The sequence below is a fragment of the Pseudomonas solani genome, assembly GCF_026072635.1.
GTDB classification, from domain to species: Bacteria; Pseudomonadota; Gammaproteobacteria; order Pseudomonadales; family Pseudomonadaceae; genus Metapseudomonas; species Metapseudomonas solani.
Genome location: NZ_AP023081.1, coordinates 1,375,717 through 1,602,433, shown reverse-complemented (window position 1 = coordinate 1,602,433; position 226,717 = coordinate 1,375,717). Strand labels below are relative to the sequence as shown.

Below are 226,717 nucleotides of genomic sequence, written 5' to 3'. Positions count from 1 at the left end.
CTGGCCGTTGGCGATGATCTGCTCCGCTTCCTGGGGCTGGTTGATGCGCCCGGTGACGAACAGGGGGATATGCAGTCGTGCCTTGAACCCGGCCGCGGTCGGCGCGAGGTAGGCCGCCGCGATGGCCATGGGCGGCGCGATGTGCACGGCGCCGCCGAGGGAGGCGGAGGTGCCGGCTACCAGGTGCACGTAGTCCAGTTCGCTTTCCAGGGCGAGCACGGCCTGCAGCGATTCATCCTCGCTGAGCCCCTGCGGATCGCGCTCGTCGGCGGAGATGCGCAGGCCGACGATGAAGTCCTCGCCGCCGGCCTGGCGAACCGCCGACAGCACCTCGCGGAGAAAGCGCAGGCGCGCGTCCAGATCGCCGTTGTAGCCGTCCTCGCGGTGGTTGACCCGGGGGTTGAGGAACTGGGCGGGCAGGTAGCCGTGGCTGGCCACCACTTCCACGCCATCGAGGCCGGCCTGGCGCAGACGGCGGGTGGCGGCGCCGTAGCCGGCGACTATCTCGTCGATCATCCGCTGGTCGAGCGCCCGGGGCATTACCCGGAAGCGCTCGTTGGGGCTGACCGAGGGCGCATAGGCCACCGCCAGCAGGCCACTGGCGGTCTCCATGATTTCCCGCCCGGGGTGGAACAGTTGCGACAGCACCAGGGTGCCGTGGGCCTGGCAGGCCTCGGCCAGTTCGCGGTAGCCCTCGATACAGGTGTCGTCGGTGGCCATAAGCACGTGCGAGGTGTAGCGGGCGCTGTCGTGCACACCGGCCACCTGCAGCACGATCAGCCCGACGCCGCCTTCGGCGCGGGTGCGCTGGTAGGCGATCAGCGCGTCGTTGACCCGGTTGTCGGTGGGCAGGCTGGTGTCGTGGCCGCTGGACATGATGCGGTTCTTCAGGCGCTTGCCACGGATGTGCAGGGGTTCGAACAGGTGCGGGAAGGCGTGCATGGCAATCCTCGTCGGGGCTGCTGGAATTCTTATTAATCCATTACTGATTTACCCATGGTAAAAAATCAACTTGTTTTTTAACTGAGTGACAACTAGCGTGATGCGTGCCCCCTGACGGGCCATCCCTGCACAACAAGAACAATGGGAGAACCTCATGCGACACGACTCTTCGCGCCCTTCGCGCGGCTTCTCGAACCTGCCTCTCATCACTCTGCTGGCCGCGCTGATGCCCGCCGTGGCGGCCCAGGGCGCACCCGACATGGTGGTGGTCGGCTACGGCGGTGACGGCCAGAAGGCCCAGGACGAGGCCTTCTTCAAACCCTTTGTGGCCGAGGACGGCAAGCCGCTGATCCAGAGCGAATACAACGGCGAAATGGCGCGCATCCGGGTGATGGCCGATACCGGCCACGTCGATTGGGACCTGGTGCAGATCGAAGGGCCGGACCTGGTTCGGGGCTGTGAAAGCGGGATGTTCGAGCGGCTGGACTGGCAACGCATGGGCGGCAGTGAGCGGCTGATCGAGGATGCCGCCCAGGAGTGCGGCTCGGCCGCGCTGGTGTGGGGTGTTGCGCTCGCCTATGACGCCGACCGGCTGAAGGCAGCGCCCACGTCCTGGGCCGATTTCTGGGACTTGGAGAAATTCCCCGGCAAGCGCGGGTTGCGCAAGCGTGCGGTGTACAACCTCGAGTTCGCCCTGCTGGCCGATGGCGTGCCGGTGACCGACGTGTACAAGGTGCTCGCCAGCCCGGGCGGCGTGGACCGCGCTTTCGCCAAGCTCGACCAGATCAAGCCGCAGATCCAGTGGTGGGAGGCGGGCGCCCAGCCGACCCAGTGGCTCGCCGCCGGTGACGTGGTGATGACCTCGTCCTATACCGGGCGCGTGGCGGCGGCGCACCAGGCCGGACGCAACCTCGACCTGGTGCTGCCGGGCAGCCTATACGGCATGGATTACTGGGCGATCATCAAGGGCTCCCGGCATGCGCAGCAGGCCGAGCGACTGATCGCCTTCGCCAACCGCAAGGCGCCGCAGCTGGAGTACATCCGCCGTATCCCCTACGGGCCGACCAACCGCGATGCTGCCGCCGCGCTGGACGCTGAACAGGCCCGCTGGATCCCGGTGACGCCCGATGCGCTGGCGGCGAGCCTGCCGATGGATGTGGAGTTCTGGGTCGATCATGGCGAGGAGTTGGAGGAGTGCTTCAACGCCTGGGCGGTACGCTGATAGGGTGCCCCTTGCCCGGCCCACCTCGGCGGTGGGCCGCTTCCTTTTCGATCGACCCTGGAGCCTTCCATGACGCCGCTGCACGCCCCGCTGCCCCCATCGTCCTGCTCCCCCGAGGAGCGCGCCCTGCGCCAGCAACTGGCCGCCTGCTACCGGCTGATCGCCCACTTCCGCATGACCGACCTGATCTTCACCCACATCTCGGTGCGGGTACCCGGGCCGGAGCATCACTTCCTGATCAACCCCTACGGGCTGATGTTCGATGAGATCCGCGCCAGCGACCTGGTGAAGATCGACCTGCAGGGCAAGGCGGTGGAGCCCACCCGCTACAAGGTCAATCCGGCGGGCTTCGTCATCCACAGCGCCATCCATGCCGCCCGCGAAGATGCCCAATGCGTGTTGCACACCCACACCCGCGCGGGCTGTGCCGTGGCCGCGCAGCCGGCGGGGCTGTTGCCGGTGAACCAGATTTCCATGGAGTTCTACGGCCGCGTCGCCTACCACGACTACGAAGGCGTGGCGCTCAACCTCGATGAGCAGAAGCGCCTGGTGGCGGACCTGGGCGACAAGCCGGTGATGATCCTGCGCAACCACGGCCTGCTCACCGTTGGCGAGACGCCCGCACAGGCCTTCCTGCGCATGTACTACCTGGAGAAGGCCTGTGACATCCAGGTGGCGGCCCAGGCCGGCGGCGAATTGCTGCTGCCGCCCCATGAAGTCTGCGAGCACACCCAGCGCCAGTTCAACGAGCCCGCGCAACCGGCCGGGGAGGGCGAGCTGACCGACCCGGATGCGATGGACCTGGCCTGGCAGGCGCTGTTGAGGCTGCTGGAGCGGATGGCGCCGGATTATCGGGACTGAGGGTGCATGCTACGGGCTAAGCCGTAGGTCGGGTGCAACCCGACTTGCCCCTGTGCATGGTCATCGGCGGATTTCACCCGCCCTACATGTGTCTGGAAAGGCACCCATGAAAAAGCCCGGCATGTGCCGGGCTTTTTCATGGGGCGGTGACGACTCAGTAGTCGGCCTTGTTCTTCAGGCTGGCTTCTGCGGCCTTGGCCAGGTCCGGGGGCAGGAAGTCCTTGTCCGGGTCGTAGTCGGATTTGAGGAAGCTGGCGAGGGCTTCCAGGTCTGAGGGGGCCAGGGTGCCGGCGGCCTGCTTCAGGCGCAGGTTGTCGAGGATGTAGTCGTAGCGCGCGTTGTTGTAGTCGCGCACCGAGCCGTACAGCTGGCGCTGGGCATCGAGCACGTCGACGATGTTGCGGGTACCGACCTGGTAGCCGATCTCGGTGGCTTCCAGGGCGCTTTGGTTGGAGATGATCGACTGCTTACGGGCCTTGACCTGCTCAACGTCGGTGTTCACCGCGCGGTGGTAGTTGCGGGTGTTCTGCACCACCTGGCGACGCAGGCTTTCGCGCTGCTGCTCGGTCTGGCTCAGGCGCTGGTAGGACTCACGCACCTGGGAGCTGGTCAGGCCGCCGCTGTAGATCGGGATGTTCAGCTGCAGGCCGATGGTGCGCTGCTCGACGTCGCTGCCGTAGCGCACCGGGCTGGAACCGGTGTTGCTGAAGCCGAGGCTGTCGTTGTCGCCTTTCTGGTACTGGGCGACGGCATCCAGGGTCGGTGCGTGGCCGGCCTTGCGCTGGCGCAGGGTTTCTTCGGCGGCGTCGACGGCGTAGTTGCTGGCCTGCAGATTGAGGTTCTGCTGGGCGGCGGTGTCGACCCAGGCCTTGGCATCGTTCGGCGCGGGCACCACCACCGGCAGGGTGTGCTGGATGCCTTCGATGGAGGCGTATTCGCGGTTGGTCAGGGTGACCAGGGCCTGGAAGGCGTCATCCACGTTGCGCTCGGCGATGATGCGGTTGGCACGGGCGGTGTCGAAGCCGGCCTGGGCTTCCAGCACGTCGGTCTTGTCGGAGAGGCCGACATCGAAGCGCTCGTTGGCCTGGTCGAGCTGGCGCTTGAACGCCGCTTCCTCAGCCTTGGTGGACGCCAGGTTGTCCTGGGCGCGGAGCACGGCGAAGTAGCCTTCGGCGGTCTGCAGGATCAGGTTCTGCTGGGTCGCGGAGAATTCCAGGGAGGCCTGCTCGGTGCTGGCCTCGGCGGCCTGCAGCTGGAACCAGCGGTCGGCGCGGAAGATCGGCTGGCTCAGGCTGGCCTGGTAGGCGATGCCGCTGCGCGAGCTGGTGGCCGACGGCTCATCGAGCTTGGTGCGGGTGTCGTTGGCGGTGGCGCCACCATTGATCTGCGGCAGCAGGCCGGAACGGGCCTGGGGCACGGCTTCGCGCACGGCTTCGAAGTTGGCGCGCGCGGCGGCGAGATCGGCGTTGTTGTCTACGGCGTCCTTGTAGACGGTCACGAGGTCCGTCTTGGCTGACAGCGGGGCCTCTGCTGCCCAGGCGCTACCCGCGAAAGCGGAGGCCACGGCAACAGCCAGTGAGAGTCTGCGCAGCATGATCAATCCTAGATTCAGTGAAGTCGGGCAAGGCTACGGCTGCCATGGTACGCGGTCAAGACGACTCCATGGCGGGGTCAGTGTAGTTTGCAACACGTTATGTTGCTTGCCGGGAACAATGAATGCGCGGCGCGGTCCGGGGCGTCGGTTTCGGACGGGCTGGTCATTTATTTCTGACCTTGGGGTTGGTTTTGTTCGGGGGGCTTGTTTAGACTGGTCGCGTTCTTGTCGGGGTGCCTCGAATCGGAGGCTGAGATCGGAAAGTTCCGGATCCCGTTGAACCTGATCAGGTTAAGGCCTGCGTAGGGAACAAGATGCGCCTCCCCCGCCTTGCAGCATTCTTGGGAGGTTCCTCTCGGCACCGGTCCCGGTGCACTCTGCCTTTCAGGTTCGCTCCGACATCACCCAGGAGCTAGCCGATGACTGCAAAACAACAAGCGAACCTGAGCGAGAGCGCCCAGGTCGACCAGCAATCCATCCAGCCTTTCCCCCGTTCCCAGAAGATCTACGTGCAGGGTTCGCGCCCGGACATCCGCGTGCCGATGCGCGAGATCAGCCTGGACGTGACCCCCACCGCCTTCGGCGGCGAGATCAACGCCCCGGTGATGGTCTACGACACCTCCGGCCCCTACACCGACCCGAGCGTGACCATCGACGTGCGCAAGGGCCTGGCCGACGTCCGCTCGAAATGGATCGACGACCGTGGCGACACCGAGCTGCTCGCCGGCCTGTCCTCCAGCTTCGGCCAGGAGCGCCTGGCCAGCGCCGAGCTGACCGCCATGCGCTTCGCCCACGTGCGCAACCCGCGCCGGGCCAAGGCCGGGTGCAACGTCAGCCAGATGCACTATGCCCGCCAGGGGATCATCACCCCGGAGATGGAGTTCGTCGCCATCCGCGAGAACATGAAGCTGGCCGAGGCGCGCGCCGCCGGCCTGCTCAAGGAGCAGCACGCCGGGCACAGCTTCGGCGCCAGCATCCCTGCGGTGATCACCCCCGAGTTCGTGCGTGAGGAGATCGCCCGCGGCCGCGCCATCATTCCCGCCAATATCAACCACACCGAGCTGGAGCCGATGATCATCGGCCGCAACTTCCTGGTGAAGATCAACGGCAACATCGGCAACTCGGCCCTGGGCTCCTCCATCGAGGAAGAAGTGGCCAAGCTGACCTGGGGCATCCGCTGGGGCTCGGACACGGTGATGGACCTGTCCACCGGCAAACACATCCACGAAACCCGCGAGTGGATCATCCGCAACTCGCCGGTGCCCATCGGCACCGTGCCGATCTACCAGGCGCTGGAGAAGGTCGGCGGCATCGCCGAGAACCTGACCTGGGAGCTGTTCCGCGACACGCTGATCGAGCAGGCCGAGCAGGGCGTCGACTACTTCACCATCCATGCCGGCGTGCTGCTGCGCTACGTGCCGCTGACCGCCAAGCGCGTCACCGGCATCGTGTCCCGTGGCGGCTCGATCATGGCCAAGTGGTGCCTGGCTCATCACCAGGAGAACTTCCTCTATACCCACTTCGAGGAAATCTGCGAAATCATGAAGGCCTACGACGTCAGCTTCTCGCTGGGCGACGGCCTGCGTCCGGGCTCCATCGCCGACGCCAACGACGCCGCGCAGTTCGGTGAGCTGGAGACCCTCGGCGAGCTGACCAAGATCGCCTGGAAGCACGACGTGCAGTGCATGATCGAAGGCCCCGGCCACGTGCCCATGCAACTGATCAAGGAGAACATGGACAAGCAGCTGGAGTGCTGCGACGAGGCGCCGTTCTATACCCTCGGCCCGCTGACCACCGACATTGCCCCCGGCTACGACCACATCACCAGCGGCATCGGTGCTGCCATGATCGGTTGGTTCGGTTGCGCCATGCTCTGCTACGTCACGCCCAAGGAGCACCTGGGCCTGCCGAACAAGGATGACGTGAAGACCGGGATCATCACCTACAAGATCGCCGCCCACGCCGCCGACCTCGCCAAAGGCCACCCGGGCGCGCAGATCCGCGACAACGCCCTGAGCAAGGCGCGCTTCGAGTTCCGCTGGGAAGACCAGTTCAACCTCGGCCTCGACCCGGACACCGCGCGCGCCTTCCACGACGAAACCCTGCCGAAGGACTCGGCCAAGGTGGCGCACTTCTGCTCCATGTGCGGGCCGAAGTTCTGCTCCATGAAGATCACCCAGGAGGTGCGCGACTACGCCAAGGAGAATGGCCTCTCCGAGGAAAGCCGCGCCATCGAGGCGGGCTTCCAGGAGCAGGCGGCACGCTTCAAGGACGAAGGCTCGGTGATCTACAAGCAGGTCTGACCGACCTCGCGGCTACAGCCAACGGGCCCGGCGCAGTGCGCCGGGCCTTCTGCGTTCAACCTTCAGGGCCTTCGTCATCGTGACCACTCCCAGCTACTCGCCGACCCTGCCGGTTCCCGCCGGCCAGCGCGTCTTCGGCGCGCGCGACCTGTTCTCCCTCTGGTTCTCCCTCGGCGTCGGCCTGATGGTGCTGCAACTCGGCGCGCTGCTGGCGCCGGGGCTCGGCCTGGCCGGTTCACTGGCGGCCATCGCCTGCGGCACCGCTGTCGGCGTGTTGCTGCTGGGCGCTGCGGCGGTGATCGGCAGCGACACCGGCCTCTCCGCCATGGGCACCCTCGGCCTTGCCCTGGGCAAACGCGGCGCGGTGCTGCCGGCGCTGCTCAACCTCCTGCAACTGGTGGGTTGGGGCGCATTCGAGATCATCGTCATGCGCGATGCCGCCAGCCTGCTGGCCACCCGTGCCTGGGGCGAGGGCAGCGCCTTGGCCTCGCCGGCGCTCTGGACCCTGTTCTTCGGGGCGTTGGCGACGTTGCTGGCGGTGACCGGCCCGCTCACCTTCGTGCGCCGCGTGCTGCGCAAGTGGGGCATCTGGCTGCTGCTGGGCGCCTGCATCTGGCTGACCTGGAACCTGTTCGACAAGGCCGACCTGGGCGCCATCTGGGCGCGTGGCGGCGACGGCTCGCTGCCCTTCGCACTGGGCTTCGACATCGCCATCGCCATGCCGCTGTCCTGGCTGCCGCTGATCGCCGACTACTCGCGCTTCGGCAAGCGCGCACGCAATGTGTTCGGCGGTACTGCCCTGGGCTTCTTCCTCGGCAACTTCTGGCTGATGAGCCTGGGCGTCGCCTACACCCTGGCCTTCGCCCCGAGCGGCGAGGTCAACGCACTGTTGCTGGCACTGGCCGGTGCCGGCCTGGGCATCCCGCTGCTGCTGATCCTGCTGGACGAGTCGGAGAACGCCTTCGCCGACATCCATTCGGCGGCGGTTTCCAGCGGCATCCTGGTGCCGGTGAAGGTGGAGCACCTGGCCCTGGCCATCGGCGCGCTGTGCACCTTGATCGCCTGGTTCGCGCCGCTGGCCGAGTACCAGAACTTCCTGCTGCTGATCGGCTCGGTGTTCGCGCCGCTGTTTGGCGTGGTGCTGGTGGATCACTTCGTGCTGCGCCGCCGTCGCGAGGAGCTGGCACCGCGCCGGGCCCTGCGTTGGGACACGCTGACCGCCTGGGCCTGCGGGGTGACCGTCTACCACCTGCTGGCGAACTTCATGCCCGAGGTGGGCGCCACCCTGCCGGCCTTGCTGCTGGCCGGCGGGCTGCAGTTGGTGCTGGGCTCCCTCAGCCGCGGCCGGGGAAGTATTGCGGCTTCAATATCCCGTTGAGTTGCGGGTAGGGGATGGTCAGCTCCGGGTGCCCGCCCGCATAGGGCGCGATGCTGTAGACGTCGTACTTGAGCAGCAGCGCGCCACGGCCGAGGGCGATGTGCTCGGTGCGCTGGAAGGGCCAGGTGCTCGCGTATTCCGGGTCCTGGTCCAGCTTGTTGGCGACCAGCCAGCGCTGGTGGGCCTGCTCGGCGAGCTTCCAGAACTCGGCTTCCTGGCCGGGGACGAGCATGTCGCGCAGGGTCAGCACCTTGTCCAGCGTGCGGTCGTAGTTGATCAGGCCGCGCCCGGGCATGCCGTGGGCACCGCCGGTGGCCAGGTAGCTGGACAGTTCGATGATGGTCAATTGGTCACGTTGTTCACGCACCTTGGCTTGCAGGTAGCTGGCCCAGCCCGGCTCGGCGCGCTGCAGGAAGTCCTTCTCGTAGGACTGCAGGGAGGCCGGCAGCGGTGCATCCGGTGCGTCGGCCGTCATGCGCAGCAGGCGCTGGGTCACCCGTTCGCTGAGCTGCGGGTGATCGGGAAAGCTGATGACGTCGATGTTCACCAGTGGGCAGCTGTCGCCCTGGCAACCGGGCTTGAGGTGCTCCCAGGCATCGCGCTTGACGGCCAGGCCGCCGTCGCCGGGCGTCAGGGCCTGGCAGGCGCCGAGGAGGAGGGCGAAGCCGAGAAGGAGCAGTTTCTTGTGCATCGGGATTGAATTCGTCATCGGGTGAGGAGTCGTTATGGATTGCGAGCTTCGACTGCCTGGGGCGGTTCGAGTTCGCTCGCGGGGAGCCATGATCCCAGCCGCGAATCCATCTGCAAAGAGGCTGCGCAAGGCGAGTCGCCAGAGTAGGATGCGCGAAAAGCGGGACCATCAGATCGAGTGAGACGCAGATGATAGATACCTTCAAACCCGGACCGGACGCGGTCGAGATCATCAAGCGCGAAGAATGCTTCCGTGGCTTCTATCGCCTGGATCGCCTGCACCTGCGTCATCGCCAGTTCTCCGGGGAGATGGGGCCGACCCTCAGCCGCGAGCTCTTCGTGCGCCACGATGCCGTGTGCGTGCTGCCCTACGACCCGCAGCGCGACCAGGTGGTGCTGATCGAGCAGTTCCGCGTCGGCGCCATGCAGAAGAGCGCCAACCCCTGGATGCTGGAGCTGGTGGCCGGGCTGATCGACAAGGACGAGGAACCGGACGAGGTGGCCCGCCGTGAGGCCGTCGAGGAAGCCGACCTGACGCTGACGTCGTTGTGGCCGATCACCGCCTATTATCCTTCTCCAGGGGGATCGGACGAATTCGTGCATCTCTACGTCGGGCGCTGCGACAGCGGCGCTGCCGGTGGCGTGCACGGTCTGGCGGAAGAGGGCGAGGACATCCGCGTCCACGTGCTGTCCTTCGCCGATGCCCTGGCCGCGCTGCGCGACGGCCGGATCATCAACGCCGCCGCCATCATCGCCCTGCAATGGCTGGCACTGAACCGGGATGAAGTTCGGGGGATGTGGATGTGAATCTGCTGCGCGATCGCTACCGGGTGGACCTCGTCGGGCTGCAAGCGGCCTGCGAGGCGAACTATGCCCGGCTGATGCGATTGCTGCCGCACATGCGCGAAGCCCAGTCTTCGCGCCGCGTGGCCCTCAGCCAGGGCGAACGCCTGGTGGGGGTGCTGGCGCTGGATGTGGTCGAAGCCTGCCCCTACACCACCACGCTCAAGGTGCGCCAGGAGCTCAGCCTGCCCTGGTTGCCCTCTCCGCAGTTGGAGGTGCGCGTCTACCACGATGCGCGCATGGCCGAGGTGGTCAGCGCCGAGAATGCCCGGCGCCTGCGCAGCTTCTACCCCTACCCGAACGCCGATATGCACCAGCCCGACGAGAAGAGCCAGCTCAACCTCTTCCTCGGCGAATGGCTCAGCCATTGCCTGGCCTGTGGCCACGAACTGGAACCCGTGCTTTAGAAAATCCGCCCCCTGCCGATTTCCTGGCGCTCGCTAATGTGATCCAGTCCCGGTTCTCGGGTTTACCGTTTCACGCCTGAACCACCATAATTCACATGATTTCGCCCAAGGAGACCGCCTTGTCGAGCGCGTCCACTCTCGCCATTGATTCATCGGTGCTGCTGGTGCAGCTTTCCGATAGTCATCTATTTGCCGAAGAGGACGGACGACTCCTGGGCATGAATACCTCCGACAGCCTGCAGCGGGTGATCGAGCGGGTACTGGAAGAACAGCCACGCATCGACCTGGTGCTGGCCACCGGCGACCTGTCCCAGGACGGCAGCATCGAGTCCTACGAGCGTTTCCGCGACCTGTGCTCGGTGATCCCCGCCAACAGCCGCTGGTTCCCCGGCAACCATGATGAAGTGCAGGTGATGGAACAGGTCTGTGCCGGCACCGACCTGCTCGAGCCGATCATCGACTTCCCCGCGTGGCGCGTGGTGCTGCTGGATTCCACCATCAGCGGCGCGGTTCCCGGGCACATGCCGCCGGAACAGCTGGAGCTGCTGGAGCGCGCCGTGAGCGAGGCGCCGGACAAGCACGTGCTGATCAGCTTCCACCATCACCCGGTGCCCATCGGCTGCCGCTGGATGGATCCGATCGGCGTGCGCAACCCGGATGCGCTGTTCACCGTGCTGGACCGCTTCCCCCAGGTACGCGCCGTGCTCTGGGGCCATGTGCACCAGGAGTTCGACCAGATGCGCAATGGCGTGCGCCTGCTGGCGTCGCCCTCCACCTGCGTGCAGTTCGCGCCGGGCAGCGAGGAGTTCCAGGTCGACACCGAGGCGCCGGGCTATCGCTGGCTGCGCCTGCGGGACGACGGCGTGCTGGAAACCGGCGTATCACGGGTAACCGGTATCGACTTCGAAGTGGATTACAGCGTCAAAGGTTATTGACCTTAGCGCTGCGGCACGGCAAGAAGTACAGCTTGCCCGCCAGACTTGCCAGGATGCCGCGTGTCGACCGAACAGCCCTCCCTTCTCTATATCCACGGCTTCAACAGCTCGCCCGAGTCGCAGAAGGCGCGCCAGCTCAGCGCGCTCATGCAGCGCCTGGGCCTGGCTGAGCGGCTGCGTGTACCGACCCTGCACCACCAGCCACGCGAGGCCATCGCGCAGCTCGAGGAGGCCTTGGCTGCGCTGGGTCGGCCGACGCTGGTAGGCAGCTCCCTGGGCGGCTACTATGCGACCCACCTGGCCGAGCGGCACGGGCTCAGGGCCGTCCTGATCAACCCGGCGGTGGCCCCGCACCGGTTGTTCGATGGCCAGCTGGGACCGCAGAAGAACTATTACAGCGGCGAGACCTGGGAGCTGACGCAGGCGCATGTGGATGCCCTGGCCGAGCTCGAGGTACCGCCCCCGCAGGACCCGGCCCGCTACCAGGTGTGGTTGCAGACGGCCGACGAAACCCTGGATTACCGCCATGCCGAGCGCTACTACCGCGCCTGCGCCCTGCGCATCGAGGCCGGTGGCGACCATGGTTTCCAGCAATTCCCTGCCCACCTGCCGGCCTTGCTGGCGTACGCCGGTTTTCCCGCCCAGTTATGGCGTGATATCGACTTTTCCACCCTTTGACGAAGAGACCCCATGGCCCAGCAGAACGCTTACAACGCAGACGCCATCGAAGTCCTTTCCGGCCTCGACCCGGTGCGCAAGCGCCCGGGCATGTACACCGACACCAGCCGGCCCAACCACCTGGCCCAGGAAGTCATCGACAACAGCGTCGACGAAGCGCTGGCCGGGCACGCCAAGAGCGTGCAGGTGATCCTCCATGAGGACAACTCGCTGGAAGTGATCGACGATGGCCGTGGCATGCCGGTGGACATCCACCCCGAAGAAGGCGTGCCCGGTGTCGAGCTGATCCTCACCAAGCTCCACGCGGGCGGCAAGTTCTCCAACAAGAACTACCAGTTCTCCGGCGGCCTGCACGGCGTGGGCATCTCGGTGGTGAACGCCTTGTCGACCCTGGTCGAGGTGCGGGTCAAGCGCGATGGCAGCGAATACCGCATGACCTTCGCCGATGGCTTCAAGTCCAGCGACCTGGAAGTGATCGGCAGCGTCGGCAAGCGCAACACCGGCACCAGCGTGCACTTCTGGCCCGACGCCAAGTACTTCGACTCGCACAAGTTCTCCGTCAGCCGCCTCAAGCACGTGCTCAAGGCCAAGGCCGTGCTCTGCCCGGGCCTGCTGGTGAGCTTCGAGGACAAGGCCAGCGGCGAACGCATCGAGTGGCACTACGAAGACGGCCTGCGCTCCTACCTGGTGGATGCCGTCAGCGAGTTCGAACGCCTGCCGGCCGAGCCGTTCTGCGGCAGCTTGGCGGGTAACAAGGAGGCGGTGGACTGGGCCCTGCTGTGGCTGCCCGAAGGCGGCGACAGCGTCCAGGAAAGCTACGTCAACCTGATTCCCACGGCCCAGGGCGGCACCCACGTCAACGGCTTGCGCCAGGGCCTGCTGGATGCCATGCGCGAGTTCTGCGAGTTCCGCAACCTGCTGCCCCGTGGCCTGAAACTGGCCCCGGAAGACGTCTGGGAGCGCATTGCCTTCGTCCTCTCGATGAAGATGCAGGACGCCCAGTTCTCCGGCCAGACCAAGGAGCGCCTGTCCTCCCGCGAGGCTGCGGCCTTCGTCGGTGGCGTGGTCAAGGATGCCTTCAGCCTGTGGCTCAACGCCCACCCGGAGCTGGGGCTGCAGCTGGCCGAGCTGGCCATCAGCAACGCCGGTCGCCGCCTCAAGGCGGGCAAGAAGGTCGAGCGCAAGAAGATCACCCAGGGCCCCGCATTGCCGGGCAAGCTGGCCGATTGTGCCGGCCAGGACCCGATGCGCTCGGAGCTGTTCCTGGTGGAGGGTGACTCCGCCGGCGGCTCGGCCAAGCAGGCGCGGGACAAGGAATTCCAGGCGATCCTGCCGTTGCGCGGCAAGATCCTCAACACCTGGGAAGTGGACGGCAGCGAAGTCCTGGCCAGCCAGGAAGTGCACAACATCGCCGTGGCCATCGGGGTCGACCCGGGTGCCGAGGACATGAGCCAGCTGCGCTACGGCAAGATCTGCATCCTCGCCGACGCCGACTCCGACGGCCTGCACATCGCCACCTTGCTCTGTGCCCTGTTCGTCCAGCACTTCCGCCCGCTGGTGGATGCCGGCCACGTCTACGTCGCCATGCCGCCGCTGTACCGCATCGACCTGGGCAAGGAGATCTACTACGCCCTGGACGAAGCCGAGCGCGACGGCATTCTCGACCGCCTGGTGGCGGAGAAGAAACGCGGCAAGCCGCAGGTCACCCGATTCAAGGGGCTGGGTGAAATGAACCCGCCGCAACTGCGCGAGACCACCATGGACCCGAACACCCGGCGTCTGGTGCAGTTGACCCTGGAAGACGTCGAGGCCACCGCGGAAATCATGGACATGCTGCTGGCGAAGAAACGCGCCGGTGACCGCAAGTCCTGGCTGGAATCCAAGGGCAACCTGGCCGAGGTCCTGGCGTGAAGGCGAGTTTCCTTCTCGCCCTGCTGCTGGTCGTCTCGCCCCTCTGGGCCGCAGCGCCGATCGAGGAGCTCAAGCTCAGTGCCGAGTACCCGGTGGAGGGTGTCGCCGAAGGCAACCTCTCCGGCATCGCGCTCTGCGGCAAGGAGCTGCTGGTGGTGTCGGACCGGCTCGACGATCGCCTGTTCCACCTGACGGCGGTCGACGGCGTGATGCATGCCGAGGCCGAGCTTTTCGCCGCGCCGCCGCCGCCCGAAAGCGGTTTGCCCTGGGGCGTGCGTGCACGCACCTGGGCGATGAGCATGATGCGCGGCAACGAACTGGATTTCGAAGGCATCACCTGCGATGCCGCCGGCAATCGCTACCTGGTCAGCGAGGCCCACGCCGCCGTGCTGCAGGTGAATGCCATGGGCAGCGCCGAGTGGCTGCGCATTTCCGCAAGCCTGGTACGCCAGGCGCGCGCCAGCGGCATGTTGCTGCACTTCAACGCGCTGCTGGAAGGCATCGCCATCGACCCTGCCGGCGAGCGCCTGTGGCTGGCGGCCGAGCGTGAGCGCCGCGGCCTGATGGTGCTGCACAAGAAACCGTCCACCTGGGCATGCGCGGGCGGTTGCGTGCTGTTCAGCGAGGCCGGCGAAGACATCCCGCCGCCCGACCTGGGTCGCGCCGTGCCCATGCCCAAGGACTTCTCCGACCTGGCCGTGCACAAGGGCAAGCTGTTCACCCTGGAGCGCCATGCCCACCGTATCTGCCGCCGCGACCCGGCCAAGGGCAGTGTCGAGCGCTGCTGGTCCTTCGCTGCCGAGGCGCTCACACCGCCCCGTCGCTACGAGGCCGACTGGGGCCTGGCGGAAGGGCTGTGGGTGGACGCCGACGGCGCCTGGATCGTTCTCGACAACGGCGGCATGACCCGCGCCGATGGCGAGCAGCGGCCCATCGTCTGGCGCTTCGCCAAGCCTGCTGGAGGCTGGGACGCGCCATGAGCGAACAAGCGCCGGGCAAGCGCGCGGGGAGGGTCATGCTGATCCTCGCCTGGGGCATCGCCATGCTCCTGGCCACGCACTTCTTCGGCCGCTGGGAAGATGGTCAGCGCAACCCCAATCAGGTGCCCGAGTCGGTACGCGGCGACGGCTTCGTGGAAGTGCGTCTGGCCAGCAGCCGCCAGGGGCACTACCTGATGAACGGGCGCATCGACGGCCAGCAGGTGACCTTCCTGCTGGATACCGGCGCCACCGCCGTGGCGGTGCCCGAAGTTCTGGCCGGCGAACTGGGCCTGGAGCCCGGCGAACCCATCACCCTGAGTACCGCGAATGGCCGCAGCAGCGGTCATCGCACCCGGCTGCGCGAGCTGCAGCTGGGGGAGATCGTCCTCGCCGATGTGCCCGCGATCATCGCCCCGGGCATGGACGGCGACGAGGTGCTGCTCGGCATGAGCGCCCTCAAACAACTCGAATTCACCCAGCGCGACGGCACCCTGGTGCTGCGCCAACACCTGTCACCGTGAGGCACGCATGAGCGAACCCCTCGATCTGAGCCTGGATGGCGTGGAGCGTCGCTCCCTCGCCGAATTCACCGAACAGGCTTATCTCAACTATTCCATGTACGTGATCATGGACCGCGCCCTGCCGCACATCGGCGACGGCCTCAAGCCCGTGCAGCGGCGCATCGTCTATGCCATGAGCGAACTGGGCCTGGATGCCGACTCCAAGCACAAGAAGTCGGCGCGTACCGTCGGCGACGTGCTCGGCAAGTTCCACCCCCATGGCGACTCCGCCTGCTACGAAGCCATGGTGCTGATGGCCCAGCCCTTTAGCTATCGCTACACGCTGGTGGATGGCCAGGGCAACTGGGGTGCGCCGGACGACCCCAAATCCTTCGCCGCCATGCGTTACACCGAGGCGCGGCTGTCGCGCTATTCCGAAGTACTGCTCAGCGAACTGGGCCAGGGCACCGTGGATTGGGGCCCGAACTTCGACGGCACCCTGAACGAGCCGCTGGTGCTGCCGGCGCGTCTGCCGAACATCCTGCTCAACGGCACCACCGGCATCGCTGTGGGCATGGCCACCGACGTGCCGCCGCACAACCTGCGCGAGGTCGCTGCCGCCTGCGTGCAGCTGCTGGATGAGCCCAAGGCCACCATCGAGCAGCTGTGCGAGCACATTGCCGGGCCGGACTACCCGACCGAGGCGGAGATCATCACGCCGCGCGCCGACCTGCTGAAAATCTACGAGACCGGCCGTGGCTCGGTGCGCATGCGTGCCGTGTACCAGATCGAGGATGGCGACATCGTCGTCACCGCGCTGCCGCACCAGGTCTCCGGCGCCAAGGTGCTGGAGCAGATCGCCGCGATGATGCAGGCCAAGCCTTCCAAGGCGCCGCAGATCGCCGACCTGCGTGACGAGTCCGATCACGAGAACCCCTGCCGCATCGTGATCATCCCCACCAGCAGCCGTGTCGATCACGAAGCGCTGATGCAGCACCTGTTCGCCAGCACCGACCTTGAGTCCACCTACCGGGTGAACATCAACATCATCGGCCTGGACGGCAGGCCCCAGGTCAAGGACCTGCGCACCCTGCTCACCGAGTGGCTGACCTTCCGCGTCGGCACCGTGCGCCGGCGCTTGCAGTTCCGCCTGGACAAGGTTGAGCATCGCCTGCATTTGCTGGAAGGCCGCCTGATCGCCTTCCTCAACCTCGACGAAGTCATCCGCATCATCCGCACCGAGGACCAGCCCAAGCCGGTGCTGATGGAGCGCTTCGGCCTCACCGAGATCCAGGCCGAATACATACTCGAGACCCGCTTGCGCCAACTGGCCCGCCTGGAAGAGATGCAGATCCGTGGCGAGCAGGAAGAGCTGGCCAAGGAACGTGACAAGCTCCTGGCCCTGCTGGGCAGCGAAGCCAAGCTGAAGAAGCTGGTGCGCAAGGAAATCCTCGAGGACGCCGAGAAGTACGGCGACGACCGCCGCTCGCCCATCGTCGCCCGTGCAGAAGCCAAGGCGCTGACCGAGCACGACCTGCTGCCGAACGAGAAGGTCACCGTAGTGCTGTCGGAGAAGGGCTGGGTCCGCTCCGCCAAGGGCCACGAGATCGACGCCACCAGCCTGTCCTATAAGGCCGGTGATGGCTTCAAGGTTGCCGCGCCGGGGCGCTCCAACCAGTACGCCGTGTTCATCGACTCCACCGGCCGCAGCTACTCGCTGGCGGCCCATACCCTGCCGTCTGCCCGTGGCCAGGGCGAGCCGCTCACCGGCCGCCTGACGCCGCCGCCGGGGGCGACCTTCGAATGCGTGCTGCTGCCCGAGGACGATGCGCTCTACGTGATCGCCTCGGACGCCGGCTACGGCTTCGTGGTCAAGGGCGAGGACCTGCAGGCCAAGAACAAGGCCGGCAAGGCCCTGGTCAGCCTGCCCGCCGGTGCTCGAGTGGTCGCGCCGCGCCCGCTCACCAGCCTCGAGGAAGACTGGCTGGCAGTGGTGACCACCGAAGGCCGCCTGCTGCTGTTCAAGGTCGCCGACCTGCCGCAGCTGGCCAAGGGCAAGGGCAACAAGATCATCGGCATTCCCGGTGATCGCGTGGCCAGCCGCGAGGAATACCTGACCGACCTGGCAGTTTTGCCGGCCGGCGCTACGCTGGTGCTCCAGGCCGGCAAGCGCACCCTTTCGCTCAAGGCCGACGACCTGGAGCACTACAAGGGTGAGCGTGGCCGGCGTGGCAACAAGCTGCCACGCGGCTTCCAGCGAGTCGATGCGCTGCTGGTCGAGGTGCCGGCCTAAGCCTGCACCTGCCGCTCGTCGGCTGCCATTCGACGCACGAGGCTGGAGTCATCCGTCACATTGGCGGATGATATGTCCCCTCGGGCCGAACGCGGTTGTGGCGGGCGCCCCGAACATCAATGAATCCGACTGCGGGTCGCCGTGCGGCGGCCCTGGGTGAGAAAGATGAAGCGTCTTCCCTTGTTAGCGCTGCTGACCGGCCTTCTGGGCCTGGGCGGTTGCGTTCACAACGCGCCGGTACCCATGTACCAGCTCGACAGCGGCACCGCCGAACTGCCGGACCAGTCCGCCGGCATGGCCGTGCTGCTCGGGCCGGTTTCGGTTGCCGATTACCTGCAGCGCGAAACCCTCCTGCAACGCCAGCCCGATGGCAGCCTGACCGCCTCCACCGATGGCCGCTGGGCCGGTAGCCTGGCCGGTGACATCGACCAATTGCTGCTGCGCCAGCTGTCGTGGCGCCTGGACAGCCAGCGTCTGGTCCTGGCCCCCGCCAACCCCGGCTTCACGCCCGAGATCCAGGTGCTGCTGAGCATCAGCCGTCTCGATTCGGGCCCTCAGCGCCCTGCGGTGCTGGAAGCCCAATGGCGCGTGCTGGACAAGGCCGGTCAGCTGCGTGACAGCCGCCTGGTGCGCCTGGAGCAGCCCCACAGCGGCACCGCCGCTGATCAGGTGCGGGCCCAGAGCCAGCTGCTGCAACAACTGGCCGAGCAACTGGCCGGTGCGGTCAAACCCCTCTCTGGCCAACCTGCCGCTGCCGCCGAGGAGCCGCGCAAGGCCACTGCCGCCCCGGCGCGTGCCCGTGAGCCCGTACCGCCGAAGATTCCCATGGCCGCCCCGGTGCGCACCGATGTGGAAGTGTTCCGCTTCTGATCGCCGCAGATGCACGGAAAAGCCCGCATGATGCGGGCTTTTTCATGGGCTGCGAATTGTGCTGATCGACCGGGCGTTCACTCGGCGCGGCGCTTGCCGAACAGGCGTCGCAGGCCGAAGCCGCCGAGGGCCAGGACCAGGCAGGGCAGGCCCACCCAGCGCGCTTCGGAGAGCAGCACATCCAGGCCGCGTTGGGTGAAGAAGCCACCGATGAAAGGCGACACCTCGATGGGACGCCAGGGCAGGAAGTGGCGCTGCAGGTCCCAGGGCCAGAACCAGGCGACGCCCAGCCCGCCGTCGGTCAGGGCGTCCAGCAGGCTGTGGCTGAGGGTCGAGAGCCCGACGAACAGGCCGGCTTTCAGCGGGCCGCAGCGTAGCAGCGGAGCGATCAGGGCGCCGAACAGGGCGCAGCAGCCGGCGAATAGCAGTGAATGGCTGAAGCCCCGGTGGCCGAAGGCGTCGGCGTAGGCGATGCCCAGCTTGAAGGCAGCAACGTCGGCGTCCGGCAGGCAGGCGAAGAACAGCCCGGCCAGGAGCAGGCGCGGCGGGATCACGCGGCTGCCGAGGGCGATGCCCACCGCGAGGACGGGCAGGGGATGGGTGATCAGGGTGGTCATGGCGCCTTCCTTGGCGCCGGGGCTCAGCGGCGCCCGGCGTCGTGCATGCGGGCCAGCTGGCGTTCCAGCAGCGAGGGGTAGGGGTCCAGCAGGCGTTCGACGCAGCAGGCGCCTTCCGGGCTGGCGATGGGGCGTACGCGGGCACGCTGGCGCACCAGGCCGTCGTCGGCGATGGCGCGTTCCACCAGCAGCAGGTTGCGGCTGTGCTGGCTCAGCGCCAGGGCGTTCTGGGTGGTGTCATCCAGCAGCAGGTCGCCCTGGCCGAGGCCGGCGAGGCTGTCGCCGAGGGTTAGGCCGAGCTGCAACTGCAGGGTGATGCCGCTGTCGGCCACTTCGATCTGCAGGGCGTGGCCGAGGGCACGCAGCAGCTCGCCGCAGCAGAGCGCGTGGGTCAGGTGGTCCTCACCGCTGTCGGCGCTGTGGAACAGCATCAGGCTGCTGCCATCGTTGAGGGTGTGCAATTCGCTCTGATAGAGCTGGGCGGCCTGGTCGAGGCAGTCGCGGTAGCGTTGCAGCAGGTCCAGCAGGCGGGTGCGGGGCAGTCGGCGCAGCTGGTCCTGGGCGCCCAACTGGACGGCCAGCACGGCACTGCGGTGCAGCTCGTCGCGCGCTTCGGGCTCGGCTTCCGGCTCTGGAGCCACCACGGCGGGTGGCGCTTCCTCGCGCGGACGCAGGTCGGCGAAGGGATCATCCTCGTCCGGGGTGAACAGGCGGCTGGGGCGCTCTTCCTCGACGGCGTCGCTGTCGTAGCTGTCATCGCGCAGGTCGCGGATCTCGAAGGCCGGCTCGTCGTCGTCCTGCTCTTCGGAGAAGTCTTCTTCCTCGTCCAGGTACTGCTCTTCGATCTCGGGTTCCGGCTCGGGCTCGGGCTTTTCCGGCACCAGGCGTGCCTGCAACTGGCGGGCGAGGTCGCCGATTTCGTCCTGGCGGCCGGCGCCGGGTGCGGGGTCGTCCGGGTCACGCAGCCACACCCGCAGTTGCAGCAGCGGCGTGGAGATATGCCGGCCGAGGCGCAGGCTGAGGGACAGCGCCAGGGCCAGGAGGATGAGGCTGAGCAGGCCCATGCTCTGCAGGCTGATGGTCATGGGCTGCTGGAACTGCTGCATGTCCAGGCTCAGGCGCAGGTGCCCGGCTATCACTTCCTGGAAGGTGATGGGCGTGGAATACAGCCCTTCGACCTCACCCAGCAGGCCCTGCTTCGGGCGCGAGCCGGCTTCGGCGAGGATGCGGTTGTCCACGCTGTAGATGGCCGCGTGGGCCACCAGGGGGTTCTTCACCAGGTTGTTGAGCAGCACGTTGAGGCTGAGGATGTCGTTGGACACCAGCAGCTCGGTGGCGGAAGCGGCGGTCTGCGCGGTCAGGCTCTGGCCCAGGGCGTCGGCCTGCTGCTGCATCGCCTGCTTGAACTGCATGCCCATCACCCAGGCGTAGATCACCAGGGCCAGGGCTACCAGCAGGAGGCTGTGGCTGGCGATGCGCAAGGCGATCGGCACACGGCGCTGGCGCAGGGCGTGGAAGATCAGCAGGAAGAAGTTGTCGGGTTTGACGGGCGTAGGCCGGTTCACAGAGCTCGGCTCTTCTCGGACGGAATTGTGGCGCAGTATAACGGCGCCCCCTAGCAGGGCAAAGCGCCCGGCATGCTCGTCAGACCGTGAAAGTGGGTAGAATGTGCGCCTTTTCCACTGCGGGAGGTGCGCCTTGCGCGAAATAGTCCTGATCAACATCACCGGGGAAGACCGTCCCGGCCTCACCGCCGCGATTACCGGTGTACTCGCACAGGGCGGGGTGAACATCCTCGACATCGGCCAGGCGGTCATCCACGACACGCTGTCGTTCGGCATCCTGGTGGAGATCCCCGATACCGAGCAGGCTTCCTCCGTGCTCAAGGACGTGCTTTTCACGGCCTACAAGCTGGACCAGCAGGTGCGTTTCACCCCGGTTTCCGAGGAGGATTACCAGGTGTGGGTCGGTGGCCAGGGCAAGCCCCGGCACATGGTGACCCTGCTGACCCGCAAGGTCACTGCCGAGCAACTGCAGCGCGTCAGTGCCATCACCGCCAAGTACGGCCTGAACATCGACCATATCGATCGCCTGTCCGGGCGCATGCCGCTGGACATGCCGGCGAGCCAGGGCAAGGGCTGCATCGAGTTTTCCGTGCGCGGCGAGCCGGCCGACCCGGTGGCGCTGCGCGCCGAATTCCTCAGCGTGGCCCAGGAGCTGAACGTCGACATCGCCTTCCAGCGCGACTCGGTGTTCCGCCGCAACCGCCGCCTGGCAGTGTTCGACATGGATTCCACGCTGATCGAAGCCGAAGTGATCGACGAACTGGCCAAGGCCGCCGGGGTCGGTGAGCAGGTGGCCGAGATCACCGAACGCGCCATGCGTGGCGAACTGGATTTCCGCGCCAGCTTCAAGGAGCGCCTGGCGCTGCTCAAGGGCCTCTCCGAGGACGTGCTGGAAGAGATCGGTGCCTCGCTGCGCCTGACCGAAGGCGCCGAGACCCTGTTCGCCGAGCTCAAGCGCCTCGGCTACAAGACCGCGATTCTCTCCGGTGGCTTCAGCTACTTCGCCAAGCAGTTGCAGGCCAAGCTGGGTATCGACTACGTATTCGCCAACGAGCTGCAGATCGAGGACGGCAAGCTCACCGGCGTGGCCGTCGAGCCGATCGTCGACGCCCAGCGCAAGGCTGACCTGCTGCGCGAGCTGGCGGAGAAGGAAGGGCTGCGCCTGGAGCAGACCATCGCCGTGGGCGATGGCGCCAACGACCTGCCGATGCTGGCGCTGGCCGGCCTGGGCGTGGCCTTCCGCGCCAAGCCGCTGGTCAAGCAGTCGGCCAAGCAGGCCATCTCCACCCTGGGGCTGGACGGCATTCTCTACCTGCTGGGCTTCCGCGACCGCGACGGCCTGGAGTGAGTGCCGCTTAAATGAGAAAGCCGCCCGAGGGCGGCTTTTCTTTGGGCGGTTGGAAAGGCGGCTTATTCGTCGCCGGACGAGAAGTCGTAGTCCATCGACTGGCTCGGGCCCTGCAGGTAGTAGCCCTGGATGTAGTTGACCCCGGCCTGCCAAAGGGTGGCCAGGACACTGGCGCTCTCGACATAGGGCACGATGGTCAGCTTGGCCTGGGAGTGCAGGCTGGCAAGCAGAGTCTTCAGCGCTTCCTGGCTTTCCGCCTTGCTCAGGTCCTGGGTGAAGGAGCCATCGACCTTCACGAAGTCGATGTTCAGGTGCTTGAGCGTGTTGAACGGGTTGAGCGCGCAGCCGAACTGGCTCAGGGCGACCTGGCAGTGCAGCTCGGCGAGGCCCTGGGTCAGGGCCTTGGCCTGCTTCAGGTAGGCGATGGCGTCCGGCTCGCTGAACTGGAAGATCAGCGCATCGGACGGCAGGCGTGCGGCCTTGAGGGCGACGCTGAGCCACGGCAGCAGGGTCTGGTCCTGCAGGCTGACGCCGGACAGGTGCACGAACAGGCGTGTGCTGTGGCCCTTGGAGCGGTGCTCGGACAGCAGCTTGATGGAGTTGAGGATCACCCAGCGGTCGATCTTCTCGGCCAGCCCGGCTTCCCGTGCCGCGCCGAGGAAGTCGGCTGGCGGTACTTCGTCGCCCTGGGGGCTGAGCAGACGCAGGAGGACTTCGTAGTGTTCGAAGTTGTCGCCGCGCAGGCTGATGATCGGCTGGAACAGCAGGCGGAAGCTGTTGTTCTCCAGGGCCTGCTGGACCATGGCCACCAGGCTGCCGCGATTGGCGGCGGCGGCCAGTTCGCTGGCCGGGTTGTACAGGCGCACTTCGTTGCCGTCGGTGATCTCGTCCGCGCAGCGATGGGCGCGATCGATCACTTCCTGGGCCTTGGGCGTGGTCTCGTTGAGGCCGGCGACACCGATGGACAGGCTGAACTGCACGGTGCGGCCGCTGACGTCGAACAGGTGGCCCTCGACCTTCTTCAGCAGCGTACCCAGGCCTTCGCGGGCCTGCTCCGGGGTGATGCCCGGTTGCAGCACGCTGAACACGTCGTCACCGAAGCGCGCCAGTTGCGCGTCGGCCGGGAAGTGGGCGCGCAGTAGGTTGGCCAGGTCGGTGAGCAGCAGATCGCTGCCGGCGATGCCGACGTCCGCCTGCAGGCCGGAGTAGCGGTCGACGCGGATGTAGGCGAGGGAGGCGGGCTGGCCGGCATTCACTGCGCGGTCGGCGGCGGCGTCCATCAGCTCGCTGAAGTGGTTGCGGTTGTACAGGCCGGTGACCAGGTCCTGGCTGCTGATCTCGCGCAGTTTCTCTTCCAGCTCGGCGCTGGCCGTTTCCGCGCGGATCACCACCTGGATGCACGGCTCGCCGTCATAGGTGGCGGGGGAGAAACTCATGCGCGCCTGGAAGCTCTGGCCGTCGACCTTGGCACCCGAGCAGGTCAACTCGGCGCTGCCGTCGCCACTGCGGTAGTTCTTGAGGAAGTCCTTGAACACCACCTGGTCGCAATTGGCGATCAGGTCGATCATCGGCATGCCTTCCAGCTCTTCCGCATCCTCGTAGCCGAACATCTCGACATAGGCGCGGTTGGCGTAGATGTGCATGCCGTCGTGGACGTAGGTGATGGCGTCGACCGAGCTGTCCAGCAGCAGCTGGCAGCGTTTCTCCGCTTCACGCAGGCTCACTTCGGCTGCGCGGCGGGAGCGGCGTTCTTCGAGGTTGGCCAGTTCGCGGTTGGCGACCAGCACCAGGCGCTCGTCCTCGCCCTGGGGCAGGGCATCCTGGGCGCCAAGGGCCAGGGCCTCGGTGATCAGGTCCGAGTCGTTCTCCGTCACCAACTGGATGAAGGGAATGTCCTTGGCCTGACGGCGGATGGCGTTGAGGGCTTCGCCAGGGGAGAGGTTGTCACTCTCGGGGGCGGCGATGAGCAGGTCCCAGCTCTGCTGGAGGACCTCGGCGAGGTCATCGCTGGAGACCAGGCGATGCACCCGGGTCGCGCGACCCGAGTTGCGAAACAGGCTGACCAGGCGCTCGGCTTCGTTCTGCGAGTCTTCCAGGATCAGCAGACGGATGGTTTTCTTTTCGATTGCCATGGCGTGTGCTTAGACCGCGCCGAACGGGCGCTAATAGGCGACAAATGGTGATGGCACGGGAATCTACAGCGACTTCCAGAGGGAGTCAAAATCTTCCTCCCCCGCAGCGCTTTGCTCGCTGGAAGCTGTGACGGGCTTCCCGGGATTCTCGCTTTCCTGCTCGAAGGCGCGGTATTCGAACTGGTTGAAACTGCCGGTGGTGGTCTGACGGCTGGTGAGTACCGCGCGACGCTCCTTGCCCTGAATGTTGATCTGTACCTTGTTGCCCTCCTGGAAGGGCAGGCGCGGGGTGATCAGGGTGGCCGGGCGCGAGATGGCGCTGATTTCCGGCAGCAGCAGGGCGCGCAGGTAATGGCTGTGCTGGTCGGCCTTGCGCAACAGCTGCAGGCCGCAGGCCTGGGCGTGGGGGGCGATCAGTTCGATACCCATCTGCGTGCCGCCACCGCGGACCTGGCGGATCCAGCGCACCACGGCAACGCTCCAGCCCTGGCCGGGGGCGTCCTGCACACCCAGGAGCTCGCCGGCCTGCAGCTGGCTGGGGACTTCCTTGGGCCAGCTCAGGCAGTAACCGCCCGGGCTGTGGTTGACGATGGTCAGGGCGAAGGTCGGGTAGCTCTCTGCGCTGGGGGCTGCGGCGGCGTGTTGCGGCGAGGTGTCGCCGCTGACCACGGGCTTGCTGTACTGGATCTCTTCGTAGGGCAGGCCGGCTTCCCAGTTCTGGTTGGGTTGGGCGTCGAAGGCGTTGCCCCAGATATCGCCCTCGTCCTTGTTGATCGGCTTGAACACGGCCTGGCCGACTTCGACCGGGAGCTTGAGGATTTCGCTGAACGGCTTGCTGCCGGAGATGAAGAAGTGCAGGGCGCTCATGCCGATGCACAGGGTCAGGGTGCCGCGGCCCGGGTTGCGCTGGAAGGTGCGCTCGGAAATGTCGCCCCAGGCGGAGCTGAGGTGCTGCAGCAGGTCCAGGGTGATGCCTTCGGGAACCTGCAGGCGGGCCTTGTCACGGCTTTCGTTGGGCAGCAGCAGGTATTCCTTGATCGCGTCCACCAGGGGCAGCGGATCGATGCCCAGCAGATTGGGCAGTTCGCTGTCCTGGAACAGCGACTTGTAGCGCGGCGGGCCGTCCACCTGGGTGGCGATGGCGAACAGCGTGGTCGGTTCGTTGCCGCGCTGAAGCCTTACCAGGCCACTCCAGGGCTCCAGTACTTCGGCAAGACGGGCGATGTTGTTCTGGCGCATCTGGTTGCAGCGCGAGCAGCCCAGCAGCAGGGCCACGAGGTAGGTCTGCTCGACGCTCAGGCCTTCGGTGTGACGGGCCAGGTTGTCGCGGATGATGGCGCGCTGGACTTGGCGGGAGACGGCAATCTGGTAGAGCTGATGCAGCTCCAGCCACAGGCCTTCGGGCACGGGGCAGTAGAGCTGGCTGGCGCGGATCAGTGCACCGTTGAGGCTGTGCATGGCCCGCTGCAGGGCGATGGTCAGCAGTTGCGCGCCTTCCTTGGACTGGCGCGACGATTCCTGGGCAACGATCTGCTTGTAGCCGATGGCCAGGTGGTTCTGCAGGGCCTGGCAGAGGTTGGCGACCTTGCGCGGGCGCTCGTCGAGGACTATGGCCTGGTTGAGGAAGTGACGCTCCAGGTGCTGGCAGACGTAGTAGACCTCGGGGCGCAGCAGTTCGAGCAACTGCAGGCGGTTTTCACTGGCGGTGACGAGCTGGTTGAGCTCCACGAGGGCCTGGTAGAGCTGGCGCGCGGTCTCGCCGAGGTTGGCCTTGGGCAGTCCGGAAATCCAGCGTTTCAGATCACGCGGGGAGGCATCGCAGAAGGACAGGCTCTGCTTGTTCGGAGTAGGAACACGCAATAACAGGTGGGGACTCTGTTTGTCCATGTAGCTCGAATACTCCAACTGCAGCGGGCAAGACGTGCGGAAATTTCACTCGCACTCTAGCAGCATCCCTTGCGGCCCGCAGCCCATCGCGGGGTTGGTATGGCAAAGTGCTGCTACGGAATGGACGGCGAGCCGGGCGGCTGCACTGCAAGGTTGGACATTCGGTCGCAGCCTTGCGTTCAACCCGGCCCGCCCGGTTTATCAGGCCTGCGCGGGCTGTGCCAGCAGTTCGCCCATGCTCACCGCGCTGCCGGCGGCGAGGCCTTCGGCCCAGCGGATCTGCTGCGGGCCGAAGAGCACGATGGCGGTGGAGCCCAGCTTGAAGCGGCCCAGCTCGGCGCCCTTCTCCAGGCTGATCGGCGCACGTGCGGCTTCGTCGTAGCGGAAGGTCTTCAGCTCGCGCTTGGGGGGCGTTACCAGGCCAGCCCAGACGGTCTCGATGGAGGCGACGATCATCGCACCCACCAGCACCACGGCCATTGGGCCACGCTCGGTGTCGAACAGGCAGACCACGCGTTCGTTGCGGGCGAAGAGTTCGGGCACGTTCTCGGCGGTGCTCTGGTTCACCGAGAACAGGCGGCCGGGCACGTAGACCATTTCACGCAGGGTGCCGCCCAGGGGGGCGTGCACACGGTGGTAGTCGCGAGGCGACAGGTAGATGGTGGCGAAGTCACCGCCCATGAAGGGCGCGGCGCGCTCGGCGTCACCGCCCAACAACTCCAGCACGCTGAAGCTGTGGCCCTTGGCCTGGAAGATACGGCCGTGCTCGATGGGGCCGAGCTGGCTGACCGCACCGTCGGCCGGGCAGAGGATGGCGCCGGGCGTCGGGTCGAGCGGGCGCGCGCCCTCTTTCAGGGCGCGGGTGAAGAAAGCGTTGAAGTGTTCGTAGGCGGTGAGGTCTTCGACCAGGGCTTCACTCATGTTCACCTGGTAGCGGCGGGCGAACCAGGCGGTGAAGGCGTTCTTGAACCAGCGCACGCGGCACTCTGCCACGCAGCCGGCCAGGCGCGAGAGCAGGTGATGGGGCAGCAGGTATTGGCTGATGATGAACAGGCGTTCTTTCATGGGTGTTCCTTGTTTACCGGAGGCTCAGGCCTCGACAGGGGTATCCGGGTGGTTGCCCCACTCCGACCAGGAGCCGGCGTAGCCCTTAACGCGGGGGTAGCCCAGCGCCTTGGCCACCAGGTAGGTGAAGCCGGAGCGGTGGTGGGTCTGGCAGTGGGTGACGATTTCCTTGTCCGGGGTGATACCGAGCGATTGCAGGATCTCGGCGATGTCTTCACGGATGCGCAATGCGCGCTGAGGGTCCATGCCGGCGGTCCATTCGAAGTTCACCGCGCCGGGGATGTGTCCACCCTTGGCCGCCAGCACCTTGGTGCCGGCGTATTCGCCGGGGCCGCGTGCGTCCCAGATGGCCAGGTCGGCGGCACCGAGGCGACTCTGCAGGTACTCGCGGGTGGCTGTGGGCTCGTCGTGGATCACCAGCGGCAGCGGGCCGCCGGCCGGGGCCGGAGTTTCGGTCGAGGTGGCGCGGCCATCGGCCAGCCAGGCGTGCAGGCCGCCGTTCAGGTAGTGGTAGCGGCCGTGGCCGATCACATCCAGCAGCCAGATGAAGCGCCCGGCCCAGCCACCGCCCTCGTCGTCATAGACCACATAGGTGGCGTCGCTGCGCTGGCCCAGTTCGCCGAACAGGGTTTCGAGGTCCGCCTTGGCGGGCAGCAGGCCGGGGGCCGGGGCCTGGCCGAGCTGGGTGCGCTTGGGGTCGACGAAGCGGGCGCCGGGAATGTGGCCTTCGGCGTAGCGCGCGGCGCTGGTCAGGTCCACCAGGATCAGGTCGGGCGCATCGAGTCGAGCTGCCAGGTCGGCCGGTTCGATCACCAGTGGCAGGCCGGAAAAGGCGGACATTGAACACTCCGGAAGAGAATGAAAGAGGCGGATTGTAGCGGAAAGGTCAGCGCCCGCGCGTAGCAAAGCTGGCCAGGGCGCGCTCGATGCATTGCACGGTCTTTCCGAAGGCCTGGAGGCTGACGTCGGCGAAGGGCTGGCCGCCCTGGTCGGCGATCAGCAGCAGGGCGACGCGACCGTTGGCAGGGATGGAGCGCAGCAGCACGTGGTCGGCCGGGAACAGTGCCTTGAGGTTGCCGGGGATCAGCGCGGAGTACTGTGCGGCGTTCTCCGGCGTTAGACGCAGCTGGCCGGGTTGCGCGAGCAGACGGCGCAGCACCTGGCTCTGGGTCGGGTCCAGTTGCAGGCCGGCGGCTTCCCTGGGCAGCCCGGCGCTTTGCTGCACCGCCAGCCGGCTCTGGGTGCGATCGGTGAGCAGGATCAGGCAGCGGCGCATGCCGCAGGCCGTGAGGGCGTCGCGGGCACAGCCGGTGAGCTGGACGATGTTGGCGAAGGGGCTAGGCTCCTTCAGCAACTGACCACAATGCTGGCGCCATTCGCTGAGTGCGGCGGCGGGGGCGGGGTCGGCTTCACTTCCTCGGTCGGCCAGCGGCTGCAATCCCAGGGCCAGATCAACGCCTGGGCCGGATGCCAGAGGTCACTGCGCGCGTGCTTGCGGGCGCTGTCGGCAGCGTGCTGGTGGATGAGTTGCTGCAGCTCGGTCAGCGGCAGTTGCATGTAGAGGCCGGTGAGGCGCTGCCAGCGCAGGCTGTGGTCGCAGGCCCAGGAGTCGTGGGCGGACACCGCCAATCCGTTGGCCAGCAATACCGTGTTGCCCGGCTGGGTGAGCCAGCGGCGCAGGGCCGGGTCGGCATCGAGCATCTGTTGCTGGTGCAGGGGGTGCTCGTTGTCACGGGCGATGTGCAGGGCCTTCACCAGCATGCGCCGGTCGGCGTTGAGCAGGCGGTAGCCGTAGGTGATCCAGTCCGGCAGCTTCCAGTGCTCGGCCAGGGCCTGGCACAGGCGCAGCAGTGGCACGCCGAGCAGTTCGAGTTCCACCTTGCGCGCCGGCTCGCCACGGACGATGACGCGGGTTTCCCAGGCGGCGAAGAGCTGCGGGTGCAGGGCCAGCAACGGCCAGAGCGGGGACAGGAACAGCAGGCTGTTCCAGTGGATTTCCTGCCACAGGCGCGCCAGGCGGGCGGCGAACAGGCCGCTGGCCTGTTGCGAGGCGTGCTGGCTGATCAGTTGCAGTTGGCGCAGTGCCAGGGGGATATCGGTTTCGTTGACGGCTGGCAGGCGGTTGAGCAGCTCTTCTGATCGCTTCAGACCGAGGCGCGTGAGGGCCACTTCCAGGCTTTCCGCCGGGCTGTCGAGGGAGGAACCGGCGCGGTTGGCCTCACGCATGATGCTCAGTGCCAGGCCGGGACTATCCTGAATCAGGTCAGCGATCTCGCGCATCGAACGGCGGCTGTCGCCCAGGGCGCGGCGCACCCGTTCATGGCTTTCCGCCGGAATCGGGAGGCGGACGCCGTCGAGTTGTTTGATCCAGGCGTCGAGGCTGCTGGGTGGGGGCATCTGCGTCTTCATGAGGTTTGAGCCAAACTGGCTTTTCGCCTTAACTGGCTATAGTCTGGCGCATAAGTTCCGATAATTAGAAGGGTTGTTTTCATAACCCTATTACTGACCCTTCAAGTCTCACTTTATGGCAAAAATAATCGGCATCATCGTCGTATTCGCCACCGTTCTCGGCGGATATGTCCTTTCCCACGGTAAGATCGGTGCCCTGATACAGCCTTTCGAGGTGTTGATCATCGGTGGCGCGGCGCTCGGGGCCTTCCTCCAGGCCAACCCGGGCAGCACCTTCATGCATGTGCTGAAAAAGTCGCTGAAGATGTTCGGCTCGCGCTTCACCCATGCCTTCTATCTGGAAGTGCTGCGCCTGCTCTACGAGATTCTCAACAAGAGCCGCCGCGAAGGGATGATGGCCATCGAGGCCGATATCGAAGACCCGGCCGCAAGCCCGATCTTCAGTAAGTACCCGGGCATCCTCAAGGATGCCGGGATGGTCGCGTACATCAGCGACTATTTGCGCATCATGTCTTCCGGCAACATGGCGCCCCACGAACTCGAAGGCTTGTTCGACATGGAACTGAACAGCCTGAAGGAAGACCTCGAACACCCCTCCCACGCCGTTACCCGCATCGCCGATGGCCTGCCGGGCTTCGGTATCGTTGCGGCGGTACTGGGTATCGTGGTGACCATGGCGCTGCTCGGCCAGGTCGAGCAGTCTGCGCTGGGCCAGCACGTGGGTGCTGCCCTGGTGGGTACCTTCCTCGGTATTCTCGCGGCCTACGGTTTCTTCGGCCCCTTGGCCGTCTGCCTGGAGCACGACGCGAAGGAAGAGCTCAACGTCTACGAGGCCATCAAGGCTTGCCTGGTTGCCTCGGCGTCCGGGATGCCTCCGTCGCTGGCGGTGGAGTTCGGGCGCAAGGTTCTATACCCCGCACATCGCCCGAGCTTCAGCGAGCTCGAGCAGGCCGTTCGCGGTAGCTGACCGGGGCTGAACCATGGATAACAACCAGCCGATCATCGTCAAGCGGGTCAAGAAGATCGCCGCTGGGCACCATGGCGGTGCCTGGAAGATCGCCTTCGCCGACTTCGCCACCGCGATGATGGCGTTCTTTTTGGTGCTCTGGCTGATGTCCTCGGCCACGCCCGAGCAGAAGAAGGCGATTTCTGGCTACTTCCAGGACCCCATCGGTTTCACCGAAAGCGCCAGCCCTTATGTGATCGACCTCGGCGGTACGCCGACGCCGGCGCCGGACCGTACGCTCAACCCCGAGCTGAAGGACGCCCCTGACGCCCAGGAGGCGGCGATCGACTCGACCAACAAGCAGGTGGACGCCAAGCAGGTGGAAACCCTGGCCGACCAGATCGAGAAGGAACGCCTCGAGATGCTGCTGCAGGAGCTGCAGAACAAGGTCGACGAGAACCCCGAGCTACGCAAATTCAAGGACCAGATCCTGTTCGAGATCACCCAGGATGGCTTGCGCATCCAAATCATGGACGCCGCCAACAGGCCCATGTTCGACCTCGGCAGCGCGCGCCTGCAGCCCTATTTCGAAGACATCCTGCTGATCATGGCCGAGACCATCAAGGCCGTGCCGAACAAGATCAGCATCAGCGGCCACACTGATGCCAAGCCCTTTGCCGGGGCTGGTGAGTTCGGCAACTGGGAGCTTTCCGCCGGCCGCGCCAACGCCGCGCGTCGGACCCTGGTGGCGGGCGGCTACCCCGATGATCAGGTCGCGCGGGTGGTGGGCTATGCCTCCTCGGCGTTGTTTGATCGCGAGGACCCCTTCAACCCGGTCAACCGGCGCATCGATATCATCGTGCTGACCAAGAAGGCCCAGCGCGACATCGAGGGTTCCCATGGCGACCAGAACGCCCCGGCCGAAGGCGGTACCCCGCCGTCGACGCCCGCCAGCGGCACGCCGCCTTCGGTCCCCGGCGCGGCTTCCGGCACCCAGGTCACACCACCCGGTGGCGCCGCGCCGCTGCAACCCCAGGAGTTGCAGCAGAAGCTGAACATCTTCGAGGATGGCGTGCTGAAGATGGACGAGAACAAACAGCCCTGACGGCAGCCCGACCCGAATGAAAAAGGCCACGCGATTGCGTGGCCTTTTCGTTTGCGGCGCCTGTCAGTATTCGGGTTCCGGCAGGCTTTCGAGGATGTGCCGGTAGCTCGACATGCGCTGGGGCTGCACGCGGCCGTCCTCCAGCGCCTTGAGCAGGGCGCAGCCGGGCTCGCGGTCGTGCTTGCAGTCGCGGAAGCGGCAGGTGCCGAGCAGGTCGCGGAACTCGATGAAGCCGGCTTCCACATCGTGGCGGCTGACGTGGCCTAGGCCGAATTCGCGGATGCCGGGGGAGTCGATCAGCTCGCCGCCACCGGGGAAATGGAACAGTCGCGCGGTGGTGGTGGTGTGGGTGCCCTTGCCGGTCAGCTCCGAGAGCGGACCGACGCGGGTGTCGACACCGGGCAACAGGCTGTTGACCAGCGAGGATTTACCGACGCCGGACTGGCCGACGAACACGCTGACGTGGCCGTCGAGGCGTATCTGTAGATCTTCCATGCCACCGCCGCCGTGTGCCGAGACTTCCAGCAGCGGATAGTCGAGCTGCCGATAGACGCCCAGCAGAGAGTCGAGCATCGCGCTGTTGTCATCGTCCACCAGGTCGGCCTTGTTCAGCAGCAGCAGCGGCTGGATGCCGGCATGCTCGGCGGCCACCAGGTAGCGGTCGATGAGGTTGGCGTGCGGGTGGGGCAGGGGAGCGAAGACGATGACGATCAGGTCGACGTTGGCCGCCACCGGCTTGAGCAGGCCGCGCATGTCCGGCCGGCACAGCTCGCTGGTGCGCGGCAGTTGCGCGACGATCACGCCGCTGCCCTGGTTGCCCGAGCGCCAGACCACACGATCGCCGGTGACCAGCGCCGGCAGGTTGGCGCGCAGGTGACAGCGGAATACCTGGCCGGCGATCTCGCCTTCCAGCGCCTCGACCTCGACCTGCACGCCGAAGTGGGCGATTACCAGGCCGGTCTGTTCGGGGCCGAGATCGCCGCCTTCCAGCTCGTCGAGCGCGCGTGATTCGCGCTTGGCCGCACGGGCGGCGCGCTCTTCCTGGATCTTCTCGATGCGCCAGCTTTGCCGGCGGCTGAGGTGGCGTTTGGCCATGGAACTTCCACTGATTGAAAACGGCGGCGAGTTTAGCACGGGCAGCCCGGCGCACCGGGCTCTAAGCTAGAATGCGCGCCTTGCCTTGGAGAGCGAACATGCAGAACGCACAGAACCTGATCTGGATCGACCTGGAAATGACCGGCCTCGATCCCGATAACGACGTCATCATCGAAATGGCCACCATCGTCACCGACAGTGATCTCAACGTGCTCGCCGAAGGCCCGACCATCGCCGTGCACCAGAGCGACGAGATTCTTGCCGGCATGGACGAGTGGAACACCCGCCAGCATGGCCAGAGCGGCCTGACCCAGCGCGTGCGCGAGAGCCGCATCAGCGCCGCCGAGGCCGAGGCGCAGACCCTGGCCTTTCTGGAGCAGTGGGTGCCCAAGGGCAAGTCGCCGATCTGCGGCAACAGCATCTGCCAGGACCGCCGCTTCCTCTATCGCCATATGCCCAAGCTGGAAGGCTACTTCCACTACCGCAACCTGGACGTCTCCACCCTCAAGGAGTTGGCCGCGCGCTGGGCGCCCCATGTGCGTGACGGCTTCAAGAAAAGCAGCACCCACCTGGCCCTGGACGACATCCGCGACTCCATCGCCGAGCTGCGCCACTACCGCGAGCACTTCATCAAGGTCTGAGCCGTTTCAGGCTGCCTGGTGTCGGGCGAGGGCCCACTCCACGTGTTCGCGAACCAGTTCCGAGGGGTGCTCGCGCCGGGCACGCAGGGCCTCCAGCACCGGGATGGTCGAGGGGGCGTTGCCCAGGCCGACCGCCAGGTTGCGCAGCCAGCGTTCGTAGCCGGCGCGGCGTAGCGGCGAGCCTTCGGTGCGGGTGAGGAACTCCTCCTCGTTCCAGGTGAACAGCTCCGCCAGGGCCGCATTGTCCAGGCCGTGGCGGGGCTGGAAGTCGCCCTGGTCGGTGGGGCGGGCGAAGCGGTTCCAGGGGCAAACCATCTGGCAATCGTCGCAGCCGAATACGCGATTACCGATCAGCGGGCGCAGCTCTTCCGGGATCGAGCCCTTGAGCTCGATGGTCAGGTAGGAGATGCAGCGCCGCGCGTCCAGTTGATAGGGCGCGACGAAGGCGGCGGTGGGGCAGATGTCCATGCACGCCGAGCAGCGGCCGCAATGTTCGCTGCCGTGGGGTGCATCCACCGGCAGCGGCATGTCGACGAACAGTTCGCCAAGAAAGAAGTAGCTGCCGGCCTTGCGGTTGAGCACCAGGGTGTTCTTGCCGATCCAGCCGAGGCCTGCCTGTTCGGCGATGGCCTTCTCCAGTACCGGCGCGCTGTCGACGAAGGCGCGATAGCCGAAGGGGCCGATGGCCTGCTGGACCCGCTCGGCCAGTTGCTGCAGGCGCTTGCGGATCAGCTTGTGGTAGTCGCGGCCCAGTGCGTAGCGCGAGACGTAGGCCTTCTCCGGCTGCCCCAGTACCTGCGCCATGCGCGTGTCGCCGGGCAAATAGTCCATGCGCAGAGAGACCACCCGCAGTGTGCCGGGGACCAGCTCGTCCGGGTGGGAGCGCTTGCTGCCGTGGGCGGCCATGTAATCCATCTCGCCCTGGTAGCCCGCGTCCAGCCAGCGCTGCAGGTGCGCCTCGTGCTCGCCCAGCTCCACCCCGGTGATGCCCACTTGCTGGAAGCCGAGCTCGCGTCCCCAGTCCTTGATGGACTGCGCGAGGTCGGCGAGTTGTTCGGGAGATAGGGACATGCTGGAGGGAAACCGCAATCGAGGTGCGTATAATTCTGCCAGACCTAGCCCTGAACGCCGAATCGCATGCCCGACCCAATCGATGACCTGCCGCTCGTCCTCTATTCATCTGCCCAAGTACGCGAGCTGGATGCACGCCTGATCGCCGCCGGTACGCCGGGGTTCGAGTTGATGCAGCGTGCCGCCCACGCCACCTGGCGCGCCCTGCGTCGTCGCTGGCCGAACGTGGCTGAGCTGACGGTTCTGGCTGGCCGTGGCAACAACGCCGGGGATGGCTACCTGATCGCTGCGCTGGCCCTGCGCGCGGGGTGGCGCGCCCAGGTGCTGGCCGTGGGTGATGCCACTGCCCTCGAAGGCGACGCCGCGCTGGCGCGGGATGAGGCGCTGAGCGCCGGTGTGCCCATCCTGTCGTGGAACGAGACGGCAGACCTGCAGGGCGTCGTGGTCGATGCGTTGCTGGGAACCGGACTCGTCGGTGAGGTTCGCGAGCCTTATGCCGAGGCCATCCATTGCATCAATGCCAGCCACCTGCCGGTGCTCGCGGTGGATGTCCCTTCCGGCCTCTGCGCCGATACCGGCCGCGTGCTTGGCGTTGCGGTGCGCGCCGACCTCACCGTGACCTTCATTGGCCTCAAGCTGGGCCTGTTTACCGGCGCTGCACCCGATCGGGTCGGCGAACTGGTTTTCGACGGCCTGCAGGCGGACGAAGCGATCGTCGCCAGCCAGCTGTTCGTCGCCCGGCGCCTGGCCGTCGATGGGCTCGACCTCCTGGCCTCGCGCCCGGCGACTGCTCATAAGGGGCGCTACGGCCGCCTGCTGGTGGTGGGCGGTGACCTGGGCACCGGTGGTGCGGCCTTGCTCAGCGCCGAAAGCGCGCTGCGCAGCGGGGCCGGCATGGTGTCGCTGGCCACCCGGGGCGAGCACGTTGGCGCGGCACTGTCGCGCATGCCCGAGGTGATGAGCGTGGGGGTTGCGTCCGCCAACCAACTGCGTGGCCTGGCGGCTGCGTCCAGCGTGTTGGTGGTTGGCCCCGGGCTCGGCCAGGGCGCCTGGGGGCGCAGCCTGCTGAGCGCCGTGACCGCACAGGAGGTACCCCAGGTCTGGGATGCCGATGCCCTCAATCTGCTGGCCGCGGGTGGGGTCGGTTTGCCCGAGGGTTGCGTGATCACGCCGCACCCGGGGGAGGCCGCGCGGCTGCTGGGTACCAGCATCGCCGACGTCCAGAAGGATCGTCCCGCCGCCGCCCTCGCGCTTGCCCGTCGCTATCGCACCACCGTTGTGTTGAAGGGCGCGGGTAGCCTGATCGCGGGTGCCGATGGCCGCCTGGCGCTCTGTGATCGCGGCCATCCCGCCATGGCCGGCGCCGGGCTGGGAGATGTGCTCGCGGGTGTCATCGGCGCCCTGCTGGCCCAGGGCATGGCGCCGTTCGAGGCTGCCTGTCTGGGCGTCTGGCTGCATGCCGGCGCTGGCCAACTGCTGGGTGCCCAGGGGCGCGGGCTGGCAGCCAGTGACCTGATTCCTACCATTCGTCAGCTGCTCGAGGAGTGCTCGCCGTGCCTGAGTTGAATCTTTTTGCCGACGGCGAAGACGCCATGCTGGCGCTGGGCGCGCGCCTGGCGCAGGCGACCGGAGGTCGCGGCATCATCTACCTGCACGGTGACCTTGGGGCCGGCAAGACCACGCTGTCGCGCGGCATCCTGCGTGGCCTGGGCCATGGCGGTTCGGTGAAGAGCCCCACCTTCACCCTGGTGGAGCCCTACGAGATCGGCGAGTTGCGCGCGTTCCACTTCGACCTGTATCGCCTGGCCGACCCGGAAGAGCTTGAATTCCTGGGTATCCGCGACTATTTCGAGGGCGATGCGCTGTGCCTGATCGAGTGGCCCCGGAGGGGCACCGGCATTTTGCCAAAGGCCGACATGGACATTACCATTAGCCCCCATGCAGGCGGCCGTACGCTGCATCTGTCGCCGCATACTGAGCGCGGCGAGTCCTGGTGCGCCGCCTTGGCCACGGGAGTATGAACAAGAGAATGGGGTGGGGTATGCGCTCGCGCGCGCTGTTTGCCGGGATTGGGGTTCTGCTTGCGGTGTTTGCCGCTGATGTCCTGGCCGCTGCGGAGGTTCGTGGCGTTAGGCTTTGGCGCGCCCCCGACAATACCCGGCTGGTGTTCGACCTGTCTGGCCCCGTGCAGCACAGCGTGTTCACGCTGGCGGCCCCCAATCGCATCGTCATCGATATCAGCGGCGCCCAGTTGGCCACCAAGCTGGAGCAACTGTCGCTGAGCAATACGCCCATCACCAGTGTGCGCTCCGCCCAGCGCAGCCCCACCGAGCTGCGTGTGGTGATAGACGTTTCCGCTGCCGTCGTACCCAAGAGCTTCTCCCTGGCGCCGAACCAGCAGTACGGCAACCGCCTGGTAGTGGACCTGTTCGACCAGGAAGCCGCTGCCAATGAAGCGTCCACACCCCAGGTCGCCGTGGCGCCAAGTACGCCGCAGCCGCCGGTGTCGCCGACCCAGCCCGCCACCAACAAGCTGCCGCCGGTACCCGGTGGCAACCGCGACATCATCATCGCCATCGACGCCGGCCACGGCGGCGAGGACCCGGGTGCCCTCGGGCCCAAGGGGCAGCATGAGAAGGACGTGACCCTGGCCATCGCCAAGGAGTTGCAGCGCCAGATCAACCAGGAGAAGGGCTTCCGGGCCGAGCTGGTGCGGACCGGCGACTACTTCATCCCGCTGCGCAAGCGCACCGAGATCGCCCGCAAGAAGGGCGCGGACCTGTTCGTTTCCATTCATGCCGACGCCGCCCCCAGCCGCAGCGCCTTCGGTGCCTCGGTGTTCGCCCTGTCGGACCGTGGCGCCACTTCGGAGACCGCCCGCTGGCTGGCCGACAACGAAAACCGTTCCGACCTGATCGGCGGCGTCGGCAGCGTCAGCCTGGACGACAAGGACCGCATGCTCGCAGGGGTGCTGCTGGACCTGTCGATGACCGCGTCGCTGTCCTCCAGCCTCAACGTCGGGCAGAAGGTGCTGACCAACATCAGCCGCGTCACGCCGCTGCACAAGCGCCGCGTCGAACAGGCCGGCTTCATGGTGCTGAAGTCCCCGGACATCCCGTCGATCCTGGTGGAAACCGGCTTCATCTCCAACCACAACGAATCGCAGAAGCTGGCCAGTGCCGGTCACCAGCAGGCCCTGGCGCGCTCCATCCAGGGCGGGATCAAGCAGTTCTTCCAGCAGAACCCGCCGCCTGGCACCTACATCGCCTCTCAGCGTGACCAGGGCAAGATCGCCGCCGGCCCGCGTGAGCATCTGGTCACCTCCGGCGAAAGCCTGGCGCTGATCGCGCAGCGTTATCAGGTCAGCCTTGCCGCTTTGCGCAGTGCCAATGGCCTGAAGAACGACAACATCAAGGTCGGCCAGACCCTCGATATCCCGGCTACCGCCCTGGCAGCCCAGCCATGACCGAGTTGCGTCGCATCCAGCTGCTCAGCCCCCGGCTGGCGAACCAGATCGCCGCTGGCGAGGTGGTCGAACGCCCCGCGTCGGTGATCAAGGAACTGCTGGAGAACAGTCTCGACGCGGGCGCCCGGCGCATCGACGTCGAGGTCGAGCAGGGCGGCATCAAGCTGCTGCGGGTGCGCGACGACGGCGGCGGCATTCCGGCCGATGATCTGCCGCTGGCCCTGGCACGCCACGCCACTAGCAAGATCCGCGACCTCGAAGACCTCGAGCGGGTGATGAGCTTGGGCTTCCGTGGTGAAGCGCTGGCGTCCATCAGCTCCGTGGCGCGGTTGACCATGACCTCGCGCACCGCCGATGCCGAACAGGCCTGGCAGGTGGAGACCGAAGGGCGTGACATGGAGGCCCGTGTGCAGCCTGCGGCGCACCCGGTGGGCACCTCGGTGGAAGTGCGCGACCTGTTCTTCAATACCCCGGCGCGACGCAAGTTCCTGCGTGCCGAGAAGACCGAGTTCGACCATCTGCAGGAAGTGATCCGGCGGCTGGCTCTGGCTCGCTTCGATGTCGCCTTCCACCTGCGGCACAACAACAAGACGGTCTTCGCCCTGCACGAAGCGAAGGACGAGATCACCCGCGCGCGGCGCGTGGCCAGCGTATGCGGCCCGGCCTTCCTCGAACAGGCGTTGCCGATCGAGGTGGAGCGCAATGGTTTGCACCTGTGGGGTTGGGTCGGCCTGCCGACCTTCTCCCGCAGCCAGGCGGACCTGCAGTACTTCTACGTGAATGGCCGCATGGTGCGCGACAAGCTGGTGGTGCACGCGGTGCGCCAGGCCTACCGCGATGTGCTCTACAACGGCCGGCACCCCACCTTCGTGCTGTTCCTGGAGGTGGACCCGGCCGTGGTGGACGTCAACGTGCACCCGACCAAGCACGAAGTGCGCTTCCGTGAAAGCCGCATGGTCCATGACTTCCTCTACGGCACGTTGCACCGTGCGCTGGGCGAGGTACGGCCTGAAGATCACCTGGCTGCCCCCGCGGCCGTGGGTGGGATGGTCCGGGCCACCGGGGCCGAGGCGGGTGAATTTGGCCCTCAAGGTGAAATGAGCCTGGCCGCGACCGTTCTGGAACAGCCGGTCAGCCAGCCTGCCTGGACGCCATCGTTCGGTGGCGCAGGGGCCGGCTACCAGGCACCACGACCCTCACCGGTGCTGGGCACCGCCGAGGCGCAGGGCGCCTACCGTGAATATTTCGCGCCCATGACGGGCCAGCCCGCTGCCGCATTGCCGGACAGCCAGGGCGATATCCCGCCGCTGGGCTATGCCCTGGCGCAGCTCAAGGGCATCTACATCCTCGCCGAGAACGCCCAGGGGCTGGTGCTGGTGGACATGCACGCGGCCCATGAGCGCATCACCTACGAGCGCCTGAAGGTCGCCATGGCCAGTGAAGGGCTCAAGGGGCAACCGTTGCTGGTGCCCGAGTCGCTGGCCGTGAGCCAGCGTGAAGCCGACTGTGCCGAGGAACACGGCAACTGGTTCCAGCGCCTGGGCTTCGAGCTGCAGCGTCTTGGGCCCGAAACCCTGGCTATCCGCCAGACCCCTGCGTTGCTCAAGCAGGCCGAGGCGACCCAACTGGTGCGCGACGTGCTCTCCGATCTGCTCGAGTACGGCACCAGCGACCGTATCCAGGCCCACCTGAACGAGCTGTTGGGCACCATGGCCTGCCATGGCGCCGTACGTGCCAACCGCCGCCTTACCCAGCCCGAAATGAATGGCCTGTTGCGCGACATGGAACACACCGAGCGCAGCGGCCAGTGCAACCACGGCCGCCCCACCTGGACGCAGCTGGGTATGGATGACCTGGACAAGCTCTTCCTGCGTGGCCGCTGAGATGGGGCAGCCCCTGCCACCGGCCATCTTCCTGATGGGTCCCACTGCCGCCGGCAAGACCGACCTTGCCCTGGACCTGGCGCGCCACCTGCCTTGCGAGCTCATCAGCGTCGACTCGGCGCTGGTCTATCGCGGCATGGACATCGGTACGGCCAAGCCCGAGAAGGCCATTCTTGAGGCATTTCCCCATCGTTTGATCGACATCCGCGACCCGGCGCAGAGCTACTCTGCCGCCGAGTTCCGCAGCGATGCGCTGGCCGCCATGGCCGAGATCACCGCGAAGGGGCGTATCCCCCTGCTGGTCGGCGGCACCATGCTCTATTACAAGGCGCTGCTGGAAGGCCTGGCGGACATGCCCAGTGCCGACCCGGCCGTGCGTGCGGGGCTGGAGGCGCGCGCCGAGCGTGAGGGTTGGGAAGCGTTGCATCGCGAGTTGGCGGAGGTGGACCCGGAGTCCGCCGCGCGCATCCACCCGAACGACCCCCAGCGGCTTACCCGCGCCCTGGAGGTGTACCAGGTGAGTGGGATGACGATGACCGCACATCGTCAGCGACAGGCGTTGCAAAATCCCGACTCGGGCCCCTCTGGCCGGGGGCAATTGCCTTATACTGTGGCCCACTTGGCGATCGCTCCGACGCAGCGCCAGGTGTTGCACGCGCGAATCGCGCAACGATTTCGTCTGATGCTGGAACAGGGCTTTGTCGAAGAGGTCGAAGCTCTGCGCGAAAGACGTGACTTGCACGCCGGACTGCCGTCTATAAGAGCTGTCGGTTATCGCCAGGTATGGGAATACCTGGACGGCGACCTGACCCGGGCCGAAATGGAAGAGCGAGGCATCATTGCAACGCGCCAATTGGCCAAGCGGCAGTTCACCTGGTTACGTAGTTGGGCTGATATACATTGGCTGGACAGCCTGGCTTGCGACAATCTGCCGCGCACCTTGAAATACCTGGCGTCGGTCTCCATATTGGGCTGAGACCTCACCAGTTACCGTCTATCCTTGGGGGTAGGGCGGCCTAACTTTCTCGTCATTTGACAACTAAATCGATTTATATCCCTACAGGAGTGCGGCATATGTCAAAAGGGCATTCGCTACAAGACCCTTACCTGAATACCTTGCGTAAGGAACGCGTACCGGTTTCCATCTATCTGGTTAACGGCATCAAGCTGCAAGGCCAGATCGAATCCTTCGACCAGTTCGTGATTTTGCTGAAGAACACTGTCAGCCAGATGGTCTACAAGCACGCAATCTCCACCGTGGTACCGAGCCGCCCCGTGCGTCTGCCGAGTGCCACCGAGCAAGAAAACCCCGAGCCTGGTAACGCCTGATAGGAGTCTGCATTGTTTTTCGAACGCCCTGGTGGTGGTGAACGGGCCATCCTGGTTCATCTGGACGGCCAAAATCCCGAGGCGCGAGAAGACCCGCAGGAATTCCAGGAGCTGGCTCGGTCGGCTGGCGCCGACACGGCAGCATTCATTTCCGTGTCGCGCCACCAGCCGACGGCAAAGTATCTGATCGGCACTGGCAAGGTCGAAGAGCTGCATGACCTGGTCAAGGCCGAGCAGGTCGAACTGGTCATCTTCAACCACACCCTTTCGCCCAGTCAGGAACGCAACCTCGAGCGAGCGCTCGAATGCCGCGTTCTCGATCGCACCGGCCTGATCCTCGATATCTTCGCCCAGCGCGCCCGCACCCATGAAGGCAAGCTGCAGGTGGAGCTCGCCCAGCTCGAACACATGAGCACGCGGCTGATCCGTGGCTGGACCCACCTCGAGCGGCAGAAAGGTGGTATCGGCCTGCGTGGGCCGGGTGAAACCCAGCTCGAAACCGACCGCCGTCTGCTGCGTGTGCGCATACGCCAGATCAAGCAGCGCCTCGACAAGGTGCGCAGCCAGCGCGAACAGGCTCGCCGCGGGCGCAAGCGTGCCGATATCCCTTCCGTTTCCCTGGTTGGCTACACCAACGCCGGCAAGTCCACGCTGTTCAATGCCGTGACCTCGTCCGAGGTCTATGCTGCGGACCAGTTGTTCGCCACGCTCGACCCGACGTTGCGTCGCCTGGAGCTGAACGATTTCGGGCCCATCGTGCTGGCCGATACCGTGGGCTTCATCCGTCACCTGCCGCACAAGCTAGTCGAGGCCTTCCGGGCTACCCTTGAGGAGTCCAGCAACTCCGACCTGCTGCTGCACGTGATCGACGCCCATGAGCCTGAGCGCATGGCGCAGATCGAGCAGGTCATGGCGGTGCTGCATGAAATCGGTGCCGATGGCTTGCCGATGCTCGAGGTGTACAACAAGATCGACCTGCTCGATGGCATGGAGCCGCAGATCCAGCGAGACGCAGATGGCAAGCCTGAACGGGTCTGGCTGTCGGCGCGTGAGGGTCTCGGGCTCGATCTGCTCAAGCAGGCGATTGCCGAGTTGCTGGGGATGATCTGTTCGTAGGTACCCTGAGGCTGCCGCAGAAGCTGGGCAGGCTCAGGGCTCAGTTCTTTTCCCTTGGCGCGGTGCAGAGCGAGCAGCACGATGAGGCGGGCGACTTCCTCCTGGCGCTGCGTGTGCCGCGTGTGGAGCTCAATCGTCTGGTCAGCCGTGAAGGCTGGAAGCCGCAGGAGTTCCTGGAGCAACACACTTTGCAATAAAGCCCGCGGGTGCGCTTTTTGCCGCGGGTGGCGGGCTTTCGGTAGCATTGGCGGGCGTGCCGTGGGTGCGTCTTTGCTTTATCAGTATGGAGAGCGCTATGGCTTGGAATGAGCCGGGTGGCAACTCGAACAATCAGGATCCCTGGGGTGGACGCCGTGGTGGCGATCGCAAGGGGCCGCCGGATCTGGACGAAGCCTTCCGCAAACTGCAGGACAGTCTCAATGGGCTGTTCGGCGGCAAGAAACGTGGTGGTGGCGAAAGCGGTGGCAAGGGCGGCGGCTTCGGCCTGGTCGGCATTGCCCTGTTCCTTCTCGCCATGGTCTGGCTCTACAGCGCCGTCTACGTGGTCGATGAGCAGGAGCAGGCCGTGGTGCTGCGCTTCGGCAAGTACTACGACACCGTCGGCCCGGGCCTGAACATCTATTTCCCGCCCATCGATCGCAAGTACCAGGAAAACGTCACCCGCGAGCGTGCCTATAGCAAGCAGGGTCAGATGCTCACCGAAGACGAAAACATCGTCGAGGTGCCGCTCACCGTCCAGTACAAGATCACTGACCTGCAGAAGTTCGTACTGAACGTCGACCAGCCTGAAGTCAGCCTGCAGCACGCCACCGAAAGCGCGCTGCGCCACGTGGTCGGCTCCACCGAGATGGACCAGGTCCTGACCGAGGGGCGCGAGCTGATGGCCAGCGAGATCAAGGAGCGCCTGCAGCGGTTCCTCGACACTTACGGCACCGGCATCACCGTCACCCAGGTGAACGTGCAGAGCGCAGCCGCCCCGCGTGAGGTGCAGGAAGCGTTCGACGATGTGATCCGCGCCCGTGAAGACGAGCAGCGTGCCAAGAACCAGGCCGAAGCCTACGCCAACGGCGTGATCCCCGAGGCCCGTGGCCAGGCGCAGCGCATCATCGAGGACGCCAACGGCTACCGCGATGAAGTCATCTCCCGTGCCAAGGGTGAGGCGGATCGCTTCACCAAGCTGGTGGCCGAGTACCGCAAGGCGCCGGAGGTCACGCGTCAGCGTCTGTACCTCGACACCATGCAGGAAGTCTTCAGCAACACCAGCAAGGTGCTGCTGACCGGCGACAAGGGGCAGAACAACCTGCTCTATTTGCCGCTGGACAAGATGATCGACAACCGCGGTGGCAGCGGCAGTACCGTTCCCGGCGCAGCTGCCAGTGGCGCCGCCGATCTCGGTGCGCGCGTCACCACCGATCTGCAGCAGCGCGATCTGCGTTCTAGGGAGAGTCGCTGATGGGTAACAAATCGCTGATCGCCCTGATCGGAGCCGTTGTCCTCGCCCTGGTGGCCTGGAGCAGCTTCTACATAGTGGCGCAGACCGAGCGTGCGGTACTCCTGCAGTTCGGTCGTATCGTCGAAGCCGACGTCAAGCCGGGTCTCCACGTGAAGATTCCGTACGTCAACCAGGTGCGCAAGTTCGACGCTCGCCTGCTGACTCTGGATTCCCCGACCCAGCGTTTCCTGACCCAGGAAAAGAAAGCGGTCATGGTGGATGCCTACGCCAAATGGCGCGTGGCGGATGCCGAGCGTTTCTACACCGCGACTTCCGGCCTCAAGCTGATCGCCGACGAACGTCTGTCGCGCCGCCTGGAAGCAGGCCTGCGTGACCAGTTCGGCAAGCGCACCCTGCACGAAGTGGTTTCCGGTGAGCGTGACGGCCTGATGGCTGATATCACCCGCTCGCTGAACACCATGGCCAGCAAGGAGCTGGGCATCGAGGTGGTGGACGTTCGCGTCAAGGCCATCGACCTGCCCAAGGAAGTGAACCGCAGCGTGTTCGAGCGCATGAGCACCGAGCGTGAGCGTGAAGCCCGTGAGCACCGAGCCAAGGGCAGCGAGCTGGCCGAGGGTATCCGCGCGGATGCCGATCGTCAGCGCCGCGTGCTGCTGGCCGAGGCTTATCGCGAATCGGAAGAGGCTCGTGGTGATGGTGACGCCCAGGCGGCTGCCATCTACTCCAAGGCGTACAGCCAGGACCAGGAGTTCTACAGCTTCTATCGCAGCCTCAAGGCCTACCGCGAGAGCTTCTCGAGCAAGGGCGACGTGATGGTTCTGGATCCGAACAGCGAGTTCTTCCAGTTCCTCAACAAGGCCAAGTGATGGTCTTCCCCGGCGGACGGTCCTGTCCGCCGGGGTGACCCGCCGGGAAAACGTGGTATCATGCGTCAGCCGGGAAATCCCGGCTTTTTTGCGTCCGCGAGAATCATGTGGCAGGAAATCGGCATAGCGTTTTGTTTCGTGCTGGTGCTGGAAGGCATCCTGCCCTTCCTCTATCCGCGCCGTTGGCGCGCCGCGGTGCACGGGTTGGCAGGGTTGAAAGACCGCCAGCTCCGCCTCATGGGCCTCGTCAGCATGTTGCTGGGGACCGGCCTCCTGTATCTGCTTCACTGAAGGCTTGCCGCCCGGCTGAGAGGGGAATGGCGTAATGGCAACGGTAGATCGCTGGCTGCTGCCAGATGGAATCGAAGAAGTACTGCCGCCCGAAGCGGCGCGCATCGAAGCAGCCCGCCGCCAGGTACTGGACCTGTTCCAGCGCTGGGGCTACGACTTCGTGGTCACCCCGCACATCGAATATCTCGAGTCACTGTTGACCGGTGCCGGCCAGGATTTGGACCTGCGCACCTTCAAGGTGACCGACCCGCAATCCGGTCGCCTCATGGGCTTCCGCGCCGACATCACCCCGCAGGTGGCGCGTATCGACGCCCACACCCTGCGCCGTGAAGGCCCCAATCGCCTGTGCTATGCCGGCAGCGTGCTGCACGCCAAGCCGCGTGCACTTTCCACTTCCCGCAGCCCCATCCAGTTGGGTGCCGAGCTCTATGGCGACGCCAGCCCGGCCAGTGACGTCGAGGTCATCAGCCTGATGCTGGAGATGCTCGAGCTGGCGGCCGTGCCGGATGTGCACATGGACCTCGGTCATGTCGGTATCTACCGCGGCCTGGCCCGTGCCGCCGAGCTGTCGGGCGAGGTGGAGCAGCAACTGTTCGACGCCCTGCAGCGCAAGGCCGTTGACGAAGTGGCTGATCTGACCGCAGATCTGCCCAGTGAACTGGCTTCCATGCTTCGCGCACTCGCCGAGCTGTGTGGCGACCGCCAGGTGCTGGAGCTGGCTCAGGGCGTGCTGATGGATGCGCCGGACGAGGTGCATGTCGCCCTCGACGAGCTGATCGCCATCGCCGACGAGCTGGAACTCCGCTATCCCGAACTGCCTCTGTATTTCGACCTGGGCGAGTTGCGCGGCTACCACTACCACACGGGTGTGGTGTTCGCTGCCTTCGTGCCGGGCGAGGGGCAGTCCATCGCTCAGGGCGGTCGCTATGACGATATCGGCGCCGACTTCGGTCGTGCCCGTCCGGCTACCGGCTTCTCCACCGACCTGAAGACCCTGGTCACCCTGGGGCGGATGGATCTTGACGAAATCCCGACTGGTATCTGGGCGCCCGACGTCCATGACGTCTACCTTTGGCAGGCTGTGAAACGGCTGCGCAGCGAAGGTCAGCGCGTGGTCCAGGCGTTGCCGGGGCAGGATGTAGATAGCGCGCAGGAGGTCGGCTGCGATCGCCAGCTGTCCCTGCGTGACGGGCGCTGGCAGGTTGCGCCCCTGGTTTCCTAAGGTTTTCCCGCCGGCCGTTGCCGGCATCGAGCTTCCGAAGAGGACAAGTGTTATGGGTAAGAATGTCGTGGTCCTGGGCACCCAGTGGGGTGATGAGGGCAAAGGCAAGATCGTCGACCTGTTGACCGACCAGGCAGCCGCTGTCGTGCGCTACCAGGGCGGCCACAATGCCGGTCACACGCTGGTGATCGACGGCGAGAAGACCGTGCTCCACCTGATCCCGTCCGGCATCCTGCGCGAGAACGTGCAGTGCATGATCGGCAACGGCGTGGTTGTCGCGCCGGACGCGCTGATGCGCGAGATCACCAAGCTGGAAGAGAAGGGCGTGCCGGTTCGCGAGCGCCTGCTCATCAGCCCTTCCTGCACCCTGATCCTGCCGTACCACGTCGCCCTCGACCAGGCGCGTGAGAAGGCCCGTGGCGATGCCAAGATCGGCACCACCGGCCGTGGTATCGGCCCGGCCTATGAAGACAAGGTCGCCCGTCGTGGCCTGCGCATCGGTGACCTGTTCCACCGCGAGCGCTTCGCCGCCAAGCTCGGCGAGCTGCTGGACTACCACAACTTCGTCCTGCAGAACTATTACAAAGAGCCGGCCGTCGACTTCCAGAAGACCCTCGACGAAGCGCTGGGCTACGCCGAAGTGCTGGAGCCGATGATCACCGACGTCGCCGCCCGCCTGCACGAACTGCGCAAGCAGGGTGCCTACATCATGTTCGAAGGCGCGCAAGGCTCGCTGCTGGACATCGACCACGGCACCTACCCCTTCGTCACCAGCTCCAACACCACCGCTGGCGGCACCGCCACCGGTTCCGGTTTCGGCCCGCTGTACCTGGACTACATCCTCGGTATCACCAAGGCCTACACCACCCGTGTGGGTTCGGGCCCGTTCCCCACCGAGCTGTTCGATGAGACCGGCGCCTTCCTGGCCAAGCGTGGCCATGAGTTCGGCTCCACCACCGGTCGCGCCCGTCGTTGCGGCTGGTTCGATGCCGTCATCCTGCGTCGCGCCATCGAGATCAACAGCATCTCCGGCCTGTGCCTGACCAAGCTGGACGTACTGGACGGTCTTGAAACCATCCGTATCTGCGTCGGCTACAAGGACCAGAACGGCGACGTGCTGGTCGATGCGCCGACCGACGCCGACAGCTACATCGGCCTGCAGCCGGTTTACGAAGACATGCCGGGCTGGAGCGAATCCACCGTTGGCGTGAAGTCGCTCGATGAGCTGCCGGCCACTGCCCGTGCCTACATCAAGCGCATCGAGGAGCTGGTCGGTGCGCCCATCGACATCATCTCCACCGGCCCGGATCGCAACGAAACCATCGTCCTGCGCCACCCGTACGCCTGAGTCGACCGACTCGAAAAAGGGCCGCCTCGTGCGGCCCTTTTTCATGGGCGAAAGAAAATATTGCGGCACGGCCCTTGCTGGCGCTCTATAAATCCCTGAAGTCGCCGTTAAAGAAGAACGGTCGTAGAGGAGCATCGTCGTGTCCGCCATCCTTTCCCTGCTCAGAAGCCGCTTGCTGCGGCCTGTTTTCATCGCTCTCGGCGTCTCCCTGCTGGTGCAGGTGGTGGTGGCCGTTGCCCTGACTCGGGGCACGGTCGACTCGTTGGTCGAGGATCTCGGTCAGCGCCTGGGTGACGACACCCGCCGCCTGTCGGGCGAACTGGAGCAGGCTGGTCAGGAGGTTTCCGGCAGCCTTTCCAGTCTTTCCAGCAAGACCCGTGAGCGCCTCAGTGCCTCCCTGTCCGAGCGCCTCAAGGCGGAGCAGGGGCAATTGCGTTCCACGCTGGAAGAGAACCTCAAGGCGTCCGCCACTGATCTCGCCCAGTTGCTCGCCGCGGTCGCGCCACGCGCCATGTGGGACAACGATATACCCACGCTCTCCGAGTTCGCCCGCCGCGCCCAGCGCAATCCCAACGTACTCTTCGTGGTGTATGACGATGCCCAGGGCCAGCACCTGACGCGTTACCTCAATCGCGAGAACGCCGCGATCAAGGCCCTGCTGGCCAAGGGGCAGGGCGAGCGTGCGCTGGATAAGGTGCTCAACGCCGCCGCCAGCGACCCGTCCGTCTACATGGTCGAAGCCTCCATCAGCCCCAATGGCGTGGAGATCGGCAAGGTGCGCCTAGGGGTCTCCACGGCCACCATCGAAGACCAGTTGAAGGCGCTGGACTCACGCTTCAGTGCGCTGATCGCCAGCGGTGGTGAGCTGGTGGGGCAGAGTCTTTCCGGTGCGGCAACCGACAGCACGGCGGTGCTGACGGCGCGGCTCAAGTCCGCCCAGGAGGCGGCCAATGGCATGAGTACCGGCACCCAGAAGACGGTGGAAGGTGCCGCCAATGAGTTGCGCTGGCGCATCGGCTTGGCCCTGGTACTGGTGGGGCTCGGTGTATTGCTGGTGCTGGCGGTGGTGCTCGGCCATCGTGTGGTCAATCGCCTGCGTCTGCTGATCGCTGCACTGAACGACCTGGCCGCTGGTGAGGGTGATCTGACTCGTCGTGTGCGTCTGGACAGCAGTGATGAGCTGGGCGAGATGGCTACGGCGGTGAACCGCTTCATCGACAAGCTGCAGCCCATCGTCCGCGAGGCCGGGGATGTGGCGGTGCGCACGGGCAGTGAAATCCGCTCCCTGTCCGAGCGCAGCCTGGCGGCCGCGGCGGCTGCCGAGCGCCAGCGCAATGAAGTCGCCGGCAGTCTCGATGCGCTGGCGCAGATGACGGCGGAGGCCCAGGGCGAAAGCCAGGCCATGCAAACGGCCTTGCAGCAGGTTGGTGAGATTCGCCAGGCGACCCAGGACAATGCCGCCATCGCCCGCAAGGTGGGTGGCCTGATCGAGACCCTGGAAGAGCGTGTGCAAAACGGCGCTGAGGTGATCGAGCGCCTGGCGCGGCAAAGCGAGCAGATCGAAGTGGTGCTCTCGGTCATCCACGGCATCGCCGAACAGACCAACCTCCTGGCGTTGAACGCGGCGATCGAAGCAGCGCGGGCGGGGGAGAGTGGTCGCGGCTTCGCGGTGGTGGCCGACGAGGTGCGTGCGCTGGCCAGCAAGACCCAGCAATCCACCGGTGATATCCAGGCGCATATCGGTGCATTGCAGAAGGGCGCCAAGGAGGCGGTCGCGGCCATTGCCCAGGCACGCGCTCGTGCGACCGAGGGTATCGATGCGCTACGGGACAGCGAGCGCCTGCAGCAGAGCGTGCAGCAGGCGGTGGAGGAAGTGCACGAGGCGGTGAGGGCGGCGGCGCGAGCGGCCGAGCACCAGGCCGAAGGGGCGCATGCCGTGCGGGGTCGGGTCGACGTCATCCATTCCGAGGCGCGCCTGGCGGCGGACGCCGTGGCGGCAACCGTCAGCAGCGGTCGTGTACTCGACGGGCTGGCGGCGCAACTGAAATCCAGCCTCGGCCAGTTCAAGGCCTGATGGCTGGATGCCAGAAAGCACAAAGCCGAGCAGAGCTTGGCTTTGTGTTGAAGAGTGGTGCCCAGGAGAAGACTCGAACTTCCACGGTGTTGCCACCGCTAGGACCTGAACCTAGTGCGTCTACCAATTCCGCCACCTGGGCACATTGCGATGATCGCTCATCGACTTTTTTGCTGCACTTGATCGACCAGGTCGACAGGGTGTGCTGCTACCCTTTGTACTGCAAACCAAGCCAAAGGCTCAGTCGCTTGAATAATGGTGCCCAGGAGAAGACTCGAACTTCCACGGTGTTGCCACCGCTAGGACCTGAACCTAGTGCGTCTACCAATTCCGCCACCTGGGCACTCACAGCGTCTCAGCAACGCTGTGGGCGCGAACTATACGGTTCGACTTTTTGCTTGTAAACCCCTGACGGCAAAAAAATTATTCTTGGATGAAAGCTGACCGCTGAACGGATTTCGCGCTTCAATAGACAGATGGCAAACATAACTATGAATGAAAAGGTGAATCCCCTCTGATGGCCGATTGGCAAAACCTCGATCCCGAGGCCGCCCGCGAGGCGGAAAAGTATGAAAACCCCATCCCCAGCCGCGAGCTCATCCTGCAGCGTCTCGATGAGCGTGGCGCCCCGGCCAACCGCGAGCAGTTGGTCGAAGAGTTCGGTCTGACCACCGAAGACCAGCTGGAGGCCCTGCGTCGGCGCTTGCGCGCCATGGAGCGGGACGGCCAGCTTATCTATACGCGCCGTGGCACCTATGCACCGGTCGACAAGCTCGACCTGATCTGCGGCCGCATCAGCGGCCACCGCGACGGTTTCGGCTTCCTTATTCCCGATGACGGCAGTGACGACCTCTTCCTCAGCCCCGCGCAGATGCGCCTGGTGTTCGACGGCGACCGCGCCCTGGCGCGCGTATCCGGCCTCGACCGCCGTGGCCGCCGCGAAGGCGCGCTGGTGGAAGTGATCGAGCGCGCCCATGAAACCCTGGTCGGCCGCTTCTTCGAAGAAAGCGGCATCGCCCGCGTGGTGGCCGACAACCCGAAGATCCAGCAGGAAGTGCTGGTGCCCCAGGGCAAGCAGGGCAGCGCCAAGCACGGCCAGTTCGTGCAGGTGAAGATCGAGCAGTGGCCGAGCAACTTCCGCGTCGCCCAGGGCGAAGTGGTCGAGGTGCTGGGTGACTACATGGCGCCGGGCATGGAGATCGAAGTCGCCCTGCGCAGCTACGACATCCCCCACGAATGGCCCGAGGCCGTGGTCAAGGAAGCCGCCAAGCTGAAACCGGAAGTGGCCGAGAAGGACAAGGAAAAGCGCATCGACCTGCGCGGCCTGCCTTTGGTGACCATCGATGGCGAAGACGCCCGTGACTTCGACGACGCCGTCTATGCCGAAGCCCGCAAGGGTGGCGGCTGGCGCCTGTTCGTGGCCATCGCCGACGTTTCCCACTATGTAAAGGTGGGCTCGGCGCTGGACGAAGAGGCCGCCAAGCGCGGCAACTCCGTGTACTTCCCCGAGAAGGTCATCCCGATGCTGCCGGAGGCGCTGTCCAACGGCCTCTGCTCGCTGAACCCGCTGGTCGATCGCCTGGCCATGGTCTGCGAGATGACCCTGTCCCGCGCGGGCAAGATGACCGGCTACGAATTCTACGAAGCGGTGATCCACTCCCACGCGCGCCTGACCTACAACAAGGTCAGCCAACTGCTGGAAACCCCGGACTCCATCGAAGGCAAGCAGCTTGCCGAGCAGATGCCCCAGGTCGTTCCGCACCTGCAGCAGCTCTACAAGCTCTACAAGGTGCTACTGGCAGCGCGCCAGGTGCGCGGCGCCATCGATTTCGAAACCCAGGAGACGCGCATCGTCTTCGGCGCCGATCGCAAGATCGCCGAGATCCGCCCGACCCAGCGCAACGACGCCCACAAGCTGATCGAGGAATGCATGCTCTGCGCGAACGTGGCCACCGCCCGTTTCATGCAGGACCACGACATCCCCTCCCTCTACCGTGTGCACGACGGCCCGCCGGCCGAGCGCCTGGACAAGCTGCGCCTGTTCCTTGGTGAGCTGGGCCTGACCCTCAATCGCGGCAAGGGCGAACCGACCCCGAGTGATTACCAGGCCCTGCTGGAAACTATTCGCGGACGCCCGGACTACCACCTGATCCAGACCGTGATGCTGCGCTCCCTGAGCCAGGCGGTGTACAGCGCCGACAACCAGGGCCACTTCGGCCTCAACTACGACGCCTACACCCACTTCACCTCGCCGATCCGCCGTTATCCGGACCTGCTGGTGCACCGTGCCATCCGTAGCGTGGTCCGCTCCAAGCGCGAGACTGTGCACGTCAAGCGTGCCGGCGCCACGGCCATGGTCAAGGCGCGTATCTACCCGTACGACGAGGCCGCCCTGGAGAAGCTCGGCGAGCAGTGCTCGATGACCGAGCGCCGCGCCGACGAAGCCACCCGTGACGTCACCAACTGGCTGAAGTGCGAGTACATGCGCGAGCGCGTGGGCGAGACCTTCCCCGGGGTGATCTCGGCGGTGACCGGCTTCGGCCTGTTCGTCGAACTGACCGACATCTATGTAGAAGGCCTGGTGCACGTCACCGCATTGCCGGGTGACTATTACCACTTCGACCCGATCCACCACCGCCTGGCGGGTGAGCGCAGCGGTCGCAGCTTCCGCCTGGGCGACACGATCGAAGTACTGATCGCGCGCGTCGACCTGGACGAGCGCAAGATCGACTTCGAGCTGGCCGAGAATCCTCTTAATGCACCGGGCGGCCGCAAGAAGCGCGGTGCCGAGAAGTCCGCGCCCGCACCCGAGGTCAAGCCGGCCAAAGGTTCCAAGACCCGGAGCCGCGGCAGCAAGCCTGCGGCCCTGGCGAAGAAGGCCGCCGCACGCGACCCGCAGCCCGAGCAACTGGCCCCAGGCGTTGCCGTGGCGCCGCGCCGCAGCAAAGCGGGCAAGGTCCAGGCACTGCCGGCCGTATCGCCGGAAATCCTCGCCCAGGCCGACGAAATGCTTGGCAACACCGACGTCAACCGCAGCCGCGCGTTGAAACAGGCGTTGCTCAGCGAGGCGCGTCATGGGGGTGAAAAGCCCCGTGGTGGCAAGCCTCAAGGCGGCAAGGCCCAGTCCCGTCCCGCCAAGGGGGCGCCTTTCGGTGCCGGTGGCCAGGATCCGGCCGCCAAGGATCGCGACGCCAAGCCGGGCAACAAGCCAGGCAGCAAACCAAGCGGCGGCAAGCCGAAGAAGGCCAAGCCGGCGAGCAAGCCCGGCAAGCCGACCAAGCACCGCAAAGGACCGCCCAAGACGAAAGCCGCTGGCGGCAGTGACAAGGTCAAACCATGAGTGATTTGGAAAAGGTCTACGGCGTGCATGCCGTGGAAGCGCTGTTGCGTCACCACCCCAAGCGGGTCAAGCAGCTGTGGCTGGCGGAAAGCCGGCATGATCCACGCGTCCAGGCGCTGGTCGAGCTTGCTGGTCAATTCCGTGTGCCCGTTGGGCAGAAGGATCGGCGCGAGCTGGATGAATGGGCCGAAGGCGTCCACCAGGGCGTGGTCGCCGAGGTCAGCCCCAGCCAGGTCTGGGGCGAGAACATGCTCGACGAGCTGCTGGAGGGGGCTGAAGGCCCGCCCCTGCTGCTGGTGCTCGACGGCGTGACCGACCCGCACAACCTCGGCGCCTGCCTGCGCACCGCCGATGCCGCCGGTGCGCTGGCGGTGATCGTGCCCAAGGACAAGTCCGCCACCCTCAACGCCACCGTGCGCAAGGTGGCCTGCGGTGCCGCCGAAGTGATCCCCCTGGTCGCCGTGACCAACCTCGCGCGCACCCTGGAGAAGCTGCAGAAGAAAGGCCTGTGGACCGTCGGCACCGCCGGCGAAGCCGAACAGGAGCTTTACCAGCAGGACCTGACCGGCCCGACCGTGCTCATCATGGGCGCGGAAGGCAAAGGCATGCGCCGCCTCACCCGCGAGCACTGCGACTACCTGGTGAAGCTGCCGATGTCCGGCAGCGTCAGCAGCCTCAACGTTTCGGTCGCCACTGGCGTCTGTCTGTTCGAGGCGGTGCGCCAGAGGGGCAGCGCCAAGCGCCAAGCCGCAAGCGACAAGTAAGAGCGGTGTTGAGCGGGGAGGCGCCGCCGTCCCTGCTTGCAGCTTGTCGTACGTAGGGTGGGTAGAGCGCAGCGAAACCCACGCGGAGCGGTGCTCGGCATGACTCCGAAATGGTGGACCGGTGAAGCGTGGTCCACCCTACGCCCAGGCCGCGAAAATAAATAAGTCCGGTAGTTGACCGCTTCCGTCGATCCCCCAGGCGCTTGCAGCTTGCAGCGCCCTCCGGCGCTGTTCAAATATTCACCAGTTTTTCTTGCGCGCCCCCGGGCGCTTCTCTAGAATGGCGCCCCTTGCCGCACCGGCGGGCGTTTGCGCGCCTTCCTCGCCGGCAAGCCAAAACGAAACATTCACTCCTTGCCTGACCACATAGTTGGCAGGCTACAACCCGTAAGGAGCATTTATGCGTCATTACGAAATCATCTTCCTGGTTCACCCGGACCAGAGCGAGCAGGTTGGCGGCATGGTCGAGCGCTATACCAAGCTGATCGAAGAAGACGGTGGCAAGATTCATCGCCTGGAAGATTGGGGCCGTCGTCAACTGGCCTATGCAATCAACAACGTTCACAAGGCTCACTACGTGATGCTGAACGTCGAGTGCAGCGGCAAGGCCCTGGCCGAGCTGGAAGACAACTTCCGCTACAACGATGCCGTCCTGCGTAACCTGGTCATCCGTCGCGACGAAGCCGTTACCGGTCAGTCCGAGATGCTCAAGGCCGAGGAAAACCGCAACGAGCGCCGCGAGCGCCGTGAGCGCGTTGAAACTGACTCCGCCACCGATGGCGATGACAGCGACAACGACAGCGACAACGCTGACGAGTAATCCACGGATCTATTGAGGAGCCAAGTTCATGGCACGTTTCTTCCGTCGTCGTAAGTTCTGCCGTTTCACCGCTGAAGGCGTGAAAGAGATCGACTTCAAGGATCTCAACACCCTGAAGGCGTACATCTCCGAAACCGGCAAGATCGTTCCTAGCCGTATCACCGGTACCAAAGCCAAGTATCAGCGTCAGCTGGCTACCGCTATCAAGCGCGCCCGCTACCTGGCCCTGCTGCCCTACACCGACAGCCACGGCCGTTGAGACCGGGTAGTCGACGCTTCAAAGGATAGATCGCATGCGCGCACTGGCTGAATTCACCATGCGAGGCCGTATGCAGGCAACGCTGGCCGTGGCTGGTGCTGCACTGGTTCCGTTGTTGTTCTGGCTGAGTGCCTCCGCAGGTAGCCTGGTGCTGCTGCGGCGGGGCTTCAGTGATGCCTTCGGCATCCTGGCCTGGGCGGTACTGCCGGCTGCGTGCTGGTGGTACCTGGGTGATCCGAGCATCCTTCTGGCCCTGCTCGGGACCCTGACGCTGGCGCAGATTCTGCGTGTCAGCGAGTCCTGGAGCCATGTGCTGATTGGCAGCGTGGCATTGGGCCTGGTGTTCGCACTGGTGCTCGGCAACGCCTACTCCGAGATGATCGGGGTGCTGGCGACCGAGGTCACCAAGGTGCTGGCCCAGGTCCGCGGCGATGCCCAGCTGTCGGGTGAGGAACTCGACAGGTTGCAGGCCGCGATGGTGCCGACCCTTACCGGGGTCATGGCGTCTTCGCTGCAGGCCACCTGCCTCCTTTGCCTGGTGCTGGCGCGCTATTGGCAAGCGGCGTTGTACAACCCGGGCGGCTTCGGTCGCGAATTCCGGAGTCTGCGCCTGAGGCCCGCGGTTGCCGTGGCCCTGCTGCTGGGATGCATTCTGATCCCGGCGCTGGATGGACGAGCCGCGTTGCTTGGGCCGCTGTGCAGCGTGCCGCTGTTGTTCGCAGGTGCTGCCCTCGGGCACGGGCTCATCGCCCTGAAGCGCCTGTCGGGTGGCTGGCTGATAGTGCTGTACCTGGCCGTGCTGCTGATCGGGAACTTGATCTGTCTTTTGGCTGTGATCGACAGCCTGTTTGATTTTCGCGGACGCCTGGCACGTAAGAACGGCGCCGGTCCCGCGAACGGTGAAGGTTAATAGTTAAGAGGATTCCCAAATGGAAATCATTCTGCTCGAAAAAATCGCCAACCTGGGCAACCTGGGCGACAAGGTGAACGTCAAGGCTGGTTACGGTCGTAACTACCTGCTGCCGCAAGGCAAGGCCACCCGCGCTACCGCCGAGAACGTTGCTGCGTTCGAAGCTCGCCGCGCTGAGCTGGAAAAACTGGCTGCCGAGAAGAAAGCTTCGGCTGAAACTCGCGCTGCCCAACTGGCTGAGCTGGAAGTGACCATCACTGCCACCGCCGGTGACGAAGGCAAGCTGTTCGGTTCCATCGGTACCCACGACATCGCTGACGCCCTGACCGCCTCCGGCGTTGAGGTTGCCAAAGCCGAAGTTCGTCTGCCGAACGGCACCATCCGTCAGGTTGGCGAGTACGACGTAGCTGTGCACCTGCACACCGACGTTGAAGCGACCGTCAAGCTGATCGTCATCGCTGCCTAAGTCAGCGCGCCTGGTCGGCGTTCGCGCCGTCCAGGCGGAGCGTGCTTGCACTCAGGTGCGAGCGCGCTAACAATCGGGCACGTCATTGCGAGAGCGGTGACGTGCCCGTTGTCTTTCTACCGCATGCATTCCCGAGCCCATGAACGAAATCAGCCTTCCCGAACAGTTCGACCTGGAAACCTCCGCCCTCAAGGTGCCGCCGCACTCCATCGAGGCCGAGCAGGCAGTGCTGGGGGGCCTGATGCTCGACAACAACGCATGGGAGCGGGTACTCGACCAGGTCTCCGATAGCGACTTCTATCGCCATGACCACCGCCTGATCTTCCGCGCCATCTTCAAGCTCGCCGAGCGCAACGCGCCCTTCGACGTGGTGACCCTGTCCGAGCAGTTGGACAAGGAAGGGCAGCTGCCCCAGGTCGGTGGCCTCGCCTACCTGGGCGAACTGGCGAAGAACACCCCCTCGGTGGCCAACATCAAGGCCTATGCGCAGATCATTCGCGAGCGCGCCACCCTGCGCCAGCTGATCGGCATCAGCACCGAGATCGCCGACAGCGCCTACGCACCGCAGGGGCGCACGGGCGAAGAGATTCTCGACGAAGCCGAGCGGCTGATCTTCCAGATCGCCGAGGCGCGCCCTAAGACCGGCGGCCCGGTGGGCATCAACGACATCCTGGTCAAGGCCATCGACCGCATCGACGAGCTGTTCAACAACGGCGATGCCATCACCGGCCTGTCCACCGGCTTCGACGAACTGGACAGCCTCACCAGCGGCCTGCAGCCGGCCGACATGATCATCGTCGCCGGCCGTCCCTCCATGGGTAAGACCACCTTCGCCATGAACCTGGTGGAGAACGCGCTGATGCGCAGCGACAAGTCGATCCTCGTCTACTCGCTGGAAATGCCCTCCGAATCCATCGTCATCCGTATGCTCGCGTCCCTCGGGCGCATCGACCAGACCAAGGTCCGCGCCGGCCGCCTGGACGACGACGACTGGCCGCGCCTCACCTCCGCGGTCAACCTGCTCAACGACCGCAAGCTGTTCATCGACGACACCGCCGGCATCTCGCCGTCGGAGATGCGCGCGCGCACCCGCCGCCTGGCCCGCGAACACGGCGAGATCGGCCTGATCATGGTCGACTACCTGCAGCTGATGCAGATCCCCGGCTCCAGCGGCGACAGCCGGGTGAACGAGATCTCCGAGATCTCCCGCTCGCTCAAGGGCCTGGCCAAGGAATTCAACTGCCCGGTCATCGCCCTGTCCCAGCTCAACCGGGGCCTGGAACAGCGCCCGAACAAACGCCCGATCAACTCCGACCTTCGCGAATCCGGGGCCATCGAGCAGGACGCCGACATCATCCTCTTCGTCTACCGCGACGAGGTCTACCACCCCGAGACCGAGTACAAGGGCGTGGCCGAGATCATCATCGGCAAGCAGCGTAACGGCCCCCTCGGCACCGCGCGCCTGGCCTTCCTCGGCAAGTACTCGCGCTTCGAAAACCTCGCGCCGGGCAGCTACAACTTCGAAGATGAGTAAGGCTTGAGCCTGAAGCCTGAAGCCTGAAGCCTGAAGCTGGATGTGCGCGCGTAGGGTGGGCTTCAGCCCACCGGTTACATCGTGGTCAGGCTTAACTTACTTGTTCACCAAGCTTTGATGCGGCGCTGTCCCGGGCTGAAGCCCGGGCTACGTGCGGGGTGCGGAAATAAATAAGCCCAGGCGTTGACTGTATCCGCCGATCCCCCAGGCTCTTCCAGCTTCCAGCTTCCAGCTTCCAGCTTCCAGCTTCCAGCTTCCAGCTTCCAGCTTCCAGCTTCCAGCTTCCAGCTTCCAGCTCCAATCCCGCCATGGATCAATGAAGATAGGCGCCGTGCAGTTATCATGGACACCCGTTTTCGTTCCTGAGCCATGCCCATGCGCCCGCTGATCGCCGCTGTCGACCTTTCCGCCATCCGCCACAACCATGCCGTCGCCAAGCGCTGTGCGCCGGAGCGCCAGGTGTTTGCGGTGGTCAAGGCCAATGCCTATGGGCATGGCGTGCGTGAGGTGGTCAGCGTGCTGCACGACGTCGCCGATGGCTACGCAGTGGCCTGCCTGGAAGAGGCGGCGGAAGTCCGCGCCATGGATGACCGCGCGCGCATCCTGCTGCTGGAAGGCTGCTTCGAGCCCCGCGAGTACCTGATCGCCGCCCAGCTGGGACTGGATGTGGTGGTGCAGGGCGAACGCCAGGCCGAGGCCCTGCTGGCTGCCGAGACCAGCCGCCCGCTGAATGTCTGGCTGAAGCTGGATTCCGGCATGCACCGCCTCGGTTTCGATGCCGAGGCCCTGCGCGAGTGGCACGGGCTCCTGCATGGCGCCAGCAAGGTCGCCGAACTCAACCTGATCAGCCACTTCGCCTGCGCCGACGAGCGCGGCCACGCACTCACCGAGCAGCAGGTGGAGTGCTTCCTCGGCCTGCTGGACCTGGATTTCGACCAACGCAGCCTGGCCAACTCTGCCGCCATCCTCACCATTCCCGCCGCGCACATGGACTGGGTGCGCCCCGGCATCATGCTCTACGGCGCCACGCCGTTCGCCGACCTCACCGCGCGCGAGCTGGGGCTCAAGCCGGCCATGAGCCTGACCGCCGAGCTGATCGCCGTGCGTGATGTCGCGGTGGGGATAGTGTCGGCTATGGCGCCACCTGGGTCGCCGAGCGTCCTTCGCGCATCGGCATCGTCAGCTGCGGTTATGCCGACGGCTACCCGCGCAATGCACCCAGCGGCACGCCGGTGGTGATTCGCGGGCAGCGCGTGCCCCTGGCGGGGAGGGTGTCGATGGACATGCTCACGGTGGACCTCAGCGACCTGCCGGAAGCCGCCGAAGGCGATGCCGTGGAGCTGTGGGGCAAGCAGTTGCCGGTGGACGAGCTGGCGGCAGCCTGCGGCACCATCGGCTACGAGCTGCTCACGAAGGTCACCGCGCGGGTGCCGCGGCGCTACCTCAGCTAAGGCTCAGACCAGCCCGCTCGGCACCTTGAGCACGTCCAGCTCCAGGCGTGCCTCGCTGGACAGCTCGCCATCGGCGCCGAAGATCGCGAAGCCCGAGCGGCCCTTCTCCTTGACCTTGTACATCGCCTGGTCGGCGGTCTTGTAGAGGCCGGCGAACTGCCGCGCATGTTGCGGGTAGAGCGCCACGCCTATGCTGATGGTCACCGTCAGGCGCTGGGTGCCGTAGAGCACTGGCTCCGCCAGTTCAGCCAGCAGCCGCTCGGCGATCTCCCGGGCATGGGGCTCGGAATCCGGCCCGCAGATCAGTACCGCGAATTCGTCGCCGCCCAGGCGCGCCACGCTGTCGCCGCCGCGTACATGCTCGCGCAGGCGCTGGCCGATGGTACGCAGCATCGCGTCGCCGGCGTCGTGCCCGTACTTGTCGTTGATCGGCTTGAAGTGGTCCAGGTCGATCAGCATCAGCGCCACCGTCTCGCCACGACGGCCGGCGTTGGCCAGGGCGGTCTCGGCGCGTTCGATCAGGTAGCGGCGGTTGGGCAGGTCGGTCAGGGCGTCATGGAAGGCCGCGTGCTCCAGCTCCTGCTCGCGCTCGCAGAGGCGCAGGTTGGCGGCCGCCAGCTCGGCGGTGCGGTTGGCCACGGCGGCCTGCAGCTCGTCGGCGCTGGCCTGCATCTGCGCCAGGCGCGCGGTCTTCTCGCGGTCCACCTGTTCCAGCGCGGCGGCCTTCTCCTGCTTGAGCATCTGGATGCGGTAGGCGAGGGCGAAGGAGAACAGGATCGACTCCGCCGCCACGGCGATGGGGAACATGTAGGCGGTGAAGTTGGTGGGCTGGATGATCCCCGCCGCGCGCATCACCAGCACCGCCGTGCTGACCAGCACGGTGCCGTAGCCGACCAGGTAGAAGCGCGCCGGAATGAAGCCCTGATACCAGCGCACACCGGCGCTCACCAGCGCGGTGGGCACGGTGACGATGGGCGTGATGGCGATCAACAGGGCGCCCTCGGCGCGGTAGCCGAAGGCGTTGATGAGGATGGCGATGGCGTAGAGCACGCAGCTGACGTTGAAGGCGCGGTCGGCCCAGACCAGTCCACGCCGCGTGTACAGCAGCTCCTGGGTGAAGCGCATGACGAAGATGCCCCAGAGCGAGGGCAAGCTGATGCGGTCGAGCCAGAAGGGCACCGGCGATCCGCCCCAGAAATACTGGAAGCCATGGCCGGTCATGCTGAGGATGAACACCAGGGCGCAGCCGGTGGCCAGCACGTACCAGAGGTAGGCCTTGTCGCGCAGGGCTACGAGGATGAACAGGTTGTAGAGGAACAGCGCCAGGATCACCCCGTAGATCAGGCCGAAGCCCATGTCTTCGGTGGCGCGCAGGTCCTGCAGGTCATTCAGCTGCCAGGCCTTGAGCGGAAAGGAGTTGCCGGCCGGGTCGTAGCTGCGGAAGTAGAAGGTCAGGGGTTCCGCGCCGAGGTCCGGCAGGCGGAACACCATGCGCCGGTAGTCGAAATCACGGCCCTCGGCGAAGGGCACGCTCTCGCTGGTCTCGCGCTCGGTCCAGCCGCCCTGGCCGTCGGGCAGGTACAGGCGCACACGGAACACGGTGATGCCGGAGTTCTCCAGCCACCATTGGGCGGGCGCATCGGCGGCGCGGGCCAGTTGCACCTTCACCCACCAGGCGCTGCGGCTCTGCCCCACGGAGGCGCGGCCGTCTGCGGGAACGAAGCGCGACTGCACCGCCGGATCGGCCATGTCGGCGATGCCGAGGCTGCCGCTGGGGTCTTCCAGCAGCTCTATATGGGTATTCAGGGGCGTGCCGCTGCTATCGGCCTGCAACAGGAAAGGGGCCGCACTGGTCTGGCCGCAGAGGCCGAATATGCCCAGCAGAAACACTGAGAGATGGATTAAGCGAAGCACCGCACGCTCCTTGTGCCCGTAACCTCTGGAGGGGCGGGCGGTATTGTTATCGGCAGGAGTATAGCCATTAGGTATCAGCCTGATGACAGCTATATGTCGCCTGGCGCAAAGGGTTGTGTAAAACCCAGTGGGGAAGTCGGACTTGTTCATTTTTTGTGCTATATTTCGCGCCCGCTTTTTCACCTGAGATCCGACGGTCCCTGCCATGCAAGCCGCCAAGCCGCTGTTCGACTATCAGAAGTACTGGGCCGAATGTTTCGGTCCTGCACCTTTCCTGCCAATGAGCCGGGCGGAGATGGACCAACTTGGCTGGGATTCCTGCGACATCATCATCGTCACCGGTGATGCCTACGTCGATCATCCTTCGTTCGGCATGGCGATCATCGGCCGCCTGCTGGAGGCCCAGGGCTTCCGCGTCGGCATCATCGCCCAGCCCGACTGGCGCTCGAAAGACGACTTCATGAAGCTCGGCGAGCCCAACCTGTTCTTCGGCGTCGCCGCCGGCAACATGGACTCGATGATCAACCGCTACACCGCCGACAAGAAGATCCGCTCCGACGACGCCTACACCCCCGGCGGCCTGGCGGGCAAGCGCCCGGACCGCGCCAGCCTGGTGTACAGCCAGCGCTGCAAGGAGGCCTACACCCACGTACCCATCGTGCTCGGTGGCATCGAGGCCTCGCTGCGCCGCATCGCGCACTACGACTACTGGCAGGACAAGGTCCGCCACTCGATCCTGATCGACGCCTGCGCCGACATCCTGCTCTACGGCAACGCCGAGCGCGCCGTGGTGGAGATCGCCCAGCGCATGGCCTACGGCGAGAAGATCGACTCAATCACCGACATCCGCGGCACCGCGTTCATCCGCCGCGATACGCCCGAGGGCTGGTACGAGGTCGACTCCACGCGCATCGATCGCCCGGGCAAGGTCGACAAGATCATCAACCCCTACGTCAACACCCAGGACACCGAAGCCTGCGCCATCGAGCAGGAAAAGGCCCCGGTCGAAGACCCGAACGAACCCAAGGTCGTGCAACTGCTGGCCAGCCCGCGCATGACCCGCGAAAAGACCGTGATCCGCCTGCCGTCCTTCGAGAAGGTGCGCAACGACCCGGTGCTCTACGCCCACGCCAACCGCGTGCTGCACCTGGAAACCAACCCGGGCAACGCCCGCGCGCTGGTGCAGCGTCATGGCGAGACGGACGTGTGGTTCAACCCGCCGCCCATCCCCATGACCACCGAGGAAATGGACTACGTGTTCGGCATGCCCTATGCGCGGGTGCCGCACCCGGCCTATGGCAAGGAAAAGATCCCCGCCTACGAGATGATCCGTTTCTCGGTGAACATCATGCGTGGCTGCTTCGGCGGCTGCACCTTCTGCTCCATCACCGAGCACGAAGGCCGCATCATCCAGAACCGCTCGGAAGAGTCGATCATCCGCGAGATCGAAGAGATCCGTGACAAGGTGCCCGGCTTCACCGGCGTCATTTCCGACCTCGGCGGCCCCACCGCCAACATGTACCGCATCGCCTGCAAGAGCCCGGAAATCGAATCCGCGTGCCGCAAGCCGTCCTGCGTGTTCCCGGGCATCTGCCCGAACCTGAACACCGATCACTCCTCCCTGATCCAGCTGTACCGCAGCGCCCGTGCGCTGCCGGGGGTGAAGAAGATCCTCATCGCCTCGGGCCTGCGCTACGACCTCGCCGTCGAGTCGCCGGAATACGTCAAGGAGCTGGTCACCCACCACGTCGGTGGCTACCTGAAGATCGCCCCGGAACACACCGAGGAAGGCCCGCTCAACCAGATGATGAAACCGGGCATCGGCAGCTACGACCGCTTCAAGCGCATGTTCGAGAAGTACTCCAAGGAGGCCGGGAAAGAGCAGTACCTGATCCCCTATTTCATCGCCGCGCACCCGGGCACCACCGACGAAGACATGATGAACCTCGCCTTGTGGCTCAAGGGCAATGGCTTCCGCGCCGACCAGGTGCAGGCCTTCTACCCCTCGCCCATGGCCAGCGCCACCGCCATGTACCACTCGGGCAAGAACCCCCTGCGCAAGGTCACCTACAAGAGCGACGGCGTGACCATCGTCAAGAGCGAGGAGCAGCGCCGCCTGCACAAGGCCTTCCTGCGCTACCACGATCCCAAGGGCTGGCCGATGCTGCGTGCCGCGCTGGAGCGCATGGGCCGCGCCGACCTGATCGGCAACGGCAAGCACCAGCTGATCCCGTCCTACCAGCCGGAAACCGACAGCTACCAGAGCGCCCGCCGCAAGAACTCCACCCCGGCCGGCAGCAAGAAGGTCGGCAAGGCCATGCTCACCCAGCACACCGGCCTGCCGCCCCGCGCCAGCGACGGCAGCAAGCCCTGGGACAAGCGCGAGGAAGCCAAGGCCGCGGCCCAGGCCCGTCGCCAGGCGGAGAAGGGTGGCGCCGGCAAGGGCGGCAAGAAGCCCGGCAAGCGCCCCGCCGTACCGCGCTGATCGACCTGCCCCGCGAAAACGCCAGCCCCGAGCTGGCGTTTTCATTTCCGGCCACTGTCCAAGGCCTGTGGGAACGACTTCAGCCGCCCGCTGTTCTATGCGAAATAGGCTTCGCTGAAGGGACTAGTTACAAAATGTTTTTGGCACTATAGTTCCAATCTCATAAAAACAACGACGGAGCCCGCCATGCGTATCGCCTCCCTTTCCCTTCTCGCGCTCTCGGTGCTGCTGGCCGGCTGCGGCGAGCAGGACAAGACGCCCACCACCCACGTGGATTTCCAGAAAGAACTGCAGGCCAAGCTGATCAAGGCCAAGCCGGGCACCGTCATCGAAATACCCGCCGGCACCTACCAGCTCGACCGCAGCCTCAGCCTCAAGGCCAGCGGCGTCACCATCAAGGGCGCGGGGATGGACAAGACCATCCTCAACTTCAAGGGCCAGAAGGCCGGTGCCGAAGGGCTGCTGGTGGACGCCTCCGACTTCACCATCGAAGACCTCGCCCTGGAAGACACCAAGGGCGACGCGCTCAAGGTGGTGGGCGGCAAGAACATCGTCATCCGCAACGTGCGCACCGAATGGACCAACGGCCCGGCCACCGAGAACGGCGCCTACGGCATCTACCCGGTGCAGACCGAAAACACCCTGATCGAAGGCGCCGTGGCCATCGGCGCCTCCGATGCCGGCATCTACGTCGGCCAGTCGCGCAACGTCGTGGTGCGCAACAGCCGCGCCGAGCGCAACGTCGCCGGCATCGAGATCGAAAACACCATCGGCGCCGATGTTTACGACAACCTCGCCACCGGCAACACCGGCGGCATCCTCGTGTTCAACATGCCCAACCTGCAGCAACCGGGGCACGGCACCCGCGTCTACCGCAACCAGGTCAAGGACAACGGCCACGACAACTTCGGCCACAAGGGCACCCCGGTGGCCAGCGTGCCGGCCGGCTCCGGCGTGGTGATCAACTCCAACGACGATGTGGAAATCTTCGACAACGATATCAGCGGCCACCGCACCGCCAACATCATCGTCAGCAGCTACTTCAGCACCGGCTACACCAACCTCTCCACCTCGGAGAACTTCGACCCCTATCCCGAGCGCATCGCCATCCACGGCAACCGCTTCGGGCCCGGTGGCGACAGCCCGGACAACCTTGAGCTCAAGGCCCTCAAGGTGGCCAAGTTCGGCCTCAGCGGGCGCCTGCCCGACATCCTCTGGGACGGCTACGTCAACCCGGCCAAGCTGGTGGACGGCAAGCTCCCGGCGGACCAGGGCATCTGCGTCGACAACGGCGAAGCCACGCTGATCAACGTCGACGGCCCCAACGGCTACAAGAACATCACCACCGACATGACCGACCACCGCTGCAAGCTGCCGGCGTTGCCGGAAATCGTCCTCGGCTCGGCCAAGGAGGCGCCCGGCGCATGAAGCGAGGCTTGCTGTTGATCGCCCTCCTGCTGCTGGCCGCCTGCGGCCGGCAGCCGGAGCCGCGGTTCATGCCCGAAGGTGACGCCTACCCCGAGAAGCTCAGCGAATGGGGCATGCTGCGCCTGGCCGACGGCCACCTGCAGCCGGTAGCCGCCGTGCTGCCCTATGACCTCAACACCCCGCTGTTCACCGACTACGCGCACAAGATGCGCACCCTGTGGATGCCCGAAGGGCAAGCTGCGCAATACGGCGAAGACCACTTCGACTACCCCGTCGGCACCGTGCTGACCAAGACCTTCTACTACCCCCGCGACGAACAGGGCCGCCTGCTGAAGAACGGCCAGGACGACCGCGACCCCCGTGAAGGCCTGGCCCTGGCCCGCGTGCGCCTGGTGGAAACGCGCATCCTGCTGAGGCAGAAGGAGGGCTGGATGGCGCTGCCCTATGTCTGGGACGAGGCGCAGAAGGAAGCCACCCTGGAATGGGCCGGTGCCAGCTTCGACCTGGAACTGCTGGACGAGAAGGGCCAGCGCCTCGCCGTCGACTACCAGGTGCCCGACGCCAACCAGTGCGCCGGCTGCCATGAAGAGCGCCATGGCGAAGGCGTGCGTCCCCTCGGCCCCAAGGCGCGGCACCTGAACAAGGACCTGGCCTACGCCGATGGCCTCGACAACCAGCTCGCCCATTGGCAGAAGCGCGGCTTCCTCATGGGCCTGCCCGAGGCGGCCGGCATCCCGCGCAACGCCCTGTTCGGCCAGCCCCGTGACGGCGAAAGCCTGGAGCTGCAGGCGCGCAGCTACCTCGACGCCAACTGCGGCCACTGCCACAACCCCAAGGGCCCGGCACGCACCTCCGGCCTGTTCCTCGACGCCGCCGCGCAGATGGGCATCAACTACGGCCTGTGCAAGCAGCCCGTGGCCGCCGGCAAGGGTTCCGGCGACCGCCTGGTGGACATCCACCCGGGCAAGCCTGAGGAGTCGGTCCTCACCTACCGCGTCGAAAGCACCGACCCCAGCGTGATGATGCCCGAGCTCGGCCGCTCCGCCGTCCACCGCGAAGGCCTCGACCTGCTGGAGCGCTGGATCGCCGGCCTGCCCGGTGCCTGCCGCAGCTAGCGGCAGGCACCGGGGCCTCTGTGGGAGCGGTTTCAACCGCGATGGGCGTGCACGGCGCTGATCGCGAATGAATTCGCTCCCACAGGGCACCATCCCCGTCATCTTCCCTGTCTATGCTCACCCGCACTTCATGGTCGTCGGCACGCGACACGAACCATTTTCGTGCACGCCGTTCGAACCAATGCGGCCCGAGCCCCGTTCCAGTGCCGGCTCGGGGCGCGCCATCGACAAAACAGCACCTTGCGCGCTGGCATGAGACTTGCGCAGCAAGGCCATCGCTCAGGCTCGCAGGAGGCACGCCGTGTCGATCCACGTCGCACTGCACCACGTCACTCACTATCGCTACGACCGCGAGGTCGCCCTCGGCCCGCAGATCGTCCGCCTGCGCCCGGCGCCCCACAGCCGCACGCGCGTCCTCGGCTACTCGCTGAAGGTCGAACCGGGCAAGCACTTCATCAACTGGCAGCAGGACCCGCAAGGCAACTACCTGGCGCGCCTGGTGTTCCCCGAAAAGACCCGCGAACTCAAGGTCGAGGTGGACCTGGTGGTCGAGATGGCGGTGTTCAACCCCTTCGACTTCTTCCTCGAGCCCTATGCCGAGCAGGCGCCCTTCGCCTACACCGCCGACGAGCAACGCGAGCTGGCGCCCTACCTCAGCCGCCAGCCGGCCACGCCGCTGTTCGCCAGGTACCTCGCCGCCATCGACCTCACCCCGCGCGCCAGCGTCGACTTCCTGGTGGAACTCAACCAGCGCGTCTCCCGCGACATCCGCTACCTCATCCGCATGGAGCCTGGCGTGCAGACGCCCGAGCAGAGCCTGGAGCTGGGCTCCGGCTCCTGCCGCGACTCCGCCTGGCTGCTGGTGCAGCTGCTGCGCCATATCGGCCTGGCGGCGCGCTTCGTCTCCGGCTACCTGATCCAGCTCACCGCCGACCAGAAGGCCCTCGACGGCCCCAGCGGCACCGAGGTGGACTTCACCGACCTGCATGCCTGGTGCGAGGTGTACCTGCCCGGCGCCGGCTGGATCGGCCTCGATCCCACCTCCGGCCTGTTCGCCGGCGAAGGTCACGTACCGCTCGCCTGCAGCCCCGAGCCGTCGTCGGCAGCGCCCATCAGTGGCGCGGTGGACGAGTGCGAGTGCGAGTTCTCCCACGACATGCGCATCGAGCGCGTCTGGGAAGCGCCCCGGGTCACACGGCCCTACAGCGACGAACAGTGGGACGCCATCCTCGACCTCGGCCGGCGCATCGACCGCGACCTGCTGGCCCGCGACGTACGCCTGACCATGGGCGGCGAGCCCACCTTCGTCGCCATCGATTACCCCGACGACCCGGAGTGGAACACCGCCGCCCTCGGTCCCAACAAGCGGCGCCTGGCCGCCGAGCTGTTTCACCGCCTGCGCGGGCAGTACGCCCCCAACGGCCTGGTGCATTTCGGCCAGGGCAAGTGGTACCCGGGCGAGCAACTGCCGCGCTGGTCGCTGAACTGCTTCTGGCGCCGTGACGGCGAGCCGATCTGGAATGACCCGGCGCTGTTCGCCGACGAAACCCGCCGCTACGACGCCAGCGCCGAGCTGGCCGGGCGCTTCCTCGCCCAACTGGCCGAGCGCCTGGGGCTGGCCGACGACGGCATCTTTCCGGCCTACGAGGACTGGTACTACTACCTCTGGCGCGAGCGCCGGCTGCCGACCAACGTCACCCCGGAAGACCCGCGCCTGGCCGACCCGCTGGAGCGCGAACGCCTGCGCAAGGTCTTCGAGCAGGGGCTGGGCGAAATCGTCGGCCAGGTGCTGCCCCTGGGCCGCAACAGCGAAGGCGACGGCTGGCAGACCGGGTCCTGGTTCCTGCGCGACGAACACTGCCGCCTGCTCCCCGGCGACTCGGCCATGGGCTACCGCCTGCCGCTGGACTCGCAACCCTGGGTCAGCGAGGCCGACTACCCCTATATCCACGCCGCCGACCCCGGCCAGGCCTTCCCGCCGCTGCGCCGTGCCGCCGAGATCCGCACCCAGCCGCGCCGTGCTGTCCCGGGCAAGGGCGAGCCCGCGCGCGCACCGGAGCTGTATCAGTCGGCGGCTGATGTCACCCGCACCGCGATCTGCGCCGAACCCCGTGACGGGCGCCTGTACCTCTTCATGCCGCCCCTGGCGGAGCTCGACAACTGGCTGGAGCTGGTGGCCGCCATCGAAGCCACCGCTCGCGAGCTGGAATGCCCGGTGCTGCTGGAAGGCTACGAGCCCCCCGGCGACCCGCGCCTGAACACCTTCCGCGTCACCCCCGACCCGGGCGTGATCGAGGTGAACATCCACCCGTCGGGCAACTGGGACGAACTGGTGGAGCGCACCGAATTCCTCTACGAGGCTGCGCGGCAGACGCGCCTGGCCAGCGAGAAATTCATGGTCGACGGCCGTCACGTCGGCACCGGCGGCGGCAACCACTTCGTCCTCGGTGGCGCCACCCCGGGCGACTCGCCCTTCCTGCGCCGGCCCGACCTGCTGCGCAGCCTGATCAGCTACTGGCACAACCACCCCTCGCTGTCCTACCTGTTCTCCGGCCTGTTCATCGGCCCCACCTCCCAGGCACCTCGGGTGGACGAGGCGCGCAACGACGCCCTCTACGAGCTGGAAGTGGCCTTCGCGCAGACGCCCGAGCCGGGCGCCGAATGCCCGCCCTGGCTGGTGGACCGCCTGCTGCGCAACCTGCTGGTGGACGTCAGCGGCAACACCCACCGCGCCGAGTTCTGCATCGACAAGCTCTACTCGCCCGACAGCGCCTCCGGCCGCCTCGGCCTGCTGGAGCTGCGCGCCTTCGAAATGCCGCCCCATGCGCGCATGAGCCTGGCCCAGCAACTGCTGCTACGGGGCCTGGTGGCGCGCTTCTGGGAGGAACCCTACGCACCGCCGAAACTGGTGCGCTGGGGCACTGAACTGCACGACCGCTTCCTCCTGCCGCACTTCGTCCAGCAGGATTTCGACGACGTGGTGCACGAGCTCAACCAGGCCGGCTACCCGGTGCGCGGCGAGTGGTTCGCGCCGCACTTCGAGTTCCGCTTCCCCAAGTACGGCGACTTTATGGTCAAGGGCATCGAACTGGAACTGCGCCAGGCCCTGGAACCCTGGCACGTGCTGGGCGAGGAGGGCGCCGGCGGCGGCACCGTGCGCTACGTCGATTCGTCCCTGGAGCGGGTTCAGCTCAAGCTCTCCGGCCTCGCGCCGGACCGCTACGTGCTCACCTGCAACGGCGAGCCTGTCCCCCTCCAGTCCACCGGCCGGGTCGGCGAATTCGTCGGTGGCGTTCGCTACCGCGCCTGGCAGCCGGCCTCCTGCCTGCAGCCCATGATCGGCGTGCACGCGCCCCTGGTGTTCGACCTGGTGGATACCTGGATGCAGCGCTCCCTCGGCGGCTGCCAGTACCATGTCGCCCACCCCGGCGGGCGCAACTACGACAGCTTCCCGGTCAACGCCTATGAAGCCGAAAGCCGCCGCCTGGCGCGCTTCTTCCGCCTCGGGCACAGCCCCGGCACGCTCCGGGTGGAGCCGCCGCAACGCAACGATGAGCTGCCAATGACCCTGGACCTGCGCCGCCATTAAGCTGGGCACCGCCGCAGCTGGCATCCGGCCAGCTGTCGGCGGTACCTTGGATGACAGTTGAGAACGGGCGCGTCCATTCGCGAGTACCAGATGTCCGACCTGCTTGCCCACTACCCCTGACCGCCACGGCCTACCACGAGCTGCTCGACGCCAACGGCGACGTGCGCCCGCACTGGCAGCGCCTGTACCGCCAACTGCAGCGCAGCAGCGCCGCCCAGCTGCGCCAGCGCCAGGAGCTGCTGGCGCGGCAGATCCAGGAAAACGGCGTCACCTACAACGTCTACGCCGACCCCAAGGGCACCGACCGCCCCTGGGAGCTGGACCTGCTGCCCAATCTGCTCTCCGCCGAGGAGTGGCAGCCCATCGCCCATGGCGTGGCCCAGCGCGCGCGCCTGCTCAACGCCGTGCTGGCGGATGTCTATGGCGAGCAGAAACTCATCGCCGAGGGCCTGCTGCCCAGTGAGCTGGTGTTCGGCCACACCAGCTTCCTCTGGCCCTGCCAGGGCCTGCAGGCCATCGGCGGCACCTACCTGCACAGCTACGCGGTGGACCTGGCCCGTGACGCCGACGGCCACTGGCACGTGCTGGCCGATCGCACCCAGGCACCCTCCGGTGCCGGCTATGTGCTGGAGAACCGGCAGATCGTTTCCCGTGCCTTCCCGGAGCTCTACCGCGACCTGCGCGTGCAATACCTGGCCGGCTATTTCCGTGCCCTGCAGGAGACGCTGATCCGCCAGGCCCCCAGTGACGGCGAAACGCCCCTGGTGGTGCTGCTCACCCCTGGGCGCTTCAACGAAACCTACTTCGAGCACCTCTACCTGGCGCGCCAGCTGGGCTTCCCGCTGGTGGAGGGCCACGACCTGACGGTGCGCGACGCCACCCTCTACCTCAAGACCCTGGGCGGCCTGAAGCGCGTGCACGCCGTGCTACGGCGCCTGGACGACGACTTCTGCGACCCCCTGGAACTGCGCACCGACTCCACCCTCGGCGTGCCCGGCCTGCTGGATGCCGTGCGCCGTGGCCGCGTGCTGGTGGCCAACGCCCTGGGCAGCGGCGTGCTGGAGTCCCCCGGCCTGCTGGGCTTCCTGCCCGCCGTCAACCGCCGCCTGTTCGGCGAAGAGCTGCTGCTGCCCACCGTCGGTACCCGCTGGTGTGGCACCCCCGGCGTGCTGCAGGAAACCCTCGACGGCCTGGACCACCTGGTGATCAAACCGGCCTTCCCCTCGCAAAGCTTCGAACCGGTGTTCGGCCACAACCTGCCGCCCCACGCCCGGGACGCCCTGCGCAAACGCCTGCAGGCGCGCCCCCACGCCTACGTCGCCCAGCGCCAGGCGCAGCTCTCCCAGGCGCCGGTGTGGCAGGCCGAGGGCGAGCACGGTGCCCTGCATTCGCGGGCCATCGGCATGCGCGTGTTCGCCGTGGCCACCGCCGATGGCGGCTACTGGGTGATGCCCGGCGGGCTGACCCGGGTCGCCTCCGAGGCGAATGCCGAAGTGGTCTCCATGCAGCGCGGCGGTGCCAGCAAGGACACCTGGGTGCTGGCCGATCGCCCGGTGACCGGCGAACCCCTGCGGCCGCGCACCCTTGGCGTGCGCGACCTGATCCGCCAGGACCCCTACCTGCCCTCGCGGGTGGTGGAAAACCTGTTCTGGTTCGGCCGCTACACCGAGCGTTGCGACGATGCCGCGCGGCTGCTGCGCGTGGTGCTCTCACGCTATGTCGATGCCGATGGCGACGAACAGGCCCGGCAGGCCGCCCTGGAGCTGGCCGAGGTCCTGGGCCAGCTGCCGGCCGGTGACCAGCCCCTGGATCGGCGCCTGCTCAACGCCCTGCTCGATGACGACTGGCCCTTCAGCCTGCGCAGCAACCTGCGCCGCCTGCACTGGGCCGCAGCCCAGGTGCGCGGGCGCCTGTCGCGGGAGAACTGGCACGCGGTGCTGGAGCTGCAGCAGGAAGTGCAGGGCCTCGACCCGGCGCGCATGGACCTGGGCGACGCCCTGGACTTCCTCAGCCGCCTGCTGATGTCCCTGGCCGCGCTCTCCGGCTTCGCCCTCGACGACATGACCCGTGACGACGGCTGGCGCTTCCTGATGATCGGCCGGCGCATCGAGCGCGTGCGCTTCTTCGCCGACAGCATCGCCGGCTTCCTGCGCGGCGGCGCCGCCTGGGACCCGGGCGCCCTGGAATGGCTGCTGGAGCTGGGCAACAGCACCATCACCTACCGTTCGCGCTACCTGGCCTCGCCGCAGCTGATCCCGGTGCTCGACCTGCTCCTGCTGCACGAGCAGAACCCCCACGCCCTGCGCTTCCAGCTGCAGGCCCTGGAGCGTTCCCTGGGCCGCCTGCACGAAGAGTTCGGTGCACCCCAGGAACTGATGCTCAGCGGCCTGATCGGGCGCCTGCTGGCCTTCGACCTGGGCACCCTGGAAAACCCCTTGTTCGGCAGCGACAGCCTCGACGAGGTGCTGGAAGGGCTGGCGCAACTGCTGGGCGACATCGGCCAGATGGTCGGCCAGGTCTCGGATCGTCTTGCTTTGCGCTATTTTGCCCATGTCGACGACGTCAGCCAGCAAACGGTGTCCGCGTGATGCAATCCCGAGCCGCCTCCCTCGCCCCCCAGGGCGCGCGCTACCAGGTGTTCCACGACACCCACTACCGCTATGCCGCGCCGGTGTCGCTGGCCCAGCAACTGGTGCACCTGTGGCCCCGCGAGTGCCCCTGGCAGCTGTGCAGCGGGCAAGACCTGGAGATCAACCCGACGCCGTCTTCCCGCAGCGATGGGCTGGACGTGTTCGGCAACCCCCTGTGCCGCCTGGCCTTCGAACGGCCCCATGACGAACTGCAGGTCAACGCGCGGCTGCTGGTGGAAGTGCTGCCCCGCGGCCCCCACGCCCTGGACAGCTCGCCCCCCTGGGAGCTGGCCCTGGCCGGCCAGGCCTTCACCGGGCGCCCCCTGGGTGCCGAGGTGCTGGAGGCCTGCCGCTACCGGGTCGAGTCGCCCTATGTGCGCATCAAGCGCCAGTTCGCCGACTTCGCCGAGGACTGCTTCCCCCTCGGCCGGCCGCTGCTGCTCTGCGCCGCCGCGCTGATGGAGAAGATCTTCACCGGCTTCGACTTCGACGCCGAGGCCACCCAGGTGGCGACCCCGTTGACCGAAGTGCTGGAGCGCCGTCGCGGCGTGTGCCAGGACTTCGCCCACCTGATGCTCGCCTGCCTGCGCTCCAAGGGCCTGGCCGCCCGCTACGTCAGCGGCTACCTGCTGACCCAGCCGCCCCCCGGCCAACCCCGCCTGATCGGCGCCGACGCCTCCCACGCCTGGGTGTCGGTGTACTGCCCGCGCAACGGCTGGGTGGATTTCGACCCCACCAACAACATCCTTCCCGACCTCGAGCACATCACCCTGGGCTGGGGCCGCGACTTCTCCGATGTATCCCCCTTGCGTGGGGTGATCCTCGGCGGCGGCAGTCATGATCCCGAAGTCCGGGTGACGGTGATGCCGCTCTGGGAAGTGGCCATCTAGGCTCTGTAAGGAAAGTGCCTGCGCTCGGTGATGCTTCGTTAAAAACGGGTTCGGAATGCTCATTTACAGCTCGTAAACTGCGCTTCCTCACCCGTTTTCGCCTCGCCTGACCGTCGCTCGACGACTTTTTTACAAACCCTAGGGGCGCTCCGGCACCCGCGCTTGTCTCAAAGATGAAACACCCGGCCCGCTGGCGGCACCGGGGCGGGGTATTTTGCGTGTCTGCCGTTGCGCTTGGGCCGGGCGTTGCTAGCGTCAAACGAGCCACCTGCCACGGAGCGCTCGCCATGGACGAAACAACGATAGTGACGGTCGGGACCGAGAAGGTCAGCGCCTTCATGAGCACCGTCATGCAATACGCCACCAGCTTCGGCGTGAAGATCATCGTCGCCATCCTCTTCTGGGTGCTGGGGCGCTGGCTGATCGGCTTCGCGGTGGGCCTGGTGCAGAAGTCCCTGGAGCGCCAGCGGGTCGACCCCACGGTGCTGCGCTACGTCGGCTCCTTCATCACCGTGACCCTGAACGTGCTGCTGGTGGTGGGCATCCTCGGCTACTTCGGCGTGCAGACCACCAGCCTGGCGGCACTGATCGCGGCGGTCGGCCTGGCCATCGGCATGGCCTGGTCGGGGCTGCTGGCCAACCTCGCGGCGGGCGGTTTCATCATCGTGCTGCGGCCGTTCAAGGTCGGCGACTTCATCAGCGCCGGCGGTGTCACCGGCACCGTGAAGGAGATCGGCCTGTTCGCCACCGCCATCAACACGCCGGACAACGTGATGACCCTGGTGGGCAACAACAAGATCTTCACCGACAACATCCAGAACTTCACCCACAACGCCTACCGCCGCGTCGACCTCAAGGCGCAGCTCTCCGGCGCGGCGGACCACGCAGCGGCCGTGGCGCTGCTCAAGGCACGGGTGGCGGCCATCGCCAACGTGCTGGCCGAGCCGCCGGTGGAAGTGGAAATCCTCGAATTCAACTTGGTGGGCCCGGTGCTGGCGGTGCGCCCCTACTGCCACAACGACCATTACTGGCAGGTGTACTTCGACACCAACCGCACCATCAAGGACGCCCTCGGCGCCGACTTCCCCGCGCCCATGCCGGCGCAGACGGTGATCGTGCAGCAGGGCTAGGCCGGGCGAATGAAGTGCTCGGCGCGGAGTCTCGCTTTTGTAGGGTGGATGACGCTCTTTTCATCCACCAGCGGTGCTCCCGCCGGGCTCCGTTCGCGACGAACGCAGCAGCGTAGCCCGGGCTTCAGCCCGGGAGTGTCTGGCGGGCCTGAACCCTGCACCGTTGGGCCTCGCTACGCTCGGCGCCAACCTACGAAACGCTGCTGCTCCCGACGCTACGACCCTTTCAAACGCAGATGCAGGATGGGAAACGGCTTGCCCGAGCCGTCCAGCTCCGAGCGGCTGGCCACCTCGAAGCCCATGCGCAGGTAGAAACCCACCGCCTGCGGGTTCTGCTCGTTCACGTCCACCGTCGTCGCGCCTTCGTGGTCGATGGCGTGGAGCAGCAGGGTGCGGCCGATACCCTTGCCGTGCTGCGCCGGGTCGACGAAGAGCATCTCCACCGTGCCCCCGGCGGTGCCGATGAAGCCCTGGATGCGCCCGTCGGCGTCGCGGCTGCAGGCCAGCTTCACCGAGTCCAGGTAGGCGTCGCGCACCAGGGGTTTGAAGAACTGGATGTCGTCCTCGACGAGAAAGTGGTGGGTGGCGCGCACGGCGGCCTCCCAGACCTCCACCAGGCGCTGGCGGTCGTGGTCGTCGATCTGTTCGAGGTGTTCGAGGTGCTTCATGTTCACCAATGCCGCTTCGAGCGGTTCCAGAGGTAGAGCAGGCGGGCGAAGGCCTTGTAGCCCAGTTGCGCCAGCCCGTGGATCAGCGGCAGGGACAGCAGGCGAGCCTTCCAGCGTTCCCTGGGGGAGTGGCGCCAGAGCACGATGAAGGCGTCCACACCCATGCGCTTCACGCCCTGCTCGTCCACCAGGTGCAGGCGCTCGCGGACGTACTCCAACTCCTCGCCTATTTCCTCCACCGCCTGGTTGTCGGCGTGCACGTCAGCCCACTCCACCTGGCAGGCGGTGGTCTTGTCCTTCTGCCCGTCGATGCCCACCCGGCACACCGGGCAGGCGCTGTTGTAGTAGACCTTGATGCGTGCTTCTTCCTCGCTCATCACCCGCTCCCTATCGATAGGTCCTGCCGTTGTGCTTCAGCCAGCCACCCGGGTGGCGGCCGCGCGGGTCGTGGTGGGTCCAGTGGATCACCCCGCCCTTGTCGTTCCATTCGTATTCGCCGGCGAACTCGATCTCGTCGCCTTCGTGCAGGCCCTCGACCCGTGGCGCCAGGTCGATGTTGTGCGCCACCAGCAGGCTCAGGCCGTCGTCGGTGCGCATCAGGAAGCGTTGGTGGCGGCTGCCCTTGAGGTCGTCGCGCAGCACGCGGGTGACCACGGCGCGGCCTTCGACCTGCAGGTCGCTGCGGCGATCCTCATAGGCCTGGCGCAGCTGGGCGCTGGTGCTGGATGCGGTGGTGGCGGGCGCGCCGGTGAGGCCCTGGAACAGGCCGGGATGGCGCTGTTGCACGCCATAGAGCGCAAGGCCCACAAGCAGGGCGATGAAGAGCTTCTTCATGGGGCGGGCCACGTCCGTTCGGCGGGCCGGGTCAGCCCAGGCGGCATGCTGGGGCAAGGCCGTCCGGGCTGTCCAGAGGGGTCAGTGGGTTTTGCGGTCGACCCACTTCGGCGCCACGGTGGGGCGCCAGGCTTCCAGGCGTTCCAGCAGGCTTTCCGGGGTGCCGCCGACCTGCAGCATGCCGCGGTGCTGGTCACGCACGAAGCGCTCTTCCACCAGGTGGTCGAGGAACTCGGTGAGCTTGCCGTAGAAGCTGTTCACTTCCAGCAGGCCCAGGGGCTTGCTGTGGTAGCCAAGCTGGCCCCAGGTCCAGATTTCGAACAGCTCTTCCAGGGTGCCGAGGCCGCCGGGCAGGGCGATGAAGGCGTCGGCCAGCTCGGCCATGCGGGCCTTGCGCGCGTGCATGCCGTCCACCACTTCCAGGCGGGTCAGGCCCGTGTGGCCGATCTCGGCTTCCTTGAGGCTCTGCGGGATGATGCCGATCACCTCGCCACCGGCCGCCAGGGCGGCATCGGCCACGGTGCCCATCAGGCCGACGGCACCGCCGCCATAGACCAGGGTCAGGCCGCGCTCGGCCAGGGTACGACCGAGGTCGCTGGCGGCACGTTGGTAGATAGGGTTGGCGCCGGGGCTGGCACCGCAGAATACGCACACGGAGCGCAAGGTCATGGTCGACTCCCGAAAAAAGTCGGCAAGATTAGCGGCTCGGGCGGCGTCCCGGAAGCGGCGCGTGGACGCAGCTTCCGAACGGTAGTGGGCGCAGTGGGGCGATCAGTCGTCGCAGTTGCCGCTGGCACCGGCGGCGTAGGCAGCGAGCAGGCTTTGCAGGACGTTCATGGTGGCGCTCCTCGGTTGGGGTGCGGCCATTTTCCGCGCCGTCTGGAACCGGCGCTCTTAGATTGTCTCGATGGCCGTGATAGACCTTGCGCCGGGCAGTGAATTCCTGCGGTTTGTTGACGCAGGTTATGGGAACTCGGCGCCGACTCAGGCAGTCTCCCCTCTGGGCTGATCCGGCCCTACCTGCCAAGGAGACTCCAATGATTCGCAAGCTCGTCGTTGCATCCGTGCTGGCCCTGGCCAGTGCACCTCTGCTGGCTGCTGAATGTTCGGTGGACGTGGAAGGCACTGATCAGATGACCTTCAACACGAAGGAAATCAAGGTCAGCAAAAGCTGCAAGACCTTCACCGTGAACCTCAAGCACGTCGGCAAGCTGCCGAAGAACGTGATGGGCCACAACTGGGTCCTGAGCAAGACCGCTGATGCCCAGCCCATTGCGACCGAAGGCATGACCGCCGGTGTCGACAAGGACTACCTCAAGGCCGACGACGCCCGCATCATCGCCCACACCAAGCTGATCGGTGGCGGCGAGACCGCGAGCACCACCATCGACGTATCCAAGCTGGCCGCTGGCGAGAGCTACGAGTTCTTCTGCTCGTTCCCCGGCCACGTCTCGATGATGAAGGGCACCCTGGCCCTGGTCGACTGACCCGACAGGCGAAGACAAGAGGCCGCTCCGTGAAGCGGCCTTTTTCATGCCCGGCGAAAACCGCTCACGCCAGCACAAGGGTGGTAGCTGGGTAGGGTGGATGACGCTTTTTTCATCCACCGGGCGGAGCTTCGTCTCATGTACTCCTCGCCGGCGAGCACCTTGTAGGGGGGGGGCGTAGGGTGGGCTTCAGCCCACCGCTCCTTTCTGCGCCCGGTCCTGGATGAATGCGCGCAATGACGCTCTTCGAGTGTGGGGAGACTCCATCGCGAATGAATTCGCACACAGTCTGTGTCCGGGGCGAGTCCGCTTGGTGGAGGTAAAACGACTCCACCCTGCGTGGGCTGGGAGGCCCTGCTAGGCCCCCGCCGTCATCTTGAAGATGCCCTGGGCGTTGCTGCTGTCGAAGGCGAGGTCGATGCGGCCATTGTCCTCGTCGACCTTGCGCTGGATGAATTCGACGAAGGAACCGGGCACCTGGCGCTGTACCCTGGCGCCGGCCGCGTCGATGAATTCGCGCTCCACCTGCACCGCGCGGTAGGCGGTCTGCATCACCCGGCCGGAGCTGGAGACCTCGATGCTGGCCTTCATCGGCCGGCCCTTGGCGTTCTGCCCGGCGACCACCTGTTCCAGGTCGGCGACGCGGTCGGTGAGGTGGTTGAACATGTTGCCCTCGGTGGCGATCCAGGCCATCTCGGCGCTTTCCTCGCGCAGCAGCTCGTAGTCGCTTTCCAGCGGCGCGTCGTGCTGGCAGCCGAAGGCGTCGAACAGCGCCGGCAACAGGTCTAGGGCCTGCTCGCGGCTGCAGTGGCGGGTGCGCCAGAGCTGGTCCAGGGTCGCCAGGTGGCGGGGCTGCAGCGGGTCGCGGCTGCTGCCCACCACGCGACTCACCGCCCGCTGGAAGGCTTCGCCGAAGCGCCCCGGGTGCAGCTCGGAGACGAAGAACTGGGCGATGTCCTCGGGCAGGTCCAGTTGCCGGTAGGCGTAGCCGGTCATGTTCAGGCGGGTCAGCGGGTAGGTACGCACATCGGTGAAGCCCAGGGGCTCGAGAATGCGCACGAAGGCCTGGCGGCCCCGGGGCAGGGCGCCGTTGTCGGGCCAGTCCACGGTGCGGATGGCGCCGTGGTCGAACAGCACCTGGCGGCCGGCGGCCAGCTGTTCCTCGACATAGGTGCGGCCGATGGGCACCGCCTCTACCAGCTTGTTGAACAGGCAGAGGTTCAGCGCTTCGGCCAGCCAGGCGCGGTGGATGCGCGCCTCCTCGAAGGCGAAGCCGTCCAGGGCGGCGGGCACTTCGACGTGGGCGTCGACCCAGCGGGCGGCGGGCTCGCCGAGCACATGGGCGACCAGGGGCAGGAGGCGTTCACGGGTGTTCATCGGCACGGGCTCGGGGGTGGCTGTACGGGCCTGCTATCCAAGCAGCCGGGCGGGCGCGGGGCAAACGAAAAAATCCGGCGGGTTCATTCCGTTTTTTCCTGAATGAGCGGCTGGCGCTGCCTAGGCCTCGTTATCCAGCTGCTCCAGCATCCAGCGCACGAAGTCGCGCACCTTGGGCACCTCGGCGGCGTGCTCGGGGTAGGCCAGGTAATAGGCGTTGCGGCTGGGCATGGCGTGGTCCCAGGGGATCACCAGCTTGCCCTCGTCCAGCTCCTCTTCCACCAGGAAGCGTGGCAGCAGCGCCACGCCGCAGCCGGCCTGGGCCGCGCGGATGCACATGTAGGAGGTGTCGAAGCGCGGCCCGTGGTAGCTGTGCTCGGTGTGCCGGCCCTGGTTCTGGAACCACTCGTGCCAGGCCTCCGGGCGGGTGGCGTTCTGCAGCAGCACCAGGGTGGTGAGCTGGGCGGGGTCGGTGAAGGGCTCGGCGGGCAGGGCCGACGGCGCGCAGACCGGTACCACTTCCTCGCTGAACAGGCGGATGCACTCCGCCCCCGGCAGCGCGCCCTGGCCGAAGAACAGCGCCACGTCGGCGCGGCCCTGGAGCAGGGCGTCCGGCTCCAGCTCGTTGCGCACGTCCAGGTGGATATTGGGGTGGCGCAGGCGCCAGCCCTTGAGCCGGGGGATCAGCCAGCGCGCGCCGAAGGTGGGCGGGGTGGCCACGCGCAGCACTTCGGTTTCGCCGCCGTAGGACAGCATGTAGTGGGTGGACATCTCCACCTGGGTGAGGATCTTGCGCACCTCGGAGAGGTACAGCGAGCCCGCCGGGGTCAGTTGCAGGCGCCGGCGCACGCGGCGGAACAGCAGGTGCTGGAGCATCTCCTCCAGCTGCGCCACCTGCTTGCTGACCGCGCTCTGGGTCAGGGCCAGTTCCTCCGAGGCGCGGGTGAAGCTGAGGTGGCGCGCCACCGCTTCGAAGCACTGCAGGGCGGTGAGGGAGGGCATGTGGCGCTTGAGCATGATGGGGCCGCCGGGTTCATGAGCAAAAGGAATGATATGTGGAGCAAAGGTCGTTTGTTGGCAAGCCCCCCATGCGGCTAATACTGGCGCCGACCTTTTTCCGAAGCGCTTTCCAGGAGTTCCAATGGTTGCTGCATTGCTAGACCGCCTAGGCGTCGACCCGAAGCTCTACCAACAGGGCGACCACGCCGTGCACACCCCCATCGACGGCAGCCGCATCGCCCGTGTGCAGCTGGAGGGCCGTGCCGAGGTCGAGGGCAAGATCGCCCTCGCCGCCGAAGCCTTCCAGGCCTGGCGCAAGGTGCCAGCGCCGCGCCGTGGCGAGCTGATCCGCCAGTTCGGCGAGGTGCTGCGCGAGCACAAGGCCGCCCTCGGCGAGCTGGTGTCCTGGGAAGCCGGCAAGATCACCCAGGAAGGCCTGGGCGAAGTGCAGGAAATGATCGACATCTGCGACTTCGCCGTCGGCCTGTCGCGCCAGCTCTACGGCCTGACCATCGCCTCCGAGCGCCCCGGCCACCACATGCGCGAGACCTGGCAGCCCCTGGGCGTGGTCGGCATCATCAGCGCCTTCAACTTCCCCGTCGCGGTCTGGTCGTGGAACGCCGCGCTGGCGCTGGTCTGCGGCAACCCGGTGCTGTGGAAGCCCTCGGAGAAGACCCCGCTCACCGCCCTGGCCTGCCAGGCGCTGTTCGAGCGCGTGGCGAAGAACTTCGACGGTGCCCCGGCACACCTCAGCCAGGTGCTGATCGGTGATCGCGAGGCCGGCGAGGCGCTGGTGGACGACCCCCGCGTGGCCCTGGTCAGCGCCACCGGCAGCACCCGCATGGGCCGCGAAGTGGCCCCGCGCGTGGCCGCCCGCTTCGCCCGCAGCATCCTCGAGTTGGGCGGTAACAACGCGATGATCCTGGCCCCCAGCGCCGACCTCGACCTGGCGGTGCGCGCCATCCTCTTCAGCGCCGTCGGCACCGCTGGCCAGCGCTGCACCACCCTGCGCCGGCTGATCGCCCACGAGTCGGTGCGCGACGAAATCGTTCGCCGCCTGCAGGCCGCCTACGCCAAGGTGCGCATCGGCCACCCGCTGCAGGGCAACCTGATCGGCCCGCTGATCGACAAGGCCGGTTTCGACGCCATGCAGCGCGCCCTCGAACAGGCCCGCGCCGAGGGGGGCGAGGTGTTCGGTGGCGAGCGCCAGCTGGCCGGCGAATTCCCCGACGCTTATTACGTCTCGCCGGCCATCGTGCAGATGCCCGGGCAGAGCGCAGTGGTGCGCCACGAGACCTTCGCGCCGATTCTCTATGTGGTCGGCTACCGCGATTTCGACGACGCGCTGCGCCTCAACAACGAAGTGCCCCAGGGCCTGTCGTCCTGCCTGTTCACCACCGATGTGCGCGAGGCCGAGCTGTTCACCTCGGCGGTGGGCAGCGACTGCGGCATCGCCAATGTCAACATCGGCCCCAGCGGCGCGGAGATCGGCGGCGCCTTCGGTGGCGAGAAGGAGACCGGTGGCGGGCGCGAGTCCGGCTCGGATTCCTGGAAGGCCTACATGCGCCGGCAGACCGCCACGGTGAACTACTCCCACGAACTGCCGCTGGCCCAGGGCATCACCTTCGACTGACCGGGCCGCCGCCCTAAGGAATGCCGTCCATGCCCCTGCGCCAGGAGTGCCTCTGGGAGTATCTGACGCCGGCGCTGCCGAAGACCGAGACGCTGAACGGCGAGGTTCGCGCCGATGTCTGCGTCATCGGCGGCGGCATCACCGGGCTCAACGCCGCCATCCGCCTGCTGGAACAGGGCAAGCGGGTCTGCGTGCTGGAGGCCCATGAAGTGGGCCACGGCGGTTCGGGGCGCAACGTCGGGCTGGTCAATGCCGGGCTGTGGATTCCGCCGGACGAGATCGAAGCGGGCCTGGGCGAGCAGGTCGGTGCCCAGCTCAACCGCACCCTGGGCGGCGCGCCGGCGAAGGTCTTCGCGGTGATCGAGAAGTACGGCATCGAGTGCCAGTTGCGTCGCGAAGGCACCCTGCACATGGCCCACAACGCCCGGGGCCAGGCCGACCTCGCCAGCCGCTGCGAGCAATGGCAGCGCCGTGGTGCGCCGGTGGAACTGCTCACCGGCCAGGCCTGCCGGGATGCCACCGGCACCGAGCGTATCGCTGCCGCGCTGCTCGACCGTCGCGCCGGCACCCTCAACCCCATGGCCTACACCCGGGGCCTGGCCCAGGCGGTGCGCTACCTGGGCGGCTCGCTGTTCCAGCACAGCGCCGTGTCCCGCCTGGAGCGCCAGGGCGATGCCTGGTGTGTGGTCACCGAACACGGCAGCGTGATCGCCCCGCAGGTGGTGATCGCCTCCAACGCCTACACCGAAGGCGAGTGGACCGAGCTGCGCCGCAACTTCTTCCCCGGCTACTACTACCAGGTCGCCTCCGAGCCCCTGCACGGCGAGGCGGCGGCGCGCATCCTGCCGGGCGGGCAGGGTTCCTGGGACACGCGCCAGGTGCTCAGCAGCATCCGCCGCGACGCCGACGGCCGCCTGCTGCTGGGCAGCCTGGGCAACGGCACGCGCAAGCCCTTGTGGTTCCTCCAGGCCTGGGCCGATCGCATCCAGGGCCATTACTTCCCCTACCTGGGCAAGGTGCAGTGGGACTTCAGCTGGACCGGCTGTATCGCCTTCACCCCCGACCACCTGATGCGCCTGTTCGAGCCGGCGCCGGGCCTGGTGGCGGTGACCGGTTACAACGGTCGTGGCGTGACCACCGGCACCGTGGTCGGCCAGGCCTTCGCCGACTTCCTCAGCAGCGGTTCCGCCGCCTCGCTGCCCATGCCCTTCCAGCCGATGCGCGATGTCGGCGCACCGGCGCTGCGCAGTGGGCTCTACGAGCTCGGCTTCTCGCTGTACCACGCGGGCCAGTGCTTGCGCGTGGTGATCTGAAACGGGTTTTCTTCACACTGCATCGACATGGAGCGGCCGTCCTGGCCGCCATGCACTAGCCTGTATTGGTGCGTCAGCGCGCTTGCCGCGCACCAGCGGTGTGCACTTCGGTGACAGTGACGGTTACGGCAGGTTGCGCTTTTCGCGCAGTGGGTTGCTATTCCTTTGCGAGCCTGGCTTTGCGTTGGGTTGCGCTAGGTTGCACCAAGTGTTTTTGCCGGGTTGCACGTGCGCGCCGCTCCGCATTTCAGAGGGGGTGGGCGGGCTGCCCAGGGTTTTTTCCTACAACAAAAAATGAGTGGCACGACGCTTGCTCAAAGAACTTCCTGTTAGTTGAGGAACTTCCCGTTAGTTCGAGTATCGCGCCATCACATAACCCCTCAGGAGCAAAACTCCCATGCCTCACAAGACTTTCAAGAAAGGTATTTTGGCTGTTGCGGTTACCAGTGTTCTGAGCTTGTCCAACCTTGCTTTCGCTGACGTGGTCATCGGCGTCGCCGGTCCTCACACCGGCGCCAACGCCTCCTTCGGTGAGCAGTACTGGCGCGGTGCGAGCCAGGCCGCCGAGGACATCAACGCCGCCGGTGGGGTCAACGGCGAGAAGATCAAGCTGGTCAAGGCGGACGACGCCTGCGAACCCAAGCAGGCCGTGGCCGTGGCCAACCGCCTGGTGGATCAGGACAAGGCCATCGGCGTGGTCGGTCACTTCTGCTCCTCCTCCACTATCCCGGCGTCGGAAATCTACGACGAGGCCGGCATCATCGCCATCACCCCCGGTTCCACCAACCCGCAGGTCACCGAGCGCGGCCTGACCGGCATGTTCCGCATGTGCGGCCGTGACGACCAGCAGGGCATCGTCGCCGGTGACTACATCGTCGATGTGCTCAAGGCCAAGAAGGTCGCGATCATCCACGACAAGGACACCTACGGGCAGGGCCTGGCCGACGCCACCAAGGCGCAACTGGCCAAGCGCGGCGTGAAGGAAGTGCTGTACGAAGGCCTGACCCGTGGCGAGAAGGACTTCAACGCCCTGGTCACCAAGATCCGCGCCACCGGTGCCGAGGTCGTCTATTTCGGTGGCCTGCACCCCGAAGCCGGCCCGCTGGTCCGGCAGATGCGCGAGCAGGGCCTGACCGCCAAGTTCCTCTCCGGCGACGGCATCGTCACCGACGAACTGGTCACCACCGCCGGCGGCCCGCAGTACACCAAGGGCGTGCTGATGACCTTCGGCGCCGACCCCCGCAAGATCGCCGACGGCAAGGCCGTGATCGAGAAATTCCGTGCCGGCGGCTTCGAGCCGGAGGGCTACACCCTGTACGCCTATGCCTCCCTGCAGGCCCTGGCTGCCGCGTTCAACGGCGCCGGTGCCAACGAAGGCGCCAAGGCCAGCGAGTGGCTGAAGGCGAACCCGGTGCAAACCGTGATGGGCAAGAAGGAGTGGGACGGCAAGGGCGACCTGAAGGTCTCCGACTACGTGATCTACGAGTGGGATGAACAAGGCAAGTACCACCAGCAGTAAGCGCGCGCTGGCTGCGCGTCGGCCGGGGCCGCTCGGCTCCGGCTCGCTAAGCCCCGGCTCTTCGTTTGCTGTACTGGCTCGGCCGGCTGACCAGGCGCCACACGCGCCCGGCCAGCCGGTGTATTCCGGGTGGCTGCTGAAACCTCTCCCTGCTTGTGCCGCGCAGATGACTGCCGACGTAATCCAGTGATCCAGTTCAGTGGTACCCGTCTGATTCCACTCGCGGAGGCTGGCCGAACCCCAGGCCGGTCCCCCAGAAGACGAGACTGAATGATGGACGGTATCTTCCTGCAACAGCTGATCAACGGCCTGACCCTCGGGTCCGTCTACGGCCTGATCGCCATCGGCTACACCATGGTTTACGGCATCATCGGCATGATCAACTTCGCCCACGGCGAGGTGTACATGATCTCCGCCTACCTCTCTGCCATCACCCTGGCGCTGCTGGCGTTCTTCGGGCTCGAATCCTTCCCGCTGCTGATCCTCGGCACCTTGCTGTTCACCATCACGGTGACCGGCGTATACGGCTTCGTGATCGAACGCATCGCCTACAAGCCCCTGCGCAACTCCACGCGCCTGGCTCCCCTGATCTCCGCCATCGGCATGTCGCTGATCCTGCAGAACTACGTGCAGATCAGCCAGGGCGCCCGCCAGCAGGGCGTGCCCACGCTGCTCGACGGCGCGCTGAAGTTCCATGTCGGTGACGGCTTCGTCCAGCTCACCTACACCAAGGTGTTCATCCTGGTGGCCGCCTTCCTCGGCATGGGCGTGCTGACCTATGTGATCCAGCGCACCAAGCTCGGCCGCATGTGCCGCGCCACCCAGCAGGATCGCAAGATGGCCTCGATCCTCGGCATCAACACCGACCGGGTGATCTCCTACGTGTTCGTCATCGGCGCCGCCATGGCCGCGCTGGCCGGCGTGCTGATCACCATGAACTACGGCACCTTCGACTTCTATGCCGGCTTCATCATCGGCATCAAGGCCTTCACCGCCGCCGTGCTCGGCGGCATCGGCTCGCTGCCCGGCGCGATGCTCGGCGGGATCATCCTCGGCATCGCCGAGGCGCAGTTCTCCGGCATGGTCAACACCGACTACAAGGACGTGTTCAGCTTCTCCCTGCTGGTGCTGATCCTGATCTTCCGTCCCCAAGGCCTGCTTGGCCGCCCGCATGTCGCCAAGGTGTAAGCATGTCCTCTGCCATCGCTAGAAAACCCATCGATATCAAGAAGTGCATCGTCGATGCGGTGCTCGCCGGGCTGCTGGCGCTCATCGTCTTCGGCCCCATCGTCGGCGTAGTGCTCGACGGCTACAGCTTCAATCTGGAGTTCGGCCGTGTCGGCTGGATGATCGGCATCGTCATGCTCGGCCGCTTCCTGCTCAGCCTGTACCTGCAGAGCGCCGGTGGCGCCGCGTTGCTGGAGCGCTTCGAAAGCGCCGGCTCCGGCGTCCATGTGCGCTCGCCGGACTTCAAGAGCAACCTGCGCTGGGTGCTGCCGCTGATCCTGGTGGCGGCGGTGATCTTCCCGTTCTTCGCCAGCAAGTACCTGCTGGCGGTGGTCATCCTCGGGCTGATCTACGTGCTACTGGGCCTGGGGTTGAACATAGTGGTGGGCCTCGCCGGCCTGCTCGACCTGGGCTACGTGGCCTTCTACGCCATCGGCGCCTATGGCCTGGCGCTTGGCTACCAGTACCTGGGGCTGGGCTTCTGGACAGTGCTGCCGCTGTCGGCCCTGGCCGCCGCGCTGGCGGGTTGCCTGCTGGGCTTCCCGGTGCTGCGCATGCACGGCGACTACCTGGCCATCGTCACCCTGGGCTTCGGCGAGATCATCCGCCTGGTGCTGAACAACTGGCTGAACTTCACCGGTGGCCCCAACGGCATGCCGGTGCCGTCGCCGACCTTCCTCGGCCTGGAATTCGGCCGTCGCGCCAAGGACGGGGGCGTGCCTTTCCATGAGTTCTTCGGCATCGCCTACAACCCCAACCTGAAGTTCCTGTTCATCTACGTGGTGCTGTTCCTGGTGGTGATGCTGGTGCTCTACATCAAACACCGCCTGACCCGCATGCCCGTCGGCCGCGCCTGGGAAGCGTTGCGCGAGGACGAGATCGCCTGCCGCTCCCTGGGCCTCAACCACGTGCTGGTGAAGCTCTCCGCCTTCACCCTGGGCGCCTCCACCGCCGGCCTGGCCGGGGTGTTCTTCGCCAGCTACCAGGGCTTCGTCAACCCGTCGTCCTTCACCTTCTTCGAGTCGGCGCTGATCCTCGCCATCGTGGTGCTGGGCGGCATGGGCTCGACCGTGGGGGTGGTGATCGCCGCCTTCGTCCTCACCGTCGCTCCGGAGTTGCTGCGCAGCTTCGCCGACTACCGGGTGCTGCTGTTCGGCATCCTCATGGTGGTGATGATGATCTGGCGACCGCGCGGGCTGATCCGCATCAGCCGCAGTGGCTTCACCCCGCGTAAAGGAGTAGCGCCATGAGCGACGACAACATCCTCAGCGTCGAACGCCTGATGATGCACTTCGGCGGCATCAAGGCGCTCAACGACGTCAGCCTCGACATCAAGCGCCATTCCATTTCCGCCCTGATCGGCCCCAACGGCGCCGGCAAGACCACGGTGTTCAACTGCCTCACCGGCTTCTACAAGGCCACCGACGGCAGCATCAAGCTCAACGCCCGGGGCACCAGCACCGACGTGATCAAGGTGCTGGGCGAACCCTTCCAGGCCACCGACTTCATCAACCCGGCGCAGTTCGGCAGCCGCCTCTGGTTCAAGATGTTCGGCGGCACCCACCTGGTGAACCGCGCCGGCCTCGCGCGCACCTTCCAGAACATCCGCCTGTTCCGGGAAATGTCGGTGGTGGAAAACCTGCTGGTGGCCCAGCACATGTGGGTCAACCGCAACCTGCTGGCCGGCATCCTCAACACCCCGGGCTTCCGCCGCGCCGAGGAAGACGCGCTGAACCACGCCTTCTACTGGCTGGAGGTGGTGGACCTGGTGGACTGCGCCAACCGCCTGGCCGGTGAACTCTCCTACGGCCAGCAGCGCCGCCTGGAGATCGCCCGCGCCATGTGCACGCGGCCGCAACTGATCTGCCTGGACGAACCCGCCGCCGGCCTCAACCCGGCGGAAACCGAGGCGCTCAGCCGGATCATCCGCAAGCTGCGCGACGAACACGAACTGACCGTACTGCTGATCGAGCACGACATGGGCATGGTAATGAGCATTTCCGACCACATCGTGGTGCTGGACCACGGCGTGGTGATCGCCCAGGGCGGCCCCGAGGCGATCCGCAACGATCCGAAGGTGATAGCCGCCTACCTAGGCGCCGACGAGGAGGAAGTGGCATGACCTCACCCCTCCTGGCATTCAAGGACGTCGACGTCTTCTACGGCCCCATCCAGGCGCTGAAGAAGGTCAGCCTGCACATCAACGAAGGCGAGACGGTGAGCCTCATCGGCTCCAACGGCGCGGGCAAGTCGACGCTGCTGATGTCGATCTTCGGCCAGCCCCGCGCCGCCGCCGGGGAGATCCTCTACGGCGGTGTGGATATCTCGCGCAAGTCCTCGCACTACGTGGCCTCCAACGGCATCGCGCAGTCGCCGGAAGGGCGCCGGGTATTCCCCGACATGAGCGTGGAGGAGAACCTGCTGATGGGCACCATCCCCATCGGCGCCGAGCACGCGGACGAGGACATGCAGCGCATGTTCGACCTCTTCCCGCGGCTCAAGGAACGGCGCAACCAGCGCGCCATGACCATGTCCGGTGGCGAACAGCAGATGCTCGCCATCGCCCGCGCGCTGATGAGCCGGCCCCGGTTGCTGCTGCTCGACGAACCCTCCCTGGGCCTCGCGCCCATCGTGGTCAAGCAGATCTTCCAGACCCTGCGCGAGCTGGCGAAGAGCGGCATGACCATCTTCCTGGTGGAGCAGAACGCCAACCACGCCCTGCGCCTCTCCGACCGCGCCTACGTGATGGTCACCGGGGAGATCCGCATGAGCGGCACGGGTGAGGAACTGCTCGGCAACCAGGACGTGCGCAACGCGTATCTGGGGGGGCACTAAAGCAGCTGGAAGCCAGAAGCTGGAGGTAGGAGCCGCTCGCTTCAGGCTTCCAGCTTCAGGCTTCCAGCTTCTGGCTTCCGGCTCATTCGGAGAATGTGAATGTCCCACCTACGTTTCTTCACCAACGCCGAGGTCGCCGGTGCCCTCGGCTATCCCGCTCTGATCGAAGCGCTGCGGGTTGGCCTCGCCGAGCCTTGCGCGGCGCCGATGCGGGGCTGTCATGAGCTGCCGGAGGGCGCGTCCCTGCTGACCATGCCGGTGTGGCAGGCGGGGCAGGGTGTCGGCGTCAAGCTGGTCACCGTGTTCCCCGGCAATGGCGCGCGGGGGCTGCCGTCGGTTGCGGCGTTGTTCACCCTGTTCGATGACGAGACCGGCCAGCCCCTGGCCGTGCTTGAAGCCTCGGAGCTCACCGCTCGCCGCACCGCCTGCACCTCGGCGCTGGCGGCCGCTGACCTGGTGCGCGAAGACGCCGAGCGCCTGCTGGTAGTGGGCAATGGCACCCTGGCCACGCACATGGTCCGTGCCCATTGCCAGGTGCGTGATTACCGGCGTGTGGATATCTGGGGGCGTGACGCCGACAAGTCCGCCCGGCTGGTGGCGGCCCTGCGTGAAGAGGGCTACCCAGTGCAGGTGGGCGGCGACCTGCAAAGCCTGGTGCAGCAGGCCGACTGCATCAGTTGCGTCACCACTTCGCGCTCGCCGCTGGTGCTGGGCGACTGGCTGCGCCCCGGCACCCATCTGGACCTGGTGGGCGCCTTCCTGCCCAGCATGCGCGAGACCGACTCCGCCGCCGTGGCCCGCGCGCGCATCGTCGTCGACACCCGCGAGGGAGCCCTGGAGGAAGCCGGCGACCTGCTCTTCGCCATCGCCGACGGCCTGCTCGACGAAGACGCGATCGGCACCGAGCTGCGCGAGCTTCTGCACGGCCGTGGCCACCGGCGTAACGCCGAGGAAATCACCCTGTTCAAGTCCGTGGGCTATGCCCTGGAAGACCTGGTGGCGGCACGCCTGCTGCTGGCCAGCGCCTGATCTAGGGGCTTTGTAGGGTGGATGACGCTCTTTTCATCCACCAAACGGAGTTCGATCCCACCATTCACCTCACACCGGGACACGCCCTGTAGGAGCGAGCTCTGCTCGCGAAGCCTCTGGGCAGCGCTTTGTGCTGCCTGGGCGAATGAATTCGCCCCTACAGCGTTGCAGGCCGGACGCCGTGTCGGGCTGCCCTACGTGAGAGCGGCCATCGCGCCTTGGACCGAGCCGGGCCGCCCACAAAATCTGTGGAGCGAACTGTGGAAAAGGTGTGGGCAGGTGGCTGCCAGGCCGGACCGGCGGTCGTCCGGGCGGTCTGGTCGAGATTCGTACAGTCATGCTTTTTTCAAGCGGAACAGTTACTTGGCGGAGACCCTTGAAGTGCTCCAGCAGTTATCCCCGCGAGCTGTGGATAACTCTGTGGGCAAGCTCTGGAGCCCTGGCCAGGCGCCAGTATCGCCAGGGGCTGGCGCGGGCTGGTCGAAAATCAGCCACTCTTATCCCGGGTGCTGGCCTGCAAGCGGCGCTGCTGTTGGGTTTGAGAAGATCCTGGAAACTCTGCGGGCGCGTCTGCGCTACGCAATGACTTGTCCCCAATCGCTGTGGATCAAGCTGTTATCGAACTGTGGATAAGCTGGGTATGGATGGCCCTGATGCAGGCCTGGCAAGGGCTCTGGCGAGCTGTGCAGCCATCGTCCGGCCGGCGTTGCCCGGGCTATGAGAAGGGCGCCGGTTTCTGGCACTGTGGATACCTTGCATGCCCATCCGGCCGAGCGCTGCCTGATGCGTCCAATGGCCAACGATCCGAGGAGATTTCCATGACGTCCACCCTGTTCATCACCGGTGCCACTTCCGGCTTTGGCGAGGCTTGCGCCCGTCGTTTCGCCGAGGCGGGCTGGTCGCTGGTGATCACCGGCCGCCGCGAGGAGCGCCTGCAGGCACTGGCCGAGGAGCTTGGCGAGAAGGTCGAGGTGTTGCCGCTGGTGGTCGACGTGCGTGACCGTGCGGCAATGGAGGCGGCCATCGGTGGCCTGCCGGAACGTTTCGGCAAGCTGCGTGGCCTGATCAACAACGCCGGCCTGGCCCTGGGTACCGACCCGGCGCCCAAGTGCAGCCTGGATGACTGGGACACCATGGTCGACACCAACATCAAGGGCTTGCTCTACACCACCCGCCTGCTGCTGCCGAAGCTGATCGCCCACGGGCGCGGCGCCGGCATCGTCAACCTCGGCTCCATCGCCGGCAGCTACCCCTATCCGGGCAGCCACGTGTATGGCGGCACCAAGGCCTTCGTGCGGCAGTTCTCGCTGAACCTGCGCAACGACCTGGTGGGCACCGGCGTGCGCGTCACCGACATCGAGCCGGGGTTGTGCGAGAGCGAGTTCTCCCTGGTGCGCTTCGGCGGCGATCAGGCCAAGTACGACGCCACCTACGCGGGCGCCGAGCCAATCCAGCCGCAGGACATCGCCGAGACCATCTTCTGGGTGCTGAACCAGCCGGCACACATCAACATCAACACCCTGGAGCTGATGCCGGTGAGCCAGACCTGGGCCGGCTTCTCTATTGATCGCTCAGTGAAGTGATGCGGGTCGAGCGCCCGAGCAGTTGCAGGGCGCGATCCGGGTAGTCGGTGATCAGGCCGTTCGCGCCCATGTCCAGCAGGTGGCGCATGGCCGGTTGCTCGTTGATGGTCCACAGCTGCACGTTGAGGCCGCGGTCGAGGGCGGTGGCCAGCAGGCTCGGCGTGGCCACTTCCAGGCCACTGCTGCGCTCGGGAATCTGCAGCGCCTGGTAGGAGGGTGACAGCAGGCGGCCGAGGCCCACCCAGTTCAACGCCAGCAGCAGCTTCACCGAGCCCGGGCTGGCCGAGGTGGCCACGTCCGGGCACTGCTCGCGGAAGCGTTTCAGGCTGCGCTCGTAGAAGCTGCCGACTATCACCTTGTCGTGCTGCTTCGCCTCGGTCAGCGCCGCGCAGAGGCGATCCTCCAGGCCCACGTCGGGCACCTTGATTTCGATGACCTTGGCCCTGTCCGGGAAGCGCTGCAGCACCGCCTGCAAGGTGGGGATGCGGATGCCCTGGCCACGATAGGGGTGGTTCTCGTCACCGTCGGCAGTCCAGTGGTAGCCGGCGTCCAGCTGTTGCGCGCGCTCAAGGGTCAGCCCGGCGATGGGGCCGCTGCCATCGGTGGTGCGGTCCACGTCTTCGTCATGCAGCACCACCATCTGGCCGTCGGCGGTCAGGCGGATGTCCATCTCCAGCATATCCACGCCCAGCGCATCGGCGCGCTCGAAGGCGAACAGCGTGTTCTCCGGCCACAGGCCGCGGCCACCGCGATGGGCGATCACCAGCGGCTGGTCGCCCAGGGCCTGGATCACCGGCGGCGGCGAGGCTGGTTGGCTGGTCAAGGCGAGTACCACGATGGCGACGGCGATCAGCAGCAGGGGAATGAGCAGGAAACGGGCGAAACGCATGGCGATATTCCGAGGAAGAGGGACGGGCGTGCCGAATCAGACGCGAGGACTATGACAAAGGCGTGACAGGAAGGCGAGGCCCTGCCGCTGCGCTTGTGCACACGGGGGAAACACGGCGGGAGAAGAGGAGAGCGGCCGGCCAGGGGAGGATGGGGGAGCCCCTGGCCAGCCGCTGCAACGCGGGGGAAATCAGCCCGCCAGCAGCCAGGCACCGGCCACGGCGGAGGCGCCACCGGCAACGCGAACCAGGGGGGCGGCGGCTTGCGGCAGCACGCGCACCAGGCCGTAGCCGGCGGCGTGCAGGGCGGCGGTGGCAGCGACGAAGCCGGCGGCATAGCCCCAGGGGCTGGAGAGGTCAGGCAGCTCCAGGCCGTGGGCGACGCCGTGGGCCAGGGCGAACAGGGCGGTCAGGCCGACGGCGACGAACATCGGCGGGCGCACGGCCACGGCCACCAGCAGGCCGAGGGCGAGCACCGAGGCGGCGATGCCGGTTTCCATGAAGGGCAGCTCCAGGCCTTCGAAGCCCAGCAGGCCGCCGAGCAGCATGGTGCCGACGAAGGTCACCGGCAGCGCCCAGCGCGCGGCACCCTGCTGCTGCGCGGCCCAGAGGCCCACGGCGAGCATGGCCAGCAGGTGGTCGAGACCGGTGATGGGGTGGGCGACGCCGGCCATCAGGCCCGAGGAATCATGCCCGGGGTGGGCGAAGGCCAGCGCCGGGGTGAGGAACAGGGCAAGGGCGTAGAGGGCTTTGCGAAGGGTCATGTGTGGCTCCTTGTTGTGCGGGTCAGGCAGCGCCGAGCAGGCCCTGCTTCTCGATGAAGGCGATGATCTCGTCGAGACCCTGGCCGACCTTCTGGTTGCTGAAGACGAAGGGCTTGTCGCCGCGCATCTTGCGGGCGTCGCGGTCCATCACCTCGAGGGAGGCGCCGACCATGGGCGCCAGGTCGATCTTGTTGATCACCAGCAGGTCGGACTTGCAGATGCCCGGGCCACCCTTGCGCGGCAGCTTGTCGCCGGCGGAGACGTCGATCACGTAGAGGGTCAGGTCCGACAGCTCAGGGCTGAAGGTGGCGGAGAGGTTGTCGCCACCGGACTCGACGATGATCAGCTCCAGGCCGGGGAAGCGGCGGTTGAGCTGGTCGACGGCTTCGAGGTTGATCGAGGCGTCTTCGCGGATGGCCGTGTGCGGGCAGCCGCCGGTTTCCACGCCGATGATGCGCTCGGGGTCCAGGGCCTCGTTGCGCACCAGGAACTGGGCGTCTTCCTGGGTGTAGATGTCGTTGGTCACCACGGCCAGGTTGTAGCGGTCGCGCAGGGCGCGGCAGAGGGCCAGGGTGAGGGCGGTCTTGCCGGAACCGACGGGGCCGCCGATGCCGACGCGCAGGGGTTGGCTGTGCATGTTGCTCTCCTAGGAACGGAACAGACGGCTGTACTGGCGCTCGTGCGCCATGCTCGCCAGGGCTAGGCCGAAGGCGGCGCTGCCCCACTGGTTTTCGGGAATCTCGCTGGCCGTCTCCTGCGCCTTCTGCAGGGCCGGCAACAAGGTGGACGTCAGGCGCTGGGCGGCTTGCTGGCCCAGCGGCAGGGTTTTCATCAGCACCGCCAGCTGGTTCTCCAGCCAGCCCCAGAGCCAGGCGGCGAGGGCGTCCTGCGGGGGGATGCCCCAGGCGCGGGCGGCCAGGGCCCAGGCCACGCCGAGCACCGGTTCGTCGAGGGCCGCGAGGGCGTTGCGGCCGGCTTCGTCCAGCTCGGGCAGGCCTTCGAGCAACTGCTGCAACGAGTAGCCCATCTGCCGGTTTTCCAGCTGCAGCTCTCGGGTTTCGCGACTGGTGCGCTGGCAGCCACCCAGTTGCGCGAGGCCGGCCCAGTCTTCCTCGGCGGCGGCTTCGCAAAGCGCCAGCAGCAGCGGGGCTTCGAAGCGGGAGAGGTTGAGGCGCAGCTGGTCGGCGATCCAGCGTTCGGCGCTCTGCGCGTCATGCACCTGGCCCTGGTCCACCGCCAGCTCCAGCCCTTGGGAGTAGCTGTAGCCACCGATGGGCAGTTGCGGGCTGGCGAGGCGCAGCAGTTGCCAGGCGTTGTTCACGTACGCACTCCGAACTGGTGCAGGCGCGGGGCATAGTTGAAGTCGGCGTCGCCGTGGTGGGAGTGGTGGTGGCCGCCGCCGTACGCACCGTGCTCGGGCTGGAAGCCGGCTTCGATGCGTTCGACCTGGGCGCCGAGCTGTTCGAGCATGGCCAGCAGCACGTAGTCGTCCAGCAGGCGCAGCCAGCCGTCGCCGATCTGCAGGGCGACGTGGCGGTTGCCCAGGTGGTAGGCGGCGCGGGTCAGTTCGAAGGCATTGGCGCAGGTGACGTGGAGCAGCGCCTCGGGGCGGGCGCACACCCGCACCACGCGGCCGTCCTGGGCCAGCAGGCAGTCGCCATCGCGCAGGGGCGGTTGGCCGCGCTCGAGGAACAGGCCGACGTCTTCACCCTTGACGCTGAAGCAGCGCAGGCGGCTCTTGCTGCGCGCCTCATAGGTGAGCAGCAGTTCTTCGTCCCAGCGCGTGCGGGCTTCGGTTCTTTCCTGGATGACCAGCATGGGGTGGTTCCGGCAGTGTGCAATGCCGGTGCTAGAGCAAGGTGCTTGCCAAGACGCCGCAGAGCCCCGCAGCGCGGGCTCTGGGGCAGGGGCTGCCTGTTATCGGGGCGTGGTTCTGCGTTGTCCTGGTGCGCGCTGTTCCGTTTTGGTGCGCGCTGTCGGCTCGGTCAGCTTTTCGCCTTGCCGAGGCCTTGCCAGTGCTTGCCGCCGACCATGATGAAGCGCAGCTGCTGGATCATTTTCACCTCGGGGGTGAGGTGCGCGGGCAGGCCCTGGGCGGGCGGGTCGATGAGTTCCGGCAGGGTGGCGAACACCGTCTTCACCACCAGGTCGGAGATCACGTCCAGGGCGGGCTCGTCCAGGTGCGGCATGCGGTTGATCAGGCGCAGGTCGGCGGCGAGGTCGTCGGTGATGCGCTGGCGCAGGGTGGCGATGGCCTGGCGCACCGGCTGCGAGCCACCGTACTGCTCGCGGGCGAGGAACAGGAACTGGCCGCGGTTGGCCTGCACCGCGTCGAGGAAGATGCGCACCGAGGCGTCGATGATGCCGCCCATCTCGAATTCGTTGTGGCGAACCATGCGGATGGTGTCGCGAAAGGTCTCGCCCACTTCGCTGACCAGTTCCAGGCCGAGCTGGTCCATGTCGGCGAAGTGGCGGTAGAAGCCCGTGGGCACGATGCCGGCGGTGCGCGCCACTTCGCGCAGGCTCAGGCTGCCGAAACCGCGGCCGCTGTCCATCAGCATGCGCGCGGCATCCATCAGGGCCTGACGGGTCTGCTGTTTCTGTTCCGAGCGTGGGGTCATGGAGCCGGTTCGCGGGGTGAGGGTGCGCCGCACTCTAGCAAATGCCCCCTGTCGGTGCGAACCGCTTTCAGTGAACAGTTGTTGACTGAAAGCGGGGCGCTCATGCAGGCTAGTGAACAAGTGTTCACTGGTGTTGCCGATGCCCCTCATTCCCCTGTCCCTCGCCCGCCACCTGGCGCCCGGCCTGAAGCCCCTGCGGGCGCTCGCCGAGCGTGCCTGGCTGCGTGAAGCCGAGGTCGATTTCTTTCTCGCCGCGCTGCACCCGCTGTTGCGCCTGAACCGTGTCTTCGCCCGGCTGGAGGCGCGCCAATGGGTCGCGGACGACATGCTGGCGTTGACCTTTCGCGTCAACGGCAATGCCCGGGGCTGGCGCCCCGGTCAGCATGTGCAACTGCACCAGACCCTCGATGGCGTACGCCTGGGGCGCAGCTACAGCCTGACCGCCGTGCACGGCGATGGCCGCGTGGAGCTGGCGATCAAGCGCCAGCCCGGCGGGCGCCTGTCCAACCGCCTGGTGGATTTCCTCGAGATCGGCACGCTGGTGGAGATGGGCCAGGCCGATGGCGAACTGCACTGGCCGCAGGAGGCTGCCGGCGTTTTGCTGCTGGCCGCCGGCAGCGGCATCACGCCGGTGCTGGGCATGCTGCGCGAGGCACTGGCCCAGGGCTTCACCGCGCCGGTGACCTTGCTGCACTACGTGCGCCAGCGCGGCCAGCGGGCCTTCGCCGATGAGCTGCAGGCGTTGGCGCGGCGCTACCCGAACTTCACTGTGCGCTGGTCCATCAGTGGTGAAGCGCCGGTTGCCGATGAGCTGACCGGGCGCTTCCAGGTCGATCATGTGCGGCACAGCGTCGCCAGCGACTTGTTGGCCTGCGGGCCCCATGGTTTCGTCTCCCTGGTACGCCAGTGGTGGCAGGCCGAACCGCGCCAAGGCAGCGTGCAGCTGGAGGCCTTCAGTGCCGCGCCGGTGAACACGGCGGAGCCCGCGCGCCAGGTGCGTCTGGGCTTCGCCCGCGCCCGCAGCGAGATGCAGGGCGACAGCCGCTACAACCTGCTGGAACAGGCCGAGGCCCATGGCCTGCGCCCGGCCCACGGTTGCCGCCAGGGCGTGTGCACCGCCTGCACCTGCCAACTGGTCAGCGGCACGGTGCGCGACTTGCGCACCGGCGCGCTGTTCGCCGAACCGGGCCAGCCCATTCGCCTGTGCGTCAGCGCGCCCCACAGCGACCTGGTGATCGACCTCTGAACCGGCGCGACGCCGACAACGCCTCAACGAGCGAGAACGACATGCGTATCGACCGAGAACTGGGCCCCGCAGAGCTGCAGGCCTTCGCTGCCGAGCTGGACGCCTTGCGCCAGCGCACCCTGGACGACCTGGGCGAGGCGGACGCCCGCTACATCCGCCGCATCCGTGCCGTGACCCGCGCCTGCTGCTGGGCCGGCCGGCTGCTGTTGCTGCTCGGCTGGTTCCCGCCCACCTGGCTGCTGGGCAGCGCCCTGCTGGGGCTGGGCAAGATCCTCGAGAACATGGAGCTGGGCCACAACGTGATGCACGGCCAGTACGACTGGATGAACGACCCGGAATTCTCCGGGCAGCGCTACGAGTGGGACATCGTCGGGCCGGGGGATTTCTGGCGGCACACCCACAACCACATCCATCACACCTACACCAATGTGCTGGGCCGCGACGACGATGTCGGCTATGGCCTGGTGCGGCTGTTCCCCGAGCAGCGCTGGAAGCCCTTCTACCGCTGGCAGCCGTTATGGGTGACCTTGCAGGCGCTGCTGTTCCAGTTTTCCGTGGCGGTGCAGCACCTGCGCCTGGACCAGTACTTCAAGGGCCGCATGAGCCGCGATGAGCTGCGCCCGCGCCTGCGTCAGTTCAATGCCAAGGTGCTGCGCCAACTGGTCAAGGACTACCTGTTCTTCCCCCTGGTCGCGCTGGCGCTGGGTGCCAACGCCTGGGCGGTGGTGGCGGGCAATGCCCTGGCCAACCTGATCCGCAACCTGTGGACCTTCACCGTGATCTTCTGCGGCCACTTCACCGAGCAGGCCGTGGTGTTCCCCCCGAGGTGCTGGAAGGCGAGACCCGGGGCCAGTGGTACCTGCGCCAGCTGCGCGGCTCCAGCAACCTCGCCGGCGGGCCGCTGCTGCATATCCTCACCGGCAATCTCAGCCACCAGATCGAGCACCACCTGTTCCCCGACCTGCCGGCGCGTCGCTATGCCGCCCTGTCGCGGGAGGTGAAGGAGATCGCCCGGCGCTACGGCCAGGTCTACAACAGCGGCCGGCTCTCGGCGCAGTTCGCCACCGTGCTCAAGCGCATCTGGATCTACCGTTCGCCACCGGCCGCCGTCCCGGCCTGACCCTAGAAATGCGAAAGCCCGGCGTGTGCCGGGCTTTCAGTCTGTGGAGGAGTGCCGATCGGGCGGTGTGCTGGTTTTCGCCTCAGTGAGCGAACCCACTTCAAACGGCGCGGAAGCCAGGGGTACGGTCGGAACCGCCTTCAGCGACGCGGAAACCCGGGGTGCGATCGGAACCGTCTTCGGCAACACGGAAGCCGGGGGTGCGGTCAGCGCCGTCTTCAGCGACACGGAAGCCGGGGGTACGGTCAGCGCCATCTTCGGCAACACGGAAGCCCGGGGTACGGTCAGCGCCGTCTTCAGCGACACGGAAGCCCGGGGTGCGGTCAGCGCCGTCTTCGGCAACGCGGAAGCCGGGAGTACGTTCGGCGCCACCTTCGGCGACACGGTTCAGGGTGCGTTCGGCACCGCCTTCAGCAACGCGCAGACCGGGGGTGCGATCGGAGCCGTTTTCGGCAACCGGCTCGACGACCTGGATGAAGCCGCTGTTGTCGCGGGATTCGCCCAGAACCGGTTGCGGTTCGGAGGGCAGGGCAAAGGCGGTGGCGGAAAGGCTGGTCAGGAACAGGGCGGCAATGGCATGGGCTTTCATGATCTGTGGCTCCTCATGGGGGGCTGGTAAGTGACTACGGAGCCAATGTTACGGAGCACCCGGAAAGGCCAGAAGTGAAGGCGGACGATAGTGAGCATCGATCTCTTTAATGGTTGAATTTTCCATTCAATATCAATGGGTTGAAGGTGTTTTTGGCGCTTCTTCGCAGGCCTGGAACAGGCTTTGCGGGCTTCTTATCGATGGCGGTGATGCGGGCCGTGGCAGTCGGTGAGCGATGGAGGCGCGCGTGTCGGGTTGCACCCGACCTACAGGTTCCGGCTACCGATGATGGGGGCGTAGGGCGGGTGAAACCCGCGTGGGTGTCGGGCAGGGTGTAGCGGTTATCGGAGCGGAGTTGAATGGCGGGCAATAAAAAGCCCGGCCGGTGCCGGGCTTTGACTGCAGGGTGAAGCAGGGGTGCTGTCAGACCACGCCGTGGGCTTGCAGCAGACGGTCGGAGCCACCTTCGGCAACACGGTTCAGGGTGCGTTCGGCACCGCCTTCAGCGACACGGAAAGCCGGGGTGCGTTCGGCGCCACCCTCGGCAACGCGGTTCAGGGTACGTTCGGCACCGCCTTCAGCAACGCGGAAGCCAGGGGTGCGTTCAGCGCCGCCTTCGGCGACACGGAAGCCAGGGGTGCGTTCGGCACCGCCTTCGGCGACACGGAAGCCAGGGGTACGTTCGGCACCGCCTTCAGCAACGCGGAAGCCAGGGGTACGTTCGGCGCCACCTTCGGCGACACGGAAGCCAAGGGTGCGTTCAGCGCCGCCTTCAGCGACACGGAAGCCAGGGGTACGTTCAGCGCCGCCTTCAGCGACACGGAAGCCAGGAGTACGTTCGGCGCCACCTTCGGCAACACGGTTCAGGGTGCGCTCTGCACCGCCCTCGGCGACGCGGTCGATGACCATGTAGGCGCCTTCGCCTTCAGCGACCAGCGGATAGGAAACAGCGGATTGGACGACCGGGATGGCGAACAGGCCGGTGAGGAACAGGGTGGCGAGGGCTTGGGTTTTCATGTCGGTATCTCCTGGGTTGTGGGGGGTAGCAAGTGGCTACGGGGCCCATGTTACGGACGGCCAGGCGATTAAAAAGTGATCACTCGCGATAGTCGGCATCGACGCCGGTGATGATTGGAAAAGCGCTTTCGAATCAATCGTTTGCTTGTTTCCATGGGCTTCCTGAGGGGGCCTTGGGCGGTTTAAGCTGCGCGCCCTGGTGAATTTCCGCCTGTATTTACCGGAGTCATCCGCCGCGTTTGCCAGTCGATAGATCAACAAGCCTCGTGTATCGAACCCGCCTCCGGGGCCCGATGCCGCCATAAGAAGGAGACGTGCATGTCGCGTGGACGCAGGATCCTCGCCTGGACCACCGCCAGCCTGGTGCTGCTGTTGGCCGCGCTGGTGGTGTTCGTCGCCACCTTCGATTGGAACCGCATCAAGCCGACGCTCAATGCCCGGGTTTCCGAAACCCTGGGCCGCCCCTTCGCCATCAATGGCGACCTTAGCGTGAGGTGGCAGCGCGAGCCGGAGGAAGAGGGCCTGCGCGCCTGGGTGCCCTGGCCCCACGTGAAGGCCGAGGACCTGACCCTGGGCAACCCCGAGTGGGCCAAGGAGCAGCAGTTCGTCACCCTCGCGCGCGTGGAGGCGAGCGTGTCGCCGCTGCCGTTGCTGTGGAAGACCGTGACCATCCCGCGTATCGACCTGACCGAGCCGCGCGCCGACCTCAAGCGCCGCGCCGACGGCAGCAACAACTGGACGTTCGATAAGCTCGCCAGCACCCCCGAGCAGGCCGACGAGAAACCCTCCGCCTGGACCCTGGACATCGGCGCCATCGGTTTCGACAAGGGCCAGGTGAAGGTGGACGACCAGCCCACGCAGACGCGCCTGGAAGTGCTGGTGGACCCGCTGGGCAAGCCGATCCCCTTCAGCGACATCGTTGGCGAGAAGGCCGCTGGCAAGGCGGCGGGGCAGGGCGACGCGCCCCAGGACTACGCCTTCGGCTGGAAGGTCAAGGGCAGCTACAAGGGCCAGGCGCTGGATGGCAGCGGCAAGATCGGCGGGCTGCTGGCGCTCAAGGACGCGCGCAAGCCCTTCCCCCTGCAGGCCGACCTGCGCATCGGCGCCACCCGCATCGCCCTGGCCGGTACCCTCACCGACCCGACGCACCTGGGCGCCCTGGACCTGCGCCTGAAGCTGGCCGGCAACAGCCTGGGCAACCTCTACCCGCTGACCGGCGTGACCCTGCCCGATACGCCGGCCTATTCCACCGATGGCCGCCTGGTGGCGCAGCTGCAGGATCCGGCGGGCCCGCAGTTCCATTACCAGGGCTTCAACGGTGCCATTGGCGACAGCGACATCCATGGCGACCTGCACTTCGTCGCCCGCCAGCCCCGGCCCAAGCTGTCCGGTGCGCTGACCTCCAACCAGCTGCGCTTCGCCGACCTGGCGCCGCTGATCGGTGCCGACTCCAATGCCGAGAAGAAGGAGCGCGGCGTGGCCAGCAAGCAGCCGGCGGACAAGGTGCTGCCGGTGGAGGAATTCCGCACCGAGCGCTGGCGGCAGATGGATGCCGACGTGCGTTTCACCGGCAAGCGCATCGTCCACAGCGACAAGCTGCCCTTCAATGACCTCGACACCCATGTGGTGCTCAACGACGGCAAGCTGAGCCTGGAGCCCCTGCGCTTCGGCATGGCCGGCGGCAGCCTGGATTCCACCATCCGCCTGGACGGCAGCAGCGTGCCCCTGCAGGGCAGTGCCCGGCTCAGCGCGCGGCACTTCAAGCTCAAGCAGCTGTTCCCCAGCTTCGAGCCCATGCGCACCAGCTTCGGCGAGCTCAATGGTGACGCTGACCTGGCGGGCACCGGCAACTCGGTGGCGGCTTTGTTGGGCAGCGCCAACGGCAACCTCAAGCTGCTGATCAACGACGGTGCGGTGAGCCGTGGGCTGATGGAGATCGCCGGGCTCAACGTGGGCAACTACCTGGTGGGCAAGCTGTTCGGTGACGACGAGGTGAAGATCAACTGCGCCGCTGCCGACCTCAAGCTGACCAAGGGCCTGGTGACGCCACGGGTGTTCATCTTCGATACCGAGAATGCGCTGATCCAGATCGACGGTTCGGCCAACCTCGCCAGCGAGCGGCTGGACATGACCGTCACCCCGGAATCAAAGGGCGTGCGCATCTTCTCCCTGCGCTCGCCGCTCTATGTGCGCGGCACCTTCAAGAAACCGGATGCAGGAGTCAAGGCGGTGCCGCTGATCGCCCGTGGCGCCGGCATGGTGGTGCTGGGCGCCGTGGTGGCCCCGGCCGCCGGGCTGCTGGCCCTGGTCGCGCCGAGCGGTGGAGGCGATGTCACCAACACCTGCACGCCGCTGCTGGAGAAGATGCGCAAGGCCAATTGAAGCCGCGCTCCGGTGCGGGTTGGGAATTCACGTAAGTTGGCGCCGAGCGTAGCGAGGCCCAACGCGGGTTGTCTGGCATCGCTGCGTTGGGTTTCGTGCCTCTACCCAACCTACGGGAGGCGCGTGCGCGGAATAGCGGATGCTCGTGACTCCCGGACTGAAGCCCGGGCTACCCGGTTGCGAAATTCGTGCGCGGGCTGGCGGGGTGCCCGTGACCCGGGCCGAAGCCCGGGCGACGGGGTGGGGGAGGGGTTACTTCAGGTCGGCGAGGATATCGGCCATGTCGTCGGCGTGTTCTTCCTCCTGCTCGAGGATTTCTTCGAACAGGCGGCGGGTGGTCGGGTCCTTGTCGCCGAGGTACTGGATGATCTCGCGGTAGCTGTCGACGGCGATGCGCTCGGCGATCAGGTCTTCGGTGACCATCTCGCGCAGGTTTTCTCCGGCGACGTATTGGGCATGGGAGCGGGCTTCCAGGCCGGCGGGGTTGAAGTCCGGTTCGCCACCCAGTTGCACGATGCGTTCGGCCAGGCGGTCGGCATGCTGCTGTTCCTGCTGGGCGTGTTCGAGGAATTCGCTGGCAGCGATGCTCGCCTTGAGCCCGGTGGCCATGTAGTAGTGGCGCTTGTAGCGCAGGTAGCAGACCAGCTCGGTGGCCAGCGACTCGTTGAGCAGGCGCAGCACGGTGGCGCGGTCAGCGTGGTAGCCCTCGGTCACGGCGCCGTCCAGCACGTTCTGCCGGGCGCGCTGACGCAGGGTGTTCACATCGGTCAGTTGCACATCACTCATCAGGGTTCTCCTTGGCTAATCAGGCCCGGGTGCCTGGCTCTGGCGGCCGGTGGCGTCGTGGGCCCTACCTGGGATGTGAGTGATACGCAGCGGGAAAAGTTTAGGAAATCTGCGCACCTGGGGCGTCAGTCCAGGCGATCGCGTTCCACGTTCTCGCGCTGCCTGCAGGTCATGAACCCCATGTGCTGGACCCGGCCGCTGGCGCCGAAGCTGACGTGGTAGGCCTGCTGGTGGCCCTCGTGATTGAGGATGTAGTTGTTGCAGGAGCCGGGGTGCACGCTGCGCTGGACGATGGAGGAGGGGCGCCCGCCGATGGCCTGTACCTGCTCCTTGGTCATACCTTCTTCCACCTGCCGCACCAGGGGTTCGTTGCGGTAGGTGATGTAGTCGGTGGGGTTCTCGATCTTGCTGGCGCAACCGGACACCGAGCCCAGAGCGGCCGCGAGCAGGAGCGCGCGCTTGAACATGCTGATGGTCCTCGATGATCCGCTGTAAATAACAGCGCTTGGACATCAGCGAGGCTCGCCGGTTCGCTATTTATTTGCGCCGGGGCTGTGCGTGGGTTGGCAATTCTGGCATTTGGCCACTGCGGCGCCCGGTGATCCGGGCGCCGCAACGGATCAGATCTTCGCCGCCTCGGCTTCGTGCTTCTGCCATTGCTCGCAGGTCATGAAACCCTTGCTGTCGACCCGGCCGGCATCGCTGAAGCTGACGTAGTAGGGCTGCTGGTGGCCCTCCTTGTTCAGCACGTAGTTGTTGCAGGTGCCGGGGTGCACGGTGCGCTGGATTTCAGTGGAAGGCGGGCCGCCGATGGTCAGCACCTGGTCCTTGGTCATGCCGTCCTCGACCTTTTCCACCAGGGGTTCATGGCGGTAGGTGACGTAGTCGGTGGGGTTCTCGAACTTGGTGCTGCAACCGGCTACCGATGCCAGCACGAACACTGCCGCGAGCGTTTCCTTGTACATGGTGGTTTTCCTCGTAGTGGCCGTTGAAGCCGTCACGACTTCTGAGTGGCGAATGGCCAGACGAGTTCGAAGAATTTGTCGCCCCGGGCTACTGGGCGGCCTTCTCGGCATCCTGCAGGCGCTGCTGGTTGACGGCATTGGCCTGGTCGATCTGCTGCTTGAGCTGGTCCATCTGCTGCTGGGCCTGCTGCGCCTGCTCGGCTTGCAGCTTGGCCTGGGCCGCACCGGTGGCGGCGGTTTCGCCGAGGCCGCAGCCGGCGAGCAGGAGGAAGGGGAGGCAGGTCAGCAGGCGTTTCATGGCGGGGCTCCGCAGGTGGGCGATGCCGGCGAAGGTAATCCAGCGGCGGGGTCGCCGCCAGGGGCGCCGCACGAACGTCGTGGGGCGCCCGACGTCCGGCTCAGCCGTAGCGTTTGCGCGCCTCGATGGCCAGGCCGCTGCCGATGCTGCCGAAGGTGTTGCCTTCGACATGGCGGGCATTGGGCAGCAGGGCGGCGACGCTGTCACGCAGGGCAGGGATGCCGCTGGAGCCGCCGGTGAAGAACACCGTGTCCACCTGTTCCACGCCGACGCCGGCATCGGCCAGCAGGCGCGTGACGCTGTCGCGGATGCGCTGCAGCAGCGGCTCGATGGCGTCTTCGAACAGGTGGCGGGTCAGTTCCACGCGCAGGCCCGGCTCGATGCGTTCGAGGTCGATCACGCGGTGACGCGCTTCGGTCAGCTCGATCTTGCTGTCTTCCACCTGCATCGCCAGCCAGTGCCCGGCGCGTTGCTCGATCAGGCGGAACAGGCGGTCGATGCCACGGGTGTCGACGATGTCGTAGCGCATGTTCTTCAGCGACAGCTGCGACTTCTGCGCATAGACGGCGTTGATGGTGTGCCAGGTGGCGAGGTTGAGGTGGTAGCTGGTGGGCATGAGGGCATCGCTCTTCATGCGGCTGCCGTAGCCGAACTGCGGCATCACGCCTTGCAGGCTGAGCTGCTTGTCGAAGTCGGTACCGCCCACGTGCACGCCGCCGGTGGCGAGGATGTCGCCCTGGCGGTCGGCCACGTCGCGACGCTCGGGGGACAGGCGCACCAGGGAGAAGTCGGACGTACCCCCGCCGATGTCGACGATCAGCACCAGCTCTTCGCGCTCGATGCTGCGCTCGTAGTCGAAGGCGGCGGCGATGGGCTCGAACTGGAAGGAGACGTCCTTGAAGCCGAGCTTGTTGGCCACGGCCACCAGGGTCGCCTGGGCTTCCTGGTCGGCGGCCGGGTCGTCGTCGACGAAGAACACCGGGCGGCCCAGCACCACCTGGTCGAACTCATGGCCGGCGAGCGCCTCGGCGCGCTTCTTCAGCTCGCCGATGAACAGGCCCAGCAGGTCCTTGAAGGGCATGGCGCTGCCCAGCACGGTGGTCTCGCTCTTCAGCAGCGTGGAGCCCAGCAGGCTCTTCAGCGAGCGCATCAGGCGGCCTTCGTAGCCTTCCAGGTACTCGTGCAGGGCCAGGCGGCCATAGACCGGGCGGCGCTCTTCGATGTTGAAGAAGATCACCGAGGGCAGGGTGATCTTGCCGTCTTCCAGTGCGATCAGCGGCTCCACGTCCGGGCGCCACCAGCCGACGGTGGAGTTGGAGGTGCCGAAGTCGATGCCCAGGGCACGGGCTGCGGTGAGATTGCTCATGGCGCGAGAAGTCCGGTGGAAAAAACGGCCGCGCAGTGTACGCGAGCCGAAGGCGCTTTGCTCAGGCGGCGAGGCGCAGTTCGTCGCAGTGGCTAGACTCCAGCTGACGCTTCGTCATCCCCCATGGACCACCCGGGAGACCGCCCATGAAGTCGATCCGCCTGCCCCTGCTCGTACTCGCGCTGCTGGCCGCCAGCCAGGGTTTCGCCGCGACCCAGCAGGAGAAGATGAAGAGCTGCAACGCCGAGGCCACCGCCCAGGAACTCAAGGGTGATGCGCGCAAGACCTTCATGAGCAACTGCCTCAAGGCCACCCAGCAGGAGAAGATGATCAGCTGCAACAAGACCGCCAGCGAGAAGGCCCTCAAGGGCGATGAGCGCAAGGCCTTCCTCAGCGACTGCCTGAAGAAGAAATAGTCTCAGGCCAGGCCCAGGGTCAGCGCCGCCACCGCCAGGTAGCGGCCGGCCTTGGCCAGGGTCACCAGCAGCAGGAACACCCAGGGCGACTCGCGCATCAGCCCGGCCACCAGGGTCAGCGGGTCACCGATCACCGGCAGCCACGACAGCAACAGGGTCCAGCGCCCGTAGCGGCGATAGGTGGCCTGCGCCCGCTCGATGGCGGATTCGGACACGGGAAACCACTTCTTGTGGCGGAAGTCCGCCAGGAACCGGCCGAGCACCCAGTTCACCAGGGAGCCGAGCACGTTGCCCAGCGTCGCCACCAGTAGCAACGCCCACAGCGGCTGGCCACCCGCGAGCAGCAGTCCGGCCAGCACCGCTTCCGATTGCAGTGGCAGCAGGGTGGCGGCGCCGAAGGCGATGAGGAAGAGGCTGGCGTAGGTAATCAGGTCCGGCATGCGGCGGGTTCCGGAGCGGTGGGAGCGAGGGCCGGGCGGCCCTCGCGAACGGCTTAGTGGCTGCTGTTCAGCTTGACCACGTCACCGGAAACGGTGGTGGTATAGCCGGTCAGGACCCAGGCCCAGAACCAGTCTTCCTGGATCTGGGTGTTGATCATCGCGTCACCGCCCTTGGCCTTGATCGCGGCGTTCTGGGCCCGGATGAAGCGGTTGTTCTGCTGGACTGGAATCAGGCCGACGACCAGCAGGCCGGTGGCGCTGGCCTCGCTGTGGCCGATCACGGTGTATTGGCTGCTGTCGAGGTTCTGGGTTTTCATCGGGGTGCCGGTGCAGCCGGCGATGGCCATTACGGACAGCAGGCCTGCGATCATCTTGAAGCTGTGTTTCACGTCATTCTCCTTGGTGAATCATCCCGCGATTCGTTCGCCGGGGCGCGCAATGTAGACGCGCCGGATGCAAAGGTGAACCCGGTGTGGCAACGCGTCACTGAATACAGATTGCGCCTACAGCCGATCGGAGGCCCGTTCGGCTAAAGGCAACTGAAAGCCTGGAGGGCTAGAATCTGTAACCTCGCTGCCATTGCTGTCGGACAATGTGACCGAGGGTGCGATACTTGCATCCCTGTGTCTCAACCATCCGCACCTGCCGTTTTGGAACCTCTAATGCGAAGAGCCTCTCACCACGAGTTGCGCACGGCCTTTCGTGCGCTGTTGAACTCGAAGACCTGCTATCACACCGCGTCCGTCTTCGACCCCATGTCCGCCCGCATCGCCGCCGACCTCGGCTTCGAAGTCGGCATCCTCGGTGGCTCGGTCGCCTCGCTGCAGGTACTGGCCGCCCCCGACTTCGCGCTGATCACCCTCAGCGAGTTCGTCGAGCAGGCCGTGCGCATCGGTCGCGTCAGCCGCCTGCCGGTGATCGCCGACGCCGACCACGGCTATGGCAACGCACTAAACGTGATGCGCACCGTGGTCGAGCTGGAGCGTGCCGGCATCGCCGCGCTGACGATCGAGGACACGCTGCTGCCGGCCCAGTTCGGGCGCAAGTCCACCGACCTGATCAGCGTCGAGGAAGGCGTCGGCAAGATTCGCGCGGCCCTGGAAGCCCGCGTCGACCCGGACCTGGCGATCATCGCCCGGACCCACGCCGGCGTGCTGACCACCGAGGAGGTGATCACCCGCACCAAGGCCTACCAGGCCGCCGGCGCCGATGGCATCTGCATGGTCGGCGTCACCGACTTCGAGCACCTGGAAACCATCGCCTCGCACCTCAGCGTGCCGCTGATGCTGGTCACCTACGGCAACCCGCAGCTGCGCGACAACCAGCGCCTGGCCGACCTCGGCGTGCGCATCGTGGTCAACGGCCATGCGGCCTACTTCGCCGCCATCAAGGCCACCTACGACTGCCTGCGCGAGCAGCGCCAGATCGACACCGCCGCCTCCGAGCTGAGCGCCACCGAGCTGACCCACAAGTACACCCTGCCCGAGGACTACATCATCTGGGCGCGGGAATACATGGACGTGAAGGAATAGCCCGGAACGACCTCCACTTGTCGCCCACCGGCCCGCGGCCTTGCAAAAGGCCGCCCGCCGCCCCCATAACCTTCCAATGAGCGGAATGAGATCGGGAGGTCGACATGGCCAGTGGTTGGGCGGGAGACGGTGCCGTACAGGAACAGATCGACAGCACCATCGAAGACGCCATCCAGCGGGCGCGCAGCCAGTTGCCGAAGGGCGAGAGCCTGACGCACTGCGAAGAATGCGACGCCATCATCCCCCAGGCACGGCGCGAGGCCGTACCGGGCGTGCGCCTGTGCATCGCCTGCCAGAGCGAGCACGACCGCGAGCAGTCCAGCCACGCGGGCTATAACCGCCGGGGCAGCAAGGACAGCCAGTTGCGCTGAGGCGTTAGACGCGGATCAGAACAGCGCGCCGATATAGACCGCACCGCCGGCACCGGCCTGGATGCCCAGGTTGGCGCCACCCATCAGCAGGGCGCCGCGCGCCGACTGCATCAGTTGCCGGGTCAGCATCGGCGAGACGGTGAGGCTGGTCACCGGGCTCGCGTTCATCAGCATCACCGCAGCCAGCAGCTTGGCGTCCAGGCCGAACAGCATCGCCGTGCCGGCCACGCCGACGGCGACGCCCGCGTTCACTTCCACATACATGCAGGGCCCGGTGATGTCGTCACGGGTGAGGTCGCGGTCCACCAGGTCGTCCGCCACGAAGACCGCGCCGTCACTGGGGAAGGCTTCCGCCGCACCGGTACCACCGACGCTCTTGCCCTTGATCTTGATATCCACCTTGCCGAAGCGCGGCAGCTTGGCGCCGAAGCCCACGCCGGCACCGAGGCCGCCATAGCGCAGGGCGACGTTCTCCCCCGAGGGCGAACGCAAGGTGATGGAGCCGCCACCGCCGGCGACGAAGGCGACCGTCAGGCCGCCGCCACTGGCGGTGACATAGCCCCAGCGGCTCGGGTTGACGGGCAGGGGGATGGGCATCTTGGGCATTGCGGCTTCCTTGTGCGGTTCAGGCGATGTCGTAGCGGGGGCGCCTGAAGAGGGTCATCAATCCGGTGACCGTGAAGATGGAGCCCAGCAGGCCGAGGAAGGCCGAGGTGCCCCAGAGAGCGCCGAAGTCATCGACCACGGCCGAGGTGGCCGGAGCGTCGGCCTGGTAGTGCACCTTCACCGGCATGCCGACCTGGTAGCCGTAGATCCAGCCCCCCTGGGGGTAGGAGATGCGCGTACCGGTGCCGTCGGTGAATTCGATCTCCGGGTGGGAGCCGCCGGCATTGAGCGCGACGACGCTGCCGTCTGCCTCCAGGGCCGACTGCAGGAATCCCACGCGGGAAGAGGTCTGTATGGCCATCGCAGCGAGCAGCGCGATGCCGATCAGGGCGAAGAGACCGCCCTTGAGGCGGGGAAGCGGGGTATCGGACATCCTGTGGCGTTCCTGATCATCCGTGGGCATGGCCGGGGGAACTCCCGGCCACTGCGCTGGGACAGGCATCTGTCCCTGAGGTTCCCGTCAGGGCGACGGGAACCTGACCCATCAGGCCTTGGGGTTGGGGCCGTAGGCGTTGGTCTCCGGCACGCTGTCCTGAACCAGCAGGAACAGCAGGTACAGGCCGCCGAGGATCGGAACCAGGGCGATCAGCATCCACCAGCCGCTCTTGCCGATGTCGTGCAGGCGACGCGCGGTGACGCCCAGGGCCGGCAGCAGCACGGCGAGGCTGTACAGGTTGGCCAGCAGGGCCAGGTTCTCGTTGATCATGCCCAGGACCACGGACAGCACGACGGAGATCACGACGTTCACCAGGGTGAACATCCAGTACTCCTTGCGACGAGCGCGGCCGTTAAAGTCGAAGTAATGCTGCTTGATGCACTTCAAATACCATTCCATAACAAACTCCCTTTATTTGGCCGCGCTGAGCGGCACTCTCGTCTTCGTGGCAAGGCTTTGTCCTACACCGACGGTGTAGCCGGCTGACTATAGCGTTTCGTAACAAGGCATTGCGTGGGGGAGTTCACGACACGGCAAATTGCCATCGAGTCAATTCTGGAGGGGTGCACCCCCACTTCGGCACCCCATGTAGGTTGGCGCCGAGCGTAGCGAGGCCCAACGCAGCGATGCCTGGATGCGCTTCACTGCCCGGCCGAAACCCTCGGTCCGACAGGCGGCATTAACCTTTCCTCCACGTCGCAAGGCCCCGGTTGTGATGGGCGCTCCCTAGACTGGCGATCTCTCCACTGTTCCAGGGACTGGACATGCGCTATCGCCGCAGCTTCGTGCCCGGTGGCACGTATTTCTTCACCGTCAATCTCGCCGATCGTTCCAGTGGGTTGCTGACTCAGCACATCGACCTGCTTCGCCTGGCCTTCAGGCAGGTGAGGGCTCGGCATCCCTTCGAGATTCCCGCGATGGTGGTGCTGCCCGACCACCTGCATGCCATCTGGACCCTGCCTGAGGGCGACGCTGATTTTTCCCTTCGTTGGGCGCAGATCAAGGGCAGCTTTTCCCGATGTGTGCCTGAGCGGGGTTGGGTGAGTCGCTCTCGGCGCGACAAGCGTGAGCGTGGCATCTGGCAGCGGCGCTTCTGGGAACACCAGATACGTGATGAGCAGGACCTCGCCAGGCATGTCGACTACATCCACATCAACCCGGTGAAGCACGGCCATGTGAGACGTGCGGTCGATTGGCCGTACTCGTCCATTCATCGCTTCATCCGGGATGGTCGGCTCTCGGCCGATTGGGTCTGCGACCTGCTTGACGGGCAATTTGGTGAAACCACCTAGCGACCGTTAGCACGGACCGTAGGTTGGCGCCGAGCGTAGCGAGGCCCAACGGAGCGGTGTTCGGGTTCGCAGCGTTGGGCTTCGTACCTCAGCCCAACCTACGGTGTGCCGCGGCGTACTCGTAGGTTGGTGCCGAGCCCCGCGAGGCCCAACAACGCGATGCCGGGCCGTAGGCGGGGCGTGCTCAGAACAGGAAATACCGCTGCGCCATCGGCAGCACCTCGGCGGGTTCGCACCAGAGCAGCTGGCCGTCGGCTTTCACCTGGTAGGTTTGCGGGTCCACGTCGATGTCCGGGGTGTAGTCGTTGTGGATCAGGTCCTTCTTCTGCACGGTGCGGCAGCCCTTGACCACGGCGATGCGTTTCTTCAGGCCGAGTTGTTCGGGCACGCCGGCCTCCAGCGCGGCCTGGCTGATGAAGGTCAGGCTGGTGGCGTGGCGGCTGCCGGCGTAGCTGGCGAACATCGGGCGGTAGTGCACCGGTTGCGGGGTGGGGATCGAGGCGTTGGCGTCGCCCATCAGGCTGGCGGCGATGGCCCCGCCCTTGAGGATCAGCGTCGGCTTCACGCCAAAGAAGGCCGGGCGCCAGAGCACCAGGTCCGCCCACTTGCCCACTTCGATGGAGCCCACTTCATGGCTGATGCCGTGGGTGATGGCCGGGTTGATGGTGTATTTGGCGATGTAGCGCTTGACCCGGAAGTTGCTGTTGCCGGCACCGTCGCCCTTCAGTGGGCCGCGCTGCTTGTGCATCTTGTCGGCGGTCTGCCAGGTGCGGGTGATCACCTCGCCCACACGGCCCATGGCCTGGCTGTCGGAGCTGATCATCGAGAACGCGCCGAGGTCGTGGAGGATGTCCTCGGCGGCGATGGTTTCGCGGCGGATGCGGCTTTCGGCGAAGGCCACGTCCTCGGCGATGCTCGGGTCCAGGTGGTGGCAGACCATGAGCATGTCCAGGTGCTCGTCGATGGTGTTGCGGGTGAAGGGCCGCGTCGGGTTGGTGGAGCTGGGCAGCACATTGGCGAAACCGCAGGCCTTGATGATGTCCGGCGCGTGGCCGCCGCCCGCGCCTTCGGTGTGGTAGGTGTGGATGGTGCGGCCCTTGAAGGCGCCCAGGGTGGTCTCGACGAAGCCGGATTCGTTGAGGGTGTCGGTGTGGATCGCCACCTGCACGTCGTACTGGTCGGCCACGCTCAGGCAGTTGTCGATGGCGGCCGGGGTGGTACCCCAATCCTCGTGCAGCTTGAGGCCGATGGCGCCGGCCCTGACCTGCTCGATCAGCGGCTCCGGCAGCGAGGCGTTGCCCTTGCCGGTGAAGCCGATGTTCATCGGGAAGGCGTCGGCGGCCTGGAGCATGCGCGCCATGTGCCAGGGGCCCGAGGTGCAGGTGGTGGCGTTGGTGCCGGTGGCCGGCCCGGTGCCGCCGCCGATCATGGTGGTGACACCGCTCATGAGCGCCTCTTCGATCTGTTGCGGGCAGATGAAGTGGATATGGGTGTCGATGCCGCCAGCGGTAAGGATCATGCCCTCGCCGGCGATCACCTCGGTGCTGGCGCCGATGGCGATGGTGACGTCGGGCTGGATGTCCGGGTTGCCGGCCTTGCCGATCGCCGCGATGCGCCCGTCCTTGAGGCCGACGTCAGCCTTGACGATGCCCCAGTGGTCGATGATCAGCGCGTTGGTGATCAGCGTGTCGACCACCTCGGCCGCCAGCAGCTGGCCCTGGCCCATGCCGTCGCGGATCACCTTGCCGCCGCCGAACTTCACTTCCTCGCCATAGTTGGTGAAGTCCTTCTCGACCTCGATCCACAGCTCGGTGTCGGCCAGGCGCACCTTGTCGCCGACGGTGGGGCCGAACATGTCGGCGTAGGCTTGGCGGGAGATTTTCATGCTGAGTCCTGTCCGTAGGATGGGTTAGTCACGCAGTGACGTAACCCATCGATTGTTGGCAGTGATGGGTTTCGCTTCGCTCTACCCATCCTACGAATGCTGTGCGGCTGCGATCAAAGATCGCCCATCACCCTTCCGGCAAAGCCGAACACCCGGCGCAGGCCGGCGAGCTCCACCAGTTCCACCTCGCGGCTCTGGCCCGGCTCGAAGCGCACGGCGGTGCCGGCCGGGATGTTCAGGCGCATGCCGCGGGCGGCGGCGCGGTCGAAGGCGAGGGCGTCGTTGGTTTCGAAGAAGTGGTAGTGCGAGCCGACCTGGATCGGCCTGTCGCCGGTGTTGGCCACGCTCAGGGTCAGGGTGCGGCGGCCGGCGTTGAGTTCGATCTCGCCGTCCTGGATCTGGTATTCGCCGGGAATCATGGAAGTCACTCCAGGATGAGTTGCATGAAGGTGAGGTCCAGCCAGCGGCCGAACTTGCGACCGACCTGGGGCATCTGGCCGGTGATGGCGAAGCCGAGGCGCTGGTGCAGGCGGATGGAGGCGGTGTTCTCGGATTCTATGGCCCCCACCATCACATGCAGCCCGGCTGATCGGGCGCGTTCGATCAGTGCCTGCATCAGCTGCGGGCCGAGGCCCTTGCCGCGCTGATCGGCACGCACGTAGACCGAGTGCTCGACGGTGTGCTTGTAGCCGTCATGGGGCCGCCAGGCGCCATAGCTGGCATAGCCGACCACCTCGCCGGCAGCGTCACGCGCTACCAGCACCGGGAAGCCGGCGCCGCTGCGTTCGGCCAGCCAGGCACGGCGGTTGGCCAGGTCCACCAGGTTTTCGTTCCAGATCGCCGTGGTGTGCTCCACGGCGGCGTTGTAGATGGCCAGGATGCCGGGCAGGTCGGCTTCGCTGGCGTCACGGATCTCGTTGTTCATCGCGGTCATCACACAATCGGCTGGTGCACGGTCACCAGCTTGGTGCCGTCGGGAAAGGTGGCTTCGATCTGGATCTCCGGGATCATCTCCGGCACGCCTTCCATCACCTGGTCACGGGCCAGCAGCGTGGTGCCGAAGTGCATCAGCTCGGCCACGGTGCGGCCGTCGCGGGCGCCTTCGAGCAGGGCGGCGGAGATGTAGGCCATGGCTTCCGGGTAGTTGAGCTTCACGCCACGGGCCAGGCGCCGCTCGGCGACCAGGCCGGCGGTGAAGATCAGCAGCTTGTCTTTCTCTCTCGGGGTGAGGTCCATCAGGTACTCCAGATTCGTGGCGGCACGGCGTCGCGGCCGAGCAGGGCAGGGCGCAACAGGCGCCAGAGGTCGATCAGCCAGGCGCGCGCGTGCAGGGCTTCGCTGGCCAGGCAGCGGGCCACCAGCAGGCCGGGCAGTTGGGTCAGGTCGCCGCGCACCGCCGAGGGCAGTTCGCGGCAGCGTTCCAGCAGCTCCGGGTCGAGCTGGCCGGTGGCGATCAGGGTGGCGAACACAGGTTGCCCGGCGAGGCCGATGGGCGAGTCGAGCAGGCCGTCGTCGCCGCTGATGCGCTGGCGCTCGTGCCACAGCGCGCGACCGTCGCGGCGGATGTCCAGCTGTGCCTGGAAGTGGCCGCTGGCGAAGTGCTCGCCGGCGGCGGGGCGGCCGAGGGCGACCACGTCCCAGTAGAACAGCCGGGCGTCGGCGACCAGGTCGATGCGGGTGCTCAACTCGGCCTGGGCGCCGGAGAAGACGATGGTTTCCTGGGGCAGCCACTCCAGGGTGGCGCCGGCCTCGACCCGCAGCGCCAGCGTCTGGAAGGCCGGGCCCCGGGCGCGGTACCACTTGGCCGCGCCGGGGCTGGTGAGCTGGGCCCAGGCGCCGTCGCCTACCTGGGCGGTGATGTCCAGGCGATCACCCCCGGCGATGCCGCCGGGCGGGTGCACGATGATGTGCTGGCACACCTCGGGGCCCTCGGCATGGAGATGCTTTTGCACCCTCAGGGGGCCGAGGTGGCGGCGAAGCACCGGAATGGTGCGTTCGTCCCGGCGGGCGTAGCCCAGCTCCAGCTCGGCGTGCCAGCTCGGCGTGAACAGGGCGGCGGGCAGGTTCATGGCTATGGAGGCATCCGCAAAATAGTTGACCGACCGGGCAAAGCAAGAGGCGTGCCCTGAACCCATTCGGTGCACGGGGCCGGGCCTGCGCTCAGATCGTCACCAGGCCGCGCACGCCTTCGGCTTCCATGTTTTCCCCGCGCCCCTGCTGGATGATTTCGCCCCGGCTCATCACCAGGTACTGGTCGGCCAACTCGGCGGCGAAGTCGTAGAACTGCTCCACCAGCAGGATGGCCATGTCGCCGCGCTCGGCCAGTTTGCGGATCACCGCACCGATCTCCTTGATCACCGAGGGCTGGATGCCTTCGGTGGGCTCGTCGAGGATCAGCAGGCGCGGCCGGCTGGCCAGGGCGCGGCCGATGGCCAGTTGTTGCTGCTGGCCGCCGGAGAGGTCGCCGCCGCGGCGGTGCTTCATCTCCCGCAGCACCGGGAACAGCTCGTAGATGAACTCGGGCACTGCCTTGGCTTCCTTGGCGCTGAAGCGGGAGAGGCCCATGAGGAGGTTCTCCTCCACCGTCAGGCGCGGGAAGATCTCGCGGCCCTGGGGCACGTAGGCGATGCCGGCGTGCACGCGCTGGTGCGGCTTGGAGCCGGTGATCGGCTTGCCCTCCCAGTTCACCGCGCCTTCCTTCGCGGGGTCAGGCCCATCAGGCACTTCAGCAACGTGGTCTTGCCCACGCCGTTGCGCCCGAGCAGGCAGGTGACCTCGCCAACCTTCACCTCGAACGACAGGCCGCGGAGGATGTGGCTGCCGCCGTAGTATTGATGCAGCTGTTTCACTTGAAGCATGTCTAGTCCTCGGTGGAGGAGCTGGAAGCCAGAAGCTTGAAGCTTGAAGTAAGAGCTGCGTTGTGCCGCTTTTTCTTCCAGCTTCTGGCTTCAAGCTTCCAGCTCAACGTCCCAGATAAACCTCGATCACCTGTTCATTCGCCTGCACGTCCGCCAGCGACCCCTCCGCCAGCACATGCCCCTGGTGCAGCACGGTGACGTGGTCGGCGATGCTGCCGACGAAGCCCATGTCGTGCTCCACCACCATCAGCGAGTGCTTGCCGGCCAGGCCCTTGAACAGCTCGGCGGTGAATTCGGTCTCGGCGTCGGTCATGCCCGCCACCGGTTCGTCGAGCAGGAGCAGTTGCGGGTCCTGCATCAGCAGCATGCCGATCTCCAGGAACTGTTTCTGGCCGTGGGACAGGAGGCCGGCCGGGCGGCGTCGCGAGTCCTGCAGGCGGATGGTGGCGAGTACCTCGTCGATGCGGTCCTTCTGCTCGCCGGAGAGCTTGGCGCGCAGGCTGGCCCACACCGATTTGTCGGTCTTCTGCGCCAGCTCCAGGTTTTCGAACACCGTCAGCGCTTCGAACACCGTGGGCTTCTGGAACTTGCGGCCGATGCCGGCCTGGGCGATCTGCACCTCGCTCATGCGGGTCAGGTCCAGGGTCTCGCCGAACCAGGCACTGCCAGTGGTGGGGCGGGTCTTGCCGGTGATCACGTCCATCAGCGTGGTCTTGCCCGCGCCGTTGGGGCCGATGATGCAGCGCAGCTCGCCGACGCCGATGTACAGGTTGAGGTCGTTGAGCGCCTTGAAGCCATCGAAGCTGACGCTGATGTCTTCCAGCGTGAGGATGGTGCCGTGGCGGGTGTTCAGGCCCTTGCCGGCGCTCTGGCCGAGGCCGAGGGCGTCGCGGCCGGTGCCGGCGTCGCTGTTGGGGTCGTAGGCGGGTTCGAGCATGAGTTCGGGTACCGGGGGCGCTCTCATTGGTCCTTCTCCTTGCGCAGCAGGCCGAACAGGCCCTTGGGCAGGAACAGGGTGACGACGATGAACAGGGCGCCGAGGAAGAACAGCCAGTATTCCGGGAAGGCCACGGTGAACCAGCTCTTCATGCCGTTGACCAGGCCGGCGCCCAGCAGCGGGCCGATGAGCGAGCCGCGCCCGCCCAGGGCCACCCAGACGGCGGCTTCGATGGAGTTGGTCGGCGACATCTCGCTGGGGTTGATGATGCCCACCTGGGGCACGTACAGCGCGCCGGCCAGGCCGCAGAGCACAGCCGACAACACCCAGATGAACAGCTTGTAGCCGCGCGGGTCGTAGCCGCAGAACATCAGGCGGTTCTCGGCGTCGCGCAGGGCGGTGAGCACCCGGCCGAACTTGCTCTTCGACAGGCGCCAGCCGAGCAGCAGGGCGCCCACCAGCAGCGCCACCGTGGCCAGGAACAGCACGGCGCGGGTGCCCGGCGCGGTGATGTCGAAGCCGAGGATGCGCTTGAAGTCGGTGAAGCCGTTGTTGCCGCCGAAGCCGGTCTCGTTGCGGAAAAACAGCAGCATGCCGGCGAAGGTCAGGGCCTGGGTCATGATCGAGAAGTACACGCCCTTGATCCGCGAGCGGAAGGCGAAGAAGCCGAACACCAGGGCCAACAGGCCGGGGGCGAGCACCACCAGGCACAGCGACCAGAGGAAGCTGGAGGTGCCGGTCCAGTACCAGGGCAGTTCGCTCCAGGCGAGGAAGCTCATGAAGGCCGGCAGACCGTCGCCGGCGCTCTGGCGCATCAGGTACATGCCCATGGCGTAGCCGCCGAGGGCGAAGAACAGCCCGTGGCCCAGGGACAGCAGCCCGGCGTAGCCCCAGACCAGGTCCAGGGCCAGGGCGACGATGGCGTAGCAGAGGATCTTGCCCACCAGGGTGAGGGTGTAGGCGGAGACCTGCAGCGGGTTGTCGGCCGGCAGCAGGTGCAGCAGCGGCAGGGCGATGAGCACCGCCAGCACCAGGGCGCCAACGCCCAGGGTTACTTTCGGGCCGGCCTTCTGCGCGGCGGTGAGGGTCAGGGGCTGGTTCATCAGTCGATCACCCGTCCTTTCAATGCGAAGAGGCCCTGGGGGCGTTTCTGGATGAAGAGAATGATCAGCGCGAGGATCAGGATCTTGCCCAGCACGGCGCCGATCTGTGGTTCGAGGATCTTGTTCGCCACGCCCAGGCCGAAGGCCGCCATCACGCTGCCGGCCAACTGGCCGACGCCACCGAGCACCACCACCAGGAAGGAGTCGATGATGTAGCCCTGGCCGAGGTCGGGGCCGACGTTGCCGATCTGCGACAGGGCCACGCCGCCGAGCCCGGCGATGCCGGAGCCGAGGCCGAAGGCGAGCATGTCCACGCGGCCGGTGGGCACGCCGCAGCAGGCGGCCATGTTGCGATTCTGGGTGACGGCGCGGACGTTGAGGCCCAGGCGCGTGCGGTTCAGCAGCAGCCAGGTCAGCGCCACCACGAACAGAGCGAAGCCGATGATGACGATGCGGTTGTACGGCAGCACCAGGTTGGGCAGCACCTGGATGCCGCCGGAGAGCCAGGCCGGGTTGGCCACCTCGACGTTCTGCGCGCCGAAGACCACGCGCACCAACTGGATCAGCATCAGGCTGATGCCCCAGGTGGCGAGCAGGGTTTCCAGGGGGCGGCCATAGAGGTGGCGGATCACCGTGCGCTCCAGGGCCATGCCGATGGCGGCGGTGACGAAGAAGGCCACCGGCAGCGCCACCAGCGGGTAGAGGGCGAGCAGGTCCGGTGCCAGGCGCTGGAACATCAGCTGCACGATGTAGGTGGAGTAGGCGCCGAGCATCAGCATCTCGCCGTGGGCCATGTTGATCACCCCGAGCAGGCCGAAGGTGATGGCCAGGCCGAGGGCGGCCAGCAGCAGGATGGAGCCCAGGGACAGGCCGCTGAAGGCCTGGCCGAGCACTTCGCCCAGCGCCAGCCGGCGCTTGACCTGGGCCAGGCTGGTTTCGGCGGCGGTGCGCACCGCGGCGTCGGTTTCCACTGCCGGGTCGAGCAGCGCCTCGAGGCGGGTGCGGGCCAGCGGGTCGCCGGTTTCGCCCAGCAGGCGCACGGCGTTGAGGCGGATGGCCGGGTCGGGGTCGACCAGCTGCAGGTTGGCCAGGGCCAGGCCGATGGCGTCACGCACGGCGGCGTCTTCCTCGGCGACCATGCGCTGGTTGAGCAGCGGCAGTTGTGCGGGCTTGGCACTCTTCTGCAGCTGGCGGGCGGCGTCCAGGCGCGCGGCGGGTTCGGCGGCGAGTAACTCGTGGCTGGCCTGGGCGGTGATCAGCAGGCCGCGCAGGCGGTTGTTCAGGCGCAGCTTCTTCGGCGTGGCGGCGGGGGCGGCGTCGCCCTCGGCGGCCTGCCAGGTGCCGTCCTGTTCGAAGTAGGCCAGCTTGGCGTCGACGGCAAAGCGGTTCTGTTGCAGGGCATCGAGCAGGGGCTGGCGCGTGGCCTCGGGCTGGGCGGCCCAGCTTTCCAGCAGCTTGGCTTGCTGGCCCGGGTTGGCGGCAGCGAAGTCATTGGCGTCACCGGCCTGGGCCGCCAGGGGCAGCAACAGGGCCAGGGACAGGAGGATTCGGAAAAGGCAGGTGGGCATGGAGGGGAGGCTCCGTTATCGGCGGGGACCGGAAGCTGGAAGCTAGAGGCTGGAAGCTGGAAGTGAGGTACTTCCGGCTTCCGGCTCTCGGCTAAGACTTCCGGCTTAGTTCTTCACCGCATAGTCCGGCTTCTTGTCGTTGCCGGGGATGAAGGGGCTCCACGGCTGGGCGCGCAGCGGGCCTTCGGTCTGCCAGACCACGGAGAACTGACCGTCTTCCTGGACCTCGCCGATCATCACCGGCTTGTGCAGGTGGTGGTTGGTCTTGTCCATGGTCAGGGTGTAGCCGGAGGGCGCGGCGAAGGTCTGGCCGCCCATGGCTTCACGGACTTTGTCGACGTCGGTGGTGCCGGCCTTCTCGACCGCCTGGGCCCACATGTGGATGCCGACGTAGGTGGCTTCCATGGGGTCGTTGGTCACGGCGGTGCTGTAGTTGGGCAGGTTCTTGGCCTTGGCGTAGGCCTTCCAGTCGGTGACGAACTTGCTGTTCACCGGGTTATCCACGGACTCGAAGTAGTTCCAGGCCGCCAGCTGGCCCACCAGCGGCTTGGTGTCGATGCCGCGCAGTTCTTCCTCGCCCACGGAGAAGGCCACCACCGGGATGTCGGTGGCCTCGATGCCCTGGTTGGCCAGCTCCTTGTAGAAGGGCACGTTGGAGTCGCCGTTGACGGTGGAGATCACCGCAGTCTTGCCGCCGGCGGAGAACTTCTTGATGTTGGCGACGATGGTCTGGTAATCGCTGTGGCCGAAGGGGGTGTAGACCTCTTCGATGTCCTTGTCCGCCACGCCCTTGCTGTGCAGGAAGCTGCGCAGGATCTTGTTGGTGGTGCGTGGGTAGACGTAGTCGGTGCCCAGCAGGAAGTAGCGCTTGGCGGCGCCGCCGTCTTCGCTCATCAGGTATTCCACCGCCGGGATGGCCTGCTGGTTCGGCGCCGCGCCGGTGTAGAAGACGTTGGGCGAGAGCTCTTCACCCTCGTACTGCACGGGGTAGAACAGCAGGCCGTTGAGCTCCTCGAATACCGGCAGCACGGACTTGCGCGACACCGAGGTCCAGCAGCCGAAGACTACGTCCACCTTGTCCTTGGTCAGCAGCTGGCGGGCCTTCTCGGCGAACAGCGGCCAGTTGGAGGCGGGGTCGACCACCACGGGTTCCAGCTTCTTGCCGTTGATGCCGCCCTTGGCGTTGATCTCGTCGATGGTCATGAGCGCTATGTCCTTGAGCGAGGTCTCGGAGATGGCCATGGTGCCGGACAGCGAATGCAGGATGCCGACCTTGATGGTCTCGGCGGCCTGCAGGGTGAAGGGGAACAGGCCGGTCAGTACCAGGGCGCTGGCGGCGAGGGTGGATTTCAGGAAGGGACGGCGTTTCATGTAAAGCCTCCTTGGCTGTCCATGCAATGACAGTGGGATGGGACCGAAATGGGGTCATCAGTACGGTCATCTGTACTGCTGTCAGTGCATTGGCAGCATCCGTGCCAACGGCGCTAAAGGCTTGATTTAGAGGGCTTTGCGGGATTCTTAGCAGGATTTCGGGAAAATCGCCGCGCTCCATTGCGGTGCGCGGCGACAAGCTGAACGGTCGGTCAGGTCACGGGTTGCACGCTTTCAGGGCGCCAGGTAGTTCTTCACCCCGGTGAAGATGATCTGGGCCGCGAGGGCGCAGACGAACAGGCCCATCAGGCGGCTGACGATCTGCAGGCCCTGCTCGCCGAGGATGCGTTCAATGCGGTTGGAGAGGTAGAGCACCACGCCGACAGTGACGCTGGCGAGGGCGATGGCGGCCAGGGCGGTGAGCTTGTCGTTCCAGTGGTGGTGCCCGGCGCCCATCACCAGCATGGCGCCGATGGTGCCGGGGCCGACGGTGAGGGGAATGGTCAGCGGCACGATGGTGACGTCCTGCTGCACGTTGTCCGACTGCACCGCCGGCTTGCCCTGGGCCATGCCGAGGGCGGAGATGAACAGCACGCTGCCGGCGCCGATGCGGAAGGCGTCGATGGTGATGCCGAAGACGTTGAAGATGCTCTGGCCGAACAGGTACAGCAGCACGCTGGCCACCAGGGTACCGAGGGCGACCTTCCAGGCCAGGCGCTTGCGCTCCTTGACCGTGTAGCCGCGGGTCAGGCCGATGAAGCAGGAAAGGACGAAGAAGGGGCTGTAGAGCACCAGCATCTTCAGGTACAGGCTGAACATCGTGGAGAGCATCGGACGGGCTCGTGATGGAGAGTGTTGTGAGTGTAGGAGCAGCCGAGGGTTGCGCCCGTTGATCCGGGTCGCCCTGGCGAGGGGCAATCATACGCCGGCACGCCGCCGGATGTGGGGGCGCGTCGTATCAGTGCGGAGCGGGCACAGGGCACAGTCCATGGCGTGGCAGACGCAGGGTGGGCGTGGGCTTCAGCCCACCGCTCTCCCGGAGCCAGGTACATTGGCATGCCAGGCCCGACCCCGCTTGGTGGATGAAAAGAGCGTCATCCACCCTACATAGCGGTCATGTCCGCGCGCGGGCGTGAGGCCTTCGTAGGGGCGACTTCAGTCGCCAAGCGGTGCGCAGCGCCGCCGCTCTTGTAGGAGCGAATTCATTCGCGATGGGAATCCCGGGCTGAAGCCCGGGCTACGGGGGATCAGGAATGCAGGGCGTCGTCGGGTTCGTGCTGGCGGCGCATTTCCTTTTCCGCGACCCAGTGCTCGATCAGCTCGCGCAGCTGGGAGAGCTCGACGGGCTTGGCCATGTGGCCGTCCATGCCGGCCTGGCGGGCGCGTTCCTTGTGCTCGGTGAGGATGTGCGCGGTGAGGGCCACCACCGGGGTGCGCGGGCGCTGCTCTTCGCTTTCCCAGTTGCGCAGCATCTCGGTGGCGGAGAAGCCGTCGAGCACCGGCATTTCGCAGTCCATCAGCACCAGGTCGTACTGCTGGTTCTTCATCGCGCTGAGGGCTTCCTCGCCGTTGCTGGCGGTGTCCGGTTGCAGGTTGAGCTTGCTGAGCATGCCGCGGATGACCTTGGTGGAGATGCTGTTGTCCTCGGCCACCAGGATGCGGAAGTCGTTGGGCACGTTGAGCGGGGTGCTGACCTGGGAGCCGGGCAGGGCTGCCGAGCCGCCGGCGGCGCGCTGGTTGAGCTCGTCGGCGAGGGTGGTCTTGAGGGTGTAGCCGGCCACCGGCTTGGCGAGGATGCGCTTGATGCCGGCGTTGCGGGCGATGATCTTGCTCGGCGCGTTGCTGATGCCGGTGAGCATGATGATCAGGATGTCGTGGTTGAGGCTCGGGTCTTCCTTGATCTTGGCGGCCAGCTGCATGCCGGTCATGCCGGGCATGTCCTGGTCCAGCAGCACCACGTCGAAGTATTCGCGCAGGTGCGCCTTGGTGCGCAGCAGGGCCAGGGCCTCCTTGCCAGAGGGCACGGCGCTGACCTGCAGGCCCCAGGCGCTGCACTGCTGCATCAGCACCTTGCGGCAGGTGTCGTTGTCGTCCACCACCAGCAGGCGTGCGCCCTGCAGGGGGCCGTCGAAGTCGGAGGCGGGCTGTTCCAGGCGTTCGCTTTCCAGGGGCAGGGTCAGCCACAGGGTGCTGCCCTGGTTGCCGCCGGTCTGCACGCCGAACTCGCCGTCCATCAGGCGCACCAACTGGCGGGCGATGATCAGGCCCAGGCGGCCACCGAGCTTGGTGGCGGAGAGGAAGTCCTTGCTGTGCAGCTCGGCGTTGAGCAGGGCGTCCCGCTCGGCGGCTTCCAGGGGGCGGCCGCTGTCCTGCACGGCGATGCGCAGGCGCGGTTCGTTGCCGCTGGTGTCCAGGGCCACCACCAGCAGGATCTCGCCTTCGTCGGTCTGCTTGAAGGCGTTGTCCAGCAGGCTCAGCAGGGCCTGTCGCAGGCGCGTCGGGTCGCCGCTGATGACGCGCGGCACCTGAGGCTGCATGAAGCTAATGAGCTCGACCTTCTGCTGCTCGGCCTTGGCGCGGAAGATGTCCAGGCAGTCGTCGATCAGGGCGTTGAGGTCGAACTGCACGTCATCCAGCTCGATCTGCCCGGATTCCAGCTTGGAGATGTCGAGGATTTCGTTGATCAGGGTGAGCAGCTCGTTGCCGGAGCTGTGGATGGTCTGCACGTAGTCGCGTTGCTTGGCCGACAGCGGGGTGCCGAGCAGCAGCTCGGTCATGCCCAGAACGCCATTCATGGGGGTGCGGATCTCGTGGCTGATCTTGGCCAGGAACTCGCCCTTGGCCTTGAGCTCGGCGGAGCTGGCCGCCGCTTCACGGCTGACGCTGAAGTCGTCGAGGAGGATGCGTCGCTGGCGTTCGCTCATGGCGATGCTCATCAGCACGCCGCTGATGGCGGTCACCCCCAGCAGGCCGAAGGCCAGCCAGTCGGACTGCACCGACCAGTAGCCGAACAGCGCCGGCAGGGCGCTGATGAAGGCGACGCTGTAGACCAGCAGCGCCAGGGTGAACATGCGTGCCGGGCGGTAGCCGCGCCGCCAGTGGTGCAGCGAGACGAAGAGGATGCTCACGCCGGTGAGCGCCGCCATGGCGTAGACCAGTTGGTTGAACATCAGGTCGGTGGCGATCATCAGCAGCATGCCGATGACGCCGATGAGCACGATCTCGCCGACGAGCACGCCATTGAGCGGGGTGCTGGGGCAGACCTTGCGGAAGAAGCTGGCGGTGAAGAACAGCGCGCAGAGCATGGCCAGCAGCATCGACAGGTTGGCGATCTGCGGCTGCGCGCTCTGCCAGCTGTGCAGCCAGGGCGCGCTGATGCCCAGCAGGCTGAGGGCGGTGCCCACCAGGCACAGCTGGGTGGCGGCCAGCCACAGGCCGCTGGTGGCGCGGGCGTAGCCGAAGCGCAGGAGGTTGTGCACCACCAGCATCAGCAGGCTGCCGATGAGCACGCCGAAGAGCAGCGGGCGGCTGTCGTCGGCGGCCATGCTCACCGCTGATTGCAGGGACACGGTGGGGCGCAGGGCGTGTTCGGAGGAGAGCCGCAGGTAGAGGTCCAGCGGCTCGCTGCGCATGGGCAGCGGCAGGAGGAAGTCCCGGCTGGGCAGCGGGCGGTCGCTGAAGGGCAGGCGGCTGCCGGTGCGGGTGTGGTCGATGAGCTCATCGCCACGGATCACATAGAGGTCGAGGAACGACAGGTAGGGCGCGAAGACCCGCAGCAGCTGTTCGTGATCGCCGGGGGGCAACTGGTAGTGCAGCCAGAGGGCGCTGTTGCCACCGGGGGTGTAGAGGCGTTCGAGGTCGACGGGGGTGAATTGCGAGGCGGACTGCTGGGCGCGGATGTCTTCGAGCTGCAGGCTGGCGGTGGGATCGAGCAGCATGCTCCAGTGCGCGCTATCCCTGGCTTGCGCCGATGGCAGGCAGAGCAGGGTCAGCAGCAGGCTGACGCTAAGACCGATGGCAATCCTGAGCCGGCGCACGGGCGAAGTCCCTTCGTGAGTGAGTGGCCGGATTATAGCCAAGCACCGGCCGGTGGAATATGACAAAGGCGGCCATATGGCCGCCTCTTCTGCAGGTTTACCGGTTTTTTACCTTCAACCTTCGCCGCGTTCGCGGGCGATGGCGCGGTAACCGATATCGGTGCGGTAGAAGCAGCCGTTCCAGCTGATCTTCTTCGCCAGGCGGTAGGCCTGCTGCTGGGCTTCGTGGACGCTCGGGCCGATGGCCGTGGCGCAGAGCACGCGGCCGCCGGCGGTGACCACCTGGCCATCCTTCCGCGCGGTACCGGCGTGGAACACCTTGCCGTCCAGTTCGGCGGCGTCGGCCAGGCCTGAGATCACGTCACCCTTGGCGTAGTCGCCCGGGTAGCCGCCTGCGGCCAGTACCACGCCCACGGTGGGACGCGGGTCCCAGGTGGCTTCGACCTTGTCCAGGGCCTTGGCCAGGGCGGCTTCCACCAGCAGGACCAGGGACGACTCCAGGCGCACCATGATGGGCTGGGTTTCCGGGTCGCCGAAGCGGCAGTTGAACTCGATGACCTTGGGCTTGCCGGCCTTGTCGATCATCAGGCCGGCGTAGAGGAAGCCGGTGTAGACGTTGCCTTCCTCGGCCATGCCGCGGACGGTGGGGTAGATCACCTCGTCCATCACGCGCTGGTGCACGTCGGCGGTGACCACCGGTGCCGGGGAGTAGGCGCCCATGCCGCCGGTGTTGGGGCCGCTGTCGGCATCGCCAACGCGCTTGTGGTCCTGGCTGGTGGCCATGGGCAGTACGTTCTTGCCGTCGACCATGACGATGAAGCTGGCTTCCTCGCCGTCGAGGAACTCCTCGATCACCGCGCGGGCACCGGCGTCGCCGAAGGCGTTGCCGGAGAGCATGTCGCGCACGGCGTCCTCGGCTTCGGCCAGGGTCATGGCGACGATCACGCCCTTGCCGGCGGCCAGGCCGTCGGCCTTGACCACGATCGGTGCGCCTTTCTCGCGCAGGTAGGCCAGGGCCGGCTCGACTTCGGTGAAGTTCTGGTAGTCGGCGGTGGGGATCTTGTGGCGCGCCAGGAAGTCCTTGGTGAAGGCTTTGGAGCCTTCCAGCTGCGCGGCGCCGGCGGTGGGGCCGAAGATGTCCAGGCCGCGGGAGCGGAACAGGTCCACCACGCCCTTCACCAGGGGGCCTCGGGGCCGACGATGGTCAGCTGCACATTCTGGGCGGCGAAGTCGGCTAGTTGTTCGATGGCCAGTACGTCGATGGCGACGTTCTCGCACTTGGCTTCGGTGGCGGTGCCGGCGTTGCCCGGGGCCACGAAGACCTTGGCGACGCGGGGATCCTGGGCCACTTTCCAGGCCAGGGCGTGTTCACGACCGCCGCTGCCGATGATCAATACGTTCATATTCGATGCTCTCATCTGAAGAGCTGGAAGCTGGAAGCTGGAAGCTGGAAGCGCGCGGGCTTCAGGCTTCCAGCTTCGGGCTTCGAGCTATTAGTGCCTGAAATGACGCATGCCGGTGAAGACCATCGCAATCCCGGCCTCGTCGGCCGCGGCGATGACTTCGTTGTCACGCATGGAGCCACCCGGCTGGATCACCGCGGTGATGCCGGCCTTGGCGGCGTTGTCGATGCCGTCGCGGAAGGGGAAGAAGGCGTCCGAGGCCATGACCGCGCCCTTGACTTCCAGGCCCGCGTGCTCGGCCTTGATGGCGGCGATGCGGGCGGAGTTGACGCGGCTCATCTGGCCGGCGCCGACGCCGACGGTCTGGCGGTTCTTGGCGTAGACGATGGCGTTGGACTTGACGAACTTGGCCACTTTCCAGGCGAAGATCAGGTCGTGCACTTCCTGCTCGCTGGGCGCGCGCTGGGTGACGATCTTCAGGTCGTCGGCGGAGATCATACCGATGTCACGGCTCTGCACCAGCAGACCGCCGTTGACGCGCTTGAAGTCCCAGCCCGGGGCGCGGTCCTTCGGCCACTCGCCGCATTCCAGCAGGCGCACGTTGGCTTTGGCGGCGACCACGGCGCGGGCTTCGGCGGAGACCTTGGGCGCGATGATCACTTCGACGAACTGGCGTTCGACGATGGCCTTGGCGGTTTCGGCATCCAGCTCGCGGTTGAAGGCGATGATGCCGCCGAAGGCGGATTCGGTGTCGGTGGCGTAGGCCAGGTCGTAGGCCTTGCGGATGCCGCCTTCGGCGTCCGGTACCACGGCTACGCCGCAGGGGTTGGCGTGCTTGACGATGACGCAGGCCGGCTTGACGAAGCTCTTCACGCATTCCAGCGCGGCGTCGGTGTCGGCCACGTTGTTGAACGACAGTTCCTTGCCCTGCAGTTGCACGGCGGTGGAGATGCTCGCCTCGCCCTTCTTCGCTTCGACGTAGAAGGCCGCGCTCTGGTGCGGGTTCTCGCCGTAGCGCATTTCCTGCGCCTTGACGAACTGGCTGTTGAAGGTACGCGGGAAGGCGCTGCGCGCTTCGGTGGACAGGCTGTCGCGGGCCTGGTCGATGGTGCCCAGGTAGTTGGCGATCATGCCGTCGTAGGCACTGGTGTGCTCGAAGGCCTTGAGGGCCAGGTCGAAACGCTGGGCGTAGGTCAGGCCGCCGGCCTTGAGGCCTTCGAGGACGCTGGCGTAGTCGCCGGCGTTGACCACGATGGCGACGTCCTTGTGGTTCTTGGCGGCGCTGCGGACCATGGTCGGGCCGCCGATGTCGATATTCTCGATGGCGTCGGCCAGGTCGCAGTCAGGCTTGGCGACGGTGGCTTCGAAGGGGTACAGGTTGACCGCGACCAGATCGATCGGCTTGATCCCGTGCTGCTCCATGACCGCGCCGTCGAGCGCGCGACGGCCGAGGATGCCGCCGTGGATCTTCGGGTGCAGGGTCTTCACCCGGCCGTCCATCATTTCCGGGAAGCCGGTGTAGTCGGCGACTTCCACCGCGGCGATGCCGTTGTCCCGCAGCAGCTTGTAGGTGCCGCCGGTGGAGAGGATCTCGACGTTGAGGGCGACGAGTTCGCGGGCGAACTCGAGGATGCCGGTCTTGTCGGAGACGCTGATCAGTGCACGGCGAACGGGGAGGCGGGTGGTCTGGTCGGTCATTTCGATGTCCATCGGAGCAGGGAAATCAGTAAAAAAGGGCGGCCTTTGATGTTCTCGGGGGCCGCCCTTTCTTTATCGAATACGTGCTTTACAGGAGGTCGTACTGCTTGAGCTTCTTGCGCAAGGTGCCGCGGTTCAGGCCGAGCATCTCGGAAGCCTTGGTCTGGTTGCCCTTGACGTAGTTCATCACGGACTCCAGCAGCGGTGCCTCGACTTCGGAGAGCACCAGGTTGTAGACGTCCGTGACCGCGGCGCCCTCGAGATGGGCGAAGTAATTGTGCAAGGCCTTCTCGACACTGCCGCGCAAGGTCTGGCCTTCCGCGGTCGGTGTGGTCAGGTGCTGTTTAAGGTTGGCGTTGTCGCTCACGGGTGTTGCCCCATCAAAAAAATTCTCGGTCATCGTCGTCATGCGGCCTGTTCTCCGTCGTTGTGACGTTCGATGAAAAACTCTCGAACGTTGGCGCACTGCGCGTCCGTGGACTCCAAACGATTGAACTGGGCGCGAAACTCCCTGGCGCCCGGCAGGGTTGCGAGATACCAGCCGACATGCTTGCGGGCGATGCGTACGCCCATCAGGTCGCCGTAGAAGGCGTGCAATGCGGCCAGGTGCTCCAGCAGGATCTGTTCAATTTCCTTCAAGCCCGGGGCCGGCAGGAGTTCGCCGGTTTCCAGGTAGTGCGCGATCTCGCGGAATATCCAGGGTCGCCCCTGGGCCGCTCGACCGATCAGCAGGGCATCGGCGCCGGTGGCGTCGAGGACCTCTCTGGCCTTCTGTGGCGAGGTGATGTCGCCATTGGCGAAGACCGGGATCGACACCGACTGCTTGATCGCAGCGATGGTGTCGTACTCGGCTTCACCGGTGTACAGGTCGGCACGGGTGCGGCCATGCACGGCCAGCGCCTGTATTCCCGACTGTTCGGCGATCCTTGCCACGGCGATGCCGTTCTTGTTGTCCCGGTCCCAGCCGGTGCGGATCTTCAGGGTCACCGGCACGTCCACGGCGCCGACCACCGCTTCGAGGATCGCAGCCACCAGGGCCTCGTCCTTCATCAGCGCGGAGCCAGCGGCCTTGTTGCAGACCTTCTTCGCCGGGCAACCCATGTTGATGTCGATGATCTGCGCGCCGAGCGCCACATTGGCGACGGCGGCCTCGGCCAGCATCTGCGGATCGCCCCCGGCGATCTGCACCGAGCGCGGCTCCGGGTCGCCCTCGTGGAGCAGGCGCAGTTTCGACTTGCGGCTGTTCCACAGGCGCACGTCGCTGGTGACCATTTCGGAGACTACCAAGCCGGCGCCGAGGCGACGGCAAAGCAGACGAAACGGACGATCGGTCACTCCCGCCATGGGGGCGAGTATCACTTGATTGGGTAGTGCGTATGGGCCGATGCGTACCGCCGACATGGGTCTTCCCTGCCTGTGGGGCCGGATCTTGGTCTTCGAAAAAGGGTGGGCATGATACCCGCTCTCGATGACCGGATAAAGGTTGTTTTGAACAAATTCTGAACAGTGATGAGCTTATCGCCGAAGGTTCTGGCGAGGCCCTCCAGCGGCGAAAAGCCGCCGCTGGCGCTACTCGGGGGAGTGGAAGCTGAGACTGTAGTTCACAGCCTTGGTGCCTGGGTCGAGGATATCCAGGGAGATATGGATGGGCGTCTGCGGCGGCATTTCCGACTGCCCGGCAAGCTCGCCGGCGAGGTATTCGCCCGGCTTGAACCGACGACTGGCCAGAAGCTGGCCGTTGATGTCGGCGAAGCGCAGCTCCAGCAGCGGGAAGGGCTGGGAGAAGGACGCGCGGTTGTAGAGGATGGCGTCCACCACCAGTGCGCCGGTGAAGTCCGGGTGGCTGCGCACCACCAGGTTGCTGCTCTTGATCAGGGCGATCTCGACCTTGGACGGCAGCTGGCAGCCGAGTTCCGGGCACAGCTGTTCGAACCAGGGGCGGTACTGGTCGGTGCGTGCCAGCTCGTCGAAGTGGTACCAGACGTATTGCCCGGCCAGGGCGATGGCGCCCAGCAGGTTCAGCGCCCCCCAGCCGATCCAGCGGCCCCAGGGTTTTTTCGGCTGTTGCCAGTCGAGCTGCAACGGCTCGTCGTCGATATCCAGCAGGTTGCCGCCACGCAGGCCCGGTTCGTTGCGCGGTGGCGTACGTGCCGGGGCGACCGGGGGCTCGTCGATCTCGTCGTCTTCTTCGTCCGACGCGCCGATTCGAGCGCGCGCGGGCTCGTCCGTCGGCTCGTCATCGCGATCGGCGGCGGGGCCGAAGGCCGGGGCCGGGTCATCGTCCAGGTCGTCGTCGAGGGACAGCGCCGGTTCCTTGCGCTGCGGCGCAGGGGGCTCGATGGTGGCGGGGCGCTCGGCCACGGCGGGCGGTGTAGGGCGCGGTGCGCTGGGCGCGGCGCGCGGCGCGTCCTCGCGCAACAGGGCCTCGGCCCAGCGCTCGTCATGCTTGTCGGTGGATTCCACGTGCTGGCCGTATGACTGCTCGCCCGGTTTGGGCGCGGCCTGCAGGGCGAGGAATTCCTGGGAGAGCTTGAGTTCTTCCTGTTCCAGCTTGGCCAGTTCCTCGTCCAGGTCGAGGCTGTCGAGGTCCAGGTCGTCGTGGATCCACAGGGTGTTCTTGTCGGCCGTCTTGCCTGGCGGCACGGCGGGCGGCACCGGCGCGGGTGGCGGCACGGGGGCCGAGGCCAGGGGCGACTTGAGCAGGGTGGCGACGCTGGGTGCCGGGCTGGCCGGCTGTGCCGGGGCCACTGGCGCGACCGGGGGTGCGGGTTTCGGTGCTGCCGGCGCGGCAGGGCGCGGCGCCTGGGGCGCGGGCGTGGAGGGCTTCGGCTCGCCGGCCGACATGGCTCCCAGCAACTGCTTGGCTGCGTTGAACACGTGCAGGCAGGCCCCACAGCGCACGGCGCCTTGGGCAGCGCCCAACTGCGCGCGGCTTACGCGGAAGCTGGTCTGGCAATGGGGGCACTGGGTGACGAAGCTTTCGGTCATGCGGCGGTCCGTGTGAAACAAGGCGCCAGTCTACCAACTCGGTAGCACGCTGGCGCGGGTCTGCTCATGGGGCGTGGCTCAGCGACGTACACCGCTGATGCGCACCCAGCCGTCCTTGTCGGCGGTGGGGTCGAGCACGAAGGCGTCGGCATAGGCGGCGCGGACTTCCTCGGCCTGCTCGGCGAGGATGCCGGACAGCGCCAGGCGGCCGCCGGCCTTGACCAGTGCAGTGATCTGCGGTGCCAGGGACACCAGCGGGCCGGCGAGGATGTTGGCCACCACCACGTCTGCGTGCTGCTGCGGCATGTCGGCGGGCAGGTAGACGGGGAACAGTGCCGGGTCGATGCCATTGCGCGAGGCGTTGTCGCGGGAGGCTTCCAGGGCTTGCGGGTCGATGTCGGTGCCCACCGCCTGGCGCGCGCCGAGCAGCAGGCCGGCGATGGCGAGGATGCCCGAGCCGCAGCCGAAGTCGATCAGCTCGCAGCCGTCCAGCTCCTGCCCGTCCAGCCACTCCAGGCACAGGGCGGTGGTCGGGTGGGTGCCGGTGCCGAAGGCCAGGCCCGGGTCCAGCAGCAGGTTCACCGCGTCCGGCTCCGGGGCTTGGTGCCAGCTGGGCACGATCCACAGGCGGCGGCCGAAGCGCATGGGCTGGAAGTTGTCCATCCAGCTGCGTTCCCAGTCCTGGTCCTCGATGCGCTCGATCTGGTGCTCGGGCAGCGCGCCGCCGGTGAGCAGTTCCAGGTGGGCGACCAGGTTGGTTTCGTCGGTTTCGGCTTCGAACAGCGCCAGCAGGTGGGTGTTGGACCAGAGCGGGGTGGTGCCGAGGTCGGGCTCGAAGATCGGCTGGTCTTCGGCGTCCATGAAGGTCACGGAGACTGCACCGACTTCAAGCAGCGCGTCTTCATAGGTTTCCGCCTGATCCGGGGTGATGGCGAGACGGACTTGTAACCAGGGCATGGCGGAACCTCGATGCGACGTGAAAATGTGGCCCTTATGGGCACCTTGAAAAACCTGGGCGATGGCAACGCAGGTAGTTTTTGGGATGCCTTCATGGGGCGGGCAAGCTTACTTGAGGCTCTGATGCCACGCCAGCCGGGCGTTCCGGGCGGTCCAGGCCGCGATAGGCGAGGTGGCAGGCGCCGCCGCCGAGCAGGGCGGGCAGCAGCAGGTTGAGCACCGGCACCAGCGCCAGCAGCAGGATCAGCAGGCCGAAGGCGATCATGGCGCCGCGCTGGCGGCGCACCGCTTGCATCTGCTCGGCGCCGCTGGCCAGACCAGACAGGGCGGCGGGCACCAGGAAGCGCACGTTGAGGTAGCCCAGCAGGATGATCAGCAGCACGCCGTTTATCAACGGTATCGCCAGGCACAACAGTGGGCCCAGGCCGATGCCCAGCCAGGGCCCCAGGTGGTAGCGCCCGGCGCGCAGCAGGTCGCTGGCCGCCGGGCTGCGCGAGGCCAGGCCCGGGTAGGGCTTGAGGGCGCGCTCGCGCAGGCTGCCCATCAGCACCCAGCGCAGGGCCAGGCGGATGCTGATGACGATGGCCGCGACGAACAGCACGCCGACCATGGCCAGTGCCAGGAGGGCGGAATACACCAGCATCAGCCCCACTGCCGGGGCGATTCCGGCCATGCCGCTGACGGTGGCCGGGCCGCCAGTGAGGCTGGGAATCAGACCGAACATGGCGGCGCCGGAGACGACGAAGAACGACAGCAGTCCGGCGGCCTTGACGATGATTTCGGCATGGGCGTAGAAGACCCAGCTCCAGAACACCAGCGTCAGCAGGCAGAGCCCGGAAGAGCGCAGGAGGATGCCGGGGCGCAGGCTGGAGCGCAGGGCCAGGCCGAGGCAGATGAAGGCTTCGCCAAAGGCCGGGCCGATGGCAAGGATGCGGGACTTCAGGGACATGGCGATCCTTCGCGTGAAATGCAGAAGGGCCGCATTATGCGGCCCTTCCAGGGTTGCCGGGCTTACTTCTTGCCCAGTTTGTGCTCGAGGTAGTGAATGTTCACGCCCCCCTTGCGGAAACCCTTGTCGCGGGTCAGGTCACGGTGCAGCGGGATGTTGGTCTTGATGCCGTCCACCACCAGCTCATCGAGGGCGTTGCGCATGCGCGCCATGGCCTCGTCGCGGTCCTTGCCGTAGGTGATCAGCTTGCCGATCAGCGAGTCGTAGTTCGGCGGAACCGAATAGCCGCTGTACAGGTGCGAATCGACCCGCACGCCGTTGCCGCCGGGTGCATGGTAGTACTGCACCTTGCCGGGGCTGGGCATGAAGTTGTCCGGGTCTTCGGCGTTGATCCGGCATTCCAGGGCGTGACCACGGATGACTACGTCCTCCTGCTTGATCGACAGCTTGTTACCCGCGGCGATGCTGAGCATCTCCTTGACGATGTCGATGCCGGTGACCATCTCGGTGACCGGGTGCTCGACCTGGACGCGGGTGTTCATCTCGATGAAGTAGAAGTGGCCGTTCTCGTAGAGGAACTCGAAGGTACCGGCACCGCGGTAGCCGATCTCGACGCAGGCCTGGACGCAGCGGGCCAGCACTTCGGCGCGGGCCTTCTCGTCGATGCCGGGGGCTGGGGCTTCTTCCAGCACCTTCTGGTGACGACGCTGCAGGGAGCAGTCGCGGTCGCCGAGGTGGATGGCATTGCCCTGGCCGTCGGAGAGCACCTGCACTTCCACGTGACGCGGGTTGGTGAGGAACTTCTCCAGGTAGACCATGGAGTTGCCGAACGCAGCACCGGCTTCGGTACGGGTCAGCTTGGCCGACTTGATCAGCTCGTCGGCGCTGTGCACCACGCGCATGCCGCGACCACCACCGCCACCGGCGGCCTTGATGATCACTGGGTAACCCACTTCCTCGGCGATGGCCAGGGCGGTGGCTTCGTCTTCCGGCAGCGGGCCGTCGGAGCCCGGAACGGTCGGTACGCCGGATTTCTTCATGGCGTCCTTGGCGGACACCTTGTCACCCATCAGGCGGATGGTGTCGGCCTTGGGGCCGATGAAGGCGAAACCGGAGTTCTCCACCTGTTCGGCGAAGTCGGCGTTCTCGGCGAGGAAGCCGTAACCCGGGTGGATCGCCGTGGCGCCGGTGACTTCGGCGGCACTGATGATCGCGGGGATGTTCAGGTAGGACAGGGCAGCCGGGGCCGGACCGATGCATACGGTCTCGTCGGCCAGGGACAGGTGCATCAGCTCGCGGTCAGCCGTCGAGTGCACCGCCACCGTCTTGATGCCCAGCTCCTTGCAGGCGCGCAGGATGCGCAGGGCGATCTCGCCACGGTTGGCGATCAGGACTTTTTCCAGCATCACAGGCTCTCCGCGGTTCAGACGATGGTGAACAGCGGTTGGTCGTACTCAACCGGCTGGCCGTTCTCCACGAGGATGGATTCGATCACGCCGCTGGCTTCGGCCTCGATGTGGTTCATCATCTTCATCGCTTCGACGATGCACAGGATGTCGCCCTTCTTAACGGTCTGGCCGACTTCGGCGAAGTTCGCCGAGGTGGGCGAGGCGGCGCGGTAGAAGGTGCCGACCATCGGCGAGCGCACCACGGTGCCGTTGAGTTTCTTGGCGGCCGGGGCGGCGTCTGCTGCCGGGGCGACCGGGGCTGCTGCGACCGGAGCCGGTGCCGGGGCGGCCATCGGTGCGGCGTAGATCGGCTGGGCCATGGCGGCCTGCTTGCTGTGGCGGCTGATGCGCACGGACTCTTCGCCCTCGCGGATCTCCAGCTCGTCGATACCGGATTCTTCCAGCAGCTCGATCAGTTTTTTGACTTTACGGATATCCATTAATTATCAACTCCCAAGGGTGAGGTCAGGGGCGTTCAAGGTGTTCTAGCGCCGCGTCCAGGGCCAGGCGGTAGCCGGTGGCACCCAGACCGCAAATCACTCCCACCGCAACGTCGGAGAAGTAGGAGTGATGGCGGAAAGGTTCTCGCTTGTGCACGTTGGAGAGGTGCACTTCGATGAATGGGATGCTCACTGCGAGCAACGCGTCACGTAGGGCGACACTTGTATGCGTGAAAGCGGCGGGATTGATCAGGATGAAGTCCACGCCTTCGTTGCGTGCGGCATGGATGCGATCGATCAGTTCGTACTCGGCATTGCTCTGCAGATAAAGCAGGTGATGCCCCGCCTCGCGGGCTCTGCGCTCCAGGTCCTGGTTGATTTCGGCCAGGGTGGTGGCGCCGTACTTGTCGGGTTCGCGGGTGCCCAGCAGGTTGAGGTTGGGGCCGTGCAGGACGAGCAGGGTGGCCATGCGATGTCTTCCTTATTGGGGGCCAGGCGGGACTATGCAGGAAAGCCCGAGAGGCTGTCCATATGCCGGTAGTAGTCGACACGATGCCCGTAGTTTGCGGCAGATTTGTGAAAATCGGCTCAAAGCCGCTGGGCAGCGCCTTGTAGCTTGGCGGCGAAGTCCGTCGCGGTGATCTCACCTACGACACGCGATTCCGACCATTCGTCACCATTGGGGGCGAAGAACAGGATGGCGGGCGGGCCGAACAGCTTGTAGCGGTCCAGCAGCGCGCGCTGTTCGGGCGTGCTCGCGGTCATGTCGAAGCGCACCAGGTGGTAGGCGCCCAGTTGGCTGGCCACCTCGGGGGCGGTCAGCACTTCGCGCTCGATCACCTTGCAGCTGATGCACCAGTCGGCGTACCAGTCCAGCAGCAGCGGCTTGCCAGCGGCCTTGGCTTCGGCCTGGGCGGCGGCCAGTTCGGCCGGGGTGGTGATGGTCTGCCAGGCACCGGTCGTGCTGGCGGTGACGGCTGCAGCACCCGGGCGGCCCAGGGGGCGCAGCGGGTCCGACTCGCCCTTGAGGGCGCCGGTCCAGGCGGCCACCGCGTAGACCAGCAGCACCAGCCCGGCCAGTTGCGCCAGGCGCTGGCGGGCGGTTTTCGGGGTGAACTCCAGGGCGCCGAGGAACAGCGCCACGCCGCCGGCCAGCAGGCCCCACAGGGCCAGGGACAGCGGGCCGGGCAGCACGCGTTCCAGCAGCCACACCGAGACGGCCAGCAGCAGTACGCCGAAGGCATTGCGCACCGCGACCATCCAGTTGCCGGACTTCGGCAGCAGCGTGCCACCGCCCACGGCGAACAGCACCAGGGGCGCGCCCATGCCGAGGCCGAGGACGAACAGCTTGAGCCCGCCGCCCAGGGCGTCGCCGCTGGCGCTTATATAGAGAAGGGCGCCGGCCAGGGGCGCCGACACGCAGGGCGAGACCAGCAGGCTGGAGAATACCCCCAATGCCGCCGCGCCCCAGATCGAGCCGCCGCGGGTGTTGCCGGCCAGGCGATCCAGCGGGCCGCTGATGAATTGCGGCAGGCGCAGCTCGTAGAGGCCGAACATGGCCAAAGCGAACACCGCGAAGAAGGCGGCGAAGGGCACCAGCACCCAGGCCGATTGCAGGCGTGCCTGCAGGTTGAGTTCGGCGCCGAACACGCCCATCAGCGCGCCGAGCACCGCGAAGCAGGCGGCCATGGGCAGCACATAGGCCAGCGACAGCACCAGGCCGCGGCTACCGCCCACCTGGCCGCGCAGCACCACGCCGGACAGGATCGGCAGCATGGGCAGCACACAGGGGGTGAAGGTCAGGCCGAGCCCGGCGAGGAAGAACAGCGCCAGCTCGTGCCAGCTCCAGCCCTTGCCCACGGACGGGATTGCACCGTCCAGCGCCGCCGGGGCGTCGCCGATCTGCAGGGTTTCGGTCTCCGGCGGGTAGCACAGGCCCTTGTCGGCGCAGCCCTGGTAGGTCACCTGCAGCTTGAAGGGACGATTGGACGGGTTGTTCAGCGGCAGGTCGACGTCGAGGACTTCGTAGTACACCTCCACGTCGCCGAAATATTCGTCGGTCTTGTGCTTGCCGGCCGGCAGCTGCGCGTCGCCCAGGGCTATGTCCGCCGGCTCGGTGCGGAACTGGAAACGGTGCTTGTAGAGGTAGTAGCCCTCGGCGTTGGCGAAACGCAGCTTGATCGAGGTCGGCGAGCTGTCCACCAGGCTGAGGCGGAAGGCCTCGCGCACGGGGAGGAAGTCCTTGCTGTTGTTCAGCGCGGCTCCGAGGGTGGAGCTGGGGCGGTTATCCAGCAGCCCGGCGCTGGCGGGCAGGGCGACCAGCAGCAGGATCAGGGTCAGCAGACGGCGCATGGAAGTCTCGGCAGGCGAAGGTGCCGGGCATGATAGCGGAGCCGGCCGCCGCCATGCAGCGCTGATCCTGTAAGCGGTTTTCTCGGCTGCCCGGGTGGTCGTGGCGCAGCGACCGTGCCCGCCCGGCGGCGACGCGCTTCGCTGTTGCGGGGCGCGACACGTCGCCGCAGGGGTCAGACGCGGAAGGCTTGCACCGCGCGGGTCAGGTCGCCGCCCAGCTGCAGCAGCTGTTCGGCCTGGTCGCGACTGCGGCCGATGCGCTGCAGGTTGTCGTCGCCGAGCTGGTGGATCTCCTCGCTGTAGCCACGGATCTCGGTCACCGCACCGCTCTGATTGGCGGTGGCTTCGGCGATCTGCCCGGCGGTGTCGGCGATGGTGCGGATGGCCGCGACTATCTCGTCCAGTGCGCCATCGGCGGCGGCGGCGCGGGCGGCGGTCGCCTCGGCGTGCTCCACCTGGGCGCGCATGCCCTGTACCGACTGATGGGCGGCGGTCTGCAGGCGGCCGATCAGCTCCTGGATTTCGCCGGTGGCGCCGGCGGTGCGTTGCGCCAGGGTGCGCACTTCGTCGGCGACCACGGCGAAGCCCCGGCCCTGCTCGCCGGCACGGGCGGCCTCGATGGCGGCGTTGAGCGCCAGCAGATTGGTCTGTTCGGCGATGCCGCGGATCACCACCAGCACGCTTTCGATGGTGGCGGACTCCTGGGCCAGGCGCTCGATGGCGATGGCGTTGCCCTGCACCTCGCCGACCAGGCTGTGCATGCCCTCCAGGCTCTGGCCAATGATGCGCTGGCCTTGCTCAACGGCGCGCCCGGCGTCGTGGCTGGCAGAGGCGGCCTGGCTGGCATCGCCCGCCACCTGCTGGATGGTCGCCTCCAGTTCGCCCAGGGCGTCGCGGATCTGCGCGGTGCCGCCGGCCTGGCGTTCGGCCCCGGCGTGCAGGCCACCGTTGAGGTCGGCCAGGGTGTGGCTGCTGCCGGCCACCTGCTCGGCATGGTGGCGGATGGTGCCCACCAGCTCGCCGAGGTAGGCGCGCAGGCGGCCCAGGGACTGTTCGATGCCGCGCAGGTCGTCGATCTTCGAATCCAGGGCGATGGGCTTGCTGAAGTCGCCGGAGGCCCAGGCGGAGAGGGACTGCACCAGGCGCCCGAGCACGCGGGTGAGGTTGCGCTGGATGCGGTCCACGGCCAGGGCGATGAGCAGGATCAGGCCTATCATCAGCCCTTGGATCACCCGTACCTCGCCCTGGATGCGGCCATGCTCGGAGCGCACCAGCGGCTCCAGCGCGGCCAGGGCCTGGCGCAGGGCGTCGAGGCGGGCGCGGGTGGTGCCGGCCAGTTCGGCGCGGCTGGTGATCAGTTGGCGGGTGCGCTGCAGTTCGGCCGGGTAGCGCTTGAGCAGGCTGGCCAGGTCGCGCTTGAGGGCGATGCCGCGATCCTCGGCCTGTTTCGTCTCGGTCGCGGCTTCGGTGGCGGCCAGGCCCATCATCGCGGCGAAATCATCGGAGGCGGAGCTGGAGGCGTCGGCCAGGCCCAGCAGCGGCAGGGCGTCGAGGCGCGCGGATTCCATGCTCAGGGCGGCCAGCTCGCGCTCGACGTCGGCGGCCAGTTCGTCGCGGCCGCTCTCCACCAGCTTGACCCGGGCGTGGGCCAGGCGGGTCAGGTGCTGGGCGGCAGCCAGCAGGGGCTTGCGGTATTCGGCGGCCTGGCTGGGGTCGCCTTCGTCGGCGTAGCGGGCCAGCTGTTCCAGGGCGCCGTCGATCTCGCGTTCGGCCTGTAGCAGCAAGCCCTGCGGGTCGCCGGCCAGTTTGCCGGCGGCCAGCAGTTGGTCGCGGCTGAAGGCGCGCAGGTCATCGATGCTGGCGCGCAGGGTGGTGGCCAGTTGCGGCGGCAGCTGCGTCATGCGCTGGTCGAGTTCGTCCAGGCTCTGGGTGGCGGCGCTGTGGCGCAGGGCGTCGCCGCTGCCGAGGTAGGCTTCGATGTTGGCGCTGACGTCGCGCTGGAAGCGCTGGGCCAGGTCCATGTACTGCTCCATCACCTGGTAGGGGCGTTCCAGGGCGCGCTGCGACCACCAGAGGGTGACGCCCAGGGCCAGGCAGACGGTTACAAGAAGCAGGGTGTTGAGATTGGTGAGCTGTTTCAGGCGCATCGGGGCCTCGACCGACTACAGAACGGACAGGCCCTGAAAGATATTGCGGTTCGGTTTCAACCTGATGACAGCGTGAACTGCGTCACGCCCGCCGGTCGGCCTCAGGTGAACAGTTCGACGCGGTTGCGACCGCCGTGCTTGGCGCGATAGAGCGCTTCGTCGGCCTGCTTGGAGAGGGCGTTGCTGTCGAGGTCGTCGCGCAGCTCGGCGATGCCGGCGCTGAAGGTGCAGGACAGGTCATGGGGCTGCGCCGGGTAGTGGATCTCGGCGAAGCGCCGGCGGATTTCGTCCAGTACGCGGTGCGCCGCCTCCAGGTCGGTATCGGGCAGGACGATGGCGAACTCCTCGCCGCCGTAGCGCCCGATATGGTCGGTCTTGCGCAGGCGTTGCTTGAGGAACAGCGCCAGGCTCTTGATCACCCGGTCGCCCATGGGATGGCCGTAGGTGTCGTTGACCTTCTTGAAGTGGTCGATGTCGATCATGGCGAAGGTCAGCGGGCGACCGTCGCGACGCGCTCGGGAGCGGGCATCTTCCAGCAGTTGCAGGGTGTGGGTGTGGTTGAACAGCCCGGTGAGGCTGTCACGCACCATCCGTGCCTTGAGGCTGCGGGCGCGCTTGGCGCGGTTGCGTACCGTGGCGATCAGGTGGCGCGGCTTGATCGGCTTGGTGAGGAAGTCGTCGCCGCCCTCGCTCATCGCATCCAGCTGCTTGTCCAGGTCGTCCTCGGCGGAGAGGTAGATGATCGGCACGCTGACGTAGCGCTCGTGCTGGCGGATCACCTTGGCCAGCTCGGTGCCCAGGCACTCGGGCATGTACATGTCGAGGATGATCAGGTCCGGCTGGAACTCGGCCAGCGCACCCATGGCCAGGGCCGGCTCGGTGATGGCCTGGGTGACGATGCCGGCGCTGTTGAGCACCATTTCGGTGTGCATCGCCTGGGCCTTGGAGTCGTCGACGATCAGCACCCGGTACGGCTCGTAGTGGGCGGTGCGGGTCAGGGTCTCGATCTTCTCCAGCAGGCTGGAGGCATCCAGGGCACCGGTGAAGTACTCCTGGCCCCCGGCGCGCACGGCGGCCAGGCGGGTCGGCGTATCGGTTTCCTCATGGCTGAAGAACAGCACCGGCAGCTTGTGCTCCAGGCCTTTCTGCGCCTCCAGGGCCAGCTCCAGTCCAGTGCCGCGACCGGCGAAATCCACTTCCATGACGATGGCGGCCGGATGGCGCTCGGCCATGGCGGCGCGGAAGGCATTGGCGCTGTCGCAGGTCTGTACGTAGAGGCCGAAGAAGTCCATCTGCTGGGCCAGGCGCTGGGCCCGCTCCTGGTCCTGCAGGGCCAGGTACACCGGCTTGCGCAGGGGTGGCAGGAAGGTCTGTTCCAGTTGGTCGCCATGGCGCAGGCCGGTGCGCGACAGGCGCTGCATCAGTTGGCTGAGCTCGGTGATCAGGTCGCTGGAAAGACGGCCGCGGTTGGCCTTGACGGCTTCCAGGCTGTGCTTGATGCCCTGGGCCAGTTGGGTGTGTTCGGGTTGTTCGAAGCGTTCCGCATAGCGCAGCAGGTAGCCGTTGGCTTCGGTCAGCTCGGCCAGGTCGGCGCTGGTCCACTCGGCGCGCTGCAGGCGTTGCCAGACCTCCAGAAGATGGCGCGCCTGGTGGATCACTCGTTGTGCAAAGTGATTCTTGAGGCGATCGCGGCTCGGATCTTCATGCTCGGTCATGGCGTTGCTTCTAATGCTCGACCGCAGGATTTTGAGTGGGCGGTCAGAATGGTGGCTCTATGCTAGCACTTGATAATGCGTACGCTAGTACCGCCGATCTAATGACGCCAGTATTTTTTCACGGAGAACCATTAGGTCACAGTTGTGCTGTGCGGCCCGTCTCAGGTTGCGGCCCACTCTTGGTTTGGCCATTTGTCGCTGGCAAGGCCCGGCGCTTCACTTATAGTGCAGAGCCGGATGGCACCCTCCTCGCAGGTTGCTGTCGAAACTGCCGAGCTGAACGAGTTTAAGGACATAGCCATGCTGGACTGGAAGAAGCGTGCGGGTCAGGCACGAGATCGCGTCGATGATTCGGTGGATGACGTGCGCAGCTACCTGGGCGGAATCTGGCTGAGCCGCGCCCTCGGTGCGCTGCTGGGCCTCTACCTGGTGGGTGCGATCATCGTGGGTTGGTACTGGAGCCAGGAACCCGGGCTGTTCCCGGTGCAGCAGAATGCCCAGGCTGCCGCCGAGCGTGCCCAGCGCAAGCTGGTGACCGGCTACACCACGGTCGAGACCCTCAAGCAGGTCGGCCAGACCTTGCTCGACAAGCCCGGTGGCTACCTCTCCAACGACCTGGCTCCGCCCGGCCTCTGGCTGGACAACATGCCCAGCTGGGAATACGGCGTGCTGGTTCAGGTCCGCGACCTGTCCCGCGCCCTGCGCAAGGACTTCGCCCGTTCGCAGTCGCAGTCCACCGAAGACGTCGACCTCGCCCGTGCCGAGCCGCGCTTCAACTTCGACAACAAGAGCTGGGCCCTGCCGGCATCGGAAACCGAGTACCAGGAAGGCATCCGCGCCCTGGACCGCTACCTGGCCCGTCTCTCCGACCCGAACCAGTCCTCCGCGCAGTTCTATACCCGCGCCGACAACCTCAACAACTGGCTGGGCGACGTCGCCACGCGCCTCGGCTCGCTGTCCCAGCGCCTCTCCGCCAGCGTCGGCCGGGTGCGCCTGAACACCGACGTGAAGGCCCTGGAAGCCCAGGAAGGCGTGGTGCCCAAGGTCAGCGAGGAGATCGTCGAGACGCCCTGGCTGCAGATCGACAACGTCTTCTACGAAGCCCGTGGCCAGGCCTGGGCGCTGTCGCACATCCTGCGGGCCATCGAAGTGGACTTCGCCGACGTGCTGGCGAAGAAGAACGCCACCATCAGCGTGCGGCAGATCATCCGCGAGCTGGAAGCCGCCCAGGAACCGCTGTGGAGCCCCATGGTGCTCAACGGCAGCGGCTTCGGCGTGCTGGCCAACCACTCGCTGGTGATGGCCAACTACATCTCCCGCGCCAACGCCGCCATCATCGACCTGCGTCAGCTGCTCGAGCAGGGTTGATGGCCATCAGCGAACGCGAGGCGGCGCACCGTGCCGCCTCCGATGCCGAGCGCATCGCCTGGGTCGACGAGGCCGATGGCCTGCTCGGCGAACTGCCCCGGGCCGAATTGCGCGAGCGCGGCCTGATCGGCCGTGGCACCTTCATCCTCCTCTTCGATTCCGCCGGGCGCCTCTGCGTGCACCGGCGCGCCCTGAGCAAGGCCGTGTACCCCGGCTACTGGGACCTGGCCGCCGGCGGCATGGTCGCGGCTGGGGAGGGGTACGCCGAATCCGCCGAGCGCGAGCTGGAAGAGGAACTGGGCATCGCCGGCGTGCCGCTGGTGGAGCACGGGCGCTTCTTCTTCGACGAGCCGGGCAATCGCCTGTGGTGCGCGGTGTTTTCCGCCATTTCCGATGCGCCGTTGCGGCTGCAGCCGGAAGAGGTGCTCGAAGCCCGTTTCGTCGACCTGGCGGAAGCCGCTGCCTTGCAGCCCTGCTGCCCCGACTCCCAGCGCGCCCTGCAGCTCTACCTCGACACCTGACCCAGGCGCGACGGTATGCCCTGAGTAGGGTGGATGACGCTTTTCTCATCCACCGATCGGCGCCCCGGGTTACGAAGTGCCATCGCTGGCCGTAGGCTGGGCTTCAGCCCACCGCTCTCGCTCGATGCCAACCTGTGGGCACCCCATTTTCCCCTGCCGAACCCGCGCCAGGCGCGGGTTTGTGCGATATTCCGGACCCTTTCGTGCGGGATGCTGCACAGCGAGGCGGGTAGGTCGCTATTCTGTCGATCAATGGCGCAATTTCGTACTTAGCATTCGCGCCGAATGCTGCTAAATTTCGCCGCCTTTCAAGCCCGGCTTCCCCGCCGGGTCTGCGCTGCCCCTGCCAGAGTGGGGCTTCGCGGTCGGCTCCCGCCGACCAGTCGCTATCCTGACCCCTACGAGGAAAGCCGGTGGTCAAGAAAGCTTCGTCCTTCGCCGCATTAAGCGGCCTGGTGTACTCCACCGACAGCGGCCGGCATTGCCCGGACTGCGCCCAGCCCATTGACGCCTGCGTTTGCAAGCGAGCCTCCGTGCCCGCTGGCGACGGCATTGCCCGTGTTCGCCGGGAAACCAAGGGCCGCGGTGGCAAGACGGTGACCAGTATCAGCGGCGTGCCGCTCGACGAGGACGCCCTCAAGGAGCTGGCCAGCGCGCTCAAGCGTCGCTGCGGCACCGGTGGCGCCCTGAAGGACGGTGTGATCGAGATCCAGGGCGATCACGTGGACCTGCTGCTCGAAGAGCTCGCCAAGCGCGGCTTCAAGGCCAAGAAATCCGGCGGTTGATCACCGGCTTTCTAAACTGACTGCAGCTGATGCGGTCAACACCCCAACGTCACACGACCGAATTAATCTGCCCAAGCCCGCCCCACATGACCGGCGGGCCTGGCTCTTTTCTATCCCACAGGGGGAATCCGATGTCTGCACGACGCACGCGCAAGGACGATGGCAGCAGCTGGACCGTGGCCGACAGCCGCAGTGTCTATGGCATCCGCCATTGGGGCGCCGGTTATTTCGCGATCAATGACGCCGGCCGCGTCGAAGTCCGCCCGAGTGGCGCCGCCAGCGAGCCGATCGACCTGTTCGAACAGGTCGATGCCCTGCGCGAGGCCGGCCTGTCCCTGCCGCTGCTGGTGCGTTTCCCCGGCATCCTGCAGGACCGCGTACGCCAGCTGACCGGCGCCTTCGACGCCAATATCGCGCGCCTGGAGTACCAGAACCGCTACACCGCGCTGTACCCGATCAAGGTCAACCAGCAGGAAGCGGTGGTGGAAAACATCATCGCCACCCAGGACGTCTCCATCGGCCTGGAAGCCGGCTCCAAGCCCGAGCTGCTCGCCGTGCTGGCCCTGGCGCCCAAGGGCGGCACCATCGTCTGCAACGGCTACAAGGACCGCGAGTTCATCAAGCTGGCGCTGATGGGGCAGAAGCTCGGCCACAACGTCTTCATCGTCATCGAGAAGGAATCCGAGGTTCAGTTCGTGATCGAGGAGGCCGCCGAACTCAAGGTCGCGCCCCAGGTCGGCCTGCGCGTGCGCCTGTCGTCCCTGGCCTCGTCCAAGTGGGCCGACACCGGTGGCGAGAAATCCAAGTTCGGCCTCTCCGCCGCGCAACTGCTGTCGGTGGTCGAGCGCTTCCGCAAGGCCGGCATCGAGCAGGGCGTGCGCCTGCTGCACTTCCACATGGGTTCGCAGATCGCCAACCTGGCCGACTACCAGCACGGCTTCAAGGAAGCCATCCGCTTCTACGCCGAGCTGCGCAGCCTCGGCCTGCCGGTCGACCACATCGACGTCGGCGGCGGCCTGGGCGTCGACTACGACGGCACCCACTCGCGCAACGCCAGCTCCATCAACTACGACATGGACGACTACGCCGGCGTGGTGGTGGGCATGCTCAAGGAGTTCTGCGACGCGCAGGGCCTGCCGCACCCGCACATCTTCTCCGAAAGCGGCCGCGCCATGACCGCGCACCACGCCGTGCTGGTGATGCAGGTGACCGACGTCGAGCGCCACAACGACGAAGTGCCGAAGATCGCCAACCTCGAAGAGCAGCCGGAGATCGTCCGCTGGCTCGCCGACCTGCTGGGCCCGACCGACGCCGAGATGGTCACCGAGACCTACTGGCGCGCCACCCACTACATCAGCGACGCCGCCACCCAGTACGCCGAAGGCAAGCTGACCCTGGCGCAAAAGGCACTGGCCGAGCAGACCTACTTCGCCATCTGCCGCCGCCTGCACAACCAGCTCAAGGCCCGCCAGCGTTCCCATCGCCAGGTGCTGGACGAGCTCAACGACAAGCTGGCCGAGAAGTACATCTGCAACTTCTCCGTGTTCCAGAGCCTGCCGGACACCTGGGCCATCGGCCAGGTGCTGCCGATCCTGCCGCTGCACCGCCTCGATGAAGAGCCGGTGCGCCGCGCGGTGCTGCAGGACCTGACCTGCGACTCCGACGGCAAGATCAAGCAATACGTCGACGAGCAGAGCATCGAGACCAGCCTGCCGGTGCACGAAGTGCGCGAGGGCGAGGACTACCTGCTGGGCGTATTCCTGGTCGGCGCCTACCAGGAAATCCTCGGTGACATGCACAACCTGTTCGGCGACACCGACTCGGTGAACGTCTACCAGCGCGAGGATGGCAGCGTGTACCACGGCGGCATCGAGACCCACGACACCATCGAGGACATGCTGCGCTACGTGCACCTGTCCCCCGAGGAACTGATGGCGCTCTACCGCGACAAGGTCTCCGGCGCCAAGCTCAGCGCCCGCGAGCGCACCCAGTACGTCGACGCCCTGCGTCTCGGCCTGACCCGCTCGTCCTACCTGTCGTCCTGATCCATCGCACCATGAAAAAGCCCGGCCCAGCGCCGGGCTTTTTCATTTGGGGTGGGGATAGGGGGCAACAGGATGACTCGTGGGAGCGAATTCATTGGCTCTGTCTGCGTTAAGTGTTGCTAGAAGAACTGAGCCCAGCTGATTGCCGAGTTTTGTTGGTGCTTCTGGTTTCGCCCTCCCGGGCGAGTCCCTTTTCCAATCGCTGGAACGCCAGCCCGGTGAAAAGGAACCAAAAAACTTGCCCCATCATACGGCCCCGGCTCCGCCGGGGTTCCCTCACTCCATCGTCGTTACTCGCTACGCTCGCCCTTCGGGCCGCACTGAAGTGCGTTCGCCGCAAGCGTCGTCTGGGGGCCGGCGCGATGGGCCATCCATGGCCTGGCGCGCCTCTCGCGGCATCCATGCCGCTCGTCCCCCGGCGCAACGACTGCGTTCGGCCTCCTGGAGGGGCCTTGGCGGCTGCTCCAACTTTCTTCGTCCAGCGCATCGCCACGCGGTGCGCACAGGCTTTCGTAGGATGGTGTAGAGCGAAGCGAAACCCATGCGGTGGAGGTGGCACAAACCCTCAAGCGCCCGGAAAGTACCGTGCTTGAGCGCCTGCATTAAAACCACAACAGCTAACGCCGACAGAGCCAATTCATTCGCCCATCGGCTGCCCACATTCCTCCAACACACTCCGCAACCGCCCCGCCAATGCCCGTGCCTCCTCGGCCGTGGCGATATTGGTGAAGCCGAGCAGCAGCCCCGGTGCGCCGCCTTCGCCCAGGTACCAGCGCGACAGCGCGGCGACCGCCAGGCCCGCTGCCTGGGCGCTGTCGGCCAGGGTGCGGTCGTCGCTGCCGGGGGCGAGGCGGGCCAGCAGGTGCATGCCGCCGGCCTGCGGGTCCATGCGCAGCCATTCGCCGCAATGCGCCAACAGCGCCTCGCAGGTGTGGGCTCGGCGGCGGGCGTAGAGGCTGCGCATCTTCTTGAGGTGGCGGGCGAAGTGGCCCTGGTCGATGAAGTCGGCCGTCGTCGCCTGCAGCAGTTCGCTGCCGCCGCCGAGGAACAGCGCGGCGACGTCGCGGAAGCGCTCCACCTCACGCTCCGGCACTACCAGGTAGGCCAGGCGCAGGCCGGGGTAGAGGACCTTGCTGAAGGTCCCGGTGTAGAGCACGCGGCCGTCGCGGTCGAGGCTCTTGAGCGCGGGCAGCGGCCGGCCCTGGTAGCGGTATTCGCTGTCGTAGTCGTCTTCGATCACCCAGCCCTGCATCTGCCGCGCCCGCTCCAGCAGGGCCAGGCGCCGGGGCAGCGACAGCGCCACGCCGGTGGGGCTCTGGTGCGTGGGGGTGACCAGGGCGAAGCGCGCTTCGGGTGCCAGGCGCAGGCCGTCCTCCACCCGCAGCCCTTCACCGTCCACCGGCACTGGCACGCCGCGCATGCCGAGCCCTTCCAGCAATTGGCGGGCATGGGGGTAGCCGGGGTCCTCCAGCCAGATGGCCTCGCCCGGCCGCATCAGTGCGCGCTGCACCAGGGCCAGGCTGGCGCGGTGGCCGGCGGTGATGAACACCTGCTCGGGCCGGCAGTGGATGCCCCGGGAGATGCCGAGGTAGCCCGCCAGGCTCGCGCGCAGGGCGAGGTGGCCGGCAGGGGCCGGCACCATCAGTGCGCTGCCGCCCAGCTCGCGCAGGCGCCGGGCCGCCAGGCGTGCCCAGAGCTTGCGTGGGAAGGCATCCAGGGCCGGCAGGCCGAGCTGGAAGGGCTCGGGCGAGGCCTCTGCCGTGTGAGGGCTTTCGGCCCTGGCCGGGCGGCTGGCACGCAAGGCGGGCCGGGGCGTCGGGGTCAGCCGGGGCGAGACGCAGGTCCCGGCGGGGCCACGTGCCAGCAGATAACCTTCGGCGATCAGCATCTGGTAGGCCACCTCCACCGTGCCCCGCGCCAGGTTCAGTTCGCTGGCCAGGCTGCGCAGCGACGGCACCCGGGCGCCGGGCTGCAGCCGGCCCTGCTCGATGGCCTCGCGAAAGCGCTGGTACAGCTGCAGGTACACCGGGGTGCCCAGGTCGCGGTCGAGGTGGAAGGGCAGGGGGCGGCTCGGCATGCTCATGTCCCAGTCGTTTCGATGATTCTTGGCCCTGGTTGCTGGTCCATGGCCTGCCTAGAGTAGCGGCTCCCAGCGAAGAGGAAAGCGGCCATGCCCGATCAGCCCAGCCCCATCGAACTGCTGCACCTGGAGAGCGACCCACAGTTGCGCGCGGCCTTCCCGGTGATGCAGGCGCTGCGCCCGCAGTTGCCCGACCCCGAGGTGTTCATCCAGCGCGTGCGTCGCCAGGCGAAGCAGGGTTACCGTTTGCTGGGTGCCTGGCGTGGCGGCCAGGTGCTGGCCCTGGCCGGCTACCGCGAACTGGAGAACCTGATCCACGGCCGCTTCATCTATGTCGACGACCTGGTGGCTGACCCGCAACAACGCAGCCAGGGGCTCGGCGGCCAGTTGCTGGATGAGCTGGCACGGATCGGCAGCCAGCTCGGTTGCCAGCGCCTGGTGCTGGATACGGCACTGGCGAATTCCCTGGCGCAGCGCTTTTATTTCCGCCAGGGCCTGCTGTTCACCGGCCTGCACTTCAGCCGGCCATTGCCCACCCCCACGCTCCGTCCCGAGGAGGACTGATCATGCCCCGTGTATTGCTGATCGAATGCAGCCCCAATGAAGACGCATCCCCTGGCGGCCAACTGGCCCGGGAGATGGCCGAGCGCATCCACGCCAACGCCCAGATCACCGTGCGCAACCTGGTGCGTGAACCGTTGCTGCCCTTGTGTGGCGACTACGCCCGGGCGGTGACCGGCCGCGCCCACCGCGAGGACCCGGCCCTGGCGTTGTCCGAGCAACTGATCGGCGAGGTGGAGAGCGCCCACTACCTGGTGATTTCCACGCCCATGCACAACTACATGGTGCCGGCGGCGCTCAAGCTCTGGCTGGACTACGTGGTGCGCATCCAGCGCAGCTTCACCATGGTCGACGGCAACAAGGAAGGCCTGCTGGAAGACCGCCCGACCTTCGTGGTGGTCAGCTCCGGTGGCAACTACCTGGGTGCCAAGGCCAGCCAGGCGGATTTCCTCTCGCCCTACCTGCGCCACATCCTCGGCGTGATCGGCCTGCACCATGTGGAGTTCGTCCACCTGCAGGGACTGGCCCAGGGGCCGGAGGTGGTGGCCGAAACCCTGCAGCAGGCGCGGGCGCGCCTGGCCAACAACCCCTATTTCGCGGCAGCGCCTTTCCCCGGCGTTCCCGCCTGAGCAAGGCGCGGCGCGAGCGACGTGACGATCAGGAGATCACGCCGAACCCGCGCGCCATCAGCGCGGCCAGCAGCGGGATGACCAGCGCCAGCAACAGCTCCAGGCGGATCGCCATGATCACCAGCTTGGCGGTCTTCGGGCTGACCTGAGGCACCTGGCCGGCCTTCAGTTCGTTGCGCCAGTTGAGGAAGACGAAGGTCGGCAGCGCGGACAGCAGCGCCACCAGGATGAACAGCCCGATCTTGGCGTGGAACAGGCTGTTCTTCAGGTAGTACTCGGTGCCCTTGCCGTACCACAGCACCCGTGCCAGGCCGGTGGCCAGCACCAGGCCGGCGCTCAGGCCGTAGGCGATGTCCACCCGGATCAGGCTGCGCGCGCGCTCCAGGTCCAGGGGCAGCTTGAACAGGCGGTGCTCCAGGACCAGCAGCGAGAACAGCAGGAAGATCGACAGGTAGTGCAGGTACGCGGCAATGGCTTGAGCCATGTGAACTCCTTCAGGTCATCAGGGGTGTTTCTTATAGGGGGCAGCCGCGTCAGTTGGCGCTCTCCACGCGATTGCGGCCGTTCTGCTTGGCTCGGTACAGGGCCCGGTCGGCCAGGTCCAGGGCCTCGTTCTGCGATTGCTCGGGGCTCACCAGCAGGGTGCCGGCGCTGAGGGTCTGGGCCAGTTCCTGGCCGGCGGCGCGCATGGGCTTCTCTTCGATGCAGCGGCGCAGGCGCTCGGCGATATGGTTCAGTTCCTCGCCATCATGCACCGCCACCAGGGCGACGAACTCCTCGCCACCGATGCGCACCAGCAGGTCGTCGGGGCGCAGCGTCGCGGTCATGCGCCGCGAGCTTTCCCACAGCACCTGGTCGCCGGCGGCGTGGCCGTGCTGGTCGTTGATGCGCTTGAAGTGGTCGAGGTCGGCGTAGATCACCCCCAGGCGCAGCCCGGCCTTGTTCATCCGCGCCATCTCCTTGGGGAAGAACTGCGACAGGGCGCCCCGGTTCCACAGCTGGGTCAGCGGGTCGATCAGGGCCTTGCGCTGCTCGCGGTCCACCGCGCGGCGCAGGTTCTGCGTCTGCTGGGCCATGCCGCGCAGTTGCAGGTAGCCCTCGGCCAGGGTCGCCAGGTCGCGCAGGCGGAACAGCTCCTGCTGGTTCAGGGTGCGCGGCCTGGGGTCGAGCATGCACAGGGTGCCGATGGGCAGCGCATTGCTGGAGAACAGCGGCTGGCCGGCATAGAAGCGGATGAAGGGCGCCCCCACCACCAGCGGGTTGTCGCTGAAGCGCGCGTCGGTGCGCGCGTCGGGAATCAGCAGCGGGCCGTTGCCGAGGATGGCGTGGCCGCAGAAGGAAATGTCGCGTGGGGTTTCCGCGGCCTCGAGGCCGATGCGTGCCTTGAACCACTGGCGGTTGCGGTCCACCAGGCTGATCAGCACCGTTTCCACCTGGAACAGCTCCTGGGTCAGGCGCACCAGGGTGTCGAGGTAGAGCTCGGCGGGGGTGTCCAGGATGTCCTGTTCATCCAGGGCCTTCTGGCGTCGATCTTCTTCGGGGAAGCACGGAGCGGCGAGCATGGGATTCCTCCAGTCAGTTCTCATGCGTGAACCAGGCGTCGCTTCGGGACAGGCGCCAGGCGAAGGCGCCAAGGCTCAGGCCGCGCAACAGCATAAAACAAAGGAACGCCAGCCATAGGCCATGGTTCCCCTGTGCCTGCAGCAGCCCCCCCAGGGGCAGGCTCAGTGCCACCGCCAGCAGCATGGCATCGCGCATCTCGCGGGCCCGGGTGGCGCCGATGAACAGGCCGTCCAGCAGGTAGCTCCACACCGCCACCAGGGGCAGCACCGCCAGATAAGGAAGATAGACGTGAGCGACCGCGCGCACCTCCCCGATGTCGCTCTGCATGTCGATGAATAGCCCCCCGGCCACAGCGAAGAACAGCGCGAAGGCCAGGCTCGCCAGCAACGACCAGGCACCGGCCACCAGCAGCGCGCGGCGCAGTTCCAGGCGGTTGCGCGCGCCGATGGCGTGGCCGCACAGGGCCTCCACCGCATGGGCCAGCCCGTCCAGGGCGTAGGCGGTCACGAGCAGGCCGTTGAGCAGCAGGGCGTTGGCCGCCACCGTGGCGTCGCCCATGCGCGTGCCCTGCACCGTCAGCAGGAAGAACACCAGTTGCAGCGCCAGTGAGCGGATGAAGATGTCGCGGTTCACCGTCAGCAGCGGGCGCCAGGCGCGCCACAGGCGCAGGGCCGGCCAGTCGATGCGCCCGGGGTGGCGGCGCAGGGCGCCACGGGTCAGCGCCAGGCCGATGGCCGCGCCCGTCCACTCGGCGATCACCGCCGCCTGGGCCGCGCCGGCCACGCCCAGGTCGAGCCCGAGGACGAACCACAGCGCCAGGGCGATGTTGGTCAGGTTGGTGCCCAGCAGGATGGCCAGCGGCGCCCGGGCGTTCTGGGTGCCGAGGAACCAGCCCACCAGCGCGTAGTTGGCCAGGGCCGCCGGCAGGCCCAGCAGGCGCAGGTGGAAGAATTCCCGGGTCATGGCGTCCAGCTCGGCCGAGGGGTTCATCAGCCCCAGGGCCAGGCTGCTGAAGGGCACCGCCAGCAACCCCAGCAACGAGGCCAGGCCCAGCGCCAGGCCCAGGCCCTGCAGCAGCACCTGGCGCAGCGCGCCGCCATCGGCGCGGCCGGCGGCCTGGGCGGCGAAGCCGGTAGTGCCCATGCGCAGGAAACCCAGCACCCCGAGCAGCAGCATATAGAGGGTGCTGCCCACCGCCACGGCGCCCAGCTGGTGGGCATGGGGCAGGTGGCCCACCACTGTGCTGTCCACCAGCGCCACCAGTGGCACGGAGATGTTGGACAGGATCATCGGCGCGGCCAGCGCCCAGACCCGGCGATGGGTGGGAACGTGCCGCCAGGCATCGAGAAAGGCGCGCATTCTGAGGCTCCGGAAGGGCTGCGCAGTATAGCGTTGCAAAAGCGTGAAAAAGGGGGCTTTACGGACGCCGGGGCTCGTCTATAGTTGCCGCGCGCGCACCTGCGCGTCCCCTCCCCGGAGTCACCATGTCGTCGTACAAAGGATTGTTACTGGCCCTCTCGCTGGGGCTTCTTGCCGCCTGCGATTCCTCCACCCCCGAACACACCGCCGAGAAGCCACCCGCCCCGCCTGCCGCCGTCCAGGAGCAGCGCGCGCCGGCCGATGTCGGGGCGCTGGCCAAGCGTTTCGCCGGCCGCGAGCTCAAGGTGGTGGACGTTTCCGAAACCCAGCTCGACGGCTCCAGCACGCTGGCCGTGACCTTCTCCGTGCCCCTGGACCCGGAGCAGCCGTTCGCCGAGCGCCTGCACCTGGTGGACAGCGAGCGCGGCAAGGTGGATGGGGCCTGGGAGCTCTCCGACAACCTCATGGAATTGCGCCTGCGCCATCTCGAGCCCAAGCGTAACCTGGTGCTGACCGTCGACCCCGGCGTGCGCGCGGTCAACGACGCGCGCCTGGCCGCCGAGAGCGTCACCCACCTGCAGACCCGTGATCTGCAGGCCACGGTCGGCTTCGCCAGCCAGGGCTCGCTGCTGCCCACCCGCCTCGCCGAAGGGCTGCCGGTGATCGCCCTCAACGTCGACGCGGTGGACGTGGACTTCTTCCGCGTACGCGCCGATTCGCTGCCCGCGCTGCTGGCCCAATGGGGCCGCCGTGGCACCCTGGGCGTCTGGGAGGCCGACAACCTGCTGCAGATGGCGGACCTGGTCTACACCGGCCGCTTCGACCTCAAGCCGGCACGCAACACCCGCGAAACCCTGCTGCTGCCCATCGCCGGCCTCGAGCCGATGAAGCAGCCCGGCGTCTATGTCGCGGTGATGCGTCGCTCCGGCAGCTACAGCTACTACACCCCGGCGACCCTGTTCAGCCTCAGCGACATCGGCCTCTCCGCCCACCGCTACCAGGACCGCCTGGACGTCTTCACACAGGCCCTGGAAGGCGGCAAGGCCCAGGCCGAGGTCGAACTGGAACTGCTCGGCGACAAGGGCCAGGTCCTCGCCAAGGGCAAGACCGATGGCCAGGGCCATACCCAGCTGCCGCTGACGGGCGAAGCCCGCGTGCTGCTGGCGCGCCAGGGCGAACAGACCAGCGTGCTGCGCCTGGATACCCCCTCGCTGGACCTCTCCGAATTCGACATCACCGGGCCCCAGGCCACCCCGCTGCAATTCTTCGTATTCGGCCCGCGTGATCTCTATCGTCCCGGCGAGACCGTGCTGCTCAACGCCCTGCTGCGTGACGGCGACGGCCGCGCGGTGGCGGGCCAGCCGGTGACGGTCGAGGTGCGCCGCCCGGACGAGCAGGTCAGCCGCCGCTTCGTCTGGAACCCCGACGAAGGCGGGCTCTACCAGTACCAGTTGCCGCTCTCCGGGGACTCCCCCACCGGCCGCTGGCAATTGCTGATGGACCTGGGCAACGGCCACAAGGAACTCTACGAATTCTCGGTCGAGGACTTCCTCCCCGAGCGCCTGGCCCTGGAGCTCAAGGGCAGCGACGAGCCCCTGGCGCCGGACGACGCGGCGCGCTTCCAGGTCGAAGGCCGTTACCTCTACGGCGCGCCGGCCTCGGGCAACCGCCTACTGGGCCAGCTCTACGTCCGTCCCCTGCGCGAGGCGGTGGAAAGCCTGCCCGGCTATCAGTTCGGCTCGGTGACCGAGGAGGAACTGAACCAGGACATCGAGCTGGATGAAACCACCCTCGACGAAGCCGGCAAGGGCGCCCTGGAAATCGACAGTCGCTGGGCCAGCGCCCGCTCGCCCTTGCAACTGACCCTCCAGGCCAGCCTGCAGGAAACCGGCGGCCGCCCCATCACCCGACGCCTGCAGCAGCCGGTCTGGCCGGCGCCGCGCATGCCCGGCCTGCGCACCCTGTTCGACGGTGAGGCGGTCGATACCGACAGCCTCGCCGAGGTGGAGCTGCTGGTGGCCGACCCGGCCGGCAACAAGCTGGAGGCCAAGGGCCTCAAGGTGCGCCTGGTGCGCGAGCGTCGTGACTACTACTGGAACTATTCCGACGGCGAAGGCTGGAGCTACCACTACAACGAGAAGTTCTTGAACGTCGACGAGCAATTGGTCGACGTCGCCGCCAACGGCACCACCAAGGTCAGCTTCCCGGTGGAGTGGGGCGCCTACCGCGTCGAGGTCGAAGACCCGCAAAGCGGTGTTATCAGCAGCCTGCGCTTCTGGGCCGGCTACCGCTGGCAGGACAACACCGACGGCGGCGCGGTGCGCCCCGACCAGGTCAAGCTGGCGCTGGACAAGCCCGCCTACGGCGAAGGCGAGGTGGCCAAGGTCACCGTCACCCCGCCCGCGGCCGGCAGCGGCTACCTGCTGGTGGAGTCGGCTGACGGCCCGCTCTGGTGGCAGAGCATCGAGGTGCCCGCCGAGGGCAAGGCCTTCGAGATCCCCATCGCCCGCGAATGGGCGCGCCACGACCTGTACGTCAGCGCCCTGGTGGTACGCCCCGGCGAGCGCAAGGAGCGGGTCACCCCGCGCCGCGCCGTCGGCCTGCTGCACCTGCCCATCGACCGCGCCCAGCGCAAGCTGGCGCTGACCCTCAGCGCCCCGGAGAAGATGCGCCCCAGCCAGCCGCTGGCGGTGCATGTGCAAGCCAGGAACGCCGATGGCAGCCCGGCGCGCCAGGTGCGTGTGCTGGTCGCCGCGGTGGATGTCGGCATCCTCAACATCACCAACTACGCCACGCCGGACCCCTTCGCCGCGCTGTTCGGGCGCAAGGCCTATGGCGCCGACCAGCTCGACGTCTATGGCCAGCTCATCGAAGCGGGGCAGGGGCGCCTGGCATCCATCGCCTTTGGCGGTGACGCCGGCCTCACCGCCGGTGGCAAGCGTCCGCAGACCCAGGTGCGCCTGGTGGCGCTGCAAAGCGTGCCGCTGACCCTGGACGACAAGGGCGAGGGCGAGCTCAGCCTCGATATCCCCGACTTCAACGGCGAACTGCGCCTGATGGCCCAGGCCTGGAGCGACGACCGCTACGGCATGGCCGAAGCCAAGACGGTGGTGGCCGCGCCCCTGGTGGCCGAACTCTCGGCGCCGCGCTTCCTTGCCGGTGGCGACGAAACCACCGTGGCGCTGGACCTGACCAACCTCTCCGGCAAGCCCCAGGCACTGGATGTGCGCCTGGAAGCAGAAGGCCAGCTGCGCCTGTCCGACAGCCCCGGCAGCCAGACCGCACCGCTGCAACTGGCCGACGGCCAGCGCACCACCCTGCGCATCCCGGTGCGCGCCCTAGGTGGCTACGGGCAGGGCCGGCTCAAGGTCTCGGTCAACGGCATGGAGCTGCCCGGCGAAACCCTGCAACCCTTCGCCCGTGACTGGACCCTGGGCATCCGCCCGGCCTGGCCGGCGCTGGTGAAGAACTTCCGCGCGGTGCTCAAGGGCGACAGCTGGAGCCTGCCTGCCGGCACCCTGGACGCCTTCGAGCCGGCCGGGCGTGAAGCGTTGCTGGCCGTCTCCTCGCGCCCGCCGCTGAACATCGGCGAGCAGATCCGCGCCCTGCGTGCCTACCCCTACGGCTGCGCCGAGCAGACCACCAGCGGCCTCTACCCCTCGCTCTATGCGGATGCGGCGACCCTGTCGCGCCTGGGCATCGAAGGTGAGAAGGACGAAGCGCGCCGCCGCGCCATCGAGATCGGCATCGAGCGCCTGCTGGGCATGCAGCGCTACAACGGCAGCTTCGGCCTGTGGAGCGCGGAGAGCGAAGAGGAGTACTGGCTCACCGCCTATGTCAGCGACTTCCTCCTGCGCGCCCGTGACCAGGGCTTCGCCGTGCCCGCCGAACCGCTGAAGCGCGCCAACGAGCGCCTGCTGCGCTACCTGCAGGAGCCGAGCCTGATCGAGGTCTCCTACAGCCAGTACCCCGGCCACAGCCGTTTTGCCGTTCAGGCCTATGCCGGCTACGTGCTCGCCCGCAGCCAGCAGGCGCCCCTGGGGGCCCTGCGCAGCCTGTACGAGCGTCGCGCCGATTCGCGCTCCGGCCTGCCGCTGGTGCAACTGGCCGTCGCCCTCAAGGCCATGGGCGACCAGCCCCGCGCCGACCTGGCCCTGGACGCCGGGCTCGCCGTGCAGCGCGACGACACTTTCTGGCTCGACGACTACGGCAGCCGCCTGCGTGACCAGGCGATGATCCTCGCCCTGCTGGAAGAGAACGACCTCGCCGGCGATCGCCGCGAAGCGCTGCTGTTCGATCTCGCCGACCTGCTGGCCTCCAAGGAGTGGCTGTCGACCCAGGATCGCAACGCGCTGTTCCTCGCCGGCCGCAGCCTGCTGGGCAAGGCCGAGCCGCAATGGCAGGCCAGCCTGGAAGTGGCCGGCCAGCGTCATGCCCTGGACAACAACCGGGGCGGGCTCAAGCTGGACGAGGCGCAACTGGCCGAACCCCTGACCCTGGCCAGCCAGACCAAGGCGCCGCTCTACCAGCGCCTGACCCTGTCCGGCTACCCGAGCCAGGCGCCCAAGGCGGGGGGTGAGAACTTCACCATCCACCGCGAGTACCTGGGCATGGACGGCAAGCCGCTGGATATCCGCAACCTGGAAAGCGGCCAGCTAGTGCTGGTGCACATCGGCATCGAGGCCAAGATGCGCGCGCCCGACGCCCTGGTGGTGGACCTGCTGCCCGCCGGCCTGGAGCCGGAGAACCAGAACCTGGGGCAGAGCGCCGCCAGCCTGCAGGACGCCAGCAGCGAGGTTAAGGAGTGGCAGGAAGCGATGCAGAACGCCGCGATCAAGCACCAGGAATTCCGTGACGACCGCTTCGTCGCGGCGGTGGATATCCGCGAGTACGAACGCACCCACCTGCTGTACCTGGCCCGCGCCGTAACCCCCGGCCGCTACCGCGTGCCGCCGCCCCAGGTGGAGTCGATGTACCGCCCGGAATGGCAGGCACTGGGCGATGCGCCGGAGGAAATGGTGGTCAAGGCCCGCTGAGGCTATTCGAGTAGGCCTCGTGTTCGCGAGGGTGACGGTCAGGTGCCGTCATTCCCGCGAACGTGCCGCTCATTCGTAGGATGGGTAGAGCGAAGCGAAACCCATCATCAGGTCGCCTCGAAGCGGCCTGTCGCACGGTCCCACTTCGGAGCCCTCATTCTTGTCGTTCCCCTCCACCTTGCACCGTGCCCGTCGCCTGCTGAAGCGCCGCTGGGTTGCGCTGCCGTTGCTGCTCCTTGTGCTGCTCGGGGGCGCCGACCGGCTGTTCCCGCTGCCCCTGCCGGCGGACGACCAGGCGCGGGTGGTGCTGGCCGAGGACGGCACGCCGCTGTGGCGCTTCGCCGATGCCGAAGGCGTGTGGCGCTACCCGGTAACCCCGCAGCAGGTCTCGCCCTATTACCTGGAGGCGCTGCTCGGCTACGAGGACCGCTGGTTCTACCGTCATCCCGGGGTCAACCCGCTGGCCCTGGGCCGTGCGGCCTGGCAGAACTTCAGCGATGGGCGCGTGGTGTCCGGTGGCAGCACCCTGTCGATGCAGGTGGCGCGGCTGCTCGACCCGCACCCGCGCACCTTCGCCGGCAAGCTGCGCCAGCTGTGGCGCACCCTGCAGCTGGAGTGGCACCTGTCCAAGGACGAAATCCTCACCCTCTACCTGGACCGCGCGCCGTTCGGCGGCACCCTGCAGGGGGTGGCTGCGGCGAGCTGGGCCTACCTGGGCAAACCGCCGAGCCAACTGACCCGTGCCGAGGCCGCCTTGCTGGCGGTCCTGCCCCAGGCGCCGAGCCGCCTGCGCCCGGACCGCCACCCCCAGCGCGCCACCGAAGCCCGGAACAAGGTGCTGCAGCGCCTCGCCGGCTACGGCATCTGGCCCCAGGTAGCGGTGGACGAGGCACTGGAAGAACCGGTGCTGCTGGCGCCGCGCCGGGAGCCGAGCCTGGCGCCGCTGCTGTCGCGACGGCTGAACCGGCCGGGCAGCCCGCCGCTGATCCGCACCACCCTGGACGCGACCCTGCAACGGCGCATGGAGGACCTGCTGCTGGGCTGGCGTGCGCGCCTGCCCGAGCGCACCTCGGCGGCGATCCTGGTGGTGGAGCACTCGACCATGGCGGTGCGCGCGTACCTGGGCTCGGTGGAGATGGATGACGCGCGCCGCTTCGGCCATGTCGACATGGTCGGCGCCCTGCGCTCGCCGGGTTCCACCCTCAAGCCCTTCCTCTATGGCATGGCCCTGGACGCCGGGCTGATCCACTCCGAATCCCTGTTGCAGGACGTGCCGCGCCGTTATGGCGACTACCGCCCCGGCAACTTCTCCAGTGGTTTCAGCGGGCCGGTGGCGGCCAGCGACGCCCTGGCCACCTCCCTCAACCTGCCCGCCGTGCAACTGCTGGAAGCCTATGGGCCGAAGCGCTTCGCCGGCGAGCTGCGCAGCGCCGGCCTGCCACTGGTGCTGCCGGCGGGGGCGCAGCCGAACCTGGCACTGATCCTCGGCGGGGCCGGCGCGCGTCTGGAAGACCTGGTGGGGGGCTATGCCGCCTTCGCCCGCCAAGGCCGCGCCGCCGCACCGCGCCTGCAACCCGACGACGCCCTGCGCGAAAAGCGCCTGCTGTCGCCCGGGGCGGCCTGGATCGTGCGGCGCATCCTCTCCGGCCAGGCGCAGCCCGAGCGTGACCCGCACGCGCTGCCACCGCTGCGCCCGGCGCTGGCGGTGAAGACCGGCACCAGCTACGGCTTCCGCGACGCCTGGGCCATAGGCGTGGGGCCGCGCTACCTGGTCGGTGTATGGATCGGCCGCCCCGACGGCACGCCGGTGCCCGGCCAGTTCGGCCTGGCCTCGGCAGCGCCCTTGCTGGTGCAGGTGCACGACGTGCTGCTCAACCGCGACGTCCAGCGCGGCCTCGCCCAGCCGCTGGATGAAAAGCCCGCCTCGGTGGGCATCGCCGCCATCTGCTGGCCCCTCGGGCAGGCGCTGCCCCAGGGCGACCCCAACTGCCGCCGCCAGCGCTTCGCCTGGACCCTCGACGGTACCGTGCCGCCGACCCTGCAGGCCGCCGACCAGCCCCTGGGCCTCGGCCTGCGCCAGCCGCTGTGGCTGGACGCCCAAGGCTTGCGCACCGCGCCGGACTGCCCGGGCGCCACGCGCCGCGACCTCGATCTCTGGCCCGCCCCGCTGGAGCCCTGGTTACCCCGGCGCGAGCGGCGTTCGGCGCTGCTGCCGGCGGTTTCGCCCACCTGCCCGCCGCCCCTGCCGCCGGCGGCCGCGCCGCTGACCATCGTCGGCCTCCGCGCCGGCGGGCAGCTGCGGCGCCCGGCGGCCAGTGACGGGCCGCTGCGGGTGCGCCTCTCGGCCCTAGGCGGCAGCGGCCGGCGCTGGTGGTTCCTCGATGGCCAGCCACTGGGTGAAAGCGCCGCCGATGCCGCCTTCGACCAGGTGATCGAAGGCCTCGGCCGGCACCAGCTGAGCCTGCTGGACGAAGCCGGCGCTACCGCTCGTCTGGAGTTCCGCGTGATCGAATGAGTTTGGACTCAAGTAGGGATATCCCTTGGGCGATAACAGCTTGTACATTTCAGTCGGATGAATTGTCCGATTCTCTGTATACAATCTGCCGCCGTCCTCACCGAGCCCCTATAAAAATTCCAAGGAGACACCTCCATGCGCCTCTGGCAACGCAGTATTCAGTGGCAGCTGATCCTCAGCATGGGCGCAGCCCTGCTGGCCAGCATCCTCATCGTGGTCGGAATCTATTCCGCCGTGGTCAACCGCCTCACCGACCGCTACCTGGTGGGTGAAGCCTTGCCCAAAAGCACGCTGGCGATCCGCAACGACCTCGAGCGGGTACTGGCCGAGCCGCTCACCGCGGCCCAGGGCATCGCCCAGAACAGCCTGGTGCATGACTGGCTCAGCGCCGGCGAGGACGCCGCGCGGCAGCCGGACTTCGTCCGCTACCTGTCGGGCGTGCAGGGCCAGCAGAAGGCGCTGACCACCTTCCTGGTGGGGCTGGATTCGGGCAACTACTACACCGACAAGGGCCTGAACCGCACGCTGACCCGCGGCCCCCAGGAGAACAACTGGTTCTACGGCTTCGTCGATGGCAGCAAGGACCGCTCGCTGGACATCGACGTCGACGCCAGCACCCACCAGCCGACCCTGTTCATCAACCAGCGCGTCTCCGCCGGCGGCAAGACCCTGGGCGTCGCCGGCCTGGGCTACAGCCTCAGCGGCATGAGCGACCTGATCCGTAACTTCCGCTTCGGCCAGAACGGCCGCGTCTACCTGGCCAGCGCCGACGGCAAGGTGAAGATCCACCCGCAGTCCGAATTCAACGACACCCGCACCTTGCAGGAGCTGACCGGTGCCGATGCGGCCCGCCACTTGTTGCAAGGCGAGGGCAAGGCCGTGACCTTCGAGCGTGATGGCGAGGCCTTCCTGGCCCTGGCGCAGCCGCTGCAGTCCATCGACTGGGTGCTGGTGAGCGAGGTGCCCGAGGCGGAGATCTACGGCGAGGCGCGCCAGGCGCTGGTGATGACCAGCCTGGTGGGCATCGGCGTGGCGCTGCTGTTCCTGGTGCTGGTGGTGTTCCTCGCCCGTGGGCTGGTGCGGCCGATCCGCCAGGTGACCTCCGCGCTGGTGGAGATCGGCGGTGGCGGCGGCGACCTGACCCGACGCCTGAACGACAACCGCGCCGACGAACTGGGCGACCTGGCCCGGGGCTTCAACCGCTTCCTCGAAGGCCAGCGCAGCCTCATCGCCGAAGTCCTGTCCACCAGCCAGAGCCTGCGTACCGCCGTGGGCCAGGTGGCCACCGTAGTCGACAACACCGCCGGCCGCGCCGTGCAGCAGCAGGAGATGACCGACATGGTCGCCACCGCCGTGCACGAGATGGGCCTGACGGTGCAGGAGATCGCCCGCAACGCCGGCAACGCCGCCCTCAGCTCGCAGCAGGCCCGCGACGAGGCGCTGCAGGCGCGCAAGGTGGTGGGCGAATCCATCGGCCATATCGAGCGCATGTCCGGCGAGATCAGCGGCGCCGCGGGCGCGGTGACCGAACTGGCCACCCAGGTGGCGTCCATCGACCAGGTGCTGGCGGTGATCCGTGGCATCTCCGAGCAGACCAACCTGCTGGCGCTCAACGCCGCCATCGAAGCGGCCCGCGCCGGCGAGATGGGCCGTGGTTTCGCCGTGGTGGCCGACGAGGTGCGCACCCTGGCCAGCCGTACGCAGTCGTCCACCGACGAAATCCAGCAGATGATCCAGCGCCTGAAGTCCGGCGCCGAGACGGCCGTGACCTCCATGCATGCCGGCCAGTCGGCCACCGGCACCGGTGTCGAGGCCAGCCAGCGCACCGGCAGCTCCCTGTCGGCGATCACCGAGCAGATCGAGAAGATCAGCGACATGAACCACCAGGTGGCGGCCGCCACCGAGGAGCAGTCGTCGGTCACCGAGGAGATCAACCGCAACGTCCAGGGCATCGCCGACCTGGCGGGTGCCACCGCCGGTGAAGTGCGGGCCTGCCGCGAGGATTGCCAAGTGCTCAGCCGCCTGGCCGATGACCTGGCGCGGCAGATGGGCAGCTTCCGTCTCTGACGGGCCGCCCGGAGGAAGGGCTCAGGCCGTTTCCAGGCGGTCGCGGCCCTTTTCCTTGGCCTGGTAGAGCGCGTCGTCGACGCGCTTGAAGAAGGCCTCGGCATCACCGTCGCGCTGCGGGTCGTAGCAGCCGACGCCGAGGCTGGTGGTCAGCGGCAGGGTTTCGCCCTTCACCACGAAGCCCTTGGCCGCCAGGTCGCGGCGGAAGTCCTCGGCCAGCTTCGACGCCTGTTTCAGCCCGGTCTCGGGCATCAACACCCCGAACTCCTCGCCCCCCAGGCGCAGCAGCGCATCGCTGTCGCGGCGGAACACCTCGCGCATGCGTTCGGCGAACTGCTGCAGGCACAGGTCGCCCATGGCGTGGCCGTGCTCGTCGTTGATGCGCTTGAAGAAGTCGATGTCCAGCAGCACCAGGGACAGCGGCGAACCCTGGCGCGCGGCGCTGGCGACCATGGCGGGGAACAGGTTGTTGAACTGGTAGCGGTTGCCCAGCTGGGTGAGGCCATCGGTGCGGCTCAGGGCGTCCAGGCGCTGGCGCTGCTCGAGCAGTTGCAGCTCCAGTTCCAGGGTGCCCTGGTACTCGCGGTGGCTGCGCGACAGGGCCAGCAGCAGGTAGCTGAGGTAGAAGGCCAGGGTCACCAGCTCCGCGCGCATCGACTCGGGGTGGATGCCCAGGGCCACCAGGCCCGGCAGGTAGAGCAGCAGGATGGCGACCACGGCGCGGCCCCGGCGCATGGCGAAGTTGAAGGCCATGGCGGTGCTGAAGGCGATGGTGCTGAGGGTGGCGATGATCCGCGAGTCGCTGAAGTCCGGGTTCAGCAGCAGCCAGGCGTGGGCCAGGCCCCAGGCCAGGCAGGTGGCCAGGATCAGCGTCCAGTGGCGGTTGAGCCAGCCCAGCAGTTCCAGCTCCGAGCCGTTCTTCGGCGGTACGTGGGCGATGCGCCCGGCCATCATCAGGGCGAAGAACAGGGTGCCGGCCAGGCCGACTCCGAGGTACTGCAGGGGCGTTGCGCTGAACAGCCAGGAAAGCAGCCAGGCCAGCAGGTAGTAGAGGCCGCCGAGGCGCGTGCGGATGCGGGTGTCCTGGATCTCGCGCCAGAGGGCGAAACCCTCCGGTTGTTGCGGCAGCTCTGCGTCAGTCATGTGCTGTGATCACAAATACGGCTGGATGCGCAGAGCTTATCGCGTTCCTCGGGCGATAGCAGCAAATGGCTATCGCAGTTCGTCAGCCGCGACGGATCATCCACACGCCGCCGATGATCAGGGCCATGCCGGCGATCTTGCCAAGGCTGATGGGCGCTTCGCGGTAGCCGGCCCAGCCGTAGTGGTCGAGCACCAGGGCCATGCTCAACTGGCCGGCCAGGACCAGGGCCATGAACAGCATGGCACCGATGCGCGGCCCGGCGAAGGCGGCGGTGGCGATGAACACGGCGCCCAGCAGGCCACCGCTCCAGTGCCACCAGGTGAGCCCCTTCAGCGCCGTGAAGCTGGGCAGCTCGCGCTGCACGGCGGCCACCGCGAAGAGCGCCACGGTGCCCACCAGGAAGGAGATCAGCGCGGCGCCCATGACGCTGGACACCTGCTTGGACAGCAGGCCGTTGATGCCGGCCTGCAAGGGCAGGAAGGCACCGGCGATGAAGGGCAGGGCGAGCAGCCACCAGGCGCTGGGCATGTGAGTCTCCGGTTTTCGGCGGGCGCACAGTATGCCGTCGACGCCGGTGGCTGTCGTCGTCAGTGGATCAGGGCCACTGCATCTCGCCCTTGAGCACCTTGGCGCTCAGTTCGAGGTCGGCTTCGCCGGCCAGGCCCGGGTAGTGCTTCTTCATCGCGGCGGTGAGCTCGGCGGCGTTCTTCGCCTTGGGCAGTTCCTGCTCCAGGGCCTTGAGGTAGTCACGGGTGAAGTGCAGGTCGCCGAGGCCGGCGGCGCGCTCGCCCAGGTAGTGGCCGGGAATCACCTGCTCGGGCTTCAGCGCTTCGATGCGGTCCAGCGCGGCGATCCAGTTACGGCGCGATTCGACGCTCTGCGAGTCGGCGGTCCACACATGCATGTTGCCGCTCACCAGCACGCCGCCCAGCTGGGTGCGCAGGGAGGGAATCCACAGGCCGGTGTGGGCCGGGTCGGCGCCGTCCAGGCCGATCACTTCGATGCGCTGGCCTTCCAGTTCCAGGCTGTCACCCTTGAGCGGCTGCGGCACTACCAGGGCCTTGGGCGCGCCGTCCTTGAGGATCGGGCCCCAGTAGGCGAGCTTCAGGTCCTTGGTGGCCTTGATGTGCTCGATGGTCGGCGCGGTGGCCAGCACCTTGGCCTCGGGGAAGGCGCGCAGCAGGGTGTCCAGGCCGAAGTAGAAGTCCGGGTCGCCGTGGCTGATGAAAATGGTGGTCAGGCGCTTGCCGCTGGCCTGGATGCGTTTCACCAGTTCGTCGGCCTCGTGGCTGGAGAACTGCGCGTCCACCAGCAGGGCGTCGTGCTCGCCGAGGATCAGCGACGAGGTGACCGGGAACACGGCCTTGTCGCCGGGGTTGTAGACCTGCAGTTGCAGGGGCTGGGCCAGGGCGCTGCCGGTGGCGGCGATCAGGGTGGCGCCGGCCAGGAGGCGGCGCAGGAAAGCGATGGGGGCCATGATGGGGTCCTCGATGGAAAGGCATCAGGATAGTTGCTCGTTGTGCAGCTAAAAACGCCATAATCCGCGCATCTTTGTTGCACATTCCGAGCGTGTCATGGACCGGATAACCGCCATGCGGGTCTTCGTCGAGGTGGTGGAGCGGGGCAGCCAGACCGCCGCCGCCGACGCCCTGGAAATGTCCCGGGCGATGGTTTCGCGCCATCTCGCCGCGCTGGAGGACTGGGCCGGTGCGCGCCTGCTGCACCGCAGCACCCGGCGCCTGAGCCTGACCGGCACCGGCGAGCGGATGCTGCCGCAATGCCGCGAGGTCTGTGCCCTGGCCGAGGCCATGCAGGGGCTGGGGCGGGACAGCCGCGAGGCCCCGCAGGGGCGCCTGCGCATCACCTGCAGCCAGTCCTTCGCCCAGGCCTGGCTGGTGCACGAGATCGGCCGCTTCCAGACGACCTATCCCGGCGTCAGCGTCGACCTGCTGGTGAGCAGCCAGGCGGTGAACCTGATCGAGGAACGCATCGACCTGGCGCTGCGCATCACCAACCAGCTGGACCCCAACCTGGTGGCACGCAAGCTCGCCACCTGCCGCTCGGTGGTCTGCGCCACCCCGGCCTACCTGGCCCGCCACGGCATGCCGCGCACCCCCGAGGACCTGGTCCGGCACAACTGCCTGACCTACTCCTTCTTCGGTCGCAGCCTCTGGGCCTTCTTCCGCGACGGCGAACCTTGCGCGGTGTCGGTGGACGGCAGCCTCAGTGCCAACGAATCCATGGTGCTGCTGGAAGCCACACTCGCCGACCAGGGCATCAGCCTGCAGCCGCGCTACTCGGTGGCCGCGCAGCTGCGCTCCGGCGCCCTGGTGCACCTGCTGCCCGGCTACGAGCCCCAGGAGCTGGGCATCTACGCCCTCTACGGCACCCGCCGGCAGATGCCCACCGCCCTGCGCCTGCTGCTCGACCACCTGGCCGAACGCCTGCAGGACAACCCCGACTGGGACCTGTGAGCCTGCGCGTCCCGGGCTGAAGCCCGGACTACATGGCTGTTGGCAGCGGGCTCTTGTGGGAGCGGATTCATCCGCGAATAAAACCGCCGGGTTGCACCCGACCTACGGTCCGGGTACGTGCGGTGGCGGCTTTCGTAGGATGGCGTAGAGCGCAGCGAAACCCATCGAGCGGAGTGGCAGGCTGCCCCTAGAGCCGCGCCGCCAGCTCCGCGCCTTCCCTGATCGCCCTCTTGGCATCCAACTCGCCGGCACGGCGGGCGCCGCCGATCAGGTGCAGGCGCAGGTGGTCGGAGCCCTGCACCGGTTGCAGCTCGCACAGGGGCTCCTGGCCGGCGCAGATGACCACGTTGTCCACCGGCAGCACCTGTTCCTTACCATCCACTTCGATGTGCAGGCCGTCGTTGTCGATGCGTTGGTAGCTGACCCCGCCCATCATCCGCACGCCGTTGCGCGCCAGGTGGGCGCGGTGCACCCAGCCGCTGGTCTTGCCCAGGCCGCTGCCCAGTGCGCCGGGCTTGCGTTGCAGCAGCCAGATTTCCCGCTGCGGCCGTGCCGGTTCGGCAGGTACCAGGCCGCCGGGGGTGGTGGCGGCCAGGTCGATGCCCCAGTCCGCCAGCCATTGTTCCGCGCCCGGCGCCTGGTCGTGGAGCAGGAAGGCAGCGAGGTCGAAGCCGATGCCGCCCGCACCGATCAGCGCCACCCGGGGGCCCACCGGGGCGCCCTGCAGCACCTGCAGGTAGCTGAGCACCTTGGCATGGTGGATGCCGTCGATGGCCGGCAGGCGCGGGCGCACACCGGTGGCGACTATCACGTCGTCGTAGTGGCCGCTGAGTTCGCCGGGGGCGATGCGCCGGCCCAGCACCAGCTCCACCCCCAGGCGCTGCAGGCGCACGCGGAAGTAGCGCAGGGTCTCGTCGAATTCCTCCTTGCCGGGAATGCGCCGGGCCAGGTTGAACTGCCCGCCTATGCAGTCGGCGGCCTCGAACAGGGTGACCCGGTGCCCGCGCTCGGCGGCCACGCAGGCGGCGGAGAGCCCGGCCGGGCCGGCACCGACCACGGCGATGCGCTTGTGCTGGCGGGCGCGGGAGTAGCGCAGCTCGGTTTCGTGCACGGCGCGCGGGTTGACCAGGCAACTGGCGCGGCGGTTGGCGAAGGCATGGTCGAGGCAGGCCTGGTTGCAGGCGATGCAGGTGTTGATCTCGTCGCCCTTGCCGGCGGCGGCCTTGGTCACGAACTGCGGGTCGGCCAGCAGCGGGCGGGCCATGGACACCAGGTCCGCCTGGCCGCTTGCGACGATGGCCTCGGCCAGCTCCGGGGTGTTGATGCGGTTGCTGGCGATCAGCGGGATGCGCAGCTCCTTGCGCAGCCGCGCGGTGACTTCGACGAAGGCGCCACGGGGCACCGAGGTGACGATGGTCGGCACCCGCGACTCGTGCCAGCCGATGCCGGTGTTGAGCAGGGTGAGGCCGGCGTCCTGCAGGGCGAGGGCGATCTCGCGCACCTCCTCCCAGGTGTTGCCGCCTTCCACCAGGTCCAGCAGCGACAGGCGGTAGCAGAGGATGAAGCGCTCGCCGGCCATGCGGCGGATGCGCCGGACGATCTCCAGCGCCAGGCGCATGCGGTTCTCCAGGCTGCCGCCCCAGCGGTCGCGGCGCTGGTTGGTGCGCGGGCAGAGGAACTGGTTGAGCAGGTAGCCCTCGCTGCCCATCACCTCGACGCCGTCATAGGCCGCCGCCTTGGCCAGGCGCGCGCAGCGCACGAAGGCGCGGATGGTCTTCTCGATGCCGCGCTCGCTCAGCTCCCTCGGGGCGAACCAGCTGATGGGGGATTTGACCGGCGAGGCGGAGACCACCAGCGGGTGATAGCCGTAGCGCCCGGCATGGAGGATCTGCAGCAGGATGCGCCCACCTTCCGCGTGCACCGCCTGGGTCAGGCGCCGGTGCGCGGGCACTTCCATGCCGCCGGTGAGGCTGCTGCCCAGGGGCAGCAGCCAGCCCTCGCGGTTGGGTGCGAAACCGCCGGTGATGATCAGCCCCACGCCGCCCCGGGCGCGCTCGCGGTAGTAGGCGGCGAGCTTGCCGAAGTCCCACAGGCGATCTTCCAGCCCGGTGTGCATCGAGCCCATCACCACGCGGTTGCGCAGCTGGACGAAGCCGAGGTCGAGGGGGACAGCAGATGCGGGTAGGGCGATGGGCTGTGCATGGGGGGCCGTCGAGGAGGGGGCGGACCCTCACCATAGAAAGATGCGCAGGCGCGGTGAACGGCCCGGCTGACGGCATCGCCGGGCATTTCGGTCAAGGCGCTTCACGCCCGTCGGCTAAGCGCAGCGGCGGGCGACACCCCGCGCTGTGCGGCCTATCTTTTCCTGCAGGCCCTGTCGGGCCGTTGGCACTGGCAGAACTTTGCACCGCCGTATCGTCGTGAGCCCGGACCGGGGCGTCTTGAGTGGACGTTGCAGGGCAATCTTGCGAGTGGGTGATCAACCCCCAGCAAAAGGATGTGACACGCGATGACTCCCTATCTCTATGCCGGCGCCCGGGGCAACCTGATCCGCCAACAGAAGAACGGCTGGCAGCAGGGCCTGACCGGCGCCGCCCGCTACTTCGTGCACGGCACCGCGCTGACCCCTTCCGAGGTTCACCGGGGCGGAATCTCCCCGGACCACTCCACCGAGTACCTGGTCGATGAAAACGACGCGGCCATCGCCGGCGGGCGGATGATCTTCACCTTCCCGGTCTGCGCTGGCGCCGGCCTGCCCGCCAATGCCTCCAAGTCCCCGGCGGTCGGCCAGCTGTGGGGCTTCAACGGTCATTGCTACGTATTCCTGGTACCGATCGGCACCACCTACTGGAGCCGCGGCGGCACCCTCGGCAACGCCCAGGAAGTGGCCTTCCCCTATGAATTCGCCAGCGGCGACATCTACCAGTACTGGGCGCCGAGCAACAACTTCGTCAACCATGGCGGAGGTGGCGGGAGCCCCAGGACCAACTTCCAGAAGGTGCCCTGGAATGCCTACCTGGCATCGCGGGTCGCGGCACTGGCCGCGATCTAGTCGGGTGGCATGGCGCTGTAGCCCGTGCTTCGACGCTGGTCAGTCGATGTCAGATGGCGTGCTGTCCTGCATCCACTGCGGGATATCCCGCGCTTCATGCAGCACTCGCCACACATCGATGCTGTCTTCGCGCTCGATGTAGAAGATCAGATAGGGGAAGTGCTTCAGCGCCCAGGTGCGTAGTCCGGGCAGGTCGAGCTCGTGTGCGTGGCGTGACGAGCCGGATTCGGGGTGACGAGCGATGTGCCTGTAGGCGCGTTCGAGTGTGTCGATGAAGCCAAGTGCCGCCTGCTCGGCGTCTTCACCCAGGTAGTAGCGAATGATGTCGTCGACGTCCTGACTGGCTCGCGCCCGTGGAACGACCGTCCTGGCCTTCATGCCTGGCCGTTGCGCACCCGGTTGCGCAGCGCCTCGAAGTAATGCTCGTCAGTCGGGGCTTCAGGTGCGGAAGTGGCGCCTTCCAGTAGCAGACCACGCAGGAGCTGGCGGTCCTGGTCCTTGCGGATCAGCTCGCGCACATATTCGCTGCTGGTGCCGTAGCCGCGTTGGCTGACCTGCTCATCGACGAAGTTCTTGAGCGCCTCGGGCAGGGAGATATTCATGGTGCTCATTCGAGCGCTCCTTGTTGGCAAATTTTGCCAATGAAGCTTAGCAGCGGGGCTTCCCGATGTATCTGCTAGCCAGGCATCAGTTGCCGATGATCCGGACGAAGTTGCCCAGCCCGAACATTAGGATGACGGTTATCCACAGGCCTTTGCAGAAGGGCGGCATGCGGCTGGGGCGCAGTTGCAGCAGCTGCCCCCTGGCGATCATCGGGTCGAAGGCGAGGGCGCTGAACAGGGCGATGCAGCCCAGCAGCTCGCAGAGGCTCTGCAGCATCGCCGCTACATCGGTGAGGGCGAGGATGAAGGGCAGGGTGATCTGCACATAGGCCAGTACGAAACCGAGAAGGCAGATGACCGAGGCCCGCTGCCTGAGGCTGAGGGTGTTCCATTCCAGCATTGCGAAGAGCCTGCATGCGCGGTTTCCGGGGCGCCGGATCATACGTGAAGCAGGGCGGGGGGTGGCCGGGCGTGGTTCACCTTTGCGGAGCGTCCCGGGCTGAAGCCCGGGCTACGGCGCTATGGCCGGGTCTCGCAGGGCTCCAGGTAGGTGTTCACGACCTCCACGTTGGATTTGCCAATGTCGGGAACGGTTGTCCACGCAGGGCCCAAACTTTTGAAGTCGCCCGGGCTCGTCAGCTCGACGCTGGTGCCTGCATGGGGACCGCTGGTTATCAGTGCGCGAACGATGGAGACGTGGCCGGTTTCACCCTTGGGATAGTCGTAGAGGCCTGAAATCTTCATCTGGGTGCCCGGGTCTATCGGAGCGATCAGCGTCCACTGTTTTTCGAACAGCGGCTTTTCCAGAAGCCGCTGATCCCATTTCTCCCTATCGCTCAGGTAGTCGGCCCAGGACTTGGGAAACGCAAAGGGGGCTATGAAGCCGCTGGAGTAGATACGGGGTGGAGGATTGAACGCCTGGATGCCGGGGCAGAATTCACGCCCTCCAAGCCCGCCTGCCTTCAGGTCGGCGCAACGGGCCTCGAACAGAAACGAAGGCAGCTTCACCGCGTAACAGGTGCTGGTGAGCACAGGTTGTTCAGCGGTGCGGTCGTAGACCCCATAGGCGGGGCAGCCTGACAGCGGGAGCGCTGCCAGCACTATCCAGTACGGTTTCATGTTCTTCACGTCCTTTGTGTTGTGGTACTCAGCCCTTCACCGGGCCGCCTTCATCGCCACCCTGTATCCCGCCCGCTTCATGCATGGCCGCCGTGGCGCGGCCGAGGATGGCGCCGACCACCTCGTCCTTGCCGGCGGTGTAGGCGTCGCGGTCGGTGGGGTAGCGCTCGGCGAGCTGGCGTTTGACCCGGGCGTATTCGGCGGCGTCCTCGGGGTGGGCGCGCAGGTGGTCGCGGAACAGCAGGTGACGCACGGCGTTGGCCTGGGTCATCACGTGCACGTGGTGGGTGCGGCCTGTGCCATTGGGTGGCATGCCCTTGACGAAGAACATGCGGTCGGTGGCCGGGTTGTCGCGCCAGAACTGGTAGCCGAGGGCTTCCAGCGGGGCGACCAGGCGTTGCCAGTCGTACTCGGGCGGGGGCAGCAGGAGAATATCGATGATGGGTTTGGCGGCGAGGCCGGGCACCGAGGTGCTGCCGTAGTGCTCCAGGCGCAGGCCGCGGATGCCCAGGGCGTCGCTGATGGCGGCGGCCTCCTCGCGGTAGCGCTGGGGCCAGTCGGGGTTCGGGTCGACCACCTCGATGCGGTCGCTGTCGGCGTTGCTCCAGCGGGTGCCGTCGAAGGTGGGTTCATCGGTTTGCGGGGTCATCCCTGTTCCTCGTCTGGCGGTCAGTCGCCTGGGGTGAGTGCACGGTCCATCAGCACCAGGGCCACGCGCTGGCCGTCCGGGGCCTGGCGTTCGGCGATGCCGTTGAGTTGGTAGCCGAGGCGGGTGTAGAGCAGCAGCCCGGCGGCGTTGGCGTTGAAGCAGGAGATGCGCAGGCGGGTGGCGTGGTAGTGCTCGCGGGCGAGGTTTTCCATGACGCCCACCAGGTATTGGGCGACGCCATGGCCACGGGCCCAGGGGGCGACCATCAGGTTGCCCAGGGCGCAGAAGTCGTTGTGCTGCCACTGGTAGAAGTTGGCGAAGCCGGCGACGCGGCCGTCCAGCAGCACCACGGTGTTGTCGCGGCGCTCGGCCATCACCGCGGCGAGCTGGCCGACGGTGAGCGGCCAGATGCCCTTGGGGTAGCAGAAGAACAGTTCGTCGCGGTCCTGGGGGAAGCCGACGACCTCGTCGAGGTCGGCGGCTTGGGCGGGACGGTGGCTGAGTACGGTGTCGAATGCGCTCATCGATGCTCGGTCAGTGCGGTGGGTATTGGGCGAGGACCTTGGCGACGGTCTCGCGGATGGCGGCCTCGCGCTCGGCCGGGGTCGGCGGGTCGGTGCGCATGATCTGCCCGGCACTGCCGCGCCAGACGAGCTTGCCGTCCTTGCCGTCGTAGAGGTCGATCTGGATGGTGGCGACCTTGTAGTCGTAGGTGCGGGTCTCGGTCATGGCTGGGCCGCCCCAGTAGTTGCCCCAGTAACCGCCCCAGTAGCCGCCGTAGCCGGTGGTGACCTGCTGCTGGCGATCGTCGACGATCAGCCAGCTCTGCACCTTGAGGTCGCTGGCGGCGCCATTGGCGGCGGGGCGCAGGCCACGCTGGTCGAGCTGCTGGCCCACGGCCTCGCGGATGCGTTGTTCGGTGAGGTCGCTCTTGATGCGCGGGTCGTCGGGGCTGTACTGCAGCGCCGGCTCCTTCCAGCTCCAGCTGCGGTAGGCGGCGAAGTCGCGGTTGCGGTCGAAATCGCGGTTGATCTCGTAGCTCTGGCAGGCGGCCAGGAGCAGGAGGGTGGAAGCGATGAACAGACGGCGGAACATGGTCATATCTCCTCTGCCGGAATCACTATCCAAGCGCAAGCCAGAGCGGCCGGCAAGAAGATTTCGTGCAAGCCCGCGACTGCTTCCATGTGGATCGTGACGGCGTGTTGCGGTTCCGTTCGTGGCGCGCCCGGGAGAGAGGCATGGTGCAGGAGAGGGGTGGCGCATCGCTCCGCCCACCCCCGGGTGAGGCGGGAGGGGCGGAGGCACCGGGCGGTTGGGCTCAGCGGGGCGGGTAGTTGTCCAGGGCTTCCTTGATGGCTTCGCGCAGTGCGGTGGTGCGGTCGCTGCGGCTGCCGCTGGCGTCGCTCTCGGCGCTGCCGCTCCACACAGGTTGGTTGTCGCGGGCGTCGTAGAACTCCAGGAAGACCACCGCCACTTCCTGCTCGTAGGTGCGCACCAGGGGCACCGTGGCCCAGGCGCCGTACTGGTCGCGGTAGGGGCCGTTGCCGTAGTAGGCGCCGCTGGAATCGTTGTACTGGCGCAGGCGCTTCTCGAACCGCAGGCTGGCGGCGACCTTGAGGTCGGCGCTGGCCGGCTCGCGGGATTGGCGCAGGCCGTGCTGGTCCAGCCCGGAGTTGACGATGTCGACCATCTGCTCCGGCGTCGCCCAGCTGTTGCCGGCGGGCAGGCGGCCGTTGAGCCAGGTCCAGTTGCGGTAGCGGCCGAAGTCGCGCGGGGCCGCCGGGTAGGCGGAGCGGTCGAAGGTGGTGGCCGCCTCCGGCGGGGCCGGCGGCATCGGCTTGGATTCGGCCTTGTAGGGGTTGGCGCTCTGGCAGCCGGCGAGCGCCAGCAGGACGAGGGCGGTGAATACAGGAAGGGCAGTGCGTTTCATGGGGCCTCCGTCGAGGCGAGCCCGTGGGGGCTCTCTTATTGGGGTCTGCAGATCCAGTGCAGGTACCGTCCCAGCCCCATGAAGCTCGGGTGGCGACGGTGGGCCAGCTCCATTTCCAGGAGGTCGACCAGCTCGGCCTTGGCCTGGAATTCACTCGGCATGTAGTCATGGAAAACCCGCACGCCGCTCTGGGTTTCGACCTTCCACATCCCCTCGAGTTGCCCGGCCAGTTCCCGTGGGTCCAGCGGTTGCTGCGGGGTCAGGCTCTGGCCTTCGCCGGCGAAGCGGTTGCGTCGCAGCTTGCGGAAATGGCCCTTGAGCAGGTTGCGGTAGATCAGTGCATCCCGATTGTAGAACGCCAGGGACAACCAGCCGCCCGGCGCCGTCAACTGGTGCAGCACCGGGAGGATGGCGTGGGGCTCGGCGAGCCATTCCAGCACGGCGTGGCAGAGCACCAGGTCGTAGGGCTCGGTGAACTGGCCGAGCAGGTCCTGCCAGGGCGCCTGGATGAAGGTGGCCTCGACGCTGGCTGCGGCGAAGCGCGCGCGGGCGCCTTCGAGCATGGGTTCGGCAGGTTCGGCGAGGGTGACCTGGTGGCCGCGCTGGGCCAGCCACAGGCTCACGTGGCCGAGCCCGGCGCCCACGTCCAGCACCCGCAGCGGGCGCTCGGGCAGGGCTTCGGCGAGGTCGGCCTGGAGCACTGCCAGGCGGATGGCGCCCTTGGCGCCGCCATAGATCTTCTCGGCGAAGCGCGTGGCGAGTTCGTCGAAGTGACGGTCGTCGGTGGTCGTGGCGCTCATTGGACGAAGCGCCTCTCGCTGTCGGCCAGCTTGGCGCGTACCGCCTGCTCCATGTCGATGCCCAGTTCGCTGCACATCAGCAGCAGGTAGAGGACGATGTCGCCCACTTCCTGGCCAGCGTGCTCGAGCGTGGCGGCGGGCAACTGGCGGGACTGGTCCTCGCTGAGCCACTGGAAGATTTCCACCAGTTCGGCCATCTCGACGCTGGCGGCCATGGCCAGGTTCTTCGGGCTGTGGAATGGCCGCCAATCGTTGTGGTCACGGATGGCGTGCAGGCGTTGGGTCAGTTCTGCGAGGTTCATGCGGCTCTCCTGGAGCCGCATAGCTTGGTGCGCCGGCTGGCGCCGCGCAAGCCTCGGCCGTCAGCCCTGCAGCGGGCCCCAGCTGCCGGCCATGTGCGGCAGGTCGTCCTTGCCGCGCAGGGCGAACTGGCCCTCGGCGGCGGGGGCGCTGGCCAGCAGGCGCACCTCGGCGGGCAGCAGCACCGGCTTCTGGAAACGCACCTCCACTTCGTAGCCGGCATCGGGCAGGCGCGAGGCGAGGGCGGCCAGGGTGCGCGCCTTGTTCCACAGGCCATGGGCGATGGCGCGGGGGAAGCCGAACAGCTTGGCGGTGGGCGCCGACAGGTGGATCGGGTTGTAGTCGCCGGCGACCTTGGCGTAACGCCGGCCGATGTCCGCCGGGGCGCGCCAGTGGTCGATCTCCTCCAACGGCAGGGCTTCGCTCTCTGCGCGCTCGGGGGCGTTGCCGTCCAGGCGCATGCCACGGAAGAGGATGCGGCTGTCACCTTCCCAGAGCAGGCCGAGCTGGTCTTCCAGGCGGGTGATCAGGCTGAAGGTCACGCCCTTGTCGTGGGGGCGCAGGCCTTCCACCGCGACGCTGACGCGGAAGGGGCCGAGGCCGCCGAGGGTGCGCAATACGCGGATACGATTTTCCAGATGCACCAGGCCCAGCAGCGGGAAGGGGAAGCGCTTGTCGGTGAGCAGCTGCATCTGCAGCGGGAAGGCGAGGATGTGCGGGTAGGTGGGCGGCAGCTGGCCGTTGTCCTTGAAGCCGCAGACCTGCCGGTAGCGCGCCAGGTGCCGGGCATCCACGTCCACCTGGCTGCGCAGGCCGAGGTCCGGCAGGGTGCGGCCGGTGGCGCCACGGCGCAGGGCCGCGCGGGCGAACAGGCCGGGCAGGGCGGGTGGGGCAGGCAGGTCGAGCCAGTCGGTGGCCATGGGCAGTCTCCTCGTTGCGGAACGGTGCAGCTTAGCCGCCCGCAGGCGGGGTGCATTGGCCGTGGGGCAGGCTGTGCTGGCAGGCGAGTCAATCCGTCTGCAATCGCTATCCGCGCCTTGAGCGGGGGGCCTGAAGATGCATAAGATGGCCCCCGCCCCGCATAACAAGAATATTCAGAAAATGATGCGTGATCTGACCGACGACGTGGCGCTGATGCGCCCGGTGATCGACGCCCTGCGAGCCAGCGGTGCCGACCCTGACAAGGTGCTGGTGCGTGTCGGCCTGCCGCCGGGCGGGCTGCCCGCCGGCCGTTTCCCCCATACGGCGCAGACTCTGTTCTGGAAAGCCGCCGCCGAGGAATGCGCCGAGGAGCACGTCGGCCTGCACCTGGCCGGGCACCTGCCGGCCTTCCACGGGCTGCTGCTCGAATACCTCTTCCTCTCCAGCGAGACCTTCGGCGAAGGCCTGCGCCACGCCCTGCGCTACGTGCGCCTGCTGTCCGACACCCTCAACGCGCGCCTGGAAGTCGAAGGCGAGCGCGCCGTGCTCTCCCTGGGGCAGGACGCCAGCATCAACCGCCATTTCCCGGAGATGCTCGCCGGCGCGGTGATCCGCCTGTTCGACGCCCTGACCGAAGGCGACTTCAAGGCCTGCGAAGTGCAACTGATGCACACCGAAGGCGCGGCTGCCGAGCGTTACCAGACGGTGTACGGCTGCCCCGCACGCCTGGGCGCCGAGCGCTATGCCCTGGTGTTCGACGCCGCGGTGCTGGACAAGCCCTCGCGCCACGCCGCTCCGGAACTGCTGCGCATGCACGAATCCCTGGCCCGCCGCCAGCTGGCCGAAGTGGAGCGTCTGGACCTGGTGCGCAAGGTGCGTGAATTGATCGGCGAACTGCTGGTGGACGGCGGCGCGACCCTGGAACAGGTCGCCGCCCGCCTCAACATGCCCGCCCGCCGCCTGCGCGAACGCCTGGCCATGGCCGGCGTGCGCTTCAACGACCTGGTCACCGACTACCGCTGCCGCCTGGCCAAGGAACTGCTGCTGAAAACCGACGAGCGCATCGAAGTGATAGTCGAGCGCACCGGCTTCTCCGAACCGAGCACCTTCTACCGTGCGTTCAAACGCTGGGTGGGGGAGACGCCGGTGGAATTCCGCAGGCGCGGGAAGCCAGCGGGGAACTAGCTGGAAGCTAGAAGCCTGAAGCTGGAAGCAGGGTTCTGCGCGTAGGGTGGGCTTCAGCCCACCGATCACACCGCAACGTCAAAGCCGGGCACACAGGTCCCGGCTTTTTTCTTGTCGCTTGTCGCCAGCTGGAAGCGGGGGTCTGCGCGTAGGGTGGGCTTCAGCCCACCGGTTACATCGCTGGTGGGCTGAAGCCCACCCTACAAGTGACAACCAGCTCCCAGCCCCCAACGCTCTTTCTTCCAGCTTCCAGCTTCCAGCTTCCAGCTTCCAGCTGCTTTTACGCTCCAAGCAGACTTTGCCCACAAACGCGCATCACCTGCCCAGTCAACGACCCCGAGCTGGGCTGGGCGAACCAGGCCACGGCTTCGGCGACGTCCTGGGGCAGGCCACCCTGGCTCATGGAGTTCATGCGGCGGCCGGCTTCGCGGATGGTCAGGGGGATGGCGGCGGTCATCTGGGTTTCGATGAAGCCCGGGGCCACGGCGTTGATGGTGATACCGCGCTTGCCCAGGGCCGGGGCCCAGGCCTGGGCCAGGCCGATGACGCCGGCCTTGCTCACCGCGTAGTTGGTCTGGCCCATGTTGCCGGCGATGCCGCTGATGGAGGCGATCAGCACCACGCGACCGTTGTCGTGCAGCTTGCCGGCGTCGAGCAGGGCCTGGGTCAGCACCTGCGGGGCGTTGAGGTTGACGTTGATCACCGAGTCCCAGAAGGCATCGCTCATCTTCGCCAGGGTCTTGTCGCGGGTGATGCCGGCGTTGTGCACCACGATGTCGAGGCCATCCGCCAGCGCTTCCACCAGCTGCGCGGCGGCGTCGGCGGCGCAGATGTCCAGGGCGATGCCACGCCCGCCCAGGCGCGCGGCCAGGGCGTCGAGGGAGTCCTTGGCCTGGGGCACGTCCAGCAGCACCACGTCGGCGCCGTCACGGGCCAGGGTTTCGGCGATGGCCGCCCCGATGCCGCGGGAGGCGCCGGTGACCAGTGCCTTCAGGCCATTGAGCGGGCGGCTCCAGTCCTTGACCTGGGCACTGCTGGCCGAGAGGCGCAGCACCTGGCCGGAAACATAGGCGCTCTTGGGCGAGAGGAAGAAGCGCAGGGCGCCTTCGAGCTGGTCCTCGGCACCCTTGCCGACGTACACCAACTGCACGTTGCCGCCCCGGCGGATTTCCTTGCCCAGGGAGCGGGTGAAGCCTTCCAGGGAGCGCTGCACGCTGGCGGCCACGGTGTCCTTCAGCGACTCCGGCGGGCGGCCCAGCACCACCACGCGCGGGCACTTGCCCAGGCCCTTGAAGGCCGGCTGGAAGAAGTTGCGCAGCTCGATCAGCTGCTCGAAGCGGGTCAGGCCGCTGGCGTCGAACACCAGTGCCTTGAGTTTCGGGCCGTGCTCGGCGGTCCAGCGGGTCAGGCCGAAGCGGCCTTCCTCGGTGGCGAAGGATTGGTCGGTGAGCTTGTTCAGCACGCCGCTGGCGGCTTCGGCCAGGGCCCCCTCACCGCCCAGCAGCAGGGCGCCATCCACCGGCCGGGTGCGGCCCGCCATCCAGCGCTCCAGGCGCATCGGCGCGGGCAGCCCGAGGGCGCCGACCAGGCGTCGGCCGGCGTTGGAGTTGGCGAAGGCGAGATAACGGTCGGACATGGGGGCAGGCTCCTGCACGCATAAATGAAGTGGGGCTCACTCTACGCAGACAACACAATCGCGCAATTGACCGTGTTGACCACTCTGTTGGCAAGGCGGCCAATGCGACGGCCAGGCGGGCGGCTAGTCTTGTCGCCAACGTTGCGCACCGCAATCCATTCCCCAGGCAAGGAGTCACCCATGACCCAGCTGCGCCGGGTCGCCATCGTCGGCGGCAATCGCATTCCGTTCGCCCGTTCCAACACGGTGTACGCCACCGCCACCAACCAGCAGATGCTCACCAGCGCGCTGGAAGGCCTGGTGGAGCGCTACAACCTGCACGGCGAGCGCATCGGCGAGTTCGTCGCCGGTGCCGTGCTCAAGCATTCCCGTGACTTCAACCTGGCCCGCGAATGCGTGCTGGGCTCGCGCCTGGCGCCGGAAACCAGCGCCTATGACATCCAGCAGGCCTGCGGCACCGGCCTGGAGGCGGCCATCCTGGTCGCCAACAAGATCGCCCTCGGGCAGATCGACAGCGGCATCGCCGGCGGCGTCGACACCACCTCCGACGCGCCCATCGGCGTGCACGAGGAGCTGCGCAAGATCCTCCTGGAAGCCAACCGCGGCAAGACCACCGGCGACAAGATCAAGAGCCTGCTCAAGGTGCGCCCGCGCCACCTGGCGCCGCACATCCCGCGTAACGGCGAGCCGCGTACCGGGCTGTCCATGGGCGAGTCCTGCGAGCTGATGGCGCAGACCTGGTCCATCCCCCGTGACGAGCAGGACGCCCTGGCCGTGGCCAGCCACCAGAAGCTCGCCGCGGCCTATGCCGAAGGCTGGCAGAACGACCTGCTGACCCCCTTCCTCGGCCTGACCCGCGACCAGAACCTGCGCGCGGACATCAATCCGGAGAAGCTCGCCACCCTCAAGCCGGTGTTCGACAAGGGCCCGCGCGGCACCATGACCGCCGCCAACTCCACCCCGCTCACCGATGGCGCCTCCGTGGTGCTGCTGGCCAGCGAGGAGTGGGCCAAGGCGCGCGGGCTGCCGATCCTCGCCTACTTCAAGGACGGCGAAGCGGCGGCGGTGGATTTCGTCGGTGGCAAGGAAGGCCTGCTGATGGCGCCGGTCTATGCGGTGCCGCGTCTGCTGGCGCGCAACGGCCTGACCCTGCAGGACTTCGACTACTACGAAATCCACGAGGCCTTCGCCGCCCAGGTGCTCTGCACCCTCAAGGCCTGGGAAGACGCCGACTACTGCAAGACCCGCCTCGGCCTCGACCAGCCGCTGGGCTCCATCGATCGCAGCAAGATGAACGTCAAGGGCAGCTCCCTGGCCGCCGGCCACCCCTTCGCAGCCACCGGCGGGCGCATCGTCGCCAACCTGGCCAAGCTGCTTTCGGTGGCGGAAAAGGGTCGCGGGCTGATCTCGATCTGCGCTGCAGGCGGACAAGGTGTGACCGCGATCATCGAAAAGTAATCCAATACCCGCGGCCGCAATTCATCGCTGGCCGCGTGATGTATGCAACTCCGTGATTTAGGGCGGCCCACAGGTTGGGCCGCCCTTTTTTTTCGCGTGCTTTTCGAGGGTGGGTGTCAGGCCGCGCTCGCCTGCGCCTGGCTCAGTTCGCGGCCACGGTTGGCATAGCGCTCGGCCATCACCGAGCAGACGATCAGCTGCATCTGGTGGTAGAGCATGATCGGCAGCAGGATCAGGCCCAGCGCCGGGTTGGCGCCGAAGATGATCGCCGCCATGGGCGCGCCGGCCGCCAGGGACTTCTTGGTGGCGCAGAACACCGCGGCGATCTCGTCCTCGTGGTTGAAACCCAGCGCCCGCGCCGAGCGGGTGGTGGCCCAGAGCATCAGCGCCAGCAGCAGGGCGCTGCCGACGAAGGCGATGACCAGGGTTTCCGGCCCTTGTTGTTGCCAGATGCCGCCGGCCACCGAATCGCTGAACGAGGCGAACACCAGCAGCAGGATCACCAGCTTGTCGAACACTGCCGTGTAGCGCTTGTAGCGGGCGAAGAACGTGCCCCACAGCGGGCGCAGCGCCTGGCCCAGTACCAGCGGCAGAAGCAGCAGCAGGCTCAGGTCGATCAGCGTCTTGCCCAGGTCGATGCCGCCATTGGCGTCAGCCACCAGGCTGATCAGCCAGGGCGTCAGGAACACCCCCAGCAGGCTCGACAGGCTGGCATTGAGAATGGCCGCCGGCACATTGCCGCCGGCGCTGCCGGTCAGCGCCACCGACGAGGAGATGGTCGAGGGCAGGGCGCAGAGGTAGAAGAAGCCCAGCATCAGGGCCGGCGGCAGTTGCTTGCCGAACAGCCTGTCCACCGCCAGCCACACCAGCGGGAACAGGGCGAAGGTAAAGACCTGCACCATGATGTGCAGGCGCCAGTTGCTCAGGCCCTTGCGGATCTGCTCGGTGGACAGGTTGATGCCGTGCAGGAAGAACACCAGGAACACCCCGGCGTTGATCAGGCTCTCGGCATGCAGCACGCCGCCGTGGCGGCCGATGTCCGGGAACAGCCAGGCCAGTGCCACGGCCACGAGCATGCCGCCGAGGAACCAGTCGGTGACCAGGCGCTTGAGGGGTTTGAGTGCCGACATGGGGCCTCCGTGCAGCGAACGGGATTGAGGCCGCAGGTTAACGGGCGCAGAATCCGACCGTCTAACGACAGCGGATCAGAAGATGTCGCCAAACGGACAGATCGACCTGCAACGCAGCATTCCCAGCCTCGACGTGCTGCCCCGGCCGCTCTATGCGCGGGTGGAAAGCCTGCGCGCCGGCTCCTGGACGGCGCGCCACAGCCACGACTGGGTGCAGCTCTCCTACGCCATCAGTGGCGTGCTCGGCGTGCACACTGCCGCGGGCAGCTTCTTCGCCCCGCCGCACTGGGCGATCTGGGTGCCGGCCGGGCTGGAGCACGAAGTGGTCACCTCGATGAATGCCGAGATGCGCAGCCTCTACGTGCGCGGCGACGCCTGCGCCTGGGCACCGGACCATTGCCGGGTGCTGGAGGTGACGCCGCTGGCCCGCGAGCTGATCAAGGGCTTCTGCGAGCTGCCGGTGGAATACCCAGAGGGCGACTGCGCCGAAGCGCGCCTGGTGGCGGTGCTGCTGGATCAGCTGCGCGCCTTGCCGGAGGCGGGCTTCTCCCTGCCCATGCCCGCCGAGCCGCGCCTGCTGCGCCTGTGCAACGAACTGGTGGCGCAGCCCGACCTGGCCCGCCCCCTGGGTGAATGGGCCAGCCTGCTGGCCACCTCGGAAAAGACCCTGATGCGCGCCTTCCAGCGCGAGACCGGCCTCAGCTTCCGCCAATGGCGCCAACGCCTGCGCCTGCTCGCCGCCCTGCAACCGCTGGAGCAGGGCCACAGCGTCACCCAGGTCGCCCTCGGCAGCGGCTACGACTCGCCCTCGGCCTTCATCGCCGCCTTCAAGGGCCTGTTCGGCGTCACGCCGGGTGAGCTGTTTCGCTGAGGCTCAACGCCTCCCCCCTGTTCGGGGCTCTCCGGCTGGCTGGCGGCTTGTAGGGTGGACCCCGCTTCACCGGTCCACCGAGCGGAGTTGCAGGCGCGCTCGGCGCTCGGCGCCACTGAACTCGGCACCTCACCTTTCCAACCACCGGCCGCTGGCTAAGCTGAACTGCGGTGGACGAGCACAAGGAAAGACCCATGTTGCGTGCCTCTTTATGGCTGCTGCTGATGCTGCTGGCATCCTTGGCCCTGGGCGGAAACGAGCGGCTCGAGTTCGACGCCGACGAGGCCGCCTGGCTGCAGGACCATCCGCGCATCCGCGTGGGGGTACCGCGCCATGGCTGGCCGCCCTTCGACCTGATGGAGTCCGACGGCAGCTACCAGGGCATCAGCGCCGACTTCCTGCGCCTGGTGGGCGAGCGCCTCGGGCTGGGTATCGAGCCGGTCTATTTCGATGACTGGCAGCAAGCCCAGGACGCCCTGCGTGAGCGCCGCGTGGATGTGCTGCCGTCCATGGCCAGGCTCCCAGCGCGGCAGAGCTGGGCAGCCTTCAGCGAGCCCTACCTGATCAGCACCAGCCTGCTTTTCACCCGCCGCGAAAGCGTCCTCCAGGGGGTGGCCGACCTGGCCGGCAAGCGCGTGGCGGTGGAACGCGGCTATGCGGTGCAGGCCATGCTCCGTGAGCGTGCGCCGGGGGTGCTGCTGGTGGAGACCGCCGACACCGAGGCGGCGCTGCGGGCGGTGTCGTCCGGGCGTGCCGACGGCTACGTGGGCAACATGATCGTCGCCAGCTACCTGATCCGGCAGTTCAACCTGAGCAACCTGGAGCTGCGCGGCGAATCCGGCCTGGGCAGCAGCGAGCTGCATTTCGGCGTGCGCCGCGACTGGCCGCAGCTGGCCGGCCTGATCGACCACGCCCTGGCCAGCATCGACCGCGAGGAGCGCGAGGCGATCATGGATCGCTGGCTGCCGCCGCTCACCGAATTCAACTGGCGCAAGGCCGCCGAGGTGGGCTGGCCGTTCGCCCTGGGGGTGATCGTCCTGGTGGGCTTCGTGCTGCTGTGGAACCGTCGCCTGGCGGTGCAGGTGGAGGAGCGCTGCCGTGCCGAAGCCGAGGCCGAACGCCAGCGCAGCACCCTGCTGGCGCTGGTCAATGCCATTCCCGACCCGATCTGGTTCAAGGATGCCGACGGCCGCTACCTGGGGGCCAACCAAGCCTTCGCCGATCTCATCGGCCAGAGCCGCGACGCCTTGCAGGGCCGCACCGATGCCGAGCTGCTGCCCACCGAGCGGGCGCGCATGCGCCTGATCCAGGACCAGGCGGCCCTGGCCCTGAGCCTGCCGTTCGAGAGCGAGGACTGGGTGGTGCAGCGCGATGGGCGCAAGGTGCTGTTCGACACCGTGCGCGCCACCTTCCACGACGACAAGGGCCAGTTGCTGGGCCTGGTGGGCGTCAGCCGCGACGTCACCGCGCGCAAGCACAGCGAGGAAGCCCTGGAGCAGGCCAAGGAACTGGCCGAGGAAGCCGCGCGGACGAAGGCCGACTTCCTCGCCAACATGAGCCATGAGATCCGCACGCCGATGAACGCCATCATCGGCATGACCCACCTCGCCCTGAAGACCGACCCCGAACCGCGCCAGCGCGAGTACCTGGGCAAGATCCAGCAGGCCAGCCAGCACCTGATGGGGGTGATCAACGACATCCTCGATTTCTCCCGTATCGAGGCCGGCAAGCTGAGCGTCGAGCGCATCGACTTCGACCTGCAGATGGTGCTGGAGAACCTCTCCGGGCTGATCAGCGAGAAGGCCGCCTGCAAGCGCCTGGAGCTGGTGTTCAACATCGACCCGCAACTGCCCCTGCAACTGGTGGGCGACCCGTTGCGCATCGGCCAGATCCTCATCAACTACGCCAACAACGCGGTGAAGTTCACCGAACAGGGCGAGGTGGAAGTGATCGTCCGTGGCGAGCACCGGCGTGGCGATGAGCTGGAGCTGTACCTGGCGGTGCGCGACACCGGCATCGGGCTGGATGCCGAGCAGCAGGGGCGGCTGTTCGAATCCTTCCAGCAGGCGGACAACTCCACCACCCGGCGCTATGGCGGCTCCGGGCTGGGCCTGGCCATCTGCCGGCGCCTGGCCGAGGCCATGGACGGCGCGGTGGGCGTCGACAGCCGGGTGGGCATCGGCAGCCTGTTCTGGTGTCGCCTGCCGGTGCAGGTATCGGCCCGGCAGCCCAATGAGCTGTTGTTGCAGCCCGACCTGCTTGACCGCCGCGTGCTGGTGGTGGACGACAACGACGCCGCGCGCCAGGTGATCAACGACATGCTCGCCAGCCTGGCGCTGCGGGTGGAGGCGGTGCAATCCGGCGAGGAAGCGCTGCTGCGGGTGGCCGAGGCGGAGCGCGAGGACGACCCCTTCGAAATGGCCTTCATCGACTGGCAGATGCCCGGCCTGGATGGCGTCGAGACCGCCTGCCGCCTGCACCGGCTGGGCCTGCGCAAGCCACCGCGGGTGCTGCTGGTCACCGCCCACGGTTTCGATGACCTGGGGGAGACCGACAAGGCCGGTATCGACGAGGTGCTGCACAAGCCACTCAACCCCTCGGTGCTGCTGGAGGCGTCCCTGACCAGCCTGGGGCGCCGTGGGGGCAACCCGCCGCCACCCAGCACCGCCGCGCTGCTGGACGCCATGCCGCGCTTCGACAACCAGCGTGTGCTGCTGGTGGAGGACCATGCGCTGAACCGCGAGGTGGCCACCGCCTTGCTGGAGGAAAGCGGCCTGCTCATCGACCAGGCGGAGAACGGCCTGGATGCCGTCGACCGCCTGCGCTGGCAGCCGCCGGGCTACTACGCGCTGGTGCTGATGGACATGCAGATGCCGGAGATGGACGGCCTGGAAGCCACCCGCGAACTGCGCCGCGAACCGCGCTTCCTGGAGTTGCCGATCATCGCCATGACCGCCAACGCCCTGCCCGGCGACCGTGAGCGTTGCATCGAGGCGGGCATGAACGACCACGTCAGCAAACCCATCGAGCCCCTGGAACTGTGGGCCACCCTCAGCCGCTGGTTGCGGGGCTCACGGGGGCCGGGCGAGCCGCCCAAGACGGTGGTGGCGAACCTGCCCGACTGGGTGTTGCCGGGGGTGGATATCGCCAGCGGCCTGCGCCGGGTGCTGGGCAAGCAGCAGGCCTACCTCGGCTTGCTCGGCAAGTTCGCCAGGGGCCAGCGGGCGTTCATCGCCAGCCTGCGCCAGGCACTGGGTGATGGCGATCGCGACAGCGCCGAACGCCTGGCCCACAGCCTGCGCGGGCTGGCGGGCAACCTCGGGGCGACGGCGCTGCAGGCCCAGGCCGAAGCCCTGGAGCGCAGCATTCATCAGGGGGCGCGCCTGGCCCAGCTGGAGCGCCAGATGCTGGAGCTGGAACCGCCGCTGCTGGCGCTGGTCCGAGCCATCGACGAGCTGCTGCGCGAGCAGCGACCGGAACCGGCCGCCGCCCCCTACGACCCGGCGCGCCTGGCGCCCCTGTGCAAGCGCCTGGCGCAGTTGTTCGAGGACGACGACCCGCGCGCCGGCAAGCTCTTCGAGGAACAGGCGGAATTGCTCCGCAGCGCCTTCAATGAAGGTTACGGGCCGCTGGAGTCGGCGGTGCGCAGCTACGATTTCGAGGCGGCGCTGGTGGTCCTGCGGGAGATGGCGGGGCAACGCGACATTTCACTTTGACGAGGTGCGGCAGATGGTCGGCATGCTGGACAGATCGGAGCGCGAGGTGATCCTGGTGGTGGACGACACCCCGGACAACCTCGAGCTGATGAGCGAGCTGCTGATGGACCGCTACCGGGTCAAGGTCGCCGGCAGCGGTGCCAAGGCATTGAAGATCGCCGCCGGGCACATGCGCCCGGACCTGATCCTGCTCGATGTGATGATGCCGGAGATGGACGGCTACGAAGTCTGCGCGCGGCTCAAGGCCGATGCCGTCACCCGCGATATCCCGGTGATCTTCCTCACCGCCCGCAGCGAAATGGCCGACGAGCAGAAGGGCTTCGACCTGGGGGCGGTGGACTACATCACCAAGCCCATCAGCCCGCCCATCGTCCTGGCGCGGGTGCAGGCGCAACTGCAGCTCAAGGCCACGGCCGACTTCCTGCGCGACAAGAGCGAATACCTGGAGCTGGAGGTGCGCCGCCGCACCCGCGAGATCCAGCACCTGCACGACGCCACCATCGAAGCCCTGGCGGGCCTCGCCGACATGCGCGACAACCCCGACGGCAACCACCTGGTGCGCATCGAGCTGTACATGCGCCTGCTGGGCACGGCCCTGGCGCGGCAGCAGCCGGGCATGGCCGAGGAGCTGACCGAGGAACGCATCAACCTGATGGCGAAATCGGCCTTGCTGCACGACATCGGCAAGGTGGCGCTGCCCGATCGCGTGCTGCTCAACCCCGGGCAGCTGGAAGGCGACGACCTGCGCCTGATGCAGAGCCACACCCGCCTCGGCCGCGAAGCCCTGGAGCGCGCCGAAGCGCGGCTGGGCGGCAGCGAGCAGAGCTTTCTCGGCTACGCCAAGGAAATCCAGTACGGGCACCATGAGCGCTGGGACGGCTCGGGTTATCCACAGGGTCTGCGCGGTGACCAGATACCCCTCGCGGCGCGCCTGATGGCGGTGGTGGACCACTACGACGGGCTTACCAGCTACCACCCCTATCGCAGCAGCCTGAGCGGCGACGCGGCGGTGATGCGCATCAGCGCCGGCAGCGGCAGCGAGTTCGACCCGCTGGTGGTGATGGCCTTCCTCGAAGTGGCCGACGGCTTCGCCCTCATCGCCCAGCGCCACGCCGATAGCCGCGCCGCCATCGACGGCGAATTGCAGCGCCTGGAAGACTCCATCGCCGAGAGCATCGAGCTGACGTTGCCGGAGTGAGGCTCAGCGCCAGTCGAGCTGCAGCGCCTCCTGCCAGGCGAAGCGTTCGAAGTGGCTGGCGATCACGTCCTTCATCTTTTCCAGGTTCGCCGTGTCGGCGGCTTCGACCTTGAGGGTCAGGCCGCCGGCTTCGGCGTGCAGCAGGCCGATGCCGAAGTCGAACTCGATGCGCCCCTGGTGCTCGTCGAAGCTGACCGGGATGCGGTGGGCGAAGTGCTTGCACAGGCGACTGATATAGCGCGCCGGGGTGTCGGTGACGACGTGCGCGGAGGCGGTGAGGCTCATGGGCTGCTCCTTGTGGATAAGGGGATGCGGTGGGCCGCCGGAAGCGGGCCCACCCTGCGCCGGGATCAGTAGCCGACGGTGAAGCGCTGGCGGATGTGCTGCGGGTTTTCCAGCTCGTCGACGATGGCCACGGCCAGGTCGGCCACCGAGACGCTGGCCGGGTGGTCGCCGTCCATCAGCAGTTCGTTGCCGCCGATGCGGAAGCGGCCGGTGCGTTCACCGGGCTGCAGCAGCGCGGGCGGCGAGATGAAGCTCCAGTCCAGGGCGGTTTCGGCCTGGATCAGGTTCAGTGCCTGGCGCGCGCCTTCGGCGCCTTCCTTGTATTCGGCGGGGAAGTGCGGGGTGTCGATCAGCTGCACGCCGGGGGCGACGTAGAGGCTGCCGGCACCGCCGACCACCAGCAGGCGGCGGACGCCGGACTGATTGGTGGCGGCGAAGATCGAGCGGGTGCCGGCGATGAACTGCTCGCGGATGTCCTCGCGGCCCCAGCCGGGGTTGAAGGCGTGGACGACGGCGTCATGCCCGGCCAGTTGCGACGCGGTGGCGGCCGCGTCGTGGATGTCGGCCTGCAGCGCCTTCAGGTGTTGGTGGGCGGCGAGCTTTTCCGGGTGGCGCACCAGGGCGGTGACCTGGTGGCCGCGTTGCAGGGCTTCGGCGAGTACGGCGGAACCGACGAAACCGCTGGCACCGATAAGGGCGATCTTCATGCTGTTCTCCTGGAGCTGGGTGAGTGATTCGAGGTGCTGCATCATTGCTGCTGGATAATCGACGGAAAAAGTGGCAGAAAGCGCTTTCACAATTAAGCGGTGCTTACGAATGGAGCAGCTCAAGCGCATGGCGGTGTTCGCCACGGTGGTGGAGAAAGGCTCGATGGTGGCGGCCGGGGAAGCCCTGGGCATGAGCGCCTCGGCGGTCAGCCAGCAGATCCGCAAGCTGGAGGAGTCGACCCGGGTCAGCCTGCTCCACCGCACCACCCGCAAGCTCACCCTCACCGAGGCCGGCAGCCTGTTCTACCGCAGTTGTGCGCAGGTGCTGGAGCTGGCGCAGCAGGCCGAGCAGCGCTTGGCCGAGCTGCGTGATGCGCCGGTGGGGGAGTTGCGCATCGCCGCCCCGGTGGGCTTTTCCGGGCGCTTCATGACCGACGCCCTGGCACCGCTGCTGGAGGCGCACCCCGGGCTGAGCCTGCGGCTGTTCTTCCACGACGAACAGATCGACCTGGTGGAGCAGCGCATCGACATGGCGGTGCGTGTCGGCAAGCTGGAGGACTCCAGCCTGGTGGCGCGGCATATCGGTGATTGGCCGATGCTGCTGTGCTGCGCGCCGGCCTACCTGGCCCGCCACCCCGGCGTCACCCGCCCCGAGCAACTGCTGGCGCTGGATTGGGTGAGCCTGGGCAGCGACCGCCAGCAGGGCCCGGTGACCCTGCACGGGCCGGGCGGCGAGGTGCAGCGCCTGCGCATCGAGAGCCGGGTGGTGTGCAACAACATCCTCTCCACCCGCAGCTTCACCCTGGCCGGCTTCGGCCTGTCGCTGCAGCCGGAGCCGGAAATCCGCGACGAACTGACCAGCGGTCGCCTGCTGCGGGTGCTGCCGGAATGGCGCACCGACCCCGTCGGCATCCACATCGTCACCCCGCGCCGCGATGCCCAGCCGGCCAAGGTGCGCTACGCCATGGATGCGCTGCGCCACAGTCTGCAGCGCGGCGGATAGTCGCGGGGGCGCGCATGCCGTATAAAGTCGGACGATGTCCGCCCGTAAACAGAGGATTGGCTACAAAGCAGCATGAAGACTCCAAAACGCATTGAACCTTTGGTGGAAGACGGCCTGGTCGACGAAGTGGTCAGGCCCCTGATGAGTGGTAAGGAAGCGTCGGTCTACGTTGTGCGTTGTGGCAGCGAGTTGCGTTGCGCGAAGGTCTACAAGGAGGCCAACAAGCGCGGTTTCCGCCAGGCCGCCGAGTACCAGGAAGGGCGCAAGGTGCGTAACAGCCGCGACGCCCGGGCCATGGCCAAGGGCTCCAAGTACGGGCGCAAGGAACAGGAAGAGAACTGGCAGAACGCCGAGGTCGCGGCGCTGTTCCGCCTGGCTGCTGCCGGCGTGCGCGTGCCCAAACCCTATGACTTCCTCGATGGCGTGCTGTTGATGGAGCTGGTCACCGATGGCTACGGCGATGCCGCACCGCGCCTCAATGACGTCGACCTGACGCCCGAGGACGCCCGCGAATTCCACGGCTTCATGATCGGCGAGATCGTCAAGATGCTCTGCGCCGGCCTGGTCCATGGCGACCTGTCCGAGTTCAACGTCCTGCTCGACCCCTACGGCCCGGTGATCATCGACCTGCCGCAGGCGGTGGATGCCGCCGGCAACAACCACGCGTTCCGCATGCTGGAGCGTGATGTCGGCAACATGGCCGCGTATTTCGGGCAGTTCGCCCCGGAATTGCTCTACACGCGCTATGCCAAGGAAATGTGGGCGCTCTACGAGGACGGCAAGCTGACCCCGGAAACACCGCTCACCGGCCAGTTCGACGAGCCGGAGGACGCCGCCGATGTCGACTCGGTGATGCGCGAGATCAAGGCCGCCCTGGCCGAGGAAGCGCGGCGCCAGGCGTTGCTCAACGAGGACGAGGACAAGGCCCGCGACGAGCCGCCGCCCCCGCCCTGGATGCAGAATTGAGGCTGCGGCATCGGCTCGCTTGACCGGGGCCGATCCGCGCAGGACCATTACGCGCTCGAATCACCGCGTTTGCAGGGGAGAACACACGAATGCAAGGGCAAGCCGAAGTAGTCGAATACCTCAAGGACCTGCTGCGGGGCGAGCTGGCCGCTCGCGACCAGTACTTCCTGCACTCGCGCATGTACGCCGACTGGGGCTTCACCAAGCTCTTCGACCGGATCAACCACGAGATGGAGGAAGAGACCGAGCACGCCGATGCCCTGCTCAAGCGCATCCTCTTCCTCGAAAGCACCCCGGACATGTCGCCCAAGCCGATCCACCCGGGCGCCACTGTGCCGGAGATGCTGCGCGCCGACCTCCAGCTCGAGTACGACGTGCGCGCCGCTCTGAGCAAGGGCATCACCCTGTGCGAGAAGCACAAGGACTACATCAGCCGCGACATCCTCGCCCTGCAGCTGCAGGACACCGAGGAAGACCACGCCTACTGGCTGGAACAGCAGCTGGGCCTGATCGACCGCGTGGGCCTGCAGAACTACCTGCAATCCCAGGGCTGATCGCGCCCGCACCGGTTCCCGGAAAGCCCCCGGCGGGGCGTCTACCCAGGTAGATGCGCCGCCGGGGGCTTTTTCATGGGCGCCCGAGTTGCGCCGGCGCTCCTGTATCCCGCCATTAGCGGGCATCTGTATCCATACAAGCGGCCGATGACCTGCTAGCGTGGCCAGCCCGCTATACGAGTGCCCGCCATGCCCTTGCCGCACATCCTTCTCGCCCTGTTGGTGACCCTGGTCTGGGGCGTCAATTTCGTGATCATCAAGCTCGGCCTGGCTGAATTCCCGCCACTGCTGTTCTGCGCCCTGCGTTTCGCCCTGGCGGCCACGCCGCTGCTGTTCCTGCGCGGGCCGATGCCGGCACCGCTGTGGCGCATCGTGCAGATCGGCCTGCTGCTGGGGGTGTTCAAGTTCGGCGTGCTGTTCATCGGCATGAAGATCGGCATGCCCGCGGGGCTCACCTCCCTGGTGCTGCAGAGCCAGGTGTTCTTCACCATCCTCATCGCCGCCCTGTTGCTGGGCGAGCGGCCCAGCCGGCGCGGGGTGCTGGGCCTGGCGCTGGCGGCGTCCGGCCTGGTGCTGATTGGCCTGGAGCGGCCCATGGGCGACAGCCTGCTGGCCTTCGTGCTGGTGCTGGTGGCGGCCCTGGCCTGGGCCTTCGCCAACATCGCCACCAAGCGCGCGGGCGCCACCGACATGTTGCGGCTGATCTGCTGGGTGAGCCTGGTGCCGCCGCTGCCGTTGCTGGCGCTGTCCTGGGTGTTCGAGGGGCCGCAGGCGATGGCCGCAGCCTTCGAGCACGCCACCCTGGTGGGCTACGGCTCGCTGCTGTTTGTGGCCTTCGGCGCCACCACCCTGGGCTTCGCCATCTGGAGCTTCCTGCTCAGCCGCCACCCGGCGAGCCTGGTCACCCCCTTCGCCCTGGCGGTGCCTATCTCCGGGCTGCTGTCCGGCTGGCTGCTGCTGGACGAGGCGCTGAGCCCGGCCGGTTGGCTGGCCTGCGTCATCGTCTTCGTCGGCCTGGCGATCACCGTGCTGCCCAAGGGGCTGCTGGGCCGCCTGGTCAGTGGCAGCAGCCGCCCGACTCCAGGTCCTTGAGGATCGGGCAGTCGGGACGGTGATCGCCCTGGCAGTGATCCACCAGTTCCTGCAGGGTGTCGCGCAGCCCCGCCAGCTCGGCGATCTTGCGGTTCAGTTCTTCGATGTGGTCGCGGGCCAGTGCCTTGACGTCGGCGCTGGCGCGGCCACGGTCCTGCCATAGCTGCAGCAGCTTGCCGACCTCCTCCAGGGAGAAGCCCAGGTCCCGCGAGCGGCGGATGAAGGCCAGGCTGTGCAGGTCCTGCTGGCTGTACTGGCGGTAGCCGCTGTCGCTGCGCCCGGCCTCGGGCAGCAGGCCGATGGATTCGTAGTAGCGGATCATCTTCGCGGTGAGCCCGCTCTTCTTCGCGGCCTGGCCGATGTTCATGCATCTGTCCTCTCGGGTTGAGGTGTCTGGGCGCCCCGTGGGGGGCGCGTGGCGAATGAATCCGCCCCTGCCAGAACAGCGTCCTGGCGTCAGTCTTCCTTGGGTTTGTCCCCGGCCGGCTTCCAGGTCTTCAGCAGCAGGGCGTTGCTCACCACGCTGACGCTGGAGAGTGCCATCGCGGCGCCGGCGACCACCGGGTTGAGCATGCCGGCGGCGGCGAGGGGGATGCCCACCAGGTTGTAGATGAAGGCCCAGAACAGGTTCTGGCGGATCTTGCCATAGGTGCGTCGGGCGATCTCCAGGGCGGCGGGCACCAGGCGCGGGTCGCCGCGCATCAGGGTGATGCCGGCGGCGTGCATGGCCACGTCCGTGCCACCGCCCATGGCGATGCCGACGTCCGCCGCCGCGAGGGCAGGGGCGTCGTTGATGCCGTCGCCGACCATCGCCACCACTGCGCCACCGGCCTTGAGCCGTGCCACTTCGGCGGCCTTGTCCGCTGGCAGCACTTCGGCGTGCACATCGTCGATGCCCAGCGCCTCGGCCACCACCCGGGCGCTGCCACGGTTGTCGCCGGTGATCAGGTGGCTGGCGACATGCCGCTCGCGCAGGGCCTGCACGGCTTCACGGGCACCGTCCTTGAGGCTGTCGCCGAAGGCGAACAGGCCGATCACCCGTGCCTGGGGCTGCAGCTCCAGCAGCCAGGACAGGGTGCGGCCCTGGGCCTCCCAGGCCTCGGCGGAGGCCAGCAGGGCACCGCCGTCGAGCGTGCTTTCGTCCAGCAGGCGACGGTTGCCCAGGGCCAACAGGCGCCCGTCCACCACACCCTGGATACCGCGTCCGGTGAGGGATTGGCTGTCCGCGACCTGGGGTACCGTCAAGGCACGCTCGCTGCAAGCGTCGAGCACGGCCTTGGCCAGGGGGTGCTCGCTGCCGCGCTGCAGGGCGCCGGCCAGTGCCAGCAGGCTGGCTTCGTCGCCATCGGCGGCGCTCAGGTTGGTGATGCGCGGGGTGCCGGAGGTGAGGGTGCCAGTCTTGTCGAAGGCGACGGCTGTGACCGCGTGGGCGACCTCCAAGGCCTCGGCGTCCTTGATCAGGATGCCGTGGCGGGCGGCGACGCCGGTGCCGGCCATGATCGCCGTCGGCGTGGCCAGGCCGAGGGCGCAGGGGCAGGCGATCACCAGCACGGCGACGGCGTTGATCAGCGCGGTTTCCAGGGGCGCGCCGGCCAGCAGCCAGCCGCCGAGGGTGGCCAGGGCGATCAGCAGCACCGCCGGGACGAACACCTGGCTGACCCGGTCCACCAGTTTCTGGATCGGTGCCTTGGCCGCCTGGGCGTCTTCCACCAGGCGGATGATGCGTGCCAGCACGGTCTCGCCGCCGATGGCGCTGGTGCGCACCCGCAGGCGGCCTTCGCCGTTGATGGCGCCACCGGTGACGCTATCGCCGGGGCGCTTGGGCACCGGCAGGCTTTCACCGCTGATCAGGGCCTCGTCGGCGTGGCTCTGGCCTTCCAGCACCTCGCCGTCCACCGGGAAGCGCTCGCCGGGCTTCACCAGTACCTCGTCGCCCAGGCGCAGTTCGGCGATGGCCACCTCTTCCTCGCGGCCGTCGCGCAGGCGGATGGCCCGTTCCGGGCGCAGCGCTTCGAGGGCGCGGATGGCGGCGCTGGTCTGGCGCTTGGCGCGGCTTTCCAGGTACTTGCCCAGCAGCACCAGGGCGATGACCACCGCCGAGGCTTCGAAGTACAGGTGCGGCGTGTGGCCGGGGTGGGCGGTGGCCCATTGGTAGAGGCTCAGGCCGTAGCCGGCGCTGGTGCCGATGGCCACCAGCAGGTCCATGTTGCCGGCGCCGGCGCGCACGGCCTTCCAGGCGGCGCGGTAGAAGCGCGCACCGAGGATGAACTGCACCGGGGTGGCCAGGGCGAACTGCGCCCAGGCCGGCAGCATCCAGTGCAGGCCGAAGGGTTCCAGCAGCATCGGCAGCACCAGGGGCAGCGCCAGGGCCAGGGCAATGCACAGCGCCCAGCGCTCGCGACGCAGGCGGCTGGCGGTGTCGTCGCTGGGCGGTGTCGCGGCATCCAGGGTGCGGGCGTGGTAGCCGGCCCGCTCCACGGCCTGCAGCAGCGTGCTGCGCTCCACTTCGCCGAGCAACAGCAGGTGGGCGCGCTCGGTGGCCAGGTTCACCGTCACCTCGCCCACCCCCGGCACCTTGGCCAGGGCGCGTTCCACACGGCCCACGCAGCTGGCGCAGGTCATGCCGTCGATGGCCAGTTCCAGGCGCTGGCCGGGCACCGCGTAGCCGGCACCTTCCACCGCCGCGCGCAGGGCCGGCAGGCTGTCGTCCGGTGCTTCTATACGGGCGCGCTCGGTGGCCAGGTTGACGCTGGCGGCCTTCACCCCCGGCACCTTGGCCAGGGCACGCTCCACGCGCCCGGCGCAGCTGGCGCAGGTCATCCCGGCAATCGGCAGGTCGAACGAAACGGATGGATTCATGGGCAATTCCTCCTTGGTTGCCCACAGGATCGACCTTGACACGAGGGCAAGGTCAAGCGGCGAGTTGTCGCAGCGCTCCCTCTGTAGGGGCGAATTCATTGGCTCTGTCTGCGTTAGCTGTTGTGGTTTTAATGCAGGCGCTCAAGCACGGTGCTTTCCGGGCGCCGGGGTATTTCTGCCACCTCCACCGCATGGGTTTCGCTTCGCTCTACACCATCCTACGAAAGCCCGTGCGCACCACGTAGCGATGCGCTGGACGAAGAAAGTTGGAGCAGCCGCCAACGCCCCTCCAGGAGGCCAAACGCAGTCGTTGCGCCGGGGGACGAGCGGCATGGATGCCGCTAGAGGCGCGCCAGGCCATGGATGGCCCATCGCACCGGCCCCCAGAGCGGCGATGGAGTGAGGGAACCCCGGCGAAGCCGGGGCCGGATGATGGGGCAAGCCCTTTTGGTTTCTTTTGGGGCGACTGGTGTATAGACCGAGGACATAGCTGACAGGTGTACGGAGACATGGTTGACACTTTCCGGCGAGCTGCCTTGCCGGGGATCCATACCATGCCTTGGAACACGAGAGACGCCATGAGCTTGAAAGAGGAATTCATTGCGTTGGCCTTACAGCCTGACAGCAACAGGCGAGAACTGTGCCGACGCTTCGGTATCAGCCCGCAAACGGCTTACAAGTGGCTTAAGCGATACGAACAGAGCGGGAGAGATGGCCTGCACGAGAAATCCCGCCGGCCGCTCAATAGCCCCAAGCGGACCCCTCCCGCGCTGGAAACGGAGGTGGTTGCGTTGCGTCAGGCGCATCCTGCGTGGGGCGGACGCAAGATCAGCCATGTCCTTAACTGCGGTATTGCCCCCAGCACTGTGACTAACGTCCTGCACCGCCATCTGCTGATCCTGCCGCCTGAAAAGGAAGCCAAGAAGCCCTGGCAGCGCTTCGAGCACGAGGCCCCCAATGACCTCTGGCAGATGGATTTCAAGGGCTACTTTCCGACCCAGCAAGGCCAGTGTCATCCGTTGACGGTTGTGGATGACCATTCCCGCTTCAACCTGGCGATCCAGGCCTGCGCCAATGAGCGCAAGGAAACGGTTCAGGAAAAGCTGAGCGAAGTCTTCCGCCGCTATGGTTTGCCTGCCCGAATCAACACCGATAACGGCTCCCCTTGGGGCTCGCCACGTAATCCGGGTGAACTATCCGAGCTGGGTGTTTGGCTGGTCCGGCTGGGCATTCGCCTGAGCTTCAGCCGGCCTTACCATCCACAAACCAATGGCAAAAACGAGCGCTTTCATCGCGCGCTCAAAGCTGAAGTACTCAAGGGAAAGCACTTTCACGACTTGATCGAAGCCCAGGCTGCTTTCGATCAATGGAGGGAGATCTACAACCTTCAACGGCCCCACGAAGCGCTGGGCTATCAGGTTCCCATGGAGCGATACCGCACAAGCCCCTGGCCATTTCCAGAAAAACTGGAGGACTTCGAATATGCCCTGGATGACGAAGTGACAAAGGTTTATCACAGCCGATTCCGCTTTAGAAAACACTACTTCCGCATCGCCAAGGGGCTTGCTGGGCACCTGATCGCTATACGTCCCAGGCCTGAAAGCGAGGTGTTGTACGACGTGTACTTCTGCCATCAATTTCTACGAACTATCGACCTGAACAACCCTGACTACGGACCATAATGTGTCAACCATGTCCCCGCACATGTGTCCACCATGTCTCCGGTCTATACAGGGCGACTGCCAAAAGAGACTCGCCCGGGTGGGCGAAACCAGAAACATCACCAGAACTCGGCAATCAGCTGGACTCAAATCCTCTAGCAACACTTAACGCAGACAGAGCCAATTCATTCGCCCGGCGATCTCCCCATGAGCACAGGCTTTTTGGTGGAAGCGGATTCACCCGCAATGGCCCGGCACCGCCGCATCAGGTAGCCCGGGCTTCAGCCCGGGACCGGGGCCTGGTTCAGGGATTGGACAGCGCCGGCGTCAGGTACAGGCCGGAGGTGTTCATCGCCAGGCGGTATTTGCGCACCTCGCCGGCCTCCAGGCTGATGGACTGCTGGCGCTGCTGCTCGATGCCGGGCTTGCAGCGGCCGGGGCCGAGCAGGCCGAGGCGGATGGAAACCGGGCCCGGTTGCAGGTTGACGGCAATGCTCTCGCCCTGCACCAGGCGTGCGGCGAGCTGGTCCTGCAGGTACAGGCCGACGTCGCAGCTGGTGGGCAGCTCGACCCGTTCGCGGGTGACGATCAGCACGCTGTAGTCGATGGGGGATTGCGCGCTGGCGGGGCCGGCGAGGGTGAGCAGGGCGAGCAGGCAGAAACGGCTGGGGGACATGGCGGCGACTCCGGAACGGCATGGCTTGAGTGTAGGGGATCGCGGCGCGCTTGACTTTGCCACCGTGGCAAGCCCGAGACTGATTCCAGACCCATCAACTCAGGAGTTGAACCATGCAGATTCTCAAGGTAAGCGGCATGTCCTGCGGCCACTGCGTCCGCGCCATCACCCAGTCGCTGCAGGCCCGCGACCCGGCGGCGGAAGTCCAGGTGGACCTGGGTGCCGGCGAGGTGCGGGTGGCCAGCCGGCTGTCCCTGGACGAGGTCCTGGCGGCGATCCGCGAGGAGGGCTACCAGGCCGCGGCGGCCTGACCCGTCCTCAGGCGCCCTGGTCCCAGTCGCGGAACATGCCGCGGAACAGGGTGCCGACCAGGATGCCGGCCTCGCGCTGTGGATCGAACAGCTCGGGGTCGCGCGTCCAGTCGGTGAACAGCCCGATCACCTGCGCGTGCAACGCGCGCGAGGCCAGGCGCGGGGTGAGGCCGTCCATCAGCCGCTCGACGCAGCCGGGGCGGGCGAAGAGCTCCTCGCACAGGTCGATGAACTGATTGACGAAGGCGTTGTGGCGATCCTCCGCCTCGCGCAGTTCCTCGGTGAACTCGCAGCGGTGCAGGAGGATGTTGAAGATGCGATGGCGCTGCTCGTCCAGGGCCAGGCTGGTGATGGCCTCCACGCACAGCTCCAGCAGCGACTGCAGCAGGTCGCGGCCTTCGGCGCCGTGCAGGCGCTGGGCCATCTGCTCCGGGGGCAGGCGCACCTGGTTGAGCATCTCGTGGAACAGGTGGGCCTTGTTCTGGAAGTGCCAGTAAACGGCGCCACGGGTGACGCCCGCCGCCCGGGCGATCTGCTCGAGGGACGTGTGGGCGACACCGTTCTCGAGGAAGAGCACCTCGGCGGCAGCCAGGATATCGCTGCGGGTTTTCTCCGCTTCTTCTTTGGTTCTGCGCATAGCAGTTGGACGAATACTGTCTAGGCTTCTGTTCGGGGGCCAGAGTTTACCGATTTTGCAGTCGGATACTGCTTTTACAAGCGTGAACGTATGTATCCAGCCTTGACCTGTTTCCTGTTTTTGCCAATCGGGCGCTGTCATGGAATGGAGACGCACTATGCCGCTTTCACCCTCTTTCATCCTTTCGCTGCGCGTCTTCGCTTTCGGCCTGATGTCCCTGGGCACGGTCGCCGAAGCGGCGGATGCCCCGGCCAAGGCGGCACCACCGCCACCCGAGGTGCTGGTTGAAACGGTGAAGACCGCGCCCCTGCCGATGACCCTGGAATACGCCGGGCGCACCGCCGGCTATCGCGAGGTGGAAGTGCGCGCCCAGGTCAGCGGCATCCTCCAGGAGCGCACCTACCAGGAGGGCAGCAAGGTGCAGCGCGGCCAGGTGCTGTTCCGCATCGACCCGCGCACCTACCAGGCCGCCCTCGGCAGCGCCAAGGGCGCCCTGGCCCAGGAGCAGGCGCGCTACCGCCAGACCGAGCGCGACCTCAAGCGCATCCGCGAACTGCAGAAGAAGGGCTTCGCCAGCGAGAGCGAGCTGGACAATGCCGTCTCCAACTACGAACAGAGCAAGGCCAACGTGCAGGCCGCCGAAGCCAACGTGCAGGCCAAGCAGATCGACCTCGACTACACCACGGTGAAGGCGCCCATCACCGGCATGACCAGCAAGGAGACCCGCTCCGAGGGCAGCCTGGTGGTGGCCGGTGATCCCAATTCCAGCCTGCTCACCCAACTCACCCAGCTCGACCCCATCTACGTCAACTTCGGCTACCCGGACACCGAGGCCGAGCGCATCCGCGAGGACGTGCAGACCGGCAAGCTGACCCTGCCCGAGGGCGGCAAGATGGCCGCCGTGCTCAAGTTCGGCGATGGCTCCACCTACCCGCTGGAAGGCCGCGTCGACTTCACCGACAGCTTCGTCAACACCGGCACCGGCACCGTCAGTGCCCGCGCCGTGGTGCCCAACCCCGAGCAGAAGCTGCTGCCCGGGCAGTTCGTGCGGGTGCTGGTCAAGGGGCTGAGCCGGCCCAAGGCGATCACCGTGCCCGAGCGCGCCCTGGCCCAGGGGCCGCGCGGCACCTTCGTCTACGTGGTGGACAAGGACGGCGTGGCGCGCATGCGCGAGGTCAAGACCGGCGACACCTCCGAGGGGCGCTGGGTCATCGAGTCCGGCATCGCCGAAGGCGACCGGGTGATAGTCGAGGGCCTGCCCAAGGTCAGGCCCGATTCGCCGGTCAAGGCCGTCGAAGCGAAGGACAAGCCCGCCGACCAGCCGCAACAATCCTGAGGAGCGTCCGCCGTGATCTCACGCTTCTTCATCGACCGCCCGGTGTTCGCCGCGGTCATCTCCATCGTCATCATCCTCGGCGGCCTCGCGGCCATGCGCGCGCTGCCCATCGCCCAGTACCCGGAGATCCTGCCGCCGCAGGTCTCGGTCACCGCCAGCTACCCGGGCGCCAGCTCCCAGGTCATCGCCGAAACCGTGGCGGCGCCGCTGGAGCAGGAGATCAACGGCGTGCAGGGCATGATCTACCAGCTGTCCAACTCCGACAGCAACGGCGCCATGAGCCTGACCGTGTACTTCCAGGTGGGCACCGACCCGGACCAGGCCACCATCGACGTCAACAACAAGGTCCAGGCCGCCCTGGCCAAACTGCCCGAGGAGGTGCGCCGGCAAGGGGTGAAGGTGGAGAAGAAATCCTCCGACATCCTCCAGGTGGTCACGCTGTTCTCCCCGGATGACTCCCGCGACCCGATCTACATCAGCAACTACGCGCTGATCAACGTGATCGACGAGCTCAAGCGCATCCCCGGCGTCGGTGACGCCAGCCAGTTCGGTTCCAAGGACTACTCCATGCGCATCTGGCTGCGGCCGGACAAGCTGGCGCAGTACGACCTGACTCCCAGCGACGTGGTCAAGGCCATCCAGGAACAGAACTCCCAGTTCGCCGCCGGCAGCTTCGGCAAGCAGCCCCTGAACCAGCCCCAGGACTTCACCTACACCGTCACCACCAAGGGCCGTTTCACCGAACCCAAGGAGTTCGAGAGCGTCATCCTGCGCACCGACTCCACCGGCGCCAGCCTGCTGCTCAAGGACGTGGCGCGGGTCGAACTGGGCGCCCAGGACTATTCGCTGATGACCTCGCTGAATGGCCAGCAGAACGCCGCCTTCGGCATCTACCTGCAACCCGGTGCCAACGCCCTGGACACCGCCGAGGCGGTGGAGAACACCATGAAGCGCCTGGAGAAGCGCTTCCCCGACGGCATCGCCTACAAGATCCCCTACGACACCACCAAGTTCGTCAAGGTCTCCATCGAGGAGGTTATCCACACCTTCGTCGAGGCCCTGGTGCTGGTGATGCTGGTGGTCTTCATCTTCCTGCAGAACTGGCGCGCCACGCTGATCCCGGTGCTGGCCATCCCGGTGTCGCTGATCGGCACCTTCGCCGGCATGTACATGCTCGGGTTCTCGATCAACCTGCTGACCCTGTTCGGCATGGTGCTGGCCATCGGCATCGTGGTGGACGATGCCATCGTGGTGCTGGAGAACGTCGAGCGGGTGATGCGCACCGAGAAGCTCGGCCCGCGCGAGGCCTCGATCAAGGCCATGGAGGAAGTCACCGGTCCCATCGTCGCCATCGTCCTGGTGCTCTGCGCGGTGTTCATCCCGGTGGGTTTCCTCGGCGGCCTGGCGGGGCAGATGTACAAGCAGTTCGCGATCACCATCGCGGTGTCGGTGGTGATCTCCGGCATCGTCGCGCTGACCCTGTCGCCGGCGCTCTGCGCCCTGCTGCTCAAGCCCACCCACGAGGAGCCGGCGGCGCCGTTCCGCTGGTTCAACCGCTTCTTCGATCGCGCCACCGACGGCTACACCGCCGGCGTGCGCTTCTTCCTCAAGCGCAGCGTCATCGGCCTGCTGCTGTTCGGCGGGATGATCGCGCTGATGGTCATGCTGTTCGGCCGGGTGCCCGGCTCGCTGGTGCCGGATGAAGACCAGGGTTACGTGATCAACGCCTACTTCCTGCCGCCGGCCGCCTCCCTGACCCGCACCGAGGAGGTCACCAGCGCGGTGACCCAGCAGTTGATGAAGCACCCGGCGGTGCAGGACGTGGTCACCTTCGCCGGCTTCGACGTGCTCACCTTCGGCACCCGCAGCAACGCCGGGGTGTCCTTCGTGCCATTGAAGGACTGGAAGGAGCGCACCACCGACGAGCTGGATGCGCGCAACCTGCCACCGGCCTTCATGGCCATGGGCGCCGGGCAGAAAGACGGCGTGGTGATGACCTTCAACCCGCCGCCGATCACCGGCATGAGCACCACCGGCGGCTTCGAGGCGTACATCCAGGACCGCTCCGGCGGCAGCGTCGCGCAGCTGGAGGAGACGGTCACCAAGTTCATCGGCGCCATCTCCAAGCGCCCGGAACTGGTGGGGGTCAACACCACCTTCAACGCCAACGTGCCGCAGTACTACGTCGACCTCGACCGCACCAAGGCCCGCGCCCTGGGGGTGGCGGTGAACGATGTGTTCACCGCCATGCAATCCACCTTCGGCAGCTACTACGTCAACGACTTCACCCTCTATGGGCGCACCTGGCAGGTCAGCCTGCAGGCGGAGTCCGAGTTCCGCCGCAAGCCCGAGGACCTCAGCCAGGTCTACGTGCGCTCGGCTTCCGGCGACCTGGTGCCGCTGTCGTCCCTGGTGCGGGTGCAGCGCATCCTCGGGCCGGACTCCTACGCGCGCTTCAACGTCTACCCGGCGGCGAAGATCCTCGGCGGCCCGGCGCCGGGCTACAGCTCCGGCCAGGCCCTGGCGGCCATGCAGGAGGTGGCGGACGAGGTGCTGGGCGAGGACTACAGCATCGGCTGGATCGGCTCGGCCTACCAGGAACTGGCCACCCAGGGCTCGGGCAGCAAGGCCTTCATCTTCGGCCTGGTGCTGGTGTTCCTCATCCTCGCCGCCCAGTACGAGCGCTGGACCCTGCCCATCGCCGTGGTCACCGCCGTACCCTTCGCGGTGTTCGGCGCCATCCTCGCGGTGTGGCTGCGCGGGCTGTCCAACGACGTGTACTTCCAGGTGGGGCTGGTCACGCTGATCGGCCTGGCGGCGAAGAACGCCATCCTCATCATCGAGTTCGCCGTGCTCTGCCGCGAGGAGGGCAAGGGCATCTTCGAGTCCTCGCTGGAGGCGGCCAAGCTGCGCTTCCGCCCCATCGTCATGACCTCGCTGGCCTTCATCCTTGGCTGCGTGCCCCTGGCCATCAGCACCGGCGCGGGCTCGGCGAGCCGACATTCGATCGGTACCGGGGTGATTGGCGGTATGCTTGCCGCCACGTTGCTGGCAACCTTCCTCATCCCGATGTTCTATCTGCTGGTGGAATCCGCCGCCGACAAGCTGGGTCGCAAGAAGAAGGCACCGGCGGCCGAGTGACGCGCCCGCCTCGCTGAACATCGAACCACGCGATCGCTCCACGGTCTTTTGCAGTCCACGGCGCCGCCCTCGGGGCGGCGCCCTGTTTTCAGGTGAACCATGAATTTCCGCATCCTGCTGATCCTCGGGTCGCTCAGTGCCTTCGGCCCGATGGCCATCGACTTCTACCTGCCGAGCTTCCCGGCGCTGGCCCAGGCCTTCTCCACCGACGTGGAGCACGTGCAGCTGAGCCTGGCGTCCTATTTCATCGGCCTGGCCATCGGGCAGTTGCTCTACGGCCCCATCGCCGACCGCTTCGGCCGGCGTATCCCGCTGCTGGTGGGGGTGAGCCTGTTCACCCTGGCCTCGGTGGCCTGCGCCCTGGCACCGAGCCTGGAATGGCTGATCGGCGCGCGCTTCGTCCAGGCCCTGGGTGGTTGCGCGGGGATGGTGGTGTCACGGGCGGTGGTGCGCGATCTCTGCGACCCCATCACCTCGGCCAAGGTGTTCTCGCAACTGATGCTGGTGATGGGCCTGGCGCCGATCCTCGCGCCCCTGGGCGGCGGCCTGCTGCTGGACCTGTTCGGCTGGCCGTCGATCTTCTTCGGGCTGACCCTGTTCAGCGCCCTGGTGCTGACCGGCGTCTACCTCTGGCTGCCGGAAACCCTCACCAGCGGCGACGAGCGCCCGCCGTTGCGCGGCGCCCTGGGCCAGTACAAGCGCCTGCTGGGGGATGGGGTGTTCATCGGCTACGCCATGACCGGCGGCCTGTCCATGGCCGGCATGTTCGCCTACATCGCCGGCTCGCCCTTCGTCTTCATCGAGCTCTACGGCGTGCCGGCGGAGCACTACGGCTGGCTGTTCGGCGGCAACGCCCTGGGCTTCATCCTGGTGGCCCAGGTCAACGCCTGGCTGATGCGCTTCGGCGGGCCGGCCTACTGGATGCGGCGGGTGGTGTGGTTCTACCTGGCGTGCGCGCTGGCGCTGCTGGCGGTGGCCCACGCGCATACCGAGGCGCTGTGGCCATTGCTGGTGCCGCTGTTCGGCTGCATCGCCAGCCTCGGCATCATCATCCCCAACGCCTCGGCCAGCGCCATGGCCGGCCAGGGCCGCCATGCCGGCAGCGCCTCGGCGCTGATGGGCAGCCTGCAGTTCAGCGTGGCGGCGGGTGCCGCCGCGCTGGTGGGGGTGTTGCACGATGGATCGGCGATGCCGATGGCGATGGTGATCTGCCTGTGCGGCGTCGGTGCCGTGTGTGCGTCGCTGGTCACCTGGCGGCTGACCCGGGGCCAGCCGTCGGTGCTCGGCTAGCCCGCAGCCCGCTGTTTCAGCTCGGGCAGCACGTGCGGCGCCTTGAGCCGCGCCTCCAGCGTGGCGACGAAGCGTTGCGCCTCGGCCTCGCTGCGGAAGCTCACCGCGTGCTGGTCCATGCAGACCTGCCAACTGTTGCCCTGGGTGGTACGGAGTGGTCGGACTATGACGTTCATGGTGCCCTCTCCCTGAGAAAGTGAGCCCCCAGTGTAGACCCGGGTAGATGACAGAAAATGACCCGGATCAAATTGCCGACTGGTGGTGGACGACCGTTCGGCGGAGGCGCTGGGCCCACGATATGCACCCCGCCAGCATCGACGTATTCGTAGGATGGGTCGGGCGGCGTTCCGCGAGCCCAGCGAAACCCATCGATGCAGAGCTTCATGCATAACGAAATGCCATTCCCGGCCCCGCTTGGTGGAGGTAAAAAGCGACCTCCACCCACGCATCTGGCATTTGCAGGGTGGCTTGCCGCTTCTGTAGGGGCGACTTCAGTCGCCAAGCGGCGCGCAGCGCCGCCGGTGGGAGCAAATTCATTGGCTCTGTCGGCGTTAGCTGTTGTGGTTTTAATGCAGGCGCTCAAGCACGGTACTTTCCGGGCGCTTGAGGGTTTGTGCCGCCTCCACCGCATGGGTTTCGCTTCGCTCTACACCATCCTACGAAAGCCCGTGCGCACCACATGGCGATGCGCTGGACGAAGAAAGTTGGAGCAGCCGCCAACGCCCCTCCAGGAGGCCGAACGCAGTCGTTGCACCGGGGGACGAGCGGCATGGATGCCGCGAGAGGCGCGCCAGGCCATGGATGGCCCATCGCGCCGGCCCCCTCGAGCGGCGATGGAGTGAGGGAACCCGACGCAGTCGGGCCGGATGATGGGGCAAGCCCTTTTGGTTCCTTTTAAGGCGATTGTTAAAAGGGACTCGCCCGGGTGGGCGAAACCAGAAACATCACCAAAGCTCGGCAATCAGCTGGACTCAAATCCTCTAGCAACACTTAACGCAGACATAGCCAATTCATTCGCGATGGGGCGCCCAGGTGGACACCCCATCGGCAGGCGACGCTCTCAGAACCCCTCGAGCACGATCTTGCCCTTGGCCTTGCCGCTTTCCAGCAGCGCGTGGGCGCGCTTGAGGTTGGCGGCGTCGATGCGGCCGAAGTGTTCGCCGAAGGTGGTCTTCAGCACGCCGGCGTCGATCAGCTCGCTGACGCGGTTGAGCAGCCTGTGCTGTTCGATCATGTCGGCGGTCTCGAACATCGAGCGGGTGTACATGAACTCCCAGTGCAGCGAGATGCTCTTGCGCTTGAGCTTGAGCACGTCGAGGCCGGCCGGGTCGTCGATCAGCGCCAGCTTGCCCTGGGGCGCCAGGGCTTCCACCAGCTGTTCCAGGTGCTGGTCGGTCTGGGTCAGGCTGGCGACGTGGGTGACGCTGTCGAGGCCGATGCGCTTGAGTTCGGCGGCCAGGGGCTGGCTGTGGTCGATCACGTGGTGGGCGCCCAGCTCGCGGACCCAGGCCTGGGTTTCCGGCCGCGAGGCGGTGCCGATCACGGTCAGCCCGGTGAGCTGGCGGGCCAGCTGCACGAGGATGGAACCGACGCCGCCGGCCGCGCCGACGATGAGCAGGCTCTGGCCCTGGTCGGCCTTGCCTTCGGCGATGCCCAGGCGGTCGAACAGCAGCTCCCAGGCGGTGATGGCGGTCAGCGGCAGGGCGGCGGACTTGGCGAAGTCCAGGCTTCGGGGGCGCTTGCCGACGATGCGCTCGTCAACGAGGTGCAGCTCGGCGTTGCCGCCCGGGCGGGTCAGGGCGCCGGCGTAGAACACCTCGTCACCCGGCTGGAACAGGGTCACGTCGCTGCCCACGGCCTTGACCACGCCGGCCACGTCCCAGCCCAGCACCTTGGCCTGGCCGTTCTCCGGCAGCACGTTGCGGCGGATCTTGGTGTCCACCGGATTCACCGAAATGGCGCGGACCTCCACCAGCAGGTCACGGGGGCCCGGGATGGGGGCGGGCAGTTCGACGTCCTGCAGCGCATCGGCGTGGTCGATGGGCAGGGACTGGTAATAGGCAACGGCTTTCATCGTGGGCTCCTGGGTTCAGGCGAGGCGATCGAGAAGGGTGAGGGTGACGCCCTTGAGGCGGCTGCCATGGGCATCGCCGAAATGGCGGTAGTGGGCGGTGGCCTTGTGGGCCTCCAGGGCGGCGTCGTCGCGCCAGGTTTCCAGCATGACGAAGCGCAGCGCGTCGGCGCGGTCGCGGTGCAGGTCGTACTGCAGGCAGCCGGGTTCGCTGCGGCTGGCGGCCACCAGCTCGCGCAGGGCGGCTTCCACCGCCTCGGCCTGGCCGGGGAGGGCATCGATATGGGCGATCAGGTGGAGCGAGGGGGTCATGGCGGCGTCTCCGGGGTTAATGGCGCATAGGTTGAGCCATTTCGCGGCGAAGAAAAATCAGCTAGAAGACGACAGTCTTTCAAAGGGTTTTTGAAAATGCTGCGCCTCGACGACCTGACCGTCTTCGTCCGTACCGCCGACCGTGGCAGCCTTTCGGCCGCCGCCCGCGAGCTGGAGATCTCCCCGGCCGTGGCCAGTGCCGCCCTCAAGCGCCTGGAGCAGCGCCTCGACGCCCGCCTGTTCGCCCGCTCCACCCGCAGCCTGCGCCTGACCGCCGAGGGCGAGCAGTACCTGGTGCACGCCCGCGCCGCCTTGCAGAGCCTGGACGAGGGCCACCAGCAGCTGGCCGGCGGCAAGAGCGACATCGGCGGGCTGCTGCAGCTCTCGGCGCCGTCGGATTTCGGCCGCAACGTGCTGCTGCCCTGGCTGGACGAATTCCAGGCCGAGCACCCGCGCCTCAGCGTGCGCCTGTTCCTCAGCGACCAGGTGGCCGACCTGTTCCGCCAGCCGGTGGACATCGCCATCCGCTCCGGCGAGCCGGAGGATTCCAGCCTGGTGGCGCTGCCCCTGGCACCGGGCAATCGCCGCGTGCTCTGTGGTGCGCCGGATTACTTCGCCCGCCATGGCCGGCCGCGCACGCCGGAGGAACTGCACCGGCACAACTGCCTGCTGTACCTGCTCGGTGGCCGCGTGCATGACCAGTGGACCTTCCTCGAGGGGCGCCGCAGCCAGGTGGTCACCGTGGCCGGCGACCGGGTCTGCGATGACGCCGACGTGGTGCGGCGCTGGGCGGTGGCGGGGCAGGGGCTGGTGTACAAATCCTGGCTGGACGTGGCCGCCGACGTGCGTGCCGGGCGACTGCAGCTGGCCCTGGAGGATTACCTCGGCGAGCCCACGCCGCTGAACCTGATCTGCCCGCACCGCGCCCAGTTGAGCAAGCCGGTGAACCTGCTGCGCGAGTTCCTCCGCCAGCGCTGCGGCGAGCTGCTCCTCGGCGCACCCTGGCAGGGGGTGGCCCAGACGCCGCGCTGAGCGTCACAGCCAGCTGTTGTGCGGGGCGCGCCATTCGCTATTGTGATGGAGCGTCCCCGACGAATCGCAGACTGCCCGGAGATGAGCCGTGGTCACCAGCTGTCCAGCCCCATCCGCCTTCCGATGCGCCCGGCCGTGAGTACTGCCCCGGTCGTTCCCGGGCGCTTCGGCGCGACCCTGCTGCTGGTGTTCCTCGGCTACCTGCTGCTGGCCTTGGGCGCCGTGTGGCTGGCGCGCCAGCCGGGCACCATCGCCACCCTCTGGTACGCCAACGCCTTCGGCATCACCTTCCTCTGGGCCCAGCCGCTGCGGCGCTGGCCGGCGCTGCTGGGGGCGATGCTGGTGGCCAACATGATCGCCGGGCGGTTGATGGGCGACACCCTGGCCATGTCCGCCAGCTTCCTGCCGGCCAACATGCTGGAGATGATTCTCGCCGCCACCCTGCTGCGACGCACCGGCGTGGCGCTGAACATGAGCCGCAGCCCTTCGGCCTTCCTGCGCTTCATTCTCCTGGGGGCGCTGCTGCCGCCGCTGGTCAGCTCCACCCTCGGGGCGCTGATCGTGCAGAGCATCGGCTATGCCGGCTTCGGCCGGGTCTGGCTGTCCTGGTACGAGGGCGCGGTGCTGGGCACCTTGTCGATCCTGCCGCTGACGGTGCAGTTGCAGCAGCACGGCCTGCAGTCCCTGCGCTCGCCGAAGCGCCCTAACGAACTGTTCTTCTACGTGCCGCTGGTGCTGCTGGTGACCCTGGTGGCCCTGCGCCTGCTGCCTTCGCCCTTCGTCTACCTGTCGTTGCCGCTGCTGCTGGCGGCGGTGCGGCTGCCCTTCGCCGGCACGGCGCTGCTGGTGACCCTGACCTCCTTCAGCGGCGGCCTGATGGTCGCCATGGGCGGGCTGGAGCTGCCGCCGGTAACGCCACTGTGGCAGGAGATCACCCTTTACCTGCCCTTGCTGCTGTCACTGCTGCCGCCCCTGTTGCTGGCCGCCGCCGTGGAGCAGGGCCGGCGACGCCAGCGCGAACTGGCGGCCAGCGAGGCGCGCTTCCGCGATGCCATGGAGCACTCGGCCATCGGCATGGCCCTGGTGGGGCTGGATGGCCGCTTGCAGCGGGTCAACCGCGCCCTGTGCGAGATGCTCGGCTACTTGCCGGACGAGCTGAGCGCACAGAGCTTCCAGGGCATCACGCATGCCGATGACCTCTCCGGCGACCTGGAACTGGTGCAGGACACACTCGCCGGCCGTCGCGACAACTATCGGCTGGAGAAGCGCTACCTGCGCCGCGACGGCTCCGCAGTCTGGGCACTGCTGGCGGTGTCGCTGGTGCGCGATGCGGAAGGGCGGCCGCTGTACTTCATCGCGCAGATCGAAGACATCGACCGGCGCAAGCGCGCCGAGGCCGAACTGGCCGAGCTGGCCCAGCGCTATTCCCTGGCCACCGGCGCCAGCGGCGTAGGTGTCTGGGACTGGGACCTGATCAGCGACGACATGATCTGGGACGACAGCCTGTTCCGCCTCTACGGCATGCGTCCGCTGGGGCGGCCGGTGAGTTACGAGGAGTGGGCGCGCTTCGTCCACCCCGGCGATATCGACGCCATGCAACGTGAGCTACAGCGTGTGCGCGAAGGCCTGGCGCAGCTGGACGTGGAGTTCCGCGTCACCCTGCCCAATGGCGATGTCCGCGCCTTGCGTGGCCACGGCAGCCTGGCCCTGGACGCCGAGGGCAAGCCCACCCGGATGATCGGCACCAACTGGGACGTGACCCAGTTGCGCGAACTCACCGAACGCCTGAACGACGAGCGCGAGCGCCTGCAGGTGACGCTCAACTCCATCGGCGACGGGGTGATCACCACCGACCTGGACGGCCGTGTGCGCTTTCTCAACCCGGTGGCCGAACGCCTCAGCGGCTGGAGCACCGCCGCGGCCCGTGGCCAGGCCATCGAGCGCGTGCTGCCCCTGGAAAGCGAAGAGGGGCGGCCGGTGGCCAGCCCGGTGCGGCCCTGCCTGGAACTGGGCACGGTGGAAAGCATTCCCGGGCACTCGTCCCTGCGCCATGGCGCCGGTGGCCTCATCGCCCTGCGTGGCCAGGCGGCCCCGGTGCGCAGTGCCGAAGGCGAGCTGCTCGGCAGCGTGCTGGTGTTCACCGATGTCAGCGAGGCGCGGGCCATGCAGAAGCACCTGCGCTACGCCGCCACCCACGATGCCTTGACCGGGCTGCTCAACCGCCCGGCCTTCGAGGACGCCCTGGCGGAGAGCTGCCGCGAGGTGGAGCAGAACGCCGGGCACAGCGTGCTGTTCTTCATCGATCTGGACCACTTCAAGCAGGTCAACGATAACGCTGGTCACGCCGCCGGAGACGAACTGCTGCGGCGCATCTCGCGATTGATGCAGGACCTGGTGCGCAGCGGCGACCTGCTGGCGCGCCTGGGCGGCGACGAGTTCTCGATGATCCTGCGCAGCTGCCCCCTGGTCCAGGCGGAGATGCTCGCCGCGCGGTTGATCGAGCACATCCAGGCGCTGCGCTTCGAGTGGGAGGGGCAGGTCTTCCAGGTCGGCGCCAGCGTCGGCCTGGCCACCCTGCGGGCCGGCAACAGCGAGCCGGCCGAGCTGCTGCGCCAGGCCGATATCGCTTGCTACCAGGCCAAGAACGGTGGGCGCGGCCGCCTGGCGGTGTACGCCGAGGCGCTGGCGCACGGCTGAGGCCCGACCGCCGACGAAAGCACTGGCTCGACGTCTTTTTTTGACGCGCGGGTCAAGTTAGAATGCGCGCCGTCGTGGCCATGGGGCTGCGACATGGGTTCCCTAACCCCATCGGCAAAAAGGATGTGAATCACCATGCCCGCAGCTCTTCCCACGGTCTGGCGCCCCGCGCTGACCGGTCTCATCGCCTTCCATATCCTGATCATCATCGCCAGCAACTACCTGGTGCAGCTGCCCATGACCCTGTTCGGTTGGCAGACCACCTGGGGCGCGTTCAGCTTCCCGTTCATCTTCCTCGCCACCGACCTGACCGTGCGCCTGCTTGGCAAACAGGCCGCGCGCCAGGTGATCGCCCGCGTGATGCTGCCGGCGCTGGCGGCCTCCTACGTGGTCTCCGTGCTGTTCCAGGACGCGGCCTTCCAGGGCTTTGCCGCCCTGGGCGAGTTCAACCTGTTCGTCGCCCGCATCTCCCTGGCCAGCTTCCTCGCCTACGTGCTGGGGCAGATCCTCGACATCCAGGTCTTCGACCGCCTGCGCACGATGCGCCAGTGGTGGATCGCCCCGGTGGTCTCCACCATCGCCGGCAACCTGCTGGACACCTTCACCTTCTTCTCGGTGGCCTTCTGGCACAGTGACAACCCCTTCATGGCCGAGCACTGGGTGGAGATCGCCACGGTGGACTACGGCGTCAAGCTCAGCGTCAGCCTGGTGCTGTTCGTGCCGCTCTACGGCGTGCTGCTCAACGGCATCCTGCGGGCCATTACCCCGCGTAGCGAACGCCCGGCCTAAACCCTCGCAGACACTGCGAAAACGTTCGGGTCGAGTCGAGTAGGTGATGGCTTTCGCTGTGCTCTGCTCCATCCCGCGGTGTGGTTCTGAATCTTCTGAACGCATTTTTCTTTGCTTCGGATAGAGGCACTACCGGCCATGCTTTCAGTGTTGTTGTGCGGGTGAGCGGGCCGGGCAGCCCTGGTTCATAGGGCTTCGTTGGCGCGCCTGAAGGGCCCCCGGCTCTTCTGCGGGCAGAAGATGTGCCGTGTTTCCACGGCCCAGAAGCAATCACCCAGGGGCTCCATGCGGATTCGTGAGCCGCGTTGGTTGCTGTAGAGCAGGTTGAGCATCACCTCGTCATCGTTGCCGCTGGTCTGCAGGGCATCGGTCGGGCCGCCACTCTCGACCAGCAGGCTGAGGTGGCCGATGAGGTCGCGCTCCACCCGCCCGGATGTTTCCAGCAGGCTGCGTCCGTAGCGGGTCATCGTATAAAAGCGGCCGTCGCGGAAGAGGGTCCAGTGGACGATGTCCAGCACCTGGCCACTTTCGAGCACCACCTGGCCGTTGGCGGCGTACTGGCCGTCGATCATCTGGGTCGAGCGCGTGCCATACCACAGCGAAGCTGGCGCCAGGCCTGAGGCCAGCACCGAGAGCAGCACCAGCAAATGGCGGCGGGGCCGCTGGCGAAGACGCTGAAGCGTCATTGCAGGCACCTCGCCAATTGGGCCTCGGGGACCGAGTCCACGATGTTGCGTTGCACCATCAACCAACTGGCGCTGCGCCCGTCGTGCAGACAGACGATCTCGTAGAAGTCGGCGCTGCGAAACACCAGCAAGTGAGTGGAAGCGCTGACCAACGATTGCAGGCGCGGGTTGAGCACGGCCGTGTCGCGGACCAGTTCGCGGAGCGCCTCTTCGCGCTCATCGAGGTAGGTGATGGTCAGCGTTCCTAGTTGCATGTTCTGGGTATGAAGCCGCTGCTCGGAGAGCTGGAAGTACAGCAGCCCGGTGATACAGAGCCCTATGGCGATGGGGGAGCACAGGGCTATCAGCCAGGGTCGGGTCCAGTATGGCGTCGGCTTGCCCCCGGTGGCACAGGATGGCGTGGCAGCTATTGGCAGGAGTCGTTCTTCCTGCGTGTCACCGGTCGCAATGCCGCTCGCGGTGCTGATCAGGAATAGTGGATTGAACCTGTAACCGCGCCGTGGCAGCGTCTGGATGATTTCGTGCTGCGTCTCGTCCGCGAGCACCTGGCGCAGTGTGTCGATCTGTTGGGTGAGGTTGCCCTGGCTGGCGATGCGATCTGACCAGGCATGGTTGAGCAGCGCTTCGCGCGGCACCACCTTGCCGGGCGCGTTGAGCAGCAGTTCGAGCACGCGGCTGCCGGAAACCCCGAGGTCGATGCGCTCCTCCGCGCCATTCCCGTACAGGTCCAACTGGAATCGCGAGGGGTAGAACCGGGCGTAGCGATTCGTTCGACCGGTTCTGATGGTCATGTACGGCATAGGAGGGCTCCTGTCGCCTGGTGGCGGGGCGGGCTCGCGCTCTATACGTGCAGGCTGACCCCGGGGAGAAAAGCAGGGAGAGGATAGGGGTAGCCAAGCGGGGCGGATTTGCCTGGACTGCTGTTTTGGCGTAGGAGGAATTTGCGCCAAACCTGTTGAAAGTTCTTGGCCCGGTAGGTGGCACACGAGGCCTTTCTCAGGGGCACCGCTGCTTATATTCGGCGTACGACCTGCGTGGAGGGGTAGCATTCCGGTTTTCCAACCCGCTCCGGAGCCCGCCATGAAGGCCGCCGTCGTCCATGACTTCAACCAAGCACCGCGCTACGCCGATTTCGCCGCCCCCGAGGCGGGCGAGGGGGAAGTGCGGGTGCGGGTCCGTGCCGCGGCATTGAGCCAACTGGTGAAGGCGCAGGCCTCCGGCCGGCACTACAGCAGCGGCAAGGTGCTGCCGCTGGTGCCGGGTGTGGACGGGGTCGGGGAGCTGGAGGATGGGCGGCGGGTGTACTTCGCCTTCCCGCGCCCGCTTTACGGCGCCATGGGCGAGTACAGCGTGGTGCCTGCAGCGAACCTGGTTGAAGTGCCCGATGGGGTGGATGACGTCACCGCAGCGGCCATCGCCAACCCCGGTATGTCGTCCTGGGCGGCGCTGATCGACCGGGCGCATTTCCAGCCCGGCGAAAGCGTGCTGATCAACGGCGCCACCGGTGCCTCCGGGCGCCTGGCGATCCAGGTGGCCCGTCACCTCGGCGCTGGTCGCATCACCGTCACCGGGCGCAATGCCGACAGCCTGCGCACCCTGGGCGGCCTCGGCGCCGATGCGGCCATCCCGCTGGACCAGCCGGCGGACGAGCTGAAGGCGCGCTTCCGTGAGGTCATCCAGGGCGATGGCGCCAACGTGGTGCTCGACTACCTCTGGGGCGCCTCGGCCGCCACCTTCCTCGCCGCTGCATCCGGCCACGGCAGCCGCGAGGCCGAGCCGCGCGTGCGCTTCGTGCAGATCGGCTCGATCTCCGGCAACAGCATCGACTTCCCCGGCGCCGTGCTGCGCAGCTCGGGCCTGGAACTGATGGGCAGCGGCTTGGGCAGCCTCTCCAACGCCGGGCTGGTGCGGGTGGTCGGCCAATTGCTGGCCGCCGTATCCGCTGCGGGCCTGACCATCGACGCCGAGGCGGTGCCGCTGGCCGAGGTGGAATCCGCCTGGAACCGGGCCACGACGTCGCGGTTGGTGTTCACCCTCTGACCAGGGCGTAGAGCCCTTCCGGGCCAGCAGCCACTGCTGGCCCGTTCTCTCTCATGCTTGTGTCGTTGTCGTTCCTGAAATAGAACGCTAGAGCTGATTTTTGCAGTCTGGCGGTGAAAGGGTGCCGAATTTAATCTTTCTCACATGCAGTCAGCCACTGCAACGAAGCGAAAGAAACCAGCGCCGAACCGGCACCCAAACATCGAAAAGCGAGGAACGCACCATGACCAACTTCACCTACAACCGTCTCGACAAAGACAACGCCGCCGTCCTGCTGGTGGACCACCAGGCTGGCCTGCTCTCCCTGGTTCGCGACATCGAGCCGGACAAGTTCAAGAACAACGTCCTGGCCCTGGCTGACCTCGCCAAGTTCTTCAAGCTGCCGACCATCCTCACCACCAGCTTCGAAACCGGCCCCAACGGCCCGCTGGTCCCCGAACTGAAAGAGCTGTTCCCGGACGCGCCCTACATCGCCCGCCCTGGCCAGATCAACGCCTGGGATAACGAAGACTTCGTCAAGGCGATCAAGGCCACCGGCAAGAAACAGCTGATCATCGCCGGCGTGGTGACCGAGGTCTGCGTGGCCTTCCCGGCCCTCTCCGCCCTGGAGGAAGGCTTCGAAGTGTTCGTGGTGACCGACGCCTCCGGCACCTTCAACGAGATGACCCGCAACGCGGCGTGGAACCGCATGAGCCAGGCCGGCGCGCAGTTGATGAACTGGTTCGGCGTGGCCTGCGAACTGCACCGCGACTGGCGCAACGACGTGGAAGGCCTGGCCGCCCTGTGCTCCAACCACATCCCCGATTACCGCAACCTGATGACCAGCTATGCGGCGTTGACTGGCAATAAGTGATGGGGTGAAGCGAAGACCGAAATGAAAAGCGGGAGCCTTTTGGGGCTCCCGCTTTTTTTGCTTTTGGGGTCAGTCGATTTCGTTTTCCTGACGCCTGCCGAATTGATCGAGCAAGGGCTGAATCTCCCGCAAGAGCGCAAAGGGCTCCGCACCGAGGCTCTGCACGACCAGCAGGAACTCGACCACATCGAGCCGTCTTTCACCGCGCTCGTATTTGGATACGTAGGACTGAGGACGCAGCAGCTTCTCTGACAGTTGCTGTTGGGTCATACCCGACTCATTACGCGCTGCGATGAGCAATTCGAGCAGGCGTTGGTAGGGCGGAGAGTTGATGGTTTTCATGGGGTCACCGGAACGAGGGCCGGTGGTTTGAATAAACCCATTTCAGGCTTATCCCGGAATGGGTTACTCATGATGGGCTGGAGGTGATGCAGCAGAGACATGTCTGCCCTACCTCAGGCATCACCTCACCTGTCAGGAGCCACCAGCGGAACTGGGGGTAGACCTTGGCGATTGCCAGGATCTCCTCCTCCTTGATCTCTCTGTTCTTGGAGGGGTTCTTGAGGTTACTCCAGGTGTAGCGGCTGATCCCGGTCAGCTCCTCAAGTTTCGGCAGCCGGATTTCCGACCACGACAGGATGGTGAGAACGCGCTCTTTGATCATCCTTTTTCTTCATTGTCTTGAAGCTAAATGACTCACGTCGTTTAACCCTAACCAGGCCAAAGGCAAATTGACTTTATCCAGGGTTGAGGTGGAATTAAGTTCAGTTTGAGCTCTTCTCATCGAAGTCCGGACTGGTTTGCCCTCCTTCCGGAAGAATTTTCCCACTCGCAATCCAAAGTGCGTACTGAGGGAAAGCGCTCACAAGCACATCGATCTCCTCTGTGCTAACACGCACAGCCCCTTTGCTCACATTGAGCCAGCGACTGTGTTCGGTATCGCTCAATTGGCTAAGTTTTTTTGGGCCGATCTTCTTGATTAGCAGCCTTGCCCTATCTGCAGAGCTTTCCATGTAGTCAGACAAACCGCATTTTTCGAGGTAACTATTGACTTTAAATCGGTAAAGTCAATAATTGACCTGGGTAATTATTGACTTGAGTGCCGCTCAAGCCGCTTGAAAGCCAACATAGTGCAGCAAAGGCCAAGGATGTGGAAGGAACCGACCTAACGCTCAAACACCTGATCTGCGCACCTCCGATCATGCCGTGGCGCGAATTCGCCGACTGGATACGCATTGGGGGATGAACACAACATCGTCTGGGGATGGATTCGCAACGGCTACATCCCCTCACACAAGCTGGGCAAGCATGTGATGGTCAACGTCGCGTTGCTAACCCGTGAGCTCGTGGAAAAGGAACGGGAGTCGTGAGGGAGAGGGGAGGGCGTCCCGGCGGCTTGCTGCTTAGTGCTCACGCTGAAGTGTCCGTCTGGCCCATGGCGGAAAACATCAACTGGTTGGAATACGGCTGTGGCTCTACCAGGAGTCTGGCCGACTCACGCCGCGCTGGGCATGCTCGTTTTTATGCGAAACGGCTTGATAGCCGAACCAAGGAGTTGCTGCCATGAATGATCCCGATCCGCTTTCACTGACCCATCAACAACGTCGCCTTCGCGAACTGCGCGAGCGGTTGGAGTCGAGGCTGCATACGGTTCAGGTGATCGCCGAGATCATTCTGGATAACGCTGCGTTTCGGGAAGGCTTCCCCGGGCCCTGGTTTGGCGAGTACCGGGAAGGGGCACTGATGGATGCGGTGGTGCAGCTGTCGCGTAGCAATCTCGAAGATTTTTCTCGGTTGCTGGAGATGCAGAGGGCGCAGGAGGAGTGAAGGGAGGTCGGGTTCGAGAAATGCTCGTTGAAATACCATTGCACGAGCTTCGCCAGGTGTATGCGCCTATGCACCCGGGCATAGAAATGCCGTCCTTGGTGACAGGGAATTCTCCGAAGCCATCCACTTGCCCTCGCCCTGGTCCTTTCCCTGTGCTGTCCTCTACCTCAGGAGAAATCGGAGGTACGTTACGTGCAATTACATGAAGGCGTCTGCCGGCTGGGCGATGTGGTGTCGATCAACCTCCTTGATGGGAAGCTGGGGACGCAGGTCATGCGACTGTTGCTGACCCAGGGGATCGAGGTCGAGGTGCTGGAGGTGCGGGGCGATTCGGTGAAGCTGGCAGTGAGAGCGCCAAGCGGGATGCTGATTGTGGAGGAGCTGGGGTTTTCCCCGTAGTCGCGTCTTCTTGCTGTTGCTGTGAGCAAGCTTGTCGGCGCCCAAAGAAAAGCCCCTGGAGATCTCGCGATCCTCAGGGGCTTTGCGTTTGGTGGGCAGTGGTTATTTGAATCTGATCAGTAACTCAGTGATATCTCCCAGGGAAGGACGTTCGTGATTCAGATTGGCTCTGCAGCAAAGGGCTCTTTCGATCTAGAGCTCCGAAGAGGTATCAGCGAACTGCTGTTGATGGTGTCGAGTACGAGATGGAGGCGAGGGTACAGTTTTCCCCCAGCAGCATGATGAGCAAGAAGACTCGAACCAGAGACTAGCGCGAAGTTTCTATTTCCGTTTGAAAGGGGTAATAAAATGCCGCTTTCTAACGTCAAAGCCTATTTTTAGGCACTAAATTGCCTTTTTATGAGGTTTGTCTAGTGGATATCTTGGAGCGTTCCCGCATCTTGAATGAGCTGCAGCAGCAACTGGCTTCCGGTGAGATCACCATTGGGGAAGCTGTCCGGCGCCTGCGAAAAAAGGTGACCGGGCTACAGCAGGCTCGGTTTGCGCAGATGTGCAAGTTGTCGTTGCGAGCCCTGCGGCAACTGGAGCACGACGAAAGTAATCCCACGTTGCAGACGCTTAACAGTGTGTTCAACCCATTCGGCATGCAGGTCGGAATAGTGCCGAAGGCTTCCCGGGCCGGCGTCTAGGCTTCGGAGGGATTGGGTTGATCTGCGCCCAAAGAAAAAGCCCCTGGAGATCTCGCGATCTTCAGGGGCTTTGCGTTTGGTGGAGCCGGGGGGATTTGAACCCCCGTCCGCCAGTGCGCCGCTTTCGGGACTACATGCTTAGCCAAGTCTACTGAGTTAGCTCTTTGCGGCCCGACTGGCAGGGTGCTCAGAGCGAGCTGTATAAGTTTTAGCCGTTACGTCTACAGCGAACTTGGCGGCGATCCTGTTCTATCTGACAGTCATTTCGGGTTTACAGGCATCCCCTTATGACTGCTGGCGGCCGAAGCCACCAGAAGGGTTAGGCCGCGAGGGCCGCCCCGTAGTTGTCGTCGTTGGCAACTATAAGTTTGCAGCAGCTGATTTACGAGGTCTGCTACCAGCTCGGCATGCCCCTAGAGTTTTGTTACCGGCGTCGAATCCTAATCGGCCCCAAAAGCTTCTAGTGGTAAAGCTAGACGGGCGATGGTACGCCAAAGGCGTTGCCGCGTCGACCTTCAGTGCACAATTGGGCTGTCCGCCGGCTTCGCTTATGATTGCCAGCTATTGTCAGGATGTCCCTCAAACGAGTCCTCCGAATGCCGCGCTCCCCCCGTTATCCGTTGCGCCAGTGGATTTGGCGTGCGTTCGTGCAAAGCGCGCTGATCCCACTGATTCTGGTGGAGTCGGTGCTGATCGCCGTCTATCTGCTGACCAACAGTGCGATCCGTGATGCGCAGGTCGATTACCTGCAGCAGAGCGCGCTGGAGGACCTGGGCAGCGCCGTGCGCCGCGAGGGCAAGATCATCGATGGACGGCTGCAGAGCATCGAGGTGCTGGTGCGGTTGTTCCGTGACAGCGCCAGCCGCGCGCTGCTCGATCGCAGCTACCAGCCGGATGCCCTGGAGCATTCGCGCCATCGCCTGAGCGAGGATGGGGTGTTCTACACCCAGAGCGACGATGGCCGCTCGGCCTCCTTCTATGCCAACAGCACGCCGGTGGAGCGCCAGGATCACGAGAAGGCCCTGCGCCTGTCGCAGTTGGACCCCTTGATGCGCTCGATCCGCGAGAGCGACCCCTTGATGGCGGCGGTGTATTTCAACAGCTGGGACAGCTACAACCGCATCTACCCCTTCTTCATGACGCCCGAGCAGTATCCCCATGACATGGTGATACCCGATTACAACTTCTATTACCTCGCCGACGCCGGGCATAACCCGGGGCGCAAGGTGGTCTGGACCGACGTCTACCTCGACCCGGCCGGGCAGGGCTGGATGATGTCGGCGATCTCGCCGGTGTACCGCGACGACTTCCTCGAAGGCGTGGTCGGCCTGGACATCACCGTGGGGCAGATGCTCGGCGCCATCAGCAACCTCAAGGTGCCGTGGCAGGGCTACGCGATGCTGGTGAGCCGCGACAACAGCATCATGGCGCTGCCGGCGGCGGGGGAACGTGATTTCGGCCTGCGCGAGCTGACCCGCTATTCCTACGAGGAGGCGGTGCGCCGCGAGGTGCTCAAGCCCGAGGACTTCAACCTGGCCAAGCACGCCGAGATGCAGCCCATCCTGCAGGCGATGAAGTCCGGCGAGGGCAACATGAAGGAAGTGCTGCTGGGCGGGCGCAAGCAGTTGGTGGCCTGGACCGAGATCCCGCAGACCGGCTGGCGCCTGATGATGGTGGTGGACGAGGCCAATATCTTCCGCGAGACCAACCGTCTCGCCGAGCGTTACCTGCAGATCGGCTACCTGCTGATCGCCGGCCTGGCCTTCTTCTATGCCCTGTTCTTCGCCTGGATGTGGGCCCGTTCGCGGCGCCTGAGCGACGAGCTCTCGGTGCCGCTGGCCGGCATCTCCGGGATGATGCAGCGCATCGGCCAGGGCGACTTCGGTCCCGAGGCGCCGAGCAGCCGGATCATGGAATTGGAGTCCATGGCCCTGGCGGTACAGCAGACCGGCGACCAGTTGCGCGCCAGCGAGGAAGAGCGCGTCGAGGCCCAGCGCAACCTGGAGCTGGTGCTGGAGAGCACCACCGAAAGCCTCTGGGAAGTGGACGCCCGCACGCTGTCGATCAAGATGAGCGGACGCTTCGTGAAACGCTTCGGCCTGCCTTCCGACGAGCTCAGCTTCAACGACTTCAACGACCGCGTGCACCCCGACGATGTGGAGCGCGTGCGCCGGCTGCGGCTGTTCTTCGCCGACAGCGACCAGGACAACTTCGATGCCGAATACCGCTTCGCCGATGCCGATGGCCAGTACGCCTGGCTGCTGAGCCGCGGCAAGGTACTGGAGCGTGACAGCGAAGGCCGCGCCCAGTTGGTGGCGGGCACCCATGTGGACATCACCCGCCTCAAGCAGGTGGAGGATGAGCTGCGTCGTGCCAGCCGCGAGGCCATGGCGGCGAGCCAGGCGAAGAGCCGTTTCCTCTCCAGCATGAGCCACGAGCTGCGCACGCCGCTCAACGCGATCCACGGGTTTGCCCAGCTCATCGGGTTGGAGACCGAGGGCAAGGACGAGCGCCGCGAGGAGGCCGAGTACGCCCAGGAGATCGTCAACGCCAGCCGCCACCTGACCTCACTGGTGGACGACATCCTCGACCTGTCGAGCATCGAGAACCGCCGCCAGCAGCTGCAGCTCAAACCGGTGGAGATCGGCCCCTTGCTGGCCGGCTGCGCCGAGCTGATCCAGCCGGAGCTGCAGACCCGCCAGCTGCACCTGCAGATGATGGCGCCGCCGGAGCCGCCGCTCTTCGTCCTGGCCGATGCCCGGCGCTTGCGCCAGGTGCTGCTCAACCTGCTATCCAACGCGGTGAAGTACAACAACCCGCAAGGCATGGTCAGCCTCGGTTACGAGCTGCGCTCGGCCGGCGTGCGCCTGTGGGTGGCGGACAGCGGCTCGGGGCTCAGCGAGGAGCAGCAGGCCATGCTGTTCCAGCCCTTCCAGCGCCTGGGCCGGGAGAACTCCACCATCCCCGGTACCGGCATCGGCCTGGTGCTGTGCCGCGAGCTGGCGGAGCTGATGGGCGGGGAGATCGGCTTCAGCAGCACCCGCGACATCGGCAGCCGCTTCTGGATCGACCTGCCCAGCGCCGCGCCGCCGAACCAGGCGGACGCCGGCATCCAGGAAAGCCCGCCGGCGCCGGTGCTGGCCCAGGTGCTCTGCGTCGAGGACCACCCGGCCTGCCTCAAGGTGCTCAAGGAAGGCCTGCGCGACATGGCCGAGGTGCGCGGTGCGGGGTCGGTCGGCCGCGCCCTGTCGACCCTGGAGGCACAGACGCCGGCGCTCATGCTGCTGGACCTGGACCTGCCGGATGGCGATGGGCTGGAAGTGCTCGACTACGTCCGGCGCACGCCGCGCCTGCGCAGCATGCCGGTGATGGTGGTGAGCGCCGCGGTGGATGAGGCGAGCCTTTCGGAAGCGCGCCGTCGCGGTGCCGATGCCTGCCTGACCAAGCCGGTGGACCTGCAGCAGGTGCGCCGCCTGGCGCTGTCGCTGCTGGAACGGGAGCCGCCGGCCTTCTGAGGCGGGTGAGCTGCTCCCGGGCTGTGCATGTCGTGCGCAGCCCTTTTTCATTTGAGCGTGGGAAGACACGTCCTTAGGGCGTGGTCATGGTCATCCTGCTTGTGATAATTCGAGCTGAGAGCTGACAGGATGAGCTCGTGCCGTAGGGTGTGCCGCGCGCACCGCCGCACGGTGCTTCCGGTGAGCTCCAGGTGCGCGCAGCACACCCTACGTCCGGACTGAGCGGCGGCTGCATGCTCCGAGGTCTCGTTGCGCCCCTTTACCGGTGACTAAAAGCAAAGCCACGTTCCAAGCGCGTGGATGTATACGGGTGGCGGGCCAGGCTCATTCGCTGGCTTGCAGCATGTCGATGGCTTCCTTGAGTACCTTGGCCGATTCCTCGTGGTTGCCGGCCTTGTGCAGCTCTTCGCCTTCCGCGCGCAGACGCTGGACTTCCGCTAGCAGGGCGGCATCGGAGGGCGGGTCGGTCTTGAGCATTTCGTCGATCTTGGCCATGTCCTGGGGGCAGTGCATGGCCCAGAGCGGGGTGCTGATCAGGGCGGCGGCGATAAAGGCGGCGAGGCGGCGCATGGCGAGGCTCCTGGCGGGGGTGTCCAGGAGTATAGGCAGGGGCTGGGCGTTACGCGGGGCATGAAAAAGCCAGCGCGAGGCTGGCCTTTTCAGCGGGGGCGGGTCACTGGCTGGCGCCGTCGCTACCGCCTTCCTTATTCGGCCCTTGCAGGCGCTGCAGCGCCATGTTGGACGAGTTGATGCAGGCTTCGGTGTCACCGGCGGTCTTGGCCTGTTCGGCCTTCATGCGCAGGTCTTCGACGTCTTTCTTCAGCGGGTCGCCCAGGGTGGTGTTGGTGGCCATGGCGTCACTGATCTTCTGCAGGTTGATGGTGCAGAGGTCATCGGCGAATACCGGGGAGGCCATCAGGGCGGCTGTAATCAACAGGGCAGTACGTTTCATGAGGGGTTCTCCTCTCTCGTGCTTTGGCACTCGGATAGGCCCTTTGTGGAGGCCGAGTGGAACAATGACGTCCGAGACGGATAAGCCCGGGCTTGCCGACGGGCTTGTAAGGATGGACTGCCCGGTGAAACGCGCGGTTCAGTGTTTTTCTGGCGTCGCCAGGAGTGGGGCCGCCGCAGGCCCCGGGCTGAAGCCCGGGCTACGGCAGAGAGGATCGAAGGGGCCGCCCCGGCGCTAAAGCCCTGCCCACGAGATGGGGTCACATGGGCCGGGCTTCAGCACGGGAGCGGATTCGGGGCGTGGCGCTTAGAGGACCTTGAACACCACTTGCAGGTTGACGTAGGCGTTGTCCTGGTCGGAGCGCACCTTGGTCAGGGGCACGCCAAGGGTCACTTCGCCGCTGAGGCGCGAGGTGGCCTGCCAGTTGAAGCCGCCGCCCACGCTGTCGAGTTTCTCCGGCTGGCGGAACGAGGAGTCGATGCGCCCGTAGTCGTAGAAGCCGAAGCCGGTGAGGGCCTGGGTGACTCGGTAGTTGGCCTGCAGGTTGGAGTACATACCACCGTCGCCGGCCAGCTCGCCCTGGCGGTAGCCACGCACGGTGGAGGCGCCGCCGATCTGGAACAGCTGGCTGGAGGGCACGCCCTCGCGGTTGGCGTACTGCCAGGCGCCGCTGGCGTTGAGGTACCAGTCCGCGCTGAGGGCCTGGTAGAACTGCCAGTAGCCGACCCAGAGGCCGTAGTTCTCGCGGATGGCGGTGCCTTCCAGCTCGCTGCGGGCATCCTGGTAACCCAGGCCCACGCGCAGGGAGCGGCCCGGCGCCAGGTACAGCGCGGTGAGGTCGGCCTGGGTGGTGCGCACGCGGTTCTCGTTGAGGAAGACGTCGGCGATGTAGTTCTTGGTGCGCTGCTCGCCATAGGTCAACTGGCCGGTGAGCAGCCAGTCCTGGTTGCTCCACAGCGGGTGGCTGATGAACAGCGAGCCGTTCTTCGAGTCGCTCTCCGAATCCAGGCTGCGGAAGGGCCCGTAGATGACCTTCGCCTTGCTCTTGCCGAGACGCCCGCCGATGCGCCCGCCCAGGGTGTTGAAGGGCGCGTCGTAGGACAGCATGCCCACGCCCGAACCCCGGGAGCCGGAGAGGAAGGCGGAGAACACGTCGTCACGGCCGAGGGCGCCGTAGTGGCGGTACATCATGCCGCCGGTTTCTTCACCGGTGGATTCGTAGCCGTGGTTGTTGGCGAACAGGTCGAGGCTGTTCTGCGGCGGCTCGTTGACGTTCACGTAGACGTCGGTGAGGCCGTAGCCCTTGCCCGGTTGCAGCGAGGCGGAGAGGGTGCCGTTGCTCACGCGGTTGAAGCGCGACAGCTCGGCCTCCAGGCGCTTGGGGTCCACCAGCTCGCCGTTGCCGATGTCCAGGCGCTCGCGGATGAAGTCCTCGTTCATGTAGCTGTTGCCTTCCAGCACCAGCTCGCCGACGCGGCCTTCCACCAGTTGGATGCGCACGCGGCCCTGCTCGATGCGCTGGGGCGGCAGGATGGCGCGGGCGGTGACGTAGCCTTTCTCGTCGTACAGGCGGTTCACTGCCGAGATTAGCTGCTGCAGGTCGGCGAAGCCCACCTTGCGGCCGAGGTAGGGCTTGGCCATCGCCTCCAGCTGCTGGGCGTCGAGGATGGCGGTTTCGCTGAACACCACGGCGTCCAGCTGGAAGGCGAGGTTGGGGTTGTCGGGCAGCTTCTGGTCGCCCACCACCGGCACGTCCAGCGCCGGGGTGTCGTCCTGCGGGCGGGCTTCCTGGCGCTCCTGGGCGCGCTGGGGCTGGCGCAGCAGCTCCGAGCTGATGGCGCCGGGCAGCGCGCCGGAGGGCAGGGCCTCGGCGCTGGCGATGGCGGCGAACAGCAGCCCGGCCGCACCGAGCAGGAAGGGCGCGCGGCTGGCGACGGCCCGCAGGCCGCCGTTGGTGAGGGTCTTAGATGGAGTCATCGTCACTGCTCTGGGTACCGAGGTTGACCGCCAGCGGGGCGGCGGAGATTGCATTGGCACGTTGCAGCGCCGGGCGCACGGGGTAGGCCGCGGAGTAGGCGGGCATCGCCTCCCCGCCGGTCTGGCGCAGGTCGGTGCTGAAGTGCGGGCGGGCCAGGTCGAAGGTGGCGTGGCCGCTGGTGACCATGTTGCGGGTGAATACGCCACGGGCCGAGTTGAACCACATGGGCGCGCGGGAGCCGGTGGCGCCGCGGGTCTCCAGGTCCAGCGAGAAGCCCTTCCAGGGGATGTAGTACTGGAAGTCGCTGGCGTAGCGCAGCGCCGGGGTGGTGTTGTCCATCAGCGCGCTGACGTAGCCGGTGGTGAGCTTCATCTCTTCGCCGATGTGGCCGTTGACGATGTTGAAGCGCACGGCGTTGGAGCGGATGTCGGCGACACGGGCGGCCAGCTGCTCGTTGAGCACGTAGGGCGCGCCGGTGATGCCCAGGTCGATGCGGTCGGCCACGCCGCCCTGCAGGTGGGTGGCCCACAGGCGCAGCGGGGTGGCCTGCACGGTCTGGGTGACCTGGCCGCGGATGCTTTCGGCGCGCAGTTCCAGGTCACGGGCGACGCGCACGTCGGCCAGATCCAGGTCGGTGGTGCCGAGCACGCCGTCGCCATCGCCCACCAGGTGGGCGGAGCCGGTGAGGGCGTGCACGCGCTCGGCACGGGCCTCGCGTTGCAGGTGCAGGTTGACGTCGCCCACCGGGGTCTCGGCGTTGAAGTGGCCGGTGTGCAGGCGGATGGCAGCGCCGTTCTCGCCAATGCCGGTGGCGGCCACCAGGTCGACCTGGCCGGTGCCTTCGTCGGTGGTGCGGATCACCGAATCCTCGTCGTCCATGAGGATCGAGCCGAGGCTGGAGGTGAGGGACACCAGGCCGTCCAGCACGCTGTTGGACATCACTAGGTCGTTCTGCGTGGCGACCACATTGGCACCGAGGCCGAACAGGCCCAGGGCGCCCTGCTTCTGCACGACGTTGAACGGGTTCAGCGCGGTGCCGATGTAGCCGGAGGTCAGGCCGTTGCCGTCCACGGCACGCAGGTTGACCAGGCCGCCGTCGAAGGTGGCGTGGTCGCCCAGGGAGTAGAAGTTGCCGTTGTTGGCCACCAGGTTGGTTTCGCCCTTCACGTCGATCTTGCCGACCACCACGTTGCCGTTGAGCACCACCACGTTGGCGGTGCCCGGGGCTACCAGGCGGTACACGGTGACCGGGTCGTTGCCATTGTTGGTGACCTGGATGGGGTTGTCCGGCGAGCCGATGTTGCGCCCGGCGTCGATGTACAGGCCGCCGGTGACGGCGCCGGCGACGCCGGTGGCGGTCTGGTTGATCACGTCACGGCCGGCATAGACGTAGAGGGTGCCGCCCACGGTGATGTCCTTGAGGATCACGTCCTGGGAGGTGCCCACGTGGTAGTCGCCCTTGGCGTCGATCACCACCGGGTCCTTGGCTTCGACCGCCAGGTCGTAGCGTGGGCGCAGGGTGATGCGCACGGTGTCGCCGTCTACCTGTTCGGATTGCAGCGTGCCCGGCTTGGCCTCGGCGAGGAAGGCCATCAGCTGGCTGGAGCTGTAGCTGTTGCCTTCCGAGGAGGAGAGCTGGGTGACGATGGGCAGGTAGCCGTCGGTGCGCTTGAGGGTGAAGACCAGGGTCTCCGACTCGGGCAGGGCCTGGGTCGGGTCGTTGTTCAGGCGGATCGAGCCCTGGGTGGCGGAGACGTTGGGCAGCGCGCCGGTGGAGGGACGGTCGCCCGCCACCGCGCCGGCGTTGATCACCGTGCCCAGCATGCTCTTGTCCCAGACCGCGCCGTGGGTCATCTGCGCGTACAGCTCGGAGCCGGTGTCCAGGCTGTACTGGAAGTTGGCCGAACGGGTCTGCAGCAGGCCCTGGTCGACGCCCGGCGCGCCGGCCAGGAAGCTCTTCGCCTCCAGGTAGCGGGCCTTCATGGCGCTGTTGATCTCGGCGTCGCTGGCGCTGTGGCCGAGGTTGGCACTCACCTGCTCGCGGTAGAGGTTGAGGCCCGCGCTGGTCAGGCTGAAGCTGCCGTCCGGGTTGCTGGCGCGCTCGCGGAGGGTCCAGTAGTCGCTGTAGTAGCGTTCCACCAGGTTCTCGTAGCCGTTAATGGTGCTCTGCGCGTGGTTGGCGTCGGTGAGGCCCATGGCCTCCCACTCGGCGATCTTCTCCTGCAGCTTGGCGTCCTGGTCCTCGCCCTTGGGTGCGGCACCGAGGATCTGGCCGCTCGGGGTGTTGAGCTCGACGTTGCCGAACAGCGACTCGATGTAGCCGACGTTCATGTTGCCGCTGCCCTGGGTGAGGGTGACGCTGCCCGGGGCGGAGGCGTTGATCTCGTTGCTCTGGGTGACCAGCGGGTTGTTGACCCCGCCGATGGAGCTGCCCGAGCCCGAGTGCAGGTTGAGCACGTCGCCCCCGATGGACACGCCCACGGCGTCGGCGTGCTGGTAGATGCCGCCGACGGCGTTGACGGTGACGTCGCCCGTGGTCTGGATCGACTTGGCGTAGAAGTCGCCGCTGCTGGCCAGGAAGATGTCGCCCTGGCTGCTGGCGCTGACCGAGGCGCCGGTGACGCGGGAGTCGATCAGCTTCAGCGCGTCGCTGGCGCTGCCGATGCCGGCGCTGGCGTTGAGCACCAGGTCCTTGCCCTGTAGCGAGCCGCCGGCCTCCAGCAGCGAGCCGGTGACGTCGAAGGTGCTGGTGCCGACGTCGTTGCGGATGGTGCCGCCGATCAGCACGTTGGAGCCGGAATCCACCTGCAGGCGCGACTCGCTGTTGCCGACGAAGCGGATCGGGATGGCGTGGTCGGCCTTCACGCTGTTGGTGACGGTCATCTGGATGTCAGTGGCCAGGTCGAAGGTGGCGCCGGCGTAGTAGCCGCCCCACTCGTCGCCGTTGGAGGTGGCGCGCACGGTGGTGTAGCCGATGTTGGCGTCGGCCCACTGCATGAAGGCCTTGTCGTCACCGGTGACGGCGCGGACCACCACGTCGCCGGCGCTGGTCAGGTAGGCCTTGCCGTCGGCGGTGGCGATCTCGCTCACCCAGTTGCCCAGGTTGCCGGGGATCTCGTCGCTCTTGCCCGAGATGCTGGTGGGGCCGGTGTAGGTGCGGGTGATGTGGTAGTCCTGGGTCCACTCGTAACGGGCGCCGGCTTGCGGGTTGTAGGTGAAGTCGCGGCCGATCACGCTCGCCAGGCTGGCGCCGGTGAGGGCGGTGGCGCCGTTGGCGTTGTTGTAGACCGAGACGCTGTCCTGGCCGGCCTGGTTGACGTACCACCAGGTCTGCGCGCGGCCGTCGCCCCAGTGCTTGAGGGTGTCGGTGATGCGCACCACGCTCTGGCCACCGTTGCCCAGGTCGATGTCGGTGAGCATCAGGTCGCGGCCGGTGGTGTTGTTGATCTCGACATCGCCGTAGCCGGAGTTGACGACGATGTTGCCCACCGTGTTGGTGTTGATGATGTTGCCGGTCAGCGACACCGAGCCGCCGCCGGCTGCATTGATGCGCTGCACCTGGATGCGCTGCTTGTCCGAATCCCAGTACACCACCGGCACCTCGTCGGCACCGTTGCCGTCGGCGATGCCGCTGACGTTGTTCAGGCGCACCAGGCCGTTGCCGTTGGCGATGCTGGCGATCTCGGCGGCCGCGGCGGCGCCCAGGTTCAGCGACCAGTCGGTGCGCGCGCCCACTTCGATGCCGGCGTTGATGTTGATGTTCTTGGCGTTGATCGCCAGGGCGCCGCCCACGCGCAGGGCGCTGGCGGTGGAGCCGCTGGTGTCGGACTGGCCCAGGGCCGCGCTGTTCTGCGTCTTGTAGGCCTGCATCATGGTGTAGCGCCAATCCCACACACCGGTGTTGCCGGTCCAGAAGTCATGGTCGCTGGCCGACATGTTGCCGCTGTACTCGTACCGGGTGTCCTTGTACCAGACGCGGTTGGCGGTGTTGTCGTCGTCGGTTTCCCAGTAACCGCGGACCATGCCGTCGAGGATGATCTGCTGGTCGGTGCCGTTGCCGCTGCCGTAGTTGCGGATCAGGTAGTCGGTGAAGGCTTCCTTGCTGGTGAAGGCGTAGGAGCCGTTGTAGACCACGTTGGCGGCGAACTCGGCGATGGAGTCGGGCACGTTGCGGCCGCTGAGGCTGCTCGGGTTCAGGCCGTTGATGACGTTGGCCCACTCCGACTGCACCGAGGCCAGGTTCCAGCTGCGGCCCGGCAGGCTGACGAACAGGTCGCCGTTGGGCACGTTCATGCTCAGTTGGTAGCTCTCGATGGTGGCGAACTGCGAGACGTTGCCCGAGGTGTTGCTCAGCGAGGTGTTGCCCTTGAGGTTCTCGATGTCGCCGAGCACCAGGATGCCCGGGGCCGGGCTGGTGTTGCCCGCCAGGTTGGTGTCGTAGGTGTTCTCGATGACGATCGAGGGCACGCTCGGGCGCTGGGTGGCATCGTAGTAGTCGGACTGCGAGCGCTTCACCTCGGTCAGGGTGGCGCCGCTGTTGGCCAGCTTGGCCGCGCCGGTGGAAGTGATGCTGCCGGTGCCTGCGGCGGAAACCAGGATGCCGTTGGTCACCAGGTAGTCGTCGGAGCTGTTGTGGATGATCACCGTCGGCGCGCCGTAGGCGGTCAGGTTGGCACCGGACTGCTGGATGCGGTCGGCACCGACGCGGATGTCACCGGCGCCGGCGATGATGTCGCCGATCACCAGGGTGTCTACGGTGGTGTTGCCGTTGGCGCCGGCGCCCAGGGACTGCGCGGTGCTGGCGCGCATCTGGGTGTAGAGGGCGATCTGGTCGCTCAGGCTGGTGTACGCGGCCGAGCCCGGGGTGAGGCCGGCGAGCTGCTGGTTGAGGCTGGCCAGGGTGGCGTCGATCTCGGCCAGCGGGCGGAACGCGTTGGCGCTGCCGGCGGCCTTGTATTGCACGGTCAGGTCGTTCAGCGAGGACACGGTGCGCAGCTGGTTGCCGTCCCAGTAGACCTCCTGGCGGTTGCCCGCGCCCGCCACCACACGGCTGTTGGCGAGGTTCAGGCTGGCCAGTTGGTTGACCCGGTCGGAGCGGGTGGTCTGCTCGCTGGAGAACAGTGCCAGGTAGGGGTTCTTGCCCACGCCGCCGCCGCTGGCGCTGACCGCGCCGTTGGTGGCGATCAGGTCGACGTTGCGCACCGAGCGCAGCAGGGCGCCGGTGCCGAACACCAGGTCGTTGGTGGTGGTCGCAGTGGCATCGGCATCGAGAACTGCAGTCACCGGGATCAGGGTGTTGTTGACCACCACCGTGCTGGCGCTGGCGCGGATGTCGTTGGCCAGGTTGCCATCGGCGCTCTGGCCGGCACGCAGGCCGAGGTTGCCGTAGCCGAGCAGGTCGGCGTTGGCGCCGAAGCGGATCAGCTGGGCAGCGGTCAGGTCGATCTTGGTATCGCCGCCGCCGGCGCCCACCAGGCCGTAGACGTCCACGCGGGCATTGGTGCTGGCGCGGGTGTCGCTGTACGCGCCGACCTGCAACAGGCCGCTGCTCTTCATGCTCAGGTTGTCGCCGAAGGTCACCTGGTTGGCGACGTCCACGTCCATCTCGGTGCCGGCGTAGGGCGCGGCGATGGCGCCACCGGCGGAGAGCTTGCCGGTGTCGGCGGCGCGCATGGTGTTGTGGGCGCTCAGGCGCAGGTGGCCCTTGTCGATGTCCAGCGGGCTGCCCACGGTGGCCAGGCCGACGTTGTTGCCGACCTGGATGCGGGTGGTGTCGCGGATGCTGTTGTCGATCAGCACGGCGCTGCCGCTGATCACGCCGCCCGAGCCGGAGAAGGCCTCGGCGCCACCTTGGGTGATGGTGTGGGCTTCGATGTCGAGGCCGTCGAGCGCGGCCACGCGGGCGCCGTCGCGCACCAGCACCTGGGTGGTGGCACCCAGGTCGAGGTCGATGAAGGTGCCCGAGGCACCGACCATGGCGGCCTGGATCGAGTCGCTGTCGGCGGCGTAGTCGAGGCGGTGCTCGGCCAG

At 66.8% G+C, this 226,717-nt stretch carries 188 protein-coding genes, 2 tRNA genes, 1 other RNA gene, 9 pseudogenes and 1 riboswitch (2 of these 201 running past the window's edge); of the genes and pseudogenes, 97 read left to right on the top strand and 103 right to left on the bottom strand.

Annotated features, from left to right (window positions below; all coding sequences use genetic code 11):
* On the bottom strand, positions 1 to 942 hold the 5' end (the start) of the coding sequence (locus PSm6_RS07440) for an oxidoreductase (protein WP_265169937.1). The gene continues 1,008 nt to the left of window position 1, outside the view; only the first 942 of its 1,950 coding nucleotides appear in the window; its start codon is at positions 940 to 942; the stop codon falls past the left edge of the window.
* A gap of 154 nt (positions 943 to 1,096) precedes the next feature.
* On the opposite strand from PSm6_RS07440, the gene PSm6_RS07435 reads away from it, so the two are divergent.
* Together PSm6_RS07435 and PSm6_RS07430 are read left to right on the top strand one after the other, a co-directional pair.
* Positions 1,097 to 2,164: an ABC transporter substrate-binding protein gene (locus tag PSm6_RS07435; protein ID WP_371877040.1), complete on the top strand. Its 1,068-nt coding sequence runs from the start codon at positions 1,097 to 1,099 to the stop codon at positions 2,162 to 2,164.
* 69 nt (positions 2,165 to 2,233) lie between these two features.
* Entirely contained in the window at positions 2,234 to 3,025 is a 792-nt protein-coding gene (locus PSm6_RS07430) for a class II aldolase/adducin family protein (RefSeq protein ID WP_265169936.1), read from the top strand.
* Positions 3,026 to 3,179: 154 nt separating this feature from the next.
* On the opposite strand, the gene PSm6_RS07425 is transcribed toward PSm6_RS07430, so the two are convergent.
* The gene (locus PSm6_RS07425) at positions 3,180 to 4,619 is read right to left on the bottom strand and encodes a TolC family outer membrane protein (RefSeq protein ID WP_031287807.1); all 1,440 of its coding nucleotides are present in this window, start codon (positions 4,617 to 4,619) and stop codon (positions 3,180 to 3,182) included.
* 219 nt (positions 4,620 to 4,838) lie between these two features.
* Positions 4,839 to 4,945, top strand: a riboswitch (TPP riboswitch).
* A 93-nt stretch (positions 4,946 to 5,038) separates the two neighbouring features.
* On the opposite strand from PSm6_RS07425, the gene thiC reads away from it, so the two are divergent.
* Both thiC and cytX read left to right on the top strand, forming a co-directional pair.
* The gene (thiC, locus tag PSm6_RS07420; RefSeq protein ID WP_043242360.1) at positions 5,039 to 6,922 is read left to right on the top strand and encodes a phosphomethylpyrimidine synthase ThiC; all 1,884 of its coding nucleotides are present in this window, start codon (positions 5,039 to 5,041) and stop codon (positions 6,920 to 6,922) included.
* Positions 6,923 to 7,001: 79 nt separating this feature from the next.
* Positions 7,002 to 8,300, top strand: a complete 1,299-nt coding sequence (gene cytX / locus PSm6_RS07415) for a putative hydroxymethylpyrimidine transporter CytX (RefSeq protein ID WP_021219771.1) — start codon at positions 7,002 to 7,004, stop codon at positions 8,298 to 8,300.
* Here cytX and PSm6_RS07410 read toward each other — a convergent pair.
* A complete protein-coding gene (locus PSm6_RS07410; protein WP_371877113.1) occupies positions 8,257 to 8,979 on the bottom strand; it encodes an RsiV family protein in 723 nt (240 codons plus the stop codon). The two genes, cytX and PSm6_RS07410, sit on opposite strands and share 44 nt — an antisense overlap.
* A gap of 200 nt (positions 8,980 to 9,179) precedes the next feature.
* On the opposite strand from PSm6_RS07410, the gene PSm6_RS07405 reads away from it, so the two are divergent.
* From PSm6_RS07405 to PSm6_RS07365, 9 genes are all read left to right on the top strand, one after another.
* Positions 9,180 to 9,797 (top strand): NUDIX domain-containing protein, encoded by a 618-nt coding sequence (locus tag PSm6_RS07405; protein ID WP_021219769.1) that lies wholly within the window; start codon positions 9,180 to 9,182, stop codon positions 9,795 to 9,797.
* Positions 9,788 to 10,240, top strand: a complete 453-nt coding sequence (locus PSm6_RS07400) for a DUF1249 domain-containing protein (protein WP_021219768.1) — start codon at positions 9,788 to 9,790, stop codon at positions 10,238 to 10,240. Before PSm6_RS07405 ends, PSm6_RS07400 begins: the two co-directional genes overlap by 10 nt.
* A gap of 95 nt (positions 10,241 to 10,335) precedes the next feature.
* Positions 10,336 to 11,175 carry a 3',5'-cyclic-AMP phosphodiesterase gene (cpdA, locus tag PSm6_RS07395; RefSeq protein WP_148304230.1) on the top strand — a complete coding sequence of 280 codons (840 nt, stop codon included), beginning with the start codon at positions 10,336 to 10,338 and terminating at the stop codon, positions 11,173 to 11,175.
* A 45-nt stretch (positions 11,176 to 11,220) separates the two neighbouring features.
* Positions 11,221 to 11,853, top strand: a complete 633-nt coding sequence (locus tag PSm6_RS07390) for a YqiA/YcfP family alpha/beta fold hydrolase (protein ID WP_081672232.1) — start codon at positions 11,221 to 11,223, stop codon at positions 11,851 to 11,853.
* A 12-nt stretch (positions 11,854 to 11,865) separates the two neighbouring features.
* On the top strand, positions 11,866 to 13,764 hold the full coding sequence (gene parE / locus PSm6_RS07385; protein WP_021219765.1) for a DNA topoisomerase IV subunit B: 1,899 nt from the start codon (positions 11,866 to 11,868) through the stop codon (positions 13,762 to 13,764).
* Positions 13,761 to 14,744 (top strand): esterase-like activity of phytase family protein, encoded by a 984-nt coding sequence (locus PSm6_RS07380; RefSeq protein WP_265169935.1) that lies wholly within the window; start codon positions 13,761 to 13,763, stop codon positions 14,742 to 14,744. The genes parE and PSm6_RS07380 overlap by 4 nt, the downstream gene beginning before the upstream one ends.
* The gene (locus PSm6_RS07375) at positions 14,741 to 15,265 is read left to right on the top strand and encodes a retropepsin-like aspartic protease family protein (protein ID WP_031287803.1); all 525 of its coding nucleotides are present in this window, start codon (positions 14,741 to 14,743) and stop codon (positions 15,263 to 15,265) included. The genes PSm6_RS07380 and PSm6_RS07375 overlap by 4 nt, the downstream gene beginning before the upstream one ends.
* A gap of 7 nt (positions 15,266 to 15,272) precedes the next feature.
* Complete coding sequence (parC, locus tag PSm6_RS07370) at positions 15,273 to 17,537, top strand: DNA topoisomerase IV subunit A (protein WP_265169934.1); 2,265 nt, start codon at positions 15,273 to 15,275, stop codon at positions 17,535 to 17,537.
* 165 nt (positions 17,538 to 17,702) lie between these two features.
* Complete coding sequence (locus PSm6_RS07365) at positions 17,703 to 18,407, top strand: PqiC family protein (protein WP_031287800.1); 705 nt, start codon at positions 17,703 to 17,705, stop codon at positions 18,405 to 18,407.
* 77 nt (positions 18,408 to 18,484) lie between these two features.
* Here the strand turns inward: PSm6_RS07365 and PSm6_RS07360 are convergent, their stop codons facing one another.
* Both PSm6_RS07360 and PSm6_RS07355 read right to left on the bottom strand, forming a co-directional pair.
* Positions 18,485 to 19,024 (bottom strand): metal-dependent hydrolase, encoded by a 540-nt coding sequence (locus PSm6_RS07360; RefSeq protein WP_021219760.1) that lies wholly within the window; start codon positions 19,022 to 19,024, stop codon positions 18,485 to 18,487.
* A gap of 23 nt (positions 19,025 to 19,047) precedes the next feature.
* The gene (locus tag PSm6_RS07355; protein WP_265169933.1) at positions 19,048 to 20,589 is read right to left on the bottom strand and encodes an AhpA/YtjB family protein; all 1,542 of its coding nucleotides are present in this window, start codon (positions 20,587 to 20,589) and stop codon (positions 19,048 to 19,050) included.
* 133 nt (positions 20,590 to 20,722) lie between these two features.
* Between PSm6_RS07355 and serB the strand changes: the two genes are divergently transcribed.
* A complete protein-coding gene (gene serB, locus PSm6_RS07350; protein WP_043242384.1) occupies positions 20,723 to 21,937 on the top strand; it encodes a phosphoserine phosphatase SerB in 1,215 nt (404 codons plus the stop codon).
* A gap of 62 nt (positions 21,938 to 21,999) precedes the next feature.
* On the opposite strand, the gene PSm6_RS07345 is transcribed toward serB, so the two are convergent.
* The 5 genes and pseudogenes from PSm6_RS07345 to PSm6_RS07325 all read right to left on the bottom strand — a co-directional run bounded on the left by PSm6_RS07345 (position 22,000) and on the right by PSm6_RS07325 (position 29,430).
* Positions 22,000 to 24,069, bottom strand: coding sequence for an EAL domain-containing response regulator (locus tag PSm6_RS07345; RefSeq protein ID WP_043242387.1), 2,070 nt, complete (start codon positions 24,067 to 24,069; stop codon positions 22,000 to 22,002).
* Positions 24,070 to 24,132: 63 nt separating this feature from the next.
* Positions 24,133 to 25,956: a cyclic-di-GMP receptor FimW-related protein gene (locus tag PSm6_RS07340; protein WP_021219756.1), complete on the bottom strand. Its 1,824-nt coding sequence runs from the start codon at positions 25,954 to 25,956 to the stop codon at positions 24,133 to 24,135.
* 201 nt (positions 25,957 to 26,157) lie between these two features.
* Entirely contained in the window at positions 26,158 to 27,021 is an 864-nt protein-coding gene (gene asd, locus PSm6_RS07335; RefSeq protein WP_021219755.1) for an archaetidylserine decarboxylase, read from the bottom strand.
* Between the two features lie 24 nt (positions 27,022 to 27,045).
* Complete coding sequence (gene rhdA / locus PSm6_RS07330; protein WP_021219754.1) at positions 27,046 to 27,861, bottom strand: thiosulfate sulfurtransferase; 816 nt, start codon at positions 27,859 to 27,861, stop codon at positions 27,046 to 27,048.
* Between the two features lie 46 nt (positions 27,862 to 27,907).
* Positions 27,908 to 29,430, bottom strand: a pseudogene (locus PSm6_RS07325) (HDOD domain-containing protein).
* Between the two features lie 115 nt (positions 29,431 to 29,545).
* Between PSm6_RS07325 and motA the strand changes: the two are divergent.
* Positions 29,546 to 30,397: a flagellar motor stator protein MotA gene (gene motA, locus PSm6_RS07320; RefSeq protein WP_021219752.1), complete on the top strand. Its 852-nt coding sequence runs from the start codon at positions 29,546 to 29,548 to the stop codon at positions 30,395 to 30,397.
* A gap of 13 nt (positions 30,398 to 30,410) precedes the next feature.
* Positions 30,411 to 31,481 carry a flagellar motor protein MotB gene (motB, locus tag PSm6_RS07315; RefSeq protein WP_043242400.1) on the top strand — a complete coding sequence of 357 codons (1,071 nt, stop codon included), beginning with the start codon at positions 30,411 to 30,413 and terminating at the stop codon, positions 31,479 to 31,481.
* A 63-nt stretch (positions 31,482 to 31,544) separates the two neighbouring features.
* On the opposite strand, the gene rsgA is transcribed toward motB, so the two are convergent.
* The gene (gene rsgA, locus PSm6_RS07310; protein ID WP_043242404.1) at positions 31,545 to 32,576 is read right to left on the bottom strand and encodes a small ribosomal subunit biogenesis GTPase RsgA; all 1,032 of its coding nucleotides are present in this window, start codon (positions 32,574 to 32,576) and stop codon (positions 31,545 to 31,547) included.
* 98 nt (positions 32,577 to 32,674) lie between these two features.
* Here rsgA and orn point away from each other — a divergent pair, with 98 nt between their 5' ends.
* Positions 32,675 to 33,217, top strand: a complete 543-nt coding sequence (gene orn, locus PSm6_RS07305) for an oligoribonuclease (RefSeq protein ID WP_021219749.1) — start codon at positions 32,675 to 32,677, stop codon at positions 33,215 to 33,217.
* Positions 33,218 to 33,223: 6 nt separating this feature from the next.
* Here orn and queG read toward each other — a convergent pair whose 3' ends face one another.
* Positions 33,224 to 34,288, bottom strand: coding sequence for a tRNA epoxyqueuosine(34) reductase QueG (gene queG, locus PSm6_RS07300; RefSeq protein WP_043242413.1), 1,065 nt, complete (start codon positions 34,286 to 34,288; stop codon positions 33,224 to 33,226).
* A gap of 66 nt (positions 34,289 to 34,354) precedes the next feature.
* Here queG and PSm6_RS07295 point away from each other — a divergent pair, with 66 nt between their 5' ends.
* From PSm6_RS07295 to PSm6_RS07235, 13 genes and pseudogenes are all read left to right on the top strand, one after another.
* Positions 34,355 to 35,854 (top strand): NAD(P)H-hydrate dehydratase, encoded by a 1,500-nt coding sequence (locus tag PSm6_RS07295; protein WP_265169926.1) that lies wholly within the window; start codon positions 34,355 to 34,357, stop codon positions 35,852 to 35,854.
* A gap of 26 nt (positions 35,855 to 35,880) precedes the next feature.
* Positions 35,881 to 36,309, top strand: a complete 429-nt coding sequence (tsaE, locus tag PSm6_RS07290) for a tRNA (adenosine(37)-N6)-threonylcarbamoyltransferase complex ATPase subunit type 1 TsaE (protein ID WP_371877112.1) — start codon at positions 35,881 to 35,883, stop codon at positions 36,307 to 36,309.
* 8 nt (positions 36,310 to 36,317) lie between these two features.
* The gene (locus PSm6_RS07285; protein ID WP_148304231.1) at positions 36,318 to 37,754 is read left to right on the top strand and encodes an N-acetylmuramoyl-L-alanine amidase; all 1,437 of its coding nucleotides are present in this window, start codon (positions 36,318 to 36,320) and stop codon (positions 37,752 to 37,754) included.
* On the top strand, positions 37,751 to 39,637 hold the full coding sequence (mutL, locus tag PSm6_RS07280; protein ID WP_265169922.1) for a DNA mismatch repair endonuclease MutL: 1,887 nt from the start codon (positions 37,751 to 37,753) through the stop codon (positions 39,635 to 39,637). The genes PSm6_RS07285 and mutL overlap by 4 nt, the downstream gene beginning before the upstream one ends.
* Before the next feature lies 1 nt (position 39,638).
* Positions 39,639 to 40,613 (top strand): tRNA (adenosine(37)-N6)-dimethylallyltransferase MiaA, encoded by a 975-nt coding sequence (miaA, locus tag PSm6_RS07275; protein ID WP_265170509.1) that lies wholly within the window; start codon positions 39,639 to 39,641, stop codon positions 40,611 to 40,613.
* A 98-nt stretch (positions 40,614 to 40,711) separates the two neighbouring features.
* Positions 40,712 to 40,966: an RNA chaperone Hfq gene (hfq, locus tag PSm6_RS07270; RefSeq protein ID WP_031287790.1), complete on the top strand. Its 255-nt coding sequence runs from the start codon at positions 40,712 to 40,714 to the stop codon at positions 40,964 to 40,966.
* Between the two features lie 12 nt (positions 40,967 to 40,978).
* Positions 40,979 to 42,279: pseudogene (hflX, locus tag PSm6_RS07265) on the top strand (ribosome rescue GTPase HflX).
* A 98-nt stretch (positions 42,280 to 42,377) separates the two neighbouring features.
* Entirely contained in the window at positions 42,378 to 43,535 is a 1,158-nt protein-coding gene (gene hflK / locus PSm6_RS07260; RefSeq protein WP_265169921.1) for an FtsH protease activity modulator HflK, read from the top strand.
* The gene (gene hflC / locus PSm6_RS07255) at positions 43,535 to 44,401 is read left to right on the top strand and encodes a protease modulator HflC (RefSeq protein ID WP_265169919.1); all 867 of its coding nucleotides are present in this window, start codon (positions 43,535 to 43,537) and stop codon (positions 44,399 to 44,401) included. Before hflK ends, hflC begins: the two co-directional genes overlap by 1 nt.
* Positions 44,402 to 44,506: 105 nt before the next feature.
* Positions 44,507 to 44,692, top strand: a complete 186-nt coding sequence (locus tag PSm6_RS07250) for a DUF2065 domain-containing protein (protein WP_031287789.1) — start codon at positions 44,507 to 44,509, stop codon at positions 44,690 to 44,692.
* A gap of 34 nt (positions 44,693 to 44,726) precedes the next feature.
* A complete protein-coding gene (locus PSm6_RS07245; RefSeq protein ID WP_021219737.1) occupies positions 44,727 to 45,914 on the top strand; it encodes an ATP phosphoribosyltransferase regulatory subunit in 1,188 nt (395 codons plus the stop codon).
* A gap of 52 nt (positions 45,915 to 45,966) precedes the next feature.
* Positions 45,967 to 47,262, top strand: a complete 1,296-nt coding sequence (locus PSm6_RS07240) for an adenylosuccinate synthase (protein WP_021219736.1) — start codon at positions 45,967 to 45,969, stop codon at positions 47,260 to 47,262.
* A gap of 139 nt (positions 47,263 to 47,401) precedes the next feature.
* On the top strand, positions 47,402 to 49,336 hold the full coding sequence (locus PSm6_RS07235) for a methyl-accepting chemotaxis protein (protein ID WP_043242434.1): 1,935 nt from the start codon (positions 47,402 to 47,404) through the stop codon (positions 49,334 to 49,336).
* Between the two features lie 55 nt (positions 49,337 to 49,391).
* On the opposite strand, the gene PSm6_RS07230 is transcribed toward PSm6_RS07235, so the two are convergent.
* Together PSm6_RS07230 and PSm6_RS07225 are read right to left on the bottom strand one after the other, a co-directional pair.
* Positions 49,392 to 49,478 (bottom strand) — tRNA-Leu (locus tag PSm6_RS07230).
* Between the two features lie 114 nt (positions 49,479 to 49,592).
* A tRNA-Leu gene (locus tag PSm6_RS07225) sits at positions 49,593 to 49,679 on the bottom strand.
* Positions 49,680 to 49,853: 174 nt separating this feature from the next.
* Here PSm6_RS07225 and rnr point away from each other — a divergent pair.
* From rnr to alr, 8 genes and pseudogenes are all read left to right on the top strand, one after another.
* A complete protein-coding gene (rnr, locus tag PSm6_RS07220) occupies positions 49,854 to 52,676 on the top strand; it encodes a ribonuclease R (protein ID WP_265169915.1) in 2,823 nt (940 codons plus the stop codon).
* Positions 52,673 to 53,440, top strand: a complete 768-nt coding sequence (rlmB, locus tag PSm6_RS07215; RefSeq protein ID WP_031286996.1) for a 23S rRNA (guanosine(2251)-2'-O)-methyltransferase RlmB — start codon at positions 52,673 to 52,675, stop codon at positions 53,438 to 53,440. Before rnr ends, rlmB begins: the two co-directional genes overlap by 4 nt.
* Positions 53,441 to 53,840: 400 nt before the next feature.
* Positions 53,841 to 54,260 (top strand): 30S ribosomal protein S6, encoded by a 420-nt coding sequence (gene rpsF, locus PSm6_RS07210; protein ID WP_021217371.1) that lies wholly within the window; start codon positions 53,841 to 53,843, stop codon positions 54,258 to 54,260.
* A gap of 28 nt (positions 54,261 to 54,288) precedes the next feature.
* Positions 54,289 to 54,519 (top strand): 30S ribosomal protein S18, encoded by a 231-nt coding sequence (gene rpsR / locus PSm6_RS07205; RefSeq protein ID WP_003452992.1) that lies wholly within the window; start codon positions 54,289 to 54,291, stop codon positions 54,517 to 54,519.
* A gap of 34 nt (positions 54,520 to 54,553) precedes the next feature.
* A complete protein-coding gene (locus PSm6_RS07200; protein ID WP_265169904.1) occupies positions 54,554 to 55,429 on the top strand; it encodes a hypothetical protein in 876 nt (291 codons plus the stop codon).
* Between the two features lie 19 nt (positions 55,430 to 55,448).
* Positions 55,449 to 55,895: a 50S ribosomal protein L9 gene (gene rplI, locus PSm6_RS07195; protein WP_021217373.1), complete on the top strand. Its 447-nt coding sequence runs from the start codon at positions 55,449 to 55,451 to the stop codon at positions 55,893 to 55,895.
* Between the two features lie 139 nt (positions 55,896 to 56,034).
* Positions 56,035 to 57,429: a replicative DNA helicase gene (dnaB, locus tag PSm6_RS07190; protein WP_043242456.1), complete on the top strand. Its 1,395-nt coding sequence runs from the start codon at positions 56,035 to 56,037 to the stop codon at positions 57,427 to 57,429.
* 375 nt (positions 57,430 to 57,804) lie between these two features.
* A pseudogene (gene alr, locus PSm6_RS07185) lies at positions 57,805 to 58,880 on the top strand (alanine racemase).
* Positions 58,881 to 58,883: 3 nt separating this feature from the next.
* Here alr and PSm6_RS07180 read toward each other — a convergent pair.
* Positions 58,884 to 60,794, bottom strand: coding sequence for a diguanylate cyclase (locus PSm6_RS07180; RefSeq protein ID WP_371877036.1), 1,911 nt, complete (start codon positions 60,792 to 60,794; stop codon positions 58,884 to 58,886).
* 205 nt (positions 60,795 to 60,999) lie between these two features.
* Between PSm6_RS07180 and PSm6_RS07175 the strand changes: the two genes are divergently transcribed.
* The 7 genes and pseudogenes from PSm6_RS07175 (at position 61,000) to PSm6_RS07145 (ending at position 74,061) form a co-directional block, all read left to right on the top strand.
* Entirely contained in the window at positions 61,000 to 63,279 is a 2,280-nt protein-coding gene (locus tag PSm6_RS07175; RefSeq protein WP_031288538.1) for a YgiQ family radical SAM protein, read from the top strand.
* A 186-nt stretch (positions 63,280 to 63,465) separates the two neighbouring features.
* Entirely contained in the window at positions 63,466 to 64,707 is a 1,242-nt protein-coding gene (locus PSm6_RS07170) for a parallel beta-helix domain-containing protein (RefSeq protein ID WP_043243563.1), read from the top strand.
* Positions 64,704 to 65,822: an SO2930 family diheme c-type cytochrome gene (locus tag PSm6_RS07165; RefSeq protein ID WP_265169902.1), complete on the top strand. Its 1,119-nt coding sequence runs from the start codon at positions 64,704 to 64,706 to the stop codon at positions 65,820 to 65,822. Before PSm6_RS07170 ends, PSm6_RS07165 begins: the two co-directional genes overlap by 4 nt.
* A gap of 301 nt (positions 65,823 to 66,123) precedes the next feature.
* Positions 66,124 to 69,411 (top strand): transglutaminase family protein, encoded by a 3,288-nt coding sequence (locus PSm6_RS07160; RefSeq protein WP_265169900.1) that lies wholly within the window; start codon positions 66,124 to 66,126, stop codon positions 69,409 to 69,411.
* 90 nt (positions 69,412 to 69,501) lie between these two features.
* A pseudogene (locus PSm6_RS07155) lies at positions 69,502 to 71,999 on the top strand (circularly permuted type 2 ATP-grasp protein).
* The gene (locus tag PSm6_RS07150) at positions 71,999 to 72,931 is read left to right on the top strand and encodes a transglutaminase family protein (protein ID WP_265169898.1); all 933 of its coding nucleotides are present in this window, start codon (positions 71,999 to 72,001) and stop codon (positions 72,929 to 72,931) included. Before PSm6_RS07155 ends, PSm6_RS07150 begins: the two are co-directional and overlap by 1 nt.
* A gap of 287 nt (positions 72,932 to 73,218) precedes the next feature.
* Positions 73,219 to 74,061, top strand: a complete 843-nt coding sequence (locus tag PSm6_RS07145) for a mechanosensitive ion channel family protein (protein WP_021221637.1) — start codon at positions 73,219 to 73,221, stop codon at positions 74,059 to 74,061.
* 215 nt (positions 74,062 to 74,276) lie between these two features.
* On the opposite strand, the gene PSm6_RS07140 is transcribed toward PSm6_RS07145, so the two are convergent.
* The 4 genes from PSm6_RS07140 to PSm6_RS07125 form a co-directional block, all read right to left on the bottom strand.
* Positions 74,277 to 74,729 (bottom strand): acetyltransferase, encoded by a 453-nt coding sequence (locus PSm6_RS07140; RefSeq protein ID WP_021221636.1) that lies wholly within the window; start codon positions 74,727 to 74,729, stop codon positions 74,277 to 74,279.
* A 2-nt stretch (positions 74,730 to 74,731) separates the two neighbouring features.
* A complete protein-coding gene (locus tag PSm6_RS07135) occupies positions 74,732 to 75,106 on the bottom strand; it encodes a thiol-disulfide oxidoreductase DCC family protein (protein ID WP_043243573.1) in 375 nt (124 codons plus the stop codon).
* Between the two features lie 10 nt (positions 75,107 to 75,116).
* Entirely contained in the window at positions 75,117 to 75,563 is a 447-nt protein-coding gene (locus PSm6_RS07130) for a DUF3465 domain-containing protein (RefSeq protein ID WP_265169894.1), read from the bottom strand.
* Positions 75,564 to 75,644: 81 nt separating this feature from the next.
* Complete coding sequence (locus PSm6_RS07125) at positions 75,645 to 76,232, bottom strand: cytokinin riboside 5'-monophosphate phosphoribohydrolase (RefSeq protein WP_021221633.1); 588 nt, start codon at positions 76,230 to 76,232, stop codon at positions 75,645 to 75,647.
* 368 nt (positions 76,233 to 76,600) lie between these two features.
* Between PSm6_RS07125 and azu the strand changes: the two genes are divergently transcribed.
* Entirely contained in the window at positions 76,601 to 77,050 is a 450-nt protein-coding gene (gene azu, locus PSm6_RS07120; protein WP_021221631.1) for an azurin, read from the top strand.
* A 357-nt stretch (positions 77,051 to 77,407) separates the two neighbouring features.
* On the opposite strand, the gene PSm6_RS07115 is transcribed toward azu, so the two are convergent.
* Positions 77,408 to 78,427, bottom strand: a complete 1,020-nt coding sequence (locus tag PSm6_RS07115; RefSeq protein ID WP_265169892.1) for a DUF1338 domain-containing protein — start codon at positions 78,425 to 78,427, stop codon at positions 77,408 to 77,410.
* Positions 78,428 to 78,547: 120 nt separating this feature from the next.
* Positions 78,548 to 79,444, bottom strand: coding sequence for a LysR substrate-binding domain-containing protein (locus PSm6_RS07110; protein WP_021217195.1), 897 nt, complete (start codon positions 79,442 to 79,444; stop codon positions 78,548 to 78,550).
* A gap of 124 nt (positions 79,445 to 79,568) precedes the next feature.
* Between PSm6_RS07110 and amaB the strand changes: the two genes are divergently transcribed.
* From amaB to PSm6_RS07065, 9 genes are all read left to right on the top strand, one after another.
* Positions 79,569 to 81,059 (top strand): L-piperidine-6-carboxylate dehydrogenase, encoded by a 1,491-nt coding sequence (amaB, locus tag PSm6_RS07105; protein ID WP_021217196.1) that lies wholly within the window; start codon positions 79,569 to 79,571, stop codon positions 81,057 to 81,059.
* A 29-nt stretch (positions 81,060 to 81,088) separates the two neighbouring features.
* On the top strand, positions 81,089 to 82,372 hold the full coding sequence (amaA, locus tag PSm6_RS07100; RefSeq protein WP_021217197.1) for an L-pipecolate oxidase: 1,284 nt from the start codon (positions 81,089 to 81,091) through the stop codon (positions 82,370 to 82,372).
* A gap of 397 nt (positions 82,373 to 82,769) precedes the next feature.
* Positions 82,770 to 83,891: a branched-chain amino acid ABC transporter substrate-binding protein gene (locus PSm6_RS07095; RefSeq protein ID WP_031286957.1), complete on the top strand. Its 1,122-nt coding sequence runs from the start codon at positions 82,770 to 82,772 to the stop codon at positions 83,889 to 83,891.
* A 273-nt stretch (positions 83,892 to 84,164) separates the two neighbouring features.
* Positions 84,165 to 85,079 (top strand): ABC transporter permease subunit, encoded by a 915-nt coding sequence (locus PSm6_RS07090; protein ID WP_031286958.1) that lies wholly within the window; start codon positions 84,165 to 84,167, stop codon positions 85,077 to 85,079.
* 2 nt (positions 85,080 to 85,081) lie between these two features.
* Positions 85,082 to 86,368: a high-affinity branched-chain amino acid ABC transporter permease LivM gene (gene livM / locus PSm6_RS07085; protein ID WP_184490514.1), complete on the top strand. Its 1,287-nt coding sequence runs from the start codon at positions 85,082 to 85,084 to the stop codon at positions 86,366 to 86,368.
* The gene (locus PSm6_RS07080) at positions 86,365 to 87,240 is read left to right on the top strand and encodes an ATP-binding cassette domain-containing protein (protein ID WP_021217201.1); all 876 of its coding nucleotides are present in this window, start codon (positions 86,365 to 86,367) and stop codon (positions 87,238 to 87,240) included. The genes livM and PSm6_RS07080 overlap by 4 nt, the downstream gene beginning before the upstream one ends.
* Complete coding sequence (locus PSm6_RS07075; protein ID WP_265169888.1) at positions 87,237 to 87,953, top strand: ABC transporter ATP-binding protein; 717 nt, start codon at positions 87,237 to 87,239, stop codon at positions 87,951 to 87,953. The genes PSm6_RS07080 and PSm6_RS07075 overlap by 4 nt, the downstream gene beginning before the upstream one ends.
* A gap of 99 nt (positions 87,954 to 88,052) precedes the next feature.
* Positions 88,053 to 88,982: a bifunctional Delta(1)-pyrroline-2-carboxylate/Delta(1)-piperideine-2-carboxylate reductase gene (gene lhpI, locus PSm6_RS07070; RefSeq protein ID WP_265169887.1), complete on the top strand. Its 930-nt coding sequence runs from the start codon at positions 88,053 to 88,055 to the stop codon at positions 88,980 to 88,982.
* An 818-nt stretch (positions 88,983 to 89,800) separates the two neighbouring features.
* The gene (locus PSm6_RS07065; protein WP_021222424.1) at positions 89,801 to 90,565 is read left to right on the top strand and encodes an SDR family oxidoreductase; all 765 of its coding nucleotides are present in this window, start codon (positions 89,801 to 89,803) and stop codon (positions 90,563 to 90,565) included.
* Here PSm6_RS07065 and PSm6_RS07060 read toward each other — a convergent pair.
* From PSm6_RS07060 to PSm6_RS07035, 6 genes are all read right to left on the bottom strand, one after another.
* On the bottom strand, positions 90,543 to 91,454 hold the full coding sequence (locus tag PSm6_RS07060) for a glycerophosphodiester phosphodiesterase family protein (RefSeq protein WP_021222423.1): 912 nt from the start codon (positions 91,452 to 91,454) through the stop codon (positions 90,543 to 90,545). The genes PSm6_RS07065 and PSm6_RS07060 overlap by 23 nt on opposite strands.
* Positions 91,455 to 91,643: 189 nt before the next feature.
* Positions 91,644 to 92,216: a HupE/UreJ family protein gene (locus tag PSm6_RS07055; RefSeq protein ID WP_021222422.1), complete on the bottom strand. Its 573-nt coding sequence runs from the start codon at positions 92,214 to 92,216 to the stop codon at positions 91,644 to 91,646.
* 22 nt (positions 92,217 to 92,238) lie between these two features.
* On the bottom strand, positions 92,239 to 92,853 hold the full coding sequence (ureG, locus tag PSm6_RS07050) for an urease accessory protein UreG (RefSeq protein ID WP_265169885.1): 615 nt from the start codon (positions 92,851 to 92,853) through the stop codon (positions 92,239 to 92,241).
* A 9-nt stretch (positions 92,854 to 92,862) separates the two neighbouring features.
* Positions 92,863 to 93,537, bottom strand: coding sequence for an urease accessory protein UreF (locus PSm6_RS07045; protein ID WP_265169883.1), 675 nt, complete (start codon positions 93,535 to 93,537; stop codon positions 92,863 to 92,865).
* Positions 93,534 to 94,034, bottom strand: a complete 501-nt coding sequence (gene ureE, locus PSm6_RS07040; protein WP_043243583.1) for an urease accessory protein UreE — start codon at positions 94,032 to 94,034, stop codon at positions 93,534 to 93,536. The genes PSm6_RS07045 and ureE overlap by 4 nt, the downstream gene beginning before the upstream one ends.
* 167 nt (positions 94,035 to 94,201) lie before the next feature.
* Positions 94,202 to 94,837, bottom strand: a complete 636-nt coding sequence (locus PSm6_RS07035) for a TetR family transcriptional regulator (RefSeq protein WP_265169881.1) — start codon at positions 94,835 to 94,837, stop codon at positions 94,202 to 94,204.
* A gap of 139 nt (positions 94,838 to 94,976) precedes the next feature.
* Here PSm6_RS07035 and PSm6_RS07030 point away from each other — a divergent pair, with 139 nt between their 5' ends.
* The gene (locus tag PSm6_RS07030; RefSeq protein WP_265169879.1) at positions 94,977 to 96,083 is read left to right on the top strand and encodes a ferredoxin reductase; all 1,107 of its coding nucleotides are present in this window, start codon (positions 94,977 to 94,979) and stop codon (positions 96,081 to 96,083) included.
* Positions 96,084 to 96,124: 41 nt separating this feature from the next.
* Positions 96,125 to 97,203, top strand: a pseudogene (locus PSm6_RS07025) (fatty acid desaturase family protein).
* Positions 97,204 to 97,303: 100 nt separating this feature from the next.
* On the opposite strand, the gene PSm6_RS07020 reads toward PSm6_RS07025, so the two are convergent.
* Complete coding sequence (locus PSm6_RS07020) at positions 97,304 to 97,792, bottom strand: hypothetical protein (RefSeq protein ID WP_021222415.1); 489 nt, start codon at positions 97,790 to 97,792, stop codon at positions 97,304 to 97,306.
* 423 nt (positions 97,793 to 98,215) lie between these two features.
* The gene (locus PSm6_RS07015) at positions 98,216 to 98,809 is read right to left on the bottom strand and encodes a hypothetical protein (RefSeq protein ID WP_265169877.1); all 594 of its coding nucleotides are present in this window, start codon (positions 98,807 to 98,809) and stop codon (positions 98,216 to 98,218) included.
* Positions 98,810 to 99,127: 318 nt separating this feature from the next.
* Between PSm6_RS07015 and PSm6_RS07010 the strand changes: the two genes are divergently transcribed.
* Positions 99,128 to 101,191 (top strand): AsmA family protein, encoded by a 2,064-nt coding sequence (locus PSm6_RS07010; RefSeq protein ID WP_021222413.1) that lies wholly within the window; start codon positions 99,128 to 99,130, stop codon positions 101,189 to 101,191.
* Between the two features lie 252 nt (positions 101,192 to 101,443).
* On the opposite strand, the gene PSm6_RS07005 is transcribed toward PSm6_RS07010, so the two are convergent.
* The 5 genes from PSm6_RS07005 to PSm6_RS06985 all read right to left on the bottom strand — a co-directional run bounded on the left by PSm6_RS07005 (position 101,444) and on the right by PSm6_RS06985 (position 104,606).
* Positions 101,444 to 101,977 carry a ferritin-like domain-containing protein gene (locus tag PSm6_RS07005; RefSeq protein ID WP_021222412.1) on the bottom strand — a complete coding sequence of 178 codons (534 nt, stop codon included), beginning with the start codon at positions 101,975 to 101,977 and terminating at the stop codon, positions 101,444 to 101,446.
* Between the two features lie 125 nt (positions 101,978 to 102,102).
* Entirely contained in the window at positions 102,103 to 102,444 is a 342-nt protein-coding gene (gene osmE / locus PSm6_RS07000; RefSeq protein WP_021222411.1) for an osmotically-inducible lipoprotein OsmE, read from the bottom strand.
* 153 nt (positions 102,445 to 102,597) lie between these two features.
* The gene (gene osmE / locus PSm6_RS06995; protein WP_021222410.1) at positions 102,598 to 102,942 is read right to left on the bottom strand and encodes an osmotically-inducible lipoprotein OsmE; all 345 of its coding nucleotides are present in this window, start codon (positions 102,940 to 102,942) and stop codon (positions 102,598 to 102,600) included.
* Positions 102,943 to 103,030: 88 nt separating this feature from the next.
* On the bottom strand, positions 103,031 to 103,240 hold the full coding sequence (locus tag PSm6_RS06990) for a hypothetical protein (RefSeq protein WP_021222409.1): 210 nt from the start codon (positions 103,238 to 103,240) through the stop codon (positions 103,031 to 103,033).
* Between the two features lie 100 nt (positions 103,241 to 103,340).
* Positions 103,341 to 104,606, bottom strand: a complete 1,266-nt coding sequence (locus tag PSm6_RS06985; RefSeq protein WP_265169872.1) for an Hsp70 family protein — start codon at positions 104,604 to 104,606, stop codon at positions 103,341 to 103,343.
* 146 nt (positions 104,607 to 104,752) lie between these two features.
* Here PSm6_RS06985 and PSm6_RS06980 point away from each other — a divergent pair, with 146 nt between their 5' ends.
* Positions 104,753 to 105,022, top strand: a complete 270-nt coding sequence (locus PSm6_RS06980; RefSeq protein ID WP_021222407.1) for a PsiF family protein — start codon at positions 104,753 to 104,755, stop codon at positions 105,020 to 105,022.
* A gap of 2 nt (positions 105,023 to 105,024) precedes the next feature.
* Here PSm6_RS06980 and PSm6_RS06975 read toward each other — a convergent pair whose 3' ends face one another.
* Both PSm6_RS06975 and PSm6_RS06970 read right to left on the bottom strand, forming a co-directional pair.
* Positions 105,025 to 105,462, bottom strand: coding sequence for a YqaA family protein (locus PSm6_RS06975; RefSeq protein WP_043243591.1), 438 nt, complete (start codon positions 105,460 to 105,462; stop codon positions 105,025 to 105,027).
* Between the two features lie 53 nt (positions 105,463 to 105,515).
* A complete protein-coding gene (locus tag PSm6_RS06970; RefSeq protein ID WP_148304281.1) occupies positions 105,516 to 105,833 on the bottom strand; it encodes a hypothetical protein in 318 nt (105 codons plus the stop codon).
* Positions 105,834 to 106,124: 291 nt separating this feature from the next.
* Between PSm6_RS06970 and PSm6_RS06965 the strand changes: the two genes are divergently transcribed.
* Both PSm6_RS06965 and PSm6_RS06960 read left to right on the top strand, forming a co-directional pair.
* Positions 106,125 to 106,994 (top strand): oxaloacetate decarboxylase, encoded by an 870-nt coding sequence (locus PSm6_RS06965; RefSeq protein WP_043243596.1) that lies wholly within the window; start codon positions 106,125 to 106,127, stop codon positions 106,992 to 106,994.
* 104 nt (positions 106,995 to 107,098) lie between these two features.
* Positions 107,099 to 107,365 carry a DksA/TraR family C4-type zinc finger protein gene (locus PSm6_RS06960; RefSeq protein WP_021222403.1) on the top strand — a complete coding sequence of 89 codons (267 nt, stop codon included), beginning with the start codon at positions 107,099 to 107,101 and terminating at the stop codon, positions 107,363 to 107,365.
* A 15-nt stretch (positions 107,366 to 107,380) separates the two neighbouring features.
* On the opposite strand, the gene PSm6_RS06955 is transcribed toward PSm6_RS06960, so the two are convergent.
* From PSm6_RS06955 to PSm6_RS06945, 3 genes are all read right to left on the bottom strand, one after another.
* On the bottom strand, positions 107,381 to 107,971 hold the full coding sequence (locus PSm6_RS06955; RefSeq protein WP_265169867.1) for a hypothetical protein: 591 nt from the start codon (positions 107,969 to 107,971) through the stop codon (positions 107,381 to 107,383).
* Between the two features lie 19 nt (positions 107,972 to 107,990).
* A complete protein-coding gene (locus PSm6_RS06950) occupies positions 107,991 to 108,404 on the bottom strand; it encodes a DUF3592 domain-containing protein (RefSeq protein ID WP_021222401.1) in 414 nt (137 codons plus the stop codon).
* A gap of 111 nt (positions 108,405 to 108,515) precedes the next feature.
* A complete protein-coding gene (locus PSm6_RS06945) occupies positions 108,516 to 108,866 on the bottom strand; it encodes a DUF805 domain-containing protein (RefSeq protein ID WP_021222400.1) in 351 nt (116 codons plus the stop codon).
* A 365-nt stretch (positions 108,867 to 109,231) separates the two neighbouring features.
* Between PSm6_RS06945 and PSm6_RS06940 the strand changes: the two genes are divergently transcribed.
* Positions 109,232 to 109,759, top strand: a complete 528-nt coding sequence (locus PSm6_RS06940; RefSeq protein WP_265169865.1) for an REP-associated tyrosine transposase — start codon at positions 109,232 to 109,234, stop codon at positions 109,757 to 109,759.
* A 184-nt stretch (positions 109,760 to 109,943) separates the two neighbouring features.
* Here the strand turns inward: PSm6_RS06940 and ureC are convergent, their stop codons facing one another.
* From ureC to PSm6_RS06815, 25 genes and pseudogenes are all read right to left on the bottom strand, one after another.
* Positions 109,944 to 111,644 (bottom strand): urease subunit alpha, encoded by a 1,701-nt coding sequence (ureC, locus tag PSm6_RS06935; protein ID WP_043243602.1) that lies wholly within the window; start codon positions 111,642 to 111,644, stop codon positions 109,944 to 109,946.
* A gap of 113 nt (positions 111,645 to 111,757) precedes the next feature.
* On the bottom strand, positions 111,758 to 112,063 hold the full coding sequence (locus PSm6_RS06930) for an urease subunit beta (protein ID WP_043243603.1): 306 nt from the start codon (positions 112,061 to 112,063) through the stop codon (positions 111,758 to 111,760).
* A gap of 5 nt (positions 112,064 to 112,068) precedes the next feature.
* On the bottom strand, positions 112,069 to 112,569 hold the full coding sequence (locus PSm6_RS06925) for a GNAT family N-acetyltransferase (protein ID WP_031288895.1): 501 nt from the start codon (positions 112,567 to 112,569) through the stop codon (positions 112,069 to 112,071).
* 8 nt (positions 112,570 to 112,577) lie between these two features.
* Entirely contained in the window at positions 112,578 to 112,880 is a 303-nt protein-coding gene (gene ureA / locus PSm6_RS06920; RefSeq protein WP_021222395.1) for an urease subunit gamma, read from the bottom strand.
* On the bottom strand, positions 112,880 to 113,713 hold the full coding sequence (locus tag PSm6_RS06915) for an urease accessory protein UreD (RefSeq protein ID WP_043243604.1): 834 nt from the start codon (positions 113,711 to 113,713) through the stop codon (positions 112,880 to 112,882). The genes ureA and PSm6_RS06915 overlap by 1 nt, the downstream gene beginning before the upstream one ends.
* 91 nt (positions 113,714 to 113,804) lie before the next feature.
* A pseudogene (gene urtE, locus PSm6_RS06910) lies at positions 113,805 to 114,502 on the bottom strand (urea ABC transporter ATP-binding subunit UrtE).
* Between the two features lie 103 nt (positions 114,503 to 114,605).
* On the bottom strand, positions 114,606 to 115,466 hold the full coding sequence (urtD, locus tag PSm6_RS06905; RefSeq protein WP_043243606.1) for an urea ABC transporter ATP-binding protein UrtD: 861 nt from the start codon (positions 115,464 to 115,466) through the stop codon (positions 114,606 to 114,608).
* Positions 115,463 to 116,542, bottom strand: a complete 1,080-nt coding sequence (urtC, locus tag PSm6_RS06900; protein WP_021222391.1) for an urea ABC transporter permease subunit UrtC — start codon at positions 116,540 to 116,542, stop codon at positions 115,463 to 115,465. The genes urtD and urtC overlap by 4 nt, the downstream gene beginning before the upstream one ends.
* Entirely contained in the window at positions 116,542 to 118,110 is a 1,569-nt protein-coding gene (gene urtB, locus PSm6_RS06895) for an urea ABC transporter permease subunit UrtB (RefSeq protein ID WP_021222390.1), read from the bottom strand. The genes urtC and urtB overlap by 1 nt, the downstream gene beginning before the upstream one ends.
* 105 nt (positions 118,111 to 118,215) lie before the next feature.
* Complete coding sequence (gene urtA / locus PSm6_RS06890) at positions 118,216 to 119,481, bottom strand: urea ABC transporter substrate-binding protein (RefSeq protein WP_265169860.1); 1,266 nt, start codon at positions 119,479 to 119,481, stop codon at positions 118,216 to 118,218.
* 234 nt (positions 119,482 to 119,715) lie between these two features.
* On the bottom strand, positions 119,716 to 120,312 hold the full coding sequence (gene tspR, locus PSm6_RS06885; protein WP_021222388.1) for a type III secretion system genes modulator TspR: 597 nt from the start codon (positions 120,310 to 120,312) through the stop codon (positions 119,716 to 119,718).
* Positions 120,313 to 120,728: 416 nt separating this feature from the next.
* Positions 120,729 to 123,518 carry a hybrid sensor histidine kinase/response regulator family protein gene (locus tag PSm6_RS06880; RefSeq protein WP_031288894.1) on the bottom strand — a complete coding sequence of 930 codons (2,790 nt, stop codon included), beginning with the start codon at positions 123,516 to 123,518 and terminating at the stop codon, positions 120,729 to 120,731.
* 114 nt (positions 123,519 to 123,632) lie between these two features.
* Positions 123,633 to 124,921, bottom strand: a pseudogene (purD, locus tag PSm6_RS06875) (phosphoribosylamine--glycine ligase).
* A gap of 90 nt (positions 124,922 to 125,011) precedes the next feature.
* The gene (purH, locus tag PSm6_RS06870) at positions 125,012 to 126,619 is read right to left on the bottom strand and encodes a bifunctional phosphoribosylaminoimidazolecarboxamide formyltransferase/IMP cyclohydrolase (protein WP_031288891.1); all 1,608 of its coding nucleotides are present in this window, start codon (positions 126,617 to 126,619) and stop codon (positions 125,012 to 125,014) included.
* Positions 126,620 to 126,707: 88 nt separating this feature from the next.
* On the bottom strand, positions 126,708 to 127,028 hold the full coding sequence (gene fis, locus PSm6_RS06865) for a DNA-binding transcriptional regulator Fis (RefSeq protein WP_031288889.1): 321 nt from the start codon (positions 127,026 to 127,028) through the stop codon (positions 126,708 to 126,710).
* The gene (gene dusB / locus PSm6_RS06860) at positions 127,025 to 128,020 is read right to left on the bottom strand and encodes a tRNA dihydrouridine synthase DusB (protein ID WP_031288887.1); all 996 of its coding nucleotides are present in this window, start codon (positions 128,018 to 128,020) and stop codon (positions 127,025 to 127,027) included. Before dusB ends, fis begins: the two co-directional genes overlap by 4 nt.
* 168 nt (positions 128,021 to 128,188) lie before the next feature.
* Positions 128,189 to 129,607 (bottom strand): DUF3426 domain-containing protein, encoded by a 1,419-nt coding sequence (locus PSm6_RS06855; protein ID WP_021222382.1) that lies wholly within the window; start codon positions 129,605 to 129,607, stop codon positions 128,189 to 128,191.
* 78 nt (positions 129,608 to 129,685) lie between these two features.
* Positions 129,686 to 130,564: a 50S ribosomal protein L11 methyltransferase gene (gene prmA / locus PSm6_RS06850; protein WP_021222381.1), complete on the bottom strand. Its 879-nt coding sequence runs from the start codon at positions 130,562 to 130,564 to the stop codon at positions 129,686 to 129,688.
* Between the two features lie 91 nt (positions 130,565 to 130,655).
* Positions 130,656 to 131,513, bottom strand: a complete 858-nt coding sequence (locus PSm6_RS06845) for an EI24 domain-containing protein (protein ID WP_265169854.1) — start codon at positions 131,511 to 131,513, stop codon at positions 130,656 to 130,658.
* A gap of 62 nt (positions 131,514 to 131,575) precedes the next feature.
* The gene (gene accC, locus PSm6_RS06840; RefSeq protein ID WP_021222379.1) at positions 131,576 to 132,919 is read right to left on the bottom strand and encodes an acetyl-CoA carboxylase biotin carboxylase subunit; all 1,344 of its coding nucleotides are present in this window, start codon (positions 132,917 to 132,919) and stop codon (positions 131,576 to 131,578) included.
* A 17-nt stretch (positions 132,920 to 132,936) separates the two neighbouring features.
* Positions 132,937 to 133,401, bottom strand: coding sequence for an acetyl-CoA carboxylase biotin carboxyl carrier protein (accB, locus tag PSm6_RS06835; RefSeq protein WP_021222378.1), 465 nt, complete (start codon positions 133,399 to 133,401; stop codon positions 132,937 to 132,939).
* Positions 133,402 to 133,426: 25 nt separating this feature from the next.
* A complete protein-coding gene (gene aroQ / locus PSm6_RS06830; protein WP_021222377.1) occupies positions 133,427 to 133,870 on the bottom strand; it encodes a type II 3-dehydroquinate dehydratase in 444 nt (147 codons plus the stop codon).
* 119 nt (positions 133,871 to 133,989) lie between these two features.
* Positions 133,990 to 135,753 carry a protein-disulfide reductase DsbD gene (locus PSm6_RS06825; protein ID WP_043246685.1) on the bottom strand — a complete coding sequence of 588 codons (1,764 nt, stop codon included), beginning with the start codon at positions 135,751 to 135,753 and terminating at the stop codon, positions 133,990 to 133,992.
* 173 nt (positions 135,754 to 135,926) lie between these two features.
* A complete protein-coding gene (locus tag PSm6_RS30425; protein WP_371877111.1) occupies positions 135,927 to 136,514 on the bottom strand; it encodes a methyl-accepting chemotaxis protein in 588 nt (195 codons plus the stop codon).
* 1,487 nt (positions 136,515 to 138,001) lie between these two features.
* Positions 138,002 to 139,615, bottom strand: coding sequence for a response regulator (locus PSm6_RS06815; RefSeq protein ID WP_265169851.1), 1,614 nt, complete (start codon positions 139,613 to 139,615; stop codon positions 138,002 to 138,004).
* Positions 139,616 to 139,915: 300 nt separating this feature from the next.
* On the opposite strand from PSm6_RS06815, the gene PSm6_RS06810 reads away from it, so the two are divergent.
* The 4 genes from PSm6_RS06810 (at position 139,916) to speA (ending at position 144,334) form a co-directional block, all read left to right on the top strand.
* Positions 139,916 to 140,983 carry a DUF2333 family protein gene (locus PSm6_RS06810; protein ID WP_021222373.1) on the top strand — a complete coding sequence of 356 codons (1,068 nt, stop codon included), beginning with the start codon at positions 139,916 to 139,918 and terminating at the stop codon, positions 140,981 to 140,983.
* Positions 140,983 to 141,504 (top strand): NUDIX domain-containing protein, encoded by a 522-nt coding sequence (locus PSm6_RS06805; RefSeq protein WP_021222372.1) that lies wholly within the window; start codon positions 140,983 to 140,985, stop codon positions 141,502 to 141,504. The genes PSm6_RS06810 and PSm6_RS06805 overlap by 1 nt, the downstream gene beginning before the upstream one ends.
* Before the next feature lie 413 nt (positions 141,505 to 141,917).
* Positions 141,918 to 142,289, top strand: coding sequence for a translation initiation factor Sui1 (locus PSm6_RS06800; protein WP_021222371.1), 372 nt, complete (start codon positions 141,918 to 141,920; stop codon positions 142,287 to 142,289).
* Positions 142,290 to 142,420: 131 nt separating this feature from the next.
* Positions 142,421 to 144,334, top strand: coding sequence for an arginine decarboxylase (speA, locus tag PSm6_RS06795; protein WP_021222370.1), 1,914 nt, complete (start codon positions 142,421 to 142,423; stop codon positions 144,332 to 144,334).
* A 637-nt stretch (positions 144,335 to 144,971) separates the two neighbouring features.
* On the opposite strand, the gene pdxR is transcribed toward speA, so the two are convergent.
* Complete coding sequence (gene pdxR, locus PSm6_RS06790; RefSeq protein WP_371877110.1) at positions 144,972 to 146,411, bottom strand: MocR-like pyridoxine biosynthesis transcription factor PdxR; 1,440 nt, start codon at positions 146,409 to 146,411, stop codon at positions 144,972 to 144,974.
* Between the two features lie 93 nt (positions 146,412 to 146,504).
* Between pdxR and PSm6_RS06785 the strand changes: the two genes are divergently transcribed.
* Positions 146,505 to 146,978, top strand: a complete 474-nt coding sequence (locus PSm6_RS06785; protein WP_043246859.1) for a GNAT family N-acetyltransferase — start codon at positions 146,505 to 146,507, stop codon at positions 146,976 to 146,978.
* A gap of 2 nt (positions 146,979 to 146,980) precedes the next feature.
* Positions 146,981 to 147,604: an FMN-dependent NADH-azoreductase gene (locus PSm6_RS06780; protein WP_043246857.1), complete on the top strand. Its 624-nt coding sequence runs from the start codon at positions 146,981 to 146,983 to the stop codon at positions 147,602 to 147,604.
* A 28-nt stretch (positions 147,605 to 147,632) separates the two neighbouring features.
* Here the strand turns inward: PSm6_RS06780 and PSm6_RS06775 are convergent, their stop codons facing one another.
* Genes PSm6_RS06775 through PSm6_RS06765 form a run of 3 tightly spaced genes read right to left on the bottom strand, consistent with a single transcriptional unit; the run spans position 147,633 to position 150,526 of the window.
* Positions 147,633 to 148,088 (bottom strand): DUF2214 family protein, encoded by a 456-nt coding sequence (locus tag PSm6_RS06775; RefSeq protein WP_043246855.1) that lies wholly within the window; start codon positions 148,086 to 148,088, stop codon positions 147,633 to 147,635.
* Between the two features lie 49 nt (positions 148,089 to 148,137).
* Positions 148,138 to 149,166 (bottom strand): sensor domain-containing diguanylate cyclase, encoded by a 1,029-nt coding sequence (locus tag PSm6_RS06770; RefSeq protein WP_043246853.1) that lies wholly within the window; start codon positions 149,164 to 149,166, stop codon positions 148,138 to 148,140.
* Positions 149,167 to 149,179: 13 nt separating this feature from the next.
* On the bottom strand, positions 149,180 to 150,526 hold the full coding sequence (locus tag PSm6_RS06765; protein WP_021219699.1) for an MATE family efflux transporter: 1,347 nt from the start codon (positions 150,524 to 150,526) through the stop codon (positions 149,180 to 149,182).
* Positions 150,527 to 150,651: 125 nt separating this feature from the next.
* Here PSm6_RS06765 and PSm6_RS06760 point away from each other — a divergent pair, with 125 nt between their 5' ends.
* The 4 genes and pseudogenes from PSm6_RS06760 (at position 150,652) to PSm6_RS30415 (ending at position 160,144) form a co-directional block, all read left to right on the top strand.
* Positions 150,652 to 155,562, top strand: a complete 4,911-nt coding sequence (locus PSm6_RS06760) for an alpha-2-macroglobulin family protein (RefSeq protein WP_043246851.1) — start codon at positions 150,652 to 150,654, stop codon at positions 155,560 to 155,562.
* A 196-nt stretch (positions 155,563 to 155,758) separates the two neighbouring features.
* A complete protein-coding gene (gene pbpC, locus PSm6_RS06755) occupies positions 155,759 to 158,077 on the top strand; it encodes a peptidoglycan glycosyltransferase PbpC (RefSeq protein ID WP_265170507.1) in 2,319 nt (772 codons plus the stop codon).
* Between the two features lie 135 nt (positions 158,078 to 158,212).
* Positions 158,213 to 159,277, top strand: a pseudogene (locus PSm6_RS30420) (HAMP domain-containing protein); the annotation flags it as partial.
* 129 nt (positions 159,278 to 159,406) lie between these two features.
* Positions 159,407 to 160,144, top strand: a complete 738-nt coding sequence (locus PSm6_RS30415) for a methyl-accepting chemotaxis protein (RefSeq protein ID WP_371877109.1) — start codon at positions 159,407 to 159,409, stop codon at positions 160,142 to 160,144.
* 21 nt (positions 160,145 to 160,165) lie between these two features.
* On the opposite strand, the gene PSm6_RS06745 is transcribed toward PSm6_RS30415, so the two are convergent.
* From PSm6_RS06745 to PSm6_RS06735, 3 genes are all read right to left on the bottom strand, one after another.
* The gene (locus PSm6_RS06745) at positions 160,166 to 161,287 is read right to left on the bottom strand and encodes a GGDEF domain-containing protein (RefSeq protein ID WP_043244595.1); all 1,122 of its coding nucleotides are present in this window, start codon (positions 161,285 to 161,287) and stop codon (positions 160,166 to 160,168) included.
* A gap of 82 nt (positions 161,288 to 161,369) precedes the next feature.
* Positions 161,370 to 161,816 (bottom strand): DMT family transporter, encoded by a 447-nt coding sequence (locus PSm6_RS06740; protein WP_021219704.1) that lies wholly within the window; start codon positions 161,814 to 161,816, stop codon positions 161,370 to 161,372.
* A gap of 67 nt (positions 161,817 to 161,883) precedes the next feature.
* The gene (locus PSm6_RS06735) at positions 161,884 to 162,765 is read right to left on the bottom strand and encodes an MBL fold metallo-hydrolase (protein WP_043244596.1); all 882 of its coding nucleotides are present in this window, start codon (positions 162,763 to 162,765) and stop codon (positions 161,884 to 161,886) included.
* Positions 162,766 to 162,862: 97 nt separating this feature from the next.
* Here PSm6_RS06735 and PSm6_RS06730 point away from each other — a divergent pair, with 97 nt between their 5' ends.
* Positions 162,863 to 163,762: a LysR family transcriptional regulator gene (locus tag PSm6_RS06730; protein WP_043244597.1), complete on the top strand. Its 900-nt coding sequence runs from the start codon at positions 162,863 to 162,865 to the stop codon at positions 163,760 to 163,762.
* Positions 163,763 to 163,949: 187 nt separating this feature from the next.
* Here PSm6_RS06730 and PSm6_RS06725 read toward each other — a convergent pair.
* Positions 163,950 to 165,964, bottom strand: a pseudogene (locus PSm6_RS06725) (oxidoreductase).
* 307 nt (positions 165,965 to 166,271) lie between these two features.
* Here PSm6_RS06725 and PSm6_RS06720 point away from each other — a divergent pair.
* On the top strand, positions 166,272 to 166,814 hold the full coding sequence (locus PSm6_RS06720) for a hypothetical protein (protein WP_263404508.1): 543 nt from the start codon (positions 166,272 to 166,274) through the stop codon (positions 166,812 to 166,814).
* Between the two features lie 39 nt (positions 166,815 to 166,853).
* On the opposite strand, the gene PSm6_RS06715 is transcribed toward PSm6_RS06720, so the two are convergent.
* The 11 genes from PSm6_RS06715 to PSm6_RS06665 all read right to left on the bottom strand — a co-directional run bounded on the left by PSm6_RS06715 (position 166,854) and on the right by PSm6_RS06665 (position 173,134).
* Entirely contained in the window at positions 166,854 to 167,192 is a 339-nt protein-coding gene (locus PSm6_RS06715; RefSeq protein WP_265169838.1) for a type II toxin-antitoxin system RelE/ParE family toxin, read from the bottom strand.
* Positions 167,189 to 167,425 (bottom strand): type II toxin-antitoxin system ParD family antitoxin, encoded by a 237-nt coding sequence (locus PSm6_RS06710; RefSeq protein ID WP_265169836.1) that lies wholly within the window; start codon positions 167,423 to 167,425, stop codon positions 167,189 to 167,191. The genes PSm6_RS06715 and PSm6_RS06710 overlap by 4 nt, the downstream gene beginning before the upstream one ends.
* 76 nt (positions 167,426 to 167,501) lie before the next feature.
* The gene (locus PSm6_RS06705; protein WP_265169835.1) at positions 167,502 to 167,816 is read right to left on the bottom strand and encodes a hypothetical protein; all 315 of its coding nucleotides are present in this window, start codon (positions 167,814 to 167,816) and stop codon (positions 167,502 to 167,504) included.
* A 119-nt stretch (positions 167,817 to 167,935) separates the two neighbouring features.
* Positions 167,936 to 168,535 carry a hypothetical protein gene (locus tag PSm6_RS06700; protein WP_265169833.1) on the bottom strand — a complete coding sequence of 200 codons (600 nt, stop codon included), beginning with the start codon at positions 168,533 to 168,535 and terminating at the stop codon, positions 167,936 to 167,938.
* Between the two features lie 28 nt (positions 168,536 to 168,563).
* A complete protein-coding gene (locus PSm6_RS06695; RefSeq protein WP_265169832.1) occupies positions 168,564 to 169,184 on the bottom strand; it encodes a GrpB family protein in 621 nt (206 codons plus the stop codon).
* Positions 169,185 to 169,204: 20 nt separating this feature from the next.
* On the bottom strand, positions 169,205 to 169,708 hold the full coding sequence (locus tag PSm6_RS06690; RefSeq protein ID WP_021219714.1) for a GNAT family N-acetyltransferase: 504 nt from the start codon (positions 169,706 to 169,708) through the stop codon (positions 169,205 to 169,207).
* Positions 169,709 to 169,718: 10 nt separating this feature from the next.
* Complete coding sequence (locus PSm6_RS06685) at positions 169,719 to 170,279, bottom strand: DUF4136 domain-containing protein (protein ID WP_043244607.1); 561 nt, start codon at positions 170,277 to 170,279, stop codon at positions 169,719 to 169,721.
* 223 nt (positions 170,280 to 170,502) lie between these two features.
* Positions 170,503 to 171,114 (bottom strand): DUF4136 domain-containing protein, encoded by a 612-nt coding sequence (locus PSm6_RS06680; RefSeq protein WP_043244609.1) that lies wholly within the window; start codon positions 171,112 to 171,114, stop codon positions 170,503 to 170,505.
* Between the two features lie 35 nt (positions 171,115 to 171,149).
* A complete protein-coding gene (locus PSm6_RS06675) occupies positions 171,150 to 171,914 on the bottom strand; it encodes a methyltransferase domain-containing protein (protein WP_043244612.1) in 765 nt (254 codons plus the stop codon).
* Positions 171,911 to 172,216, bottom strand: a complete 306-nt coding sequence (locus tag PSm6_RS06670) for a nucleotide pyrophosphohydrolase (protein WP_021219718.1) — start codon at positions 172,214 to 172,216, stop codon at positions 171,911 to 171,913. The genes PSm6_RS06675 and PSm6_RS06670 overlap by 4 nt, the downstream gene beginning before the upstream one ends.
* 60 nt (positions 172,217 to 172,276) lie before the next feature.
* Positions 172,277 to 173,134 carry a MaoC family dehydratase gene (locus PSm6_RS06665; protein WP_043244613.1) on the bottom strand — a complete coding sequence of 286 codons (858 nt, stop codon included), beginning with the start codon at positions 173,132 to 173,134 and terminating at the stop codon, positions 172,277 to 172,279.
* Positions 173,135 to 173,318: 184 nt separating this feature from the next.
* Between PSm6_RS06665 and PSm6_RS06660 the strand changes: the two genes are divergently transcribed.
* Positions 173,319 to 174,320: an AraC family transcriptional regulator gene (locus PSm6_RS06660; protein WP_031287774.1), complete on the top strand. Its 1,002-nt coding sequence runs from the start codon at positions 173,319 to 173,321 to the stop codon at positions 174,318 to 174,320.
* Between the two features lie 280 nt (positions 174,321 to 174,600).
* On the opposite strand, the gene PSm6_RS06655 is transcribed toward PSm6_RS06660, so the two are convergent.
* Positions 174,601 to 175,956, bottom strand: coding sequence for a 3-oxoacyl-ACP reductase (locus tag PSm6_RS06655; protein ID WP_265169828.1), 1,356 nt, complete (start codon positions 175,954 to 175,956; stop codon positions 174,601 to 174,603).
* Positions 175,957 to 176,136: 180 nt separating this feature from the next.
* On the opposite strand from PSm6_RS06655, the gene PSm6_RS06650 reads away from it, so the two are divergent.
* Positions 176,137 to 177,414, top strand: coding sequence for an acetyl-CoA C-acetyltransferase (locus PSm6_RS06650; protein WP_021219722.1), 1,278 nt, complete (start codon positions 176,137 to 176,139; stop codon positions 177,412 to 177,414).
* A 116-nt stretch (positions 177,415 to 177,530) separates the two neighbouring features.
* On the opposite strand, the gene PSm6_RS06645 is transcribed toward PSm6_RS06650, so the two are convergent.
* On the bottom strand, positions 177,531 to 178,544 hold the full coding sequence (locus PSm6_RS06645) for a bile acid:sodium symporter family protein (protein WP_043244615.1): 1,014 nt from the start codon (positions 178,542 to 178,544) through the stop codon (positions 177,531 to 177,533).
* A gap of 82 nt (positions 178,545 to 178,626) precedes the next feature.
* Between PSm6_RS06645 and PSm6_RS06640 the strand changes: the two genes are divergently transcribed.
* The 3 genes from PSm6_RS06640 (at position 178,627) to PSm6_RS06630 (ending at position 184,329) form a co-directional block, all read left to right on the top strand.
* Entirely contained in the window at positions 178,627 to 179,415 is a 789-nt protein-coding gene (locus tag PSm6_RS06640) for an AraC family transcriptional regulator (RefSeq protein WP_021219724.1), read from the top strand.
* Between the two features lie 194 nt (positions 179,416 to 179,609).
* Positions 179,610 to 183,131, top strand: coding sequence for a response regulator (locus tag PSm6_RS06635; RefSeq protein WP_052351371.1), 3,522 nt, complete (start codon positions 179,610 to 179,612; stop codon positions 183,129 to 183,131).
* A gap of 13 nt (positions 183,132 to 183,144) precedes the next feature.
* Complete coding sequence (locus PSm6_RS06630) at positions 183,145 to 184,329, top strand: response regulator (RefSeq protein ID WP_021219726.1); 1,185 nt, start codon at positions 183,145 to 183,147, stop codon at positions 184,327 to 184,329.
* 3 nt (positions 184,330 to 184,332) lie between these two features.
* Here the strand turns inward: PSm6_RS06630 and PSm6_RS06625 are convergent, their stop codons facing one another.
* Both PSm6_RS06625 and PSm6_RS06620 read right to left on the bottom strand, forming a co-directional pair.
* On the bottom strand, positions 184,333 to 184,614 hold the full coding sequence (locus PSm6_RS06625; protein WP_021219727.1) for a DUF2218 domain-containing protein: 282 nt from the start codon (positions 184,612 to 184,614) through the stop codon (positions 184,333 to 184,335).
* Positions 184,615 to 184,679: 65 nt separating this feature from the next.
* Positions 184,680 to 185,321 carry an NAD(P)-dependent oxidoreductase gene (locus tag PSm6_RS06620; protein WP_265169824.1) on the bottom strand — a complete coding sequence of 214 codons (642 nt, stop codon included), beginning with the start codon at positions 185,319 to 185,321 and terminating at the stop codon, positions 184,680 to 184,682.
* A 109-nt stretch (positions 185,322 to 185,430) separates the two neighbouring features.
* On the opposite strand from PSm6_RS06620, the gene PSm6_RS06615 reads away from it, so the two are divergent.
* The 4 genes from PSm6_RS06615 (at position 185,431) to PSm6_RS06600 (ending at position 188,936) form a co-directional block, all read left to right on the top strand.
* Positions 185,431 to 186,324, top strand: a complete 894-nt coding sequence (locus PSm6_RS06615) for a LysR family transcriptional regulator (protein ID WP_265169823.1) — start codon at positions 185,431 to 185,433, stop codon at positions 186,322 to 186,324.
* A gap of 72 nt (positions 186,325 to 186,396) precedes the next feature.
* Positions 186,397 to 187,290, top strand: coding sequence for a PA4780 family RIO1-like protein kinase (locus PSm6_RS06610; RefSeq protein WP_031287779.1), 894 nt, complete (start codon positions 186,397 to 186,399; stop codon positions 187,288 to 187,290).
* A gap of 89 nt (positions 187,291 to 187,379) precedes the next feature.
* On the top strand, positions 187,380 to 187,844 hold the full coding sequence (gene bfr / locus PSm6_RS06605; protein ID WP_021219731.1) for a bacterioferritin: 465 nt from the start codon (positions 187,380 to 187,382) through the stop codon (positions 187,842 to 187,844).
* Positions 187,845 to 188,033: 189 nt separating this feature from the next.
* Positions 188,034 to 188,936 carry an EamA family transporter gene (locus PSm6_RS06600; RefSeq protein ID WP_265169819.1) on the top strand — a complete coding sequence of 301 codons (903 nt, stop codon included), beginning with the start codon at positions 188,034 to 188,036 and terminating at the stop codon, positions 188,934 to 188,936.
* Here the strand turns inward: PSm6_RS06600 and cueR are convergent.
* Both cueR and PSm6_RS06590 read right to left on the bottom strand, forming a co-directional pair.
* On the bottom strand, positions 188,902 to 189,303 hold the full coding sequence (gene cueR, locus PSm6_RS06595) for a Cu(I)-responsive transcriptional regulator (protein ID WP_021219733.1): 402 nt from the start codon (positions 189,301 to 189,303) through the stop codon (positions 188,902 to 188,904). The genes PSm6_RS06600 and cueR overlap by 35 nt on opposite strands.
* Before the next feature lie 89 nt (positions 189,304 to 189,392).
* Positions 189,393 to 191,795, bottom strand: coding sequence for a heavy metal translocating P-type ATPase (locus tag PSm6_RS06590; RefSeq protein WP_265169817.1), 2,403 nt, complete (start codon positions 191,793 to 191,795; stop codon positions 189,393 to 189,395).
* A gap of 554 nt (positions 191,796 to 192,349) precedes the next feature.
* Between PSm6_RS06590 and PSm6_RS06585 the strand changes: the two genes are divergently transcribed.
* Entirely contained in the window at positions 192,350 to 193,477 is a 1,128-nt protein-coding gene (locus PSm6_RS06585) for an IS481 family transposase (protein ID WP_265170506.1), read from the top strand.
* Between the two features lie 283 nt (positions 193,478 to 193,760).
* On the opposite strand, the gene PSm6_RS06580 is transcribed toward PSm6_RS06585, so the two are convergent.
* On the bottom strand, positions 193,761 to 194,132 hold the full coding sequence (locus tag PSm6_RS06580; protein ID WP_052351372.1) for a hypothetical protein: 372 nt from the start codon (positions 194,130 to 194,132) through the stop codon (positions 193,761 to 193,763).
* A 113-nt stretch (positions 194,133 to 194,245) separates the two neighbouring features.
* On the opposite strand from PSm6_RS06580, the gene PSm6_RS06575 reads away from it, so the two are divergent.
* Positions 194,246 to 194,443, top strand: a complete 198-nt coding sequence (locus PSm6_RS06575; RefSeq protein ID WP_043244619.1) for a heavy-metal-associated domain-containing protein — start codon at positions 194,246 to 194,248, stop codon at positions 194,441 to 194,443.
* A 7-nt stretch (positions 194,444 to 194,450) separates the two neighbouring features.
* Here PSm6_RS06575 and PSm6_RS06570 read toward each other — a convergent pair whose 3' ends face one another.
* On the bottom strand, positions 194,451 to 195,080 hold the full coding sequence (locus PSm6_RS06570; protein WP_021217166.1) for a TetR family transcriptional regulator: 630 nt from the start codon (positions 195,078 to 195,080) through the stop codon (positions 194,451 to 194,453).
* Between the two features lie 157 nt (positions 195,081 to 195,237).
* On the opposite strand from PSm6_RS06570, the gene PSm6_RS06565 reads away from it, so the two are divergent.
* From PSm6_RS06565 to PSm6_RS06555, 3 genes are all read left to right on the top strand, one after another.
* On the top strand, positions 195,238 to 196,416 hold the full coding sequence (locus PSm6_RS06565; protein ID WP_371877031.1) for an efflux RND transporter periplasmic adaptor subunit: 1,179 nt from the start codon (positions 195,238 to 195,240) through the stop codon (positions 196,414 to 196,416).
* 12 nt (positions 196,417 to 196,428) lie between these two features.
* Positions 196,429 to 199,557 (top strand): efflux RND transporter permease subunit, encoded by a 3,129-nt coding sequence (locus tag PSm6_RS06560; protein WP_043244620.1) that lies wholly within the window; start codon positions 196,429 to 196,431, stop codon positions 199,555 to 199,557.
* A gap of 99 nt (positions 199,558 to 199,656) precedes the next feature.
* On the top strand, positions 199,657 to 200,847 hold the full coding sequence (locus PSm6_RS06555; protein ID WP_265169814.1) for a multidrug effflux MFS transporter: 1,191 nt from the start codon (positions 199,657 to 199,659) through the stop codon (positions 200,845 to 200,847).
* On the opposite strand, the gene PSm6_RS06550 is transcribed toward PSm6_RS06555, so the two are convergent.
* The 3 genes from PSm6_RS06550 to PSm6_RS06540 all read right to left on the bottom strand — a co-directional run bounded on the left by PSm6_RS06550 (position 200,844) and on the right by PSm6_RS06540 (position 203,230).
* Entirely contained in the window at positions 200,844 to 201,023 is a 180-nt protein-coding gene (locus PSm6_RS06550) for a hypothetical protein (RefSeq protein ID WP_021217162.1), read from the bottom strand. The two genes, PSm6_RS06555 and PSm6_RS06550, sit on opposite strands and share 4 nt — an antisense overlap.
* Before the next feature lie 884 nt (positions 201,024 to 201,907).
* Positions 201,908 to 202,921 carry a zinc-binding alcohol dehydrogenase family protein gene (locus tag PSm6_RS06545; protein ID WP_265169813.1) on the bottom strand — a complete coding sequence of 338 codons (1,014 nt, stop codon included), beginning with the start codon at positions 202,919 to 202,921 and terminating at the stop codon, positions 201,908 to 201,910.
* Positions 202,922 to 202,936: 15 nt separating this feature from the next.
* A complete protein-coding gene (locus tag PSm6_RS06540) occupies positions 202,937 to 203,230 on the bottom strand; it encodes a putative quinol monooxygenase (RefSeq protein ID WP_021216798.1) in 294 nt (97 codons plus the stop codon).
* Positions 203,231 to 203,326: 96 nt separating this feature from the next.
* Between PSm6_RS06540 and PSm6_RS06535 the strand changes: the two genes are divergently transcribed.
* The 3 genes from PSm6_RS06535 to PSm6_RS06525 all read left to right on the top strand — a co-directional run bounded on the left by PSm6_RS06535 (position 203,327) and on the right by PSm6_RS06525 (position 207,748).
* On the top strand, positions 203,327 to 204,262 hold the full coding sequence (locus PSm6_RS06535) for a LysR family transcriptional regulator (protein WP_265169811.1): 936 nt from the start codon (positions 203,327 to 203,329) through the stop codon (positions 204,260 to 204,262).
* A 135-nt stretch (positions 204,263 to 204,397) separates the two neighbouring features.
* The gene (locus PSm6_RS06530; RefSeq protein ID WP_265169809.1) at positions 204,398 to 206,959 is read left to right on the top strand and encodes a PAS domain S-box protein; all 2,562 of its coding nucleotides are present in this window, start codon (positions 204,398 to 204,400) and stop codon (positions 206,957 to 206,959) included.
* 135 nt (positions 206,960 to 207,094) lie between these two features.
* A complete protein-coding gene (locus PSm6_RS06525; protein ID WP_043244627.1) occupies positions 207,095 to 207,748 on the top strand; it encodes a 7-cyano-7-deazaguanine/7-aminomethyl-7-deazaguanine transporter in 654 nt (217 codons plus the stop codon).
* Positions 207,749 to 207,933: 185 nt separating this feature from the next.
* On the opposite strand, the gene PSm6_RS06520 is transcribed toward PSm6_RS06525, so the two are convergent.
* Both PSm6_RS06520 and PSm6_RS06515 read right to left on the bottom strand, forming a co-directional pair.
* Entirely contained in the window at positions 207,934 to 208,434 is a 501-nt protein-coding gene (locus PSm6_RS06520) for a hypothetical protein (protein ID WP_031288876.1), read from the bottom strand.
* Positions 208,431 to 209,234 carry a winged helix-turn-helix domain-containing protein gene (locus PSm6_RS06515; protein ID WP_021222356.1) on the bottom strand — a complete coding sequence of 268 codons (804 nt, stop codon included), beginning with the start codon at positions 209,232 to 209,234 and terminating at the stop codon, positions 208,431 to 208,433. Before PSm6_RS06515 ends, PSm6_RS06520 begins: the two co-directional genes overlap by 4 nt.
* 280 nt (positions 209,235 to 209,514) lie before the next feature.
* On the opposite strand from PSm6_RS06515, the gene PSm6_RS06510 reads away from it, so the two are divergent.
* Both PSm6_RS06510 and ycaC read left to right on the top strand, forming a co-directional pair.
* Entirely contained in the window at positions 209,515 to 210,474 is a 960-nt protein-coding gene (locus tag PSm6_RS06510) for a quinone oxidoreductase family protein (RefSeq protein ID WP_265169806.1), read from the top strand.
* A 223-nt stretch (positions 210,475 to 210,697) separates the two neighbouring features.
* Complete coding sequence (gene ycaC, locus PSm6_RS06505) at positions 210,698 to 211,327, top strand: isochorismate family cysteine hydrolase YcaC (RefSeq protein ID WP_265168064.1); 630 nt, start codon at positions 210,698 to 210,700, stop codon at positions 211,325 to 211,327.
* Positions 211,328 to 211,396: 69 nt separating this feature from the next.
* Here the strand turns inward: ycaC and PSm6_RS06500 are convergent, their stop codons facing one another.
* Complete coding sequence (locus PSm6_RS06500) at positions 211,397 to 211,669, bottom strand: helix-turn-helix domain-containing protein (protein WP_184491114.1); 273 nt, start codon at positions 211,667 to 211,669, stop codon at positions 211,397 to 211,399.
* 67 nt (positions 211,670 to 211,736) lie between these two features.
* Entirely contained in the window at positions 211,737 to 211,991 is a 255-nt protein-coding gene (locus PSm6_RS06495; RefSeq protein WP_265169804.1) for an XRE family transcriptional regulator, read from the bottom strand.
* Positions 211,992 to 212,890: 899 nt separating this feature from the next.
* Between PSm6_RS06495 and PSm6_RS06485 the strand changes: the two genes are divergently transcribed.
* The 3 genes from PSm6_RS06485 (at position 212,891) to PSm6_RS06475 (ending at position 214,242) form a co-directional block, all read left to right on the top strand.
* Positions 212,891 to 213,154: a hypothetical protein gene (locus PSm6_RS06485; protein WP_021222349.1), complete on the top strand. Its 264-nt coding sequence runs from the start codon at positions 212,891 to 212,893 to the stop codon at positions 213,152 to 213,154.
* Between the two features lie 192 nt (positions 213,155 to 213,346).
* The gene (locus tag PSm6_RS06480) at positions 213,347 to 213,553 is read left to right on the top strand and encodes a carbon storage regulator (protein WP_021222348.1); all 207 of its coding nucleotides are present in this window, start codon (positions 213,347 to 213,349) and stop codon (positions 213,551 to 213,553) included.
* Positions 213,554 to 213,966: 413 nt separating this feature from the next.
* Positions 213,967 to 214,242, top strand: coding sequence for a helix-turn-helix domain-containing protein (locus PSm6_RS06475; RefSeq protein WP_021222347.1), 276 nt, complete (start codon positions 213,967 to 213,969; stop codon positions 214,240 to 214,242).
* A gap of 77 nt (positions 214,243 to 214,319) precedes the next feature.
* Here the strand turns inward: PSm6_RS06475 and ssrA are convergent.
* Positions 214,320 to 214,694, bottom strand: a transfer-messenger RNA (tmRNA) gene (gene ssrA, locus PSm6_RS06470).
* A 144-nt stretch (positions 214,695 to 214,838) separates the two neighbouring features.
* On the opposite strand from ssrA, the gene PSm6_RS06465 reads away from it, so the two are divergent.
* Positions 214,839 to 217,757: an ATP-binding protein gene (locus PSm6_RS06465; RefSeq protein WP_021222346.1), complete on the top strand. Its 2,919-nt coding sequence runs from the start codon at positions 214,839 to 214,841 to the stop codon at positions 217,755 to 217,757.
* A 324-nt stretch (positions 217,758 to 218,081) separates the two neighbouring features.
* On the opposite strand, the gene PSm6_RS06460 is transcribed toward PSm6_RS06465, so the two are convergent.
* The 4 genes from PSm6_RS06460 to PSm6_RS06445 form a co-directional block, all read right to left on the bottom strand.
* Positions 218,082 to 218,327, bottom strand: a complete 246-nt coding sequence (locus tag PSm6_RS06460) for a PA2433 domain-containing protein (RefSeq protein WP_043245383.1) — start codon at positions 218,325 to 218,327, stop codon at positions 218,082 to 218,084.
* A 103-nt stretch (positions 218,328 to 218,430) separates the two neighbouring features.
* Positions 218,431 to 218,709 (bottom strand): PA2433 domain-containing protein, encoded by a 279-nt coding sequence (locus PSm6_RS06455; protein WP_021222344.1) that lies wholly within the window; start codon positions 218,707 to 218,709, stop codon positions 218,431 to 218,433.
* 306 nt (positions 218,710 to 219,015) lie between these two features.
* Positions 219,016 to 220,686 carry a ShlB/FhaC/HecB family hemolysin secretion/activation protein gene (locus PSm6_RS06450; protein WP_043245384.1) on the bottom strand — a complete coding sequence of 557 codons (1,671 nt, stop codon included), beginning with the start codon at positions 220,684 to 220,686 and terminating at the stop codon, positions 219,016 to 219,018.
* A protein-coding gene (locus PSm6_RS06445) for a leukotoxin LktA family filamentous adhesin (protein ID WP_265169798.1) crosses the window boundary here: on the bottom strand, positions 220,673 to 226,717 show its 3' end. The gene runs 8,040 nt beyond the window's last position; only the last 6,045 of its 14,085 coding nucleotides appear in the window; its start codon lies beyond the right edge, outside the window; it ends in the stop codon at positions 220,673 to 220,675. The genes PSm6_RS06450 and PSm6_RS06445 overlap by 14 nt, the downstream gene beginning before the upstream one ends.

Excerpts from the sequence above, each read along its gene's own strand:
- PSm6_RS07435 (WP_371877040.1), top strand. The coding sequence starts at position 1,097 with ATGCGACACGACTCTTCGCGCCCTTCGCGCGGCTTCTCGAACCTGCCT.
- PSm6_RS07430 (WP_265169936.1), top strand. The coding sequence starts at position 2,234 with ATGACGCCGCTGCACGCCCCGCTGCCCCCATCGTCCTGCTCCCCCGAG.
- PSm6_RS07425 (WP_031287807.1), bottom strand. The coding sequence starts at position 4,619 with ATGCTGCGCAGACTCTCACTGGCTGTTGCCGTGGCCTCCGCTTTCGCG.
- thiC (WP_043242360.1), top strand. The coding sequence starts at position 5,039 with ATGACTGCAAAACAACAAGCGAACCTGAGCGAGAGCGCCCAGGTCGAC.
- PSm6_RS07405 (WP_021219769.1), top strand. The coding sequence starts at position 9,180 with ATGATAGATACCTTCAAACCCGGACCGGACGCGGTCGAGATCATCAAG.
- cpdA (WP_148304230.1), top strand. The coding sequence starts at position 10,336 with ATGATTTCGCCCAAGGAGACCGCCTTGTCGAGCGCGTCCACTCTCGCC.
- parE (WP_021219765.1), top strand. The coding sequence starts at position 11,866 with ATGGCCCAGCAGAACGCTTACAACGCAGACGCCATCGAAGTCCTTTCC.
- PSm6_RS07375 (WP_031287803.1), top strand. The coding sequence starts at position 14,741 with ATGAGCGAACAAGCGCCGGGCAAGCGCGCGGGGAGGGTCATGCTGATC.
- parC (WP_265169934.1), top strand. The coding sequence starts at position 15,273 with ATGAGCGAACCCCTCGATCTGAGCCTGGATGGCGTGGAGCGTCGCTCC.
- PSm6_RS07365 (WP_031287800.1), top strand. The coding sequence starts at position 17,703 with ATGAAGCGTCTTCCCTTGTTAGCGCTGCTGACCGGCCTTCTGGGCCTG.
- PSm6_RS07360 (WP_021219760.1), bottom strand. The coding sequence starts at position 19,024 with ATGACCACCCTGATCACCCATCCCCTGCCCGTCCTCGCGGTGGGCATC.
- PSm6_RS07345 (WP_043242387.1), bottom strand. The coding sequence starts at position 24,069 with ATGGCAATCGAAAAGAAAACCATCCGTCTGCTGATCCTGGAAGACTCG.
- PSm6_RS07340 (WP_021219756.1), bottom strand. The coding sequence starts at position 25,956 with ATGGACAAACAGAGTCCCCACCTGTTATTGCGTGTTCCTACTCCGAAC.
- asd (WP_021219755.1), bottom strand. The coding sequence starts at position 27,021 with ATGAAAGAACGCCTGTTCATCATCAGCCAATACCTGCTGCCCCATCAC.
- rhdA (WP_021219754.1), bottom strand. The coding sequence starts at position 27,861 with ATGTCCGCCTTTTCCGGCCTGCCACTGGTGATCGAACCGGCCGACCTG.
- motA (WP_021219752.1), top strand. The coding sequence starts at position 29,546 with ATGGCAAAAATAATCGGCATCATCGTCGTATTCGCCACCGTTCTCGGC.
- motB (WP_043242400.1), top strand. The coding sequence starts at position 30,411 with ATGGATAACAACCAGCCGATCATCGTCAAGCGGGTCAAGAAGATCGCC.
- rsgA (WP_043242404.1), bottom strand. The coding sequence starts at position 32,576 with ATGGCCAAACGCCACCTCAGCCGCCGGCAAAGCTGGCGCATCGAGAAG.
- orn (WP_021219749.1), top strand. The coding sequence starts at position 32,675 with ATGCAGAACGCACAGAACCTGATCTGGATCGACCTGGAAATGACCGGC.
- queG (WP_043242413.1), bottom strand. The coding sequence starts at position 34,288 with ATGTCCCTATCTCCCGAACAACTCGCCGACCTCGCGCAGTCCATCAAG.
- PSm6_RS07295 (WP_265169926.1), top strand. The coding sequence starts at position 34,355 with ATGCCCGACCCAATCGATGACCTGCCGCTCGTCCTCTATTCATCTGCC.
- tsaE (WP_371877112.1), top strand. The coding sequence starts at position 35,881 with ATGCTGGCGCTGGGCGCGCGCCTGGCGCAGGCGACCGGAGGTCGCGGC.
- PSm6_RS07285 (WP_148304231.1), top strand. The coding sequence starts at position 36,318 with ATGGGGTGGGGTATGCGCTCGCGCGCGCTGTTTGCCGGGATTGGGGTT.
- mutL (WP_265169922.1), top strand. The coding sequence starts at position 37,751 with ATGACCGAGTTGCGTCGCATCCAGCTGCTCAGCCCCCGGCTGGCGAAC.
- miaA (WP_265170509.1), top strand. The coding sequence starts at position 39,639 with ATGGGGCAGCCCCTGCCACCGGCCATCTTCCTGATGGGTCCCACTGCC.
- hfq (WP_031287790.1), top strand. The coding sequence starts at position 40,712 with ATGTCAAAAGGGCATTCGCTACAAGACCCTTACCTGAATACCTTGCGT.
- hflK (WP_265169921.1), top strand. The coding sequence starts at position 42,378 with ATGGCTTGGAATGAGCCGGGTGGCAACTCGAACAATCAGGATCCCTGG.
- hflC (WP_265169919.1), top strand. The coding sequence starts at position 43,535 with ATGGGTAACAAATCGCTGATCGCCCTGATCGGAGCCGTTGTCCTCGCC.
- PSm6_RS07250 (WP_031287789.1), top strand. The coding sequence starts at position 44,507 with ATGTGGCAGGAAATCGGCATAGCGTTTTGTTTCGTGCTGGTGCTGGAA.
- PSm6_RS07245 (WP_021219737.1), top strand. The coding sequence starts at position 44,727 with ATGGCAACGGTAGATCGCTGGCTGCTGCCAGATGGAATCGAAGAAGTA.
- PSm6_RS07240 (WP_021219736.1), top strand. The coding sequence starts at position 45,967 with ATGGGTAAGAATGTCGTGGTCCTGGGCACCCAGTGGGGTGATGAGGGC.
- rnr (WP_265169915.1), top strand. The coding sequence starts at position 49,854 with ATGGCCGATTGGCAAAACCTCGATCCCGAGGCCGCCCGCGAGGCGGAA.
- rlmB (WP_031286996.1), top strand. The coding sequence starts at position 52,673 with ATGAGTGATTTGGAAAAGGTCTACGGCGTGCATGCCGTGGAAGCGCTG.
- rpsF (WP_021217371.1), top strand. The coding sequence starts at position 53,841 with ATGCGTCATTACGAAATCATCTTCCTGGTTCACCCGGACCAGAGCGAG.
- rpsR (WP_003452992.1), top strand. The coding sequence starts at position 54,289 with ATGGCACGTTTCTTCCGTCGTCGTAAGTTCTGCCGTTTCACCGCTGAA.
- PSm6_RS07200 (WP_265169904.1), top strand. The coding sequence starts at position 54,554 with ATGCGCGCACTGGCTGAATTCACCATGCGAGGCCGTATGCAGGCAACG.
- rplI (WP_021217373.1), top strand. The coding sequence starts at position 55,449 with ATGGAAATCATTCTGCTCGAAAAAATCGCCAACCTGGGCAACCTGGGC.
- dnaB (WP_043242456.1), top strand. The coding sequence starts at position 56,035 with ATGAACGAAATCAGCCTTCCCGAACAGTTCGACCTGGAAACCTCCGCC.
- PSm6_RS07175 (WP_031288538.1), top strand. The coding sequence starts at position 61,000 with ATGCAAGCCGCCAAGCCGCTGTTCGACTATCAGAAGTACTGGGCCGAA.
- PSm6_RS07170 (WP_043243563.1), top strand. The coding sequence starts at position 63,466 with ATGCGTATCGCCTCCCTTTCCCTTCTCGCGCTCTCGGTGCTGCTGGCC.
- PSm6_RS07165 (WP_265169902.1), top strand. The coding sequence starts at position 64,704 with ATGAAGCGAGGCTTGCTGTTGATCGCCCTCCTGCTGCTGGCCGCCTGC.
- PSm6_RS07150 (WP_265169898.1), top strand. The coding sequence starts at position 71,999 with ATGCAATCCCGAGCCGCCTCCCTCGCCCCCCAGGGCGCGCGCTACCAG.
- PSm6_RS07145 (WP_021221637.1), top strand. The coding sequence starts at position 73,219 with ATGGACGAAACAACGATAGTGACGGTCGGGACCGAGAAGGTCAGCGCC.
- PSm6_RS07140 (WP_021221636.1), bottom strand. The coding sequence starts at position 74,729 with ATGAAGCACCTCGAACACCTCGAACAGATCGACGACCACGACCGCCAG.
- PSm6_RS07135 (WP_043243573.1), bottom strand. The coding sequence starts at position 75,106 with ATGAGCGAGGAAGAAGCACGCATCAAGGTCTACTACAACAGCGCCTGC.
- PSm6_RS07130 (WP_265169894.1), bottom strand. The coding sequence starts at position 75,563 with ATGAAGAAGCTCTTCATCGCCCTGCTTGTGGGCCTTGCGCTCTATGGC.
- PSm6_RS07125 (WP_021221633.1), bottom strand. The coding sequence starts at position 76,232 with ATGACCTTGCGCTCCGTGTGCGTATTCTGCGGTGCCAGCCCCGGCGCC.
- azu (WP_021221631.1), top strand. The coding sequence starts at position 76,601 with ATGATTCGCAAGCTCGTCGTTGCATCCGTGCTGGCCCTGGCCAGTGCA.
- PSm6_RS07115 (WP_265169892.1), bottom strand. The coding sequence starts at position 78,427 with ATGAACACCCGTGAACGCCTCCTGCCCCTGGTCGCCCATGTGCTCGGC.
- PSm6_RS07110 (WP_021217195.1), bottom strand. The coding sequence starts at position 79,444 with ATGCTCAAGCGCCACATGCCCTCCCTCACCGCCCTGCAGTGCTTCGAA.
- amaB (WP_021217196.1), top strand. The coding sequence starts at position 79,569 with ATGGTTGCTGCATTGCTAGACCGCCTAGGCGTCGACCCGAAGCTCTAC.
- amaA (WP_021217197.1), top strand. The coding sequence starts at position 81,089 with ATGCCCCTGCGCCAGGAGTGCCTCTGGGAGTATCTGACGCCGGCGCTG.
- PSm6_RS07095 (WP_031286957.1), top strand. The coding sequence starts at position 82,770 with ATGCCTCACAAGACTTTCAAGAAAGGTATTTTGGCTGTTGCGGTTACC.
- PSm6_RS07090 (WP_031286958.1), top strand. The coding sequence starts at position 84,165 with ATGGACGGTATCTTCCTGCAACAGCTGATCAACGGCCTGACCCTCGGG.
- livM (WP_184490514.1), top strand. The coding sequence starts at position 85,082 with ATGTCCTCTGCCATCGCTAGAAAACCCATCGATATCAAGAAGTGCATC.
- PSm6_RS07080 (WP_021217201.1), top strand. The coding sequence starts at position 86,365 with ATGAGCGACGACAACATCCTCAGCGTCGAACGCCTGATGATGCACTTC.
- PSm6_RS07075 (WP_265169888.1), top strand. The coding sequence starts at position 87,237 with ATGACCTCACCCCTCCTGGCATTCAAGGACGTCGACGTCTTCTACGGC.
- lhpI (WP_265169887.1), top strand. The coding sequence starts at position 88,053 with ATGTCCCACCTACGTTTCTTCACCAACGCCGAGGTCGCCGGTGCCCTC.
- PSm6_RS07065 (WP_021222424.1), top strand. The coding sequence starts at position 89,801 with ATGACGTCCACCCTGTTCATCACCGGTGCCACTTCCGGCTTTGGCGAG.
- PSm6_RS07060 (WP_021222423.1), bottom strand. The coding sequence starts at position 91,454 with ATGCGTTTCGCCCGTTTCCTGCTCATTCCCCTGCTGCTGATCGCCGTC.
- PSm6_RS07055 (WP_021222422.1), bottom strand. The coding sequence starts at position 92,216 with ATGACCCTTCGCAAAGCCCTCTACGCCCTTGCCCTGTTCCTCACCCCG.
- ureG (WP_265169885.1), bottom strand. The coding sequence starts at position 92,853 with ATGCACAGCCAACCCCTGCGCGTCGGCATCGGCGGCCCCGTCGGTTCC.
- ureE (WP_043243583.1), bottom strand. The coding sequence starts at position 94,034 with ATGCTGGTCATCCAGGAAAGAACCGAAGCCCGCACGCGCTGGGACGAA.
- PSm6_RS07035 (WP_265169881.1), bottom strand. The coding sequence starts at position 94,837 with ATGACCCCACGCTCGGAACAGAAACAGCAGACCCGTCAGGCCCTGATG.
- PSm6_RS07030 (WP_265169879.1), top strand. The coding sequence starts at position 94,977 with ATGCCCCTCATTCCCCTGTCCCTCGCCCGCCACCTGGCGCCCGGCCTG.
- PSm6_RS07020 (WP_021222415.1), bottom strand. The coding sequence starts at position 97,792 with ATGAAAGCCCATGCCATTGCCGCCCTGTTCCTGACCAGCCTTTCCGCC.
- PSm6_RS07015 (WP_265169877.1), bottom strand. The coding sequence starts at position 98,809 with ATGAAAACCCAAGCCCTCGCCACCCTGTTCCTCACCGGCCTGTTCGCC.
- PSm6_RS07010 (WP_021222413.1), top strand. The coding sequence starts at position 99,128 with ATGTCGCGTGGACGCAGGATCCTCGCCTGGACCACCGCCAGCCTGGTG.
- PSm6_RS07005 (WP_021222412.1), bottom strand. The coding sequence starts at position 101,977 with ATGAGTGATGTGCAACTGACCGATGTGAACACCCTGCGTCAGCGCGCC.
- osmE (WP_021222411.1), bottom strand. The coding sequence starts at position 102,444 with ATGTTCAAGCGCGCGCTCCTGCTCGCGGCCGCTCTGGGCTCGGTGTCC.
- osmE (WP_021222410.1), bottom strand. The coding sequence starts at position 102,942 with ATGTACAAGGAAACGCTCGCGGCAGTGTTCGTGCTGGCATCGGTAGCC.
- PSm6_RS06990 (WP_021222409.1), bottom strand. The coding sequence starts at position 103,240 with ATGAAACGCCTGCTGACCTGCCTCCCCTTCCTCCTGCTCGCCGGCTGC.
- PSm6_RS06985 (WP_265169872.1), bottom strand. The coding sequence starts at position 104,606 with ATGAGCAATCTCACCGCAGCCCGTGCCCTGGGCATCGACTTCGGCACC.
- PSm6_RS06980 (WP_021222407.1), top strand. The coding sequence starts at position 104,753 with ATGAAGTCGATCCGCCTGCCCCTGCTCGTACTCGCGCTGCTGGCCGCC.
- PSm6_RS06975 (WP_043243591.1), bottom strand. The coding sequence starts at position 105,462 with ATGCCGGACCTGATTACCTACGCCAGCCTCTTCCTCATCGCCTTCGGC.
- PSm6_RS06970 (WP_148304281.1), bottom strand. The coding sequence starts at position 105,833 with ATGATCGCAGGCCTGCTGTCCGTAATGGCCATCGCCGGCTGCACCGGC.
- PSm6_RS06965 (WP_043243596.1), top strand. The coding sequence starts at position 106,125 with ATGCGAAGAGCCTCTCACCACGAGTTGCGCACGGCCTTTCGTGCGCTG.
- PSm6_RS06960 (WP_021222403.1), top strand. The coding sequence starts at position 107,099 with ATGGCCAGTGGTTGGGCGGGAGACGGTGCCGTACAGGAACAGATCGAC.
- PSm6_RS06955 (WP_265169867.1), bottom strand. The coding sequence starts at position 107,971 with ATGCCCAAGATGCCCATCCCCCTGCCCGTCAACCCGAGCCGCTGGGGC.
- PSm6_RS06950 (WP_021222401.1), bottom strand. The coding sequence starts at position 108,404 with ATGTCCGATACCCCGCTTCCCCGCCTCAAGGGCGGTCTCTTCGCCCTG.
- PSm6_RS06945 (WP_021222400.1), bottom strand. The coding sequence starts at position 108,866 with ATGGAATGGTATTTGAAGTGCATCAAGCAGCATTACTTCGACTTTAAC.
- PSm6_RS06940 (WP_265169865.1), top strand. The coding sequence starts at position 109,232 with ATGCGCTATCGCCGCAGCTTCGTGCCCGGTGGCACGTATTTCTTCACC.
- ureC (WP_043243602.1), bottom strand. The coding sequence starts at position 111,644 with ATGAAAATCTCCCGCCAAGCCTACGCCGACATGTTCGGCCCCACCGTC.
- PSm6_RS06930 (WP_043243603.1), bottom strand. The coding sequence starts at position 112,063 with ATGATTCCCGGCGAATACCAGATCCAGGACGGCGAGATCGAACTCAAC.
- PSm6_RS06925 (WP_031288895.1), bottom strand. The coding sequence starts at position 112,569 with ATGAACAACGAGATCCGTGACGCCAGCGAAGCCGACCTGCCCGGCATC.
- ureA (WP_021222395.1), bottom strand. The coding sequence starts at position 112,880 with ATGGACCTCACCCCGAGAGAGAAAGACAAGCTGCTGATCTTCACCGCC.
- PSm6_RS06915 (WP_043243604.1), bottom strand. The coding sequence starts at position 113,713 with ATGAACCTGCCCGCCGCCCTGTTCACGCCGAGCTGGCACGCCGAGCTG.
- urtD (WP_043243606.1), bottom strand. The coding sequence starts at position 115,466 with ATGAGAGCGCCCCCGGTACCCGAACTCATGCTCGAACCCGCCTACGAC.
- urtC (WP_021222391.1), bottom strand. The coding sequence starts at position 116,542 with ATGAACCAGCCCCTGACCCTCACCGCCGCGCAGAAGGCCGGCCCGAAA.
- urtB (WP_021222390.1), bottom strand. The coding sequence starts at position 118,110 with ATGCCCACCTGCCTTTTCCGAATCCTCCTGTCCCTGGCCCTGTTGCTG.
- urtA (WP_265169860.1), bottom strand. The coding sequence starts at position 119,481 with ATGAAACGCCGTCCCTTCCTGAAATCCACCCTCGCCGCCAGCGCCCTG.
- tspR (WP_021222388.1), bottom strand. The coding sequence starts at position 120,312 with ATGCTCTCCACGATGTTCAGCCTGTACCTGAAGATGCTGGTGCTCTAC.
- purH (WP_031288891.1), bottom strand. The coding sequence starts at position 126,619 with ATGACCGACCAGACCACCCGCCTCCCCGTTCGCCGTGCACTGATCAGC.
- fis (WP_031288889.1), bottom strand. The coding sequence starts at position 127,028 with ATGACGACGATGACCGAGAATTTTTTTGATGGGGCAACACCCGTGAGC.
- dusB (WP_031288887.1), bottom strand. The coding sequence starts at position 128,020 with ATGTCGGCGGTACGCATCGGCCCATACGCACTACCCAATCAAGTGATA.
- PSm6_RS06855 (WP_021222382.1), bottom strand. The coding sequence starts at position 129,607 with ATGACCGAAAGCTTCGTCACCCAGTGCCCCCATTGCCAGACCAGCTTC.
- prmA (WP_021222381.1), bottom strand. The coding sequence starts at position 130,564 with ATGCCCTGGTTACAAGTCCGTCTCGCCATCACCCCGGATCAGGCGGAA.
- PSm6_RS06845 (WP_265169854.1), bottom strand. The coding sequence starts at position 131,513 with ATGTCCCTGAAGTCCCGCATCCTTGCCATCGGCCCGGCCTTTGGCGAA.
- accC (WP_021222379.1), bottom strand. The coding sequence starts at position 132,919 with ATGCTGGAAAAAGTCCTGATCGCCAACCGTGGCGAGATCGCCCTGCGC.
- accB (WP_021222378.1), bottom strand. The coding sequence starts at position 133,401 with ATGGATATCCGTAAAGTCAAAAAACTGATCGAGCTGCTGGAAGAATCC.
- aroQ (WP_021222377.1), bottom strand. The coding sequence starts at position 133,870 with ATGGCCACCCTGCTCGTCCTGCACGGCCCCAACCTCAACCTGCTGGGC.
- PSm6_RS06825 (WP_043246685.1), bottom strand. The coding sequence starts at position 135,753 with ATGCGCCGTCTGCTGACCCTGATCCTGCTGCTGGTCGCCCTGCCCGCC.
- PSm6_RS30425 (WP_371877111.1), bottom strand. The coding sequence starts at position 136,514 with ATGCACAGCCTGGTCGGCGAGGTGCAGGGCAACGCCATCGCCATCGAG.
- PSm6_RS06815 (WP_265169851.1), bottom strand. The coding sequence starts at position 139,615 with ATGACCGAGCATGAAGATCCGAGCCGCGATCGCCTCAAGAATCACTTT.
- PSm6_RS06810 (WP_021222373.1), top strand. The coding sequence starts at position 139,916 with ATGCTGGACTGGAAGAAGCGTGCGGGTCAGGCACGAGATCGCGTCGAT.
- PSm6_RS06805 (WP_021222372.1), top strand. The coding sequence starts at position 140,983 with ATGGCCATCAGCGAACGCGAGGCGGCGCACCGTGCCGCCTCCGATGCC.
- speA (WP_021222370.1), top strand. The coding sequence starts at position 142,421 with ATGTCTGCACGACGCACGCGCAAGGACGATGGCAGCAGCTGGACCGTG.
- pdxR (WP_371877110.1), bottom strand. The coding sequence starts at position 146,411 with ATGCCGAGCCGCCCCCTGCCCTTCCACCTCGACCGCGACCTGGGCACC.
- PSm6_RS06785 (WP_043246859.1), top strand. The coding sequence starts at position 146,505 with ATGCCCGATCAGCCCAGCCCCATCGAACTGCTGCACCTGGAGAGCGAC.
- PSm6_RS06780 (WP_043246857.1), top strand. The coding sequence starts at position 146,981 with ATGCCCCGTGTATTGCTGATCGAATGCAGCCCCAATGAAGACGCATCC.
- PSm6_RS06775 (WP_043246855.1), bottom strand. The coding sequence starts at position 148,088 with ATGGCTCAAGCCATTGCCGCGTACCTGCACTACCTGTCGATCTTCCTG.
- PSm6_RS06770 (WP_043246853.1), bottom strand. The coding sequence starts at position 149,166 with ATGCTCGCCGCTCCGTGCTTCCCCGAAGAAGATCGACGCCAGAAGGCC.
- PSm6_RS06765 (WP_021219699.1), bottom strand. The coding sequence starts at position 150,526 with ATGCGCGCCTTTCTCGATGCCTGGCGGCACGTTCCCACCCATCGCCGG.
- PSm6_RS06760 (WP_043246851.1), top strand. The coding sequence starts at position 150,652 with ATGTCGTCGTACAAAGGATTGTTACTGGCCCTCTCGCTGGGGCTTCTT.
- PSm6_RS30415 (WP_371877109.1), top strand. The coding sequence starts at position 159,407 with ATGACCGACATGGTCGCCACCGCCGTGCACGAGATGGGCCTGACGGTG.
- PSm6_RS06745 (WP_043244595.1), bottom strand. The coding sequence starts at position 161,287 with ATGACTGACGCAGAGCTGCCGCAACAACCGGAGGGTTTCGCCCTCTGG.
- PSm6_RS06740 (WP_021219704.1), bottom strand. The coding sequence starts at position 161,816 with ATGCCCAGCGCCTGGTGGCTGCTCGCCCTGCCCTTCATCGCCGGTGCC.
- PSm6_RS06735 (WP_043244596.1), bottom strand. The coding sequence starts at position 162,765 with ATGGCCCCCATCGCTTTCCTGCGCCGCCTCCTGGCCGGCGCCACCCTG.
- PSm6_RS06730 (WP_043244597.1), top strand. The coding sequence starts at position 162,863 with ATGGACCGGATAACCGCCATGCGGGTCTTCGTCGAGGTGGTGGAGCGG.
- PSm6_RS06720 (WP_263404508.1), top strand. The coding sequence starts at position 166,272 with ATGACTCCCTATCTCTATGCCGGCGCCCGGGGCAACCTGATCCGCCAA.
- PSm6_RS06715 (WP_265169838.1), bottom strand. The coding sequence starts at position 167,192 with ATGAAGGCCAGGACGGTCGTTCCACGGGCGCGAGCCAGTCAGGACGTC.
- PSm6_RS06710 (WP_265169836.1), bottom strand. The coding sequence starts at position 167,425 with ATGAGCACCATGAATATCTCCCTGCCCGAGGCGCTCAAGAACTTCGTC.
- PSm6_RS06705 (WP_265169835.1), bottom strand. The coding sequence starts at position 167,816 with ATGCTGGAATGGAACACCCTCAGCCTCAGGCAGCGGGCCTCGGTCATC.
- PSm6_RS06700 (WP_265169833.1), bottom strand. The coding sequence starts at position 168,535 with ATGAAACCGTACTGGATAGTGCTGGCAGCGCTCCCGCTGTCAGGCTGC.
- PSm6_RS06695 (WP_265169832.1), bottom strand. The coding sequence starts at position 169,184 with ATGACCCCGCAAACCGATGAACCCACCTTCGACGGCACCCGCTGGAGC.
- PSm6_RS06690 (WP_021219714.1), bottom strand. The coding sequence starts at position 169,708 with ATGAGCGCATTCGACACCGTACTCAGCCACCGTCCCGCCCAAGCCGCC.
- PSm6_RS06685 (WP_043244607.1), bottom strand. The coding sequence starts at position 170,279 with ATGTTCCGCCGTCTGTTCATCGCTTCCACCCTCCTGCTCCTGGCCGCC.
- PSm6_RS06680 (WP_043244609.1), bottom strand. The coding sequence starts at position 171,114 with ATGAAACGCACTGCCCTTCCTGTATTCACCGCCCTCGTCCTGCTGGCG.
- PSm6_RS06675 (WP_043244612.1), bottom strand. The coding sequence starts at position 171,914 with ATGAGCGCCACGACCACCGACGACCGTCACTTCGACGAACTCGCCACG.
- PSm6_RS06670 (WP_021219718.1), bottom strand. The coding sequence starts at position 172,216 with ATGAACCTCGCAGAACTGACCCAACGCCTGCACGCCATCCGTGACCAC.
- PSm6_RS06665 (WP_043244613.1), bottom strand. The coding sequence starts at position 173,134 with ATGGCCACCGACTGGCTCGACCTGCCTGCCCCACCCGCCCTGCCCGGC.
- PSm6_RS06660 (WP_031287774.1), top strand. The coding sequence starts at position 173,319 with ATGCGTGATCTGACCGACGACGTGGCGCTGATGCGCCCGGTGATCGAC.
- PSm6_RS06655 (WP_265169828.1), bottom strand. The coding sequence starts at position 175,956 with ATGTCCGACCGTTATCTCGCCTTCGCCAACTCCAACGCCGGCCGACGC.
- PSm6_RS06650 (WP_021219722.1), top strand. The coding sequence starts at position 176,137 with ATGACCCAGCTGCGCCGGGTCGCCATCGTCGGCGGCAATCGCATTCCG.
- PSm6_RS06645 (WP_043244615.1), bottom strand. The coding sequence starts at position 178,544 with ATGTCGGCACTCAAACCCCTCAAGCGCCTGGTCACCGACTGGTTCCTC.
- PSm6_RS06640 (WP_021219724.1), top strand. The coding sequence starts at position 178,627 with ATGTCGCCAAACGGACAGATCGACCTGCAACGCAGCATTCCCAGCCTC.
- PSm6_RS06635 (WP_052351371.1), top strand. The coding sequence starts at position 179,610 with ATGTTGCGTGCCTCTTTATGGCTGCTGCTGATGCTGCTGGCATCCTTG.
- PSm6_RS06630 (WP_021219726.1), top strand. The coding sequence starts at position 183,145 with ATGGTCGGCATGCTGGACAGATCGGAGCGCGAGGTGATCCTGGTGGTG.
- PSm6_RS06625 (WP_021219727.1), bottom strand. The coding sequence starts at position 184,614 with ATGAGCCTCACCGCCTCCGCGCACGTCGTCACCGACACCCCGGCGCGC.
- PSm6_RS06620 (WP_265169824.1), bottom strand. The coding sequence starts at position 185,321 with ATGAAGATCGCCCTTATCGGTGCCAGCGGTTTCGTCGGTTCCGCCGTA.
- PSm6_RS06615 (WP_265169823.1), top strand. The coding sequence starts at position 185,431 with ATGGAGCAGCTCAAGCGCATGGCGGTGTTCGCCACGGTGGTGGAGAAA.
- PSm6_RS06610 (WP_031287779.1), top strand. The coding sequence starts at position 186,397 with ATGAAGACTCCAAAACGCATTGAACCTTTGGTGGAAGACGGCCTGGTC.
- bfr (WP_021219731.1), top strand. The coding sequence starts at position 187,380 with ATGCAAGGGCAAGCCGAAGTAGTCGAATACCTCAAGGACCTGCTGCGG.
- PSm6_RS06600 (WP_265169819.1), top strand. The coding sequence starts at position 188,034 with ATGCCCTTGCCGCACATCCTTCTCGCCCTGTTGGTGACCCTGGTCTGG.
- cueR (WP_021219733.1), bottom strand. The coding sequence starts at position 189,303 with ATGAACATCGGCCAGGCCGCGAAGAAGAGCGGGCTCACCGCGAAGATG.
- PSm6_RS06590 (WP_265169817.1), bottom strand. The coding sequence starts at position 191,795 with ATGAATCCATCCGTTTCGTTCGACCTGCCGATTGCCGGGATGACCTGC.
- PSm6_RS06585 (WP_265170506.1), top strand. The coding sequence starts at position 192,350 with ATGCCTTGGAACACGAGAGACGCCATGAGCTTGAAAGAGGAATTCATT.
- PSm6_RS06580 (WP_052351372.1), bottom strand. The coding sequence starts at position 194,132 with ATGTCCCCCAGCCGTTTCTGCCTGCTCGCCCTGCTCACCCTCGCCGGC.
- PSm6_RS06575 (WP_043244619.1), top strand. The coding sequence starts at position 194,246 with ATGCAGATTCTCAAGGTAAGCGGCATGTCCTGCGGCCACTGCGTCCGC.
- PSm6_RS06570 (WP_021217166.1), bottom strand. The coding sequence starts at position 195,080 with ATGCGCAGAACCAAAGAAGAAGCGGAGAAAACCCGCAGCGATATCCTG.
- PSm6_RS06565 (WP_371877031.1), top strand. The coding sequence starts at position 195,238 with ATGCCGCTTTCACCCTCTTTCATCCTTTCGCTGCGCGTCTTCGCTTTC.
- PSm6_RS06555 (WP_265169814.1), top strand. The coding sequence starts at position 199,657 with ATGAATTTCCGCATCCTGCTGATCCTCGGGTCGCTCAGTGCCTTCGGC.
- PSm6_RS06550 (WP_021217162.1), bottom strand. The coding sequence starts at position 201,023 with ATGAACGTCATAGTCCGACCACTCCGTACCACCCAGGGCAACAGTTGG.
- PSm6_RS06545 (WP_265169813.1), bottom strand. The coding sequence starts at position 202,921 with ATGAAAGCCGTTGCCTATTACCAGTCCCTGCCCATCGACCACGCCGAT.
- PSm6_RS06540 (WP_021216798.1), bottom strand. The coding sequence starts at position 203,230 with ATGACCCCCTCGCTCCACCTGATCGCCCATATCGATGCCCTCCCCGGC.
- PSm6_RS06535 (WP_265169811.1), top strand. The coding sequence starts at position 203,327 with ATGCTGCGCCTCGACGACCTGACCGTCTTCGTCCGTACCGCCGACCGT.
- PSm6_RS06525 (WP_043244627.1), top strand. The coding sequence starts at position 207,095 with ATGCCCGCAGCTCTTCCCACGGTCTGGCGCCCCGCGCTGACCGGTCTC.
- PSm6_RS06520 (WP_031288876.1), bottom strand. The coding sequence starts at position 208,434 with ATGACGCTTCAGCGTCTTCGCCAGCGGCCCCGCCGCCATTTGCTGGTG.
- PSm6_RS06515 (WP_021222356.1), bottom strand. The coding sequence starts at position 209,234 with ATGCCGTACATGACCATCAGAACCGGTCGAACGAATCGCTACGCCCGG.
- PSm6_RS06510 (WP_265169806.1), top strand. The coding sequence starts at position 209,515 with ATGAAGGCCGCCGTCGTCCATGACTTCAACCAAGCACCGCGCTACGCC.
- ycaC (WP_265168064.1), top strand. The coding sequence starts at position 210,698 with ATGACCAACTTCACCTACAACCGTCTCGACAAAGACAACGCCGCCGTC.
- PSm6_RS06500 (WP_184491114.1), bottom strand. The coding sequence starts at position 211,669 with ATGAAAACCATCAACTCTCCGCCCTACCAACGCCTGCTCGAATTGCTC.
- PSm6_RS06495 (WP_265169804.1), bottom strand. The coding sequence starts at position 211,991 with ATGATCAAAGAGCGCGTTCTCACCATCCTGTCGTGGTCGGAAATCCGG.
- PSm6_RS06485 (WP_021222349.1), top strand. The coding sequence starts at position 212,891 with ATGAATGATCCCGATCCGCTTTCACTGACCCATCAACAACGTCGCCTT.
- PSm6_RS06465 (WP_021222346.1), top strand. The coding sequence starts at position 214,839 with ATGCCGCGCTCCCCCCGTTATCCGTTGCGCCAGTGGATTTGGCGTGCG.
- PSm6_RS06460 (WP_043245383.1), bottom strand. The coding sequence starts at position 218,327 with ATGCGCCGCCTCGCCGCCTTTATCGCCGCCGCCCTGATCAGCACCCCG.
- PSm6_RS06455 (WP_021222344.1), bottom strand. The coding sequence starts at position 218,709 with ATGAAACGTACTGCCCTGTTGATTACAGCCGCCCTGATGGCCTCCCCG.
- PSm6_RS06450 (WP_043245384.1), bottom strand. The coding sequence starts at position 220,686 with ATGACTCCATCTAAGACCCTCACCAACGGCGGCCTGCGGGCCGTCGCC.